We start from the raw sequence: 226774 nt of genomic DNA, 5'->3' as shown, positions 1-226774 counted from the left end.
GAACTCGGCTGCCAGCTCGTGCACGGCTATGCGATGACCGAGGCCCCGATGGTCACCATGGGCGACCCGTACGACAGCCCCGAGCACCTCGCGACCACGGACGGCCGGCCGCCCGACGGCATGGAGATCCGGATCACGCCCGGGACCGGCGAGGTGCGGCTGCGCGGCCCGGTGGTCTGTCGCGGCTACCTCGACGAGCCCGCCCCCTTCGACGCGGACGGCTTCCTGCCCACCGGAGACCTCGGCCACCTCACCCCCGCCGGCCACCTGGTGATCACCGGTCGCCTCAAGGACGTCATCATCCGCAAGGGCGAGAACGTCTCCGCCCGGGAGGTCGAGGAGCTGCTGTACCGGCATCCGGACGTCGCCGACGCCGCGGTCATCGGCCTGCCGGACGACGAGCGCGGCGAACGGGTCTGCGCGGTGGTCGAACAGCCGCCAGGGGCACCGGAGTTGACCCTGGCGGCGGTCACCGCTCACCTGGTCGGCCAGGGCCTCGCCCGGCACAAGCTCCCCGAGCAGCTGGAGGTGCTGCCCGCCCTGCCGCGCGGGGCGACCCTGCGCAAGGTGCTCAAGCAGGAGCTGCGGGAGCGGTTCGGGGCCGGGTAGACGCGTCGGCTGCTCACTCGCGGACAGCAACCGTCCTCGATGCCCCGTACCGTCGCCCCATGACCCGCCTCCGCCCCCGTATCGATGCCGCCGCGCGCCGGGCCCGCCTCGGCCGCCGCCACCTGCTTGCCCCCGCCCACCGCGCGGCCACCGCCGAGCAGGTCACCGACGCCCTGCTCGGGCTGCACGCCACCGACGCCGCGACCGTGTTCCTGTCCGCCTGCGCCCGGCTGGCCGTGCCCGATCCCGGCGCGGTGGAGCGCGCGCTGTACGAGGACGTCACCCTCGTCCGGATGCAGGCCATGCGCCGCACGCTGTTCGCGGTCGGCACCGCGCTGGCACCGGTCGTCGGCGCCTCCACCGCCCGGGCCATCGCCGCCAAGGAACGCCGCGACCTGACCCGGTGGGTGATGACGGAGGTGGGCTGGGACGAACGGCGGCTGGCCGAGGTCGAGGAGCGGACCCTCGCCGCCCTCGCGGCGCGCGGCGAGGCCACCGCGGCCACACTCGCCGAGGACGTCCCCGACCTGCGCACGACGGTCGTGGTCTCGCCCGGCAAGTCCTACCAGGCCACCGTCGCGGTCTCCAGCCGGATCCTGCGCTGCCTGGCCGCCGAGGGCCGGATCCGGCGCAGCCGGCCGCGCGGCAACTGGACCAGCAGCCTGTTCCGCTGGGCCCCGGGCACCGCCCTCACGGAGCTGCCCGACCTCCCGCCCGCCGACGCCCAGGCCGAGCTCGCCCGCCGCTGGCTCGCCGCGTACGGCCCGGCCACCGCGGCGGACCTCAAGTGGTGGACGGGCTGGACGCTCACCGACACCCGGCGGGCGCTCGCCACCGTCGGCGCGGTGGAGGTGGACCTGGCCGAAGGGGCCGGCTACGCCCTCCCCGACGACCTCGAACCGGTCCCCGCCGCCGAACCCTGGGCCGCCCTGCTGCCCGCCCTCGACCCCACCGCGATGGGCTGGAAGTCCCGCGACTGGTACCTCGACCCCGCTCACGCCCCGCAGCTCTTCGACCGCAGCGGCAACATCGGCCCGACGGTCTGGTGGAACGGCCGGATCATCGGCGGCTGGGCCCAGCGCCCGGACGGCGAGATCGTCTGGCGCCTGCTGACGGACGGTGGGGGTACCTCGCTGCCCGAGCGAAGCCGAGAGCTTGGGGGAGGTGAGGCCGCCGCCGCGGTGGCGGTCGAGGCGGCCCGGCTGGCGGACTGGGTCGGCGACGTCCGCGTCACCCCGCGGTTCCGGACGCCGCTGGAGCGGGAGTTGACGGCTCAGCGCGGGGCGTAGGACCGGGTCGCCTGCTCGTAGAGCCGGTCCACCTCCTGGCGACCGGTGTCCGGACCGATGACCAGGACCAGGTGGTAGCGGCCCTGGTGGATCATGGCGAGATTGCGCACATAGACCTCGCGGCCGCTGGAGTCACGCCAGCTGAACGTGCCCTCCGCCATCGCCGTCGGCCCGACGTCGGTCCGCCGCAGGCCGGAGGCGGTGGCCCAGCCGGAGCCGCGGTACGGGGCGAGTTCGGGCTCCTTGTCCTGGAGGTAGGCCATCGGGTCCGCGCCGAACCTCGCCGTGGTGTCGCGGCCGGGCACGACCAACAGCTCGTAGTCACCGCCGACGTACCGCACCTGGCCCTGGCCGTTGGCGCCGCGCCGCTGCCAGCCCTCGCGGACCGCGATCCGGAAGCCGCTGGGATCGGTGCGCAGCGCGAAGCCCTTGGCGAGGTCCGCGGACTCGGTGGGCTGCGGGTCTCCGCTACCGGGCGTACCGCCGTCCGCGTCGCCGGAGGGCGTGGGGCTGCCGTCGGGCGCCGCGCCCGACGTGGCCGTGCGGTCCGCGCCGTGCCGGCCGGCCCTGGCGCCCTGGCCGGCCTTCGGCATGAACGCCATCGCATAGATGACCGCACAGACCAGGAGCAGCAGGATCGCGGTCAGCAGCAGCCGGCCGAGGTTGCGCGGGCCGCCCCGCACCGGGCGAGCCGGCCGGGCCGCGGTGTCGACGTCGACCTGACCCAGCATCTGCTGCTCGTACAGGTCCCGTTCCGAGGTCCGCGCCCGCCCGGCCGGTCCGGCCGACCGGACCGTGCGGGCCGGCCGGGGCGCCCGGAGCGGCTTGGGCTGCTTCGGGGGACGCGGCTGACGGGGCGGCGGCGCCAGCGGGAAGGTCTGCTCGGCGGGCCGGGCCGCACGGCGGGGGCCCGGCGTGCGCGGTGGCGGCGGTGCCGGTGCGGCGGCGGCCGTCCGCACGCCGTCGCGGCCCGGCTGCGCAGAGCGCTCGCGGTGGGCCGTCCGGGTCCTCTTGTGCCGCCCGTGGTGGACCAGTTCGCCCCGACGCCGCACGATCGGCAGCCACCGCGGACCGCCGCCCTGCTCCAGCGCCGGCATCGTCACCAGCCGACTGCCGACCTCCGGCTCGGGCGCGGTACGGATCAGCGAGCGCAACCAGCCGTGCAACTCCTCGAAGTCCGGGCGGTCGGCCGGGTCCGGGCGCAGCAGGGACTCGACGACGGGCCGCAGCGCCCCGCACTCCCCGGCAACCACCGGCGGCTCGGAGCAGACCAGCTCGGCCAGTTCGACGACGCTGTCCTCGGGGAACGGCGGATGCCCCTGGACGCTGCGGCACAGCAGCGCGCCGACCGCCCACAGGTCGGTGGCCGGGCCGAGCCGCGGGGGCACCTGCCCGTCCTCGCGCACCGGTCCGGCCTGCTCGGGCGCCCAGCGTTCGGTGACCGGGCCGACGACGGTCAGCCGCACCTGCCGGGCCCGCTCGGCGGCCAGTGCGGTGGTGGGGCGGCCGTAGCCGGTGGTGGTGGCCACGGCGGCGGTGGCGCCGTCGGCACCGGCGGGCTTGGCCAGCGAGACCCCACCCCCGGTCTCGGCCTCGGCCTCGGCCGGCGAATCGTATCCGCACAGCGCTTCCTGGGCCGCGCCCGCCGCCAGACCGGTCAGGATGGCCCGGCCGTCCTCACAGATCAGGACCGTACGGGTGGTGATGTTGCGGTGCAGCCGGCCGTCCGCGTGCAGCACCCGCAGCGCGGTCAGCAGATCGGCGGCGATCTCCGCGGCGCGGTGCGGGGACAGCGGGCGCTCGGCGAGCAGCGCGGCCAGCGGGCGGGCGGCCAGGAGTTCGCCGACGACCCACAGGCTGCCGTCCTGGACGAAGACGTCGAAGACCTGCTCCAGCCGCGGATGGTCGGGCAGCTGCGCCACGGTCGTGGCGGCCTCCAGGGCGCGCCGTACGACGGGGTCCCGGGGGCTGCGGTCGGCCACCGCGCCGGCTCGTCCGGCGCCCGGGCCGCCGCCCGGCCCCCCGGCGTACCCGGTCGCCTCCGCCCCCACGACCTCCGCCTCGACGACCTCCGGCAGCGGCACCTGACGGAGCAGGACCTCCTGCCCGCTGTAGGTGTCGAACGCCCGGGTCTCGGTGAAGTCGTCGTCGCCTAGGGGGCGCACGGGCAGGCGGTAGCGCTCGGCGAGCACCCTTCCTGCGTACTCGTCCACGACGCCTCCCCGCAGCGCGCGCTGGTGTCTACCGTCCGTGTCCACCGTCCCGCCGAAGCCGACCACCGGCTCCGACGCCGGTGGTCACTTCCGGTCGCATTCCCGCCGATTGCGGATGCGTACGGTCCCGATGTCTCAGATGTCTCACGATACGTGCCCGCACCCGCGGTTGCGGCCCGCTCGGCCGAACGACGCGCGCCGTCCGTGTCCGTCACCGCGCCCGGCACGCCGCCCGGCTCAGTCCTTCACCGCGAAGGTCTTGAACGCGGTCGCGATGACCTGCTGGCACTCCTTGTCCGACCAGGAGTCCGCCTTGCAGGTGATCATGATGGCGTAGCCGTGGTCGTCGTCGGCCCGGAACCCGCGGTTGAGGACCCGTACCTTCTCGCCGTCCTGCTCGCGGGTGAACGACCAGTCGGCGACGGTCGGATAGCCCCGCCACTGCACCGACTTGATGCCGATGAGGTGGTAGTTGTCGCTGGAGCTGCGCACGCTCGGCTCCAGGCTGCGCCAGGCGGCCGCCGCGTCCTCGCCGGGCTCGGCGTTGTAGTCGATCTGGACGCGCGGGAACCCGCCCGACGCGCTGTATATGGCGCCGGAGTTCTGCCCGGCGGTGCCGGTCTGCCGAAAGCCCTTGGGCATCGCCATGCGGAAGTGGAAGGCGCCGTTGGAGACCGCGGCGAAGCCGTCCGGCACCGCCTTGGCATCCTGACCGCCCTTGCCGTCCTTGCCGCCCTGGTCCCCGAGGGGGGTGGCGCCGGGCGTCTGCGGGCCGGACCCGCCGGGCTGGTTCGTGGCCGCATCGCCGTTCGCATCGGCCGCGTCGGTCGAGGGATCGGCCTTGGAGGCGGACGGCGCCTTGTCCTGACGGCCGGACGCATGGCCGCCCCGCGTGCCCGTGTCGCCACCGCTCAGCACGACGGCCAGCACCGTGCCGAGCACCGCGAGGGCGACGGCCACGGCCACGATGATCAGCGTGCGGCGCGGAACCACGTCGGTCAGCGACGCGCGCGAGGTGGACGGGCGGTTGCCGTCCCCGGGTCTGGACTCCGCGCGGGCCGCCGCGGCGGCCTTGCGCACGGACTCCAGGGCGCCTCGCACCCGTTCCTTGGCGAGGTCGGCGACGGCGGGACGGGAGGCCGTCGGGCGGGTCGCCGGCTCGCCGTCCGCGGCCGTCTTCTTCGCGGTGTCCGCGGCAGGCGCGACCGTGGCCGCCTTCTTCGGGCGCTCCGGCGCGCTCGCCGCGGCGCTCGCCCCGGCCCCCGCGGCCTTGGCGGCGCCGGCCTTGCCCGTACCGGTCTGTCCCGTTCCGGCCTTGCCCGTACCGGCCTTGCTCGAACCGCTGGTGCCCGTGCCGGCCTTGCCGGCACCGGACGCGCTCCCGCTCCCGGCGGCCGGCTTCGCCTTCGGCGCCCGGCTCTTCGGGGCGGCCTTCGGCTTCGCGCCGCCCTTGGACTTGGTCCGCTCGCCGGTCAGGGTCGGCAGGGCCATCGCCCGCGTCGCGTCCGCCGGCGGTTCGGGTGCGGGCTTCTCCGGGGCGTGCACGATGGCGTTCAGCAGCGCCCGCGCGCCCGCGTCGTCCAGACGGGCGTCGGGGTCCTTCACCAGCAGGCCGTAGATGACCTCTTCCAGGGCGCCGGCGCTCTTCGGCGGCTCCACCGGCTCGGTCATCACCGCGGTGAGCGTGGCGATCGCCGACCCCTTGTCGTACGGGGGCACGCCCTCGACGCAGGCGTACAGCAGCCCGCCCAGCGACCACAGGTCGGCCGGCGGGCCGGGCTTCTGGCCGCGGGCGCGCTCCGGGGAGATGTAGGAGGGGGCGCCGACGAGCATGCCGGTCGAGGTCACCGAGGGGTCCCCCTCGACCTGGGCGATGCCGAAGTCGCTCAGCACGACCCGGCCGTCGTCGGACATCAGGACGTTGGACGGCTTCACATCGCGGTGCAGGATGCCCTCGCGGTGCGCGGCGCGCAGCACGTCGAGCACCGCCAGGCCCACCTCGGCGGCGCGGCGCGGGGTGAGCGGGCCGTCGTCGCGGACCACTTCGGCGAGCGAGCGGCCCTCGACCAGCTCCATCACGATCCACGGCCGGTCGTCCTCGTCGACCACGTCGTAGACCGTCACCGCGCCGTTGTGGCGGATCCGGGCGATCGCCTTGGCCTCGCGCAGCGTACGGGTGATCAGCCGACGCTTCTCGTCCTCTTCGACCCCACCCGGGAAGCGCAGTTCCTTGACTGCGACCGTACGGCCCAGGACCTCGTCGCGTGCCCGCCAGACGGTGCCCATGCCGCCCCGGCCGAGGACATCGGCGAGCCGGTACCGGCCGGCGAGCAGCCTGCCCTCCGTGCCGTCCATCTCGACCTCGTCGCCCACTGAATCCCCTCGGCAATCCAGCCGAGTTGGCAGCTTTGACGTCGCATCGATCGTCAAACTGACCCAACTCGGACAACCCACCCTGGCAGAGCCTTCATTCTCCCTCATCCGTGGCCATGCGGAAGGCCCGGGTCGGTGCCGACGGACACCGCCCACCCGTCATGACGGCCCTGAGGAACCGGAGTCCCACTGACGAAGCGCTCGCCCCGCCCGGCCCGGACGGCCGTGTCGACCGCCGTGGCCGGACTCGTTCTGGCCGCCCGCACCGGTCAGTCGGCGGTCCGGCACGGCGCTCCGGGGGGGGCGGCCTCTACGCCGCCGAGCCGCCCTACCGCGGCACGATGTCCGGCGCCCCCAGGCGCGCCGCATCCGCCGTCAGATCGTCGGGCTGGCGCTGCGATTCGCGCTCCGCCTCCACCCGCTTCTCGTAGTGCGCGATCTCCTTCTCGACCTGCTCGCTGCCCCAACCCAGCGCGGGTGCCATCAGCTCGGCCGCCTCACGGGCGCTGCGGGTGCCCCGGTCGAAGGTCTCGATCGAGATCCGGGTACGGCGGGTCAGCACGTCGTCCAGGTGCCGCGCGCCCTCGTGCGTGCAGGCGTACACCACCTCGGCGCGCAGGTAGTCCTCCGCGGCCGCCAGCGGTTCGCCCAGCGAGGGGTCGGCCACCACCAGCTCCAGCACCTCCTCGGTGAGCGAGCCGTACCGGTTCAACAGGTGCTCTATGCGCGCCACATGCAGCCCGGTGCGCACCGCGATCCGGGCCCGGGCGTTCCACAGCGCCTTGTAGCCCTCGGCCCCGACCAGCGGCACGTCCTCCGTCACGCACTCCGCGACCCTCTGGTCGAGCCCGTGCACCGCCTCGTCGACGGCGTCCTTGGCCATCACCCGGTACGTCGTGTACTTGCCGCCCGCGACCACCACCAGCCCCGGCACCGGATGCGCGACCGTGTGCTCCCGCGACAGCTTGCTGGTGGCGTCCGATTCGCCCGCCAGCAGCGGTCGCAGCCCGGCGTACACACCCTCCACGTCGTCCCTGGTCAGCGGCGTCGCCAGCACCGAATTGACGTGCTCCAGCAGGTAGTCGATGTCCGCGCTGGACGCCGCCGGGTGCGCCTTGTCCAGGTCCCAGTCGGTGTCCGTCGTGCCCACGATCCAGTGCCGCCCCCAGGGAATGACGAACAGCACGCTCTTCTCGGTGCGCAGGATCAGTCCGGTCGTGGAGTGGATGCGGTCCTTGGGGACCACCAGGTGGATCCCCTTCGAGGCCCGCACGTGGAACTGCCCGCGCTCACCGATCAGCGCCTGGGTGTCATCGGTCCACACCCCGGTGGCGTTGACGATCTGTCGGGCCCGGATCCGGTACTCGTCACCCACCTCGACGTCCTGCACCCGCGCGCCGACCACCCGCTCGCCCTCGCGCAGAAACCCCACCACCCGCGCCCGGTTGGCGACCTGGGCGCCGTAGGCGGCGGCCGTCCGCACGATCGTCGCCACGTACCGCGCGTCGTCCATCTGCGCGTCGTAGTACTGCAACGCGCCGACCAGGGCGTCCTTCTTCAGGCAGGGCGCCACCCGCAGCGCCCGCTTGTGCGACAGGTGCCGGTGTACCGGCAGCCCCCTGCCGTGCCCCGAGGAGACCGACATCGCGTCGTACAGCACCACACCCGTGCCCGCGTACCACCGCTCCCACCCCTTGTGGGCCAGCGGGTACAGGAACGGCACCGGTTTCACCAGGTGCGGCGCGAGCCGCTGGAGCAACAGCCCCCGCTCCTTCAGCGCCTCCCGCACCAGCGCGAAGTCCAGCATCTCCAGGTACCGCAGACCACCGTGGATGAGCTTGCTCGACCGGCTGGACGTGCCCGACGCCCAGTCCCTGGCCTCCACCAGACCGGTGGACAGGCCCCGGGTCGCCGCGTCCAGCGCGGTCCCGGCGCCGACGACACCGCCGCCGACCACGAGAATGTCCAGCTCCTGCTCCGCCATTCGGGCGAGCGCCTCGGCCCGCTGCGCCGGTCCCAGTGTCGCTGTCCTCACCGCTGCCTCCCGCTGCCGTCGGGGCCACTGTGGTCGGGGCAACACCCCCGTCCGTCGATTCTGACCGCGCCAAGTGCCGCTATCCACCCTCCACTCACGACGGCAACACCCGACTGTCCAGATCCCTCAATCCCCATTCTGGGCCAAATGTCCGCTTAGTCTACTTATGCACTATTCACATACGTCCGCGGAATCGGCTCCCGTCATCCACACACCTCACGCGCAGTCACTCGGGAAGGACGGCCGCAGCATGCCCGCAGATCTCGCCGTCATCGGACTCGGTCACCTCGGCCTCCCCCTCGCCCAGGCCGCCACCGCCGCCGGCATCGGCACCCTCGGATACGACCCCGACCCCCGGGCCGCCGCCCTCTCCGGCGCCGACGGGCCGCTCTCCGCCACCGAACTCCGCCGCCTGCTCTCGGCGGGCTTCCGCACCACCACCGACCCCACCACCCTCGGCCGGGTCCGTACCGCCGTCATCTGCGCGCCCACACCACCCGGCGAGGAGGGCACCCCCGACCTCACGGCCGTCGCCGACGCCGCCCGCACCCTCGCCGCCCGGCTGCGCCCGCACACCACGGTCATCCTCGAATCCACCGCCTACCCGGGCGCCACCGAGGAATTCCTGCGCCCCCTCCTCGAAGCGGGCTCCGGCCTCACCGCCGGCCGCGACTTCCACCTCGCCTGCTCCCCCGGACGCCACGACCCCGGCAACCGCACCCACCACTACGCCAACACCCCCAAGGTCATCGGCGGCCTCACCCCCGCCTGCACGGAGGCGGCCGCCACGTTCTACGGCCGCCTCACCGACAAGGTCGTCCGCGCCCGGGGCCCGCGCGAGGCGGAGATGACCAAGGTGCTGGAGACCAATTTCCGGCACGTGAACATCGCCCTCGTCAACGAGATGGCCGTCCTCTGCCATGACCTCGGCGTCGACCTGTGGGACGTCATCCGCTGCGCGGAGACCAAACCGTTCGGCTTCCAGTCCTTCCGGCCCGGCCCCGGCGTCGGCGGCCACACCCTCCCCGCGGACCCCAACCACCGCCCCGCCAAAGGCCGTTCGGCCGGCCACCCGCTCCGCCTGGTCGAACTGGCCCGGGACGTCAACGGCCGCATGCCCCACTACGTCATCCAGCGCTGCGCCACCCTCCTGAACGAACACGGCAAGTCCGCCCGCGGCGCCCGGATCCTCCTGCTGGGCGTCACCTACAAACCCGACATCGGCGACCTGACGGGGTCACCGGCCTGGGAGATCGCCTCCCGTCTGAGGGAACTCGGCGCACACGTCACGTACCACGACCCCTACGTCCCCCGCTGGCAGGTCCTCGACCGCCCCGTCCCCCGCGCCGACTCCCTCTACGAGGCCGCCGCCGCGGCGGACCTGACGCTCCTCCTCCAGGCCCACCGCACCTACGACCTCCAAGGGCTGTCGGTGAAGGCCCAGCTCCTCCTGGACACCAGGGGCGCCACCCCCACCGGCGCCGCCCACCGCCTCTGAGAACGCCGAAAGCCCGGCTGCAACGCAGCCGGGCCGTGCACACTCCACCCACCGGGGCGGGGTCCCGACCACTCGACGGGAGGGGGCGCCCCGGCGGGAAAGCCGAAAACGTGGGAGGCCCTACCTCCGCGGCGCTACCGTCACCTCGACCCGCTGGAACTCCTTCAGCTCCGAGTAGCCCGTGGTCGCCATCGCGCGCCGCAGCGCACCGAAGAAGTTCATCGAACCGTCGGGGGTCGTGGACGGCCCCAACAGCACCTCCTCCGTCGTACCGACCACGCCCAGGTCCATCCGCTTGCCGCGGGGCACGTCCTCGTGGACCGCCTCCATGCCCCAGTGGTGGCCGCGGCCGGGGGAGTCCGTCGCCCGCGCGAGCGGCGAGCCCATCATCACCGCGTCCGCGCCGCAGGCGATCGCCTTCGGGAGGTCACCCGACCAGCCCACCCCGCCGTCCGCGATGACGTGGACGTACCGGCCGCCGGACTCGTCCATGTAGTCCCGGCGGGCCGCCGCGACATCGGCGACCGCGGTCGCCATCGGCACCTGGATGCCCAGCACGTTCCGCGTGGTGTGCGCGGCCCCGCCGCCGAAGCCCACCAGCACACCGGCCGCGCCGGTACGCATCAGGTGCAGCGCCGCGGTGTACGTGGCACACCCGCCCACGATCACCGGGACGTCCAGCTCGTAGATGAACTGCTTCAGGTTCAGCGGCTCGGCCGCGGACGAGACGTGCTCGGCGGAGACCGTCGTGCCACGGATGACGAAGATGTCGACGCCGGCGTCCACCACGGCCTTGGAGAACTGCGCCGTCCGCTGCGGCGACAGCGCCGCGGCGGTGACCACGCCCGAGTCGCGCACCTCCTTGATGCGCTGCCCGATCAGCTCCTCCTTGATCGGAGCGGCGTAGATCTCCTGGAGACGGCGGGTCGCGGTGGCCTCGTCCAGCTCCGCGATCTCGGCCAGCAGCGGCTCCGGGTCCTCGTAGCGGGTCCACAGCCCCTCAAGGTTGAGGACACCCAGACCACCCAGCTCGCCGATGCGGATCGCGGTCTGCGGCGAGACCACCGAGTCCATCGGCGCCGCCAGGAACGGCAGCTCGAAGCGGTAGGCGTCGATCTGCCAGGCGATCGAGACCTCCTTCGGGTCGCGGGTGCGGCGACTGGGTACGACGGCGATGTCGTCGAATGCGTATGCCCGGCGGCCGCGCTTGCCGCGCCCGATCTCGATCTCAGTCACGTTGTGGCCTTTCCCTCTACGTCTACCGTCCCAGTATCCCCGACACACCGGAGCCCGCGGCCGGGGTGCGGCCGCGGGCTCCGAAGGAGGTCCGCGCCGGGGCCGTCCGAGGGACGGGCCCGGGGTGCACGGAGCGGGTCAGCGCATCAGCTCCGGGCGTAGTTCGGTGCCTCGGTGATCATCTGGACGTCGTGCGGGTGGCTCTCCTTCAGGCCCGCGGCGGTGATCCGGACGAAGCGGCCCTTCTCCTTGAGCTCGGGGATGTCGGCGGAGCCGACGTAGCCCATGGAGGCGCGCAGGCCGCCGACGAGCTGGTGGGCGACCGAGGCGAGCGGGCCGCGGTAGGGCACCTGGCCCTCGATGCCCTCGGGCACCAGCTTGTCCTCGGAGAGGACGTTGTCCTGGAAGTAGCGGTCCTTGGAGAAGGACCTGCCCTGGCCGCGGGACTGCATCGCGCCCAGCGAGCCCATCCCGCGGTACGACTTGAACTGCTTGCCGTTGATGAAGACCATCTCGCCGGGCGACTCCTCACAGCCGGCCAGCAGCGAGCCCAGCATCACGGTGTCCGCGCCGGCCGCGATCGCCTTGGCGATGTCGCCGGAGAACTGGAGACCACCGTCGCCGATCAGCGGCACACCCGCCGCGTTCGCGGCCTGCGCGGCCTCGTAGATCGCGGTGACCTGCGGGACGCCGACGCCGGCGACGACGCGGGTGGTGCAGATCGAACCGGGACCGACGCCGACCTTGATGCCGTCGGCACCCGCGTCGATCAGCGCCTGGGCGCCGTCGCGGGTGGCGACGTTGCCGCCGACGACGTCCACGCTGATGTTGGACTTGATCTTGGCGATCATGTCGAGGATGCCGCGGCTGTGACCGTGCGCACTGTCCACGACGAGGAAGTCGGCACCGACCTCGACCAGCGCCTGCGCCCGCTCGTACGCCGCGTCGCCGACGCCCACCGCGGCACCGACGACCAGCCGGCCCTCGGCGTCCTTGGCGGCGTTCGGGTACTTCTCGGCCTTGACGAAGTCCTTGACCGTGATCAGACCCTTGAGCACACCCGCGTCGTCGACCAGCGGCAGCTTCTCGATCTTGTGGCGGCGCAGCAGCTCGATGGCGTCCTCGCCGGAGATGCCGACCTTGCCGGTGACCAGCGGCATCGGCGTCATGACCTCGCGGACCTGCCGGCGGCGGTCCATCTCGAAGGCCATGTCGCGGTTGGTGACGATGCCCAGCAGCTTGCCCGCGGCGTCGGTGACCGGCACACCGCTGATCCGGAACTTGGCGCACAGCGCGTCGGCCTCGGCGAGGTCGGCGTCCGGGCGGACCGTGATCGGGTCGGTGACCATGCCGGACTCGGAGCGCTTGACCAGGTCGACCTGGTTGGCCTGGTCCTCGATGGAGAGGTTGCGGTGCAGTACGCCCGCGCCGCCCTGCCGCGCCATGGCGATGGCCATCCGCGCCTCGGTGACCTTGTCCATCGCCGCGGAGAGCAGCGGGATGTTGACCGTGACGTTGCGCGAGACCCGGGAGGCGGTGTTGACCGCGTTCGGCAGCACCTCCGACGCGCCGGGCAGCAGCAGCACGTCGTCGTATGTCAGGCCGAGCATGGCGAATTTGGCGGGCATACCGTCGACGTTGTCACTCATGACACCTTCCCCAATGCTCTTGCCTCAGCGCGGACTCCCATGCTAACGGCCTAGAGAAGTGTCCCAATCCACGAGCGATGAGGGCCTCGTCACTTGTGTTTTTCTACGGCGACATCTCGCCGTACGTTTCCGGTCCCCCGCCTACTGCTCGGCGAGCGCCCGCAGCCTGCTCAGCGCACGGTGCTGGGCGACCCGGACCGCGCCCGGCGACATTCCCAGCATCTGCCCGGTCTCCTCGGCCGTCAGCCCGACGGCGACCCGCAGCAGCACCAGTTCGCGCTGGTTCTCCGGAAGGTTCGCCAGCAGCTTCTTGGCCCACTCGGCATCGCTGCTCAGCAGCGCCTGCTCCTCGGGGCCGAGGGAGTCGTCCGGCTGCTCGGGCATCTCGTCGGACGGCACGGCCGTGCTGCCCGGATGCCGCATCGCGGCGCGCTGTAGGTCGGCGACCTTGTGGCCGGCGATGGCGAAGACGAACGCCTCGAACGGCTTTCCGGTGTCGCGGTAGCGCGGCAGCGCGCACAGCACCGCGACACACACCTCCTGCGCCAGGTCCTCGACGAAGTGCCGGGCATCACCCGGCAGCCTCGACAGACGGGTGCGGCAGTAGCGCAGGGCGAGGGGGTGCACATGGGCCAGTAGGTCGTGGGTGGCCCGCTGGTCCCCCTCCACGGCGCGTGCGACGAGATCGCCGATCTCCTGTCTCCCGTCATCACGCATCGCACCATGGTGCCTCGGCGCCGGAGGATCCGCGGCAGCACCCCCGTCGTTGTGCCCCGAACCGTTACGAGCCGTCGCGCTAGCACTCACGTTCCACGCCTCCCCCGTTCGGGTTGTACCCATACCCACGGCGACCCCTCGCCGGTAGCTTGTCTGCGTGCCGTAGGGCACCTGGCAGGGCTCATCCGTCATGAGGTCTCTTCTTGGCCGAGTGAGAAGCCCCGGCCTCCGCCGGGGAGGAGTCACACCTCCAAGGATGCGGCATCCCGTGAGGTTTCGGCGCCGGGCGTCGACGCAGCGGGGTTACGACGGTCGCTGCCCGGCCGGCGGGCGGGCGTCGTAACCCCGTTTGCACAGCAGGTTCAGCGAACCAGTCCCCAGCGGAAGCCCAGGGCCACCGCATGCGCCCGGTCCGAGGCGCCGAGCTTCTTGAAGAGCCGCCGGGCGTGGGTCTTGACCGTGTCCTCCGACAGGAACAGCTCACGGCCGATCTCCGCGTTGGAACGGCCGTGGCTCATCCCCTCCAGCACCTGGATCTCGCGCGCGGTGAGCGTCGGCGCGGCACCCATCTCGGCCGACCGCAGCCGGCGCGGGGCGAGCCGCCACGTCGGGTCGGCGAGCGCCTGGGTCACCGTCGCCCGCAGCTCCGCGCGCGAGGCGTCCTTGTGCAGATAGCCACGGGCACCGGCGGCGACCGCCAGCGCGACGCCGTCGAGGTCCTCGGCGACCGTGAGCATGATGATCCGGGCACCGGGGTCGGCGGACAGCAGCCGGCGCACGGTCTCGACACCGCCGAGGCCGGGCATCCGCACGTCCATCAGAATCAGGTCCGAGCGATCGGCACCCCAGCGGCGGAGGACTTCCTCGCCGTTGGCCGCCGTCGTCACACGCTCGACGCCGGGTACGGTCGCAACCGCCCGACGGAGCGCCTCTCGGGCAAGCGGGGAGTCGTCGCAGACGAGGACGGATGTCATGACCGCCCTCCGCAGCTGATGCGCGTCACCTTGAGCCTCCAGGCTGGTACGTATCGTCACCTGTGCGATTGACGGGCCGCCTCGGACACCTGCCCGAGGCCTACCTCCACCAACCGCCTCCGCACACTCAACGACGGTCACTCGAAAGAGTTACGGCTTCGGCGACCGAGTTCAGCACGCTCCGTGAGGAGCCGGATACGCAGACGACTTGTCGGACGACCGGCATCCGCGCGTGCACCCTATGCCCTATTTGGCTCCCTTTCTTCCATTTTCGCGTTGACTGCGACTAGATTCGCAATGAGTCATATTTACATCTACTTCGACAGTAGATGTACGGTCGTGAGCACCGAGCCCGAATCAGCATCGCTTCGAGGGGACAAGCAATGGCAGATTTCTCCCGCCTCCCGGGCCCGAACGCAGACCTCTGGGACTGGCAGCTGCTGGCCGCCTGCCGCGGTGTGGACAGCTCCCTCTTCTTCCACCCCGAGGGCGAGCGCGGAGCGGCCCGCAGCGCGCGTGAGACATCGGCGAAGGAGGTGTGCATGCGCTGCCCCGTACGGGCTGAGTGCGCGGCGCATGCACTGGCCGTCCGCGAGCCCTACGGGGTCTGGGGCGGCCTGACGGAGGACGAGCGCGAGGAGCTCATGGGCCGGGCCCGCCACCGGCTGATCCCCGCGACCTCCATGACCGGCGACTCGGGCGTCGCGGGTTCCTGAGCGCGGAAGAAACGTTCCTGCGCAGCCGCGGGCGGCGGGGAACGAAGTGTGGGGGATGTTCTGTGCCGCTAACGACCGTCGGCGTGGGCCCGCCGGCCCGCCGCATTCACCAACTGGTCGAGCGTCGCCTCGACGGCGGGCACCTGCGCCAGATCCGGCAGCGTGAGCGCGACGATCTCCCGGTGCACCGCGGGCTCCATCCGTACCGCCGCAACGCCCTTGGGGCGTACCGACTCCAGCGTGAGCTCTGGCAGTGCGGCGACTCCCAGCCCCGCCCCGACCAGGCCGATCACCGCGGGGTAGTCGTCGGTCGCGAAGTCGATGCGCGGGGTGAAGCCCGCGCTCTCACAGACCTCCACCAGGTGCCTGCGGCAGCGGGGGCAGCCGGCGATCCACGGCTCGTCCGCCAGCTCCGCGAACCGCACCGTGCCCGCCTTCGCCAGCCGGTGGCCGTCCGGCACCAGGCCGACCAGCCGGTCCGCCAGGATCGGCCGGACCACCAGGTCGTCCCACTCCGCCCCGGCCGCCGGGTCCGCGCCGCGCACCTCCGGGTAACGGAAGGCCAGCGCGATCTCGCAGTCCCCGTTGCGCAGCATCTCGATCGAGCGCGGCGGCTCGGCCTCCACCAGCGACACCCTCGTACCCGGGTGCGCGGCCCGCATCCTGGCCAGGGCGGTCGGCACCAGCGTCGAGCTGCCCGACGGGAACGACACCAGCCGCACCCGCCCGGCCCGCAGGCCGGCGATCGCCGCGACCTCCTCCTCGGCGGCGGTCAGCCCGGCCAGGATGCCGACGGCGTGCCGCACCAGCGCCTCGCCGGCCTGCGTCAGCCGCATCTCACGACCGGCGCGGACCAGCAGCGGGGTGCCGGCGGACTGCTCCAGGGCCTTCATCTGCTGGCTGACGGCGGGCTGGGTGCAGCCCAGTTCACGCGCCGCGCCGGAGAACGAGCCGGTCCGGGCGACGGCACGCAGCACACGGAGATGACGGGCCTCGATCATGAGCCAAGCATAAGTTGTACTTGGATTGATCGCGAAAAGTTCGCCGGATGCTTTGGGGTGGGATGGGTGGCGTCGGGCGCGGCGTTGTTCCGGTCGAGCGCAGCGGGGCGCGGCCACGCCCGGCGGTGCCGACGGGACTGACAGAGTCTCTGCCGATGGCCCCCTTCCGGGCCGCGGCCAGGAGCGGAGGAGGTCCGCATGAAGGTGCTGACCGTGAATCTCGGGACGACCACACCGTCCGAGCACACCGACGCCGAGGGCGGCACGGGCATCGACAAGCGGCCCACCAACGGCCCGGTGGCGGTGACCGCGCCCGGCCCCAAAGGCGTCGGCGGCAGCGGACTGGCCGGCGACGCGGTGGTCGACCTCCGCCATCACGGCGGCGACGACCAGGCCGTTTACGCATACGCCCGCGAGGACCTGGACGACTGGGAGCGGGCGCTGGGTCGGACGCTGCCCAACGGCTGCTTCGGCGAGAACCTCACCACCTCCGGCATCGAGATCACCAGCGCCCGGATCGGCGAACGCTGGCGGATCGGCCCGCGGCTGCTGCTGGAGGTGAGCTGCCCGCGGATCCCCTGCCGGACGTTCCAGGGGTGGCTCGGCGAACACGGCTGGCTCCGGCGGTTCACCCGGGCTGGGGTACCCGGCGCGTACCTACGGGTGATCGAGGCGGGCGAGATCCGCGGCGGCGACACCGTCGAGCGGGTGCACCGCCCGGACCACGAGGTGACCATCGGGCTGATGTTCCGGGCCCTGACGACACAGCGGGAGCTGCTGCCCCGGCTGCTGGAAGCCGGCCCGGCGCTGCCGGACGAGGCACGCCGGCGAACGCTGAAGTACCTCGAAGCGAACGGCAGTTGAGTAACGGACCGGACGCCCCGCCCGGCAGCGCCCGGACGGACCGCTCCCGCACCCCCATCGGCGGACCGCCGGACGGCGGTGGGGTCGGGGCCTGCGGCTCCGATGTCGCCGTCCGGGCAGATAGCGTGCCGGTATGACGACTGCATTGATCACGGGAGCCACGGCGGGCATCGGCGCGGCGTTCGCCCGACGGCTGGCGAGCGACGGACACAGCGTGGTGCTGGTGGCGCGTGACGAGAAGCGACTGCGCGAACAGGCAACCGAGTTGCACGACCGGCACGGCATCGAGGCGGAGGTGCTGAGCGCCGACCTGTCGACGGAGGACGGTATCGCGGCGGTCGAGGCCCGGCTCTCGGACACCAAGCATCCGGTCGATCTGCTGGTGAACAACGCCGGCTTCGGCAACAAGGGCGAGTACCTACAGACCCCGATGGCCGACGAACTGACGATGCTCAAGGTGCACTGCGAGGCGGTGCTGCGGCTGACCACCGCAGGGGTGCGCGGGATGCGGGACCGGCGGCGCGGCGCGGTGGTCAATGTGGCGTCGGTGGCGGCGTTCGTCCCGCGCGGCACCTACGGCGCGAGCAAGGCCTGGGTCGTGCAGTTCACCCAGGGCGCCGCACGGGACCTGGCGGGCAGCGGGGTACGGCTGATGGCCCTGTGCCCCGGCTTCGTACGGACCGAGTTCCACCAGCGGGCCGGCATGGGGACGGACAACATCCCCGGCTGGCTGTGGCTGGACGCGGACAAGCTGGTGGACGCGGCGATGAAGGACCTGATGCGGGGCAAGTCGCTGTCCATCCCCGACCCCCGGTACAAGGCCCTGATGGGCGCGGTGAAGCTGGCCCCCCGCGGAGTACTGGGCGGCCTGACGTCACGGACGGGGCGGAAGTACGGTCCCTCCAAGGCCTAGGCCCAGGCGGCCGGCGTTCTCCCCACGTTTTTGGCTTTCCCGCCGTGGTGGTTTCTCGCCGTTGCGCCTGCGGCGGGCGGGGGTTTGTTGGGTGCGGTGACGGGCCTCCGGGGCAGGGTGTCCGGACTGCTTCGCTTTACGTCCGGAAACCCTGCCCCTCCGGCCCGTCCCCTCCCGTGAGTGGGTGGATTACTTGTGGGGGCTGGCGCCGTCTGTCGACTGCGGGCAGGGGACCACTCGTGCGAGCCCCCACCGGCCTTCTTCCCTCCCACACCCTCAGCCGAACAGCCCCGCGCAGCGGCACAGCCCGCCGCAGGCGAAACGGCGAACAACCACCACGGCGGGACAGAAAAACACGTGGGAAGCCAAGCCAAGCGCCGCGGACCGCCAAGTTACCTCGATCGTCCGCCCCCTGATGACCGTCCTGGCCAGTTCGCTGACGGGGGCGGGGTCGGGGTCTGCCGTGAGGGAGGCCAGTGACACGAAGAGGGTGCCGTCGGGGTCCGCGGTGGTGGTGCCCTCCAGGACGGCGGTGTGGGTGCGGGGGCCGAAGAGGGTGCTGCCGGTGGTCGCTTCCCGGGGCGGGCCCTGGTAGCCGTGTACGGGGTGGAGTTGGGCCAGGGGGCCGTCGGGGGTGGTGGCCCAGCCGGTCTGGCGGACGGGGGTGCCCGGGGCGGCGCCGGTGACCAGGTGGGCGCGGAGTTCGGCCCGTCCGTGCACGGCGGTGACGGACAGGATCCGGACGCCGGGGAGCGCGCTGCCGTCGGCGTGGCGCGGGGTGTGGGCGGAGGCGACCCAGTCGGGGCCCTGGCCGTGCGGTGTGGCGGGGCCACGGGTGGTCGGGCGGCCGTCGACGAGCAGGGCGAAGTGGTTGTCCGGCAGGGTCGGTTCGGCGTCGGTGGGGCCGGTGCGGGTGGAGTACGCGAAGCGGGCGTAGTACGGGTCGGGTCCGGCCAGGGTGGAGTTGCTGCCGTGGTTGTGGAGGCGGACCAGGCCGTCGGAGGCGGTGGCCTGGAGCAGCAGGCCGGTCCGGCCGAGCGGTCTGGCGGCGTCCGCGGTCTCGGCGGGGAGGGCCTCCTCGGGGGCGGTCCAGGCGGGGTGGTCGGCGGGGAGCAGCAGGCCGAGGAATCCCTTGGCCGCCCAGTAGGGCGACCCCGGGCCCGAGTAGCTCTGGAGCATCGGTGCGTAGGGCCCGTACCAGCCGAGCGGCAGCAGGCCGTGTGCGGTGGCGGCGCCGCGGTCGAGGAAGTGGCGCAGTACCCCGGAGGCGAGGCGGCGGGTGGCGCCCGGCGTGAGCGGGGTGTGGCCGGTGAGCGTGCCGAGCCAGGGGGCGGCGGTGGCTGCGCACCGGTAGGTGAGCGAACGGCCGAAGGGCAGCGGTGCGCCGTTGGCGTCGAAGAGGTGGGCGTAGGAGTCGAGTTGGGCGCGCAGCCGGGGGCCGTGGGTGGCGAGGAGGGCGCGGTCGGCACTGAGGTGCGCGTGCAGCACCGGGTAGAAGTGCAGGGCCCAGGCGTTGTAGTGGTCGAAGGCGCGGTTGTCGCCGTCGGAGTACCAGCCGTCGCCGCGGTACCAGTCCTCGATGCGGGTCAGGGCACGGTCGATGGCTGTCCGGGCACGGACGGTCTCGATGCCCGCGTCGTGCAGGAAGCCACCGACGGTGAGGCCGAAGAGCCACCAGTTGTTGTCGACGGGGGACGGGCCGAGGGCGGGCGACAGCCAGTCGACGACGCGGGCCCGGACGCGGTCGTCGAGGGTGTCCCACAGCCAGGGGCGGGTCAGGCGGAGGCCGAGGGCGAGCGAGGCGGCTTCCACATAAGCCTGGCGGACGGCGTCGATACGCGGCCAGGCGTCGGGAGCGTCCGTCGTCAACGCCCGCTCGCCGGTGGGGTTCCGGGTACCCGCGGCGAGGCCCTCGGCGTAGCGGGGCAGGTGGGCGTGCGGGTCGTGGCCGTTGCTGCCGGCGACCCGGAGGGCGGCGAGCAGAAACGTGCGGGCGAAGCCTTCGAGGCCGTCCGAGCGGGGGCCGGAGGAGCTGGGGCGGGCGCCGGGGAGGGTGAGCAGGGCGTGGCGCGGGGAGGAGTAGGGGCGGGTGGCGCACAGCAGGGCGTCGGCCGTGGCCTCCCAGTGGGCGCGGGTGAAGCCGGTGTACGGGCTGAGGGCGCGGTCCTCGGGCGGGAGGGGGAAGGGGTGGCGTACGGACATGGCGCCCCCTGATGCGGAGGATGACGGCCGGCGCCGGGAATCCTTCCCGCGTGGCTGACCGAACGTCAAGGGAACACGGAGGAAGGCAGCAGATGACCGGACCGTCCGCCATGAACCCGCACCCGTCCGCGGCGGGCGGGCAGCCTGCCGTGCACCGCCCCGCCCTGCTGCTGTCGATGGGGCCCGGCGTCGCCGACCGGCTCCTCGACGCCCGCCACCACACCCGCCTGGCGGCGCTGGCCCGGACCGACTCCCGCCTCGTCGCCCACGACCTGACCGACCCGTCCCCCGCGGTGGCCGCCGCTCTCGCCGACGCCGAGGTGCTCCTCACGTGCTGGGGCGCTCCCCCGCTGACCGGGCGCGTGCTGGACACCGCCCCCCGCCTGCGCGCCGTGATCCACGCCGCCGGCTCGGTCAAGCACCACGTCACCGAGGCCTGTTGGGAGCGGGGCCTCGTGGTGTCCTCGGCCGCCGCCGCCAACGCCCTCCCGGTCGCCGAGTACGCCCTCGCCGCGATCCTGACGGCCAACAAGCAGGTGCTGCGCTCCGCCCGCCGCTACCGGGAGCTGCGCGGGCGTCCGCACGACTGGCACGCCGAGTTCGCCGGCGCCGGCAACTACCGCCGCACGGTCGGCGTCGTCGGCGCCTCCCGCATCGGCCGCCGCGTCATCGAGCTGCTGCGCCCGTTCGACCTGCACGTCCTGCTGTACGACCCGTACGTGGACGGCGCCGAGGCCGCCCGCCTGGGGGTGCGGCCGGTGTCCCTGGGCACGCTGTGCGCGGAGAGCGACATCGTCACCGTGCACGCCCCGCAGCTGCCCGCCACCCACCATCTGCTCGGCGCCGGCGAACTGGCCCTGATGCCGGACGGCGCCACCCTGGTCAACACCGCCCGCGGCGCCCTGGTCGACGAGGCGGCGCTCCTCCCGGAGCTGCTCACCGGCCGGCTCAACGCCGTGCTCGACGTCACCGATCCCGAACTCCCGTCGGCCGATTCGCCGTTGTACGACCTGCCGAACGTCCTGCTCACCCCGCATGTCGCCGGTTCGTTGGGCAACGAGCTGCCGCGGCTGGCCGACGCCGCGCTCGACGAACTCGACCGTTACGTCCGGGGTCTGCCGTTCGCCGATCCGGTGCGCCCGGAGCACCTGGGCCAGTCGGCCTGAGGCGGGCGAGCGGGCCGACCGGCCGGGGCGGCGCGGTGCCGTGCACGCCGAAGACCCGGCCCCGCCGAAGCGGGAGCCGGGTCCTGGGTGCGGTGCGCGGTGGTCGGCGCGCGACCGGGGCGATCACCCCGTCATTGCGCCTGACCGTCCGTCACCGTGTGTCAGTGCGCGTGCCCGTGGCCGTGGCCGGCCTCGGCCTCTTCCTCTTCCTTCTTCTCGACGACCAGGGTCTCGGTCGTGAGCAGCAGGGAGGCGATCGACGCGGCGTTCTCCAGGGCGGAGCGGGTGACCTTCACCGGGTCGATGACGCCGGCCTTGACCAGGTCGCCGTACTCGCCGGTGGCGGCGTTGAAGCCGTTGCCCTTGTCCTGCTCGGCGACCTTGGCGGTGATGACGTAGCCCTCGAGGCCGGCGTTCTCGGCGATCCAGCGCAGCGGCTCGACGGCGGCGCGACGGACGACGGCGACACCGGTGGCCTCGTCGCCCTCCTTGCCGAGGTTGCCCTCCAGCACCTTCACGGCGTGCACCAGGGCGGAGCCACCACCGGAGACGATGCCCTCCTCGACCGCGGCGCGGGTCGCGGAGATGGCGTCCTCCAGACGGTGCTTCTTCTCCTTGAGCTCGACCTCGGTGGCCGCACCCACGCGGATCACGCAGACGCCACCGGCGAGCTTGGCGAGGCGCTCCTGGAGCTTCTCGCGGTCCCAGTCGGAGTCGGTGGTCTCGATCTCGGCCTTGATCTGGGCGACGCGACCCGCGACGTCACCGGAGTTGCCGCCGCCGTCGACGATGGTGGTGTCGTCCTTGCTGATGGTCACGCGGCGGGCGGTGCCGAGCACGTCCAGACCGGCCTGGTCGAGCTTGAGGCCGACCTCCTCGGCGATGACGGTGGCACCGGTGAGGGTGGCCATGTCGCCGAGCATCGCCTTGCGGCGGTCGCCGAAGCCGGGGGCCTTGACGGCCACCGCGTTGAAGGTGCCACGGATCTTGTTGACGACCAGGGTCGACAGGGCCTCGCCCTCGACGTCCTCGGCGATGATCAGCAGCGGCTTGGAGCCACCCGCCTGGATGACCTTCTCCAGGAGCGGCAGCAGGTCCTGGATGGACGCGATCTTGCCCTGGTGGATCAGGATGTACGGGTCTTCGAGGACGGCCTCCATACGCTCCTGGTCGGTGACCATGTACGGCGAGAGGTAGCCCTTGTCGAAGGCCATGCCCTCGGTGAAGTCCAGCTCCAGACCGAAGGTGTTGGACTCCTCGACGGTGATGACACCGTCCTTGCCGACCTTGTCCATCGCCTCGGCGATCAGCTCACCGACCTGCTTGTCCTGCGCGGACAGGGCGGCCACGGCGGCGATGTCGGCCTTGTCGTCGATCGGACGCGAGGTCGCGAGCAGCTCGTCGGAGACGGCCTTGACGGCGGCGTCGATGCCCTTCTTCAGGGCGGCCGGGGAAGCACCCGCGGCGACGTTGCGCAGACCCTCGCGGACCAGCGCCTGGGCCAGCACGGTGGCGGTGGTGGTGCCGTCACCCGCGATGTCGTTGGTCTTGGTCGCCACCTCCTTGACGAGCTGGGCGCCCAGGTTCTCGTACGGGTCCTCGACCTCGATCTCACGGGCGATGGTGACGCCGTCGTTGGTGATGGTCGGGGCGCCGAACTTCTTGTCGATGACGACGTTGCGGCCCTTGGGGCCGATGGTCACCTTGACCGTGTCGGCGAGCTTGTTGACGCCGCGCTCAAGGGCGCGACGGGCGTCCTCGTCGAACTTCAGGATCTTCGCCATGGGTTGCTTCAAGTCCTCTCATTGCGATCCTCGGCACGCAGTGGGGACCGCTGTCTCAAACGGAACTGCGCCCCTGCCCCGGGTTGTTTAGACGCGGGAACCAGGGGCGCAGATCACGGCAAATCTGGGTGACTTACTTCTCGACGATCGCGAGCACGTCGCGGGCCGAGAGAACGAGGTACTCCTCGTTGTTGTACTTCACCTCGGTGCCGCCGTACTTGCTGTAGAGCACGACGTCGCCGACCTTGACGTCGAGTTCGACGCGCTTGCCGTCCTCGAAGCGGCCCGGGCCCACGGCGAGGACGGCGCCCTCCTGGGGCTTCTCCTTCGCAGTGTCCGGGATGACCAGGCCCGAGGCCGTGGTCTGCTCGGCGTCGAGCGGCTGGACCACAATGCGGTCCTCAAGCGGCTTGATGGCAACCTTGGAGCTGGCGGTCGTCACGATCCGACCTCCCCCTTCGGAGATCTCACGGGGTTAACTGTCTGAGGTGGCGACCAGGTGGATCCGTCGTCGCGGGTGCCGGACCTGCCCGTCGCTGTATGTCTGGCACTCCCCACCGGAGAGTGCCAACGCCGAGACTATGACGCGGTTAGCACTCGGTCAAGCGGAGTGCCAGCGCGCCGGGGTGCGCGTCCCGTGACGCCGGTTGACCGACCGACGTCGCACTGACCATCGACCGGCCATCCGAGCCCCGTTTCCCTGCCAAATCGGACACACCTTCGCCTTCCCTCGCAACCACGCCACCGGCTGCCTCGTCTACCTCCCCGACTGCCGGTCCGCCGAACCGGACCCTGGGCATGTCGCGTCGATCAGCCCGGACCGGCCCGCGGCGTCGACCATCGATGGCGGAGGTATCGCGTGCGTGGACTGACCAGCGCCCCCCGGGCGACCGGGGAACCGGAGAGCGAGGCCGAGCGCACCATGACGTTCGCCGCGCTCGCCCTGGCGCCGGACCGCCGGAAGACCGAGGCCTGGCTGCTCGCGTTCGTCGTCCTGATCGCCGTCTTCGGCTACACCTACACCGGGCTGTCGATGACCGGCCGGCTGCCCGGCGGGCTGGTCGGCTTCGCGGTCAGCATGTTCTTCCTGGCCCTGGTGCCGCACCTGGTGCTGCGCCGCTTCGCCCCGCGCGCCGATCCGCTGATCCTGCCGGCGGCGACGCTGCTGACCGGGATAGGCCTGGTCCTGCTGCACCGCTTGGACATCACCTACGCGCGGACCCCGCACCTGAAGATCGCCGAAGCGGCCAGCGGCCAGCTGGTGTGGTCGGTGATCGGGGTCGCGGTCTGCATCGTCATCCTGCTGGTGCTGCGCGATCACCGCATCCTCCAGCGGTACATCTACCTGACGATGGTGGTCGCGCTGGTGCTGCTGATGGCACCGGCCTTCTTCGGCGCGGACATGTACGGCGCAAAGCGCTGGATCCTGCTCGGCCCGCTGTCGTTGCAGCCCGGCGAGTTCGTGAAGATCATGATCTCGGTGTTCTTCGCCGGCTACCTCACCGTCAACCGCGACGCACTGGCACTGGCCGGCCGCCGGGTGATGGGCGTCCAGCTGCCCCCGGGCCGCCAGCTCGGGCCGATCTTCACCATCTGGGCCATCAGCCTCCTGGTGCTGATCTTCGAGCGGGACCTGGGCACCTCGCTGATCTTCTTCGGCGTCTTCGTGATCATGCTGTACATGGCCACCAACCGGACCAGTTGGGTGGTGTGCGGCCTGCTGATGGCCACGGTCGGCGCCGCCGTCGTCGGCTCCCTGGAGCCCCATGTGCACGGCCGGGTCACCGCCTGGCTCGACCCCATGCGGGCCTTCACCAAGCAAGGCGTGGCGGAGGGCATGTCCGACCAGCTCGGCCAGGCGCTGTTCAGCTTCGGCAGCGGCGGCATCAGCGGAAGCGGCCTGGGCCAGGGCCACCCCGAGCTGATCGGCTTCGCCGGCAACAGCGACTTCATCCTCACCACGGTCGGCGAGGAGCTGGGCCTGGCCGGGGTGATGGCCGTGCTGATGCTCTACGTGCTGCTGGCGCAGCGCGGACTCCGGGTGGGGCTGACCGCCCGCGACCCGTTCAGCAAGCTGCTCGCGGTCGGACTCGCCGGCGCCCTGCTGCTCCAGGTCTTCGTGGTCGCCGGCGGCGTCACCGGCCTCATCCCCCTGACCGGCAAGGCCCTGCCCTTCCTCGCCAAGGGCGGCTCCTCACTCGTGGCGAACTGGGTGATGGTGGCACTCCTGCTCCGCATCAGCGATCACGCCCAACGACGGCGCGAGCCGGTGCGGTGACCTCCCACGTTTTTGTCTGCGGCGCCGTGGCCTTGGCGGCCGGCGTTCTCCGCACGTTGTTGGCTTTCCCGCCGTGATGGTTGTTCGCCGTTTCGCCTGCGGCGGGCGTGGGTTGTCGGGTGCGGTGACGGTCCTCCGGGGTAGGGGTGTGGGACTGCTTCGCTTTACGTCCCACACCCCTACCCCTCCGGCCCGCCCCCTCCCGTGAGTGGGAGGAAAACGGTCGTGGTTGTGGACGCCGGTGGCCCCCTGCCGGCAGTCGACAGACGGCGCACGCCCCCACAAGTCCTTCCCCCCACTCACGGGAGGGGCCGCGCCGCAGGACGAAGTCCGGAGGAGCGGCACCGCACCCGACACACAACGCCCGCCGCAGGCGAAACGGCGAACAACACCCACGGCGGGAAAGCCAAAAACGTGGGGGGAAAATAGATCCGTGCACGAACTGGAGATCTTTGCCGCCCTGCTGGCCCCCGAAGGGCAGGCGTTGCTGGCCGAGCTGCGTGACTTCGATCCCGCGGACGAGCTGGCGGCCGCCACCCGGCTGCGGCGCGACCACGCCGCGCCGCTGGTGTCCGCCGCGCTCGGCCAGGCACGGCTGCGGCAGCGCGCGGCGGCGAAGTTCGGCGCGGACGCGCAGCGGATGTACTTCACGGCCAACGGCGTGGAGCAGTCCACCCGCACCGCGGTCGCGGCCCACCGCGCGGCCCGGCTCGCCGCGCTGGGCGTCCGTTCGCTGGCCGATCTGTGCTGTGGGGTCGGTGGTGACGCGATCGCCCTGGCGCGGGCCGGGATCCGGGTGCTGGCCGTCGACCGTGACCCGCTGGCCTGCGCGGCGGCGCGGGCGAACGCCGAGGCGCTGGGGTTGGCGGAGTCGATCGAGGTGCGCCTTGCGGACGTGACACAGGTGGACACCGCCGGGTACGACGCGGTGTTCGTCGATCCGGCGCGGCGCAGCAAGGTGCGGGGCGGCCGCATCTTCGATCCCGAGGCGTACTCGCCGCCGTTGTCGTGGGCGGTCGAGGCGGCCCGTACGGCACCGTTCGCGGCGCTGAAGATCGCACCGGGGGTGCCGCACGAGGCGCTGCCCGAGGACGCCGAGGCGGAGTGGATCTCCGACGGGGGCGAGGTGAAGGAAGCGGTGCTGTGGTTCGGCACGGAGCCGGGTGCCCGCCGCGCCACGCTCCTGCCGGCCGGCGACTCGCTGCGCGGCGCGGGACTTCCCGACCCCGAGCCGGGGCCGGTGGGTCGTTATCTGTACGAGCCGGACGGTGCCGTCATCCGCGCGCATCTCGTCGCCGACGTCGCCGCCGACCTCGACGGCCGGCTGATCGACCCGACCATCGCGTACATCACCGCGGACGCGCTGCGCCCGACCCCGTACGCCACCGCCTACGAGATCACCGACGTGTTGCCGTTCAACGTCAAGCGGCTCAGGGCGCTGCTGCGCGAGCGCGCGGTCGGCACCGCGGTGATCAAGAAGCGCGGCTCGGCGGTCGAGCCGGAGGAGCTGCGCAAGAAGCTGAAGCTGGGTGGCGGCGGCAACTCCGTGACGATCTTCCTGACCCGGGTCGCGGGGGCGCCGACGATGCTGCTCGGGCACCCGGCGCGGGCGGTCTGAGCGGCGCTCACGCCAGGTCGGTGAGGTCCTCGGCGTAGATCTGGGAGAGCGGCTGGGGGCCGACGTACTGCTGGCAGGTGCACTGGCCTGCCTCGTACTGGACGGGCTTGTGGTCGGCGTCCCAGGCGACCGCTATCTCCACCAGCTCATGACACTTGCCCTTCTTGTCATGTTTGGCGAGGTGGTGGGTGCAGCCGCACACCGGCTCCGGCGGCTTCTGGGCGGCGGCCAGCTCCTGCCGGTCCTGACGGGCGGTCTCCAGGCGCTCCATCTTGCGCTCGTGGCGCGTGCGCAGGGCCGTGCGCGCCGTGTCGGCGACCTTGGCGAAGCCGCCCGCCATGAAGAAGATGAAGACCCACCAGAACCAGTCCACAGCCTGTCGCCTCCCCACGTGCGCGCCCGGTGCTGCTCCAGGGTAAGACCTCGGGGCGGACGCGGGGTCAGGGGGAGGCGTCGGTTGTCACCGATCCTCAGAAAGGTCCCCGACCGGTCGTCACGAGTACAGGTTCTGCTTGCTCATCTCGTGGACGTGGTCGTGGTCGTGGCCGTGGCCGTGATGGTGGTCCGGTGCCTCGCCCGGCACATGCGGGTCGGTGACCGGGAGCGACGAGTCCGCCGAGAGGTCCCAGGCGGAGGCCGGCCGGTTGCGGGCCACCATCTCCGCGCCCAGGGCCGCGACCATCGCGCCGTTGTCGGTGCACAGCTTGGGTCGCGGTACCCGCAGGGTGATACCGGCGTCCTCACAGCGGCGCTCGGCCATCGCCCGCAACCGGGAGTTGGCCGCGACCCCGCCGCCGATCATCAGGTGGTCGACGCCGTTGTCCTTGCAGGCCCGTACGGCCTTGCGGGTCAGCACGTCCACCACGGCCTCCTGGAAGGACGCCGAGACGTCCGCGACCGGCACCTCCTCGCCGGCCGCCCGCTTGGCCTCGATCCAACGGGCGACGGCCGTCTTCAGGCCGGAGAAGGAGAAGTCGTAGATCGGGTCGCGGGGGCCGGTCAGCCCGCGCGGGAAGCGGATCGCGTCCGGGTCGCCCTCGCGGGCCCAGCGGTCGATGACCGGGCCGCCCGGGAAGCCGAGGTTCAGCACCCGCGCCACCTTGTCGAACGCCTCGCCGGCCGCGTCGTCGATGGTCGAGCCCAGTGGCCGGACGTCGGCGGTGATGTCGGGGGCGAGGAGGAGGGAGGAGTGACCGCCGGAGACGAGCAGCGCCATCGTCGGCTCGGGCAGCGGGCCGTGCTCCAGCTGGTCGACGCAGATGTGCGAGGCGAGGTGGTTGACGCCGTAGAGCGGCTTGCCGAGGGCGTAGGCGAACGCCTTGGCGGCCGAGACGCCGACCAGCAGGGCGCCGGCCAGGCCCGGTCCGGCGGTGACCGCGATGCCGTCCAGGTCGCTCGCCGCGACCCCGGCCTCCTTCAGCGCCCGCTGGATGGTGGGGACCATCGCCTCCAGGTGGGCCCGGGAGGCGACCTCGGGGACCACGCCGCCGAAGCGGGCGTGCTCGTCGACGCTGGAGGCGATCGCGTCGGCGAGCAGGGTGTGGCCTCGGACGATGCCGACACCGGTCTCGTCGCAGGAGGTCTCGATGCCGAGGACGAGCGGTCCGCCGCGTGAGTCAGCCATGGTTCTCAAGTTCCTTGTACGGAGGGTGCTTCGGAGGAGGTCTGGGTGGTACGACGCATGACCAGGGCGTCGACGTTGCCGGGCTGGTAGTAGCCGCGGCGGAAGCCGATCGGCTCGAAGCCGAAGCGTTCGTAGAGGCGCTGGGCCCGGAGGTTGTCGACCCGGACCTCCAGCAGCACCTCGTGGCACTCGAAGTCCGTTGCCGCGCCGAGGAGTTCGGTCAGCAGCCGGGCGCCGAGTCCGGTGCCCCACTGGTCGCGGTGGGTGGCGATGGTCTGTACGTCGCCGGTGCCGTCGACGGCGGCCAGCCCGGCGTAGCCGACCAGCCGGCCCGCCCGCCCGTCGCCCGACAGTCGCCCCTCGTCGGCGCCGCTGCGCGGCGGCACCTCCAATTCGGCGACGAGGTAGCGGCGGGTGGCGTGCGGGCCGCGGGCGTGCGCCAGCTCGGACCAGAACATGCCGGCCGACCAGGCGTCCTCGGGGAACAGGTCGCGCTCCAGCTCCAGCACCGGCGCTATGTCCCACCAGCGCATCTCGCGCAGCGTGGCGGGTGGGGTGGTGCCGCCGCGCGGCGGTGCCGTCGGGCGGCGGTGGTCGGGCGACGGGCGGACCATCACTTGGGTGTGACCACCTTGTAGTTGGCGGGCACCTGGGCGTCCGGGCGGCGCAGGTACAGCGGCCGCGGCGGCAGCAGCTCCTCGCCGGCCGCCAGCTTCGAGGCGGCCAGCTCGGCGAGTGCGGCGCCGGACTGGTGCTCGGGTGCCGTGCGCCGGACGCCGGTGAAGACGGTGTCGTAGAGCAGCGCGCCGGCGCCCACGGCCGGGACGTCGGCCACCTGGTCGGCGATGTCCGCGGGGCGGTCGACGGACGGCTCGGTCAGCCGGGTCAGCGAGAGGGGCGCCGCGGAGCGGCTCGTACCGGGGTGGTGGTCGGGCGACGGGTGGGCGGCGTAGCGCGCCCAGTAGACCTCCTTGCGGCGGGCGTCGGTGGCCACGACGAAGGGTTCGGTCAGCCCGGAGGCGTAGGCGAGGCCGTCCAGCGTGCACAGGCCGTGGACCGGCACGTCGAGCGCCGCCCCGAACGTGGCGGCGGTCACCAGGCCGACCCGCAGTCCGGTGTACGGCCCCGGCCCCACTCCGACCACGATGTCGCTGACCTCGTCGAGCTTCCGGCCGGCCTCGGCCAGCACCCGGTCGACGGCGGGCAGCAGCAGCTCGCCGTGCCGGCGCGCGTCGACCTGGCGGGACTCGGCGAGGACGCGCGTCCCGTCGTGGAGCGCGACGGTGACGGCGGGGGTAGCGGTGTCAAGAGCTAGCAGCAGCACCTCTCAAGACTACGGCTCGGCCGGCGGTGCCCCTTCCCCTGCTACCGTCGCCCCTTGAGCCGGGGAACGCAGACCGGGGAACGCAGACCGGGGAACGCAGACCGGGGAACAGGGAGAGGTGGCACAGCGGTGCCCGCTAAGAGCAGCACGTTCGTCACGGCGCTGACCACGGCTGCCGTCGTCGTGGTCGGCGTGCTCGGCTACCAAGCCGCGGCGTCCGCCCCCGACCGCCTCACCCCGGCCCGCAGTGACGGCCGTCCCGGTGGGGCCAAGGACCCCGCGGACCGGCCCGGCAAGAAGGCCAAGCCGCCCGCCCCGGCCGTCCCCGCCGCCTCCGGCACGGGCCGGCGGGTCGTCTACGCGCTCGGCGGCAAGCGGGTCTGGCTGGTCGACGCGAAGGGCGCGGCGCTGCGCACGTTCGCGGTCACACCGAGCACGGTGCACCCGGCGCCGGGGACGTACCCGGTCACCTCGCGGTCGGTGAGCGTCACCGGCTCGGACGGGATCGCGATCGAGCATGTGGTGCGGTTCGCCACCGTCAGCGGGGTCACCGTCGGCTTCAGCGCGGCGGTCGACGGCTCCCGGCCGGACCCGGGCTCGGCGAAGAAGACCGGCGGCATCCGTGAATCGCGGGACGACGGCAAGGCGATGTGGGACTTCGCGCTACAGGGCACCAAGATCGTCGTGGTCTCCTGACCGGGCGGGCGCCGGCCGGCCCATTAGCCCCTTCGGGCTACGCGGCGTGGCGCCCCCGAGTGGACGCGGGCTCGCCCTCGTCCTCGTCCTCGTCCTCCGCCGCCGGCTCGTCCGCGGAGCGCGCGGGCGCCGGCTCCGTGCGGCGCGCCCCGGCACGGGCTTCCTCGGTGCGGGACTCCTCGGCGGCGTCCGGGGGCGTGGAGACGGCGCTGGCCGCGGCACAGGCCGCCAGCAGCTCATTCATCGTCGGCGTCTCGCGTGCATCGTGCTGGTGGGCCGACATGGACGCCTCCTGGGCTCCTGGGGCATGCGACAGAAGCTAGGCTCGCTACTTAGGCTGACCTAACTGGGGTCTCTTCCCATGTGACCACGCCCGGCACCAGCTGCGCAACATCTTACCGACGGCTTGTCGGAAACTACCGGACGACGCCCGGGTACGGCACGGACGACGAGGTGGGGCGGCCGGGCGGCAACGGCGTCAGCAGGTCTCCAGCTCCGGCAGCCCGGCGTCCGCCCAGCGCGGCCCGTGGCCGGTGATCGTCACCTCGCGCACGTCGTCCACCTCGTCCTCGGGGTGGCCGTGCAGCCCGCCCGGCGCGTCGGCGCCCACGGCCCGCCCGATCACCACGTGCAGCCGGTCCTCGGACAGCTCCTCGACCTTGCCCTCGCCCCACTCCACGACCACCACCGACTCCGGCAGCGAGACGTCGAGGTCCAGGTCCTCCATCTCGTCCAGCCCGCCGCCGAGGCGGTAGGCGTCGGCGTGCACCAGGGCGGGGCCACCGGTCAGCGAGGGGTGCACCCGGGCGATGACGAAGGTGGGCGAGGTCACGGCGCCGCGCACGCCCAGGCCCTCGCCCAGGCCGCGGGTCAGCGTGGTCTTACCGGCCCCCAGCTCACCGGTGAGCAGCACCAGGTCGCCGGGGCGCAGCAGCGGAGCCAGTCTGCGGCCCAACTCCTGCATCTGCTCGGGGGACTTGACCGTGATGTGGGCGAGGGCGCCGGTGGTGCTCATGCCGCAAATGGTACGGCCTGCCCATCCTTCGGCCACCATCCCGCACCGGCCGCCGGCAGGTCCCGCCGGCGGCCGATGAGCGCGCGTCCGGCGGCTCAGGCCCGTGCGTGCCGGGAGCTGCGGGCCGTCTCGGTCGCCCGTTCCACCAGTGACACCAGGTGCTCGTTGACCAGCTCGGGCCGCTCCAGCATCACCAGGTGCCCGGCGCCGGCGACGCACACCAGCTCCGCGTCCGGCAGCACCTCGGCGATCGTCCGGCTGTGGTCCGCCGGCGTGATCAGGTCGTTCTCCCCGGCGAGGACCAGCGCGGGCACCGCGTCGTACGCCACCAGCGCCTCGGTCTTGTCGTGCACCGCGAACGCCGGGAAGAACTCGGCGACCACGTCGATCGGGGTCGCCTCGATCAGCCGCTCGCCGAACCGCGCGATGCCCGGGTCCACCTGCTCCGGTGATCCGAACGAGTACCGCTTGATCAGCCCGGCGAACAGGTCGGCGGTGGCCCGCCGCCCCCGTTCGACGATCTCGTGCTGCCAGCCCAGGGCCCTGAGCACCCCCGGCGCGAGCCGGTGGAAGGCCTTCATGCCCATCGACGGCAGCCCGTAGCTGACCTCGCTGAGCCGGCCGGCGGAGGTGCCGATCAGGGCCACCCCGATCACCCTCTCCGCGACGTACTCGGGGAACTGGTCGGCCAGCGCCATCACCGTCATCCCGCCCATGGAGTGGCCGACCAGGACGATCGGTCCCTCCGGCACCGCGGCGTCCAGCACCGCCTTGAGGTCCCGGCCCAGCAGGTCGATGGTGACCTCTTCCGTGCCGTCGATCTGGCCGTGCCCGCGCGCCGAGCGGCCGTGGCTGCGCTGGTCCCAGTGGACGGTGCGCACCGTGCCGCGCAGCGCGGCGCGCTGGAAGTGCCAGGAGTCCTGGCTGAGGCAGTAACCATGGCTGAAGACCACCGTCGGCGTCGCCGAGCGCCGCCCCAACGCGGCCGTCAGACGCTTGCGCAGGCCACCCTGGGCCTCCTGGGCGGCACGGGCCTCCTTGCCGCGGGCCGGCTTGGTGGAGCGGCCGTGCTTGGCGTCCTTGCCGCCCTTGCCGTTCTTCCCGTTGCTGCCGTTGGTGGCCGGCCGGCCGCCGGTCGCCGGATCGCCCGGCTCGTCGACCTCGTAGTACAGCTCGGTCCCGTCCTCGGCGATCGCCGCCCCCGAGGTGCCGCGCAGCGTGCCGTACGGGCCGGCGGCGTCCAGCGCGAGCCGGGCCCGGCGGCGCATGCCCCGGCCGACGGTCATCCGCTCTATCGCCACACCGGCCGCGGCACCGGCCGCGACCACGCCGATCGCGGCGCCGGCGAGGCCGGCGTGCCGGCCCGCCTTCGCCCAGTTGGTGGCGGCCTCGGTCGCCACCTCGGCCGCCATCTCGACCGCCTGCGCGGCGGCCTCCGTGCTGTCCGTCATGCGGTACCCCCCGTGAGCGCGGTGTCCCCTGCGGCTGTTTCGACTCCGTTCCGTATGTCGCTGTCCACATAGACGCGCGGCACCCGGCTCCCGATCCGGGTGACGATTTCATAGCCGATGGTTCCGGCCGCGCGGCCCCAGTCCTCCGCGGTCGGCTCACCGCGGTCCCCGGGCCCGAAGAGCACCGCCGGATCGCCCGCCTCGGCGCTGTCGCCGCCCAGGTCGACCACGAACTGGTCCATCGCGATCCGCCCCGCGACCGTCCGCCACTTGCCGGCGACCCACACCGGGCCGGTGCCGGAGGCGTGCCGCGGAATGCCGTCGGCGTAGCCGAGCGGGACCAGCGCGAGGGTGGTCTCGCCGGGCGTGGTGTACCGGTGCCCGTACGACACGCCGTGGCCGGCCGGGACCCGCTTGACCGAGGCGAGCGAGGCCTCCAGGGTCATCGCGGGCCGCAGCCCGAGGTCCTGGGAGGTGCCGAGTTCGGGGCTGGGCGAGACGCCGTAGATGCCGATGCCGGCCCGCACCAGGTCGAAGTGCGCCTCGGGGAGGGTGAGCGTCGCCGGGGTGTTGGCGAGGTGCCGCACCTCGGGGCGCAGCCCGGCCGCCTCGGCGGTCCCGAGCGCCTCGTGGAAGGCCGCGAGCTGGGCGGCGATCGAGGGGTGGCCGGGCTCGTCGGCGCAGGCGAAGTGCGACCAGACGCCGGTGACGGTCAGCGCGCCCTCGGCCTCGGCGGCGCGGGCCGCACGGGTCAGCTCGGCCCAGTCGGCGGGCTGGCAGCCGTTGCGGCCGAGGCCGGTGTCGACCTTGAGCTGGACCCGGGCGGGACGGCCGGCGGCGCGGGCCGCCACGGTCACTTCGCGCAGCGCCCACAGCCCGCTCACCGAGACGTCGATGTCCTGCTCGACGGCCTTGCGCCAGGGTCCGCCCGGCGTCCACAGCCAGCACATCAGCCGCCCGGTGTCGCCGGCCGCGCGCAGCGCGAACGCCTCTTCGGGCAGCGCGGTGCCCAGCCAGCTCGCGCCGGCCTCGCGGGCGGCGCGCGCGCAGGGCACCGCGCCGTGTCCGTAGCCGTCGGACTTGACCACGGCCATCAGCTCTGCCCCGGATGCGCGTTCCCGCAGCTCACGAACGTTCGACCGCACGGCGGCGAGGTCGATGGCGGCACGGGCGCGCTTCGCTGTCTCGTTCATCCCCCTCAGTGTCGCAGGCGATGCCGTCGCGCCCAGGGGGACGGGCGGGAAAACCGTGCTCACCCGGTGGGCTTCCGCCCCCATACGTGAACGATGTCGCCCTTCTTCAGCACATCCCACAACCTGCGGGCGTCCGACCAGGTGAGGTTGACGCAGCCGTGCGAGCCGTCGCCCTCGTAGAGGTCGTCGTAGACCCCGTGCAGCGCCTCCCCGTGGTCGAAGAACTGCGCGTACGGCATCGGCGAGTGGTACAGGTTCGAGACGTGCGCCTTGCTCCGGAGGTAGATCCGGAACGTCCCGGTACGGGTGGGTTGCCCCGGATAGCCGGTGCGGATCGCCACCGGGTCGAAGAGCACCCGCCCGTTCTGCTGCACCCACATCAGCTGCCGGTCCAGGTCGACGCAGACCGTCCGCTCCGCGTGGTCCGGGCAGTGTCCGGCCCGGTTCGGGTCCCGCTGGGCCCGCATCAACCGCACCATGGCGCCGGTGACCGGCCCCGCGAAGCCGGTCGCCGGGGCGATCCGGTGCGCCCGCTGGAACTGCTGGATGGCCCGGCAGTCCGCCGTGCTCTGCCGGCCGTCCACCGCCCGCCGCAGGTAGCGCTCGGCCTGCCGCTGGAAGGGCCCGCTGGCCCGACTGCATCCCCCGTTGTCGGCGGCCTCCCGCTCCGACTCGGAGCGCGGTACGTACTCGAAGTGCACCTGCCGGTCCCGGGGCGGGCCGGACACCGGCCGCCCGGCCGCTCCCGGCGCCTTCGGGTCGCCCGGCCTGCCGGGCACCACGTCCACGGCCGGGTGCGGGCCGACCGACGGCGCGGCGGCCGCGGACGGCCCGGCGAGGGGGAGCAGCGAGGCACCGACCAGCAGCGCCACAAAGGTCCGTTTCATACCCTCACGGTTGCCGTGCGCCGGGCCGCCGCGCCACCCGCCCGGGGCCAGGTTCGCCCTGGTGCCCGCGGCATTCCCCCGCCGGGCGTAACGGCGCTCCGGGAGCTGTCAGTCCGTCACATCCCGCCAGGCGGCGCCCAGATGGTCCGCGACCTGGGAGGCGAGGATCGGCGCGCCGCCCGGCCCGGCGGCCCGCCGGGCGGCGAGGCCGTGCAGGTACGCGCCGACGGACCCGGCGTCGCGCGCGGTGAGCCCGCCGGCGAGCAGCGAGCCGGTCACCCCCGACAGCACGTCCCCGCTCCCGGCCGTCGCCAGCCAGCCGGTCCCGGTGGGGTTCGCCCGCACCGGCCCCTGAGCCCCGGCGACCAGCGTCGTCGACCCCTTGAGCAGCACCGTGGCGGCGTACCGCGCCGCCAGCTCGCGCACCGAGCGCAACCGCCTCGCCTCCACCTCGTCCCGGCCGCAGCCGAGCAGCGCCGCCGCCTCCCCGGCGTGCGGCGTCAGCAGGGTCTCGGCGGTGCGCTCCCGGACCCGCTGCGGCGTCAGGAACCGCAGCCCGTCCGCGTCCACCAACACCGGCACGTCCGAGGCGAGCACGTCCTGAAGCGCCCCGGACTCGTCGCCGAGGCCGGGCCCGATCACCCAGGACTGCACCCGGCCCGCCTTGTGCGGCGGCCCGGCGTGCACCAGCGTCTCCGGGAAGCGGGCCAGCACCGCGTCCGCGGCCGGCCCGACGTACCGGACGGCCCCCGCGCCACCGCGCAGCGCACCGGCCACCGCCAGCACCGCGGCTCCCGGGTAGCGCGCCGATCCGGCGACCACCCCCACCACGCCCCGCCGGTACTTGTCGCTCTCCGTCGACGGGCGCGGCAGCAGCTCCGCCACGTCCGCGTGCTGCAACGCCTCCACCTCGGCCTCGTCGGGCAGCGTCAACCCGATGTCCACCAGCCGCAGCGCCCCGGCCCGCTCCCGCGCCGGGTCGATCAGCAGCCCCGGCTTGTACGCGCCGAACGTCACCGTGGCGTCGGCCCGGACCGCGTCCCCGCCCACCTCGCCGGTGTCGGCGTCCACCCCGCTGGGCAGGTCGACCGCCACCACCGGCGCCGACTCCCGGGCCGCACGGGCGAGTTGCGCCGCCTCCGGGCGCAGCCCGCCGCGCCCTCCGATGCCCACGATCCCGTCCACGACCAGATCGGCCCAGGCGAGGTCCCGCGGCGCATCGTCCGACACCCGCCCGCCGGCCCGCAGCAGCGCGGCCAGCCCGCCCCGGTGCGCCCGCTCGGGCGAGAGCAGCACCGCCACCACCCCGGCCCCGCGCCGCGCCAGCCGGGCCCCGGCGTACAGCGCGTCCCCGCCGTTGTCGCCGCTGCCCACCAGCAGCACCACCCGGGCGCCGTACACCCGCCCGAGCAACTCCCCACAGGCGACGGCCAGTCCGGCCGCCGCCCGCTGCATCAGGGCCCCTTCCGGCAACCGGGCCATGAGCTCCCGCTCGGCGGCCCGCACGGTCTGAACGCTGTAGGCAGTCCTCATACGGACCAGTGTCACCCCTCGGCGATCACCACGGCGGAAGCCACCCCCGCGTCATGGCTCAGCGACACATGCCACGACCGCACCCCCAGCGTCGCCGCGCACCGCTCGACCGTGCCCCGTACCCGCAGCCGCGGCCGTCCGCTGTCCTCGACGTACACCTCGGCGTCCGTCCAGTGCAGTCCGCCCGGCGCGCCCAGCGCCTTGGCCACTGCCTCCTTGGCCGCGAAGCGCGCGGCCAACGAGGCGATGCCGCGCCGTTCACCGCTCGGCAGCATCAGCTCTTCGGGGATGAACAGCCGGTTCGCCAGCTCCGGCGTGCGGTCCAGTGCCGCCCCGAAGCGATCGATCTCGGCGACGTCGATCCCGACCCCGATGATCACTCCACCGTCACCGACTTGGCGAGGTTGCGCGGCTGGTCGACCTCGTTGCCGCGGGCGGTGGCCAGTTCACAGGCGAAGACCTGGAGCGGGACGGTGGAGACCAGCGGCTGGAGCAGCACCGGCGTGCGGGGGATCCGTACGAGGTGGTCGGCGTAGGGCACCACCGCCTCGTCGCCCTCCTCCGCGATCACGATGGTCCGTGCGCCGCGGGCCCGGATCTCCTGGATGTTGGAGACGATCTTGTCGTGCAGCACCGAGCGGCCGCGCGGCGACGGCACCACCACGACGACCGGCAGATCGTCCTCGATCAGCGCGATCGGCCCGTGCTTGAGCTCGCCGGCCGCGAAGCCCTCCGCGTGCATGTACGCCAGCTCCTTGAGCTTCAGCGCGCCCTCCAGCGCCACGGGGTAGCCCACGTGGCGGCCGAGGAACAGCACGGTGTTCTTGTCGGCGAGGCTGCGGGCCAGCTCCCGCACCGGCTCCATCGTGCCGAGCACCTGCTCGACCTGGGTGCCGATGGCGGCCAGTTCGCGCACCACGTCCCGGATCTCGTCGCCCCACTTCGTGCCCCGTACCTGCGCGAGGTAGAGCGCCACCAGGTAGCAGGCGACCAGCTGCGTCAGGAACGCCTTGGTGGAGGCCACCGCGACCTCGGGGCCGGCGTGCGTGTAGAGCACCGCGTCGGACTCGCGGGGGATCGTCGAGCCGTTGGTGTTGCAGATGGCGAGCACCTTCGAGCCCTGCTCGCGGGCGTGCCGCAGCGCCATCAGGGTGTCCATGGTCTCGCCGGACTGGCTGATGGCGATCACCAGCGTCCGCCGGTCCAGGATCGGGTCCCGGTAGCGGAACTCGCTGGCCAGCTCCGTCTCACACGGAATGCGCGTCCAGTGCTCGATCGCGTACTTGGCGATCATTCCCGCGTGGTAGGCCGTCCCGCACGCCACGATGACGACCTTGTCGACCTCCCGCAGCACCTCCGGCGCGATCCGCACCTCGTCCAGGGACAGCACCCCCGAGGCGTCGATCCGCCCCAGCAGGGTGTCCGCAACGGCCTTCGGCTGCTCGGCGATCTCCTTGAGCATGAAGTAGTCGTAGCCGCCCTTCTCGGCGGCCGAGGCGTCCCAGTCGACGTGGTACTCGCGGACCTCCGCCGGCGCACCGTCGAAGTCGGTGACCGTCACCCCGTCCCGGCGCAGCTCCACGACCTGGTCCTGGCCCAGCTCGATCGCCTCGCGGGTGTGCGCGATGAACGCCGCCACGTCCGAGGCCAGGAAGGCCTCGCCGTCCCCGACGCCCACCACGAGCGGCGAGTTGCGGCGCGCCCCGACGACCACGTCCGGCTCGTCCGCGTGCACCGCGACCAGCGTGAAGGCACCCTCCAGCCGCCGGCAGACCTGCCGCATCGCCTCGGCCAACTCCCCGCAGGACGAGTAGCACTCGGCGAGCAGGTGCGCCACCACCTCGGTGTCCGTCTCGGACGCCAACTGGTGCCCGCGGTCGGCGAGTTCGGCCCGCAGCGCGGCGAAGTTCTCGATGATGCCGTTGTGCACGACACAGACCCGGCCGGCGTTGTCCAGGTGCGGATGGGCGTTCTCGTCGGTGGGCCCGCCGTGGGTGGCCCACCGGGTGTGCCCGATCCCGGTCGACCCGCTCGGCAGCGGACGGTCCGCCAGCTCCTTCTCCAAATTGGCGAGTTTGCCGGCCTTCTTGGCCGTGGCCAGACCGCCGTCGGCCAGCACGGCGACACCCGCCGAGTCGTAGCCGCGGTACTCCAGCCGCCTCAGCCCGGCCAGTACGACCTCAAGGGCGCTCTGCCCGCCCACGTATCCCACGATTCCGCACATGGAGGCAGCCTACGACGCCGACGGATCAATACCCGCGCGCTATCCGGTGGTGCGCCTCACGCACCGTCTCCAGGAACTCCTCGTCGGCCTCCGCGTCCGCGCCGGGCCCAGTGGCCGGCTCGTACCGCTCCAGGAAGTCGCCGAGGTCCTCGCCCAGATCCTCCAGGTCCTCGTCCGGCAGCTCCTCGGCCAACTCGGCGTGGACCCGCGCGGCGAAGCCGTCCGCCGCCACGTCCACCCCCCGGCCGTCGCCGGTGCCCGTACGCTTCCCCCGGGTCCGCAGTCGCAGCAGACCAGCCCTACGCGCTCGCACGCCCACCCCTGTTCCGTTGTCGGCCCGTGAGCCGGGCCACTCCCCGCAGCCGACGGTACCGGGCGGGCCGCACGCGGTACAGAAACGCAGGCAGCGGCGGGTCCGTTGCCCCGGTCGCCCACCCCGAGATGAACGGCGTATTGCGGCTGCGCACAATGGGCGCGTGCCCTTGACGACCGATCCGCAGCAACGACGCCGCGCCGACAGCTCGCCGTACGTCGATCTGACGCGCGCGCAGTGGAGCGCCCTGCGGGAGAAGACCCCGCTGCCCCTGACGGCCGAGGAGGTCGAGCGGCTGCGCGGGCTGGGCGACGTCATCGACCTCGACGAGGTGCGCGAGGTCTACCTCCCGCTCTCCCGCCTGCTCAACCTCTACGTCGGCGCGACGAGCAATCTGCGCGGTGCGCTGAACACGTTCCTGGGCGACGCGGGCGGCGGCCAGGGCGCGCAGCCCGGCACGCCCTTCGTCATAGGGGTCGCCGGCAGCGTGGCCGTCGGCAAGTCCACCACCGCCCGCCTCCTCCAGGCGCTGCTGGCCCGCTGGCCCGAGCACCCGCGCGTCGAGCTGGTCACCACCGACGGGTTCCTCTTCCCCAACGCCGAGCTCCATCGGCGCGGCCTGATGTCCCGCAAGGGCTTCCCGGAGTCCTACGACCGCCGGGCGCTGACCCGGTTCGTCGCGGACGTGAAGTCCGGCAAGGCAGAGGTCACCGCCCCGGTCTACTCCCACCTGATCTACGACATCGTGCCCGGTGAGCGGCTGACCGTGCACCGCCCGGACATCCTCATCGTCGAGGGCCTGAACGTCCTGCAACCCGCGCTGCCCGGCAAGGACGGCCGCACCCGGCTCGGTCTCGCCGACTTCTTCGACTTCTCCGTCTACGTCGACGCCCGCACCGAGGACATCGAGCAGTGGTACCTCGGCCGCTTCCGCAAGCTGCGGGAGACCGCGTTCCAGAACCCGTTCTCGTACTTCCGCAAGTACACCCAGGTCTCCGAGGGGGAGGCCCTCGACTACGCCCGCATGATGTGGCGCACCATCAACAAGCCCAACCTCCAGCAGAACGTGGCCCCGACGCGCGGTCGCGCGAACCTGGTGCTGCGCAAGGGGCCGGACCACAAGGTGCAGCGGCTGTCGCTGCGGAAGCTGTAGGAGTCCGGCCCGCCGGCGTAGGAGTCCGGCCCGCCGACCGGGGTCCGCACCGCGCTCGTCCAGCGGGCCCCGCAGCGCTGCGGCCCCGGCCCGCCGCTGGCGGAACCGGGGCCGAAGAGCAGCCGGGAGAAGAACCCCGTCAGCCGAGGGCCGACTTGACCGCGTCGGCGAGCCGGCCGGCCACCGCCCGCGCCTGCTCGATGTCGGCGGCCTCCACCATGACCCGCACCAGCGGCTCCGTGCCGGACGGCCGCAGCAGCACCCGACCGGTCGAGCCCAGCTCCCGCTCCGCCTCGGCGACCGCCGCGTTCAGCTCGGGCGAGCTGGCCACCCGCGACTTGTCGACGTCCGGGACGTTGATCAGGACCTGCGGCAGCCGCTCCATGACGCGCGCCAGCTCGCCGAGCGAACGGCCGGTGGCGGCGACCCGGGCCGCCAGCATCAGACCGGTCAGCGTGCCGTCACCGGTGGTGGCGTGGTCCAGCACGATGACGTGCCCGGACTGCTCACCGCCCAGCGCGAAGCCGTGCGCCTTCATCTCCTCCAGCACGTACCGGTCGCCGACCGCGGTCTGGACGAGGTCGATGCCCTCGCGCTCCATGGCCAGCTTGAAGCCCAGGTTGGACATGACGGTGGCGACGACGGTGTTCTTGCGCAGCGTCCCCGCCTCGCGCATACCGAGCGCCAGCACCGCCAGGATCTGGTCGCCGTCGACCTCGTTGCCCTCGCGGTCCACGGCCAGGCAGCGGTCCGCGTCCCCGTCGTGGGCGACACCCAGGTCGGCGCCGTGCTCGACGACCGCCGCGCGCAGCTGCGCGAGGTGGGTGGAGCCGCAGCCGTCGTTGATGTTCAGGCCGTCGGGGTCGGTGCCCAGGGTGACGACCTCGGCACCGGCCCGGGCGAAGGCCTCCGGCGAGACCCGGGCGGCCGCGCCGTGCGCGCCGTCGATGACGATCTTCAGCCCGTCCAGGCGGTTGGGCAGCACGCCCACGAGGTGCGCGACGTAGTTGTCGAAGCCCTCGTCGTAGACGCTGACCCGGCCCACGCCGGCGCCGGTCGGCCGCTCCCACGGCTCACCGGAGCTGTGCGCGCGGTAGGTCTCCTCGATCCGGTCCTCCAGCTCGTCGGCGAGCTTGTGGCCGCCGCGGGCGAAGAACTTGATGCCGTTGTCGGGCATCGGGTTGTGGCTGGCGGAGAGCATCACGCCGAGGTCCGCGCCGAGCGAGCCGGTCAGGTACGCGACCGCCGGGGTGGGCAGCACGCCGACCCGCAGGACGTCCACACCGGCACTGGCGAGGCCCGCGACGACCGCGGCCTCCAGGAACTCCCCCGAGGCCCGTGGGTCCCGCCCGACCACGGCCACCGGCCGGTGACCCTCGAACGTGCCCGCTTCCGCGAGCACATGCGCCGCAGCGACCGACAGACCGAGCGCCAGCTCCGCCGTCAGATCCGCATTGGCGACGCCGCGCACACCGTCCGTGCCGAAGAGTCGTCCCACTGGTGTCCTCCGAGTTGTCGAGCTTGGACCAGGGCCTTACGTCCAGGTATACGCCCCTGGCCCCAGGGATACGCGCCTGGGTATACGCGCCTGGTCACGGATAGCCGAACGCCCCGGCAGCAGGAGGTGCCACCGGGGCGTTCGGGAGAGCTGCATGGCGCAGCGCGCGTGATTAGCGCTTGCTGTACTGCGGCGCCTTGCGGGCCTTCTTCAGACCGGCCTTCTTGCGCTCGACCGCACGGTCGTCACGCTTGAGGAACCCGGCCTTCTTCAGCGCGGGGCGGTTGTTGTCGATGTCCGCCTCGTTCAGCGCACGGGCCACGCCCAGGCGCAGCGCACCGGCCTGGCCGGAGATGCCGCCGCCGGCGATGCGGGCGATGACGTCGTAACGACCGTCCAGCTCCAGCACCTTGAAGGGCTCGTTGACTTCCTGCTGGTGCACCTTGTTGGGGAAGTAGCCCTCAAGGGTGCGACCGTTGATCTTCCACTGACCGGTGCCCGGAACGATCCGGACGCGGGCGATGGCGTTCTTGCGACGGCCCAGGCCGGCGGCCGGCTGCGGGTCGCCGAAACGGGACGCGAGGGACTCGGAGGTGTACTCCGACTCCACGACCTCGGTCTCGGTGGTGTACTCCTCGACCTCGACCTCGTCCAGCGGGGTCTCGGGGGTGGTCTCAGCCACGATGCTCCTCAGATTCTCTGTCGTCTTAGGGGGTGGCCGGACTTACTGCGCGACCTGGGTGATCTCGAACGGGACCGGCTGCTGCGCAGCGTGCGGGTGCTCGGCGCCCGCGTAGACCTTCAGCTTCGAGAGCATCTGACGGCCGAGGGTGTTCTTGGGGAGCATGCCCTTGACGGCCTTCTCGACGGCCTTCTCGGGGTTCTTCTCGAGCAGCTCGTCGTAGCGGACCGAGCGCAGACCACCCGGGTAACCGGAGTGGCGGTAGGCCATCTTCTGGTTCCGCTTGTTGCCGGAAAGGTGCACCTTGTCGGCGTTGATGATGATGACGAAGTCACCCGTGTCAACGTGAGGGGCGTAAACCGGCTTGTGCTTACCCCGCAGGAGGGACGCGGCCTGGCTGGCCAGGCGGCCCAGGACGACGTCCTGCGCGTCAATGATGTGCCACTGGCGCTGGACGTCGCCGGGCTTGGGGCTGAACGTACGCACGTCTTAGCCTTCGCTTCTCTGATGAATGGGACCTGTACTGGGTCACCAGGGCTGATCACACAGCAGGGCGGCACTACGGGTGACGCAACCCGATCGTCCGCCGCTGGTCATCGGCCCGGTGGACCGGCGCAAGGCCCCTCACGTGAGATAGAGCAAGCCAATACGCATAACGAACCAGCAGAATACCGGGCCGTCCCCAGCGGGGTCAAAACGCCCCCCGCATCCCCATGTGGCCCCGCCCCGCCGCGACCGCCGCGGCCCCTCCATTGTCCCACCGGCGCCGTGGGCCGCAGGCCCGGGGAGACCGGGGAGCGGGGAGACCGGGGAGCGGGGAGACCGGGGAGACCGGGGAGACCGGGCCCTAACGCTCCCGCTCGACCCTGGCCTCGTCCCACACCGCCCCGGCGCTCTCCCGCACCCGCCCGTCCGACCCGAACACCAGGAACCGGTCGAAGGACCGCGCGAACCACCGGTCGTGCGTCACCGCCACCACCGTCCCCTCGAAGGCCTCCAGCCCCTCCTGCAACGCCTCCGCCGACTCCAGGTCCAGGTTGTCGGTCGGCTCGTCCAACAGCAGGGCCGTCGCCCCGGCCAGCTCCAGCAGCAGGATCTGGAAGCGCGCCTGCTGCCCGCCCGACAGCCGCTCGAAGCGCTGGTCGGCCTGCTTCTCCAGCTCGTAGCGGCGCAGCGCGGACATGGCCTGGCCCTTGTCCTTGGCGTGCTCGGTCCACAGCACGTCGAGCAGGGTGCGGCCCATCAGCTCGGGGTGGGCGTGCGTCTGGGCGAAGTGCCCGGGGACGACGCGGGCCCCCAGCTTCCAGGCGCCGGTGTGCGCCACCGGGTCGTGCGCGCCGCCGGGGTCCGCCGCCAGCAGTCGCAGGAAGTGCGACTTGCCCGAGCCGTTGGAGCCGAGGACCGCGACCCGCTCGCCATAGAAGATCTCCAGCGAGAAGGGCTTCATCAGGCCGGTGAGCTCCAGATCCGTGCAGGTGATCGCGCGGACGCCGGTGCGCCCGCCGCGCAGCCGCATGGTGATCTCCTGCTCCCGCGGCGGCTCCGGCGGCGGCCCGGCCTCCTCGAACTTCCGCAGCCGGGTCTGCGCCGCCGCATAGCGCGAGGCCATCTCGTGGCTGACCGCCGCCGCCTGCCGCAGCGTGACCACCAGCTTCTTCAGCTGGGCGTGCTTCTCGTCCCAGCGCCTGCGCAGCTCCTCGAAGCGGGCGAAGCGCTCCTTGCGGGCCTGGTGGTACGTGTCGAAGCCGCCGCCGTGCACCCAGACGTCGGAGCCCGCCGGCCCCGGCTCGACGCTGACGATCTTCTCCGCGGCGCGGGACAGCAGCTCCCGGTCGTGCGAGACGAACAGCACCGTCTTCCGGGTCGTCCGCAGCTGCTCCTCCAGCCACCGCTTGCCCGGCACGTCCAGATAGTTGTCCGGCTCGTCCAGCAACAGCACCTCGTCCGTGCCCCGCAGCAGCGACTCCAGGACCAGGCGCTTCTGCTCACCGCCGCTGAGCGTGCGCACCTGCCGCCACTGGGCCTTCTCGTACGGCATGCCCAGCGCCGCCGTCGTGCACATGTCCCAGACCGTCTCGGCCTCGTAGCCACGCGCCTCGGCCCAGTCGCTGAGCGCCTGCGCATACGCCATCTGCACGGCCTCGTCGTCGGCATCGGCCGTCATCAGGGCCAGCTCGGCCGCGTCCACCGCGGCCGCCGCGTCCCTGATCGGCCGCTGGGCCACCGAGACCAGCAGGTCACGGACCGTACGGTCGTCCCGCACGGAGCCCACGAACTGCGGCATCACGCCCAGCCCGCCGCTCACCGTCACCGCCCCGCCGTGCGGCTTGAGCTCCCCCGCGATCAGCCGCAGCAGCGTCGTCTTGCCGGCGCCGTTGGCTCCCACCAGCGCGACCGAGGCGCCCTCCCCCACCCGGAAGGACACGTCCCCCAGCAGGGCCCTCCCGTCCGGCAGGTAGTACTCCAGATGCCCGGCTTCCAGATGTCCCATGAGCGGGATTGTGACCGGACTCCAAGCGTTCCACCAACCGCATTAGGATGCGCGCCATGAGTTTCGGGCAAGGCGGGCCCTTCGACGGCCCCGGGGGTTCTTTTTCGTCCACTCCGGACTGGGATGCGCTCGCCGAGGAGAGCGAGTCGCAGTCCCGCCGCAAACGCTGGATGTGGATCGGCGGCGGCGCGCTGGCGACCGTCGCGGTGGCCGGTATCGTCGCCGCCGCCGTGATGACCAGCGGCGGTGACACCCCGGGCGGCAACCCGACGGCCTCGCCCAGCGCGTCCGGCCAGGCCCTGCCGGACGACAAGCCGTCCTTCCCGGACGTCTCCGTGCCGCCCCCGCCCAACCCGCAGGAGTACATCTCCGACCCCAAGAAGGACACCGCGCCGCTCACCCCCGCCACCCTCTTCCCGCAGAAGAGCATGGTGGTCGGCGAGCACAGCTACCCGCGCACCGGGACCGCCAGCACCAAGGACTGCACCGCCGGCGCCCAGGGCGCCCTGGTCTCGTCGCTCTCCCACAACGGCTGCAAGCAACTGCTGCGCGCCACGTACGCCAAGGGCGGCGTCGCGGTCACCATCGGCATCGCGGTCTTCGACTCGCCCGCCCAGGCCACCAAGGTCATGAACCAGAACCGGGCCAACCTGATGCCGCTGCCCGGCGGTGGCGTGCCCTCCGACTTCTGCCAGGGCAGCAAGTGCCAGATGACGACCAACGCCACCGGCCGCTACGCCTACTTCACCATCGCCGGCCACCTCAACGGCAAGGACGTCACCGGCACCGAGGCCAACGTCCAGCAGATCGCCCGGGACGGCGGCTCCTACGCCTTCACCCAGATCGCCCAGCGCGGCAAGGACCAGGCCGCCAAGGCCGCCGAGCGGCAGCTCAAGGAAGCCCAGAAGAAGGCCGGCCGGACCTCCTGATCACCGTCCGGCACCGCTCTGCACCACTGTGATGCCAGTGGTGACGCTGCCCCCCGACAGCGTCACCGCCGGACGTCCCCGGCAGACCGCGACGCGGCTCAGCAGCAGCCGCCCCCGGCGCCGCCCGGCAGGCTCCGCCTGTTGCGCGCCTCCTTGTTGCGCGCCATCAGCAGCTCGTCGGCCGGATAGCCGACCTCCTCCAGCGTCAGCCCGTGCGGCCGCACGACGTGCACCGCGGAGTCCCGCACCCCGGCCGCCAGCACCTTCCCGGGCCACTCCGGCGGCCGGTGCCCGTCACCGACGAACAGCAGCGCGCCGATCAGCGACCGCACCATGTTGTGGCAGAAGGCATCCGCCCGCACCGTCGCCGTGACGATCCCGTCCGCACCCCGCGCCAGGCTCAGCTCCTGGAGCGTACGGATCGTGGTGGCCCCCTCGCGCCGCTTGCAGTACGCCGCGAAGTCGTGCTCCCCGAGCAGCGACCGCGCCGCCTCGTTCATGGCATCCACGTCCAGCGGCCAGTCGTGCCAGAGCACATGGCCGCGCAGCAGCGGGTCCACGCCCCCGGGGTGATCGGTCACCCGGTACGCGTAGCGCCGCCAGACGGCCGAGAAACGCGCGTTGAAGCCGGCCGGCGCCTCGGCCGCCGACCACACCCGGACGTCCTTCGACAGCCGGCCGGCGAGCCGCTTGAGCAGCTTCTCCCGGTGCTCGGCCCAGAGCTCCTCGGGCAGATCCACATGCGCCACCTGCCCCCGCGCATGCACCCCGGCGTCGGTCCGCCCCGCCACGGTCAGCTCGTACGTCTCCGACGACCGCGTCACGGTCCGCAGCGCGTCCTCGATCTCCCCCTGGACGGTCCGCTGCCCGCGGGCCTGCTTGGCCCACCCGGAGAAGTCCTTGCCGTCATAGGAAAGGTCCAGCCGCACCCGGACGTACCCGGGCTCCACCTCGTCACTCACGTAAGCAATCCTCTCAGGCCCGCGGCAACGCGAAGCGGGCCCGCCCCCGAGGGGGCGGGCCCGCTCACCGCGAGGCAGTGCCTCAGGCGTCCTTGGACTCCTCGGCCGGAGCCTCGGTGGCCTCCGCCGGAGCCTCGGCCGCGGCCTCGGACTCCTTCACCGCGCGCTTGGTCGCGGCCTCGGCCTCGGCAACGGTCGCCTTCTTGGCGATCTCGCCCTCGACCAGCTCGATGACCGCCATCGGGGCGTTGTCGCCACGACGGTTACCGATCTTGGTGATACGGGTGTAGCCACCCGGACGCTCCGCGAACCGCGGCGCGATCTCGGTGAACAGCGTGTGGACGACGCTCTTGTCCGAGATCAGCTGCATGACCTGGCGGCGGTTGTGAAGGTCGCCCTTCTTCGCCTTGGTCACCAGACGCTCCGCGTACGGACGCAGACGACGGGCCTTGGCCTCGGTCGTCGTGATGCGGCCGTGCTCGAAGAGCGAGGTCGCCAGGTTGCGCAGCATCATGCGCTCGTGCGCAGCGCTGCCGCCCAGACGGGCACCCTTGGTGGGCTTCGGCATGGTGTATCTCCTTCATTGCTGCACCGGCCGTATCAGGTACCGGTGTCAGTTCCCACGAAGCGGGCGCCCCGCGGAAGATCTACACGACACGGGCCCGGGAGGTGCTCCCGGACCCGTACCGGTCAAACCGGGTACTGCTCAGTACTGCTCGGTCTCGACGAACCCGGCGTCCGCGTCGTCGTCCGCGCCAAAGGCGTCGGCGGCAGCGGTCGGGTCGAATCCGGGCGGGCTGTCCTTGAGCGCCAGGCCCATGCCGGCCAGCTTCGCCTTGACCTCGTCGATCGACTTCGCACCGAAGTTGCGGATGTCGAGCAGGTCTGCCTCGGAGCGCGCCACGAGCTCACCCACGGAGTGGATGCCCTCGCGCTTGAGGCAGTTGTACGACCGAACGGTGAGCTCCAGCTCCTCGATCGGCAGCGCCAGGTCGGCGGCGAGGGCGGCGTCCGTCGGGGACGGGCCCATGTCGATGCCCTCGGCGTCGATGTTGAGCTCGCGGGCCAGACCGAACAGCTCGACCAGGGTCTTACCGGCCGACGCCATGGCGTCGCGCGGGCGCATGGCCTGCTTGGTCTCGACGTCGACGATCAGCTTGTCGAAGTCGGTGCGCTGCTCGACACGGGTCGCCTCGACCTTGTAGGTGACCTTGAGCACCGGCGAGTAGATGGAGTCGACCGGGATCCGGCCGATCTCCTGGCCCACCTGCTTGTTCTGGACGGCCGAGACGTAGCCGCGACCGCGCTCGACGGTCAGCTCCATCTCCAGCTTGCCCTTGCCGTTCAGGGTGGCGAGGACCAGGTCGGGGTTGTGCACCTCGACGCCGGCCGGCGGGGCGATGTCGGCGGCGGTGACCAGACCCGGGCCCTGCTTGCGCAGGTACATCACGACCGGCTCGTCGTGCTCCGAGGAGACGACCAGCTGCTTGATGTTGAGGATGAGGTCGGTGACGTCCTCCTTGACACCCGGCACGGTGGTGAACTCGTGCAGGACGCCGTCGATCCGGATGCTGGTGACGGCGGCACCGGGGATCGAGGAGAGGAGCGTACGGCGCAGGGAGTTGCCGAGGGTGTAGCCGAAGCCCGGCTCCAGCGGCTCGATCACGAACCGGGAGCGGTATTCGTCGACGACCTCTTCGGTCAACGAGGGACGCTGAGCGATCAGCATGTTTTTCGGTCCTTCAGTCGTGGGCGCCCGCTATTTGACGCCCGCTGTACTGACAAGGGTACGGGCGGTACGGCGCCATCGGCTCCGTACCGCCCACACCGGTCAGCTCTTACTTGGAGTAGAGCTCGACGATCAGCTGCTCCTGCACCTGGGTGTCGATCACCTGGCGCTCGGGCAGGCTGTGCACGAGGATCCGGAGGTTCGACGGGATCGCTTCCAGCCAGGCCGGAACGGTCTTCTCGCCGGCCTCGGCCTTGGCCACCTCGAAGGGGGTCAGGTTCCGAGAGCCCTCGCGGACCTCGATGATGTCGTTCACGGCAACGCGGGCCGACGGGATGTCAGTCTTGCGGCCGTTCACGTTGATGTGTCCGTGACGGACCAGCTGACGGGCGTGGTCACGGGACTTGGCGAAGCCGGCCCGGTAGACCACGTTGTCGAGGCGGGTCTCAAGGATGCGCAGAAGGTTCTCACCGGTCTTGCCGGTCTTCTGGTTCGCTTCCTTGTAGTAGTTCACGAACTGCTTCTCAAGGACACCGTAGATACGGCTGCACTTCTGCTTCTCACGAAGCTGGAGCAGGTACTCGCTGTCCTTGGTGCGCCCGCGACCGTGCTCACCCGGGGGGTAAGGACGGATCTCGATCGGGCACTTCGCGCTCTCGCACTTGCTCCCCTTGAGGAAGAGCTTCTGCTTCTCCCGACGGCAACGCTTGCAGTCGGCCCCGGTGTAACGCGCCATTGTCTAGTTGTCTCCTACTTCAGGTGGTCAGACGCGGCGACGCTTGGGCGGGCGGCATCCGTTGTGCGGGGTGGGGGTGACGTCCTGGATGGAGCCCACCTCAAGACCGGTCGCCTGAAGCGAACGGATGGCGGTCTCGCGGCCCGAACCCGGGCCCTTGACGAAGACGTCGACCTTGCGCATGCCGTGCTCCTGCGCGCGGCGGGCGGCCGACTCGGCGGCCATCTGCGCGGCGAAGGGGGTGGACTTGCGCGAGCCCTTGAAGCCGACGTGGCCGGCCGAGGCCCAAGAGATCACGTTCCCGGTCGGGTCGGTGATCGAGACGATCGTGTTGTTGAACGTGCTCTTGATGTGAGCGTGCCCGTGGGCGACGTTCTTCTTCTCCTTGCGGCGCACCTTCTTGGCGCCGGCCGTACGGCCCTTCGGAGGCATGAATTTCTCCCGTGGAGGTGGTCGGTCCTACAGCGAAGACCGCTGGTGAGCGTCCTGCTGAGGACTACTTCTTGCCCGGCTTCTTCTTGCCGGCGATCGCGCGACGCGGGCCCTTGCGGGTACGCGCGTTCGTGCTGGTGCGCTGACCGTGCACCGGCAGGCCGCGGCGGTGACGCAGACCCTGGTAGCAGCCGATCTCGACCTTGCGGCGGATGTCGGCCTGGATCTCGCGACGGAGGTCACCCTCGGTCTTGAGGTTGTTGTCCACGTACTCGCGGATCTTGACGAGGTCTTCCTCGGCCAGGTCGCGGACCCGGGTGTCCGGGTTCACGCCGGTGGCGGCGAGGGTCTGACGCGAGAGCGTCCGCCCGATACCGAAGACGTAGGTGAGGGCGACCTCCACACGCTTTTCGCGCGGGAGATCAACGCCTGCGAGGCGTGCCATTGATGTGGCTCCTGATGGCTATTCGGAGGTCTTCCGCAGCACCGTTCCCGTAAGACTCTTCAGCATTACGAGCCGGGTCCCCGGCCTCCGAGCCGAGGGTGTCGTCCCCACGCGGGAGCGGGGGGTCGGGTGACTGCGTATGTACGTGTTGTGCTTGCGTCGCGCGATCTGCGAAATTGCAGGTGGTCGGCGTGCGTCAGCCCTGGCGCTGCTTGTGGCGCAGGTTGTCGCAGATGACCATGACCCGGCCGTGGCGGCGGATCACCTTGCACTTGTCGCAGATCTTCTTGACGCTCGGCTTGACCTTCATGGGATGTGAGGTTCTCCGGGTCAGTGCCGTCACCCCACGGGAGCGGGGCGCCGACAAGATCTACTTGTAGCGGTAGACGATCCGGCCACGCGTCAGGTCGTACGGAGACAGCTCCACGACGACCCGGTCATCCGGGAGGATGCGGATGTAGTGCATCCGCATCTTGCCGCTGATGTGCGCGAGGACCTTGTGACCGTTCTGGAGCTCCACCTTGAACATGGCGTTCGGCAGGGACTCGATCACGGTGCCCTCGATCTCGATGGCACCTTGCTTCTTGGCCACGCTTCGCCCTTCGAATCGGCTACCTTGATCGTCTCTTGTGTGTCCGCGACATCAATGACGTCGCCTGTCTCCAGGCATACGGATGCACGAGAGCCGACGCGTCAGTCTACGTCAGTGCCTGGGAAAAGACGAATCCAGGATTATTGCCCACCAGGGGTGATCCTTACGCCCAGGGGCTCCCCCGGGCGGGCACGCTCAGGCCAGGGGGTCGGGCGCGGCCGTGATCCCCAGCTCGGCCAGCTTGGCCCTGCCGCCGTCCGGGGCGGTCAGCACCAGCGGGCCGTTCTCGGTCAGCGCGACCGAGTGCTCCCAGTGCGAGGACCAGCTGCCGTCGTTCGACTTGACCGTCCAGTCGTCCTCGAGGACGTGGGTCTTGGGCGTGCCGAGGTTGACCATCGGCTCGATCGCGATGCAGAAGCCCGGCACCAGCTTGGGGCCGCGGCCGCGCTTGCGGTCGACGTAGTTCAGTAGGTGCGGGTCCATGTGCATCTGCGAGCCGATGCCGTGGCCGCCGTAGTCCTCGACGATCCCGTACTTGCCGCTGGACGGCCGCGGCTGGCGCCGGATGTAGCCCTCGATCGCCTTGGAGATGTCGACCAGACGGTTGCCCTTGGCGACCGCCGCGATACCGGCCCACATCGACTCCTCGGTGACCCGGCTGAGCTCGACCAGCTCCGCGGAGTGACCGGATCCGACGAAGGCGGTGTACGCGGCGTCGCCGTGCCAGCCGTCGATGATCGCGCCGCAGTCGATGGAGATGATGTCCCCGTTCTGGAGCACCGTCTCGGTGTCGGGGATGCCGTGGACGACGACGTCGTTCACGGAGGTGCAGATCGTCGCGGGGAAGCCGCCGTAGCCGAGGAAGTTGGACTTCGCGCCGTGCTCGGCGAGCACCTTGCGCGCGGCATCGTCGAGGTCCTTGGTCGTGGCGCCCGGCACCGCGACCTCCCGGGTCGCTGCGTGAATGGCGGCGACCACCAGCCCCGCCTCGCGCATCTTCGCGATCTGCTCAGGGGTCTTGATCTCCACCATGTCGGCGCCTTCCGCCCTCGTCCTGCGTCTGTTCTGACCAACAGTACGGCCGCGGTGCCCGTGCTGGGCAACCGCGGCCGTACGGAGCTGCGGGCTTACTCGCCGCGCTGGAGCGCCGCCATGGAGCGCTCCGTCACCTCTTCCACCTTGCCGAGGGCCGGGATCGTCACGACCAGGTCCTGGGCCTTGTAGTAGTCGATGATCGGCTCGGTCTCCGTGTGGTAGACCTCAAGCCGCTTGCGGACGGTCTCCTCGCGGTCGTCGTCGCGCTGGTACAGCTCGCCGCCGCAGACGTCGCAGACGCCCGCGGTCTTCGGCTTGTTGTACTCCGCGTGGAAGACGTGGCTGCTGTCCTTGCGGCAGATCCGCCGGCCGGCGATCCGCTTGACGACCTCGTCCTCCGGGACCTCCAGGTCCAGGACGGCGTCCAGCTTCAGGTTCTTGGCCTTGAGGTACGCGTCCAGCGCCTCGGCCTGGCCGATGTTGCGCGGAAAGCCGTCCAGCAGGAAGCCCTCGGCGGCGTCGGCCTGCGCCATGCGGTCCTCGGCCATCCCGATGGTGACCGAGTCGGGCACCAGGTTGCCTGCGTCCATGTACGACTTCGCCTCGACACCCAGCGGCGTGCCCTGGCTGATGTTGGCGCGGAACAGGTCCCCCGTGGAGATGTGCGGGATCGCGAGGTTCTTGGCCAGGTACGCAGCCTGCGTACCCTTGCCGGCCCCGGGGGGTCCGACGAGGACGATTCGCATCAGCGGAGGAACCCTTCGTAGTTGCGCTGCTGAAGCTGGCTCTCGATCTGCTTCACGGTCTCCAGACCAACACCCACGATGATGAGGATGCTCGTCCCGCCGAACGGGAAGTTCTGGTTCGCATTGAAGAGCACCAACGCCACTGTTGGTACGAGCGCGATCAGCCCCAGGTACAGCGAGCCCGGCCACGTGATCCGGTTGAGCACGTAGCTGAGGTACTCGGCCGTCGGGCGGCCAGCCCGGATACCCGGGATGAAGCCACCATACTTCTTCATGTTGTCGGCAACTTCTTCGGGGTTGAAGCTGATGGCGACGTAGAAGAAGGCGAAGAACACGATCAGCAGGAAGTACGTAACGATGTAAACGGGGTGATTTCCCTTGGTGAAGTTGGTGGCGATCCAGGTCGCCCATGCCGCCTTCGACCCGCTGAACTGTGCGATGAGGGCTGGAATGTAGAGCAGCGATGACGCGAAGATGACGGGAATCACACCCGCCTGGTTCACCTTGAGCGGGATGTAAGTGGACGTACCGCCGTAGGACCGGCGACCGATCATCCGCTTCGCGTACTGCACCGGGATGCGCCGCTGGGCCTGCTCGACGAAGACCACCAGGGCGACCATCGCCAGACCCACCGCGATCACCGCGAAGAACTCGATCCAGCCGTCGGCGAGCTTGCCGGTGAGCTTGATCTGCCACAGCGCGCCCGGGAAGCCGGCGGCGATCGAGATGAACATCAGGATCGACATGCCGTTGCCGATACCGCGGTCGGTGACGAGCTCACCGAGCCACATGATCAGGCCGGTGCCGGCGGTCATCGTGATGACCATGGTGATGGTGGTGAAGATCGAGTCGCTCGGCACGATCTCGCTGGCGACCGGGCAGCTCTGGAAGAGCGCACCGCTGCGGGCGGTGGCCACCAGGCCGGTGCCCTGAAGGATCGCGAGCGCCACGGTCAGATAGCGGGTGTACTGGGTGATCTTCGCCTGGCCGGACTGACCTTCCTTTTTCAAGGCCTCCAGCCGGGGGATGACCACGGTCAACAGCTGAAGGATGATGCTCGCCGTGATGTACGGCATGATCCCCAGCGCGAAGATCGTGATCTGCAGCAGCGCTCCACCGCTGAACATGTTCACCAGGGCGAACAACCCGCTGTTGCCGCCGGCCTGCTTCATGCAGGTCTCGACGTTCGCGTAGTTCACCCCTGGGACCGGGACGTGCGCTCCGATCCGGTAGAGCACGATGATGCCCAACGTGAACAGCAGCTTCTTGCGCAGGTCGGGCGTCTTGAACGCTCGGGCGAACGCGGTGAGCACGGTGCCTCCTGCGCCTCCCGCCTCGTGGCGAGAGGTGACGGTCTTGAGGATCGACGAATACGTAGCGGCCAGAACCGCACGGACACGGCCCGCGCGGCGGGGGCCCGGGACCTCGGCCCCGGAAAACCACAGTGCATGCCACCTTACCGGCGACCTTACCCCCGTGGAACGACCAACCGGGGATGCCCCAAACGATGGGCATCCCCGGTCAGTTGAACCAACGAACTCAGATGAGTTCGGTGACGGTGCCGCCGGCGGCGGCGATCTTCTCCTTGGCGGAGCCGGAAACGGAGTCAACCGTCACCGTCAGCGCCACGGAGATCTCGCCCTGGCCCAGGACCTTGACGAGCTCGTTCTTGCGCACCGCGCCCTTGGCGACCAGGTCGGCCACCGTGACCTCGCCACCCTGCGGGTAGAGCGCGGCCAGCTTGTCCAGGTTCACGACCTGGAACTGCTTGTGAGCGGGGTTCTTGAAGCCCTTCAGCTTCGGGAGGCGCATGTGGAGGGGCATCTGCCCACCCTCGAAGCGCTCCGGAACCTGGTAGCGGGCCTTCGTGCCCTTGGTACCACGACCAGCGGTCTTACCCTTGGACGCCTCACCACGACCGACACGGGTCTTGGCGGTCTTGGCGCCCGGGGCGGGCCGGAGGTTGTGGACCTTCAGCGGGTTGTTCTCCGCCATGTCAGTCGACCTCCTTGACCGACACGAGGTGGCGGACGGTGTGCACCATGCCGCGGAACTCGGGGCGGTCGTCCTTGACAACCACGTCACCCAGCTTCTTCAGACCGAGCGAGCGCAGGGTGTCGCGGTGGTTCTGCTTGCTGCCGATGTAGGACTTGATCTGCTTGATCTCAAGGCGAGCCATTACGCACTCACCCCAGCTCGCGCCCGCAGCAGAGCGGCGGGAGCAACGTCCTCCAGCGGCAGGCCACGACGGGCCGCGATCTCCTCGGGGCGCTGAAGGCCCTGAAGCGCGGTCACCGTGGCGTGCACGATGTTGATCGGGTTCGACGAACCGAGCGACTTGCTCAGCACGTCGTGGATGCCCGCGCACTCCAGAACGGCACGCACGGGGCCACCGGCGATCACACCGGTACCGGGGGAAGCCGGCTTGAGCAGGACGACGCCCGCAGCCTTCTCACCCTGGATGGGGTGCGGGATGGTGCCCTGGATACGGGGGACCTTGAAGAAGTTCTTCTTGGCCTCTTCCACGCCCTTGGCGATGGCAGCCGGAACTTCCTTGGCCTTGCCGTAACCGACACCTACGGTGCCGTCACCGTCGCCCACCACGACCAGCGCGGTGAAGCTGAAGCGACGACCACCCTTGACAACCTTGGCGACGCGGTTGATCGCGACAACGCGCTCAACGTACGCGGTCTTCTCGGCGGCAGCGCCACCGTCGCGACCCTTCCGGTCCCGCCGCTCGCCGCCACCGGCACCGCTGCCGCGGCGCTGGGGTCCAGCCATTGGAATTACCTCTCTCTGTTACGTCCGCTAGCTCCGGAACCGGGGCTTAGAACTTCAGCCCGGCTTCGCGGGCGGCGTCGGCCAGAGCGGCAATCCGCCCGGCGTACTGCTTGCCACCACGGTCGAACACGACGGCCTCGACACCGGCGGCCTTGGCACGCTCGGCGACCAGGGAGCCGACCTTCTGGGCCTGGGCGCTCTTGTCGCCCTCGCCACCACGGATCGACGCGTCCAGGCTCGACGCCGAGGCCAGCGTGTGGCCCTTGATGTCGTCGATGACCTGAGCGGTGATGCCGCGGTTGGACCGCGTCACGACCAGACGCGGACGCTCCGGGGTACCCGAAATCCGCTTGCGGATGCGGATGTGGCGACGCTTGGCGGCGGCGCGCTTGTAGGCGTCACCCTTCGCGATCTTCACACCGTATGCCATGGCTTACTTACCAGCCTTTCCGACCTTGCGGCGGATGACCTCGCCGGCGTACTTGACGCCCTTGGCCTTGTACGGGTCAGGCTTGCGCAGCTTGCGGATGTTCGCCGCCACCTCGCCGACCTTCTGCTTGTCGATGCCCTCGACGCTGAGCTTGGTCGGGGACTCGACCTTGAACGAGATGCCCTCGGGGGCCTCGATCAGGATCGGGTGGCTGTAGCCCAGGGAGAACTCCAGGTTGGAGCCCTTGGCCTGAACGCGGTAACCAACACCGCTGATCTCAAGCGCCTTGCTGTAGCCCTGGGTCACGCCGGTGATCATGTTCGCCACCAGCGTGCGCGACAGGCCGTGCAGGGCCTTGTTCTGACGCTCGTCGTTCGGGCGGGTGACGGCGATGACGCCGTCCTCACCCTTGGCGACCTCGATGGGCGCGGCGACGGTGTGCGAAAGGGAGCCCTTGGGACCCTTCACCGAAACCGTGCGGCCCTCGATGGTGACGTCCACACCAGCGGGAACCTGGATGGGCAGCTTGCCAATACGCGACATTAGCTATTCCTCCGTTCCCTGATTACCAGACGTAGGCGAGGACTTCCCCACCCACGCCCTTCTTGCTGGCCTGCTGACCGGTCAGGAGACCGTGGGACGTGGAGATGATCGCCACGCCCAGGCCGCCGAGGACCTTCGGCAGGTTGGTGGACTTTGCGTAGACCCGGAGGCCCGGCTTCGAGATCCGCTTGATGCCGGCGATCGAGCGCTCGCGGTTCGGGCCGAACTTCAGCTCGAGGACGAGGTTCTTGCCAACCTCGGCGTCCTCGACGCGCCAGCCGGTGATGTAACCCTCCTGCTGGAGGATCTCCGCGATGTGCGACTTGATCTTGCTGTGCGGCATCACGACGGTGTCGTGGTACGCCGAGTTCGCGTTCCGCAGACGGGTCAGCATGTCTGCGATGGGGTCAGTCATGGTCATGAATTGGCCTTCGGCCTCTCTCGCCGGGGTTTCCTATGTGCGCCATCCCTCTCCCCGATCAGAGTCGGGACGGGTGCGGCGCGGGGACCTACGGCGTAGTAAGCGACGTTATGCGGGCTCGGCCCGCGGTCGGTCTCGGGCGGCGGGGCGCCCAAACCCTTCTACCTTACGGGACAAAGGGTGGGGCGCCCGCCGACCGATTGCTTACCGAGAGCGTCCGATAACTCCCAACTGGGGAATTACCAGGAGCTCTTGGTCACGCCCGGCAGCTCGCCACGGTGAGCCATCTCACGAAGGCACACGCGGCACAGGCCGAACTTGCGGTACACGGAGTGCGGACGGCCGCAGCGCTGGCAGCGGGTGTACGCGCGCACACCGAACTTCGGCTTGCGAGCAGCCTTGGCAATCAGAGCCTTCTTCGCCATCTCGCTCACGCCTCCTTGAACGGGAAGCCGAGGTGACGAAGGAGAGCGCGGCCCTCATCGTCGTTGGTCGCCGTGGTGACCACGGTGATGTCCATACCCCGGGTACGGTCGATCTTGTCCTGGTCGATCTCGTGGAACATGACCTGCTCCGTGAGACCGAAGGTGTAGTTGCCCCGACCGTCGAACTGCTTCGGGGACAGACCACGGAAGTCGCGGATGCGCGGGAGCGCGAGCGACAGCAGGCGGTCCAGGAACTCCCACATGCGGTCACCGCGGAGGGTGACGTGGGCACCGATCGGCTGGCCCTCGCGCAGCTTGAACTGCGCGATGGACTTACGGGCCTTGGTGACGGCCGGCTTCTGGCCGGTGATCGTGGTGAGGTCGCGGATGGCGCCCTCGATCAGCTTGGAGTCGCGGGCGGCGTCGCCCACACCCATGTTGACCACGATCTTGGTCAGACCGGGGATCTGCATGACGTTCTCGTAGGAGAACTCGTCCTTCAGCTTCCCGGCGATCTCTTCGCGGTAGCGCGTCTTGAGACGCGGCGCGTTGGTGGTGGCAGTCATCAGATGTCCTCACCGGTCCGCTTGGCAACGCGGATCTTGTTGCCCTCGTCGTCGAAGCGGTACCCGACGCGGGTGACGACCTTCTTGCCGTCCTTCTCCACAACCAGCTGGACGTTGCTGACGTGGATGGGGGCCTCGGTGGTCACGATGCCGCCGGTCTTCGAACCACGAGCGGTCTGTCCGGCCTTGGTGTGCTTCTTGACCCGGTTGACACCCTCGACCAGGACGCGGTCCTCGCGGGGGAAGGCCTGGATGACCTTGCCCTGCTTGCCCTTGTCCTTACCGGTGATGACCTGGACCAGGTCGCCCTTCTTGATCTTCATCGGTTACAGCACCTCCGGCGCGAGCGAGATGATCTTCATGAACTTCTTCTCGCGCAGTTCCCGGCCCACGGGGCCGAAGATGCGGGTGCCGCGGGGGTCGCCATCGTTCTTGAGGATGACGGCCGCGTTCTCGTCGAAGCGGATGTACGAGCCGTCCGGACGGCGGCGCTCCTTGACGGTGCGAACGATGACCGCCTTGACGACGTCACCCTTCTTCACGTTGCCACCGGGGATCGCATCCTTGACGGTGGCAACGATGACGTCACCGATGCCCGCGTAGCGGCGACCGGAACCACCGAGAACACGGATGCAAAGGATCTCCTTCGCACCAGTGTTGTCGGCGACACGCAGTCGCGACTCCTGCTGGATCACGTCTATCTCCTGAATGTCTGCCGGTTCCCGGCAGGGGTTTCACGTGAAACCCCTGCCGAGCCTGGCGGAACTGTTCCTAGGGGGTCCCCCTAGGAGGGATTACTTGGCCTTCTCGAGGATCTCGACGATGCGCCAGCGCTTGGTGGCGGACAGCGGCCGGGTCTCCATCAGGAGGACGCGGTCGCCGACGCCGGCAGCGTTCTGCTCGTCGTGCGCCTTGAGCTTGTTGGTACGGCGGATGACCTTGCCGTACAGCGCGTGCTTGACACGGTCCTCGACGGCGACGACGACGGTCTTGTCCATCTTGTCGCTGACGACGAGACCCTCACGGGTCTTGCGGAAACCGCGCTCGTTCGTCTCAGTCACATTCTTCTCGCTCATCAGGCGCTCTCCACCGTCTCGATGCCCAGCTCACGCTCACGCATCAGGGTGTAGATCCGGGCGATGTCCTTGCGGACGGCCTTCAGCCGGCCGTGGTTCTCAAGCTGCCCGGTCGCCGCCTGGAAGCGGAGGTTGAACAGCTCTTCCTTGGCCTCACGCAGCTTGGCAACGAGGTCCTCGTTGTTCAGCTCGCGCAGCTCGGACGCCTTGGTAACGGCCGACATCACGATTCACCTGCCTCGCGCCGAACGATGCGGCACTTCATCGGAAGCTTGTGGGCGGCGCGGGTCAGCGCCTCCTTAGCAACCTTCTCGTTCGGGAAGGACAGCTCGAACATCACCCGACCGGGCTTGACGTTCGCGACCCACCACTCCGGAGAACCCTTACCGGAACCCATGCGGGTCTCGGCCGGCTTCTTCGTCAGCGGACGGTCGGGGTAGATGTTGATCCACACCTTGCCGCCACGCTTGATGTGACGGGTCATGGCGATACGAGCGGACTCGATCTGCCGGTTCGTCACGTAAGCCGGGGTGACGGCCTGGATTCCGTACTCACCGAAGGCCAGCTCGGTGCCGCCCTTGGCCATGCCGTTGCGCTTCGGGTGGTGCTGCTTGCGGTGCTTGACCCTGCGAGGGATCAGCATGTCGGTCAGGCCTCCGTTCCGGGGGTCTCCGCCGGAGCAGCGGCTGCGGCCTCGGCCTTGGGGGCCTCGGCAGCGGCGCTCTGCTGCTGCGGCTTGCGGCCGCGGCCGCCACGCTCGCCACCGCGGCGCGGGCGGTCGTTGCCGCCACCGCGAGCCGGGCGGTTGCCCGCACGGGCGGCGGCGTTCTCGGCGCGCACCTCGGCGATGTTCTTGACGTCGCCCTTGTAGATCCAGACCTTCACGCCGATGCGGCCGAAGGTGGTCTTGGCCTCGAAGAAGCCGTAGTCGACGTTCGCACGGAGCGTGTGCAGGGGCACGCGGCCCTCGCGGTAGAACTCCGAGCGGGACATCTCGGCGCCGCCGAGACGGCCACCGCACTGGATCTTGATGCCCTTGGCGCCGGCCTTCATCGTCGACTGCATGCTCTTGCGCATGGCGCGACGGAAGGAGACGCGGGACGACAGCTGCTCGGCGACGGCCTGGGCCACGAGCTGAGCATCGGTCTCGGGGTTCTTGACCTCGAGGATGTTCAGCTGGACCTGCTTGCCGGTCAGCTTCTCCAGCTCGCCGCGGATGCGGTCGGCCTCGGCGCCGCGGCGGCCGATGACGATGCCCGGACGAGCGGTGTGGATGTCAACGCGGACGCGCTCACGGGTGCGCTCGATCTCCACCTTGGAGATACCGGCGCGCTCCATGCCCTTCGTCATCATGCGACGAATGGCGACGTCTTCCTTGACGTAGTCCTTGTACAGCTTGTCGGCGTACCAACGCGACTTGAAGTCGGTGGTGATGCCGAGCCGGAACCCGTGCGGGTTTACCTTCTGGCCCATTACCGGGTTCCTTCCTTGCTGCTGACGACCACGGTGATGTGGCTGGTCCGCTTGCGGATCCGGTAGGCACGGCCCTGGGCACGCGGACGGAACCGCTTCAGGGTCGGGCCCTCGTCGACGTACGCCTCGCTGATAACCAGCGTGGAGGCGTCCGTGTGGTCGTAGTTGTGCGCGGCGTTGGCAATGGCGCTGTCCAGCACCTTGCCCACCGGCACGCTCGCGGCCTGCGGGGCGAAACGCAGGACCGCCTGAGCCTCCGTGGCATCCATGCCACGGATAAGGTCCACCACGCGGCGGGCCTTCATGGGCGTGACGCGGATGTACCGCGCCTGGGCCCTGGCTTCCATGGTTGTCCCTTCGGTGTCAGTCATAGTCTTCGCACTCCGGTCGATCAGCGACGACGCGACTTGCGGTCGTCCTTCTCGTGGCCGCGGAAGGTGCGGGTCGGCGCAAACTCGCCGAGCTTGTGGCCGACCATCGACTCGGTGACGAACACCGGGACGTGCTTGCGGCCGTCGTGCACCGCGATCGTGTGGCCGAGCATGGCCGGGACGATCATGGAGCGGCGGGACCAGGTCTTGATGACGTTCTTGGTGCCGGCTTCGTTCTGAACATCCACCTTCTTGGCGAGGTGGTCGTCGACGAAGGGCCCCTTCTTGAGACTGCGCGGCATCTAAACCCGCTCCTAGCGCTTCTTGTTCGTCTTGCGGCGGCGGACGATGTACTTGTTGCTGGCCTTCTTCGGCGAGCGAGTACGACCCTCCTTCTGGCCCCAGGGCGAGACCGGGTGGCGACCACCGGAGGTCTTGCCCTCACCACCACCGTGCGGGTGGTCGACCGGGTTCATCACGACACCACGCACGGTCGGGCGGACGCCCTTCCAGCGCATACGGCCGGCCTTGCCCCAGTTGATGTTCGACTGCTCGGCGTTGCCGACCTCGCCGACGGTGGCGCGGCAGCGCACGTCGACCAGGCGGATCTCACCGGACGGCATACGAAGGTGGGCCATCGAGCCCTCCCTCGCCAGCAGCTGCACGGAGGCACCGGCCGAGCGGGCGAACTTCGCACCGCCGCCCGGACGCAGCTCGATCGCGTGGATCGTCGTACCCACGGGGATGTGGCGCAGCGGCAGGTTGTTGCCCGGCTTGATGTCGGCGCCAGGGCCGTTCTCAATCCGGTCACCCTGCGACAGGCCACGGGGCGCGATGATGTAGCGCTTCTCGCCGTCTGCGTAGTGCAGCAGCGCGATGCGCGCGGTGCGGTTCGGGTCGTACTCGATGTGCGCGACCTTGGCCGGCACGCCGTCCTTGTCGTGACGACGGAAGTCGATCACGCGGTAGGCGCGCTTGTGGCCACCGCCCTGGTGGCGAACGGTCACACGACCGGCGTTGTTACGGCCGCCCTTGCTGTGCAGCGGGCGGACCAGCGACTTCTCCGGCGTGGACCGCGTGATCTCGACAAAGTCGGCGACGCTGGAGCCACGACGGCCCGGGGTCGTCGGCTTGTACTTGCGGATACCCATTTCTCAGTCCTCGTCCGATTCCGGACGACTCGGACTCCGTTAGGAGACCGGGCCGCCGAAGATGTCGATACGGTCGCCCTCGGCGAGGGTCACGATGGCGCGCTTGGTGTTGGCGCGCTTGCCGTAACCGGTCTTGGTGCGCTTGCGCTTACCCTGCCGGTTGATCGTGTTGACCCCGGTGACCTTGACCGAGAAGACCGCCTCGACGGCCTGCTTGATCTGGGTCTTGTTCGCGCCGGGCGCGACGATGAACGTGTACTTGTTCTCGTCCAGCAGCGCGTAGCTCTTCTCGGAAACCACCGGCTTGACGAGAACGTCGCGCGGGTCCGTGAAGGTCTTGCTGGTGACGACGGCCTCAGTCATCAGGCGTCGCTCCCTTCGGTCTCAACGGCCTTGGGGCCAGACACGAAGGACTCGAAGGCGGCCTTGGTGAAGACCACGTCGTCGGAGACGAGCACGTCGTACGTGTTCAGCTGGCCCGGCTCCAGGATGTGAACCTGGGGCAGGTTGCGGGCGGACAGCCACGCGGCCTCGTCGCTGCGCTCGGCGACCAGGAGCACGTTCTTGCGCTCGCTGACCTTGCCGAGGAGAGCCTTGGCGGCCTTGGTGGAAACCGCGCCCTCGACCACGCCGGAAACGACGTGGATGCGGGAGTGGCGGGCCCGGTCGGAGAGGGCACCGCGCAGGGCGGCGGCCTTCATCTTCTTCGGGGTCCGCTGGCTGTAGTCACGCGGCACGGGGCCGTGGACGACGCCACCGCCGGCGAACTGCGGCGCACGGGTCGAACCCTGACGCGCCCGGCCGGTGCCCTTCTGGCGGTACGGCTTCTTGCCGCCACCACGGACCTCGCCGCGAGTCTTGGTCTTGTGCGTGCCCTGACGGGCCGCGGCCAGCTGCGCGACAACGACCTGGTGGATCAGCGGAACGCTGACCTTGGCGTCGAAGATCTCCGCGGGGAGCTCGACGGACCCGGCCTTGTCGCCAGCAGGCGAAAGGATGTCAATGGTGCTCATCGGTTACCTCAGGCCCCCTTGGCCGCGGTACGGACCAGGACGAGGCCGCCGTTCGGACCAGGAACTGCGCCCTTGATGAGCAGCAGACCCTTCTCCGCGTCAACGGCGTGGACGGTCAGGTTCTGGGTGGTGACCCGCTCATTGCCCATACGGCCGGCCATCCGCATGCCCTTGAACACGCGGCCCGGGGTGGCGCAGCCACCGATGGAGCCCGGCTTGCGGTGCACGCGGTGGGCACCGTGCGAGGCCTTGCCGCCGTGGAAGCCGTGACGCTTCATGACACCGGCGAAGCCCTTGCCCTTGCTCTTGCCGGTCACGTCCACCTTGACGCCGGACTCGAAGGTCTCAGCGGTCAGCTCCTGGCCGAGGGTGTACTCACCGGCATCGGGAGTACGGACCTCGACGAGGTGACGACGGGGGGTGACGTCGGCCTTCGCGAAGTGGCCCTTGAGGGGCTTGTTCACCTTGCGCGGGTCGATCTCGCCGAAGGCGATCTGGACGGAGTCGTAGCCGTCCTGGTCATTGGTGCGCACCTGGGTAACGACGCAGGGGCCGGCCTTCACCACGGTCACCGGGACGACACGGTTGTTCTCGTCCCAGACCTGGGTCATGCCGAGCTTCTCGCCCAGGATGCCCTTGATCTGCTTAGCCATCTCTTCCGCGCCTCTCAGAGCTTGATCTCGATGTCAACGCCGGCCGGAAGGTCCAGGCGCATCAGCGAGTCAACGGTCTTGGGCGTCGGGTCGAGGATGTCGATCAGGCGCTTGTGCGTGCGCATCTCGAAGTGCTCGCGCGAGTCCTTGTACTTGTGCGGCGACTTGATGACGCAGTACACGTTCTTCTCAGTGGGCAGCGGCACCGGGCCCGCGACCGACGCACCAGTACGGGTCACCGTCTCGACGATCTTCTTCGCCGAAGAGTCGATGACCTCGTGGTCGTAGGCCTTGAGCCGAATGCGGATCTTCTGTCCCGCCATGGCTACTTCGTAGTCCTGTCTCTCGTAACGCTCTGGGACCCGGCAAGTTCGCGTTCTTCTCCGACCCACGCGGTCGGGCGTGTCGCACCCCTTCTCGTAAATCTCCGCACGCGGAGATCCTTCTAGAAGGAGAAGGCAGGGGAAGAACACCCACCGGGCGCCTGGCCGAGGCACCCCGCTGAGCTTCCCGGAAGATTCCCGTATTTCCGGCCCTGAGAAGGGACGACGAATACCTGGGACTCGCTTCCGGTCCTCCCGGCGGGAGGCGCGCAGCATCGGCACTCAACCGAGCAACCTGGACAGTGTGCCATACGCCCGGCGCCCAAAGCCAATCGGGGCCCAACTGTCAAGGAGCCCCGCCCGCCTGATGGCGGACGGGGCTCCTTGGGAGCTCCGGGGAGCTGTTACCGGATCAACCGGATCAACAATTACTTGTTGATCTTGGTGACCTGGCCGGCGCCGACGGTCCGGCCACCCTCACGGATGGCGAACTTCAGGCCCTCCTCCATGGCGACCGGCTGGATCAGCTCGACCGACATCTCGGTGTTGTCGCCCGGCATGACCATCTCGGTGCCCTCGGGGAGGGTCACGACGCCGGTCACGTCCGTGGTACGGAAGTAGAACTGCGGGCGGTAGTTGTTGAAGAACGGGGTGTGGCGGCCACCCTCGTCCTTCGACAGGATGTACGCCTGAGCCTCGAACGAGGTGTGCGGCGTGACCGAGCCCGGCTTGATGATGACCTGGCCGCGCTCGACGTCCTCGCGCTTGATGCCACGGAGGAGCAGACCGACGTTCTCACCGGCCTGGCCCTCGTCGAGCAGCTTGCGGAACATCTCGATGCCGGTGACCGTGGTGGTGGTCTTCTCGGTCTTGATGCCGATGATGTCCACGGTCTCGTTGACCTTGAGGACACCGCGCTCGATACGGCCGGTGACGACGGTGCCACGACCGGTGATCGTGAAGACGTCCTCGATCGGCATCAGGAACGGCTTGTCGACGTCGCGCTCGGGCTGCGGGATCGACTCGTCGACGGCGGCCATCAGGTTCAGGACCGACTGGCCCCACTCCTTGTCGCCCTCGAGCGCCTTCAGAGCGGAGACCTTGACGACCGGAACGTCGTCGCCCGGGAACTCGTACTCGGAGAGGAGCTCACGGACCTCGAGCTCGACGAGCTCCAGGATCTCCTCGTCGTCCACCATGTCGGCCTTGTTCAGGGCGACAACGATGTAGGGCACGCCGACCTGGCGGGCCAGGAGCACGTGCTCCTTGGTCTGCGGCATCGGACCGTCGGTCGCGGCGACCACCAGGATCGCGCCGTCCATCTGGGCGGCACCGGTGATCATGTTCTTGATGTAGTCCGCGTGACCGGGGCAGTCGACGTGCGCGTAGTGACGCGACTCGGTCTGGTACTCGACGTGCGCGATGGAGATGGTGATACCGCGCTGGCGCTCCTCAGGAGCCTTGTCGATCTGGTCGAAGGCCGAGGCCTCGTTCAGGTCCGGGTACGCGTCGTGCAGCACCTTGGTAATGGCGGCCGTGAGGGTCGTCTTACCGTGGTCAATGTGACCGATGGTGCCGATGTTGACGTGCGGCTTAGTCCGCTCGAACTTCGCCTTCGCCACTGGGGTCCTCCTGTGGAGTGGTTCTGTACGCCTTACTCATCGGCGCCAGGTGATCTTTGCTGGGGTGCCGGCTGACGGGGCAATCCTCACGGATTGCGGGGATTACCCCGTCAGACGGTGTCAAGCCTAAAGCGTGTTCCGACTCTGCGGAGACGGAGCTACTCGCCCTTGGCCTTCGCGATGATCTCCTCGGCGACGTTCCGGGGAACCTCGGCGTAGGAGTCGAACTGCATCGAGTAGCTTGCGCGACCCGACGTCTTGCTGCGGAGGTCTCCGACGTAGCCGAACATCTCCGAGAGCGGAACCAGGCCCGTGACGAGCTTGGCGCCGGCGCGGTCCTCCATGGACTGGATCTGACCACGGCGAGAGTTGATGTCGCCGATCACATCGCCCATGTAGTCCTCGGGCGTGGTGACCTCGACCTTCATCATCGGCTCGAGCAGGGCCGGGGAGGCCTTGCGGGCGGCCTCCTTGAAGGCCATCGAACCGGCGATCTTGAACGCCATTTCCGACGAGTCGACCTCGTGGAAGGCACCGTCGAGGAGGGTGACCTTGACGCCCGTCAGCGGGTAGCCGGCGAGCACGCCGAACTCCATGGCCTCCTGGCAGCCCGCGTCCACGGACGGGATGTACTCCCGCGGGATACGGCCACCGGTGACCTTGTTCTCGAACTCGTACCCGTCGCCCTCAAGCGGCTCCAGCGCGATCTGCACCTTCGCGAACTGACCGGAACCACCGGTCTGCTTCTTGTGGGTGTAGTCCAGCCGCTCGACGGCCTTGCGCAGGGTCTCGCGGTAGGCGACCTGCGGCTTACCGACGTTCGCCTCGACCCGGAACTCACGCTTCATACGGTCGACCAGCACGTCGAGGTGCAGCTCGCCCATACCCGCGATGATGGTCTGGCCGGTCTCCTCGTCGGTGTGCACCTGGAACGAGGGGTCCTCTTCGGCGAGACGCTGGATGGCGACACCCAGCTTCTCCTGGTCGCCCTTGGACTTGGGCTCGATGGCGACCTGGATGACCGGGGCCGGGAACTCCATCGACTCCAGGATCACCGGCTTGGCGGCGTCGCAGAGGGTCTCACCGGTGGTGGTCTGCTTCAGACCCATGACGGCGACGATGTCACCGGCACCCACCGAGTCGATCTCCTCACGCTTGTTCGCGTGCATCCGGTAGATCTTGCCGATGCGCTCCTTCTTGCCCTTCACCGAGTTCTGCACCTGCGAGCCGGCCTCAAGGCGACCCGAGTAGACGCGGATGAAGGTGAGCTTGCCCAGGTGGGGGTCGCTCGCAATCTTGAACGCCAGGGCGGCAAGCGGCTCGTCGTCGGACGGCTTGCGCTTGACGACCTCCTCCGGGTCGTTGACCGCGTGGCCCTCGATGGCCTCGACGTCCAGCGGGGAGGGGAGGTAGCGCACGACCGCGTCGAGCAGGGGCTGCACGCCCTTGTTCTTGAACGCGGTACCGCAGAAGACCGGGGTGACCGTCGTGACCTCGGCGTTGCCGGAGGCGATGGTGATCCGACGGATCGCCGCGTAGAGCTGCTCCTCGGTGGGCTCCTGGCCCTCCAGGTAGAGCTCCATGATCTCTTCGTCGTTCTCGGCGACGACCTCAAGGAGCTTGCCGCGCCATTCGTCGGCAGCCTCGATGTGCGTGTCCGGGATGTCGACGACGTCGTACATCTCGCCCTTGGCGGCCTCGGCGGACCAGACCAGGGCCTTCATGCGGACGAGGTCGACGACGCCCTTGAAGTCCATCTCGGTGCCGATGGGCAGCTGCATCACGATCGGGGTCGCGCCCAGGCGATCCGTGATCATGTCGACGCAGCGGTGGAACTCGGCACCCGTGCGGTCGAGCTTGTTGACGAAGCAGATACGCGGAACGCCGTAGCGGTCCGCCTGACGCCAAACGGTCTCGGACTGGGGCTCGACACCGGCGACGCCGTCGAACACCGTCACCGCACCGTCGAGCACGCGCAGCGAACGCTCCACCTCGACGGTGAAGTCGACGTGACCCGGGGTGTCGATGATGTTGATGGTGTTGTCGACGTCGTCCAGCGGCCAGTGGCAGGTCGTCGCGGCAGACGTGATCGTGATGCCGCGCTCCTGCTCCTGCTCCATCCAGTCCATCGTGGCAGCGCCGTCGTGGACCTCACCGATCTTGTACGAAACACCGGTGTAGAACAGGATCCGCTCGGTGGTGGTCGTCTTGCCCGCGTCGATGTGGGCCATGATCCCAATGTTGCGGACCTTGGCCAGGTCAAGCGAAGTGGTGGCCATAGTGGCTCAATCTTCTCTCGGTCTCGATGTGGGTTGCGACTACCAGCGGTAGTGCGCGAAGGCCTTGTTGGACTCGGCCATCTTGTGCGTGTCCTCACGCTTCTTGACCGAAGCGCCGAGGCCGTTGGAGGCGTCGAGCAGTTCGTTCATGAGGCGCTCGGTCATGGTCTTCTCGCGGCGGGCGCGGGAGTAGCCCACGAGCCAGCGGAGCGAGAGCGTGGCCGCGCGGCCGGGCTTGACCTCGACCGGGACCTGGTAGGTCGCGCCACCGACGCGGCGGGACTTGACCTCAAGGGTCGGCTTGATGTTCTCAAGTGCGCGCTTGAGCGTGATGACCGGGTCGTTGCCGGTCTTCTCGCGCAGCCCCTCCATGGCGCCGTAAACGATGCGCTCAGCGGTGGAGCGCTTGCCGTTCAGCAGAACCTTGTTGATGAGGGAGGTCACCAGAGGAGAGCCGTAGACCGGGTCGATGATGACCGGGCGCTTCGGGGCGGGGCCCTTACGAGGCATTCTTACTTCTCCTTCTTGGCGCCGTAGCGGCTGCGAGCCTGCTTGCGGTTCTTGACGCCCTGCGTGTCGAGGGAGCCGCGGATGATCTTGTACCGAACACCCGGCAGGTCCTTCACACGGCCGCCACGCACGAGCACGATCGAGTGCTCCTGGAGGTTGTGGCCCTCACCCGGAATGTAAGCGGTGACCTCGATCCCGCTGGTCAGACGCACACGCGCGACCTTACGCAGGGCCGAGTTCGGCTTCTTCGGGGTGGTGGTGAAAACACGCGTGCAGACGCCACGGCGCTGGGGGGAACCCTCAAGCGCGGGCGTCTTGTTCTTCTCGACCTTGTCCTGCCGGCCCTTGCGGACCAGCTGCTGGATCGTAGGCACCGTTTCTCCGGTTTCTGTGTGCCAGTCTCGGTAAAGCTAACCTGGAACAACCCCCGACCCACGCGGTCGGGTGTGTCGAATACTGCAGTCCGATCCCCGCTGGAACGGGAAGGGCGGCAGATTGCGGTGTCAAAACCCGGCTTCCGCGCTGATGGCATCCCGGCCGAAGGCCGCTGGGCCTGACGGCCCGGGAGCGACCCCAGGGAGATTGCGCGCACGGCAGCCCAGGGACACCCCAGGCACAAGGTCAGAGCGTACCTACCGCATTGGCTGCGGTCAAAACAAATGCACACGCGAAGGACACGCCGGACTCGTCACGGCGTTGCGGCCACCGTAGTGCGAACCGCGGCCCTACGGAAGAAGGCGCAACGCCCCGCAACACGGTCAGAGATTGACCGCCGCTACGAGGATCCACACCAGGAAGACCAGCGCCCAGCCCCCGATCGCCAGCCAGCCCAGGATCAGCCCGGCGATGGCCTGGCCGTCCCCGCGCTCCCCGGTGCGGCGGATCTCGGCCCGCGCCTTGTGGCCCAGGATGACGGCCGGGATCGCGGTCAGCCCCCACGTCACCGGCGTCATGATCCCGCAGACCAGCGCGCCGGTCGCCGAGCCGTTCGTCGTCACCGGCGCCGGCATCTGCATCGGCATGAACGTCGCCGGCACCACCGGTCGCTGCGGCATGAACTGCGCCTGCGGTACCGGCCCCATCGGGAGGTCCGCGACCAGCATCTGAAGCTCGGCGTGGGTCTGCGCCTTGTAGGCCCGGCCGAGCCGCTGCTCGTACTCCGGCTGCTGCAACCGCCCCTCGGCGAACCCCGCCTTGAGCACATCGACCGCCCGTTCACGATCGGCGTGCGAGGCACGCATGGCAGGCACCTGGTGCGACGGCTGAACGTGCTGCCCACCCTGCCACGGCTGGAATGCCACTTCGCGAACCTCCCCCCGCTCGACAGTTCTGCCCATCTTCTCATCACAGACGCAGAGATGGGAGAACAAGTTCCCCCGGACGGCACTCAAGCCGCAGGGCGGCCACCCCGTAAAGGGTGACCGCCCTGTCGCTGCCGTTCCCGCCGGTCGAGCCGGCGGGTCGGGACTTACTGGTTGTACGGACCGTAGTCGTAGTCCTCCAGCGGGACCGCCTGGCCGGAGCCGGTGCCGAAGGGCGAGTAGTCGATGTCGTCGTAACCGACGGCCGAGTACATCGCGGCCTTGGCCTCCTCGGTGGGCTCGACCCGGATGTTGCGGTAGCGGGACAGGCCCGTACCGGCCGGGATGAGCTTACCGATGATGACGTTCTCCTTGAGGCCGATCAGGGAGTCCGACTTGGCGTTGATCGCCGCGTCGGTCAGGACCCTGGTCGTCTCCTGGAAGGACGCCGCCGACAGCCAGGACTCGGTGGCCAGCGAAGCCTTGGTGATACCCATCAGCTGCGGACGGCCGGAGGCCGGGTGGCCGCCTTCCGCCACGACACGACGGTTCTCGCTCTCGAACTTCGTGCGCTCCACGAGCTCGCCCGGCAGCAGCTCCGCGTCGCCGGACTCGATGATCGTCACACGGCGCAGCATCTGCCGGATGATGATCTCGATGTGCTTGTCGTGGATCGCCACGCCCTGGCTGTTGTAGACCTTCTGGACCTCGCCGACCAGGTGGACCTGGACGGCGCGCTGGCCGAGGATCCGCAGCACGTCGTGCGGGTTGATCGCACCCACGGTCAGCGGCTGGCCGACCTGGACGTGATCGCCCTCGCCCACCAGGAGACGGGCGCGCTTGGAGACGCCGTAAGCCATCTCGTCGCTGCCGTCGTCCGGGGTGACGATGACCTTCTTGGTCTTCTCGGTCTCCTCGATCCGGACGCGGCCGGCCGCCTCCGAGATCGGGGCGACACCCTTGGGCGTACGGGCCTCGAAGAGCTCGACGACACGCGGCAGACCCAGGGTGATGTCGTCACCGGCCACACCACCGGTGTGGAAGGTACGCATCGTCAGCTGGGTACCGGGCTCACCGATGGACTGGGCGGCGATGATGCCGACCGCCTCACCGATGTCGACCAGCTTGCCGGTGGCCAGCGAGCGGCCGTAGCAGAAGGCACAGGTGCCGACCGCGGACTCACAGGTCAGGACCGAGCGGGTCTTGACCTCCTCGACGCCGGCGTTGACCAGTGCGTCGATGAGCACGTCACCGAGGTCGACGTTCGCCGGGGCGACGACCTTGCCGTCGACGACGACGTCCTCGGCCAGCATGCGGGCGTAGACGCTGGACTCGACGTCGTCCGTCTTGCGCAGGACGCCGTCCGCACCCTTCGTCGCGATCCGCAGCTTGAGGCCGCGCTCGGTGCCGCAGTCCTCCTCGCGAATGATGACGTCCTGGGAGACGTCGACCAGACGACGGGTGAGGTAACCGGAGTCGGCGGTACGGAGGGCGGTGTCCGCCAGACCCTTACGGGCACCGTGGGTGGAGATGAAGTACTCCAGCACGGACAGACCCTCGCGGAACGACGCCTTGATCGGACGCGGGATGGTCTCGTTCTTCGCGTTCGACACCAGACCACGCATACCGGCGATCTGCCGCATCTGCATCATGTTTCCTCGGGCACCCGAGTCAACCATCATGAAGATGGGGTTGGTCTTGGGGAAGTTCTCGTTCATCGCCTCGGCGACCTCGTTGGTCGCCTTGGTCCAGATGTTGATCAGTTCCTGAGTGCGCTCGTCCTTGGTGATCAGACCGCGCTCGTACTGCTTCTGGACCTTCTCGTCCTGGGCCTCGTAGCCCGCGACGATGGCCTTCTTGGCCTCCGGAACGACGATGTCCGAGACGGCGACGGTGACGCCGGAACGGGTCGCCCAGTGGAAGCCGGACGCCTTCAGGTTGTCGAGCGTCGCCGCCACGATGACCTTCGGGTAGCGCTCGGCCAGGTCGTTGACGATCGCGGAGAGCTGCTTCTTGCCCACCGAGTAGTCGACGAACGGGTAGTCCTCGGGCAGCAGCTCGTTGAAGAGCGCACGGCCCAGCGTCGTCCGCAGACGGAAGCTGTCACCCTGCTGCCACTCGGGCTCACCCTCCTCCGGCACCGGCGGGGTCCAGCCGCGGGGCGGAACCGTACCGATCGGGAAGCGGATGTCGACCTTCGCCTGGAGCGAGAGCTCACGGGCGTCGAAGGCCATGATCGCCTCGGAGACCGAGGAGAACGAGCGGCCCTCGCCCTTGACCTCGCGCTCCTCTTCGTCCGTGGTGAGGAAGAAGAGGCCGAGCACCATGTCCTGGGTCGGCATGGTGACCGGACGGCCGTCGGCCGGCTTGAGGATGTTGTTCGAGGACAGCATCAGGATGCGGGCCTCGGCCTGCGCCTCCGCGGACAGCGGGAGGTGGACGGCCATCTGGTCACCGTCGAAGTCCGCGTTGAACGCGGTGCAGACGAGCGGGTGGATCTGAATGGCCTTGCCCTCGACCAGCTGCGGCTCGAAGGCCTGGATGCCGAGGCGGTGCAGGGTGGGCGCACGGTTCAGCAGAACCGGGTGCTCGGCGATGACCTCTTCGAGGACGTCGTACACGACCGTGCGGCCGCGCTCCACCATGCGCTTGGCGCTCTTGATGTTCTGCGCGTGGTTCAGGTCCACCAGGCGCTTCATCACGAACGGCTTGAAGAGCTCCAGCGCCATGGCCTTGGGCAGACCGCACTGGTGCAGCTTGAGCTGCGGGCCGACGACGATGACGGAACGCGCCGAGTAGTCGACTCGCTTACCGAGCAGGTTCTGACGGAAGCGACCCTGCTTGCCCTTGAGCATGTCGGACAGCGACTTCAGCGGACGGTTGCCGGGGCCCGTGACCGGGCGACCACGACGGCCGTTGTCGAAGAGCGCGTCGACGGCCTCCTGGAGCATGCGCTTCTCGTTGTTCACGATGATCTCGGGCGCACCGAGGTCGAGAAGGCGCTTCAGGCGGTTGTTGCGGTTGATCACACGGCGGTACAGGTCGTTCAGGTCGGAGGTCGCGAAGCGGCCACCGTCCAGCTGCACCATCGGACGCAGGTCCGGCGGGATCACCGGGATGCAGTCCAGCACCATGCCCTTGGGGCTGTTGCGGGTCTGCAGGAAGGCGGAGACGACCTTGAGGCGCTTGAGCGCACGGGTCTTCTTCTGGCCCTTGCCGGTACGGATGATCTCGCGGAGGCGCTCGGCCTCCTCCTCAAGGTCGAAGGTCTCCAGTCGCTTCTGAAGAGCAGCGGCACCCATGGAACCGTCGAAGTACGTGCCGAAGCGGTCACGCAGCTCGCGGTAGAGCAGCTCGTCGCCCTCCAGGTCCTGGACCTTGAGGTTCTTGAAGCGGTTCCAGACCTCGTCGAGACGGTCGATCTCGCGCTGCGCACGGTCGCGCAGCTGCTTCATCTCGCGCTCGGCGCCCTCGCGCACCTTGCGGCGCACGTCCGCCTTGGCGCCCTCGGCCTCCAGCTCGGCCAGGTCGGTCTCGAGCTTCTTGGCACGGGCCTCCAGGTCGGAGTCGCGGCGCTGCTCGATCTGCTGACGCTCGACGGAGACGTGGGCCTCCAGCGAGGGCAGATCGCGGGTGCGGCGCTCCTCGTCCACGTACGTGATCATGTACGCGGCGAAGTAGATGACCTTCTCCAGGTCCTTCGGCGCCAGGTCCAGCAGGTAGCCCAGCCGGCTCGGCACACCCTTGAAGTACCAGATGTGGGTGACGGGAGCGGCCAGCTCAATGTGGCCCATCCGCTCACGACGCACCTTGGCGCGAGTGACCTCGACGCCGCAGCGCTCGCAGATGATGCCCTTGAAGCGGACGCGCTTGTACTTACCGCAGTAGCACTCCCAGTCCCGGGTGGGACCGAAGATCTTCTCGCAGAAGAGTCCGTCCTTTTCGGGCTTGAGGGTGCGGTAGTTGATGGTCTCCGGCTTCTTGACCTCACCGTGGGACCACTGACGGATGTCGTCAGCGGTGGCAAGGCCGATCCGCAGCTCGTCGAAGAAGTTGACGTCGAGCACTATGCGTCAATCCCTCTCAGGGTCGTGTCTCTATGGTCTGTCGGGGTCCGGGGCGGGGCCGGGGCCTGTCGTGACGAGCAGGTCCCGGCCAGACCCGTCAGACCTCTTCGACGCTGCTCGGCTCGCGCCGGGACAGGTCGATGCCGAGCTCCTCCGCAGCGCGGAAGACGTCCTCGTCGGTGTCGCGCATCTCGATGGACATGCCGTCCGAGGACAGCACCTCCACGTTGAGGCACAGGGACTGCATCTCCTTGATGAGCACCTTGAAGGACTCGGGGATGCCGGGCTCGGGGATGTTCTCGCCCTTGACGATGGCCTCGTAGACCTTCACGCGGCCGGTGACGTCGTCGGACTTGATCGTCAGCAGCTCCTGGAGGGCGTATGCGGCGCCGTAAGCCTCCAGCGCCCACACCTCCATCTCACCGAACCGCTGACCACCGAACTGAGCCTTACCACCCAGCGGCTGCTGGGTGATCATCGAGTACGGACCGGTCGAACGGGCGTGCAGCTTGTCGTCGACCAGGTGGTGCAGCTTGAGGATGTACATGTACCCGACCGAGATCGGGTCCGGGAACGGCTCACCGGAGCGGCCGTCGAAGAGCTGGGCCTTGCCCGAGCCCTTGACCATCCGCTCGCCGTCGCGGTTGGGGAGCGTCGAGTCGAACAGACCCGCCAGCTCGTCCTCGCGCGCGCCGTCGAAGACCGGGGTCGCGACGTTGGTACGCGGCGCGACGTCGTCGGCGCCGATCGCCTGCAGACGCTGCTGCCAGTCCTCGGAGCCCTCGACCTTCCAGCCCTGGCTGGCCAGCCAGCCGAGGTGGATCTCCAGGACCTGTCCCGGGTTCATTCGGGACGGGACACCCAGCGGGTTGAGGATGATGTCGACCGGGGTGCCGTCCTCCAGGAACGGCATGTCCTCGACCGGCAGGATCTTCGAGATGACGCCCTTGTTGCCGTGACGGCCGGCGAGCTTGTCACCGTCGGTGATCTTGCGCTTCTGGGCGACGTAGACGCGGACCAGCTGGTTCACGCCCGGGGGCAGCTCGTCGCCCTCTTCGCGGTCGAAGACGCGGACGCCGATGACCTTGCCGATCTCACCGTGCGGCACCTTCAGCGAGGTGTCGCGGACCTCGCGCGCCTTCTCGCCGAAGATCGCGCGGAGCAGGCGCTCCTCGGGGGTCAGCTCGGTCTCACCCTTGGGCGTGACCTTGCCGACGAGGATGTCGCCGGCGACGACCTCGGCACCGATGCGGATGATGCCGCGCTCGTCGAGGTCGGAGAGGACCTCCTCGGAGACGTTCGGGATGTCCCGGGTGATCTCCTCGGGGCCGAGCTTGGTGTCACGGGCGTCGACCTCGTGCTCCTCGATGTGGATCGAGGAGAGGACGTCGTCCTGCACGAGGCGCTGCGACAGGATGATCGCGTCCTCGTAGTTGTGGCCCTCCCACGGCATGAACGCGACGAGCAGGTTCTTGCCGAGGGCCATCTCGCCCTCTTCGGTGGACGGACCGTCGGCGAGGACCTGGCCCTCGATGACCCGCGCGCCCTCGTCCACGACGACCTTCTGGTTGAAGGAGGTGCCCTGGTTGGAGCGGGTGAACTTGGCGACGCGGTACGTGGTGTACGTGCCGTCGTCGTTGGCGACGGTGATGTAGTCCGCGGAGACCTCCTGGACCACACCGTCCTTCTCCGCCTTGATGACGTCGCCGGCGTCGACCGCGCAGCGGTACTCCATACCCGTACCGACCAGCGGCGACTCCGCCTTGATCAGCGGAACGGCCTGGCGCATCATGTTCGATCCCATGAGCGCGCGGTTGGCGTCGTCGTGCTCGAGGAACGGGATCATGGCGGTCGCGGCCGACACCATCTGGCGCGGCGAGACGTCCATGAAGTCCACCTCGTCGGCGGGGACGAGGTCGACCTCGCCACCACGGCGGCGGACCAGCACACGCGCCTCGGCGAACCGCATGTCGTCGGTCAGCTTGGCGTTGGCCTGTGCGATCAGGAAGCGGTCCTCCTCATCTGCGGTGAGGTAGTCCACCTCCTCGGTGACCTGACCGTCGACGACCTTGCGGTACGGGGTCTCGATGAAGCCGAAGACGTTCACGCGACCGTAGGACGCGAGCGAGCCGATCAGACCGATGTTCGGGCCTTCAGGGGTCTCGATCGGGCACATACGGCCGTAGTGCGACGGGTGCACGTCACGGACGTCCAGGCCGGCCCGCTCACGGGAGAGACCACCCGGGCCCAGCGCCGACAGACGGCGCTTGTGGGTCAGACCCGACAGCGGGTTGGTCTGGTCCATGAACTGGGACAGCTGGCTGGTGCCGAAGAACTCCTTGATGGAGGCGACGACCGGCCGGATGTTGATCAGGGTCTGCGGCGTGATCGCCTCGACGTCCTGGGTGGTCATGCGCTCGCGCACGACGCGCTCCATACGCGCCAGACCCGTGCGGACCTGGTTCTGGATGAGCTCGCCGACGTTGCGCAGACGACGGTTGCCGAAGTGGTCGATGTCGTCGGTCTCGACGACGATCGAACGGCCGCTCTCACCCATCGTCTCGGTCTCGCCGGCGTGCAGCTTGACCAGGTACTTGATGGTGGCGATGACGTCGTCGGTGGTCAGCACACCGGCGTCGAGCGGCTCGTCGCCGCCGAGCTTCTTGTTGACCTTGTAGCGGCCGACCTTGGCGAGGTCGTAGCGCTTGGGGTTGAAGTAGAGGTTCTCCAGCAGCGTCTGCGCGGCCTCGCGGGTCGGCGGCTCGCCCGGGCGCAGCTTGCGGTAGATGTCGAGCAGCGCGTCGTCCTGGCCCTGGGTGTGGTCCTTCTCCAGGGTGGCGCGCATGGACTCGTACTCGCCGAACTCCTCGAGGATCTGCTCGGTGGTCCACCCGAGCGCCTTGAGCAGGACGGTCACGGACTGCTTGCGCTTGCGGTCGATGCGCACACCGACCATGTCACGCTTGTCGATCTCCATCTCCAGCCAGGCACCCCGGGACGGGATGATCTTGGCGGAGAAGATGTCCTTGTCGGACGTCTTGTCGATGGAGCTGTCGAAGTAGACACCCGGCGAGCGGACCAGCTGCGACACCACGACACGCTCGGTGCCGTTGATGACGAAGGTTCCCTTGTTGGTCATGAGCGGGAAGTCGCCCATGAAGACCGTCTGGGACTTGATCTCACCGGTCTCGTTGTTGGTGAACTCCGCCGTGACGAAGAGCGGGGCGGCGTACGTGAAGTCGCGCTCCTTGCACTCGTCGATGGAGTTCTTCGGGGGCTCGAAGCGGTGGTCGCGGAACGTCAGCGACATCGACCCGGAGAAGTCCTCGATCGGGGAGATCTCTTCGAAGATCTCTTCGAGACCGGACTTGGTGGGGACTTCCTGCCCACTCTCCAGCGCAGCCTCGACGCGACCCTTCCATGCAGCATTGCCGAGCAGCCAGTCGAAGCTTTCGGTCTGCAGCGCAAGGAGGTTCGGAACCCCGAGGGGCTCCTTGATCTTCGCAAAAGAGATGCGCAGCGGGGCGGTGCTGTCGCCGTTGTTCGTATTGGCAGTCGAGGCGTTGCGCGAGGCGGCCAAGAGGGGGTCCTTCCGAGGGCTCGGACTCACTACGCGCGTACCGGTCCCGAATCGAGCAGACTGAGGGAAAGCCCAGGTCAGGGCCGATCATCCAGCTTTGCTCGGGCTCGGATATGCCCCTGGTGACGGGCAGGGAGCAGCTAACAGGCAGCGCAAAGGGTCAGTGTAGCCACAAGGCCCACTGATGTCCAGGGCGAGTTTCCGGAGACCGGTTCAACACCGTGATACCGATCTTCTCCCTCCGGGAAGTCGCGTCCTCCGCGACGGAGGATCCCCTCGTTTGTTCTTCTCAATGCCCTGCGCCTGCCGAAAGCCCTGCGCCAGTGGCGCACACCGATGCTTCCCTCTTCGTCGGCGATCCATGCCTCGAACCCTGGATCGCTTCTGCGTCGCGTCCCGAGAATTGCGCGCCGCGTCCGGTTCGTCAAGGCCCCCCACCACTGGGAGATCGTCACATGTGGGCACGTCCGGGCAACGAAGATCACCATACTCGCACTCCGGCCCGAGGCAACGCAGCCGTGGCGAGCACGCCGAAGGGCGACCACCCGCATGGGTGATCGCCCTTGGCTTGGTGTCCGTTACACCTCAGGTGCTCAGGATGTGAGTCAGAGACTCAATGGGGTCACTTGACCTCGACGGAGGCGCCGGCGCCCTTGAGGGCCTCGGCGGCCTTCTCGGCGGCGTCCTTGGCGACCTTCTCGAGGACCGGCTTCGGGGTGCCGTCCACGAGGTCCTTGGCCTCCTTCAGGCCCAGGGAGGTCAGCTCACGCACGACCTTGATGACCTGGATCTTCTTGTCGCCGGCACCGGTGAGGATGACGTCGAACTCGTCCTTCTCCTCCTCGACGGCGGCCGGGGCACCGGGGACACCGGCGGCGACGACGGCGGCCGGGGCGGCAGCGGTGACGTCGAACCGCTCCTCGAACGCCTTCACGAACTCGGAGAGCTCGATGAGGGTCATCTCGTCGAACTGCGCGAGCAGGTCTTCCTGGCTGAGCTTCGCCATGATGGGCGATCCTTCCACTAATTCGGCTGGTGCCGGATGTACATGTGAGGCGGGCGTACGTCGGGCCCGCTGTGGCGTCTCCGCCTAGGCGGACCTAGACGAGAGCCGCCAATGTGCGAGCCGAATTACTCGGCACCGCCCTGCTCGGCCTGCTTGGCACGAAGCGCCTCCGCGGTGCGGACGAACTTCGAGGGAAGCGCCTGGAAGAGCGCGGCAGCCTGGGACTGCTTGCCCTTCATGGCGCCCGCCAGCTTGGCGAGCAGAACCTCGCGGGACTCGAGGTCCGCAAGCTTCTTGATCTCGTCGGCGGACAGCGCCTTGCCTTCAAGGACACCGCCCTTGATGACGAGAGCCGGGTTTTCCTTGGCGAAGTCACGAAGACCCTTCGCCGCCTCGACCGGGTCACCGGTAACGAAGGCGACAGCCGTCGAGCCCTTGAGGTGCTCGTCCAGCTGAATCCCGGCCTCCTGGGCCGCGATCTTGGTCAGCGTGTTCTTCACCACACGGTACTGAGCGTTCTCGCCGAGAGAACGGCGCAGCTGCTTGAGCTGTGCCACAGTCAGTCCGGTGTAAGAGGTCACAACCGCTGCATTGGAGTCACGGAGCTTCTCAGTGATCTCTGCAACGGATGCGATCTTGTCGGACGTCGCCATGAGCCTCGGCCTCCTTCCGGGTGATGAGGACCGCGCAGAAGGGGCTGGGCAAAACAAACGCCCCGGCGCAGGCGCACGGGGCGACACTCGACCGGGCTCACACCCGGGAGTTCTTCCACATTCACCTGCGCAGGCCGTCCGCAGCTAGCGGATCCTTCGGCCACCACACGCCCGGGATCGGACGCGCAGAGACAACCAGCGGTCTTTGGCTTCCCGGATACGGTACGGGAGCGGCCCGCGTCAGGCAAATCGGCCGGGAGGGGCGCCGGCCGCGCCCCTCCCGGCCGCACCGCTCAGGCGCCGGGAGCCGTCATGACATCGCTCGCCGGCGGCGGCGTCACGGTCACCTTGGTGCCGTAGTGCGAGTAGAAGACCGTCGAGTCCGTCGCCTGCTTGCCGTCCATCTGCTCACGCTTCTTGACGAGCAGGTTGTCCGAGCTGACCCAGAGGTCGATGGTCTCCGTCGTCGCGCCGCTCTTCTTCAGCTGCTGCTCCAGCGCCTTCAGGTCGGACGCACTGACGCTCTTGGCCTGCATCTTGATCAGCTCGGCCACGTCGACCGTGCCGGTGTAGTGGGTGGCCTGGACGCCGCGGACGTCCTCCTTGCCCGCCTCCTTGACCTTGCCGGAGGCGATCAGCAGATCCACCGACTTACCGGGGTCGTTGTTCTGCATGGCGTCCTTCATCAGGGCGCCGGCCGGGCCCTGCTTCGCCAGCATTTCGTAGTCGTACTTGATCCAGTTCTTGCCGCCCATCGGCATGCCCATGTTCATGTACATCGCCTGCGGCGTGTAGAGCGCCTTCGTCGGCTTGCCGGAGCCCATGAGCTGGCCGCCGGTCGTGGTGATGTCGAGGGTCATGTTGATGCCGTTCGACCAGTCCATCGCGCCCTTCATGGTGCGCGTGGTCGGCCCGACCTTCTGGATGCCGTCGATCTCCGCGGACTTCTTGCTGTTCACCTGCTGCGAGGCCTGCTTCAGCGAGGCCAGCGCCGCGTCCAGCGGCGACTGGTTCGACTGCTTCGATCCCGCCCCGCCGCCGCTGCCCCCGGCGTTGTCGTCGCTCTTGCCGCCGTTACAGGCGCTGAGACCGCCGACCAGCATGACAACTCCCGCCGCTGCGGCGGCCATACGCGTGCTGCGCACTGAGGCTCCCCCTTTGGATCTCCTTTATGGACCTCGGGGCGACTCTAGACCAGAGCAGTGACACCCCATGCGTCAGGCCCCGTCCTCCACGGGGAGAACGGGGCCTGAGTACAGCTACGCGCTACGAGGCGTCGATCGGGACGATCAGACGGCCTCGTCCTCGGCGAGGAGGTTGCGGGTGCGGTTGGAGTCCACCGGGATACCGGGGCCCATCGTGGTGGTGAAGACGGCCTTCTTGATGTAACGGCCCTTGGCGGCGGACGGCTTGAGACGGTTGATCTCCTCCAGCGCCGCGGCGTAGTTCTCCACCAGCTTGGCGTCGTCGAAGGACACCTTGCCGATGATGAAGTGGAGGTTCGAGTGCTTGTCCACTCGGAACTCGATCTTGCCGCCCTTGATGTCGGTGACAGCCTTGGCGACGTCCGGGGTGACGGTGCCGGTCTTCGGGTTCGGCATCAGACCACGGGGACCGAGCACGCGGCCGAGGCGGCCGACCTTGCCCATGAGGTCCGGGGTGGCGACGACGGCGTCGAAGTCCAGACGGCCCTTGGAGACCTCGTCGATCAGTTCGTCCGAGCCGACGATGTCGGCGCCGGCGGCTTCCGCGGCCGCAGCACGGTCACCGGTCGCGAAGACCAGGACCCGGGCGGTCTTACCGGTGCCGTGCGGGAGGTTCACGGTGCCACGGACCATCTGGTCGGCCTTGCGCGGGTCGACACCCAGACGCATGGCGACCTCGACGGTCGCGTCGAACTTGGCGGACGAGGTCTCCTTGGCGAGACGGACGGCTTCGAGCGGGGCGTACAGACGCTCCCGGTCGATCTTCGCGTCCGCGTTGCGAAGAGTCTTGCTGCGCTTCACTTCTGCTCCTGATGCAGTGGGGTGGAGTCGTGGTGCGGACCAGCGCCTGGCCCTGCCACGGGGGTGCCGTTGAACGGGCTGGAGATCAGCCCTCGACCGTGATGCCCATGGAACGGGCGGTGCCGGCGATGATCTTCTCGGCGGCGTCCAGGTCGTTGGCGTTCAGGTCGGGCATCTTGGTGGTGGCGATGTCACGGACCTGGTCGCGCGTGATCTTGGCGACCTTGGTCTTGTGCGGCTCGCCGGAGCCCTTCTCCACGCCCGCGGCCTTCAGGATGAGCTTCGCGGCCGGCGGGGTCTTGGTGACGAAGGTGAAGGAACGGTCCTCGTAGACCGTGATCTCCACCGGCACGACCATGCCACGCTGCGACTCGGTCGCGGCGTTGTAGGCCTTGCAGAACTCCATGATGTTGACGCCGTGCTGACCCAGCGCGGGGCCGACCGGCGGGGCCGGGTTCGCGGCGCCGGCCTGGATCTGGAGCTTGATAAGCCCCGTGACCTTCTTCTTCTTGGGAGGCATGCTCTCTCCGGGTCCTAGTGAGAGGTGTTTCGCCGTTCCATCCGGTCATCCGGATGGAGGCATACCGCACAACGATAACGGGTATGGTCGCGCGGCCAAAAACCGACAGGTCAGACAGGCCCTGGAGCCCGTCTGACCTGGTCGGTGGCTGATTGTCCGGACGGGCCGCGGCCCTACCGGATCACGTCTGCTCGATCAGTTCTTCTGGATCTGGTCGAAGGAGAGCTCCACCGGGGTCTCCCGGCCGAAGATCTCCACCAGGCCCTTGACCTTCTTCGAGTCGGCGTTGATCTCGTTGATCGTCGCCTGGAGCGTCGCGAACGGGCCGTCGGTGACGGTGACCGAGTCGCCCACCTCGAAGTCCAGCACCTGGACCTCGACCTTGCGGGACGGCGCCGGCCTGCCCTCGGCCGCGGCGGCCTCCTTGGCGGCCTTCTCCTCGGCCTCCGGGGCGAGCATCTTGACGATTTCGTCCAGCGTCAGCGGGTAGGGGTCGTAGGCGTTGCCGACGAAGCCGGTGACGCCCGGCGTGTTGCGGACGACGCCCCAGGACTCGTTCGTCAGGTCCATGCGCACGAGCACGTAGCCCGGGAGCTTGTTCTGGCGGACGGTCCGGCGGTCGCCGTTCTTGATCTGGACGACCTCTTCCTGCGGCACCTCGGCCTGGAAGATGTAGTCCTCGACGTTCAGCGAGACGGCGCGCTGCTCAAGGTTGGTCTTCACGCGGTTCTCGTAGCCCGCGTAGGTGTGGATGACGTACCACTCACCGGGGAGGCCACGCAGCTCGTCGCGGAGGGCGGCCACCGGGTCGACCGGCTCCAGCTCCTCGGCGGCCTCGTCCTCGGCGGCCTCGGCGAGGGTCTCGTCCTCGTCCTCGTCCTCGTCCTCGACGTGCTCGACGTCCTCGTCCTCGACGTGCGCCGCGGCCTCCTCCGCGGGCTCGCCCGCTTCGGCGTCCTCGGCTTCGAGCTCATCGATGACGTCGGCGCCCTCGACGATCTCGCGCGCGGTGTCGTCGCCCTCGACCTCGGCCGAGGCAGCCGCGTCGGCCGCTGCCGTCTCGGCGGAGTCGGCGGCGTCGTTCAGGTTCGGGTCAGACACGGTGGCTGCTTCTTCCTGGCTTCAAGGGGTTGAACATGCGAAATGGGCGCCCGCGCAGGCGCCCTCCGCGGGATCAGCCGAAGACGTACCCGACGACTCGGTTGATTCCCAAGTCAATCACGGTTACGAGACCGATGATGATGACAACGAAGACGATCACCACACTGGTGTACGTCGACAGCTGGCTACGCGTGGGCCAGACGACCTTGCGGAGCTCCGCGATGACCTGGCGGTAGAAGAGCGCGAGACGCGCGAAGGGGCCCTTCTTGCCGCGCTTGCCGCCGCGACGGGGCTTCTTCTGGGACTCAGCGGCCTCGTCCTCGGAGCGACCGCGCTCAGGCATGTCGATGGAGCCCAGGGCGTCCGTCACTCGTCCTCACCTGAATCCGGGTCGTGGCCGTGCCGCGCCCGGTGGAGCCGCACGGCGGTGCATACGTACGCGTGCACGCACTGCGGTGAGAGTGCGTGTAGCAGGGCCGGAGGGACTTGAACCCCCAACCGCTGGTTTTGGAGACCAGTGCTCTACCAATTGAGCTACGACCCTTTGTGGTTCCCCAACCTACCGCATGCGGCCGACTGCACTATGTGCGTGCGCCGCGGCGACCCGTTAGGAGCCAACGGTCAGCGAGTGTACGTGTTTCCGGGCCGGGCGTCGAACACGATCCTCCCGGGTGGTGCCCACAAACCCGTGTGTCGGGCCTGACGGGGGTCTGCAACGATGCCTCTATGAGCGCTGCAACCCCTTCCGAACCGTCCCCCACCGACCGCCGGGTCTCGGCCCGCATCGGTTCGATCTCCGAGTCCGCGACCCTCGCCGTCGACGCCAAGGCGAAGGCACTGAAGGCCGCCGGACGCCCGGTGATCGGCTTCGGCGCCGGCGAGCCCGACTTCCCCACGCCCGACTACATCGTCGAGGCCGCCATCGAGGCCTGCCGCAACCCGAAGTACCACCGCTACACCCCGGCCGGCGGCCTGCCCGAGCTGAAGTCCGCGATCGCCGCGAAGACGCTGCGCGACTCCGGCTACGAGATCGAGGCCGCGAACGTCCTGGTGACGAACGGCGGCAAGCAGGCCATCTACGAGGCGTTCGCCGCCATCCTGGACCCGGGTGACGAGGTCATCGTCCCGGCGCCCTACTGGACCACCTACCCGGAGTCGATCCGGCTCGCGGGCGGTGTGCCGGTCGACGTGGTCGCCGACGAGACCACCGGCTACCGGGTGACCGTCGAGCAGCTGGAGGCGGCCCGCACGGAGCGCACCAAGGTGCTGCTCTTCGTCTCGCCGTCCAACCCGACCGGTGCGGTCTACACCCGTGACCAGGTCGAGGCGGTCGGCCGCTGGGCCGCCGAGCACGGCCTGTGGGTGCTGACCGACGAGATCTACGAGCACCTGGTCTACGGCGACGCCGAGTTCTCCTCGCTGCCGGTGGTCGTGCCCGAGCTGCGCGAGAAGTGCATCATCGTCAACGGCGTGGCGAAGACGTACGCGATGACCGGCTGGCGGGTGGGCTGGGCGATCGGCCCCAAGGACGTCATCAAGGCCGCCACGAACCTCCAGTCGCACGCCACCTCGAACGTCTCCAACGTCGCGCAGGCCGCGGCCATCGCGGCGGTCTCCGGCGACCTCACGGCCGTCGAGGAGATGAAGGTCGCCTTCGACCGGCGCCGCAAGACGATCGTGCGGATGCTCAACGAGATCGACGGCGTGCTCTGCCCGGAGCCGGAGGGCGCGTTCTACGCGTACCCGTCGGTGAAGGAGCTCCTGGGCAAGGAGCTCCGTGGCAAGCGCCCGCAGACCAGCGTCGAGCTGGCCGAGCTGATCCTGGAGGAGGCGGAGGTCGCCGTCGTCCCGGGCGAGGCCTTCGGCACCCCCGGCTACCTGCGGCTTTCGTACGCGCTGGGCGACGAGGACCTGATCGAGGGCGTGTCCCGGATCCAGAAGCTGCTGGCCGAGGCCAAATGAGCCGAGCGGGCGGTTGCGGATTTCCGTAGGTGCCCGGAGCGGGCGGTCGGACCTCGGTCCGGCCGCCCGCTCACTCGTTCTTCCGGACACCCCTTCGGGAAAGGCTCTACCGGCCCACCGCCCCCATACGGCAAGATCTCCAGATGGAGAGCACTCGTGCCCGCAGCGGAGCCGCCATGCGAGACCTGCGCCTACTGCCGAAGGCCCATCTGCACCTGCACTTCACCGGTTCGATGCGGTCCGCGACCCTGCTGGACCTCGCCGACAAGTACGGCGTCCATCTGCCGGAGGCGCTGAGCAGCGGGAAACCGCCCAGGCTGCGGGCCACCGACGAGCGCGGCTGGTTCCGCTTCCAGCGGCTGTACGACATCGCGCGGTCGTGTCTGCGCGCGCCCGAGGACATCCAGCGGCTGGTGCACGAGGCCGCCGAGGAGGACGTCCGCGACGGGTCGCGGTGGCTGGAGATCCAGGTCGACCCGACCTCGTACGCGCCGCGGCTGGGCGGGCTGATCCCGGCGCTGGAGATCATCCTGGACGCGGTGCAGCGCGCCTCCCGGGACACCGGCCTCGGCATGCGCGTCCTGGTCGCGGCGAACCGCATGAAGCACCCGCTGGACGCCCGTACGCTGGCGCGGCTCGCGGTGCGCTACGCCGACCGGGGCGTGGTCGGCTTCGGGCTCTCCAACGACGAACGACGGGGTTTCGCCCGGGACTTCGACCGGGCCTTCGCCATCGCCCGGGAGGGCGGGCTGCTGGCCGCGCCGCACGGCGGTGAGCTGGCCGGGCCGGCCAGCGTCCGGGACTGCCTGGACGACCTCCACGCGGGGCGGGTCGGCCACGGCGTACGGGCCGCGGAGGATCCCGTGCTGCTGCGCCGGCTGGCCTCGCGCGGGGTGACCTGCGAGGTGTGCCCGACGTCGAACGTGGCGCTGGGGGTCTACGAGAAGCCCGAGGACGTGCCCCTGCGGACGCTCTTCGACGCCGGTGTGCCGATGGCGTTGGGCGCGGACGACCCGCTGCTGTTCGGCGCGCGGCTGGCCGCACAGTACGAGATCGCCCGGACCGTGCACGGCTTCACCGACACGGAACTGGCCGAATTGGCCCGCCAGTCGGTGCGCGGCTCGCGGGCCCCGCAGGACGAGCAGCAACGGCTGCTGGCCGAGATCGACGCCTGGCTGGCCTCCTGAGGGCCTGCGGGCCGTCTTCTAGAGGCTGACGCCGACCGTCACGGGTTCGTTGACGAGCGTGACGCCGAAGGCCGCGTGGACGCCGTCGCGGACCTCACGGGCCAGCGCCAGCAGGTCTTCGGTGGTGGCCTCGCCACGGTTGGTGAGCGCGAGGGTGTGCTTGGTGGAGATGCCGGCCGGGCCCGTGCCGTGGCCCTTGGCGAAGCCGGCCCGGTCGATGAGCCAGGCCGCGGAGGTCTTCACCAGGCCGTCGCCGGCCGGGAAGGCGGGCGGGGCGGCGTCGGCACCGAGGCGGTCCTGGACGCGCAGCAGGAGAGCGGCGTGCTCGGCCTCGGTGAGGATCGGGTTGGTGAAGAAGGAGCCGGCCGACCAGGTGTCGTGGTCCTTCGGGTCCAGCACCATGCCCTTTCCGGCGCGCAGCGCCAGGACTGTCTCCTGGGCCTGGGCCGCCGGGACCCGGTCGCCGACCTCGACGCCGAGGCTCCGGGCGGTCTCGGCGTACTTCAGGGGCGCGGAGAGGCCGCCGGCGTCCTCCAAGGCGAAGCGCACCCGGAGCACCACGAAGCGGTCGGGGTGCTGCTTGAAACGGCTGTGGCGGTAGGCGAAGCCGCACTCCTCGTTGGGGATCACGACGGTCTCGCCGGAGCGGCGGTCGTAGGCGACGACCTCGGTGATCGTGGCGGAGACGTCCTGGCCGTACGCGCCGACGTTCTGGATCGGCGTGGCGCCGGCCGAGCCGGGGATGCCGGCCAGGCACTCGATGCCGGCCAGTCCGGCCTCGACCGTGCGGGCGACCGCGTCGGACCAGTTCTCACCCGCGGCGAGCTCCAGGGACGTGCCGTCGAGCCGGAAGCCGCTGGTGGCGATGCGCAGGGCGGTGCCGTCGAAGCCCTTGTCGCCGATGACGAGGTTGCTGCCGCCGCCGATGATCAGCAGCGGGGTGCCGGCGTCGTCGGCCGCGCGGACGGTGGCGATCACCTCCTCGTCGGTGGTGGCCGTGACGAGGCGGTTCGCCGGGCCGCCGAGGCGGAAGGTGGTCAGCGGGGCGAGGGGGGCGTTGTCCTCTACGGTTGCCACAAGTCGTTCCTGCACGCGCCCAAGGGTACGGGTGCGGTCCGACAACCCCGGTCGGCCGCCCCCGTCGTCCTCCGGTTCAGGCCAGGCGGACCACTGCGCGGGCCATGCCCAGCACCTTCTGACCTGCGCTCTTCGCGGTGAGGTCGACCCGGACCGTGCGGGCGTCGTCATCGAGCTTGGCCGCGACCTGGGCGCTGACCTCGATCAGCGCGCCCTCGTCGTCGTTGGGGACGACGACGGGCTTGGTGAAGCGCACGCCGTACTCGGCGACCGCACCCGGGTCGCCGGTCCAGTCGGTGACCACCCGGATCGCCTCGGCCATGGTGAACATGCCGTGGGCGATGACGTCCGGCAGCCCGACCTCCTTGGCGAACTTCTCGTTCCAGTGGATGGGGTTGAAGTCGCCCGAGGCGCCTGCGTACTTGACGAGCGTGGCGCGGGTCACGGGAAAGGTCTGCGCCGGGAGTTCGGTGCCGGCCTCGACGTCGTCGTAGGAGATCTTGGCGGTCATCTCAGGCCTCCTTGGTGGCGCGCGCGACCAGCTTGGTGAAGGCGGTGACGACGTGTTCGCCGGCCTCGTCGTGCACCTCGCCACGGATGTCGATGATGTCGTTCCCGGCCAGCGACTTGATCGATTCGATGGTGGAGGTGACGGTCAGTCGGTCGCCGCTGCGCACCGGCCGGGTGTAGGCGAACTTCTGGTCGCCGTGCACCACCCGGCTGTAATCCAGACCCAGTTGAGGGTCCTGGACGACCTGTCCCGCGGCCTTGAAAGTGATCGCAAACACAAAAGTCGGCGGGGCGATCACATCGGGGTGACCAAGCGCCTTGGCTGCTTCGGCATCGGCGTAAGCGGGGTTGGCGTCACCGATCGACTCGGCGAATTCCCGGATCTTTTCCCGGCCGACCTCGTACGGATCGGTGGGCGGGTACGTGCGTCCGACAAAAGACTGGTCGAGCGCCATGGCTCGCAACCTCCGTGTACTGATGGTGATAACGCCGTGAGGCCGCCCCCATCACTGGGGGCGGCCTCACGGACTAGCCTGTGTTATCGCGTCTCGCGGTGCGCGGTGTGCGAGTTGCAGCGCGGGCAGTGCTTCTTCATCTCAAGACGGTCCGGGTCGTTACGCCGGTTCTTCTTGGTGATGTAATTCCGCTCCTTGCACTCCACGCAGGCCAGCGTGATCTTCGGGCGGACGTCGGTGGCAGCCACGTGAGTGCTCCTTGACGGACGGATGGACGGATGAACGCAGAAAAGAGTAGCCGATCGAAGGACCGACCCCACAATCGGCTACTGTCAGTAGCGGTGACCGGACTTGAACCGGTGACACAGCGATTATGAGCCGCTTGCTCTACCGACTGAGCTACACCGCTGCGATGCGAGTGGCCCCCGCCCGAAGGCGGGTACCTCACACATCAGAGCCCCAATACGGAATCGAACCGTAGACCTTCTCCTTACCATGGAGACGCTCTGCCGACTGAGCTATTGGGGCGAGCGATGAAGACATTACACGGCCGGCCGCCAAACGTGAAATCCGTATCCCCGCCGCGCCCCAACGGCCCCGTGCACCACGCCGGTACGACTATTTCGCGCCTGCACGAAGCTCTCCCGGCGGCGCCCTAGTCTCGGAGCCACCGCTGCGTGATCTTGCACGCCGGGCCCTTCGAGGAGCGCGATGTCCGACAGCACTTCGCCGCAGTCGCAGCCCCAGCCGGGAAAGCCGGGCGGTCCCGGCCGGCACCCGAGGGCGGACGGCGGTGCGCTGGTCCTGTGCGGCGCCCGGCTCGCCGACGGCCGCACCGTGGACGTACGGCTGGGCGGCGGACGCATCGAGGCCGTGGGGACGGCCGGCAGCCTCGCCCCGCAGGGCTCCCGAGTGGACCTCGCCGGCTACCTCCTGCTCCCCGCCCCCGCCGAGCCGCACGCGCACTGCGACACCGCGCTGACGGCCGACTCCGAGGGCCCCGCCTCCGGCTCCCCCGACGACGTCCAGCGGCGCACGACGGAGGCCGCGCTGCTCCAGCTGGGGCACGGCGCCACCGCCTCCCGCAGCCACGTCCGGATCGGCGACGTACAGGGGCTGCGCTCCCTGGAGGCGGTGCTCCAGGCCCGCCGGTCGCTGCGCGGGCTGGCCGACCTGGCGGCGGTCGCGGTGCCGCGGGTGCTGACCGGGGCGGCCGGTGCGGACGGGCTGGCGATGCTGCGGGACGCGGTGAAGATGGGCGCCTCGGTGATCGGCGGCTGCCCCGACCTGGACCCCGATCCGGCCGGGTACGTGGAGAGGGTCCTGGAGCTGGCGGGTGAACATGGCTGCCCGGTGGACCTGCACACCGACGGTGACGACCCGGCTCGGCTGGCCCGCTTCGCGGCGATGTCCGGCGGGCTGCGGCCGGGCGTCGCGCTCGGCCCCTGCGCCGGGATGGCCCGGATGCCGCGCAGCGTGGCGGCCCGGGTCGCCGAGCAGCTGGCCGCCGCCGACGTCGCGGTCGTCTGTCTGCCCCAGGGCGACTGCGCGGGCCTGGAGCGCCACGGCTCGCGGGTCTCGCGGCCGGCCCCCGTACGGCTGCTGAGGGCGGCCGGGGTGCGGGTGGCGGCCGGCAGCGGGGCGTTGCGGGACGTGGCGAACCCGGTGGGGCGCGGCGACCCGTTGGAGGCCGCGTACCTGCTGGCCTCCCTGGGCGAGGCCACGCCGGAGGCGGCGTACGAGACGGTGAGCTCGGCGGCGCGGGCGACGCTGGGCCTGCCGGAGGTGCGGGTCGAGGCGGGGTTCCCCGCGGAGCTGCTGGCGGTGCGCGGGGAACGGATCGCCGGGGTGCTCTCGCTCGCGTACAGCCGGATCGTGATCCACCGGGGGCGGGTGGTCGCCCGCACCAGCGCGGTGCGCGAGTACTGCGACTCCGCGGCCGCGGTGGCGCTGGAACTGCCCCGGCAGTCGCAGCGCTGACGCTGCCGCCCCGGGTTCCGCGCAGGCGCTGCCCCCGGATTCCACGCGGTGCCGCGGCCCGCGGCCCCGGGCCCCTGGAGGCGGCCCGCGGCGAGAAGCCGCCCCTCCCCCGGCCGGTCCCCCGCTCCACGGGCGGCGTTCGGCGTACGGTCGGGATCATGCGCATTGTCATCGCAGGTGGACATGGTCAGATCGCGCTGCGGCTGGAGCGGTTGCTCGCCAAGCGCGGGGACGAGGTCGCAGGCATCATCCGCCGGCCGGAGCAGGCCGGCGACGTGCTGGCCGCGGGCGCCGAGCCGGTGGTCTGCGACCTGGAGTCGGCGTCGGTGGAGGATGTCGCCCGGCACCTGGAGGGCGCCGACGCGGCGGTCTTCGCGGCGGGCGCGGGCCCGGGCAGCGGCGTGGAACGCAAGGACACGGTGGACCGCGGCGCGGCGGCGCTGTTTGCGGACGCGGCCGAGGCGGCCGGGGTGCGCCGCTTCCTGGTCATCTCCTCGATGGGCGCCGACCGCGAGCCCCCCGAGGGCACCGACCCGGTCTTCGGCGCGTACCTCCGGGCGAAGGGCGCCGCGGACGCGGACGTACGGGCCCGCGCCGGCCTGGACTGGACGATCCTGCGGCCGGGCCGGCTGACCGACGCCCCGGGGGCGGGCCTGGTGACGCTGGCCGACGCCACCGGGCGCGGTGAGGTGTCCCGCGACGACGTGGCGGCCGTCCTGGTGGCGCTGCTCGACGAGCCGGGCACCGTCGGCCGGACGCTGGAGCTGATCGGCGGGGACGTGCCGGTGGCGGACGCGCTGCGGGCGGTGGCCGGGCCCTGAGGGGCCGGCGGCGGCGCCTCGGGGCCGCTCCCCCATGAGGGGGTCGGTCGGGTGGGTGAAGGCGCAGCGGTGGGATCTGGGATCGCGGACGGAAGCCGACGGAAGCCGACGGAAGAATCCCCTGAGCCAACGGAAGAGGCCCCTGATCCGTATTGCTACGGATCAGGGGCCTCTTGCAACCTGTGGCGGCGCCAGGATTCGAACCTGGGAAGGCGAAGCCGGCAGATTTACAGTCTGCTCCCTTTGGCCGCTCGGGCACACCGCCAGGGTTTGCTGCCGGGAGACCCGCTCTGGGCGGTGCTCTGTGGCAACGACGTAAACCATACCCGATGGCTGGGGGTGCTTCGCCACTCGATTCGGAAGCGCTGGATCTTGGTCGGGTGGCTAGGCTTGGCAGGCGGTCCGGGGACGGTCCGCTCCCCTGATGGATCTACGTACGAGGAGCCAACTCAACATGGCCGACTCCAGTTTCGACATCGTCTCGAAGGTAGAGCGGCAGGAGGTCGACAACGCACTCAACCAGGCCGCCAAGGAGATCTCCACGCGCTACGACTTCAAGGGCGTGGACGCGTCGATCGCGTGGTCGGGCGAGAAGATCGAGATGCGGGCCAACGCCGAGGAGCGGGTCAAGGCCGTGCTCGACATCTTCCAGACCAAGCTGGTCAAGCGCGGGATCTCGCTGAAGGCACTGGACGCCGGCGAGCCGCAGGCCTCGGGCAAGGATTACAAGATCTTCGCCTCCATCGAGGAGGGGATCTCGCAGGACAACGCGAAGAAGGTCGCCAAGATCATCCGCGATGAGGGCCCCAAGGGCGTCAAGGCGCAGGTGCAGGGCGACGAGCTGCGGGTCAGCTCGAAGAGCCGGGACGACCTCCAGGCGGTGCAGCAGCTGCTGAAGGGCAAGGACCTGGACTTCGCCATCCAGTTCGTGAACTACCGGTAGTAGCCCGGTTTTCGGGTGCCTCGGATGGGGCGGCGCGCTTCGGCGTGCCGCCCCACCGGCATTCCATCGGGTCCGTGCGACGGAGCACTTGACCTCAAGTTTGGTTGAGTTTGCAGAGTCGGCGCATGACCTCTTCGCATGACGACACGCTCCGTGCCCCCGCCTCCGTCTCCGTCGCCGGCCCCCGGGACGGCTTCCTCACCGATGCGTTCCCGGACGTCCGCCGTCCGGATGTCGGGACCGTGCTGATCAGGGAGTGGGACGCGGGCAGCCCCGAAGGTCAGCGGGCCGTCCGGGACGGCCTCGCCCGCGCCTGGGAGGAGACGCCGCTGCCGGCGGGTTTCCTCGCCCGGGTGCTGTTCGCCGGGACGGACGGGCGCAGCGTTCTCGATTACGCGCAGTGGACGAGCGACGCCGCCCACCGGGAGTTCGTACGGAGCGAGGACACCGGGCCGGCCGACCGGATCGCGGCGGCGTGGAAGCCCGTGGGGGACGGGGGCGATGCCGGGCCGACCCGCTACCGGCTGTACCGCAGCCTGCTGCCCCAGGGGCAGCCGAAGGCGCCGGGCTGCATCGTGCGCGTCGCCTTCCGGACGACCGGGCACGACGCGGCCCGGGAGCTCGTCGACGGCCTGCTGGACATGGTGGGCGGGCAGCAACCGGGCGAGGGCGGGATCGCCTCGCACTTCCACCTCAGCGAGGACGGCACCCGGATCGTCAACTACAGCGAGTGGACCGACCCGGAGTCGCACGCCCGGGAGTTCGGCGCCCGGTTGCAGGCCGGCGGGCCGGTGATGGACTTCATCGAGAGCCTGCCGGGGGTCGTACCGCTGGGGTTCCGGCGGTACGTGAACCCCCGGGGGCTCGTACGGGGGTGACCCGGGACCGGTGCGTCAGCGGGTCGCGAACGGCTGGTCCGTGGGGACGATCTCGCGGCCCAGCGGGACCAGCGAGATCGGGATCATCTTGAAGTTGGCGATGCCGAACGGGATGCCGATGATCGTCACGCACAGGGCAATACCGGTGACGATGTGCCCCAGGGCCAGCCACCAGCCCGCGAAGATGAACCAGATGACGTTGCCGATGGCGGAACCGGCGCCGGCGTCGCGCCGGACCACCGTCGTACGGCCGAACGGCCACAGGGCGTAGCCAGCGATGCGAAAGCTGGCAATGCCAAATGGAATCGTGATGATCAGTACGCAGCAGATGATGCCCGCGACGACGTAGCCGAGCGCCAGCCAGAAGCCGCTGAGGACCAGCCAGAGGACGTTGAGGATGGTTTTCATGATCGACAGCCTTCCACGGGCACGGCGGAGAACGAATCCGAATCTGCCGTGCTAGACGCACCGGGCCCGGTGAAGCGTTGCCTACATGATGCGACCGGCCGGAGGGAGCGGCCACCGGTCCCGGCCGACCGGCCATCGGGCGGGCCGCCGGCTACGGGCGGTGGTGGCCCGCCATCTGCTCCAGGCGGACGATCCGCTCGCGCATCGGGGGGTGCGTGGAGAACAGCTTGGACATGCCCTCACCCGGGCGGAACGGGTTGGCGATCATCATGTGGCTGGCGGTCTCCAGGCGCGGCTCGGGCGGCAGCGGGAGCTGCTGGGTGCCGATCTCCAGCTTGCGCAGGGCGGAGGCCAGGGCGAGCGGGTCGCCGGTGAGCTGGGCGCCCGAGGCGTCTGCCTGGTACTCGCGGGAACGGCTGACCGCCAGCTGGATCAGCGAGGCCGCGATCGGCCCGAGGATCGCGACCAGCAGCATGCCCAGGAGGCCGGGGCCCTCGTCGTCGTCGGAACGGCCTATCGGAATCAGCCAGGCGAAGTTGACCAGGAACATCACGACCGAGGCCAGCGCGCCCGCGACGGAGGAGATGAGGATGTCGCGGTTGTAGACGTGGCTGAGTTCGTGGCCGATGACACCGCGCAACTCGCGCTCGTTCAGCAGCTGGAGGATGCCGTCGGTGCAGCAGACCGCGGCGTTGCGTGGGTTGCGGCCGGTGGCGAAGGCGTTGGGGGCCTGGGTCGGGGAGATGTACAGCCGGGGCATCGGCTGGCGGGCGGCCGTCGAGAGCTCGCGGACCATCCGGTAGAGCTGTGGCGCCTCGAACTCGCTGACCGGGCGGGCGCGCATGGCCCGCAGGGCCAGCTTGTCGCTGTTCCAGTACGCGTAGGCGTTGGTGGCCACGGCGACCAGGACGGCGATGATCAGGCCCGTACGGCCGAACAGACTGCCGATGACGATGATGAGGGCGGACAGTCCCCCGAGGAGTACGGCGGTTCTCAGCCCGTTGTGCCGGCGGTGCACGGTACGCCCTCCAAGCGGTGCGGCAGGGGAACCCTGTGCTGCGTCTCTCCACTCTTCAGTGGACCCTTACTCACTGGTCAACGCGAGATGAAAGGCAGGGGTTCCCCCGTGCGGAGGCCGTCGATCATCCTCTCGGGAACCCGCTCCACGGGGCCGGCACGTGCGGACGTGGGCCGCGCGTGCCCCGGGCGGCCCGTCCGGTCAGAGCAGCGCCCCCGACGCGAAGCGCAGGACGAGCTGCGGAGCGCCGGACAGGACGATGCCCAGGACGGCGGCGAGGGCGATGGCGGTGGCGAGCGGGGCCGGGATCCCGGCCCGGTGCGGCTGCGGCGCCGCGGCCTCGGGGGCCCCCTCGACGGCCTCGGCTCCCCGGAAGAGCACCGCGGTCCACTGGAGGTAGTAGTAGAGCGCGATCACGACGTTGACCGCCATGACCACCGCGAGCCAGGCCAGCCCGGCGTCGACCGCCGCGGCGAAGACCGTGACCTTGGCGAACAGGCCGATGACGCCCGGCGGCAGACCGGCGAGGCAGAGCAGGAAGAAGCCCAGGGCGAGCGCGACCAGGGGCCGCTGGTGGTACAGGCCCCGGTAGTCCGCGATGCGGTTGGCGGGGTGTGTACGGGCCACCAGGGCGGCGACGGCGAAGGCACCGAGGTTCACGGCCGCGTACATCAGGGCGTAGGCGACGGTGGACCCGATGGCGTGCGCGGGGTCGTGCACGTATCCGGCCGCGGCGATGGGGACCAGGAGGTAGCCGGCCTGGCCGACCGAGGACCAGGCGAGCAGGCGTACGGCGCTGTGCGCACGGTGCGGGTCCTGGCGGAGGGCGGCGACGTTGCCGACGGTCATGGTGAGCGCGGCGAGCACGGCCAGCGCCGGCCCCCAGACGTTCGCGTACGAGGGGAAGCCCTCGACCGTGACGAGGATCAGGCCGGAGAAGCCGACGGCCTTGCCGACCACGGAGAGGTAACCCGCGATGGGCAGCGGCGCGCCGACGTAGGTGTCCGGCACCCAGAAGTGGAACGGGGCGGCCGCGGTCTTGAACGCGAAGCCGACCAGGGTGAGCGCGACGCCGGCGCTGGCCAGGGTGGCCAGGCGGGGGTCCGGGAGGTCGGCCAGGGCGTGCGCCACCCGGGTGAGGTACAGGCTGCCGCTGGTGGCGTACAGGAAGCTCACACCGAGGAGCATCACGGCGGTGGCGGCCACCGAGGACAGGAAGAACTTCAGCGCCGCCTCGGAGGAGAGTCGGTCGCCGCGGCGCATTCCCACCAGGGCGAACGCGGGCAGCGAGGCGACTTCGAGGGCGATGACGAGGGTGGCGAGGTCCCTGGAGGCGGGCAGCAGGGCGGCGCCGGCGGCCGAGGACAGCAGCAGGAACCAGTACTCGCCGGTGGGCAGGCCGTGGTCCTTGATGGTGTCGAAGGACAGCAGGGCGGTCAGCAGCGCGCCGCCGAGCACCAGGAACTGGATGACCAGGGCGAACGGGTCGGCCACGTAACTGCACACGTCGGGGTGCCCGGGGAGGCAGAAGGTGCGGCGGTCGCCGTTCAGGAGGGGCAGCAGCGAGAGCACGGCGAGGGCGAGGCCGCCGACGGCGATCCAGCCCAGCAGCGGCTTGCGGGCCACCGGGAGGAAGAGGTCGGCGACGAGCACCACCAGGGCGACGACCGCGGCGAGGGTGGGCGGGGCGATGGCGATCCAGTCGACGGACTGGACCAGCGAGGTGAGGGAGCTCATCACTTGCCGCCTCCGAGGATGTGCTGGACGGCCGGGTTGGTGAGGCCGAGGAGGGCCGCGGGCCACAGTCCGGCGAGGACGGTGAGGACGGCGAGCGGGGACCAGGCCGCGTACTCGTAGCGCGCGAGGTCGGGAAGGGCCGGGAGAGCGGCGGCCGGTGTGGGCCCGCCCGGGGAGGTCGCCGCGTCGTCGGCCGGGTCGGCGGCGGCGAGCGGGGCGGTCGGGGCCAGGTGCGGGGTGCCGCCCATGCAGACGCGGCGGACGACGAGCAGGAGGTAGGCGGCGGTCAGCAGGGTGCCGAGGCCGGCCAGGACCATGAACGTCAGGAAGGCGGGGCGGCTGAGGCCCTCCGCCGGGCGGAAGGCGCCGAACATGGCGAGCATCTCGCCCCAGAAGCCGGCCAGTCCGGGGAGGCCGAGCGAGGCGACGGCGCCGAAGGCGAGCAGACCGCCGAAGCGGGGGGCCCGGCCGTAGAGGGCGGCGCCGGTGCTGCCGGAGAGGGCGTCGAGGTCGGTGGTTCCGGTGCGGTCCTTGAGGGCGCCGACCATGAAGAAGAGCAGGCCGGTGATCAGGCCGTGCGCGATGTTGGCGAACAGCGCGCCGTTGACGCCGGTGGGGGTCATGCTGGCGATGCCGAGCAGGACGAAGCCCATGTGGCCGACGGAGCTGTAGGCGATCAGGCGCTTGAGGTCGCCGCCGGCGCCCTTGCGGACGAGGGCGAGGCAGGCGAGCGAGCCGTAGATGATGCCGACGGCGGCCAGCGCGGCGAGGTACGGCGCGAAGGTCTGCATGCCCTCGGGCGTGATGGGCAGGGCGATCCGCACGAACCCGTAGGTGCCCATCTTCAGCAGCACGCCGGCCAGCAGCACCGAGCCGACGGTGGGGGCAGCGGTGTGCGCGTCGGGCAGCCAGCTGTGCAGCGGCCAGAGCGGGGACTTGACGGCCAGTCCGATGCCGATCGCGAGCACCGCGAGCAGCTGGACAGTGTGGCTGAGCTGGGCTTTCGGGCCGTTGTCAGTGGCGAGTGCGACCATGTCGAACGTGCCGGATTTCAGGCCGATCAGAAGGAGGCCGAGCAGCATCACGACGGAGCCGAGCAGCGTGTAGAGGATGAACTTCCACGCCGCCGCCTGCTTCCCCGCACCGCCCCAGCGGGCGATGAGGAAGTACATCGGGATGAGGACCATCTCGAAGGCGAGGAAGAACAGCATCAGGTCCAGGACGGCGAAGGTGGCGAGGGTGCCGGCCTCCAGGACGAGCAGCAGGGCCACGAATGCCTTGGGAGACGGGCCCGTTGGCATGTGGAAGTACGTGTAGAGCGCGCACAGGAAGGTCAGCAGCGCGGTCAGGACGAGAAGGGGGAGCGAGATGCCGTCGACGCCGAGGTGGATACGGATGTCGAGCGCCGGGATCCAGCTGATGTCGGTGGTGGCCTGCATACGGGCCGGGTGACCGTGGTCGAAGCCGGCGGCGAGCGCGACGGCGGCGGCGAGCACGACACCGGTGACGGTCACGCCGTGGCGCAGTACGGCCTGGTCGGGGTTCTTGCCCCGCAGGCCGGGTGGGGCCGGGAGCAGGGCGGCCAGCGCGCCGACGAGGGGGAGGACGACGATGCCCGCGAGGAGGATCTGCATGGCGGTGTGATTCACGGGTCAGGCCCTCCTCAGGGTTCCGGCTGCGGCGAGGCTGGCCACGAGGTCTGTCGGCTGGGGGTACGGGGGTCGGCCCCCGGGGGATGGCAGCACGGTCAGGCTCCCGTGCCCGTGGCGACGAGGACGGCGGCGATGGCCAGGACGAGCGAGCCCGCGAGCAGCGCGCCAAGGTAGGTCTGCACGTTCCCGGTCTGGGCGCGGCGGACGGCGGCGCCCAGCAGGCGGGGGGCGGCGCCGGCGCCGCGGACGTAGGTGTCGACGACCTCGCGGTCCAGGAAGCGGACGAGCGTGGCGGCGGCGCGCACCGGCCGGACGAACAGCGTGGAGTAGACGGCGTCGAGGTGGAAGCCGACGGCCGCGTGGCGGTGCAGCGGGCCGAGCAGGAGGCGGCCCGGGTCGGCGGGGTCGGCGGCGCCGGAGACGCTCCCGTAGACGGGGGCGTGGGTGGCGATCGCGGTCTCCTCGGCGAGCCCGGGGGCGGCGTCCGGGACGGTGACGACCGCACCGATGGGGGTGCGGGCGGCGAGGGCGCTGGTGTGCCGCCAGGCGGCGTAGGTGACCAGGCCGCCGACGAGGGCGATACCGGTGCCGAGGACGGAGGTGGTCAGGGTCGGCGCGAGCGAGCGCCCGTCGAACCAGGCGGGCAGGAAGGGGCCGGTCAGGCCGAGCGCGACGGTCGGCACGAAGAGCACCCACAGCACGGCGTTCATCGCGACCGGCTGGGGGCCGTGGTCGGGGGCCTCGACGCCGTTGCCCCGGAAGGCCAGCAGCCACAGCCGGGTGGCGTAGGCAGCGGTGAGGAGGGCGGTGAGCAGTCCGGAGACCAGGACGGTCCAGCCGGCGGCGCCGGGGATGCCGTGCGCATCGCCGTGGGCGGCGTGCTCGGCGGCGCCCAGGACGGCTTCCTTGGAGAAGAAGCCGGCGAACGGCGGGATCGCGGCCAGCGCGAGCAGCGCGACGGTGACGGTCCAGTACGCGTCCGGGATGCGCCGGGCCAGACCGGTCATCCGGGACATGGCGGCCAGCGAGTTGGTGCCGGCGGCGTGGATGATCACGCCGGCGCCGAGGAAGAGGAGCGCCTTGAACGCACCGTGCGTGAGGAGGTGGAAGACGGCGGCGCCGCGGTCGCCGACGGCCAGTGCGCCCAGCATGTAGCCGAGCTGACCGACCGTCGAATAGGCCAGTACGCGCTTGATGTCGTCCTGGGCCAGCGCGGCGAGGCCGGAGCCGACCATGGTGATCGCGGCCATGACGGCGAGCACGACGAGCGCGGCCGCGGAGGCCGCGAAGACCGGGAGGAGGCGGGCCACGACGTAGACACCGGCCGCCACCATCGTCGCGGCGTGGATCAGCGCCGAGACCGGCGTCGGGCCGGCCATCGCGTCCGGCAGCCAGGTGTGCAGCGGGAACTGTGCCGACTTGCCCGCGACGCCGCCCAGCAGCAGCAGCGCGATCAGCGTCGGGTGGTCCAGGCCGCCGCTGGCGACGGAGCCGAGGATGCCGGTGATCCGGAAGGTACCGGCGTCGGCGGCCAGCGCGAAGATGCCGAAGAGGAAGGGGACGTCGCCGAGCTTGGTGACGAGGAAGGCCTTGAGGGACGCGGCGCGGGCGGTCTCGGTCTCCCAGTAGTGGCCGACGAGGAAGTAGGAGCAGATGCCCATGACTTCCCAGCCGACCAGCAGCAGCATCAGGTCGCCGGTGTAGACGACCAGCAGCATCGCGGAGGTGAAGAGCGAGACCAGCGCGGCGTAGGAGGGGTAGCGCGGGTCGTCGCGCAGATAGGCGGTGGAGTAGATCTGCACACAGGTCGCCACGACGCCGACCAGGACGGCGAGCAGCGCGGCGAAGCCGTCGATGTGCAGGGCCAGGTCGATGGGGATCGAACCGGTCGGGGTGAGCTGGACGGCGACGTCGGTGGCCGGGCCGCCGCCCTGTCCGACCGCGACGACGACGGTCAGCGCGGCCGTGGCGAGCGTCGGCAGCACGGCCAACGGGCGGACGAAGCGGGGCGCGCTGCGCCCCAGGAGGAGGCCGGCGACGGCCCCGAGGAAGGGCAGGAGGGGAGCGAGGACGGCGGTGGTCGTGAGCGTCACGCGGTGGCCTCCGCCTTGGTGTCCGACTGCGGGGTCGCCTCCGTGTCGTCCGCGCCGTCCGGCCGTTCGGCGAGGTCGCGGAGCCGGTCGACGTCGGAGCTGCCGCGGTTGCGGTAGACGAGCAGCACGATCGCCAGGCCGATGCCGATCTCGGCGGCGGCGATGGCGATGGTGAAGAGGGTGAGCGCCTGGCCGGCGTGCAGGGTGTCGCGCAGCCAGACGTCGAAGGCGACGAGGTTGAGGTTGACGGCGTTGAGCATCAGCTCGACGGACATCAGCACCAGGATCGCGTTGCGGCGGGCGAGCACGCCGTACAGACCGGTGGAGAAGAGGAGGACGGCGAGGACGGCCGGATAGGCGAGGTGCATCAGCGCTGCTCCTCTCGCGGGGCGGGGGCTGCCGGGGCGCGGAAGGCGCCGTCCTTGAGGGCGGCCGCCGCGGCCTTGCCCTCACCGGCCTTGCGGGACAGCACGATCGCTCCGACCAGCGCGGCGAGCAGCAGCACGGACAGCGCCTCGAAGGGCAGCACCCAGTACTGGAAGAGGCTGCGCCCGGAGGCTTCGGTGGAGCCCTGGGGAGCGCCGCCGAGGTCGATCCAGGTGGCGCGGAAGGCGTCGACGACGACCCAGACCAGGGCGCCGGCCGCGGCGACGGCCACCGTCAACGCCGCCCAGCGGTTGCCGGAGTCGGCGTCCGGGGAGCGGCCGATGGGCGCCTTCGTCAGCATCAGCCCGAAGAGCAGCAGGACGACCACCGAACCGACGTAGATCAGCACCTGGACCCAGGCGATGAACTCGGCCGTCAGGAGGAGGTATTCGACGGCGACCCCGCCGAGGGCGACGACCAGCCAGAGGGCGGCGTGCACCAGCTGCCGGGTGGTGACGGTGACGACGGCCGCGCCGAGGGTGGCGATACCGACGAGGAGGAAGGCGATCTCGACGCCGGTGGGCGAGAGGAAGCCGTGGCCTGCGGCCGTGGCGGCGAGCGTCACGTTCCCTCCCCTGAGGTGTCCGGTCGTTCCTGGTCAGGTGCCTGGGCAGGTGCCTGGGCCCGGCCGTCGGCGGGTCCCTCGGCCGCCTCGCCGGCCCGGGCCCCGGCGGCTTCCGCTTCGGCCTGTTCGGCCTGCTGCTGGGCGGCGAGCTTGTCCGCGGCCTTGCGGGCGGCGGCGACCTCCTTGGGCTCCTCGGCCGCCGGGTCGAGCGCCGGCGGCTCGGGCACCGTCCACATCCACTCGCGCAGTTTGTCCCGCTCGTGGGTCAGCTCGCGGATGTCCGTCTCGGCGTACTCGAACTCCGGCGACCAGAAGAGCGCGTCGAACGGGCAGACCTCGATGCAGATGCCGCAGTACATGCAGAGCGCGAAGTCGATCGCGAAGCGGTCCAGGACGTTGCGGCTGCGCTCCCGGCCTCCGGGCGCGGCCGGCGGCACCGTCTCCTTGTGGGAGTCGATGTAGATGCACCAGTCCGGGCACTCGCGGGCACACAGCATGCAGACCGTGCAGTTCTCCTCGAACAGCCCGATGACGCCGCGGGTACGGGGCGGCAGGTCGGGCTGCACGTCCGGGTACTGCGCGGTGACCGAACGCTTCGTCATCGTCCGCAGGGTGACGGCCAGGCCCTTGGCGAGGCCCGATCCGGGGATGCCCATTACGAGATCACCACCTTGATGACGCCGGTGAGGGCGATCTGGGCGAGTGCGAGCGGGATGAGGACCGTCCAGGCGAGCTTCTGAAGCTGGTCCTCGCGCAGCCGGGGGTAGGTGACCCGCAGCCAGATGACGCCGAACGCGAGGACCACGGTCTTCAGCAACGTCCACAGCCAGCCCAGGCCGTCGGCGCCGAACGGGCCGTGCCAGCCACCGAGGAAGAGCACCGAGGTCAGCGCGCAGAGAACGACGATGCCGGCGTACTCGGCGAGCAGGAACAGTGCGAAGCGCAGGCCGGTGTACTCGGTGTACGCACCGAAGATGATCTCCGAGTCGGCGACCGGCATGTCGAACGGCGGACGCTGCAACTCGGCGAGCCCCGCGGTGAAGAAGACGACGCCGCCGACGATCTGCCACGGCACCCACCACCAGTGGAAGGCCTCGACGATGCCGGGCAGTGAGAGCGTGCCGGCCGCCATGGCGACCGAGGCCGCGGCGAGCAGCATCGGCAGCTCGTAGGCGAGCAGCTGTGCGGCTGTCCGCAGCGCACCGAGCAGCGAGAACTTGTTCGCGGAGGCCCAGCCCGCCATCAGCGAGCCGAGCACACCGACGCCCATGACGGCGAGGACGAAGAAGATCCCCGCGTCCAGGGCCTGCCCCACGGCGTTGTGCGGCCCTATCGGGATGGCGACCAGGACCAGGAGGTACGGCAGCAGGGCGACGGCGGGCGCGAGCTGGAAGATCCGCCGGTCGGCGCCGGCCGGAACGATGTCTTCCTTCTGTGCGAACTTCACGCCGTCGGCGACCAGCTGCGCCCAGCCGTGGAACCCGCCCGCGTACATGGGGCCGAGCCGGCCCTGCATATGGGCCATGACCTTGTGCTCGGTCTGCCCGATGACCAGGGGGAACACCAGGAACACGACGAAGACGGCGAGGAGGCGCAGCGCGATGTCGAGAGCGTCGCTCATGGGGTGTCGCCTCCTGCCGGGTCGTCGGGCTGGTCGTGGTCGGGGCGCGGCTGCGGCCGGGGCGCGGGTTCCGCCTCGGGCTCACCCTGCTGGGCGGGGCGGCCCTTCGCTTCCGTCGCGTCCTTCGCTTTCTTCGCCTCCGGCTCTTCCGTCGCTCCTGTTGCTTCTGGCGCTTCTGTGGCTTCTGGCGCTTCCGTCGATCCCGTTGCTTCCGTGGCTTCTGGCGCTTCCGTGGCCTCTGGCTGCTCCGGTTGTTCCGTTCGGCCCTTCTCCGCCGTCTGCGCTGTGCCCGCCGGCTCGTCGAAGGCCGGGCGGGCGTGGTGCCAGGGCGCGTCCGTGGAGCGCGGGGCGGCCGCCTTCGGCGCCTCGGCAGGAGTGCCCGCAGCCGGTGCAACAGGGGCTGCCGGGGCCGCCGGGGCTGCCGGGGCTGCCGGGGCTGCCGGGGCTGCCGGGGCTGCCGCAGTGTCCCCCTTGTCCGCCGTGGCCGCCGTGTCCGCCGCCGCCGGCTGCTGCTGGCTGACCGACCCCTGGCTCGCCGAGCGGCTACGGCGTGCCGGGCGCTCCGGGCGCTCGGTACGCGCGGGGGCCGCGGCGGCCGGTGCCGTTCCGGTGGTCTCCGCCGCCTGCTGCTGGCTCGCCGAGCCCGCACTCGCGGTACGGGTGCGCCGGGCCGGTCGCTCGCCCGCCGCGGCGCCGGCCGCCCGGGCACCCCGCGCCGGCCGCGCCGGAGCAGGCGGCAGCTGGCCCTTGAGCGGACCCCACTCGTTCGGGTCCGGGACGCCCGGCGGCAACATCTGACGGCGCTTGGGCCCGCCGTGTTCGGACTCCCCCGGCTCCTTGGCCCCCGGCCACGCCTTGGCGACCCGTGCCGCCAGCACGAAGTCCTTGCGCAGCGGGTGCCCCTCGAAGCCCTCCGGGAGCAGCAGCGGTACGAGGTGGGGGTGTCCGGTGAAGTCGACGCCGAACATCTCGTGGGTCTCGCGCTCGTGCCAGCCCGCGCCCGCGTACACGCCCACGGCGGTGGGCAGCGCCGCCGCGTCGTGCGGGACCGTCGTCCGGACGACGAGCCGGTGGACGCTCCCCGGGTGCGCCACATCGGCGAGGTGTGCGCAGATCCGGAAGCCGGTGCCGGGTTCGTCGACGGCGCTCAGCCAGTCGAAGTAGCGGCAGTCGAGGTCGTCACGGGCCGCGGTGAGCGCGGCGAGCCAGCCGTCCACCGGGACATCGACGGTCAGCAGGTCGTACGCCAGCTCCGCGGTGGCTCCGGGACCGAAGATCTCGCTCGCGGGCCTCGGCAACCAGCCGACGACGGGCTCGGGGGCCGGCTCGGGCTGCTCGGCCGCCGGATGGGGCTGCTCGGCCGGCTCGGGCTGCTCGGTCGGCCTGGGCTGCTCGGGCTGCTCGGTCATCGGGGTTCCTCCCCCGCGGCCTTCGGCTGCTCCGCCGTCGTGGGCGCGGGCGGCGTCACCAGCCCGCTGCGCAGCGCGGCCGCCGAGGGCCGGCCGGCAGCGCCCTCCTTGTACCGCTCGCCCAGCGACTCGCGGGCGATCTTCTCCTGGAGCTTGAGGATGCCCTGAAGCAGGGCCTCCGGCCGCGGCGGGCAGCCCGGTACGTACACGTCGACCGGAATGATCTGGTCGACGCCCTTGGTGACCGAGTACGAGTCCCAGTAGGGACCGCCGCAGTTGGAGCAGGCCCCGAAGGAGATGACGTACTTCGGCTCGGGCATCTGCTCGTAGAGCCGCTTGACCGCGGGCGCCATCTTGTCGGTGACGGTGCCGGAGACGATCATCAGGTCGGCCTGGCGGGGGCCGGGCGCGAACGGGATCACGCCGAGCCGAATGAAGTCGTGGCGCGCCATGGACGCGGCGATGAACTCGATGGCGCAGCAGGCCAGGCCGAAGTTGAAGACCCACAGGCTGTAGCGGCGGCCCCAGTTGAGGACCACCTTCATCGGTTCCGGCGCGAGGCGGGCGAGCGTGCCCAGGCGCCGCGGCTCCGGCAGGAACTCGGGGGCGGCGCCCTCGGGCGCGGTCGCCGAGCCGGTGGAGGCGGGGGTCACGTCCATTCCAGGACGCCTTTCTTCCATGCGTAGAGCAGGCCCACGGCGAGGAACCCGAGGAAGATGAACATCTCCACGAGCGTCACCCCGCCGAAGCCGGGGGCGGCGAAGATCGTCGCCCAGGGGAACAGGAAGATCGAGTCGACGGCGAAGATGACGTAGAGGAACGCGTAGACGTAGTAGCGGACCTGGGTGTGCGCCCAGCCCTCACCGACCGGGTCCACGCCGCACTCGTACGTCAGCAGCTTCTCGGGCGTCGGCACGACAGGCCGCAGCAGCCGCCCGGCCCCGAAGGCCACGGCGACGAAGAGCACGCCGATCACGGCGATGACCCCGACGACCGAGTAGCCCTGGAAGTAGTCCGCGGCGACGGTGGTGCGTACGGTCGCGTCCGGCACGTCCGCCCCTCGCTCCCTGACTGCGCTTGTTCAACGACTTCGACGATCTGTACGGACGGGAGTCTAGGCCCTGCTCGGGTCGCCCCGAGAAGCCGCGTCGTCGCCGACGGTGAGCTTGTCCGTACTTCGCCCTACCTGGGCGGCAGGCAGCGTAGACGCCGCGTCCAGTTGTCTCACGGGGTGTCTCAAGGAGCGGACAGTGGGGCCCTTCTCCGGGGTTCCGCCTCAGCGGATCGGGCCCCCGTCGAAGGGCGTGCGGTTGTCGGGGCCGGCGGGGGCGGCGGGGACGGCGGGGGCTGTGAGCCCGGCGGGGGCGGCGGGGACGGTGGGAGGAACCGGGGCCGGCGGCGGCAGCTGGGTCTGCGGCGGGACGGGGGGCTGGGCCTGGACCTGGGCCTGGGCCTGGGCCTGGGACGGCGAGTGCGGCTGCGGCTGCGACCGCTGCGGCTGAGCCTGGGCCGGCGCCGGGGCCGGCGACTGGAGTGCCGCCTGCGGGGGTGCGGGCTGCGGCGGGTAGGGCTGCTGGGGTGCCGGTTGGGGCTGCGGGGCCGGTTGGGGTCGGGCCTGGACGGGGGCCGGGATCGGGGCCTGACCAGGCGCAGAGGCCTGAGCAGGGCCAGTGGTGTGGACCGGGGCCGGGCCCTGAGGGTGGACGGGTGCGGGCCCGGGCGTGGGACCGGGCGTGGGGACCGTCGCCTGGCCCGGGACGTACACCGTCGGCTGCCCCGGCGAGTGGACCGGCGTGTGCTGCTGCTGCCGGCGACCCGGGTCCCGCGAGACCGCGCGGTCCATCACCTCGGCCGCGATCCGCGTCGCCGCCTCCCGGGTCCGTTCGCCGAGCAGCTCCGTACGGATCGCGCCGCCCGCCGCCAGATGCCGGTCGTACGGCAGCGGCAGCACCGCCGCGCCACCGGCGCCCAGATGTTCGGCGGCCTTGCGCACGTCGACGCCGCTGTCGGGCGAGGAGTGGGTGAGCACCACCACCGTGGTCGGCAGCAGGCCGGGGTGCAGCCCGCCGACCCAGTCCAGTACGGAGCGGGTGGCCGCCACGCCCTCCGGGGTGGCCGGGGTGACCAGGACCCGCGCCTGTGTGGTCACCAGCGCGGTGCGCGCCACCTCGGCGGGCAGCGTCTCGCAGTCCACCACCGTGGCCGCGAAGTGGCGGCGCAGCGAGGTCATCACGACGCGGTAGGTGTCGAGGTCCAGCCGGGTGCCGATGGCGCCCTGGCTGCCGGGCAGCAGCCAACCGCCGCCCGCGAACGGCAGGAGGTAGCCGGTCAGGTCCGTGATCAGCATCGACGGGTCGATGATCTGGGCCAGATCGCTGCCGGACCAGCGCACCTCGCGTGCGCCGAGGCGGTGCGGCAGCGTGCCGAGCGCCGGATCCGCCTCGACGGCGAGCACCGGGTCGGGGCGGTAGTGCGCGTACGTCAGTGCCAGGAGCGCGGCGACGGTGGACTTCCCCGCGCCGCCGCGGATGCTGGACACAGCGATCTGCCGGCCCGTGGTCACCGGCTGCTGGATGGCGTAGGCGGCCTGGGTGACGGCGGCCGTCTCGGCGGCCGGGGACGAGGCGAACACCCGGCGCAGGGCGCGGCCCGCCCGTCGGGCCAGCGGATCACCGCGGCGTGGCCTGGGCTGCCCGTCGGCCAGTTCCGGCGGCAGGAGGGGGACGGAGACGGGCGTCCGCGCCGGTACACCGGGCCGGCCGTAGCGGCCGGGGGCAGGGGCGGACGCCGGGGCGGCACCGGCCGACGAGGCGGCTGCCGGGGGCGGGAACTGCGGGGTCTGCGCCGGGGCGGGTGCGCCCGGCGGCGCCGGGGCGGACGCCGGCGGCGGCGGTACGGGGCCCTGGGGCGCCACGGCGGACACCGAACTCGCGGCTGCCGGGCCCGCAGGCGCGGGAGCAGCGGCGGCGGGGGCAGCAGGTGCCGGGCTCACAGGCGCAGGAGCAGCGGCGGAAGGAGCACCGGCGGAGGGAGCGGCCGCGTACGGAGAAGGAGCAGCGGGTGCCGGGGTCGCATGGGCCGGGGCACCGGGCGGCTGGACCGCGGGCTGCGGCACCGGTCCGGCCATGGGCACCGGTCCGGCCATGGGCATCGGCCCGGCGGGCGGCATCGCCTCAGCCGCTGGCATCGCCCCCGCCGCTGGCATCGCCCCGGTCGCAGACATCGCCCCGGTGGCAGGCATCAGCCCACCAGACTGAGGGGCACCCGCCCCGGAAGCTCCGACCGCGAGGTTCTCAGCGCGCTCGACGTGCGCGACGTTCTCAGCGTTCCCGACGTTCTCAGCGTTCCCGATGTTCCCGGTGCTCCCGGCGTTCACCGCATCCACACCCCCTCTCGCTTCGGTACCCGCTCCGGCCCGCACTCCGGCTCTCTCGTCCACTCCCACGCCGGGTCCCTCTCCCACGCCGGGTCCCTCCGGACGCGCTCCCGTCGATGACATGCCCCTCCACCATCCCCCGGGTCAGGACGTGCCGAACAGCAGGCCGTAGAGCCCGAAGGCCCCGAGGCCCACCGGGATCAGCGCCACCACGCTCACCGACTCGATCAGGTCCAGCCACCGCCGCAGCCGGACCCGCAGCGGCTCCGGCACCCGTATCGCGAGCACCGCGACCGGCAGCGCCGCCAGCACCCCCAGCGTGACCAGGGAGAACGCCGGCGCCCTGCCGTCGGTGGCCCAGAGCAGCACCAGCCGCACACCGACCGCCAGACCGGCGGCCAGCAGCGCGACGACCTCCGCCGCCAGCGGGTACGCACGCGCCCGCGAGCACAGCACGACGCCCAGCAGCAACGCGGTGAGCACCGTCCACAGGCCGGGCGTCCGCGCCGCGAGCACCCCGGCGGCACCTGCCGAGGCCGCCATGACCAGCGTGGTCGGGACCAGCTCCCGATGGGCGGCGCCCAGCGCTCCGCCCACCTGGAACCGGCTGACCGGCGTACCGCCGGAGCGCTGGTCGTCGAGCCGGGTCAGGCCGGCCGAGGTCAGGGCGAGTCGCGGAAGCTGGCCGAGGACCAGTACGGAGCCGAAGCCGAGCGCAACTCCCGTACGGGCCGGGGTGGTCAGCGCCAGTCCCAGCTCCCACGCCCCCACCGCGAGCGCCACCGACGCGGCGCCGATCAGGCCCCCGCGGCCCAGCCCCGCGCAGAGCCCGAGGAGCGCGAGCAGCGCCGCGACGGTGAGTCCGACCGTGGCCAGCCTGGCGCTGCCGTCGGAAACCGCCTGCCACGCAGCGGCCACTCCGAGGGCCCCGCCGAGCAGCAACAGGGCGGCTCCGGGGGCGCGCTGCCCGTTCCGTCCGGCGAGTGCGCCGACGGCCGCCCCGGCACCCGAGAGGACGACGGCTGCGGTAGCGAGCCACGGGGCGGCCTCCCCGCCGTCGTACCAAGCGTGCGCGCAGACCCCGGTGAGCGCCGCGAGCAGCAGGCTCGACGCCACCGCCGTCCAGGTCCTGCTGCGCTCGCCCCATGCCCAGCCGCGGATGTCGAGGGGGGCGGCCAGGGCGTCGGCGAGGTCCCGCGCGGCGGCCGCCGACTGCGGCCCGGCGAACCCCGGCTTCAGCACCTGGCTGTCGTCACTCCGCGCCATGGCCCCACGCCCCTCCCGTTGTGCATCGCCACACCATACGGTCCCGCCGGCGCGCCGTGTCCACCGCTGTGGACAACGCGACCGGCATCGGCCCGCGCCCACGCTCCGTTCCCGGCCAGGCTCTTGACCTGCGGCGGGACGGACGGCGCGGACGGTGGGGTAGGGCAAACCCCACCTCGACCACCCCAGCTGCCCCATGGCACACCGGCCCACACCCGGGCAGGCTGGGCATATGACGGAGAGTTCCCGACCCAGTGCTGCAAACGGCGCCCCTGACGGCGCCTCACCACCACCGCCCCAGGCGCCGTTCAACGGTGTGACATGGCGGGAGATCGCATATCTGCTGGCCAACTTCCCGCTGGGCGTGCTGGCGTTCGTGGTGCTGGTGGTGTGGCTGGCACTGGGAATCGGGCTGTCCGTCACGGTCATCGGCCTGCCGCTGCTGGTGGTGGGGCTGATGGCGTGCCGGCAGTACGGGAAGCTGGAACGGGCCCGGGCGCGGGCGCTGCTGGGGGTGCAGGTCGAGGAGCCGAGCCCGCTGCGGGCCTGGGAGCAGGGGTTCTTCCCATGGCTGTGGACGTGTCTGAAGGATCCGGTGGCGTGGCGGCACGCGCTGTTCACGTTCGTCCGGCTGCCATGGGCCCTGCTCACCTTCTCGGTGGTGCTGGCCTCGCTCTTCGTGGCGTGGCCGGTGCTGCCGTGGGTGGCGCGCTGGCTGTCGAACGTGGACCGGGCGATGGTGCGCGGACTGCTGTCGCCGTCCGACGAGTTGGAGCGGCGGATCGCCGAGCTGGAATCCGACCGGGTGACGGTCACCGACACCGCCGCCGCCGACCTGCGGCGCATCGAACGGGATCTGCACGACGGGGCGCAGGCCCGACTGGTGGCACTGGCCATGGGGCTCGGCCTGGCGAAGGAGAAGCTGCTGGAGGGCCAGGCCGACGAGAGCGTGGCGGCGATGGTGGACGAGGCGCACGGCGAGGTGAAGCTGGCGCTCCAGGAGCTGCGGGACCTGGCCCGGGGCATCCATCCGGCGATCCTCACCGACCGCGGCCTCGGTCCCGCCCTGGTCTCGCTGGCCGGGCGCTGCACGGTGCCCGCGACGACGTCCGTGGACCTGGACGAGCGGCCCGCGCCGGCCATCGAGGGCATCGTCTACTTCACCGTCTCCGAGCTGTTGCAGAACATCTCCAAGCACAGCGCGGCGCGGCAGGCGTCCGTCGAGGTGTGGCGGGCCGGCGACCGGCTGCTGATCCAGGTCGTGGACGACGGGAAGGGCGGGGCGCGGCTGGACGGCGGCAGCGGGATGGCCGGGCTCGCCGAGCGGCTGGGGTCGGTCGACGGCCTGTTCGTGCTGGACTCCCCGGCCGGCGGGCCCACGCGGGTGACGGCGGAGCTGCCGTGGCGGCCGCGGGCGGGGACGAAGGCGGGGACCGGGGCGGCGGAGCCGGCGAAGCGCGGGCCGGGGGCGAGCCGGGGCCCGCGGTCGAGGCGCCGCTGACCAGCGGATTGGGTTCAACCGCAGGTTCGGGGGTGGGGAAAACCCCAGGAAAAGACTGCGAGAACCCGCATGGTGCGGGGAGCGGGGGTCGCGGAGGCTTGTCGTAGCGAAAAGCCGCGGGGCCGTGCCTGGCCTGCGGCTTCAGGCAACGGCGCCGGCAGGCGAGGACCGCACACGGCAGAACGGACGACGAGACGATGGACACCGCATACGCACCGCAGCCCTACGGCTCCCGGGTGCCCGTGGGGCTGCGCGCCCCCTTCTCCGGGCGCACCTGGCGGGAGTTCCTGTACCTCTTCCTCAGCCTTCCGATCGCCAGCCTGATGTTCTCGTACGCGATAGCGGTGATCTCGCTCGGCGCCGGCCTGCTGGTGACGTTCCTCGGCATCCCGGTGCTGGCGGGCGGCCTGGCCGGCGGCCGGGCGCTGGGCGGCCTGGAGCGGACGCGGGCCGGGGCCCTGCTGGGGCTGGAGGTGGCCGCTCCGGAGCCGGTGCGTCCCTCGAAGCCGGGCCTGATGGGGTGGATCGCGGCCGTACTGAAGAGCGGGGCGTCCTGGCGGCACCTGCTCTACTCCCTGCTGCACTTCCCGTGGGCGGTCTTCTCCTTCGTCTTCTCGCTGACGTTCTGGTCCGTGGCCTGGGCGCTGCTGTCCTATCCGCTGTGGCGGTGGACGTTCCCCATGTACCTCGACCAGCCCGGCATCCAGATGTGGGGCGACGGCGACGGCAACGGCGTCTACCTCGACACCCCGGCGGAGATCGGGTTCACCTGCGGGGTCGGGCTGCTGCTGGTGCTGGCCGGGCCGTGGGTGATCCGTGGGCTGACGCAGGTGGACCGGGTCATGGTCCTCGGTCTGCTGGGCCCCTCCTCGCTGGCCACCCGGGTCTCGCAGCTGGAGTCGGACCGCGGGGTGGTGGTGGACACCGCGGCGGCGGACCTGCGGCGCATCGAGCGGGATCTGCACGACGGGGCGCAGGCCCGGCTGGTCTCGCTCGCCATGGATCTGGGTCTGGCCAAGGAGAAGCTGGCGGAGGATCCGCAGGCCGCCGCGAAGATGGTCGACGAGGCACACGGCGAGGTGAAGATCGCGCTACAGGAACTGCGGGACCTGGCCCGTGGGATACACCCGGCGATCCTCACCGACCGGGGGCTCGGCCCGGCGCTGTCGGCGCTGGCCGCGCGGTGCACGGTCCCGGTGAAGGTGACCGTGGATCTGGACCGCCGGCCCGCTGCGGCGATCGAGGGCATCGCGTACTTCACCGCCTCCGAGCTGCTTCAGAACGTCTCCAAGCATGCGCAGGCCAGCAGGGCGACGCTGGACGTGTGGCGCACCGCGGACCGGATCATGGTGCTGGTGACGGACGACGGCCGGGGCGGTGCCGGCACCGACACCGGCACCGGCCTGGCGGGCCTCGCCGAACGGCTCGATGCCGTCGACGGCCTGCTGATAGTGGACTCCCCGGTCGGCGGCCCGACGTCGATCACCGCGGAGCTGCCCTGGCGCGGGTGAGGGCCGGACAGCCGCCGGCGGGTGACGCCGGGGGCTTGGCGGGTGGTGCGTGGGCCGGGACGGGTGTCCGGCCCCCACCGCTGTGCCCCGGGGCGACCTGCGCCCCCTGCCCCCTGCCCTCCTCCCTCCTCCCGCCCTCGCCCTCGCCCTCGGCAGCCCCTTACCCCCCTCACCCGCCGCGCCCCCGTCCGGATGCTGGAATGCTGAGGGCTGACAAGGTGGGGTGTGACGAGGCATGGGGGAATCGGAGCCGTGGAGGACAAGGTGCGGGTGGTCATCGCCGAGGATTCGGTGCTGCTCCGTGAGGGGCTGACCCGGCTGCTCACCGACCGGGGTCACGAGGTCGTGGCGGGCGTGGGGGACGCCGAGGCGCTGATCAAGGCGATCGGCGAGCTGGCGGACGAGAGCGCGCTGCCGGATGTGGTGGTGGCGGACGTACGCATGCCGCCGACGCACACCGACGAGGGGGTGCGGGCCGCGATCCGGCTGCGCCGGGACCATCCCGACCTGGGGGTGCTGGTGCTCTCCCAGTACGTCGAGGAGCAGTACGCCACGGAGCTGCTGGCGGGTTCGAGTCGGGGCATCGGTTATCTGCTCAAGGACCGGGTGGCCGAGGTGCGCGAGTTCGTCGACGCGGTGGTCCGGGTCGCCCGGGGCGGGACCGCGCTGGACCCCGAGGTGGTGGCCCAGCTGCTGGGGCGCAGCCGTAAGCAGGACGTACTGGCTCATCTGACGCCCCGGGAGCGCGAGGTGCTGGGTCTGATGGCCGAGGGCCGGACGAACTCCGCCATCGCGCGTCAGCTGGTCGTCAGCGACGGTGCGGTAGAGAAGCACGTCAGCAACATCTTCCTGAAGCTGGGGCTGGCGCAGAGTGACGGGGATCACCGTAGGGTGCTCGCCGTGCTCACCTACCTGAGGTCCTGACGATCTGACACTCTGTCAGATATGCCGGTCGAGGGGTTGTCACCTTGCCGCCCCGGGCCCGGGACTTTGGACGTAGAACCAATGGATGAGTCCGGAGCGTCATGAATAAGGGGTCGCGGGGGCGGTGATTTCATGACAAAACACACGAAATCGGTGTCTCATATCACCGTCCATCATGCGGCCGACTCAGGGAAGGCCACCCTTACCCACGTACGATGGTTATGGGACAACCGTCCGGTACGACACGTCCCGAGCCCTGCCTCCGGCGGGGACGCCGCACCCCTTGAGGGAGGTCCGAAGCAGTGACCAGCCAGGTCAGTAGCCCAGCCGAGCAGACCGACGCAGCGCTCGTCGGGGAACAGCGCTCTTCCGATAACGGCGGGGCAGGCAAGGAAGTCCGACGCCTGGACCGGGTGATCATCCGGTTCGCCGGTGACTCCGGTGACGGAATGCAGCTCACCGGAGACCGGTTCACATCCGAGACGGCGTCGTTCGGCAACGACCTGTCGACGCTGCCCAACTTCCCCGCCGAGATCCGGGCGCCTGCCGGCACGCTGCCGGGTGTCTCCAGCTTCCAGCTGCACTTCGCCGACCACGACATCCTCACGCCCGGTGACGCGCCGAACGTGCTGGTCGCGATGAACCCGGCCGCGCTGAAGGCGAACCTCGCGGACGTCCCGCGAGGCGCGGAGATCATCGTCAACACCGACGAGTTCACCAAGCGCCCGATGGCGAAGGTCGGCTACGAGACCAGCCCCTTGGAGGACGGCTCGCTGGCGGCCTACAACGTCCACCCGGTGCCGCTGACGACGCTGACCATCGAGGCGCTCAAGGAGTTCGGGCTCTCCCGCAAGGAGGCCGAGCGCAGCAAGAACATGTTCGCGCTGGGTCTGCTGTCGTGGATGTACCACCGGCCGACCGAGGGCACCGAGAAGTTCCTGCGCACCAAGTTCGCCAAGAAGCCGGACATCGCCGAGGCGAACGTCACCGCGTTCCGGGCGGGCTGGAACTTCGGCGAGACCACGGAGGACTTCGCCGTCTCGTACGAGGTCGCGCCGGCCACGAAGGCCTTCCCGACCGGCACGTACCGCAACATCTCCGGCAACCTCGCGCTGTCCTACGGGCTGATCGCCGCCTCGCAGCAGGCGGACCTGCCGCTGTACCTGGGCTCGTACCCGATCACCCCGGCCTCCGACATCCTGCACGAGCTGTCCAAGCACAAGAACTTCGGCGTGCGGACGTTCCAGGCGGAGGACGAGATCGCCGGGATCGGCGCGGCGCTGGGCGCGGCGTTCGGCGGCGCGCTGGCCGTGACGACCACATCCGGCCCGGGTGTGGCGCTGAAGTCGGAGACCATCGGCCTGGCGGTCAGCCTCGAACTGCCGCTGCTGATCGTGGACATCCAGCGTGGCGGGCCCTCGACGGGTCTGCCGACGAAGACCGAGCAGGCCGACCTGCTCCAGGCGATGTACGGGCGCAACGGCGAGGCTCCGGTGCCGATCGTGGCGCCCAGGACACCCGCCGACTGCTTCGACGCGGCGCTGGACGCGGCCCGGATCGCGCTGACGTACCGCACGCCGGTCTTCCTGCTCTCCGACGGCTACCTGGCCAACGGCTCCGAGCCCTGGCGGATCCCGGATCTGGAGGAACTCCCGGACCTGCGCGTCCAGTTCGCCTCCGGCCCCAACCACGAGCTGGCGGACGGCACCGAGGTCTTCTGGCCGTACAAGCGCGACGAGCAGACCCTGGCCCGCCCGTGGGCCGTGCCGGGGACGCCGGGCCTGGAGCACCGCATCGGCGGCATCGAGAAGCAGGACGGCACCGGCAACATCTCCTACGACCCCGCCAACCACGACTTCATGGTGCGGACCCGTCAGGCGAAGGTCGACGGCATCGCCGTCCCCGACATCGAGGTCGACGACCCCACCGACGACACCGGTCGGGGCGCGAGCACCCTCGTCATCGGCTGGGGTTCGACGTACGGGCCGATCACCGCGGCGGTACGGCGCGTACGGGGCGCAGGGGAGCGCATCGCGCAGGCCCATCTGCGCCATCTCAACCCCTTCCCGCGGAATCTCGGCGAGGTCCTGGCGCGTTACGAGAAGGTCATCGTGCCGGAGATGAACCTCGGACAGCTCGCCACTCTGCTGCGCGCCCGGTATCTGGTGGACGCGCGCTCGTACACCCAGGTCAGCGGAATGCCGTTCAAGGCCGAGCAGCTCGCGGAGGTCTTTAAGGAGGCCATCAATGACTGAGACGATCTCGGGGAGGCCCTCGCAGATCGAGGCGCTCTCCCTGGTGCCCAAGGCCGACGCCCAGCAGTCCATGAAGGACTTCAAGTCCGACCAGGAAGTGCGCTGGTGCCCCGGCTGCGGTGACTACGCCGTCCTCGCCGCCGTGCAGGGCTTCATGCCCGAACTCGGCCTGGCGAAGGAGAACATCGTCTTCGTCTCCGGCATCGGCTGCTCCTCCCGCTTCCCGTACTACATGAACACCTACGGGATGCACTCCATCCACGGCCGCGCCCCGGCCATCGCCACCGGCCTGGCCTCCTCGCGGCGCGACCTGTCCGTATGGGTCGTCACCGGCGACGGCGACGCGCTGTCCATCGGCGGCAACCACCTCATCCACGCCCTGCGGCGGAACGTCAACCTCAAGATCCTGCTGTTCAACAACCGGATCTACGGCCTGACCAAGGGGCAGTACAGCCCCACCTCCGAGGTCGGCAAGGTCACCAAGTCGACGCCGATGGGCTCGCTGGACGCGCCGTTCAACCCGGTCTCACTGGCACTCGGCGCCGAGGCCACCTTCGTCGCCCGCACGGTCGACTCGGACCGCAAGCACCTCACCTCGGTACTGCGGGAGGCCGCCGCCCACCCCGGTACGGCGCTGGTGGAGATCTACCAGAACTGCAACATCTTCAACGACGGCGCCTTCGAGATCCTCAAGGACAAGGAGAAGGCCCAGGAGGCCGTGATCCGCCTGGAGCACGGTCAGCCGATCCGCTTCGGCGCGCCGGCCCCCGACGGCCTCGGCTCCAAGGGTGTGGTCCGCGACCCGGCCACCGGCGACCTCAAGGTCATCGACGTGCTGGCGGAGGGCACGGACGGCGTGCTGGTCCACGACGCCCACAACCCCTCGCCCACCACAGCCTTCGCCCTCTCCCGGCTCGCCGACCCCGACACCCTCCACCACACGCCCATCGGCGTGCTGCGCAACGTCAAGCGGCCGGTCTACGACACCCTGATGGCCGACCAGCTGGACTCCGCCATCGAGCAGAAGGGCAAGGGCGACCTCGGCACCCTGCTCACCGGCAGCGACACCTGGACCGTCGTCGGCTGACGACGGTCCCGCAGCCGGCCGTACGCGGCCGGCTGCGGAACGGCGCCCCACCCCGCGGGTGTCCGTACGAGAGCGTCCTGTGGCGCCCCCGTACGGGCACCCGCTCGGCGTTCCCGGGCCGCGCCGCCCGCATACAGCCCGCCGCCGCAGGCAGTCGCACCCGGCCGTTGTCCGCAGAGCGCACCCGTCATGACCGTATATCGGAACACCCATGACAGGCGGGCCGTGTGGCGCTACCGTCACAAGGTCGACGCAGCACCATCAGGAGGGTCCCCTTGCAGTCTCGAAGCGACCGGCGCGCCGGGCTCGCCTATGGCGTCGCCGCGTACACGATGTGGGGCCTGCTGCCGCTGTACTGGCATCTGCTGGACGCCGCCGCGCCGTCCGAGATCCTGGCCCACCGCATGGTGTGGTCGCTGCCCGTCGCCGTCGTGATCCTCGCCGTGCTGCGCCGCTGGGCCTGGATAGGCCCGCTGCTGCGGCAGCCCAAGCGGCTCGGGCTGATCCTGGTCTGCGCCACGGTCATCTCGACGAACTGGTTCCTCTACATCTGGGCGGTCAACGCCGGACATGTCCTGGAGGCGTCGCTCGGCTACTTCATCAACCCGCTGGTCAGCATCGCCTTCGGAGTCCTCGTGCTGCGCGAGCGGCTGCGGCCGTTGCAGTGGGCGGCGGTGGGCGTCGGCGTCCTGGCCGTCGTGGTGATGACCGTCGCCTACGGCAAGGTGCCCTGGATCGCGCTCGGACTGGCCCTGTCGTTCGCGACGTACGGCCTGGTCAAGAAGGGCATCAAGCTCGACGGCATCGAGGGCTTCAGCGCCGAGACGGCGATGCAGCTGCTGCCCGCACTGGGCTACTTGATCTTCCTCGGTGCGCGCGGCGAGTCCAGCTTCGTCAGCGGCGGGGTGGGCCAGGCGCTGCTGCTCGCGGCCTGCGGCATCGCGACCGCGGTGCCGCTGATCTGCTTCGGCGCCTCGGCGGTGCGGCTGCCGCTGACCGTGATCGGGATGATGCAGTACCTGGCGCCGACGTTCCAGTTCGTGCTGGGCCTCACGGTCTTCCACGAGGAGATGCCGCCGGAGCGCTGGGCCGGCTTCGCGCTGGTGTGGCTGGCCCTGGCCGTGCTGACCTGGGACGCGCTGCGCACCTCGCGGCAGGCGCGGCTGGCGCTGGCCGATGCGGCGGCCCGCGCGGGCGAGGCGGCCGCGACGGCCGCGGAGGCGATCCAGCCGGCCGTACCGGCCGCGGAGCCCGAGGGCGGCGGCCTCAGGCCGTGATGTCGCGGGTGGTGAACCGCGCCCAGGCCGCCGCGCCGAACACCGCCGCGTACAGCGCCTGGAGGCCGATGTTCTTCTGTAGCTGGTCCCAGTAGACGGGGTCGCGGAGCAGGTCCGCGAAGGACAGCCAGTAGTGCGGGAAGAGGTACGGCTGGAGGGCCTCCAGCTGCGGGATGGTGTCCAGGATCTGCACCGTGATCAGCAGTCCGACCGTGGTCGCCATGGCGGCTATCCCGCTGGTCGTCAGGGTGGAGACGAACAGTCCGACGGCGGCCACCCCGGTCAGCGACAGGGCCACCACGCCCGCGATGGCCAGCGCCCGCAGCAGCCCCTCACCGAAGGAGACGGACGTACCGGAGAGCAGGGTGACCTCGCCCAGGGGGAACAGCAGCGCTCCGGTCGCCAGCGCGGAGAGCGCCACGACGAGGGTGGCCACCAGGCAGAACGTCAGGGTGGTGGCGTATTTGACCAGCAGCAGTCGGGTACGGCCGGCGGGGGCCACCAGGAGGTAGCGCAGCGTTCCGCCGTGTGCCTCGCCGGCTATGGAGTCGCCCGCGATCACGCCGATCGCCATCGGCAGGAAGAACGGCAGGGTCACCGCGAGCGAGGTGAAGACCAGGAAGAGGCCGTTGTTGGTGACCTGGGAGATGAACGCCGGGCCGCCCTCGCCGCCACCGTGCCCCGCCGCCCGGTCACTGCCGGTCTCGATCTTGACGGCGATGCCGACCAGGATCGGTACGCCCGCGAGCACCGCCAGCAGGGCCAGGGTGCGCCAGCGCCGGAAGGTCGTGGTGATCTCGCTGCGCAGCAGGCCCAGCGACCACAGCGGCCGGGTCCGGCGCGGCAACGCCTCAGCCTGCGACATCGAAGCCCTCCCCGGTCAGCTGCACGAAGACGTCCTCCAGCGAAGCGCGTTCGGTGCCGAAGGCGCGCACCCGCACCCCGGCGTGCACCAGCGCGGCGTTGAGATCCGCCAGCTCCGGCGGCGCCGCGTCGTCCTCCCCACCCGGTGGTTCGCCGGTCACCCGGTCGTCGGTGACCTGAAGGTCGGTCACCCCCTGCTCCTTCAGCACGCGCACCGCGTCCGCCGCGTCCGGGGTGGTCACCGTCAACCGGCCCACGGTGCGCGATCCCAGGACCCGGACGGACAGCTCGGCGACCGTGCCCTGGGTGATCAGCCGGCCGCGGGCCATCACCGCGGCATGGGTGCAGACCTGCTCGATCTCGTCGAGGAGGTGGGAGGAGAGGAAGACGGTGGTGCCGTCCGCCGCCAGCTCGCGGACCAGGGCGCGGATCTCCCGCATGCCCTGGGGGTCCAGGCCGTTGGTCGGCTCGTCGAGGACCAGCAGTTCACGGGGTTGGAGCAGGGCCGCGGCCAGGCCGAGGCGCTGCTTCATGCCGAGCGAGTACGCGCGCGCCTTCTTGCCTGCTGCGGCGGCCAGGCCCACCCGCTCCAGGGCGCGGCCGACCCGCTCCTCACGGGTCCGGGGGTCGGCGACCGGGTCGGCGGCATCGAAGCGCCGCAGATTGTCCCGCCCGCTGAGGAACCCGTAGAGCGCCGGGCCCTCGATGAGCGCGCCGACCTTGGGCAGCACCCGGCGACCGGCCGCGGGCATCGGCTGCCCCAGCACCCGGGCGCTGCCGGCGGTCGCGTCGATCAGGCCCATCAGCATGCGGATGGTGGTGGTCTTGCCGGAGCCGTTGGGGCCGAGGAAGCCGAAGACGCTGCCGCGCGGTACGACCAGATCGAGGCCGTCCACGGCCAGCTGGCCGCCACGGTACGCCTTGGTCAGGCCCCTGGTCTCGATCGCCGGGTCGCCGGTCGGGGGGCGCGCGGGCGCGGGCGGGCGCGCGCCGTCGGGCCCGGCAGCGGGCGGCTGTGGCATCGGCTCCCCCAACGTCGTGCGGATGGCCTGCGGGCGCCCGTCGCACCGCCCAGGGCAGGGCGGCGCGACGGGCGCTCGGTACTGCGGTGGCCCGTTACTTGGCGGCGTTGGCCGCGTCGATCAGGGCCTGCTTGTCGACGGCGCCGACGTAGATCGTGCCGTTGTCCGTCATCAGGGCGTTGACCAGGCGGGTGCTGAAGATCCGGCCGGAGCCGAAGGAGCCGCTGGCCTTCTCGCCGAGGCTGTCCAGGAACTTGCCCGCGTCGCCGCCGACGGCCTGGTCCTTGCCGGTGGGCAGGCCGGGGCCGGCGCCCTTGATGGTGGCGATGGACGTCCAGCCCTTGCCGATGACGTTCAGCCCGCCGAAGTCCTTGTTGAGGTCCTTCATGCCCGCGTGCGGGGCGGCGTGCTTGCCGTGCGCGCGCTCGGCCTTCGCCCGCTCCTTGTCGCCGTCGACGACCTTGGCGCCCTTGGGCGGGGTGAAGGAGAACGTGCTCGCGGCGGGCTTGGCGAAGTCGACGTTGGTGTAGCCGACGTCAATGGCGGCCGCGCCCCCGCTCTTGGGGGTCAGGGTGAACTTCAGCGGCGTTCCGTTGGCGGCGTCCACCGCGACCCGGATCGAGCCGACCGTCGAGGCGGCCTGCTTGGGCTTAATCAGCAGCTGGTAGGCGTCGCGGCCGGCGACCTTGGCGGTGCCGTCGACGGTGATCGAGGTCGTGTCACCGGCCGCCTTCAGGGCCTGCTTCGCCAGGTCCTGCGGGGTGGCGTCCTTCAGGCCCTCGGAAAGGCCCCTGGGCACCTTGCGCTTGCTGTGCCGGCCGGCGTCGGGCGCGGTGCTGTGCAGCGCGGTGTTGCTGCCGCTGTCGTACGCCCAGACCTCCTTGCCGTTGTGGACGATGCTGTACTCGGCGGCCTTGTCGACGATGGACACCCGCTGCTTGTCGGGGCCGTCGGCCGCGACGCGGAGCGTGTGCGCGCCGGATGCCAGCTCCATCAGCTTGCTCTGCGGCGACGCGGACGCGCCGTCCCCGCCCTTCTCGCCGGCGCCCTGACCGCCGCCGAAGCCACCGGCGCCGCCGCCGAGGCCGCCCGGCAGGGACGGCAGGCCGAGGTCCGTGGTGACCCGGACCGTGCCGGAGAGCTGCTGGACGTCCGACGTGGCGATCTTCGCTATCAGGTCCTGCGCCGAGATCTTCGGCAGGTCCGGAGAACCGGAGCCGGCGAACGCGGGAACCAGCCCGATCGTGGCCGCCGCCACTCCCGCCACCGCGACCGGTACGGCGTACCGCACCGCCTTACGGCGCTTCGCGGAGCGCCCCCCGTCCTCTGCGTCGGTGACCTCAGTCGGTTCGTTCGCTGGCATCTGCCCTACCTCCGTCGTCTGCGGCGGCTGCTGCGCTGTCACGCCCCCACCCCTGGGTGATGGTGACCCTTCCGCCGCGGTGTGGTGCTTTCCATCTCACCAAACCAACCGGCGCGGGGCGTCAGCCCGCGGGCGCAACTCGTCGTACTGCTGAGGTATGACGCCGGGTCACTGCGCGGCGGAACACGTACGTCGGGAGTCTGATCGTTCCCTAGGGGACCTGCGGGCAGAGACCCTGAGGGCCGGCCCGCCCCGGCTCATCCGGCGCGGTGGACCACCGCGTCGCACAGGCCCTCAAGGGCCGCCTTGGCCATGCACTCCGGCAGCGGCGCCAGCGTGGCACGCGCCTCCTCGGCGTAGCGCACGGTGTCCCGGCGGGCCTCTTCGAGCGCCGGGTGGGCGCGCAGCCCGGCCAACGCCTCGGCGTGCCGGGCGTCGTCGGTGAGGTCACCGGCCAGCAGCTCGCACAGCGCCCGGTCCTCGGGCGTGCCGGAGCTGCTCTCGGCCCGGGCCCGCAGACGCAGTACGGGCAGCGTCGCGATGCCCTCCCGCAGGTCGGTGCCGGGCGTCTTGCCGGACTCGTGCGAGTCGCTGGCGATGTCCAGGACGTCGTCGGCCAGCTGGAACGCGGTGCCCAGCCGCTCGCCGTACTGGGTGAGGATGTTGGCCATCGACTCCTCGGCGCCCGACATCATGGCGCCGAAGCGGCAGGCGACGGCGACCAGCGAGCCGGTCTTGCCGGCGAGGACGTCCAGGTAGTGGTCGACGGGATCGCGTCCGTCGCGCGGGCCGGCGGTCTCCAGGATCTGGCCGGTCACCAGGCGCTCGAACGCCTCGGCCTGGATGCGGACCGCCTCGGGTCCGAGGTCGGCGAGGATGTGGCTGGCGCGGGCGAAGAGGAAGTCACCGGTCAGCACCGCGACGGAGTTGCCCCAGCGGGCGTTGGCGCTGGCCACGCCGCGGCGCACATCGGCCTCGTCCATCACGTCGTCGTGGTACAGCGTCGCCAGGTGCGTCAGCTCCACGACGACCGCGGAGGGCACCACGCCCGGGCTGTAGGGGTCACCGAACTGGGCGGCCAGCATCACCAGCAGCGGCCGGAACCGCTTGCCGCCCGCGCGCACGAGATGCTGCGCGGCTTCGGTGATGAACGGCACGTCGCTCTTGGTGGCCTCCAGCAGGCCCTCCTCGACAGCCGCCAACCCGGCCTGGACATCGGCCTCAAGAGCCTGGTCCCGCACGCTCAGCCCGAAGGGCCCGACGACGGTCACGAGGGGTACTCCTGTCTGCTGACGATCAAACTGAATGTCGATCTGTCGCTGTCTCCACCATCGGCCAGCGTATCCGGTCGCAGTTCGATCACGGTGAGCGCCCGCCCCTTGAACCGCCCGGGAAGCACAGCGGCGCCCCGTGCGACATGGTGTGGATCACAGTGTGCTGCGGTTTTGACGTCGGAGAGCGGCGGCGGCGGAGGCCATCGCCTTCCCGGCCGTCCCGACCGTCCCGCACGTCCCGCACGTCACAGCCGTGACGGGAGGGCCGAATACCCACGCCGACCACCCGCTCTTCGGCCATCTTCGCAGGCCTCGCGGGGCACATCGGCCCGCCCCGGCCGGGCGGGCCGGCGCGGAGCAACGGCCGGGCGGCGCGGCCGGGCAGCAGCCGGCAGGTAGGGACGCGCCTGCCGACCGGCTCCGCTGCCGAAATCACCTCCGGTAGCGGCGACTTCCAGCACACCGCCGGCCCTCGCTCCGCGTCGGCGCCGCGGGGCGCCCACCGAGGCCGCGCCCCGTCCGTGGTCACCCGTACGCCCGCACCACCGCCCGCGCCAGCCGGGGCGAGGCGAACTCCGTCCCGCACACGAAGCGCATCACCGGGCCGAACGACGCGGCCGCCGGCAGCCCCGTGAAGTACAGCCCCGGTACGGACGAGCCGAATCCGGCGTCCAACAGGGGCCCACCAGCCCGCGCCACGATCTCGGTGCGCAGCCCCTGCCCCAGGAAGTCCAGCGCCGCCAGGTCCATCCGGTAGCCGGTTGCGGCCAGCACGTGGTCGGCGGTCAGCTCCCCGCCCTGCCCGTCGGCGCCGCGCAGCGCCAGTACGGGGCGACCGTCGCGGACCGTCGCCCGGACGATCCGCCGGCCCTGAGTGACCTGCACCCGGCCGGCGAAACGCTCCCGCAGCCACCAGGCGCCCCGCGGGCCCAGCACCCGTCGCACCAGAAAGCGCCGCACCGGCGCCGGCAACCGGCGGAAGCCACCGGCGTGGTACGACAGCGCATACAACGACCAGGCGTTGCCGAACGGAGACGACGGGCGCAGCCGCGGCTGACGGTCCGGCGGCGCCCCGAAGCCCACCGCGGCCGGCCCGCGCGCCACCACCCGTACGGACGCCGCCCCCGCCTCGGCCAACAGCACCGCGCTCTCCAGTGCCGACTGTCCGGCCCCGACCACCACCACCTCGCGGCCGGCCAGCACCGACAGATCATGGTGCTGCGAGCTGTGGGAGACGGGCCCGGTGGCGGACGGCCCGTCCGGGACGGCGGCGGACAGTTCGGGCGGCAGGTGGGCCAGACCGCTCAGCCCGGTGGCGACGACCACCGCCCGCGCACCGAACAGCTCACCGCTGTCCAGTTTCAGCTCGAAGCCGTCGGCCTTCCGGTCCACCGAGACCACCCGGACCTGCTCCAGATCGGGCAGCAGCCGCTGCTGGACCCACTGCCCGTACCGGACGAACGTCTCGACGGGGATGACGTCCCAGTCCGACGCGTAACGCCCCTCCCCCGCCGCCGCGCAGTAGTCGCCGAGGGTGTGGCCGGTCTGCGGGACGTCGATGCTGGAGGCGGCCGGGGTCGACTTGAGCAGCATGCCCGCGGGCATCTGCGCCTGCCAGCTCACCATCGGCCGTCCGAAGACCCGCACCGGCAGGCCACGGGCCCGTAGGTGCGCGGCCGTCGACAGGCCGTACGGGCCGGCCCCGATGACTGCTATCGAAGTGCTCAATGCGGTCCCTCCCCTTGCCTTGGTGGTGTGTCGGTGCCCGCCCGGCGACCGGCCCGGTGCAACTGCACCAGGTGTCTGGCGCCCGGCCCGACGGACCGCGCGAGCATCGTGAAGAACGGCAGCGGGTCGTCGCCGGCGAACCACGCCAACTCGGTTCCGGTGGGCCGGGCGGGGGCGTGCGGGGCGGTGCAGCCGCTGCGCCGGTAGGCGAGCAGCGCGGGCAGATCGACGTTCTCGACGACGAAGCGGTGCCCGGCCCGCTGGACGCCCCCGGGGACGGCGCGCCCGGTCAGGTGCAGGTGCAGCGCGCGCACCACGTCGACCCCGGCGGTGTTCTCGAAGAGCCGGAACTGGGCGCCCATCCGCGGGTTGAAGTCGAGCAGTTTGTACCGGCCGTCCCGGCGGTCGAACCGCCAGTCCAGGTCGGCGATCCCGGTGAACCCGATGCCCTTGATGAACTGCCCGGCCGTCCGGGCGAGTTCGGGGTTGTCGACGACGTACGCGCAGGCCGTCATGCCGGCGTGCGGCGGCCAGGAGCGCACCTTGACGCCGGTGAACAGGGCCAGCGGCGCGCCGCCCGCACCGCAGCAGGCGTGCACGATCCAGTCCTCGGCCTGCTCCCGCGGCAGGTACTCCTGGAGGATCACGCCCGGCCGCGGCCCCCAGTCCCGCGCCAGGTCCAGCAGGTGCTCCGGGCCCCCGATCCGGGTCGTACCGGCGACCGCGGGCGCGCTGCGCCGTACGAACGCCTCGCGGTTCTTGGCCACCACCGGGAAGCGCGCCCGCCGGGCATACGCCTCGATCTCCGCGTACGAGGCGGGGAAGGCGGCGGCGGGCGAGGGCACGCCGTGGGCGACGCACAGCTCGTGCAGGCCCTGTTTGCTGGCCAGCCGGCGCGGCAGACCGGCCGCCACCCGGGGGAAGAGAAACGATCCGGCGAGCGCCTCCGCGTGCTCGGCGATCAGCACCGCGGCCTCTTCGTCGGTGGGGATCAGCACCGCCGGCCGGCCGATCCGACGACCGATCCGCAGCAGCCCGGCGACCAACCGCTCCGGCTCCTCGCTCCCGGTGGTCGGCCAGACGAAGCGACCGCGCAGATAGCGGGAGGCCGCCGCCGGGGTGAAACGGTCCTCCGTGACGGCGTACATGGGCACACCGAGCCGGCCCAGACTGCGGATCGCCCCCACACCGCCGTGGTGCAGGGGGTAAGCCCCGATCTTGACGATCAGCCCGGGCACACTCCGGTCCATCACAGGCCGGTCCACCACGAGCCGTGCGCCCCTACGAGCCACGTGTCCCCCTTACGGAACGGCCCCTCCCCGACCCGTGCCAGGAGGAAGCTAGGACCGAATTGCGCAGTCCTGCAAGGCTTTTCCGGACATTGCCGAGTCTTGGAGCGTACGGGGTGGTACGGCGGCGGACGCGGTCGTCCGCGCCCGGCCGCGCACGCCCCGCGGCCGGGGAGAAGGGCGCGGCCGGGTCCGCCCTGGCGTGCCCCGGGCCGCGGGACGCTCACCCGGCCGGCCGGCCCCCTGGCGCGAGTTATCCACAGGCCTCATCGCCTCGGCTCGCCCGGCCGTACTCTGATCGACAGAGCCGCCGGCCAGGGCATTCACCAGCCCCCGACCGGTCCGGCCGCCCACCGGCGACGACGAACGCGAGGAGCTGTCCATGCCCGAGCAGAGCCCGTTCGACCTGGCAGAAGGCGACCCCTTCGGCCCGCACAACCTCCCCTACGGCGTCTTCAGTACCACCGACGCGCCCGACCAGCACCGCCTCGGCGTCCGCTACGGCACCCACGTCCTCGACCTGAGCGCCCTGCCCAGCGCCCTGCCCGCCGCCATCCACCCCCACGCCGAACTGCTCGCCGCGCCGACCCTCAACCCCCTGCTGGCCGCCGGGCGCCCCGTCTGGCAGCAGATCCGCGCGGCCGTCCACAGCGCCATGACCGACCCCACGCACCGCGACGAAGTGGCGCCGCTGCTCCACCCGTTGGACGAGGTCACCCTGCACCTCCCCTTCGAGGTCGCCGACTACGTCGACTTCTACTCCAGCGAGCACCACGCCACCAACGCCGGCCGGATCTTCCGCCCGGACGGCGCCGCCCTGCCCCCCAACTGGAAGCACCTGCCGATCGGTTACCACGGCCGGGCGGGCACCGTCGTCGCCACGGGCACCCCGGTCGTGCGACCCAACGGACAGCGCAAGGCACCCACCGACGCGGCACCGAGCTTCGGCCCATCCACCCGCCTCGACATCGAGGCCGAGATCGGCTTCGTCGTCGGCACGCCGTCCACGCTCCACGAGCCCGTCGGACTCGGCTCCTTCCGCGACCACGTCTTCGGCGTCTGCCTCGTCAACGACTGGTCCGCCCGCGACATCCAGGCCTGGGAGTACGTACCGCTCGGCCCGTTCCTCGGCAAGTCCTTCGCCACCTCCGTCTCCGCCTGGATCACCCCGCTCGACGCCCTCGACGCGGCCCGCACGCCACCGCCCGCCCGGGACGTGCCCCTGCTGCCCTACCTCGACGACGCGACCGCCGAACCGGGCGGCATCGACATCCGCATCGAGGTGCGCATCAACGACGAGACCGTCTCCCGGCCCCCGTTCTCCGCCATGTACTGGACCGCCGCCCAGCAACTGGCCCATATGACCGTCAACGGCGCCTCCCTCCGCACCGGCGACCTGTTCGCCTCCGGTACCGTCTCCGGCCCCGAACCCGACCAGCTCGGCTGCCTGCTGGAGCTCACCCAGGGCAAGGGCCCCTACCTCCAGGACGGCGACGAGGTCTCCCTCACTGCCTGGGCGCCCGGCCCCGACGGTGCCCGGATCGGGCTGGGCGAGGTCACCGGGCGCATCCTGCCCGCCCCCGCCGTCCCGGACCGCGAGGCGACATGACCGGCGATCCGCTCACCCTCCCCGAGGAGTTGCTCCTCCTCGCGCTCGATCCGGTCCGCGGCCGCCCCCTGAACAACCCCAAGTACCTCCGGTACGGACTGGCCGGCGCGGCGCTGGCCGACCTGGAGACGGCCGGCCGGATCGCGGTCGACCGGGGCGACCGGATCACGGTGACCAACCCACTGCCGCTGGGCGACCCGATACTCGACCACGCCCTGGCGGCGCTCCCCGCGCCGACCAAGGGCGGCAACGGCATCAAGGCACACCGGTGGGTACACCGCTCCGGCCGCTCCGTCCAGGAGCTGTGCCTCCGCCGGCTGGAGGAGCGCGGCGCGCTGCGCAGGGAGCCCCACCGGGCCCTGGGCCTCTTCCCGTACGACCGCTTCCCGGCCGGCCCGGTGGACCTGGCCGCCCCGGCCCGCGCCCGCTTCACGGCAGCGGCCGACGCCCGGTTCCCCGACCGGCGCGGCCGTCTGCTGGCGGCCCACGCCTCGGCAACCGACCTGGACGCCCGACTGCTGCCGGGCAGCGCCCATCGACCGCTGCGTCGCGACCTCCGACGCCTGGCCAAGGAGGAGTGGACCGCGTACGCCGCCTTCCGCGCCGTCCAGCACGACAAGAGCGCGGCGGGGGGCGGGGGCTAGGGGGACGGAGGCGGGTGGGGTGGAGGGGCGGGGCGGGGGGGCGGGGGGGGAGGGCCCCCGAGGCGGTGAGAGCGACCAAGGCAGACAGTTCCCACGCCCCCCTCCTCCCACCTCGCCCGCTTCGCACCCTTCATCCGCCTCGACCGCCTTTCCCCACCCCCGCCCCACCCTCTTCCCCACCCCGACCGTCGTTCCGTCACAGCCCCACATCAAGTCCGTACCGGCGCTGCCGCAATCCGAACGAGGGAGCGGAAGGGCCCGGGTGCGCTGCTAGCCTCACGTCTCCCTGTCCCACAACGGAGGAGACGTACGTGCGCAAGGCAGCGCAGATCGCCGGGGCGGCAGCCATCGCCGCGATGCTGCTCAGCGGCTGCGGAAGCAGCGGCGACAAGGGCAGCGACAGCAAGCCGAGCAAGACGCCGGAGGCCGCGCCGTCGACTCCGGGAGGCGCCGACAAGCCCGCGAGCCCCAACGCGGTCGAGGGCGCATGGAAGGCCGACTCGAGCAGCAGCCCGCTGATCCTCGTGATCACCAAGGGCACCGTTGCCTTCAGCAATGGCCACAAGTCCGCCTGCCTGGGCAAGGTCCAGGAGATGGCCGGTATGACCATGGCCGCGCTGAAGTGCACCGACGGGGACACCACCCGCACCATGGGCACGCTCAAGCCCGGTTCCGACGGCAAGACCCTGACCGTCGACTGGAAGAACGGCCCCACCGAGAAGTACACCAAGTCCAGCGATGGCAGCGTGAAGATTCCGGACATGCCGGAGCTGCCGAGCGGTATGCCCAAGAGCTGACCGCCGCCCGCGCGCCGACGGCCGCCGTCCGAGCCCCACAGGGGATCCGGGCGGCGGCCGTCGGCGCGCGTTGACGCGGCGGATGCTCAGCGCACGAAGATTCCCGCCTGGCCGGCCAGGTCGAGGAAGTACTGCGGCGCCAGGCCCAGCACCAGCGTGGCCGCGACGCCGATGGCGATGGCCGCGGTCGTCAGCGGACTGGGCACCGCGACGGTCGGGCCGTCCGCCTTGGGCTCGTTGAAGAACATCAGCACGATGACGCGGATGTAGAAGAACGCGGCGATGGCGGACGCGATGACACCGACCACCACCAGCCAGCCGGCGCCGCTCTGTGCGGCCGCCTTGAACACCGCGAACTTCCCGGCGAAGCCGGAGGTCAGCGGGATGCCCGCGAAGGCCAGCAGGAACACCGCGAAGACCGCGGCCACCAGCGGCGAACGCCGGCCCAGCCCGGCCCACTTGGACAGCTGGGTGGCCTCGCCGCCCGCGTCCCGCACCAGCGTGACGACGGCGAAGGCGCCGAGCGTCACGAAGGAGTAGGCGGCGAGGTAGAAGAGCACCGAGGAGATGCCGTCCTCGCTGGTGGCGATGACACCGGCCAGGATGAAACCGGCGTGTGCGATGGAGGAGTAGGCCAGCAGGCGCTTGATGTCCGTCTGCGTGATGGCGAGGACGGCGCCGCCCAGCATGGTGACGATCGCGACGCCCCACATCACCGGTCGCCAGTCCCAGCGCATGCCCGGCAGGACGACGTACAGCAGACGCAGCAGCGCGCCGAACGCCGCGACCTTGGTGGCGGCCGCCATGAAGCCGGTGACCGGGGTGGGGGCGCCTTGGTAGACGTCCGGGGTCCACATGTGGAACGGCACCGCGCCGACCTTGAACAGCAGCCCCATCAGCACCAGCGCCCCACCGATCAGCAGCAGCGCGTCACTGCTCATCGAGCCGGCCAGCGCCGGGTCGATCTGCTTGGCGCCGTCCGAGACCACCTCGGCGATTCCGGCGTACGTCACCGTGCCGGCGTAGCCGTAGAGCAGGGCCACACCGAACAGCAGGAAGGCGGAGGAGAAGGCGCCGAGGAGGAAGTACTTCACCGCGGATTCCTGGGACAGCAGCCGCTGGCGGCGGGCCAGCGCGCACAGGAGGTACAGCGGGAGGGAGAAGACCTCCAGCGCGACGAAGAGCGTCAGCAGGTCGTTGGCGGCGGGGAACACCAGCATGCCGCCGACGGCGAAGAGCAGGATCGGGAAGACCTCGGTGGTGGTGAACCCGGCCTTGACCGCGGCCTGTTCGGCCGCTCCGCCGGGGACGGCGGCGGGCTGGGCCGCGAAGGAGTCCACGGGTTTGCCGTGCGCCGCCGGGTCGAGCCGGCGCTCGGCGAAGGTGAAGACGGCGATCAGGGACACCAGCAGGATCGTGCCCTGGAGGAACAGCGCGGGGCCGTCGACGGCGATGGCGCCCATCGCGGCGATATGTGCCTTGGACGAGCCGAAACCGCCGGCCGCCAGGCCGATCACCGCGGCGAACGCGGCCGCCAGCGCCACCAGGGACAGCAGCAACTGGGCGTAGTAGCGGTTGCGGCGCGGTACCAGCGCCTCGACGAGGATGCCGACGACCGCGGCGCCGAGGACGATCAGGGTCGGCGACAGCTGGGCGTACTCGATGTGCGGCCCCGGGATCTTGCCCGGCGCGCCGGCCGCCACTGTCCACAGGCTGTGGACACTTGCCACGGAACTCACTTCGCGGCCTCCACGTCTTGATCGTTCACGGTGTGGCCGTGCCGGTCCGCACCGGGTACGGCGTTCACCTGCACCGTGGGCTTGGGGTCCTTCTTGTCGACGACGGACAGGGTGTGTTCGACCGCCGGGTTGACGATGTCGGTGAGCGGCTTCGGGTACACCCCGAGGAAGATCAGCAGCGCGATCAGCGGTGCCACCACCACCAGCTCCCGGACCCGCAGGTCGGGCATGCCTTTCACCTCGGCCTTCACCGGTCCGGTCATCGTCCGCTGGTAGAGGACGAGGACGTAGAGGGCGGCGAGGACGATGCCGAAGGTGGCGATGACGGCGATGACCGGGTAGCGGCTGAAGGTGCCGACCAGGACGAGGAATTCGCTGACGAACGGCGCCAGGCCGGGCAGCGACAGGGTGGCCAGACCGCCGATGAGGAAGGTGCCGGCGAGGACCGGGGCGACCTTCTGCACGCCGCCGAAGTCCGCGATCAGGCGCGAGCCGCGGCGGCTGATCAGGAAGCCGGCCACCAGCATCAGAGCCGCGGTCGAGATGCCGTGGTTGACCATGTAGAGCGTGGCGCCGCCCTGGCCCTGGGACGTCATCGCGAAGATGCCCAGGATGATGAAGCCGAAGTGGGAGATCGAGGCGTAGGCGACCAGGCGCTTGATGTCCCGTTGGGCGACCGCGAGCAGCGCGCCGTAGACGATGCTGATCAGCGCGAGGACGAGGATGACCGGGGTGGCCCAGCTGCTGGCCTCCGGGAAGAGCTGGAGGCAGAAGCGGAGCATCGCGAACGTGCCGACCTTGTCGACCACGGCGGTGATCAGCACCGCGACCGGGGCGGTCGACTCGCCCATGGCGCCGGGCAGCCAGGTGTGCAGCGGCCACAGCGGCGCCTTCACCGCGAAGGCGAAGAAGAAGCCGAGGAAGAGCAGCCGTTCGGTGCCGGTGGCGATGTCCAGTGTGCCGGCGGCCCGCGCCTCGACGATCTGTTGCAGCGAGAAGGTACCGGTGCCGAGTTGGTGGGCGGTGACGGCGTACAGCCCGATCACCGCGGCCAGCATGATCAGTCCGCCGGCGAGGTTGTAGAGCAGGAACTTCACCGCGGCGTAGGAGCGCCGGCCGGCGGCCTGCTCCTCGCCGTCCGCTCCCGCGCGGTCCCCGAAGCCGCCGATGAGGAAGTACATCGGGATCAGCATGGCTTCGAAGAAGATGTAGAAGAGGAAGACGTCGGTGGCCTCGAACGAGATCACCACCATCGCCTCGACGGCCAGGATCAGCGCGAAGAAGCCCTGGGTGGGCCGCCACCGCCGGTTGGGCTTCGCCTCTTCCAGGGGGTCGGCGTCGTGCCAGCCGGCCAGGATGATGAAGGGGATCAGCAGGGTGGTCAGCGCGATCAGCGCGACGGCGATGCCGTCCACGCCGAGTTCGTAGCGGACGCCGAAGTCCGGGATCCAGGCGTGTGATTCGGTGAGTTGGTACGGGCCCTTCGCGCCGGGGTCGAAGCGGACGGCGATGACCAGGGCCAGCGCGAGGGTGAGCAGCGAGAAGAGCAGCGCGAGCCATTTGGCAGCGGTGCGCTTGGCGGCGGGCAGGGCGGCGGTGGCGATCGCACCGATCGCCGGCACCACGGCCGCTGCCGTCAGCAGGGGAAACGACATGGCTCAGACACCCCTCATCAGCAGGGTCGCGGCGACGAGAACGGCGGCCCCGCCCAGCATCTGGACCGCGTACGAGCGGACGAAGCCGCTCTGCAACTTGCGCAGCAGGCCGGAGAGCCCGCCCATGGAGGCCGCCGTGCCGTTGACCGCGCCGTCCACCAGGGAGCGGTCGAGCTGGACGAGCGTGGTGGTGAGGTGGCCACCGCCGCGGACGAAGACGATGTCGTTGAAGTCGTCCTGGAGCAGGTCGCGGCGGGCGGCCCGGGTCAGCAGCGATCCGCGTGGGGCGAGCACCGGCACCGGCTTGCGGCCGTACATCAGCCAGGCGATGCCGACACCGATGAGCAGGACGACGATCGTCGAGGCGGTGACCGCGGTGGCGCTGACCGGGGAGTGGCCGTGCGAGAACGAGGTGACGGGCTCCAGCCACGTCACGAAGGCCTCGTTGATGCTGAACAGCCCGCCCGCGAAGACCGATCCGACGGCCAGCAGGACCATGGGGATGGTCATGATCTTCGGCGACTCGTGCGGATGGGTCGTGCCGGCGTCCCAGCGCTTCTCCCCGAAGAACGTCATCAGCATCACCCGCGTCATGTAGAACGCGGTGATCGCGGCGCCCAGGAGGGCCGCGCCGCCGAGGATCCAGCCCTCGGTGCCGCCCTTGGCGAAGGCCGCCTCGATGATCTTGTCCTTGGAGAAGAAGCCAGACAGGCCGGGGAAGCCGATGATCGCCAGATAGCCGAGGCCGAAGGTGACGAAGGTGACCGGCATGTACGTCCGCAGGCCCCCGTACTTCCGCATGTCGACCTCGTCGTTCATGCCGTGCATGACGGATCCGGCGCCGAGGAAGAGCCCGGCCTTGAAGAAGCCGTGCGTCACCAGGTGCATGATCGCGAAGGCGTAGCCGATCGGGCCGAGGCCGGCGGCCAGGATCATGTAGCCGATCTGCGACATCGTCGAGCCGGCCAGCGCCTTCTTGATGTCGTCCTTGGCGCAACCGACGATCGCACCGAAGAGGAGGGTGACCGCGCCGACCACGACGACCGCCAGCTGGGCGTCCGGCGCGGCGTTGAAGATCGCCCCGGAGCGGGTGATCAGGTACACGCCGGCGGTGACCATGGTGGCGGCGTGGATCAGGGCCGAGACCGGGGTCGGGCCCTCCATCGCGTCGCCGAGCCAGGACTGTAGCGGCACCTGCGCCGACTTGCCGCAGGCGGCCAGCAGCAGCATCAGTCCGATGACGGTCAGCTTGCCTTCGGAGGCGTCGCCCGTGGCGGCGAGCACCGGGCCGAAGGTGAACGTCCCGAACGTCGTGAACATCAGCATGATCGCGATGGACAGGCCCATGTCGCCGACGCGGTTGACGACGAACGCCTTCTTGGCCGCGGTGGCCGCGCTGGGCTTGTGCTGCCAGAACCCGATGAGGAGGTACGAGGCGAGGCCGACGCCCTCCCAACCGACGTACAGCAGGAGGTAGTTGTCGGCGATGACGAGCAGCAGCATCGCCGCGAGAAAGAGGTTGAGGTAGCCGAAGAAGCGGCGGCGCCGCTCGTCGTGCTCCATGTAGCCGATCGAGTAGATGTGGATCAGTGATCCGACTCCGGTGATCAGCAGGACGAAGGTCATGGACAGCTGGTCGAGCTGGAAGGCGACGTCGGCCCGGAAGCCGCCGACCGGGATCCAGCTGAACAGGTGCTGGTGCAGCGCACGGTGCTCGGGGCTCTTGCCGAGCATGTCGGCGAAGAGCGCCAGCCCGACGGCGAAGGACGCCACCGCGAACAGCGAGCCGATCCAGTGGCCGGCGCGGTCGAGTCGGGTGCCGCCACACAGCAGCAGGGCCGCACCGACCAGCGGTGCCGCGACCAGCAGCGCGATCAAGTTCTCCACTTTGTGCGACCCCTTACAGCTTCATCAGGCTGGCGTCGTCGACCGAGGCCGTATGACGGGTGCGGAAGATCGACACGATGATCGCCAGGCCGACCACGACCTCGGCCGCGGCGACGACCATCGTGAAGAAGGCGATGATCTGGCCGTCCAGATTCCCGTGCATCCGGGAGAAGGTGACGAAGGCGAGGTTGCAGGCGTTGAGCATCAACTCGATGCACATGAACACCACGATGGCGTTCCGCCTGATCAGCACCCCGGCCGCGCCGATGGTGAACAGCAGGGCGGCGAGATAGAGGTAGTAGACCGGGTTCACTTGGTGGCTCCCTCGGTGTGCTCCTTCGGCGCCGCGCCACCGGACGGGCCGGGCCCGGGCTCGTCCTCCGAGCCGCGCCCCAGCCAGTCCTCGGAGCGCCGCTCCAGCGCCTTGAGCTCGGCGAGCGACTCGCCGGAGACGTCGCGGACCTGGCCGCGCTCGCGCAGCGTCTTGCTGACGGTCAGCTCGGACGGGGTGCCGTCGGGCAGCAGGCCGGGGATGTCCACGGCGTTGTGCCGGGCGTAGACACCCGGGGCGGGCAGCGGCGGGATCTGCTTGCCCTCGCGGATCCGCGCCTCGGACTGCTCGCGCTGCGTCCTGGCGCGCTGGGTGCGCTCCCGGTGGGTGAGCACCATCGCGCCGACGACCGCCGTGATCAGCAGTGCGCCGGTGAGTTCGAAGGCGTAGACGTACTTGGTGAAGACGAGGGCGGCCAGGCCCTGGACGTTGCCGCCGGCGTTCGCCTCGCCCAGGCCGTTGAACTCCTTGAGCGAGGCGTTGCCGATGCCGGCGATCAGCAGGACGCCGAAGCCGATGCCCAGGCCGGCGGCGAGCCAACGCTGGCCTTTGAGGGTCTCCTTGAGGGAGTCCGCGGCGGTGACGCCGACCAGCATCACCACGAACAGGAACAGCATCATGATCGCGCCGGTGTAGACGACGATCTGGACGACGCCGAGGAAGTAGGCGCCGTTGGCGAGGTAGAAGACCGCCAGCACGATCATGGTGCCGGCCAGCGAGAGGGCGCTGTGCACGGCCCGCTTCATCAGGATCGTGCACAGCGCGCCGATGACGGCGACGGTGCCCAGGATCCAGAACTGGACGGCCTCTCCCGTGGAGGTCGCGGAGAGCGCGAGGCCGGTCATGCCTGCACCCCCTCGTCGGTGGGCCGCTCTCCCTTGGAGACGGCGACTTGGCGGACCGTTCCGGGCGCGGCCTCGGTGACCAGCCCGTTGTAGTAGTCCTTCTCCGTCATGCCGGGGTAGATCGCGTGCGGCGAGTCGACCATGGTGTCCTCCAGGCCGACGAGCAGCTCCTCCTTGGTGTAGATGAGCGAAGTGCGGGACCGGTCGGCGAGTTCGTACTCGTTCGTCATCGTGAGGGCGCGGGTCGGGCAGGCCTCCACGCACAGGCCGCACAGGATGCAGCGGAGGTAGTTGATCTGGTAGACGCGGCCGTAGCGCTCACCCGGCGAGTAGCGCTCCTCGTCGGTGTTGTCCGCGCCCTCGACGTAGATCGCGTCCGCCGGGCAGGCCCAGGCGCACAGCTCGCAGCCGATGCACTTCTCCAGCCCGTCCGGATGGCGGTTGAGCTGATGGCGGCCGTGGAAACGGGGCGCCGTCGGCTTCTTCTCCTCCGGGTACTGCTCGGTCAGCCGCTTCTTGAACATGGCCTTGAAGGTCACGCCGAAGCCGGCCACGGGGTTCTGGAACTCAGGCACCGTCGCCCCCCTTTCCGTCGGATTCGTTTCCGTCACTGACAGTGTCCACTCGACCACTGACAATCAACTCCCGGTCACGTCGCGGCCGTCGACGCGGCACCGGCGGCAGGCTCTGTCCGGGCAGCGGCGGTACCGGGAAGCCGCCGGCCATGGGGTCGAAGGCCTCTCCGTCCCCGTCCTTCTCCGCTTCGGCCTCCCCGCGCCGGAGGAAGTCCACGACGAGGGAGACCAGCAGCAGGGCGACGGCGCCGCCGGCCACGTACAGCACGATCTGCGAGAAGTTGTAGCCCTCGTTCTTCAGCGCCCGGACGGTGGCGACCAGCAGCAGCCAGACCAGCGAGACCGGGATGAGGACCTTCCAGCCCAGCTTCATCAGCTGGTCGTAGCGCACCCGGGGGAGCGTGCCGCGCAGCCAGATGAAGAAGAACAGCAGCAGCTGCACCTTGATCGTGAACCAGAGCATCGGCCACCAGCCGTGGTTCGCGCCCTCCCAGAAGCCGGAGATCGGGTACGGGGCCCGCCAGCCGCCCAGGAAGAGGGTGGTGGCCACCGCCGAGACCGTCACCATGTTCACGTACTCGGCGAGCATGAACATCGCGAACTTGATGGACGAGTACTCGGTGTTGAAGCCGCCGACCAGGTCGCCCTCGGACTCCGGCATGTCGAACGGCGCCCGGTTGGTCTCGCCGACCATCGTCGCGATGTAGATGAGGAAGGACACCGGCAGCAACAGGACGTACCAGCGGTTCTGCTGGGACTCCACGATGGTCGAGGTCGACATCGACCCGGAGTACAGGAAGACCGACGCGAAGGCCGCGCCCATCGCGATCTCGTACGAGATCATCTGCGCGCACGAGCGCAGACCGCCGAGCAGCGGGTACGTCGAGCCGGAGGACCAGCCCGCCAGCACGATGCCGTAGATGCCGACCGAGGCGGTGGCGAGGATGTAGAGGATGCCGATCGGCAGGTCGGTCAGCTGCATCGGGGTGCGGACGCCGAAGATCGAGACCTCGTTGTCGGCGGGCCCGAAGGGGATCACCGCGATCGCCATGAAGGCCGGGATGGCCGCCACGATCGGCGCGAGGACGTACACCGCCTTGTCGGCCCGCTTGACGACCAGGTCCTCCTTCAGCATCAGCTTGATGCCGTCGGCGAGCGACTGGAGCATCCCCCAGGGACCGTGCCGGTTGGGCCCGATGCGGAGCTGCATCCAGGCGACGACCTTGCGCTCCCAGACGATCGAGAACAGCACCGTCAGCATCAGGAACGCGAAGCAGAAGACCGCCTTGATGACGACCAGCCACCACGGGTCGCGGCCGAACATCGACAGGTCTTCCTGGGCCAGCGCACCACCCGCCGTGGCCAGTTGGTCGAGCTGCATCATGCGTCCACCTCCTCGGCCGGCTCCGGCGCGCCCGGGGCGGCGGAGATCTTCACCAGGTCACCGGGGCGCGCCCCGGTGTCGGCGGCGACGCCACCGCCCGTGGAGTTGAGCGGCAGCCACACCACCCGGTCGGGCATCGGCGTGACCTGGAGCGGCAGGCGGACCGAGCCGGCCGGGCCGCTGACCGCCAGCACGTCGCCGTCCTTGACCCCGGTCTCCTGCGCGGTGGTCGGCGAGAGTCGGGCGACGGCGGCGTGCCGGGTGCCGGCCAGCGCCTCGTCGCCCTCCTGGAGCACCCCGTGGTCCAGCAGCAGCCGGTGCCCGGCGAGGACGGCCTCGCCGGTGTCGGGCCGCGGCATCGGACGCCCGGTCTCCAGGGGGTCGCCCGCGTGCGGGCCGTCCCAGCTGCCCAGCCGGTCCATCTCTCGGCGTACGGAGCGGATGTCGGGCAGGCCCAGGTGGACGTCCATGGCGTCGGCGAGCATCTGTAGCACCCGCAAGTCCGGCTGGAGTTGGCGGCGGGTCATCTGGTCCGGTTTGAGCGCCGCCTCGAACAGCCTGGCCCGGCCCTCCCAGTTGAGGAACGTTCCGGCCTTCTCCACCACGGCCGCCACCGGGAGCACCACGTCCGCCCGCTCGGTGACCCTGGAGGGCCGCAGCTCCAGGCTGACCAGGAAGCCGACCTCGTCCAGGGCGGTCAGGGCGCGGGCCGGGTCCGGGAGGTCGGCGACCTCGACGCCCGCCACCAGGAGGGCGCTGAGTTCGCCGGTCGCCGCGGCCTCGATGATCTGGCCGGTGTCCCGGCCGTGCCGGTGCGGCAGCGCGGCCACGCCCCAGGCGGCGGCGACCTCGTCGCGGGCCCGCGGGTCGGTGGCCGGCCGGCCGCCGGGCAGCAGACCGGGCAGCGCACCCGCCTCCAGCGCCCCGCGTTCGCCGGCCCGCCGCGGCATCCACACCAGGTGGGCGCCGGTGGCGGAGGCAGCGCGGACCGCGGCGGTCAGTCCGCCGGGCACCGCCGCAAGCCGCTCGCCGACGACGATCACCGCGCCCTCCGTGCGCAGCGCCTCGGCCGCGGCGCGCCCCTCGCCGCCCAGGCCGGCGCCGCCGGCCAGCTCCCCTTGGGCCAGCGCCGTCAGCCACTCGGTCTCGGTGCCGGGTGCGGCCGGGAGCAGCGTGCCGCCGGCCTTGATCAGGCCGCGGGTGGCGTGGCTGGCCAGCCCGTAGGTGCGCTGTCCGTGCTTGCGGTGTGCCTTGCGCAGCCGCAGGAAGACGCCGGGGGCCTCCTCCTCGGCCTCGATGCCGGCCAGCAGGACGGCCGGTGCCTGCTCCAGGGCGGTGTAGGTGACTCCCGCACCATCCAGGTCACGGCCTCGGCCGGCGACCCGGGCCGCCAGGAAGTCGGCCTCCTCGGCGCTGTGCACCCGGGCCCGGAAGTCGATGTCGTTGGTGTGCAGCGCGATCCGGGCGAACTTGGCGTAGGCGTAGGCGTCCTCGACGGTCAGCCGGCCGCCGGTCAGGACGCCGGCGCGGCCCCTGGCTGCGGCCAGCCCGCGGGCCGCCGCCTGAAGGGCCTCCGGCCAGCTCGCCGGCTCCAGTTCACCGGACTCCCGGTTGCGCACCAACGGGTGCTCCAGCCGGTCGCGCTGCTGCGCGTAGCGGAACGCGAAGCGCCCCTTGTCGCAGATCCACTCCTCGTTGACCTCGGGGTCGTTGGCGGCCAGCCGACGCAGGACCTTGCCGCGCCGGTGGTCGGTACGGGTCGCGCAGCCGCCGGCGCAGTGCTCGCACACCGACGGCGAGGAGACCAGGTCGAACGGGCGGGAGCGGAAGCGGTACGCGGCGGAGGTGAGCGCGCCGACCGGGCAGATCTGGATGGTGTTCCCGGAGAAGTACGACTCGAAGGGGTCGCCCTCTCCGGTGCCGACCTGTTGGAGGGCGCCGCGTTCGAGCAGCTCGATCATCGGGTCGCCGGCGATCTGGTTGCTGAAGCGGGTGCAGCGCGCGCACAGCACACAGCGCTCGCGGTCCAGCAGCACCTGGGTGGAGATCGGCACCGGCTTGGCGAAGGTGCGCTTCCTGCCCTCGAAGCGCGACTCCGGGTCGCCGACCTGCATCGCCTGGTTCTGGAGCGGGCACTCGCCGCCCTTGTCGCAGACCGGGCAGTCCAGCGGGTGGTTGATCAGCAGCAGCTCCATCACCCCGCGCTGGGCCTTCTCGGCCACCGGGGAGGTCAGCTGCGACTTGACGACCATGCCGTCGGTGCAGGTGATGGTGCAGGAGGCCATCGGCTTGCGCTGGCCCTCGACCTCGACGATGCACTGCCGGCAGGCGCCCGCCGGGTCCAGCAGCGGGTGGTCGCAGAAGCGCGGGATCTCGATGCCGAGGAGTTCGGCGGCGCGGATGACCAGCGTCCCCTTGGGGACGGAGATCTCGATGCCGTCGATGGTCAGTGAGACGAGGTCCTCCGGGGGGACCGCGGCGGAGCCGCTGTTCGACCCCGTTGTCGTGACGGTCATGCGTTCACCCCCAGGTGAGCGTCGTCGTCGGCCCAGAGGGTCGACTTGGCGGGGTCGAAGGGGCAGCCCCGGCCGGTGATGTGCTGCTCGTACTCCGCGCGGAAGTACTTGAGCGAGGAGAAGATCGGCGAGGCGGCGCCGTCGCCGAGGGCGCAGAAGGACTTGCCGTTGATGTTGTCGGCGATGTCGTCGATCTTGTCGATGTCGTCCATCCGGCCCTTGCCCGCCTCGATGTCGCGCAGCAGCTGGACCAGCCAGTACGTGCCCTCGCGGCAGGGCGTGCACTTGCCGCAGGACTCGTGCGCGTAGAACTCGGTCCAGCGGGTGACCGCCCGTACCACGCAGGTGGTCTCGTCGAAGCACTGAAGCGCCTTGGTGCCGAGCATCGAGCCGGCCGCGCCGACGCCCTCGTAGTCGAGGGGGACGTCGAGGTGTTCGTCGGTGAACATCGGCGTCGAGGAGCCGCCGGGGGTCCAGAACTTCAGTCGGTGGCCGCGCCGCATCCCGCCGCTCATGTCGAGCAGTTGGCGCAGGGTGATGCCCAACGGGGCCTCGTACTGGCCCGGGTTGGCGACGTGGCCGCTGAGCGAGTAGAGGGTGAAGCCCGGGGACTTCTCGCTGCCCATCGATCGGAACCAGTCCTTGCCCCGGTGCAGGATCGCGGGAACCGAAGCGATGGATTCGACGTTGTTGACGACAGTGGGGCAGGCGTAGAGGCCGGCCACCGCAGGGAAGGGAGGGCGCAGCCGGGGCTGTCCGCGACGGCCCTCCAGGGAATCGAGCAGCGCGGTTTCCTCACCGCAGATGTACGCGCCGGCGCCCGCGTGCACGATGACGTCCAGGTCGAGTCCGGAGCCGAGGATGTTCTTCCCGAGGAAGCCCGCCGCATAGGCCTCGCGCACGGCTTCGTGCAGCCGTCGCAGGACGGGTACGACCTCACCGCGCAGATAGATGAAGGCGTGGTTCGACCGGATCGCATGACAGGCGATCACGATCCCCTCGATGAGGGCATGCGGGTTCGCGAAGAGGAGGGGGATGTCCTTGCAGGTCCCGGGCTCCGATTCGTCGGCGTTGACAACGAGATAGTGCGGTTTGCCGTCGCCCTGCGGGATGAACTGCCACTTCATGCCGGTGGGGAAGCCCGCGCCGCCGCGGCCGCGCAGACCGGAGTCCTTGACGTAGGCGATGACGTCGTCGGGGGGCATCGACAGCGCCTTGCGCAGGCCCTCGTAACCCTCGTGCCGGCGGTAGGTCTCCAGCGTCCAGGATTCCGGCTGGTCCCAGAAGGCGGACAACACCGGCGAGAGGAGCTTCTCGGGGCTCGTTCCTCCCCCGGCCTGCGGCCGGGAGGCGCCCCCGTAATCGGCTGCCACGGTCATCACTCCCCCTCCTCTGCTGTGGGGCCGGCCTCGTCGGTGGGGCCGTCGGTGGTCGTCCGCGGGGCGACGATGTGACCGGCGCCGTCGGCGCCGCGGGCGGGAGCGGCCTCGCCCTTGGCGAGGCGCAGGCCGATCAGGGAGGCGGGGCCGGCGCCGCCGGTGGCCGCGACGGCGTCGGGCCGCTCGTCCGGGAACCCGGCGAGCATCCGGGCGGTCTCCTTGAAGGTGCACAGCGGGGCGCCGCGGGTGGGGCGGACGGTCCGGCCGGCCCGCAGGTCGTCGACCAGCGCTACGGCGGACTCCGGCGTCTGGTTGTCGAAGAACTCCCAGTTGACCATCACGACCGGGGCGAAGTCGCAGGCCGCGTTGCACTCGATGTGTTCGAGGGTGACGGTGCCGTCCTCGGTGGTCCCGCCGTTGTCGACGCCGAGGTGCTCCTTGAGCTCCTCGAAGATCTCGTCGCCGCCCATCACGGCGCACAGCGTGTTGGTGCACACCCCGACCTGGTAGTCGCCGCTGGGCTTGCGGCGGTACATGGAGTAGAAGGTCGAGACGGCGGTGACCTCGGCGGTGGTCAGGTCGAGCAGCTCGGCGCAGAAGCGGATCCCGGTGCGGGTGACGTGCCCCTCCTCGGCCTGGACGAGGTGCAGCAGCGGCAGCAGGGCTGAGCGCGCGCCGGGGTAGCGGGCGATCACCTCCTTGGCGTCCGCCTCAAGCCGGGCCCGTACCTCGGCCGGGTAGTCGGGGGCGGGGAGCGCGGGCATCCCCAGACTGACGTCTGTCACTGTGCCTCCCGGGTCGCTTCTCCGCCCACGCGGCGCAGAGGTGCGGGCATCGTGGTCATGTGCGGCTCGGCGGCCGCGCCTGCGACGCTCACCGGTCGACGCCTCCCATCACGGGGTCGATGGACGCGACGGCGACGATGACGTCGGCGACCTGGCCGCCCTCGCACATCGCCGCCATGGCCTGAAGGTTGGTGAAGGACGGGTCGCGGAAGTGCACCCGGTAGGGGCGGGTGCCGCCGTCGCTGACCGCGTGCACGCCCAGCTCGCCCTTGGGCGACTCGACGGCCGCATAGGTCTGTCCGGGCGGGACCCTGAAGCCCTCGGTCACGAGCTTGAAGTGGTGGATCAGGGCCTCCATCGAGGTGCCCATGATGTTCTTGATGTGGTCGAGGGAGTTGCCCAGGCCGTCCGGGCCGAGGGCCAGCTGGGCGGGCCAGGCGATCTTCTTGTCAGCGACCATCACGGGCCCGGGCTCCAGCCGGTCGAGGCACTGCTCGATGATCCGCAGCGACTGGCGCATCTCCTCCAGCCGGATCAGGAACCGGCCGTAGGCGTCGCAGGTGTCGGCGGTCGGCACGTCGAACTCGTAGCTCTCGTACCCGCAGTACGGCTGGGACTTGCGCAGGTCGTGCGGGAGTCCGGCGGCGCGGACGATCGGGCCGGTGGCGCCGGTGGCCATACAGCCGGCCAGATCGAGGTAACCGATGCCTTCCATCCGGCCCTTGAAGACCGGGTTGCCGGTGGCGAGCTTGTCGTACTCCGGAAGGTTCCTGCGCATCTTCTTGACGAAGGCGCGGACCTGGTCGACGGCGCCCGGGGGCAGGTCCTGTGCCAGGCCACCGGGCCGGATGTAGGCGTGGTTCATCCGCAGGCCGGTGATGAGCTCGTAGATGTCGAGGATGAGCTCGCGGTCCCGGAAGCCGTAGATCATGATCGTGGTGGCGCCCAGCTCCATGCCGCCGGTGGCGATGCACACCAGGTGGGAGGAGAGCCGGTTGAGCTCCATCAGCATCACGCGGATCACCGAGGCCCGGTCGGGGACGTCGTCGGTGATGCCGAGCAGCTTCTCCACGGCCAGGCAGTAGGCCGTCTCGTTGAAGAAGGGGGTGAGGTAGTCCATCCTCGTCACGAAGGTGGTGCCCTGCGTCCACGTCCGGTATTCGAGGTTCTTCTCGATGCCGGTGTGCAGGTAGCCGATGCCGCAGCGGGCCTCGGTGACGGTCTCCCCGTCGATCTCCAGGATCAGCCTGAGCACACCGTGCGTGGAGGGGTGCTGCGGCCCCATGTTGACGATGATCCGCTCGTCGTCGGACTTCACGGCGGACGCCGCGAGCTCGTCCCAGTCGCCGCCGGTGACGTTGTAGACGGTGCCCTCGGTGGTCTCGCGGGACAGCGACTCCGGCGTGTCGAAGTCGCTCGACGTGCGGTGGTCGTTCGGCGAGTGGGAGTGCGGTGCAGTAGTCATCAGCTGTACGACCTCCGCTGGTCGGGAGCCGGGATCTGGGCGCCCTTGTACTCGACGGGGATGCCACCCAGCGGGTAGTCCTTGCGCTGCGGGTAGCCCTGCCAGTCGTCCGGCATCATGATCCGGGTCAGTGCGGGATGGCCGTCGAAGATCAGGCCGAAGAAGTCGTAGGTCTCGCGCTCGTGCCAGTCGTTGGTCGGGTAGACGCCGACGAGCGACGGGACGTGCGGGTCGGCGTCCGGGGCGGTGACCTCCAGCCGGATCAGCCTGTTGTGGGTGATCGAGCGCAGGTGGTAGACGGCGTGCAGCTCGCGCCCCTGGTCGCCGGGGTAGTGCACCCCGCTCACGCCGGTGCACAGCTCGAAGCGGAGCGCCGGGTCGTCGCGCAGGATTCCGGCGACCACCGGCAGGTGCTCCCGCTCGATGTGGAAGGTCAGCTCGCCGCGGTCGACGACGGTCTTGGCGATGACGTTCTCCGGGACCAGTCCCCGTTCGTCGAGGGCGCCCTCCAGCTCGTCGGCGATCTCGTCGAAGTCGCCGAAGCCTCCCCCACTCTCGGCTCCGCTCGACCGGGAGGTGCCCCCACCGACGCCCGGCCCGCCGTACGGCCGCTGGGACGCGCCGGGCAGCCGGACGGTCCGGACGAGGCCGCCGTAACCGGTGGTGTCGCCGCCGTTGTCGGCGCCGAACATCCCGCGGCGGGTGGCGATCACCTCGCCGGTGTCGTCGCGCTGCGCCGGGACGGCGTCGTTGGTGCCGTTCGGCTCGCCGGAGCGCTCGGGGTTCTTCCGCTCACTCACCGCAGCAGCCCCTTCATCTCGATCAGCGGGAGTGCCTTGAGCGCCGCTTCCTCCGCCTCGCGGGCGGCCTGCTGCTGGTTGACCCCGAGCTTGGAGTGCTGGATCTTGTCGTGGAGCTTGAGGATGGCGTCCATCAGCATTTCGGGGCGCGGGGGGCAGCCCGGCAGGTAGATGTCGACGGGGACGATGTGGTCGACGCCCTGCACGATCGCGTAGTTGTTGAACATTCCGCCCGATGAGGCACAGACCCCCATGGAGATCACCCACTTCGGGTTCGGCATCTGGTCGTAGACCTGCCGCAGGACGGGGGCCATCTTCTGGCTCACCCGGCCGGCGACGATCATCAGGTCCGCCTGCCGCGGGGAGCCGCGGAAGACCTCCATGCCGAAGCGGGCCAGGTCGTAGCGCCCGGCGCCGGTCGTCATCATCTCGATGGCGCAGCAGGCCAGCCCGAAGGTCGCGGGGAAGACCGATGACTTGCGCACCCAGCCCGCGGCCTGTTCGACAGTGGTCAGCAAAAAGCCGCTCGGCAGCTTCTCTTCAAGTCCCATGTGTGACCCCTAGTCCCATTCCAGGCCGCCACGACGCCAGACGTAGGCGTAGGCGACGAAGACGGTGAGCGCGAAGAGGAGCATCTCGACGAGCCCGAACAACCCCAGGGCGTCGAAGGTGACGGCCCAGGGATAGAGGAAGACGATCTCGATGTCGAAGACGATGAAGAGCATCGCCGTCAGGTAGTACTTGATCGGGAAGCGACCGCCACCGGACGGGTGTGGCGTCGGCTCGATTCCGCACTCGTACGCCTCGAGCTTGGCCCGGTTGTAGCGCCTGGGTCCGACGAGCGCGGCCATGACGACAGAGAAGATCGCAAAGCCTGCCCCGAGGGCTCCCAGTACGAGGATGGGCGCGTAAGCGTTCACCGTCCTCGCTCCCTTCAGTCGACGATGACTGGATGGCGGTCCGCTCGGGCCCTCTGAGTGCCCCATGGAGATCGTGCATATGTGAGGCAGTTCACAAGCCCGAGCCGCCTGCATCTTATGCCGGTTGCTCTGTGATCTGCGACACGGGGGTGAACAACGTCTTTGTGATCTTCACCACCTGGCGAAGGATCATGAAGTCGGATGAGCGGTGATCTTCATACGTGAAGCGCGCGAGTGATCACGAGAGGTGACATTCACACGGGTTACCGCTGGTCACGAGGGGTTGGCCAATATCAAGTGGTGCCACTCGCAGGCAAATTGGCGCCGGACGTCCCCAACTGCTATAGGGGCCGGGGTCGTCGGCGTGACCCGTTCGTGACCTCGCCGTGATCATCGGTACGTGCTTCGATTCACGAGCGCACGACCTCGCCGGGTCACGGGAACATAACGGACACTCAAGAGTGACCTATCCCACGCGAATTGCGGGGCTACGTCCTTGACGCCCGGGAAGCCTTGGCGTGGCGCGTGAAGAAGTGGTAGGCGCCGTGTGAACCCGAGCTGAGCAGCAAATGCCGTGCGTAGGAACATGATCGCGGAATCCGGACATCGCGCCTCCGGTTCCACGGGCGGCCAAAAGTCCGTTTTGTTCGTCGCGTACGCGTCAAGTGTGGTGCACTGCATCTTTGTTGGCAGCAACCTGGGGCTCCTGATAGCCGTTAGGGCCATGTCCCCGAACGCAGTCATACCCAGCCACCGGAAGCCCCGCCGTTCCGCGTCCTCGCGGGCCCTGCGAGCGGGCGTGACCGGTGGCTTCCTCACCCTCGCGGTAACCGGCGCGACCGTGCCGGCCAACGCCGCGGAAAAGCCCGTCTCCGAAACCCAGGAGATGCCGACGATCACGACGGCGCTGGCGACCAGCGCCGCCAAGAGCGCCGACACCGCAGAGCAGGTCGCGTTCAACTACGAGCGCCAGGCGCTCCAGGACAGTGCCTTCGCCAAGGCCGCCAAGGCCGCCGAGAAGGACAAGGCCGAGGCCGTGAAGAAGGCCAAGGCAGAGGCGAAGAAGAAGGCCGAGGCGGAGGCGAAGAAGAAGGCCGAGGAGTCCTCGCAGACCCGTGCCTCGCGCTCCTCCGAGCGTTCGACCCTCTCCGCCCCCTCGTCCGCCACCGGCTCCGCCGCCACGCTGGTCGCCTTCCTCAAGGCACAGCTGGGCAAGGCGTACGTGCTCGGCGCCAGCGGCCCCTCGTCGTACGACTGCTCCGGTCTGACCCAGGCCGCGTTCAGCCAGATCGGCATCGACCTGCCGCGCGTCTCGCAGGCCCAGTCCACCGCCGGCACCCAGGTCGGCCTGGACAACCTCCAGGTCGGCGACATCCTCTACTGGGGCAGCGCGGGCAGCGCCTACCACGTCGGCGTCTACGTCGGTAACGGCAACTTCATCGGTGCCCAGAACCCGAGCACCGGCATCGTCGAGCGTCCGCTCAGCTACGACATGCCGACCGGCGCGGTGCGCGTGCTCTGACGGCACAGCCGGCCGCCCACGCATTCCTCACCAGGACCGCCTCTCCCACCAGCCGGGAGGGGCGGTCCTTCGGCGTTCCGGGGCCCGGCCGGTCCGGCGGCGGATTCGCGCCGTGCAGCACCCCGATCGAGTCGACTACCGGCAGGTGGCCCCTCGGGGAGCCACCGATGACCGGTGCGCGCCGTTGCACCTCTCGCCATGTGTCGCACCGCTGCCCGTGGGCGCCGTGCGGCATCCGTAGAGAGAGGGACCCGCGTACCGATGAACACCCATCGCTCCGCCCGTCGCACCATCACCCGGGCGGCGACGGCCGCCGCCCTGGCCACCGCGCTCGGCCTGGGCGCCGTCCACACCGCGGGGGCGGCGGCCCCGCCCACCACGCCGCCCCCCGCCCCGTCCCCCACCCCGGCATCCACACCGGCCTCCGCACCGGCCTCCGCACCGGACGCAGGATCGGCATCCGGCACCGACCCCGACGGCGGCTGGCACCAGGACGGGCTGACGCTGAACGCCGCCGACAACAAGAAGGTGGACGCCTTCGTCGCCCGCGCCCGCAGCGCCGAGCGCTCCATCAGCCCCCAGGTCCGGGCCGCCGCCCAGATCAGCCACGCCCAACTGATCGGCTTCGACCAGCGGCTGAAGTCACCGGACTCGCTCAAGCGCAAGGTCGCCACCAAGCTCCAAGAACACCCCGGGCAGACCGTCGAGCAGGCCCTCGGCACGCTCAACGACGCGGTCCGCTTCACCCTCCAGTGGCCCGACGGCACCTACAGCAGGGGCGTCACCACCGCGGCCGGCCTGCTGTCCTCCTGGGGCAACGACTCCGCCCGCTGGTCCAACACCTGGAACCGCCCCACCGGCTACAAGGGCATCAACTCCGCCTGGCGCGCGCCCCGCTCCCACCAGCTCTTCGAGGTCCAGTTCCACACCCCCGAGAGCAAGTGGGCGCAGGAGGAGACGCACAAGCTGTACGAGGAGCAGCGGCTGCCCGGCACCCCGCCCGAGCGGGTCCGCGAGCTCCAGGAGCAGCAGAACAGGATCTTCGCGGCGGTGCCGGTCCCGCCGGGTGCCGAGCAGCTGACCGCGCCCACCCGCCGTCTCCCGGCGCCGGACCCGGCCCGCCGACTGCCGGTGGCGCACACCCCGTAGCACCCGGGCACACCCCGTAGCACCCGTATCGCAAGGACGGGCGGCCCGCCGGAGGTCCCGGCGGGCCGCTCCGGCGCCGCTGCGCGCGCGGTCCGGCCGCGGTCGCCCGGACCCGCGTTCACCAGCCCGCGCCCGCCGGCTGCCGGGTCGTCGCGTTGAGCCGGTTGAAGAGGTTGGTGAGGCCGATCGTCAGGACGATCGCCGCCAGCTGCTTCTCGTCGAAGTGGTCGGCCGCCGCGTCCCACACCGCGTCCGGCACCGGGTCGGAGCTGTCGGCGAGCCGGGTCGCCGACTCGGCCAGCGCCAGCGCCGCCCGCTCCTCGTCGCTGAAGTACGGCGTCTCCCGCCAGGCCGCGACGGCGAACAGCTTGTCGTCGTCGACGCCCGCCTTGCGGGCGCTCTTGACGCCCCCGTCCACGCAGAAGCCACAGCCGTTGATCTGGCTGGCGCGCAGGTGCACCAGCTCCAGCACCGACTCCGGCACACCGCCCGTCCGCGTCGCCTTGGCCACGTCGAGGAGCGGCCGCATGGCCTCGGGAATGACCAGGGCGGGGTTCTTCATACGTGCGTCCATCGCTGCTCTCCTCAAGGAATCTCGTCTGCGCTGCACTCACTGAGCTGACGGATCCCGGACGGAGAATGTGACGACGGCGGCCCGGAGAATCTCCGCGACCGCCGCGCACGCCCTCCGAGCAGCCGTTACGCCTTCGGCGCGACCTTGCTCAGGCCGTTGATGATCCGGTCCATGGCGTCACCGCCGGTGGGGTCGGTGAGGTTGGCGAGCATCTTGAGGGTGAACCGCATCAGCATCGGGTGGGTCAGACCGCGCTGGGTGGCGATCTTCATGACCTTGGGGTTGCCGATCAGCTTCACGAAGGCACGGCCGAGCGAGTAGTAGCCGCCGTAGGTGTCCTTGAGGATCTTCGGGTAGCGCTGCAACGCCAGCTCGCGCTGGGCGTACGTGGCACGGGCGTGCGCCTGGACGATCACCTCGGCGGCGATCGCGCCGGACTCCATCGCGTAGGCGATGCCCTCGCCGTTGAACGGGTTGACCAGCCCGCCCGCGTCGCCGACCAGCAACAGGCCCTTGGTGTAGTGCGGCTGGCGGTTGAACGCCATCGGGAGGGCCGCCCCGCGGATCGGACCGGTCATGTTCTCCGGCGTGTAGCCCCAGTCGGCGGGCATCGAGGCGCACCACGCCTTGAGGATCTCGCGCCAGTCCAGCTCCCGGAACGAGGCGGAGGTGTTGAGCACGCCGAGTCCGACGTTGCTCGTGCCGTCGCCCATGCCGAAGATCCAGCCGTAGCCGGGCAGCAGCCGGTCCTGGGCACCCCGGCGGTCCCACAGTTCCAGCCACGACTCCAGGTAGTCGTCGTCGTGCCGGGGCGAGGTGAAGTACGTGCGGACGGCCACGCCCATCGGGCGGTCCTCCCGCCGGTGCAGGCCCATGGCCAGCGACAGCCGGGTGGAGTTGCCGTCGGCGGCCACGACGAGCGGGGCGTGGAAGGTGACCGGCGTCTTCTCCTCACCGAGCTTGGCGTGCACGCCCGTGATGCGGCCGGTGAGCTCGTTGATGACCGGCGCGCCGACGTTGCAGCGCTCGTAGAGGCGGGCACCGGCCTTCTGGGCCTGCCGGGCGAGCTGCTCGTCGAAGTCGTCGCGCTTGCGGACGAGTCCGTAGTCCGGGAAGGAGGCGAGCTCCGGCCAGTCGAGCTGCAACCGGGAGCCGCCACCGATGATCCGCAGGCCCTTGTTGCGCAGCCAGCCCGCCTCCTCGGAGATGTCGATGCCCATCGCGACCAGCTGCTTGGTGGCGCGCGGCGTCAGGCCGTCACCGCAGACCTTCTCGCGCGGGAACGCGGTCTTCTCCAGAAGGAGCACGTCCAGACCGGACTTGGCGAGGTGGTAGGCGGTCGCCGAGCCGGCGGGCCCGGCCCCGACGACGATCACGTCCGCGGTGTGCTCCGAGGGGCTTGTGGTCACGGAATCGGTCACGGACGCGGACTCGGTCACGGCGTAGTCTCCCGGAAGTCGATATCTGGATATCTGGGTGCCGACCGGCACTGGGCAGGTGCAGTCTATGGGGGCCCCGGTGATCGGAACCTGAAGGGTTGGCCCGTGCAGCCTGCGCTTCCCGCCCCTCTCGCCCCGGCTAGTCGATGTCCAGGTCGCTGACCGACCAGGTGCTCAGCGCCGTGCTGAAGACCTTGTCGTTCTCCGGGTCGTACAGCACGTCCAGGCACTCGTAGTAGACGCTGTACTCGGTGCCGTCGGCGGCGACGTACGCCTGGTCGACGGCGTGCACGGTGTTCCCCGTGTCGTTGACGTAGGTGAACTCCCAGCGGGCGCCCGGCCGGTTCTGGAAGGTGTTCCTCCGCAGCTCGGCCCGCTGGTAGTTCGTCCGCTTCGCGGCGCCCTTCTCCATGCTCAGGAAGTTGTCGTACGAGGCCTGCGGGGCGTTGGCGATCACGCCGATGCGCAGGTACTGCTTGCCGACCGGCGCCGTGTAGTCGACCTGGGTGCCCTTCACCGAGCGCTTCCAGTCGCTCTTCACGCCGAGCGAGAACCCATAGGGGTCGTACTTCTGGACGAAGCCGTCGGGGAGGGCTGCCGAGGCGGAGGCGGACGGGGACGGGGACGACGACGAGGCATCGGACGGGGACGCCGAGGACGACGGGGACGCCGACGGGTCCGGGGTGGGCGCCCCGCTGTCGGACGGCCGGGCCGGCCGGTCGGACCTGGCGTGCTTGTCCCCGGCGCCGGCGGGCCGGTCCTTGTGGCCGTCGAGGTACAGCGCACCGGCCGTCGCACCCCCGCCGACCAGGAACGCGGCCAGCGCCAGCGCCACCCATGTCACCGCACGACGCCGGGTCCCGGGCGGCTCCTCGGCCGCGGGGGCCGGGGGAACGGGGGCGGGCGGGGTGGTGTCCGGGGCGACGGGGGTGACGTCCGGGACGGCGGGCGGGACGGAAGGAGCCGTGGTCGGAACGGACGGGGCGGCAGTCGGAACGGCAGGGGGCGCGACCGCCGGGGGAACGGCGGGGGCAGCGGCGACGGCAGCGGCCGGGAAGCCCGGGGGCTGGGCGGTCGGGGCCGTCGGGGCGGTCGGCGGAGCGATCGGGGCGGCCGGCGCGCCTCCCCGCCCCACCATCCGCAGCAGGTACGGCACGACCAGCACCGCGCCGAAGGTCCACAACAGCGCGAACAGCAGCGTCTCCGCGCCGCCCGCGGCCAGTTCGCCGTGCGCGTCCGCGATCCGGCCGCCGCCGTAGCCATCGCCGAAGCCGCCGAAGCCGCCCCCGTAGCCGTAGCCGCCGCCGTCACCGTCGCCGCCCTGGAACGTCGCCTTCACGCTCACGCCCGCGACCAGTACCAGCAGCAGCATCGCCAGCACGAAGAAGCCCGCGGCGAGCAGCTGTTCACGGCGGTCGGCACCGCGCCGCACCGCCAGGAGACCCACCAGCAGCGCACAGACCAGGCCGCCGACGATCACCCCGAACAGCGCCCAGCCCCCGGCGAGGTGCCCCAACGCGCCATAGCCGACCGACTCCCGACCGGCGGTGTCCAGGAACGGCACGTCGGGGAGGTTCCACTCGGCGTTCACCGGAGCGCCCCAGGCCAATGCGAGCGCCAGCGCACCGATGTTGGGCAGCAGCACCAGCATGGCCACCACCCCGGCCCCGTCGGGCGTTTCCTTCGCCGTGGCGAGCAGCGCCACCACCGTCACCACACCGGCCAGCACGACGACGACCAGCAGCGCGAGCAGCGCGGTGCGCAGCGCCGAGAGCGCGGTCTGCCACGCGGGCCGGGCGGCGAGCCAGGCCCCGGCCTCGCCGCGACCCAGTGCCGCGGCGCACACCGCGGCCGACAGCAGGAAGGACCACAGCAGCGCGAGGAACGGCGCGGACGACAACTCGACGCCGGCGTAGGACGGCTGGGCCAGTAGCGCGAGGACGAAGGTGGCGGCGGCGCACACCGCGGCGATCCGCAGCGCGGCCTCCAGCGCGGCGGTCCGTCCACCGGCCGGCGCGCCCGCGACCTGGCCGCCACCCGCAACTCCCGCTGCCGCCAAGCCCGTTGGCGACATACCCGTAACCGCCACGCCGGTGGCCGCGGTGCCCGCCGGGCGCAGGGCGGTGAACCGCCGGGCGGCGAAGGCCAGCACCCCCGCCCACGCCACCGTGACCGCCAGCGGTACCAACGACAGCTCCGCCGTACCGGCGAGGTCCATCCCGAACGTCTCCCGGGAGCCGAGGGCGCTACCGGAGATGCCGACCCCGCCGCCGACGCTCTGGAGCAGCAGCGCCAGCGCGATCCGCATCCGCACGCCCCAGCCGAGCCCGCCCGAGTGCGCGTCGTCCGAGCCGAACATCGCCGCCACGGAGGCGAGCACCAGCAGCAACAGCGTCGGCCCGGCGGCGACCTTCAGGGCCGCCGGCCAGTCACCCTTGACCGTGCGGGTGAGCAGGGCACCGAGGGCCGAGGGCTGCCGGCCGGGCGCCGGGTACGGCGGCGGCCCGGCGGGCGCCGCCGGCAGACCGGGCACCGGGGGCCCGGCCGCGGGGGCGGCCGGGGGCTGTCCTGGAGCCGGCGGCCCGTCCGGTGCCGGCGGCGCGGCGGCCCGCCGCTCCCGGCCGCAGCCCATGCAGAAGCGCGCCTCGGGCGGCGAGGCAGAACCACAGTCCGGGCAGAACGACGACAAGAGGACTCCGGGAGGGTCGGGGGCAGCGCCAGCGGCTGCCGGGGACGAACGCACGTACAGACATCACTGCCGTACGCATGGTTCCCGGTGGTGAACTCCCCGTGAGGCGACGTTTGTCCAAGCGAGTCCGAGGACCCTCGCGGCCGGCCCGAGCACCCTCGCGGCCGCCCTCGCAGCCGCCCTCGCGGCCGGCCCGAGGACCTTTCGCGGCACATCCGGACGTTGCGCACAAGCCGGGCCGTACCCACCGCGAGGAGGCGCGGGAGAATGCCTCATTCGCGCCCACCACACCCCCTGGGGCCTTGCCTACTGTGGGAGCCGCACCGGCGAACCGACCGCTGTGCGGAGGGTGGAGGGCGGAGGCGACGTGCGGGAGAGCTACGCGGTGAGTGCGGGGACCCGGGCGGGGCTCGGGGAGCTGACGGTGGGCGTGGAGGAGGAGTTCATCCTGGCGGACGCGGTGACCCGGGCACCGGCGTTCGCGGCGGACGCCGTGGCGGTGGCGGCCGGCCGACTGGTGGGGAGCCGGTACGTGGTGCCCGAGTTGGCACAGGCACAGGTGGAGACCATCAGCGGAGTGTGCTCCGACGCGCGGCAGCTGCACACGGAGGTCACCCGGCTGCGCCAGGGTGTGGCCGTCGCCGCGCGGGAGGCCGGCTGCCTGCTGATTCCCTGCGGCACGGCACCGCTGGGCGATCCGGGGCCGCCACCGGTCCTGGACAAGCCCCGCTCCCATGTGATCACCGCCCGGTTCGGAACGCTGCTGGACCAGCTGTGCGCCAATGCCTGTCATGTACACGTAGGAGTGCCGGACCGGGAGGAGGCCGTCCAGGTGGTCAACCACCTGCGGCCGTGGACCCCGCTGCTGCTGTCCCTCACCACCAACTCCCCCTTCTGCGGCGGCCGCGACACCGGCCACGCCAGCTGGCGGGCGATGCTGTGGGGCCGCTGGCCGACCTCCGCCCCACCGCCGTACCTGCGCTCGGTGGCCCACTACGAGCAGGTCGTCGCGGCGCTGGTGGACAGCGGGGCGGCGGTGGATCCGGCCATGCTCTACTGGCCCGTCCGCCCCTCCCGACACGTGCCCACCGTCGAGATCAGGGTCGCCGACGTGCTGCCCCGCACCGAGGACACCGTCGCCTACGCACTGCTGGTCCGCGCCCTGGTCGCCACGGCGCTGTCCGAGATACGCAGGGGGAAGCCGGCCCCGCCGGTGGAGGAGACCGTCCTGCGTGCCGAGACGTGGCGGGCGGCCCGTGACGGAATGTCAGGCCGCGCCCTGTCCGTGCCGCTGCCCGGCTCGCCCCGGACCGTCCCGGTCTGGCAGCTGGCCACGGCCCTGGTGGTGCGCGTCCAGGGCCACCTGCGCGCCGCCGGTGACTTCGACACGGTCCGGCGCTGGCTGTTGCGGCTGCAACGCCAGGGCACCGGCGCCGCCCGCCAACGCGCGGTCTACCGGCGCGCCGAACGCGTCGAGGACGTCGTCGACGCCCTGGCGGTCCCGACCCACGAGGACGCCGGCCACGACCCACAGGACCGGGCCTGCGACACGGCCCAGCCCACCTGACCCCGCCCCGTCCCCACCGGCCGGCCACCCCCGAGGGGCCGGCCGCCAAAGGCCGAACGCGTCAGCCGTCGGACGGCTTGGTGCCCCGGTGCAGCGCCACGATCCCGCCCGTCAGATTGCGCCAGGCGACCTTGGCCCAGCCCACGCCCTGGAGCCGGGCGGCGAGTTCGGGCTGGTTGGGCCAGGTGCGGATGGACTCGGCGAGGTAGACGTAGGCGTCCGGGTTGCTGCTGACCGCGCGGGCCACCGGCGGCAGCGCCCGCATCAGGTACTCGGTGTAGACGGTCCGGAACGGCGCCCAGGTCGGCTCGCTGAACTCGCAGATCACCAGCCGGCCACCGGGCTTGGTCACCCGGTACAGCTCCGCCAGCGCCGCGTCGGTGTCCTGGATGTTGCGCAGCCCGAAGGAGATGGTGACCGCGTCGAACACCCCGTCCGCGAACGGCAGCCGGGTCCCGTCGCCGGCGGTGAACGGCAGCCAGGGGTGCCGCTTCTTGCCCTCCGCCAACATGCCGACCGAGAAGTCGCACGGCACGACGTACGCACCGGTCCTGGCGAACGGCAGCGAGGAGGTGCCGGTGCCGGCCGCGAGGTCGAGCACCCGCTCGGCGGGCCGCGCGGCCACCGCCCGGTCCACCTCCTTGCGCCACAGCCGTGCCTGCCCCAGGGAGAGCACGTCGTTGGTGAGGTCGTACCGCGCCGCCACGTCGTCGAACATCGCGGCGACTTCGTGCGGCTGCTTGTCCAGGGATGCTCGGGTCACCCGGCCATTGTCCACCGTGCACCGCCCGGCCCCCGCACCGGGCAGGGCCCGGGGACGGTGCGGACCGGGGCGGACCGGGGGCAGCCCGGGAAGGCCGGCCGGGAAGGCTGGTCGGGGACGGCCGGGATGCCCCCCTCAGAACATCCGGGCGGTCCAGCGGTGCGCAGTGCATCGTGAGCGGCCGGGCGCCGGCCGTCCCCGCGACAGCGATCTTGCCGGCCCGAATCCACCGTTCCGCTTCCGTTGACACCGCCCTGACGTGCGACGGGAGGGCGTTGACGGGTCCTTGACGGACGGCCGGCGCTGCCCTGAGCGGCGGGCGGGAACGCGCGGGCCGGGGGTCACCGTCGGCGGTGGACGATGCGGCCGGCGAGGACGGTGGCCAGCGCGCTGCCGTCGTCGGCGAAGACCGCGAAGGTGGCCGGGCCGCCGGGGGCCAGGGTGCGCGGGCGGGGGCCGGGCAGCTCTTCGAGGCCGGAGCGCCGGACCGCCGTACGGACCGCGGGGCGGGCGAACGGGCCGGTCAGCGCCGTCGTGCCGGAGGCCAGCAGCCGCTGGAGGCCACGGCGGGCGCTGGCGCCCCAGCGGGTCTCGGTCATGCCGAGGGTCGCGAGGGCCTCGCCCGTGATCGGCTCGCTGCCGAGCGCATCGGCCTCGCGCGGGTCGGGGTGGTAGGCGGCTTCCAGCAGGGCCGCGCCGTGCGGTTCGTAGCGGCCGGGGGCCAGCACCCCGTCCCACTCACGGAGGCGCGCCCGCTCGCCGTACGCCGCCAGCACCTCCTCGTACGGGCCGATGGCGGCGAGCCGGTCGCCGTCGACGACGACCGCATGGCCGGAGTCCAGCGGGCCGTCGGGTGCCCGCCGGACGCCCCGCACCCGGTGAATCGTCAGCACCGCCCCTGTGCCACCTCTCCCGCGACGCACCGCCGGGCGGCCCGGTCGCCCCCGGGCGACGCGTCCGCCCCGGTCGACCCGGCCCGCCGTCGGGTCACTTGGCCTCGACGAACTTCAGCTCCGGGTGGGCCGTGCCGCCCTCGATGGCCGTCGAGGACAGGTGCGAGACGACCTTGTCGTCGACCGGGTCGTCGGCCGGGTCGTCGTGCACGACGAGGTGCTCGTAGGTCGTGGCGCGCTGCGCCGGAACCCGGCCCGCCTTGCGGATCAGGTCGATGATCTCCATGCGGTTGGAGCGGTGCTTGGCGCCGGCCGAGGAGACCACGTTCTCCTCCAGCATGATCGAGCCGAGGTCGTCCGCGCCGTAGTGCAGCGACAGCTGGCCGATCTCCTTGCCGGTGGTCAGCCAGGAGCCCTGGATGTGGGCGACGTTGTCGAAGAAGATCCGGGCGAGGGCGATCATGCGCAGGTACTCGAAGAGCGTGGCCTGCGTCCGGCCCTTCAGGTGGTTGTTCTCCGGCTGGTAGGTGTACGGGATGAAGGCGCGGAAGCCGCCCGTACGGTCCTGGACGTCGCGGATCATCCGGAGGTGCTCGATCCGCTCGGCGTTGGTCTCGCCGGTTCCCATCAGCATCGTGGACGTCGACTCCACACCCAGGTTGTGAGCCGCCTCCATGATCTCCAGCCAGCGCTCGCCGGACTCCTTCAGCGGCGCGATGGCCTTGCGCGGGCGGGCCGGGAGGAGTTCGGCACCCGCGCCCGCGAAGGAGTCCAGGCCCGCGGCGTGGATCCGCTGGATCGCCTCCTCGATCGACACTCCGGAGATCCGGGCCATGTGCTCGACCTCGGACGCGCCGAGGGAGTGGATGACCAGCTGCGGGAACTCCTTCTTGATGGCGGCGAAGTGCTTCTCGTAGTACTCGACGCCGTAGTCCGGGTGGTGGCCGCCCTGGAACATGATCTGGGTGCCGCCCAGTTCGACGGTCTCCGCGCAGCGGCGCAGGATGTCGTCGAGGTCGCGGGTCCAGCCCTTGGCGGTGTCCTTGGGCGGGGCGTAGAAGGCGCAGAACTTGCAGGCCGTCACGCAGACGTTGGTGTAGTTGATGTTGCGCTCGATGATGTACGTCGCGATGTGCTCGGTGCCGGCGTAGCGGCGGCGGCGTACGGCGTCGGCGGCCTGGCCCAGTGCGTGCAGGGGAGCGGAGCGGTACAGGTCGAGCGCTTCCTCCGGCGTGATGCGACCGCCCTGCGCGGCGCGGTCGAGTACGGACTGGAGGTCGGCGTTCTCGGTCACCGGGGCGTCCCTTTCGCAGGCGGGCTTCACGACCCGACCAGCCTACGTCAGGGGTCTGACGGCCCCGCTGGCGGCCGGGCCGGGCCGCGCCCCGGCCCGAGGCCCCGTTCGCCGCCGGTCAGCGCTTGGTGAGCGTCGCCTTCGGCGTGCCCCCCGCCGGGTCGTCGGACGTGAACGCGATCGTGTCGCCGCCCTTGCCGAGGGTGTACGTCACCCGGGACTTGTTGCCGGTGCAGCCGGGCCCCTGCTTGCCGTCCGCCCGCTCGACGAGCACCAGCCTCCCGTCGGTGGCCGACTCCAGCTTCGCCTTCGCCCGGCACTGCACCAGCACCGCGTCGTAGGTGGTGTGGATGACGTAGTCGCCCTTGCCGCCGGAGGTGATGGTGCTGGTCATGGTGCCGTTGGGGAAACCGCGCGCGGTCGTGACGCTGCCGGTCCAGGTGCCGAGGAACGCCTTGGCGACGGTGGGCGGGCCGTCGTGGCCGCCGGGGCCGGTGGGCCGGGTCGACGGTGAGCGGTCGGCCGGCGGCCGGGCGCCGGCCGCCCCACTGACGGTGCCGCCCGTCCCGGGCAGCAGGTTGAGGACGAACCCTGCGGTGGTGGCGGCGGCCAGCGCACCGGCCACCGACAACACCAGGGTGCAACTCACCCTGCGCGGCCGGTCCTTGCCCCCGACCGCACCGTTCAGCGCGATCCGCCGCTCCTTGGGGGCGGCGGGCGACGGCGGCGCGGTGGGCAGGTCGGCGATCCCGGGGGCGGCCGGCGAATGGGCGGCTCCCGGAGTGCCAGCGGCACGGGCGGCACCAGCGACACCAGAGGGACCAGCGGCACCAGCAAAGGCCCCGGCACCAGCGGCACCGGCAGCACCACCGGCGCCATCAACACCACCGGCGCCGCCCGCCACCGGCCAGGGCGGGGGCGCCGGCGGCCCGCCGCGCTGCCCCACCGCTCCCGCTCCCGCTCCGACTCCCGTCCCCGCCCCGGCCTCGGCCCCGCCCGCCGTGCGGGTGCCCGGCCCCTGCGCCGGCACGTCGAACGGCACCAGCCCGGACGCCGTCCCGTCGGCCGCGTCGGTCACCCCGCCGCCCCGGCCCGCCCCGCTCACCACCGCCGCCCCGTACGAGGGGTCCGGCGGCCCGAACACCCCGCCGGACGACGGCGACGCACCCGCCACGGCTGCGGCCCCGGCCTCCGTCCCGGTGTCCGCGGCCGCCCCTTCCGCCACGTCGAGGTTCAGCAGCTCCACCGCCTGCCGGCTGACCCGTTCGACCAGCGGTCCGGGCAGCCAGCCGGCCCGCACCAGGCCCGCCGCACCACCGCTGCCCTCCCCCGCCAGGTGGGCCGCGAGCGCCTGCGGCGCGGGGCGGCGCGCCGGGTCCTTGGCGAGGCAGGAGGCGACCAATTCCCGTAGTTCACCGTCGAGTTGCGGGCCCAGCTCGGGCTCCCCGTGCACGACCTTGTAGAGCAGGGCGGCGGACGAGTCGCCCGGGAACGGGCTGATCCCGGTCGCGGCGAAGGCCAGCACCGCGCCGAGCGAGAACACATCGGCGGCGCCGGCCGCCCCCTCGCCCAGGATCTGCTCGGGCGCCATATAGCCGGGCGAGCCCACCGAGACCCCGGTGGAGGTGAGCGACGCGGTGCCCTCCGTGGCCCGCGCGATCCCGAAGTCGATCAGCAGCGGCCCGTCCAGGGTCAGCAGCACGTTCGACGGCTTGACGTCACGGTGCACCAGCCCCAGCGCGTGCACCGCGGTCAGCGCCTCGGCCAGCCCCGCGCCCAGGACCCGTACGGAGCGCTCGGCCAGCGGCCCGATGTCGGTGACGGCCTGGGCCAGCGACGGCCCGGCCACATACCCGGTGGCGACCCAGGGGACGGCGGCGTCCGGGTCGGCGTCCAGGACGGGCGCGGTCCAGGCGCCGCCCACCCGCCGCGCCGAGGCGATCTCCCGCCGGAAACGGGCCCGGAACTGGTCGTCCACGGCGAAGTGCGCATGGACGGCCTTGACGGCGACCGTACGGCCACCGGCGCTGCGCCCGAGATAGACCCGTCCCATCCCGCCCGCGCCGAGCCGACCTAGCAGCCGGTACCCGCCCAGAACCCGTGGATCGTCCGCTGCCAGCGGCTCCATGGCGCCTCCCCCTCGATACGGCGCACCCAGCTTATGACCCACGTCATGCCGGTGACCCATGTCATGTCAGGCCCCGTGAACCCCCGCTCCGCTTTCCTCATCAAACAGGGAGCAACTCGCCCATCTGCCCCAGCCGCCCCAACGGAGAGACCCCGTGTCCGTGCCCGCGCCCGTCCTCGCGCCCGCGCGCACCCGTGAGCCCGCGCCCGCGCGCAACCGTGAGCCGAGGAGGCGGGCCTGCCTCCTCAGTGCGGTCGCCGCGGCCCTGGGGCTGGTCCTCTTCCCCGTCCTCAAGTACGGGGACGTCTTCCCGGACACCGGCCGGCCGATGTCGTTCGGCCGGCCGGCGACCGGGCTGCCGGCGGTCGGCCCGCACCCCCAGTTCCGTACGACGAGCACCCTCGCCGACGGCACCAGGATCGGCGTCACCACGCTGCACGGGAAGAAGTCCGGCTTCACGGGCAAGGTGTGGGCCTGGGCGCCGCCGGAGTACTACGAGGAGCGCTATCGGGCCAGCGCGTTCCCGGTACTGATCGCCCTGCCCGGTGGCCGCGGCTACCCCACGAACTACTGGATGCGGCCCGACCTGCAATTGCAGCGCGCCATCAGCGACCTGTCGGCGCTCGGCCGCAGCAAGCCGTTCGTGCTCGTCATGCCGCAGCTCAACCCCGACCGGCGCCACTACTACGACGGCAGCGACATACCGGGCCAACCGAAGATCGGCACCTGGCTGTCCGACGACGTCCCCGACCTGGCCAGGGCCACCTTCCGGACCTTCGACAGCCGCGACGGCTGGGCCTTCATGGGCTCGTCGTCGGGCGGCTTCGTCGGCCTCAAGCAGGTGCTCCAGCATCCGGACCGGTTCCGGGCGGTGATCGCCAGCGGTCCGGACACCCGCCCGGACTCGCCCCTGTGGCGCGGCCACGAGAAGGAGCGGCGCGCGAACGACCCCGAGCGCCTCGCCGCGCACCTGTCCGCCCGCCCGGACGCCCCGCCCGTCCACCTCCAGTTCCAGATAGGCACCGAGGAGCGCGGCCGGGCCAACCTGGAGCGCTTCATCCGCCGCTACGCCAAGGGCCCGGTGACCGCCGATCTGCATGTGATCGAGGGCGGCGGCCACAACGCCAAGGGCTACGTCCGCGGGATGCGGGAGGCGAGCCTGGAGGCGATCAGCAAGGTGCTGCGCGGCCCGACACCGTCACGGTGAGCCGGGCCGCCGAGCGGCGCGTGCGCGGGCCCCTCGCCTAACGGGCGACGGCCGACGGCTCCAGCAGCTCCACCTTCACATCCGCCGGGAACCCGGTCGTCGGTCCGACCCGCCGGGCGAACTCCGTCACACCGCGCAGCTGCTCGACCCCGAAGCGGAAGTCCAGCGTGGTGAAGTAGCGCTCCAGCACCGGCTCGTCGAAGGTCTCCCAGCGGGCCGCCTGCTCGGCGACCTTGCCGACCTCCTCCAGCGACAGGTCCCGCGACGCGAGGAACGCCTCGTGCACCTTCTCCACCACGAGCGGCTCGCGCGCCAGGTAGTCGCGCCGGGTCGCCCATACGGCGAAGACGAACGGCAGCCCCGTCCAGTCCTTCCACATCTGCCCGAGGTCGTGCACTTCCAGGCCGAGCCGCGGACCGTCGTGCAGGTTGGCGCGCAGCGCGGCGTCGCCGATCAGCACCGCCGCGTCCGCCTCCTGCATCATCAGGCCGAGGTCCGGCGGGCAGGTGTAGTAGTCGGGCCGTACGCCGATCTTCTCGGCCAGCAGCAGCTGCGCCAGCCGTACGGAGGTCCGCGAGGTCGAACCGAGGGCGACCCGGGCGCCGTCCAGCTGCTCCAGCGGCTTCTGCGAGACGATCACGCAGGACATCACCGGCCCGTCGCAGCCGACCGCGAGGTCCGGGAAGGCGACGAGGTCGTCGGCGGCCCGCAGGAACTCGACCAGCGTGATCGGCGCGATGTCGAGCTCCCCGCGCACCAGCTGTTCGCTGAGCTTCTCCGGCGTGTCCTTGGTGAGGTCCAGGTCGAGCAGGGTGCCTGTACGGGCCAGGCCCCAGTAGAGGGGCAGGCAGTTCAGGAACTGGATGTGGCCCACCCGCGGCCGGCTGCGACGGTGGTCGGCGTCGGCTTCCGCGGGCGTGTCTCCGAAGGTTGAATTGTCCACATGCGGAGGCTAGACCTGCTGCTCTTGGCGCAGCGCGCCGGGGGCGACCTATGGACGTTAGTGCTGACGGTTAAACGTGATCTTTGGCTCTTCCGCGTCGCGAGCGCATCATGCTAGGCTCAGCGCAAGTTGCAGTTTGGTTTCCCTTGCAGTACAAAGCCTGCGGAGCATGTGACCCGCAGGCTTTTGTAGTTTTCAGACTTGTTTGCAGGTTCTGGAGCAGGGCAACCCTTTGGCCCAAGGAGGGCTTATGGCTACCGGAACCGTCAAGTGGTTCAACGCTGAAAAGGGCTTCGGCTTCATCGCCCAGGACGGCGGCGGCCCGGATGTCTTCGTCCACTACTCCGCGATCAACGCCTCTGGCTTCCGCTCCCTTGAGGAGAACCAGCAGGTGACCTTCGACGTCACGCAGGGCCCGAAGGGTCCGCAGGCGGAGAACGTTTCCCCGGCGTAGTTTGCCCGACCCGGAACCTTTCCTGGTCACTCCATGTAGTACCTAAGGAGCCTCGCTCCGCCATCTCGATGGCGAGCGGGGCTCCTGCCTTTTGCCCGCCGGCGACCGCTTGTCCATCGGCGACCGTGCGAATGGCGGCGTCATGAACATTTGCCGCCGATTACCTTGCGCAACGAAAAACGCCGCCCCGGAGCGAACACAACCCACGACACAACCCACGGCCGGAATTACCGCGACGAAGCGGCGAGGCGATTCGTTTTTCCTCCGGCCGGTCAAGGGCAGCCACCGGCCGGACCGGTTGTGTGCGCCAAGAGCATGTCAAGAATGCGGCGCGACGCACAACGGAGACACTCCACGCGCCACACCGTGGCCCACCGCGCGTCACGACGAACCGGCACCGGACGCCACCGGAATCGGCAGCGCGCGACGACCGAACCGTCCGTCAGCCAAAGCGATCACGGAAAGTGGTCACATCGCGACTTGGCGCGGCCTACCGTGGGCAGAATGAGCGAGCACTTGCCCCCGCAGAAGCCGTGCCCCGATTGCGGCGGCAGCGGCACCGTGGACTGGGAGACGCCGGCCGGCGACGAGGTCACCACGCAGTGCTCCGGGTGCGGAGGCACCGGAACCGTCCTGGCGTAGGAGGAGGCAGAGGCGACGTGGCAGCGTTGAACAGGAACGGGAAGCCGGTCGGCCTGGATGCGCAGTACGTCGGCAAACTGCCGTGCTCCACCTGCGGAATACGGTCGATGAAGCTGCCCGGGCGGCAGGGCGGGGTGTGCATCCCCTGTTACGCCGAGGAGTGCGCGGCCGCGGGACGGCGGGCGGCGACGGCCGGCGCCTGGGTGGCCGCGACGTTCGTGGGTGACCCGTGCCTGGCCTGCGGCTCCCGGTCCGTGGACGCCAACGGCTGGGCCTTCTGGTGCAACTCGTGCGAGATGCAGACGGCGGTGGCGCTGCCGCCGCGGTGAGCCGCCGTCCGCCGCGGCTTTGGTTGCCCTGTCTACCACCGGCTTTGTGAGTAGCGTGGAGGGCAGGAAGGGCATGAGCCTGACACGACACGCGCGACAGGCTCTGCACCGCCGCACGATCCGCAGTCCGCCATGTTCAACGGCCGCGCCGAGAACGAACGAAGCCTGACCGCCCCGCTGCCGGCTCCACGCTTCGTGGCCTGGTGGTGGTGGACCGGAGTCGGCTTCGCAGGGCTGATCGCGGCGTTGTACTGGGCCGGCACCGGTCGTACGGCCTGGGACGAGCCCTTCGGGTTCCTCGGCCGGGTCTTCGGCGGCCTCGGCGCGGTCTTCAGTCTCCAGGCACACGAGGGCGCCTCGATCGGCGCCCGGCTCGCCTTCTTCCTGACCCTCCTGCTGCTCCTGTACGTGCTGTGGCGGGCGACCCGCGCCTGGCTTGCGTACAAGCCCGGCGCCGTGGACATCCAGCAGTTGGAGGACGCCACACCGGCCGGAGCCCCCAAGCCGTCCGACGCCGACCTCACCGCCAGGCTCCGCCGGCGGCTGTCCGACAGCAGCATGTACCCGCCGGCGACGCTGCCGGCACAGGCCCCGGCCGAGTCCTTCCTGGAGCTGCTCGGCGACATCGAGATCGACCCCGACAAGCTGGGCACCGCACTGCCGAAGATCCTCAGCCGGCTCCGCCCGAAACTCGCCTACCGGGTCGGTGGCGTCCTCCAGTTCCGCGAGGCCGAGCCGGACCGGTACGGCATGACGGTCACCGTCACGGCGTTCCTGTTCGGCGGCTCGCGCGCGACGACCGTATGGGGCAGCGACTGGGACGACGTCATCCGCAAGGCGGGCAGCTGGGTCATCAGCACGCTGTTGCCGGTCACCCGCGCCGGACGGCTGCCGCCCTGGCGGCAGTGGTGGGGACGGGAGCTCAAACCCGAGCTCTACGAGGCGTACCAGGAGGCGAACGAGCTGAGCCGCGCGGGACGCCACCACGAGGCCCTGGAGCAGTACTTCACCGCGGTGCGCCTCGATCCCACGAACCCCTACCTCCGGGCCGAACTGGCCGAGACCCAGGAGAAAATGGGGCTGCACATCGACGCGCTGGACACCTGCCAGCGGGCGCTCACGCTCGACGGGCAGAGCGCCCGCCGATACCGGAAGCGGCTGTGGCAGAGCCGCTGGAGCCCGCACTGGCGCCGGCTGCGCTACTTCCGGCACCCACGGGTGTACCGCGAGCTGGTCGGGCTGCGGTACCGCAATTCGATCATCCTCGGTACCGCCGAGGTGACCGCGGAGCAGTGGTGTGCCGGCACCGGCACCAACGGCCTACAGACCCGCGAGCACCTGACCCCGCTGCTGGTGGACCGCTACTGGCCGACCGCCGTGGGGCTGGACGCCAAAGGCACCCTGCTCTTCCCGAACCGGCGGAAGGAGGCCGGCCGGGAATCGCTGCGACAGACGCTGGACAGCGAGAACACCGCCGAGGTCCGCCTGGTGATGCAGCGAGCCGCCATGCAGGAGACGCATCGCCTCGCCGCCGACGACGCCTGGGCCCGGGTCTGGCTCTACTGGCCGTCCTGGGTGTGGAGTTGGATCCGGGTCGCCTGGCCCGCCGCCTACTACCAGAGCGTGCGGGGGCCGCAGGCGGCCGTCACCCGCGGCGCCTTCCAGATCAACCGGAGGGTGTGGGCGCCGCTGCGCCTGGCCTGGGCGAGCGCCAAGTACAACGACCACCCCCTGCCCAGGCCACAGAAGTGGCGGCGGCCGTACGCCTGGCGGTACCCCGGCAGCCGGCTCGACTGGACCGGGCTGACGGCCCGGCCACTCCGTTGGAGGCTCCGGGTCGCGGCACTGCTCGGCTCGCGCCGCGACTGGCACACCCACTACAACAGCGCGTGCGTCTACGCCGTCGCCCTGCACGCCGCTGCCGACGACACGGCGCTCCAGGACGCGCTCGCCAAGCAGGCCGTGGCACACCTGGGTCAGGCCGTCCAGGCCACGCGCGGCGGCTCCGCCGCCGTCGAGCGGTCATGGATGGTCGTGGACGACCCCGACCTGGCGCCGCTGCGCAGGCCCGACAGTCGCCCGAACCTGCTCTTCAGCGACTTCGTACGGACCGCGTACCCCAGCGCGGAGGCCTTCCAGCAGGACGCCCGGCGCAGCCGGTCCGACGAGCAGCTGAGGGAGTACGACTACCGGCTCCTCGAAGAGACCGCCAAGGTGATGCGGCAGGTGTGGAAGCAGCGCGGTACGAGGACCAATGTCGACATCCGGACCGCGGCCGAGTGGCTCCGCGTCGAGCGCGAGATCTGCGAATCCCTCCACGGCATCGCCGACGCCGAGCACAGAAGCAGGTGGCAGGACCGGGTCGGCCTCATCCGCTACATCCAGACCAACTGCCAGCCGGTGGCGTCGCGTTGTCCCGGTTTCCCGCCGCCCTTGGTACCGGACCCGGCCGCCCCGCCCAAACTCCCCCAGGATGCCGGGGAGATCGACCGGACGCTTGACGTGCTGAAGCACGACATGGAGGCCGCGCACACCTACTCGACCAGGGACCACAGCCAGCGGCTGCTCCGGGAACGCGCGGCCGACGGCGTGGCAGAGCTGAGCGCGGGAACGCTGCACGCCCTGTCCGCCGGCTACGCGGCGGCCTGGCAGACCCTCGACGACTGGCTGGAACGGGAGACCGGGCACGACGTGTTCCGCCAGGCACTGGACAACGTCCCGCACCTGACGCGGCGACTCGCCCCGACGGGCCCGGCAGGCCGCAAGCTGTCGATCTGAGGCGCGGCTATCGGAGCGCGTCGTTCTTCACGGCCCTGACGAACGCGTCCCAGGCAGCGACGGGGATGAGGAGCGCCGGGCCGTGGGGGGTTGCTTTGGAGTCGCGTACGGGGATGAGGCCCCTCACACTGTCGGCGACCTCGACGCATTCGGCGCCTTCGGCGTTGCTGTAGCTGCTCTTGCGCCAGCTCGCTGACGACCTGTCATTCCTGTCGTGCTGCCTCATCTTTGTAGTCCCTTGCCGCTTCCTCGATGAGTGCCAGGGACGCCTCCGGCGGCATCGCGTTGGCCCTGAGCAGATCGTAGGACCTCCGGTACTTGGCCACGAGCGGCGGATAGTCGATGGTTTCGCCGCTGTGCGCACCTTCGGTGTAAACAACTGGCGGCGCGTCCGGGAAGGTTACGACCTTCAGCACCCCCATCATGAGCGGGTGGCCGACGGTTGACTCCGGAAGGATTTGCAGAACACTCCGCGAGGTCCTGATCACTTCGACGATGTGCTCCAGCTGCTCCGCCATCTGTAGCGGCGCGAGCAGCGGCTTGCGGAGCAGCGATTCAGACAGGATCCCCCAGTACGCCGGCTCCTCACGCTTCCAGAACTCCGCCCGCTTCAGCCGCGCCCGGACGACCTTCTCAGCCTCGGCAGGCTGCGACCAGGGTGCCAGGACCTCTACGACTCGCGAGGCGTACTCCCTCGTCTGTAGAAGACCGGGAATGAGCATGGGAGCCCAGTCCTCGACCGTCGCCGCGCTCTTCTCCATATCCGGGACATCCGCGAAGTACAGCGGATGCCCTTCCTGCCGCGCCTTCCGCGCGTCTTCACACCGCCGCGCGAAAAACCCGTCCGTCTTCAGCTTCTCGTCGACGTGGCGGGCCAGGTCCTCCGGCATCCGCCGTTCGCCGCGCTCGATCTGGCTGAGGAACGAGATGCCGCGGAAGCTGCCCTCCGCGAGCTGTTCGAGCGTGAGGCCCGCCGCTTCCCGCTTGTAGCGCAGCTCGGCGCCGTAGAAGGCCGGCACGCTCGCCGAGCCGTCGGGATCCTTACGAGGGGGCATAACTCACCACCAGTACTTGCCAGTTGCCCTGCGCAACCCGATTCACTTCCACGCTACGCCGGGTGACGTCACGCTGTGAGCAGTTCGTCACAATGCGCACAGGAAGGTGTAGGCACCATGCCCAGCCACATCCACCACGACGACGCGCACGGTCTCGACGTGCACAGCTGCACCGAGTCGCTGCGGGCCGCACTCCAGGAGAACGGGATCACTCTGCCGTCGCTGGGGGTGGACCTGCCGTCGTTCGCCGGGAGCTACCTGCCGGCGCTGGTGGCGCTCGGCAACTGCAATACGGCCACCGCGCGCAAGCTCACCGAAGCGCTCCGTAAAGCGGCCGCCGGGTGAGCGGGTGCATGACAGACCCCGTGCCACCTCCCCCACAGAGGTGACACGGGGGTTCCAGTTTGACGCGCCGAGGCCCTCGGCTCCAGAGGGAGGTCATGTCCTTTCGTAAAGGACAGCTATGTCTTTGGCGAAATCTCGGGCCACGGCGGCGCGGCGCAGCTTCAGGGAGGGGGTGAGGTGCCCGGTTTGTTCGGAGAAGTCCACCGGAAGCACCGCGAAGCGGCGAATGGACTCGGCCCGGGAGACGAGGGCGTTGGCGTCGTCCACGGCGCGCTGGAGGTCGGCGAGGAGGCGCTCGTCGTGGACGAGTTCCTCCAGTGGCAGGTGTTGCTTCTTGTGCAGCTGACGCCAGTGGGCGAGGCCGTCGGGTTCGAGGGTGAGCAGCGCCGTGACGTAGGGGCGGTTGTCGCCGATGACCATGCACTGGCCGACGAGAGGGTGGGAGCGGAGGCGGTCCTCCAGGGGTGCCGGGGCGACGTTCTTGCCGCCCGTGGTCACGATGATCTCCTTCTTGCGGCCGGTGATGGTGAGGTAACCGTCGGCGTCGAGTGCGCCCAGGTCGCCGGTGGGGAGCCAGCCGTGGGCGTCGGTGGCGGGGTGGGCGGCGCCGAGGGCCGGGTCCCAGTAGCCGGCGAAGACGTGGCCGCCGTGGAGGAGGACCTCGCCGTCGTCGGCGATGCGTACGGCGGTGCCGGGAAGGGGCCAGCCGACGGTGCCGATGCGGGGGCGGAGGGGTGGGGTGACGGTGGCGGCGGCGGTGGTCTCGGTCAGGCCGTAGCCCTCGAAGATCTCGATGCCGGCGCCGGAGTAGAAGGCGGCGAGGCGGTGGCCGAGGGGGGAGCCGCCGCAGATGGCGTAGCGGACCTTGCCGCCGAGGGCGGCCCGGATGCGGCGGTAGACGAGAGGGTCGTAGAGCTTGCGGGCGGCCTTGAGGGCGACGCCGGGGCCGGGCCCCTCGCCGTGCTCCCTGGCCTCGACGGCCTCCCCGTAGGAGCGGGCGATGCGGGCGGCGCGGTCGAAGGAGGCGGCGCGGCCCATCTTCTCGGCGGTGGCGCGGCCGGTGTTGTAGACCTTCTCCAGCACGTAGGGGATGACCAGGAGGAACGTCGGGCGGAAGCCGGCGAGGTCGGCGAGGAGGTCGTCGGTCTGGATGCTGGGGGCGTGGCCGAGGCGGACCCGGGCGCGCAGGCAGCCGACGGCGACCATCCGGCCGAAGACATGGGAGAGGGGCAGGAAGAGGAGGGTGGAGGCGGGCTCCTGGCTGGCCGCGTTGAAGACGGGGTGGAGGAGTTCGACGGCGTTGTCGACCTCGGCGAAGAAGTTGGCGTGGGTCAGGGCGCAGCCCTTGGGGCGGCCGGTGGTGCCGGAGGTGTAGATCAGGGTGGCGAGGGCGTACGGGCCGGTGGCGGCGCGGCACTCGTCGACGGCCTCGTCCGGGAGGTCGCGGCCGGCGGAGACGAGTTGGGAGACGGCGCCGGTGTTGAACTGCCAGAGGTGGTCGAGGGCGGGCAGCTCGGTGCGCAGACCACTGATCAGGCGGGTCTCCTCGACGTTCTCGACGACGCAGGCGCGGGCGCCGGAGTCGTGCAGGATCCACTGCGCCTGGTGGGCGGAGGAGGTCGGGTAGAGGGGGACCGTGACCAGTCCGGCGGCCCAGGCGGCGAAGTCGATCAGGGTCCATTCGTAGGTCGTACGGGCCATGATCGCGAGGCGGTCGCCGGGGCGGAGGCCGTGCGCGATCAGCCCCTTGGCGACGGCGCGGACCTCGGCGGCGAATTCGACGGCGGTGACGTCGCGCCAGGCGCCACTGGGCTGCTTGCGGGCGAGGCGACCTCGGCGGGGGCCTCGGCGGCGTTGGTGAAGGGGAGGTCTCCGAGCGAGCCGTGGTCCACGGGCGGGGCGAGCGGGGGGACGTAGACCTCTCGGACCACGCCGCCGACGAGGGTCTTCTGCGGCTCGTTGGGGGTGGGTCCGGGGGGTCCGGGGGGTCCGGCGGGTGCACTTTCCTGGTGGGACACGAGCGGCTCCTCGTTTCTCCTGGGGAGAGTCTCCTGTGGAGTGCGATCACGCCTGGGGTGCGATCGCGACCGCACCGGCCGCGCCGGGGGACGGCACGTTCGTGCGCGTCCGTACGCATCCATACGCGCCCGTACGCAACCCGTCCGTACGCGTCCACACGCATGCCCCGCGCGTCCGTGCGGTCCAACTGCCTGCCGTCGTCGCGGAGTCGGCTCCCGACAGCTCCTGACCCGGCAGTAACCTTACCGAGACGTAAATTTACGCGAGGCACCTGAGCCGGCCAATGCCCGAGCGCCACCTTCGTTGCGGCAATTCCCGCGCCGGGCTGGGCAATTCCGTCCCCGGGTCCACAATTCCGGCTCCGGGCCGGCCCGGCCGCGCAGGCCGGTGGCGGGTTGCTCGCCACCGGCCGGGGCGCCGACCGGCGACAACGCCCGTCACCCGGGGATGCCGGGCGGCCCCTCCCGATGGGCAGGTCCGCCCGGTGTCCAACGCTCTCCGCCCATCAGGTGGCCGAGGCCGGTCCAGGCGAAGTTCATCATCGTGGCGGCGGCGTCCTTCGCCGTCGGGTGCACCGGTTCGCCCGAAGGCCCTTCGTCGGTACGGACGTTGGCCCATTCGGCGAGCGATTCGGCGGCGCCGACCAGGGCGTGCGCCAGGCCCGCCACCTCGCGTTCGGCCAACTCACCGGCGCAGCCGGCCTCTTTGGCGGCGGCGCCGATCAACTCCGTGACGAACGCCGCGATCTCCGCCCGCATGGCGGCCACTTCGTGCGCGAAGGGCTCACCGTGGGTGCGGGCCTGCTGATGCAGCACGGCCCAGCCTTCCGGGTTCTCCGCGGTGTGGGCGAAGAAGCCCTTCAGTCCGCTCCACAGCTGGTGATCGGCCGCCTCCCCCGGCTCGACGGCCGCCGTCACGGCCGCCACCAGCGCCGCCCGCTCGCGCCGGATGACCGCGCTGAACAAGTCCTCCTTCGAATTCAGGTAGAGGTAGACCAGCGGTTTCGAGACCCCCGCCACCTCGGCGATCTCGTCCATCGAGGCTGCCCGATAGCCGCGCCGCGCGAAGGTCAGCACCGCGGCGTCGAGCATCTGCTGCTCCCGGACCGCGCGTGGCACCCGCTTGCTCTTCACAGCTCCCACCCTGAATATCCCTCCATCCCGCCCCTTTACTGCAAAGTAAGTTTACGATCTACGCCCCCTGCTCCCCCTGGCTTGACGAGATCCCCACGAGGCGGGACGACGCGTTGCGCCGCACTGCCGAACGGCCGTGCATCCATGGCTGCACCCTGACGGGCAGGTCGCACAGCAGGGCATCGACACCGCCCCGGCATCCGCCTGTGGACCGGCAGCACGGGGCCGCCGATGCGCAGCCGTCGCTGCTGGTCATGGGCGCCGAGGCCACCGGTGCCGGATGGGCATGTCATCGGGCGGCATGCTGGCCCAGATGGTGCCCGCCGACCACCCCGACCGGTTGATCAGCGCCACTCCCAGGGGCACCAGCGCCCTCAACACCGTCCCGGCCGATGAACTCCCTGGTGCCGCGCCCGAGGTCCAGGAGGTGCGGACGTGCCGGGCGACAGTTCACATCCCCAGAACCGGTTCGCTGCGCTTGGCTTGATCCCCACGTTGCTTTCTGCGGCGCCGTGCTGGTTTCTCGCCGTTACACCTGCGGCGGGCGTGGGTTGTCGGGTGCGGTGAGTGGGAAAGAAAAAGGCCGGTGGGGGTGGCCCCAGTGGCCCCCTACCGGCAGTGAACAGACGGCGCACGCCCCCACAAATCCTTCCCCCCACTCACGGGAGGGGCCGCGCCGCAGGACGAAGTCCGGAGGAGCGGCACCGCACCCGACACACAACGCCCGCCGCAGGCACAACGGCGACAAGCCCCCACGGCGGGACAGCCGACAACGTGGGGCGAGCGCCGGCCGCCAGGCCACGGCGGGACGGCCAAAAACGTGGGAAGGCAGCCAAGCGCAGCGACCGGCTCGTCCACCGGGGCGGCCTCATCGATGCGGATGCTGGTCGCGCCGGCGTAGGCGTCGCGGTCCAGGATCTTCTCCTTGGCCGAGACCAGGATCGGGATGACCGACTGGCCGGCGACGCCGAACCCTCAGCAGCGTCAACCGCCATGCCCGAACCAGCTCCCCTAGTCGCGCGCGACCAACCGGCGCACGCTATGGCGACCAACCTGCATGCGCCGAACACGATCGCCACCGCACCGAGGGAATCCCGCTCAGAACGAGGGCGTTCAGAGGATCTGGGATGCGATTGCGTCGTCGCTGCTGGCGGGTCTGCACCGCGCCGCCGCGACGGCCAGAGCGTCGCCGGGCGCCGATCCTCCGGCAGTGCCATGCCCTCGACCGGTGGGCTGTTCGGGTCATATGCCAGTCGCAACCCCGAAAATGTAACTCACAGTGATCGCCCCGGAGGTGAAAAGTCGCTGTGCGTGTAACTGTGAGGCGGGCGGAGCTCCCGCCCCGAACCCCATCTCATGAGGAGTGTCAGTGACGCAGCAGCCGTACGCGCCGCCCCAATCGCAGCCCATGCCGCAGGGCTACTACCCGCCGCAGCCCCAGCCGTACTACCCGCCGCAGGGCTACTACCCGCCGCCGCCCCCGCCGTACTACCCCCCGCAGGGCTACTACCCGCCGCAGCCCCAGCCGTACTACCCCCCGCAGCACGACGGCGAGAAGGAATACCCGCAGCTCACCGCAGCGACGGTGAAGGGGACTGTACTCGGCCAGGCGCAGGCTCAAATCAGCGCGAAGCTCATCGACAGCGACGGCGAGCCCATCAAGGGCGTGCCGATCACTTTCACTGTTGGTTCGGGCCGGCAGATCGGTATCGGGGTAACGGACGCCACCGGCGTCGCGCGCCTCGACAGCGGATCCAACCTTCTCGACCCCCTGCTGTGGGCCCAGGCCCTCGGCTCTGGTTACGAGGTGCAGTTCCAGGGCAACAAGAAGTTCATGCCCGCGCTCGCACACGGCAAGATCGAACCCGGAATCGGCTGACCGACTGAGACCGCGGGCCGTTCACGCGGCCGACGCCGACCAGACGGGCAAGGCCTCTGTCCTGGAAGGTGATGCCTGCCGCGTCAGTGGCCAGCCCGTCGTCTGAGCCGCGGCCGAGCAGATGCCTGTGGCAGCGCACGCAAATGTGCCCCGACCTTGCGGAGAAGGTCGGGGCACATCCATGAAAGGCAAGGTCAGGCGGCGACCGGTACCTTCGTCTCCGCGTCAGCAGCAGTCGCCGCGGTCAGGCTGATGCTGGTCGCGCCGGCGTAGGCGTCGCGGTCCAGGATCTTCTCCCTGGCCGAGACCAGGATCGGGATGACCGACTGGCCTGCCACGTTGGTGGCCGTCCTCATCATGTCCAGGATCGGGTCGATGGCCATCAGCAGACCGACGCCCTCCAGGGGCAGGCCCAGGGTGGAGAGGGTCAGCGTCAGCATGACCGTCGCGCCGGTCAGACCGGCGGTGGCGGCGGAGCCGATGACCGAGACGAAGGCGATCAGGACGTAGTCGGCCACGCTCAGGTGGACGTTGAAGATCTGGGCGATGAAGATCGCGGCGATGGCCGGGTAGATCGAGGCGCAGCCGTCCATCTTGGTCGTCGAGCCGAACGGCACCGCGAAGGAGGCGTACTCGCGCGGCACGCCGAGGCGCTCGGTGACCTTCTGGGTGACGGGCATGGTGCCGACCGACGAGCGGGAGACGAACGCCAGCTGGATGGCGGGCCAGGCGCCGCGGAAGAACTGAAGCGGGTTGACCTTGGCGACGGTCGACAGCAGCAGCGGGTAGACGCCGAAGAGGACCAGGGCGCAGCCGAGGTAGATGTCGACGGTGAAGGTCGCGTACTTGCCGATCAGGTTCCAGCCGTAGGTGGCGATGGCGTTCCCGATGAGGCCGACGGTGCCGAGCGGGGCGAGCCGGATGACCCACCACAGGGCCTTCTGAAGCAGCTCCAGCACGGAGCGGCTGATCTTCAGCACCGGCTCGGCCTTCTCGCCGAGCTGGAGCGCCGCGATACCGGCGACGGCCGCCATGAAGACGATCTGGAGGACGTTCAGCTCGGTGAACGGCGTGATGACGTCGGTGGGGACGATGCCGGTCAGGAAGTCGATCCAGGAGCCGGCGTGCTCGGGGAGCTTGCCGTCCTTGGGGGTCAGGCCGGTGCCCGCGCCGGGGTTGGTGAGCAGGCCGATCACCAGGCCGATCGCGACGGCGATCAGCGAGGTGGCCATGAACCACAGCAGGGTGCGGGTGGCCAGCCGGGCGGCGTTGTTGACCTGTCGCAGGTTGGTGATGGACACCAGGATCGCGAAGAACACCAGCGGCGCCACGGCCAGCTTCAGCAGTTGGACGAAGAGGTCACCGATGTGCTGGAGCGTCGAGGTGAGCCAGCCGAGGTCACCGTTTTTGGCGATGCCGCCGAGCAGCACGCCCAGCGCGAGGCCGATCAGGATCTGGGCCCAGAACGGGACCTTGGGTATTCGGGAGGACTTGGGGGTCTGGGCGGACGCGGTGGTCTCGGCAGACGTGGACAACGGACACACTCCGGGAACAGATGAGACGTCGGGAAACGGCGTGGATGAGCGCCAGGAGGTCCGTGCTTCGAACAGGATCTCCGGCCGCTGGATCAGATCGGTCAGCGGCGGCAACAGGCCGCGGACATACAGCGGCAAAGATCGACGTGCAGGCGCGCCACGAGCGGAACGCTCATGGGGGACGGGGGCGCGGCTGCGGTCTTCACGATAAGCACGTTAACACTTGAACTTTGAGGAACCCAAAGAAAATCTTTGGGACCGGTGGGGTCGGAGCGGGCGGCACAACCCCCAACAACGCGGCAGGCGCCCGGCCGTGGAGCGTCGTCCACGGCGCCGGGCGCCTGCGAGGTGTGCGGCGGCTGTGATGCGTCTGACAGCCGGCCGGGGAGGGTGGCCTACAGCCCGTCCTCCTGGCTGGCGTTGGCCGCGAGCCGGGCACGCTGACGGTCGACCTTGTCGACGATCTGCTCGGACATCGCGTTCCGCTGCTTGCGCAACAGCACGAAGCTGAGCGGCGCGGAGATCACGATGGCGAGCAGCAGCATCCAGACGGTGTTGGCCGCGCCCACCGCGAGCGGGATGACGTGGACATACGCCAGCCCCCAGACCACCGCGAAGCAGGCAACGAACAGGCCGATGCGAAGGGCGGTGTAGCGGAGCGTGGCGAACTTGTGGCTACTCACGGCGGGGGACCTTCTTCTCAACGGCAACCGAAAGGGTCGCCTTCCAGTCAAGCACAGCACGACCGGTGATCTTCCGGACCCCCGGCGCCCCTCACCCCGTGGGGGCCGGCCCAGCTCTCAGCCCAGCTCCAGCCACATCGTGATGTCGTCGCGGAAGTCGTCCTCGGCGACCTTGATCGCGCGGGGGACCCGGCCGACCTCCTTGTAGCCGCAGGTCTCGTAGAAGCGGCGGAGGCCGGTGCCGCCGCGGCAGGTCAGGCGTATCGCGGTGATGCCGTCGATCGTCCGGGCGGAGTCGGCGACCGCGGCCATCAGCCGGCGGCCGATGCCCCGGCCCTGGAGGGAGGGGTGGACCATGACGCTGTATATCCACAGCCAGTGCTTCATCAGGTGGTGGCCGTTGGGGGCGAGGTAGGCCGTCGCCAGGACCCGGCCGGCCTCGTCGCGGCCGACCAGGAGGCGCTCCCGCCCCTCGGCCAGGGCCGCCAGCTTCTTGACCAGCTCGGGGCGGATGTCGTCGCGCGTCACCGGCGGCACGAAGCCCACCGCACCGCCCGCGTTGGAGACGTCGGTCCACAACGCGCACAGACCGTCGTGGAGTTCGGGGGTGACGACGGGGTCCAGGTCGAAGCGCACGTTCATGACCCGGACCCTAACGCCCACCCCTGACAGACGGCCCTGACCAGCCGAGATGCGCTCAGACGCGCATCGCCTGGGGCGACTCGCGCCGCTCGGGGTCCGGGCCGGGGTACTCGCGGATCGCCTCGTAGCGGGTGTTGCGCTCGACGGGGCGGAAACCGGCGTCGCGGATCAGCTCCAGCAGGTCCTCGCGGGTGAGCTTGTTGGGCGTGCCGTAGTTGTCCGCGTCGTGCGTGATCTTGTACTCGACGACCGAGCCGTCCATGTCGTCCGCGCCGTGCTGGAGGGCGAGCTGGGTGGTCTGGAGACCGTGCATCACCCAGAAGCACTTGATGTGCGGGACGTTGTCGAAGAGGAGGCGGGAGACCGCGAAGACCTTCAGCGCCTCGGCACCGGTGGCCATGGTCGTGCGCGCCTGGAGCCGGTTGCGGACCTTGCCGTCCTTCATGTCGACGAAGTCGTGCTGGTACCGCAGCGGGATGAAGACCTGGAAGCCGCCGGTCTCGTCCTGGAGTTCCCGCAGCCGCAGCACGTGGTCGACGCGGTGACGGGGCTCCTCGATGTGCCCGTAGAGCATGGTCGAGGGGGTCTTGAGGCCCTTTTCGTGGGCGAGGCGGTGGATCCGCGACCAGTCCTCCCAGTGGGTGGCGTGGTCGACGATGTGCTGCCGCACCTCCCAGTCGAAGATCTCGGCGCCGCCGCCGGTGAGCGACTCCAGACCGGCGTCGATCAGCTCGTCGAGGATCTCCGAGGCGGACAGGCCCGAGATGGTCTCGAAGTGGTGGATCTCGGTGGCGGTGAAGGCCTTCAGCGAGACGTTCGGCAGGGCCTTCTTCAGCTCGCTCAGCGACCGCGGGTAGTAGCGCCACGGCAGATTGGGGTGCAGCCCGTTGACGATGTGCAGCTCGGTGAGGTTCTCGTTCTCCATCGCCTTGGCGAGGCGGACGGCCTCCTCGATGCGCATCGTGTACGCGTCCTTCTCGCCCGGCTTGCGCTGGAACGAGCAGTAGGCGCACGACGCGGTGCACACGTTCGTCATGTTGAGGTGGCGGTTGACGTTGAAGTGGACGACGTCGCCGTTCTTGCGGGTGCGCACCTCGTGGGCGAGACCGCCCAGCCATGCCAGGTCGTCGGACTCGTAGAGGGCGATGCCGTCCTCGCGGGTCAGCCGCTCCCCGGCGTGGACCTTCGCCTCCAGCTCGCGCTTGAGGCCCACATCCATCGACGCAGCCATCCGGTCGCCTCCCAGTCTCCGCCCTGTCCTCAAGGCATGTGTCTCTCCGGCCGCTTCGTCAGCCGCGTCCCGTCAGCCGTGTCGCTGGCCGTTTCGATGCGGATAACGAGCTTTGCCGAGCCTACTCCCCCGTCAGGACGGCGGACGGGGCGCCCTTGGCGCACCCGTCCGCCGCTCTGTCTCCTGCCGCAACCCGGTGGCCTATTCGACCTCTTCGGGCAGCTCGCCGACGCGGTTCTCCCACTTGGTGGAGAGCACGATGGTGGTGCGCGTACGGGAGACGCCCTTGGTGCCGGAGAGCCGCCGGATGGTGCGCTCCAGGCCGTCGACGTCGCCCACCCGCACCTTGAGCATGTAGGAGTCGTCGCCGGCGATGAACCAGCAGTCCTCGATCTCTTCGAGGTCGCGCAGCCGGCGGGCGACGTCCTCGTGGTCGGCCGCGTCCGAGAGGGAGATGCCGACCAGGGCGGTGACGCCGAGGCCGAGCGAGGCGGCGTCGACCGTCGCGCGGTAGCCGGTGATCACCCCGGCCGCTTCGAGGCGGTTGATCCGGTCCGTGACGCTCGGCCCGGAGAGGCCCACGAGCCGGCCGAGCTCCGCGTACGAGGCGCGGCCGTTCTCGCGAAGTGCCTGGATGAGCTGCCTATCCACCGCGTCCATGCCCTCAAGCCTTCCAATCTTTACGCATTTTCGAGTTCCGCATGTAGAATCTAAGGCATACAGGGCCTAGGCCCTGCGATTCTTTCAAGCGATCAAAGAAGATCCGACAGGAGTTGTCACCGTGTACTCGATCGAGATGGCCTACGCCCGCATGCGCGAGCTTCAGGACCAGGCCAATCGTTCACGTGCCCACAAGCCCGCGAAGCAGCGGGCCCGGCGCCGCTTCGGCCTCGCCACCGCAGCGAAGCAGCGCTGACCGACCGGGAGAGCGCCGACTCAGGCGCCGACTAAGGAGCGTCCGGGGCCTCCTCTTCCTTGGAGCCGCCCCGAAGCTCCCCCTCCCAACGCCGGTACAACCCGTGCGGCACCTCCGCCGCGTCGAGCACCCGGCCGGCGACGAAATCCACCAGGTCCTGGATGTGCGTCGCCCCTGCGTAGAACGCCGGCGAGGCGGGCAGCACCACGGCGCCCGCCTCGTCCAGGGCCACCAGATGCCTCAGCGTCGGCCCGTTCAGCGGAGTCTCCCGCACCGCGACCACCAACCGCCGCCGCTCCTTGAGCGTCACGCTCGCCACCCGCTGTAGCAGGTCCTTCGACAGCCCCAGCGCCACCCCGGCCACACACGCCGTGCTCGCCGGGACGATCAGCATCCCCTTCACCGGATACGAACCCGACGAGGGCCCGGCCGCCAGATCCCCGGCCGCCCAGTAGCGCACCCGCGCCAGGTCCGCCTCCGTCACCGGAAACGTCGCCGGTTTGCCGTCCGCGCCACGCGCCAGCCATTCCCGCAGGTCGGCACGCCAGTGCGCGTCTCGGAAGGCGATACCGGTCTCGTCCAGCAGCGTCAGTCGCGACGCCCGGCTGACGATCAGGTCCACCGCCTCCCCGGCGGCGAGCAACCCGCGCACCACGGAGGCCGCATACGGCGTCCCGGACGCGCCGGAGATCCCCACGACCCACGGACGGCGCCGACCGGGGTCCTGCTTACTGGTGTCGTTGTGCGGCGGCTCCACGCATCGAGCCTATCCGGCGGAACCAGCGAGCCCCTCACGGCCGTTCTTACGAGTGCGCCCCTCGCCGTGGCCCGGCGGGGACGCACCGACGAGACGCACCGACCAGGAGTGAGGGCCGGAGATGAGGGGACGGCCGGAGATGACCGGACGAGCAAGGCCCGCGATCTGTCTGATGCTGGGCTGGGTGGCGCTGCTCTGGCTGCTGGAAGGCGTCGACTTCGTCACCGGAGGTGCGCTGGACGCCTTCGGCATCCAGCCGCGCGAGCCCGGCGAGCTGGTGGACGTGGTGCCCGCCGCCTTCATGCACTTCGGCTTCGGCCATCTGGCGGCCAACACCCTGCCGTTGCTGATCCTCGGCTTCATCGCCGCACTGCGCACCGGTGTGCGCCGCTTCCTCGCCGTCGTCCTGCTGATCATCCTCGCCAGCGGCCTGGGCGTATGGCTGACCGCCGCCCCCGGAAGCAACACCGCGGGCGCGTCCGGCGTCGTGTTCGGCCTCTTCGGCTACCTCTTGGTGCGCGGCTTCATCGAACGCAAGCCGCTCGACATCGGCATCGGCCTGGCCGTCGGGGTCCTGTACGGCTCGATTCTGTGGGGCGCACTGCCCACCGACAGCGGGATCAGCTGGCAGGGCCACCTCTTCGGGCTGATCGGCGGCGTGCTCGCCGCCTTCGCCCTCCGCGAGCGCCCGCGCAGCACCGGCGCCGTCACCACCGCCGCCCCCCGCGCCACGCTGTAGCCCTCAGACCGTGCCGGAGCCCCTCAGACCGTCAGCCCGCGCACCAGCAGGTCCAGCAGCGCGCAGACGAAGAGCGCAATCCCGATGAAGCCGTTGACCTGGAAGAACGCCCGGTTGAGGCGGGTCAGGTCGTGCGGCTTCACGATCGTGTGCTCGTAGAGGAAGGCCGCCGCCACGATCACCAGGCCCAGCCAGAAGAACGCGCCGGCGCCGGTCGCCAGCGCGTACCAGACGAAGAGGGCCGTCGTGACGAGGTGACACCCGCGCGCCCCCCAGATCGCGGCCGGGATGCCGAACCGGGCGGGGACGGACCGCACGCCGATCTCACGGTCCGTCTCCACGTCCTGGCAGGCGTAGATCAGGTCGAAGCCGCCAATCCAGACGCCGACCGCCAGGCCCAGGATCGCCGCCTCCCAGGACCAGGAGCCGCTGATCGCGAGCCAGGCGCCGACCGGGCCGATCGCCTGGGCGAGGCCGAGGATCGCCTGCGGGAAGTTCGTGAACCGCTTGCCGTACGGATAGACCACCATCGGCACCACGGCGAACGGTGCGAGCGCCAGGCACAGCGGGTTCAGCAGGGCGGCCGCGCCGAGGAAGACGACGAGCGCGATCAGTGCGCCGGTCCACGCGGACTTCACCGACACCGCGCCGGTGACCAGTTCGCGGTGCGCGGTGCGCGGGTTGCGGGCGTCGATCTCGCGGTCGATGATCCGGTTCGCGGCCATGGCGAAGGTGCGGAGGCCGACCATGCAGACGGTCACGAGGAGCAGGCGGGCCCAGTTGATGGTCCGGTCCCCCTGGTACATCGCGGTCAGGGAGGCGATGTAGGCGAAGGGCAGCGCGAAGACCGAGTGCTCGATCATCACCAGGCGCAGGAACGCCCGGGTGCGGCCCTGCTGCGGGACGGCTGCGGATGCGCTGGTCACGAGAGGCCGTACTCCTTCCAGCGGCGGTCCACCAGCGCCGCCGTTCGCGGGTCGGACTCGACCATGTCGGGCCAGCCCCCGTCCCTGGTGTAGCCCTCCTCGGGCCACTTCTTGGTTGCGTCGATGCCTGCCTTGCCACCCCAGAACTGCTGGTAGGAGGCGTGGTCGAGGTGGTCGACGGGCCCCTCGACGACGGTCAGGTCGCGGGCGTAGTCGGTGTTGCCGAGCGCCCGCCAGGAGACCTCGTGGAGGTCGTGGACGTCGCAGTCGGCGTCGACGACGACGATGAGTTTGGTGAGCGACATCATGTGCGCGCCCCAGATGGCGTGCATGACCTTCTGGGCGTGCTTGGGGTACTTCTTGTCGATCGAGACGATCGCGCAGTTGTGGAAGCCGCCGGACTCGGGGAGGTGGTAGTCCACGATGTCCGGGACGATGATCTTGAGCAGGGGGAGGAAGAAGCGCTCGGTGGCGCGGCCGAGCGGGCCGTCCTCGGTCGGCGGGCGGCCGACCACGATCGACTGGAGCAGCGGGCGCTTGCGCATCGTCACACAGTCGATGGTCAGCGCCGGGAACGGCTCCTGCGGCGTGTAGAAGCCGGTGTGGTCGCCGAACGGCCCCTCCGGCAGCATCTCGCCGGGCTCCAACCAGCCTTCGATGACGACCTCGGCGTTGGCCGGGACCTGGAGCGGGACGGTCTTGCAGTCGACCATCTCGATCCGCTTGCCCTGGAGGAAGCCGGCGAAGAGGTACTCGTCGATATCGCCGGGGAGCGGGGCGGTGGAGGCGTAGGTGACGGCCGGGGGGCAGCCGAAGGCGATGGCGACCGGCAGCTTCTCCCCGCGCTTGGCGGCGACCTGGTAGTGGTTGCGGCTGTCCTTGTGGATCTGCCAGTGCATGCCGATGGTGCGCTTGTCGTGGCGTTGCAGGCGGTAGAGGCCGAGGTTGCGGACGCCGGTCTCGGGGTGCTTGGTGTGCGTCAGGCCGAGGTTGAAGAAGGAGCCGCCGTCCTTGGGCCAGGTGAACAGGGCCGGGAGCTGCTCCAGGTCGACCTGGTCGCCCTGGAGGACGACCTCCTGGACGGGCGCGTTCTCGCCCTTCACCTTCTTCGGCGGGACGTGCGTCATGCCGGCGAGCTTGCCGAACGCCTCGCGGACGCCGACGAAGCCGTGTGGCAGCTCGGGCTTGAGCAGCCCGCCGATCTTGGCGCTGATCTCCTCGTACGACGCCAGGCCGAGCGCCTTCAACAGGCGGCGGTCGGTGCCGTAGACGTTCATGGCGAGCGGCATCGCGGAGCCCTTGACGTTCTCGAAGAGCAGCGCGGGTCCGCCGGACTTCTGCACCCGGTCCACGATCTCGCCGACTTCCAGGTACGGGTCGACCTCGGCCTTGATGCGCTTGAGGTCGCCTTCCCGCTCAAGGGCGCGCAGGAACGAGCGGAGATCGTCGTAAGCCATGCGCTCCAGTATCGGGTACGCACTACCCTGGGCGGGTCACCGGGCCCTGGCGGGGGCCCGCCGTCGCGCGCAGGGGGCTCGTTCCACAATGCTCAGGTATCTGCCGTTCCTACTGGTGCTGGCCCTGTGGATCTATGCGTTCATCGACTGCCTCAACACCCCCGAGTCGCAGGTGCGCGGTCTGCCGAAGGTGGTGTGGGTGATCGTCATCCTGCTCTTCGGCGAGGTGCTGGTCGGCCCGATCGCCTGGCTGGTGGTGGGCAGGCACCGGCAGCCGGTGGTGGGCGGCGGTGGCAGTACGCCCTCGGAGTGGCACCGCAACCACAGTGCGAAGTGGGTCGCGCCGGACGACAACCCCGAGTTCCTCAGGTCCCTCAAGGAGGAGAACAAGAAGGACGAGGCGCTGCTGAAGGACTGGGAGGCCGATCTGCGGCGCCGCGAGGAGGAGCTGCGGCGCAAGCAGGACGGGGCCGCGAACGGTCCGGACGACACTCCGCCGGCCAAGGGCTAGGGGCGTCCCCGGGTGGCTGGTGCCGCGTACGGTGAGCCCATGGACCGTACGCAGGACTGGGATCGGGATCGCGACGAGCTCCGCCTGCACGGCGGCACAGACGGGCACGGCGGTACCGACGGGCACAGTGGTCCGTCCGGTCACCCTCCGCACCTTCAGGAGCAGGCCCGCGCGATGCTGGCGACGGCCGTCGCCGAGGCGCGGGCGGGGCTGGCCGAGGGGGGCATCCCGATCGGTGCGGCGTTGTTCGGGGCGGACGGCGTGCTGTGGGGGCGTGGCCACAACCGTCGGATTCAGGACGGGGACCCGACGATGCACGCGGAGACGGCGGCCTTCCGGGCGGCCGGTCGGCGGCGCAGTTACCAGGGGACGACGATGGTCACGACGCTCTCCCCGTGTTGGTACTGCTGCGGTCTGGTGCGCCAGTTCGGCATCTCGCGGGTGGTGATCGGCGAGGCGCGGACGTTCCACGGCGGGCATGACTGGCTCGCCCGGCACGGTGTGCGGATCGTGCTGTTGGACGACCCGGGGTGCGTGGAGATGATGCGGGAGTTCATCGGGGCGCATCCGGCGCTGTGGCACGAGGACATCGGGGTGGATTGAGCCCGTGACGCCCGGCTCGGTGCGCCCAATTGGGTGGCCGCGAGCGGTGGCGGTCGGTGAGGATGGTCCGCCATGAGCACTGGTCAGAGCAGTTCCGAGCCCGTCCGTCGTATCCGTGCCCAGTACACCGAGGAGACGGTGACGGTCTATCAGGCGTACGCGCCGGCACTGGGGGTGCCGGCCGCGCGGGACGGGCGGTTCCCGCCGGCGTGGAAGCGGGAGCGGATGACGTGGATCAAGCCGTCGTTCCTGTGGATGATGTACCGCTGCGGCTGGGGCACGAAGGCCGACCAGGAGACGGTGCTCGCGGTGGAGATCGACCGGGCGGGCTTCGACTGGGCGTTGCGGCACGCCTGTCTGTCGCACCACGACCCGGACGAGCATGCGGACCGGGGTGCCTGGCAGCGGCAGTTGAAGGGGTCGCCGGCGCGGGTGCAGTGGGATCCCGAGCGCGACCTCCGGCTGCGGCCGTTGCCGTACCGGTCGTTGCAGCTGGGGCTGGCGGGCGAGGCGTCGCGCCGGTACGCCGACGAGTGGACGGTGGCGATCCGGGACGTCACTCCGCTGGCTCGTGAGGTCCATGCGCGGGTGCGCTCGGGGGACGTCGAGGGGGCGGCCGCGTTGCTTCCGCAGGAGCGTCCCTACCCGGCACCCGGGGGAACTCCGGGCCTTCGCCGCGTGTCCTGACGCAGCCTCGTAAACGCGTAAATCCGGCCACCGAACGGTCCGTGGAGGGCTGCTTCGTGTGGCGTATGCGACGTAGTGCCGACCGGCCAACTCTGGTCCGTTCACGGCCAATTGAGGCACCGTTCAGAAACGCTCCCCTGCCCGGGAAACTCTCTCGCCGCCACAGTCATGTCGGCCCACTGAGGGCTCACGCGACTCAGGGAGAGTGGCACATATGCCCGACATGACCCGACGCAGACTCCTCGGCTCCGCGGCCGGCGCGGTCGGCGGCGCGGCGGCGCTGTCGCTGTTGCCGCCCAGCGTGCAGAAGGCCGTCGCCGCCGGCCCCGCACGGCACGGTTCACTGGACGACGTCGAGCACGTCGTCATGCTCATGCAGGAGAACCGTTCGTTCGACCACTACTTCGGCACCCTGCGCGGTGTCCGTGGCTTCGCGGATCCGGACGCGCTGACGCTGCCGGACGGCCGGTCCGTCTTCCACCAGCCGGACGCGGAGAACCCGGACGGCTACCTGCTGCCGTTCCGGCTGAACACCCACACCTCCAGCGCGCAGGCCATCCCGTCCACCAGCCATGCCTGGTCGGTGCAGCACGAGGCGTGGAACGGCGGCACGATGGACCGCTGGCTGCCGGCGCACCGCAAGGCGGACGGGGTGAACGGCCCGTATGTGATGGGCTATCACACGCGGGAGGACATCCCGTTCCAGTTCGCCCTCGCCGAGGCGTTCACGCTCTGTGACAACTACTTCTGTTCGGTCTTCGGGCCGACCTGGCCCAACCGGCTCTACTGGATGACCGGCACCCTCGATCCGGGCGGCGCGCGGGGCGGCCCGGTGCTGAACAACACCGCGCCCAAGCCGTACCGCTGGACGACGTACGCGGAGCGGCTGGAGGCGGCCGGCATCAGCTGGAAGGTGTACCAGGAGGAGGACGACTACGGCTGCAACCTGTTGGAGCAGTTCCAGACGTTCCGGGACTCACAGCCGGGTGAACCGCTGTACGAGCGGGGGATGCGGCCGCAGCCGGCCGGCACCTTCGAGGACGACGCCCGCAACGACCGGCTGCCGGCGGTGTCCTGGCTGATCCCGACCAGCCATCAGTCCGAGCATCCGGACTACCTGCCGGCTGCCGGCGCGGACTACGTGGCGCAGAAGATCGAGGCGATCGCGTCCAACCGGAAGGTGTGGGCCAAGACGGTCTTCATCCTGAACTACGACGAGAACGACGGACTCTTCGATCATGTGCCGCCGCCGGTGCCGCCGCCGGGTACGAAGGACGAGTTCGTGCGGGGGCTGCCGATCGGCGGTGGTTTCCGGGTGCCGTGCCTGATCGTCTCGCCGTGGACGGTGGGCGGCTGGGCGGCCGGTGACGCCTTCGACCACACGTCGGTACTCCAGTTCCTGGAGCGCTGGACGGGGGTCGAGGAGCCCAATATCAGCGACTGGCGGCGGGAGACGTTCGGCGATCTGACGTCGGCGTTCGGGTTCCGGCATGCGGCGCACCGCCCGCCGCGGCTCCCGGACGACACCGCCGAGCAGCTGGTCGAGGCGCAGTGGGAGGTGGCGCATCTGCCCAAGCCGACGCTGCCGGGTGGCGGGCAGTATCCGCCGCGGCAGGAGCGGGGGCGGCGCAAGCGGCGCTGAGGGGCCCCGGGCGGTAGGGCCCCTGGCCGTGAGGCTGTGAAGCCGTGGGCCCGTGGGGCCGCGGAGACGACGGTGCCGTACGGGCTGCCGAGTGGCAGGGCTCCCGTACGGCACCGCGGGGTGGTGGGCCGACCGGTGGGTCAGACTCCGGCGTAGGAGTGCAGGCCGGTCACGAAGATGTTCACGCCGTAGTAGTTGAAGAGGTAGCAGGCGAAGGCGATCAGGCCGAGCCAGGCGGCCTTGCGGCCCTTCCAGCCGGCGGTCGAGCGGGCGTGCAGGTAGCAGGCGTAGGCGACCCAGGTGATGAAGCTCCAGACCTCCTTGGGGTCCCAGCCCCAGTAGCGGCCCCAGGCGGCCTCGGCCCAGATGGCGCCGGCGATGATGGTGAACGTCCACAGCGGGAAGACGGTGGCGTTGATCCGGTAGGCGAACTTGTCCAGGGAGGCGGCGGAGGGCAGCCGTTCCAGGACGGAGCTGGCGAAGGCGCCGGGCTGCTTGCCGGTGGGGTCGGCGAGCTTGGCCTCGTAGCGGTCGCGGAAGAGGAACAGCAGGGTGGCGACGGCGCCGAGGTAGAGGACGGCGCCGGAGATGATGGCGCAGCTGACGTGGATCCACAGCCAGTAGGAGTGCAGGGCCGGGACGAGCTGGTCGCTGGCGGTGTAGAGGACGCTGACGGCGAGGCCCAGGTCGAGCAGGACGGTGGTGACCAGGGGGAGGCCGATCCAGCGGACGTTCTTCTTGAGCGTGAGCAGCAGCAGGTAGATGCCGACCGCGACGGCCGCGAAGGTGGTGGAGAACTCGTACATGTTGCCCCAGGGGGCACGCTGTACGGACAGGGCGCGGGTGACGACGCCGCCGACGTGGAGCGCCCAGGCGAGGACGGTGAGCGAGATGGCGATCCGGCCGTAGAGGTCGCCCTTCTCCGTGCCGCCGGCGGCGCCGGGGCCGTCGGGGACGTCGCGGCTGCCGGAGGCGGATTTGGTGATGACCTTGGGGCGCTCCAGTACGGCGGTGCCCCCGCCCTGCTGCGACGTCTGGACGGTGATCGTCGCGGAGGCCGGCGCGGCCGTCGACGTGAGGGCGGCGGCGGTGCGGCCGACCTTGCTGCGGCTGCCGAACACCCACTCGGCCATGTGGGCGATGAAGGCGAGGGTGTAGACCGCCATCGCCGAATAGACCAGCAGGTTGCTGTTGTGCGCCAGTGTCTCGTTGGCTGCGGCCGCGATGTTCACGCGCGCGCTCCTTCGGAGGGGTCAGCAGGACCGTCAGAGTCAGTGGGCTCCGCGGGGTCTGGGGAGGGTTCGGGGTCGGCGCCGGCTGCGGCGGGCGGGGCGATCGGCGCGTCGGGTTCCAGGGCCAGTGCGAGGTCGGCGAGCTCCTCGGGGAGCTTGGTGGACTCGTTGCGGCCGAGTCCGGCCATCTCGACGACGGTGACGGCGACGCCGTCCTCCTCGACCCGTTCGGCACGCACCCAGACCCGGCGCCGCTGGATGAACAGGGAGCCGGCCAGGCCCAGCAGGGCACAGGCCGCGCCGGTCAGCGCGAGGCCGTTGCCCGGCTGGTGGGCGATCTTGAAGCTGGCCCAGGTCTTGACGCCGTTGAAGGTGATGCTGCCGTCGCCGCCGGGCAGCTTCATGGTTTCGCCGGGCTTCATCATCTGGGCGACGGCCCGGCCGTCGACCTTGTACTGCGTCAGGCCCTTCATCTGGAGCTGGTAGACGTTCTGCGGCAGTCCGGAGTCGACGCCGAGGTCGCCGTGGTAGGCGGTCAGCACCAGGCGGGGGTTATCCAGGGCGGGGAACTGGGAGAACATCGTGCCGGAGCCCTTGCCGCCGAAGGTGGGCACGAAGAAGCCCTGGAAGCCGAGCTGGTTGCGCCTGCCGTCCTTGGTCCTGGCGCCGGGCACCTTGACCACGCCGGTCGAGGTGAAGTTCTTGGGGTCCTGCGGGAGGAAGGGGACGGCACCCTGGTAGACGACCTTGCCGCGGCCGTCCTTGACGGTGACTTCCGGCGAGTAGCCGTGCGAGAGGAGGTAGACCTTCGAGCCGGCGATGTCGAGCGGGGTGTTCACCTCGATGCTGGTCTTGTGCTCCGCGCCGTCCGCGCCGGCGAAGTACGAGATGTCGGCGCGGAAGATGCGCGGGGTGCCCTTCTGGGGGCCGGAGCGCTCGTAGGTGGCGACGAACTTGTTCAGGGTGAAGCCGAACGGCTCCAGGTTGTCGGTGTCGAAGAAGGCACCGGACTTGAAGTCGTCGTACTGGGTGATGCTGTTGGCGAAGCCGTCGCCTTCGGTGACCAGCTTGCCGCCTTCGGACTTCCACAGGCTGCCGACGGCGAACGCCACCAGCATCACGATCAGCGCGACGTGGAAGACCAGGTTGCCGACCTCGCGCAGGTAGCCCTTCTCGGCGGAGATCGCGGTGCCGGCCTGGTGGGCGCGGAAGCGGCGCTTCTTCAGCATCCGCTCGGCGGCGGCCAGGACCTCGTCGGGGTCGGCGTCGGTGCGCCAGGTGGTGTAGGCGGGCAGTCGGGTCAGCCGGCGCGGGGCGGCCGGCGGGCGGCCGCGGAGCTGTCCGACGAACTGCCAGCTGCGCGGCACGATGCAGCCGATCAGGGAGATGAACAGCAGCAGGTAGATCGCCGAGAACCACACCGAGCTGTAGACGTGGAACATCCCCAGCTTGTCGTAGAGCGCGCCGAGGGTCGCGTGGTCGGTCTTGAACTGGTCGACCTTGACCGGGTCGATGCTGGTCTGGGGGATCAGCGAGCCGGGGATGGCGCCGATCGACAGGAGGAAGAGCAGCAGCAGCGCGACCCGCATGGAGGTCAGTTGCCGCCAGAACCAGCGGGCCCAGCCGAGGGGGCCGAGCGAGGGGAGGGTGACGTCTTCCTTGGGCGCGGTGGAGAGCTGGGATCCGGCCGCGCCGAGATCGCTGCCCGCGTCGGCCGGGGCGGTGCCGCCGGATTCCGGGTCGCGGGGGGTGTCGGTCGTGGTGGACATCAATCAGATCCCAACGGTGATGCTTTGCGTCCAGCTCTGTAGTTCGGACATCAGCATGTCCCAGACGCCGGTGACGAGGAGGAGGCCGAGCGCGACCATCATGCCGCCGCCGGCCCGCATGACCCACACGTAGTGCCGCTTGACCCAGCCGAACGCCCCGAGCACCCGGCGGAAGGCGAGGGCGACGGCGATGAACGGCAGGCCCAAGCCCAGACAGTAGGCGACGGTGAGCACGGCGCCGCGGGTGGCGCTGGCCTGGTTGAGGGCCAGTGTGTTCACGGCGGTGAGGGTGGGGCCCAGGCAGGGCGTCCAGCCGACGCCGAAGAGCATGCCGATGACCGGCGCGCCGGCGAGCCCCATGGCAGGCTTCTTGTGGAACCGCAGCTCGCGCTGCCCGAAGCGCTTGAGGACACCGGCGAAGGCGAGCCCGAGCAGGATCATCAGCACGCCGAGCACGCGCGAGACGGTGCCCCGGTAGTCCTGGAGGGTGTCTCCGAAGTACCCGAAGAGGGCGCCGCCGGAGACGAAGACGGCGGTGAAGCCGAGGACGAAGAGGGTGGCGCCGGCCAGCATCCGGCCGCGGCGGGCCTCGGCGAGGTCGGTGCCGGTGACGCCGGTCACGTACGACATGTAGCCGGGGACGAGCGGCAGGACGCAGGGGGAGAAGAACGAGACCAGCCCGCCGAACAGGGCGACGGGCACGGCGGCGAGCAGGGCGCCGTTCAGGATGGTCTCGTTGCGGGGGGCCGCGGCGAGCAGTACGAGGTCCATGGCCGCGGCGGTCACTTCTCGGCGATCAGCTTGTTGACCATGCTGCGCAGATCGTCCTCGGTGAGCGGGCCGATCGAGCGTGCGGCGATCTTGCCGTGCCGGTCGATGGCGATCGTGGAGGGGATGGACTGCGGGTTGAGGCTGCCCTTGGGGAAGCGCAGCATCAGCCGGCCGGTGGGGTCGAACAGGCTCGGGTAGGGCACCTTGTGCTCTTCCTCGAAGCTGGTGGCCTGCGACTTCTCGGAGTCGCGGGTGTTGATGCCGACGAACTGGACGCCCTTGCCGCTGGTCTCCTTGGCGACCTTGACGAAGTTCGGCGCCTCGGCGATGCAGGGGCCGCACCAGGATCCCCAGACATTGAGGATGACGACCTTGCCCTTGTAGTCGGCGACGTCCAGCTGCTTGCCGGTGGTGGTCTCGCCGGAGAGGTCGGGCGCCGGCTGCCGGTCGCCCTGCTTGACGGTGTCGACGCCGTTCTTGCCCGGGACGAACCGGGTCTGGGCCGAGCCGCCGGAGACGCCGTCGCCGCAGGCGCTCAGCGTCAGCGAGGCGGCCGCGGCCGCTGCGGCGAGCAGAGCCAGGCGGCGGCGCGTGCGGCGCCGGGGGGCGCGGTCAGCACTCATGTGAAAAGTTTCGCATGGGCCTTTTCCGGATCTTCCGCACCCCCCTGGGTGGCTCGGCCCGGGTGTGGAAGGGGCACGTCAGGCCGCTGTGAGGTAGTCCTTCCAGCCGACCCTGGGGCGCTTGCCGACGGGGACCTCCTGGAGCAGGCGCAGCACCTCGGGGTCCTGGGCGTCCATCCAGTCGGTGAGCTGGCGGAAGGACACCAGATGGACGTCCTGGTTCTGCTCGTTGGCAATGTGCTTGAGGGCATCCTCGACGGCGTCCATATAGATACCGCCGTTCCACTGCTCGAAGTGGTTGCCGATGAAGAACGGCGCGCGATTGGTCTCGTAGGCGCGGCGGAATCCGGAGATATAGGCGTCGGTGGCCTGCTGGCGCCAGCCGGGGTAGTAGGCCGGCGGGGCATTGGTGGAGTTCCTGGACTGATTGGCGAGCATGTTGTAGTCCATCGAGAGCACCTCGAAAGAGTGCCCGGGGAACGGCACCTGCTGGAGCGGGTAGTCCCAGAGGCCCATCTTTTTCTTGGGCCACATCTGGAGTCCGCCGGGCGAGCTGGCGTCATAGCGCCAACCGAGTTCGTTGGCGATGGGCAGCAGGTTCTCCTGGCCGAGCAGGCATGGCGTGCGGCCGCCGACCAATTCCTGTCGGTAGTCGAAGGGCAGCGGTTCAAGATCGGCGAAACCGGTGTTGGTCCGCCACTTGGTGACGAAGTCCATCGCCTGCTCGATCTCGGACCGCCACTCCTCGGGCGACCAGTACCTGACCGAGGTGTCGGCGCTGCCGCAGAAGTGGCCGTTGAAGTGGGTGCCGACCTCGTGGCCGTCCAGCCAGGCCTGGCGGACGTACTTCAGGGTCTCCTGGATGTGGTCGTCGTTGAGGTAGCCGATGGCGGAGGCGCCGCGCGGGTTGTTCGGCGGTTCGTAGAGGTGCCTTTGGGATTCGGGCAGGAGATAGAGGCCGGAGAGGAAGAAGGTCATGGCCGCGCCGTGGTCCTTGGCGAGCTTGAGAAAGCGCGGGAAGAGGCCGTTTCCGACCTCTCCCGCGCCGTCCCAGGAGAAGACCACGAACTGCGGAGGGGTCTGTCCGGGCTCCATCCGTTCGGGTGCTTTCGGCTGGTACGGCTGCGCGCCGTAATTCGCGGTCGATCCGTCACCGATGAGCTTGGGGCGAGCCTGGACGGCGTTCTTTGCCTTCTGCCGGTCCGCCCCCGCGTCCGAGTCCGACGGCGAGCAGCCGGCGATACCTATCGCCGCGGCTGCCCCAACTCCCATGGTCAGCAGGTTTCGCCGACTGATCGTCCGCATACCCTCGTCCCCATCCATGCTCACCGAACTCGATATCCATATAAACGGACAACCGAGTAGGGGGCATGTTGAGCGAGGAGGGGGTCCGGGTTAATCGCTCAGATATTTCATTTTGCTCGCCTTTACCGCTCCGCCATATGACGCAGCATCAGGCCCCGAAAGCCTTGGCCTTTCCCTTGACGGGTTTGGCGCCGGCCAGCAGGTGGGAGGGAACCAGGTCGCGCGCCGGCTCGCTGTACCCCACCGAAATGATCTTGTCGCCGTGGAACGTGAACGACGTCAGCGACGCCAGCGTGCACTGCCGCCTCCGCGGGTCGTGCCACAGCCGCCGCCGCTCCGCGAAGCTGCGGACGATCCAGATCGGCAGCTGATGGCTGACCGCCACCGCCTCGTGCCCCCGGGCCGCGTCCCGCGCCGCGCCGAGCGCCGCCATCATCCGCACGACCTGCTCGATGTACGGCTCGCCCCACGACGGCCGGAACGGATTCGTCAGGTACTTCCAGTTCCCCGGCTTCTTCAGCGCACCGTCACCGACCCCGAAGGTCTTCCCCTCGAAGACGTTGGCCGCCTCGATCAGCCGCTCGTCGGTGGCCAGCTCCAGGCCGTGCACACCCGCGATCGGCGCCGCGGTCTCCTGCGCACGCTCCAGCGGCGAGGCGACGACATGGGTGATGTCGCGCTGCGCGAGGTGCTCGGCGACCCGGTCGGCCATCTTCCGCCCGAGGTCGGAGAGGTGGTAGCCCGGCCGGCGCCCGTACAGCACGCCCTCGGGGTTGTGCACCTCGCCGTGCCGCATCAGGTGGACAACGGTGATCTCTTCGCTGCTCATGTCACCCATCATTCCGTCGCTTCGGCGGCGGCCCGGGCGGCGGCCGGCAGGGCGGCCGCGATCCGCTCGACGGCCTGTGCGTCGTGCGCGGTCGAGACGAACCACGACTCGAAGGCGGACGGCGGGAGGTAGACGCCCTGCGCCAGCATCGAGTGGAAGAAGGCGGTGAAGCGGAAGGACTCCTGCGCCTTGGCCTGGTCGTAGTTCGTGACCTCCGCACCGCTGAAGAAGACCGAGAACATGTTGCCCGCCACCTGGAGGCGGTGCGCCACGCCCTCCTTCGCCAGCGCCGCGGTGACCAGCCCCCGCAGCTCGGCGGAGACCGCGTCGACCGTCTGGTACGCGGCGTCGTCCAGCAGCCGCAGCTGGGCGACGCCGGCCGCGGTGGCGATCGGGTTCCCGGACAGGGTGCCCGCCTGGTAGACCGGGCCGGCCGGGGCCAGCTGCGCCATGACGTCGGCGCGGCCGCCGAAGGCCGCGGCCGGGAAGCCGCCGCCCATCACCTTCCCAAAGGTCATCAGATCCGGGCGAACACCATCGATTCCGTACCAACCGGACTTGCTGACGCGGAAGCCGGTCATCACCTCGTCGGAGATGTACAGCGCGCCGTTGGCGGCGCACAGGTCCTTCAGCCCCTGGTTGAAGCCGGGCAGCGGCGGCACCACGCCCATGTTGCCGGGCGACGCCTCGGTGATCACACAGGCGATCTCGCCGGGGTGCGCGGCGAACGCGGCCCGCACCGCCTCCAGGTCGTTGTAGGGCAGCACGATGGTGTCGCCGGCCTGCGCGCCGGTCACCCCCGGCGTGTCGGGCAGGCCGAACGTCGCCACGCCCGAGCCGGCCGCGGCCAGCAGCGCATCCACGTGCCCGTGGTAGCAGCCCGCGAACTTGACCACCTTCGGCCGGCCGGTGAAGCCGCGCGCCAGCCGGATCGCGGACATCGTCGCCTCGGTGCCGGACGACACCAGACGCACCTGCTCGACCGGCTCGATCCGGGCCACGATCTCCTCGGCCAGCTCGACCTCGCCCGCGCCGGGCGTGCCGAACGACGTACCGCGGGCGACCGCCTCCTGGACCGCGGCGATCACCTCGGGGTGCGCGTGACCGAGGATCATCGGCCCCCACGAGCACACGAGGTCGACGTACTCACGGCCGTCGGCATCGGTGAGGTACGGACCGGTACCGGACACCATGAACCGGGGCGTACCGCCCACGGCCCGGAACGCCCGCACCGGAGAGTTGACGCCGCCCGGCGTCACCACGGACGCACGCTCGAACAGCGACTGCGAAACAGGGGCTTCAAAAGGAAAAGACACTGTGATCCTGACCTGCATAAACGGGGTGGGCGGCGGCGCACGGACACGGCCCGGCTGACAACGTGCGGGAATCCCCGCTTGGACCTCCTAGGGTGCCGCGCGGTTCCCGCTCGATCCTTTTTTGATTCCTCTCGCTTCCGACCGGGCGTCAGCCCCCAGTCGTCTGCGAAACTGGGGCGACGTACGAGTAAGTCACGCAAGCAATGGTCTCAGAGGCGCACGGGGGCGTGCGGCCGGGCGTTTCATGCGCCGGCGACGGGGGAGGTCTCTGAGACGATGATCGGGTTGCGCGGCTGGGGCTGCGAGTGGTCGGGTGGAGATATGCATCGCGGTGGCGAACTGGGCGAGGGAACCGATGACCGGGGTTCCGGGCGCGCCCAGCGCGGCCGTCACCGGCGCGAGGACCGTGAGGGCCGCGACGACCGCGCGAACACCGAGAACATCAAGGGTGGAGAAATCAGAGGCCGGGGCATGGGGGTGACGTACAAGTACTTCGGCGCGCCGAACGGTGCGACCGCGGCCCGTGTCCCGATCTCCATGCGCCCGGAGGAACTCGGCGGTGACGAGCTCGGCATGGGCGGCATGTTCACCAAGATCAAGCCGGAGACGATGGCCGCCATGGTCCTCACCGGTATAGAGGGCATACCGCTCCACAAGGTTCCGCCCCTCGAACTCGTCGTCCTGCACCCCGACTACGCCGTCGTCAAGCTGCCCATGACCGTGGTCGACCCGCTGCGCGGGGTCGGCGAGGAGTCGGTCGGCGCGGCCGCCTTCATCTGGTCCACCGTCCCCGACCGGGGCGGCCCGCGCGACGCCTTCACCGTCTACCAGCTGCTGCACGAGTGGCAGGACTTCAGCCACCGGCTGCACGAGGCGGGGCACCAGGCGTACTGCCTGGTGTGGCCGTAACGGTTCAGCGGCAGCGGTCCGAGAGGGAACGGTTCGGCGGGCGCGAACCGGCCGCGGGCGCCCCGGTGCCCCCGCCGGGCCGCCCGCCGAGGCAGCCTCCGGGGTAGCCCCGGGGTGAGCCGCGGGGCTACCCGCCCGGGTGGCCGCCGGACCGCTCACCAGGTGGGCCGGGCCGACACCCCGCCGTCCACGACGAGGTCGTGCCCGCTGATCCAGGACGCCATCGGTGAGGCGAGGAACACACAGGCGTCGCCCACGTCCTCCGGCCGCCCCAGCCGCCCGGTCGGCACCGCCGCCCGCCAGCGCCGCACCCCCTCCGGCCAGTCCTCGGCCAGGCCCGGGCGCGCGATCAGCCCCGGCGAGACGCTGTTGACGCGGATCCCGTACGGCCCGTACTCCAGCGCCGCCGCCCGCGCATGCATCACCACGGCCGCCTTGGACGCGCAGTAGTGGGCGTGCTGCGGCGCCGGCCGGTCCGCCTCGATCGAGGCGATGTGCGTCACCGAGCCGCCGCCGCCCTCCCGCATCACGGCCGCCGCGGCCTGGGTGCAGGCGAACACCGAGTGCACGTTCACGTCCGCCACCGCCCGCCAGTCGGCGAGCGACATGGTCGCCAGCTCCTGCGTCGGCTGCACCCCCGCGTTGTTCACCAGGGCGGTCAGCCGGCCGCGCCAGTCGGCCGCCTCGGCCACCAGCCGGTGGCACTCCGCCTCGACGGCCAGGTCCGCGGAGAGCGCCCGCGCCTGCCCGCCGCCCTGCTCGATCCGCGCCACCAGCGCCCGTGCCGCCTCGGCGCCCGTACGGTGGTGCACCACGACGGCCGCCCCGGCAGCCGCGAACCGCAGCGCGATCCCGCTGCCGATGCCACCGGCGGCCCCGGTGACGAGCACGACCTGTCCACTGAGATCGGGCAGCTCGGCCGGCCCGGGTTGGCGGATCCGGCCGGGTTCACCAGTTTGATCGGGTTGATCGGGTTGGCTGGCTTGGCTGGCTTGGCCGGGCTGACCGGGCTGACCGGGCTGACCGGGCTGACCGGGCTGACCGGGCTGACCGGGCTGACCGGGCTGACCGGGCTGACCGGGCTGACCGGATCGTGTCGGTCGGCCCTCCGCCCCGAAAGCATCCGCCCCGTCCCCGGCGTTGGGCTCACGAGGGGTTCGCACCCCTGTCATGACCGGCTCAGCGCGGCGATCCGCGCTGCCTCCCCGGGGAAGCGCGCGGCCAGTTCGGCGGCGTCCCCGTGCTCGTAGTCCTCGTAGGTGAATCCGGGAGCCATCGTGCAGCCGAAGAGCGTCCAGGCACCGCCGTCGGCGACCTCGGCGGCCATCCACGTCCCGGCGGGTACCGCGTACTGGACCTGTTGCCCGCCCAGGACGTCCGGGCCGAGCACGACCGTGCGGGCGGGGCCGCCCTCGGGGAGGAGGAACAGGTTGAGCGGGTCGCCCGTGTAGAAGTGCCAGATCTCGTCGGTCGGCAGCCGGTGCAGGGCGGAGAAGTCGCCCGGCTCGGCGGTCAGCAGCATCACGATCGCCGTCCCCTCGGGCCGCCCGTCGGGGCGCCGCGGACCCGCCCAGGTCTGTCGGAACCGTCCGCCCTCCCGGGGCAGCGGCACCAGCCCGTAGAGCTCGATCAGCGCCTCGGGGAGCGGGGCGCGGGGGTGCTCGTCCATCGGTGGGGTACCCCTCCCACTCGTCCGCCGCTCTCGGTGGAGCCGGCGTGGTGTCGGTCGTGTCGGTGGTCGTGTCGGTGGTGATCCACCCTAGGCACCGGGGCGGCACGTCGGCGGGCGCAATCGGGCCATGTCTGAACCCTCGGCCGACGACCCGTCAGCCGTCTGGGACGCCGTCGACGGGCTGGTGCGCCGGCTCGACCGGGAGAGCGCGCTGCCGCCGGAGCAGGAGCGGCTGCCCGTTACGGCTGTCAGTGACGTGAGGCACGTCCACTCCTGGCAGCTGAAGGCCAGCACCGCGGGTTCCGGAAAGGACGCGTCGTTCACCGTCCACCGCATCCTGGCCCCGGTCCATGACGCGGCCGCCCGCTGAGGAGCACCACGGAGGCCCCGACGGTCAGCAGTCCGCCGGCGAGGAAGGTGCCGCGCACGTCGGCGAGCGGCAGGACCAGTCCCCCGAGCGCGGCGCCGACCGCGATACCGGCGTTGTAGGAACCGGAGTTCGCCGCGAGTGCGATATCCGTACGGCCCGGTGCGCAGTGCAGCATCGCGTTCTGGGTGGCCATGAACACCGGCCCCAGCGCCCCGCCCATCAGCACCAGGAACACCACCGCCGCCACCGGATCGGCGCCGGCCGCGTACAGGCCGAGCATGCCCACCGCCTGCGTGGCCACGGCACTGGTCAGCGCGGCCTGCGGAAAGCGGTCCAGCAACGCACCGGTGATGCTCACCCCGGCCAGACACGCCACGCCGAAAGCCACGAGCAGGGCGCTGACCGTGCTCGGAGGGAACCCACTCACCTCGCCCAGAAACTTCACGATGTAGGTGTATCCCGCGAACGCCCCGGTGGCGGACAGGGTCCCGGCCGCCAGCACGATCCCGAACCGGCGGGCGTCGGGAGTGGTTCCGTAGGCGGCGGCCTCTTCTTCCGGACGCGTGGTCGGCAGCAGAACGGCGATCGTCACCAGAGAGACGAGCCCGAGAACCGCCGGCATGGCGACGGGCACCGGCCAGCCGTTCTGCCGGCCCAGCCAGGTCCCGGCGGGAACCCCGAGCACGAGGGCGAGTGAACCGGCCACGGACAGCGCCCCGACCACACGTCCACGGACCCCGGGCGCGAACAGGCCCACCGCAACCGGCCCCATCACGGCCCAGAACAGTGCCTGGGCGAGCGCGGTCAGCAGCCGCGCGACGAGGAGCAGCCAGTAGGAGGTCGCCAGCGCCGCAACCAGACTGGACACGACCAGTGAGGCCAGTAGTCCCGTGAGCACATGCCGTCGGGGCACGGCTCGCATGACGTGGGCGAGCGGCACAGACGCGACGGCCACCGTCACGCCGTAACCGGTGACCAGGAGACCGACCGCTGACACTGACACGCGCAGGCTCTCGGAGATGAGTTCCAGCAGGCCGATCGGCAGGTTCTCCGCAGTGTTGAAGGTGAAGGCGGCCAGCATCAGAGCCACGAGCACCGCCGACCTGCGCCATGGTGCCGGTCGCGGCGTGACTGCACGGTCTCTTCTCGACGTCTCCCGTTGCGCCTGCTCCGTCGCCTCGTCCATGGAAGTACTCGACCGAGCCCGCCGGTCCCGCCGCAACCGAATTCATCTGCCGTGTGGGCGAGGCTCAAGGGATCAACCTGGCCTTCTGGATCACCGGATACGGCTTCGATGGTGGCGGGGCGGGGCGGGTGCCGGCACCGCCCGGACCGCCGGCACCGCCGGGACCGCCCGCCTGAGGGCCCGTCGGCACGCCACCGCCGCCGGCACGCGCCAGCACGTCGGGCGCGGCCCGCGCCCGACACCGGCCGGCCTCAGGGCAGTTCGGCCGTCAGGTAGCGCTGGATGGTGGGGGCCAGCCAGGCGATGATCTCGTCGCGGCTGAGGGCGACGGCCGGCGGGATGTGCAGGACATAACGGCACAGGGCCATGCCGAGTATTTGGGAGGCGATCAGCCCGGAGCGGATCGCGGCCTCCTCCGGTACGGGGCAGACCGCGGAGAGGACCGGGCCGATCTGCTCGGCGAACACACCGCGCATCCGCTCCGCGCCCGCCTCGTTCGTGACGCCGACGCGCATCATGCCGGTCAGCGTCTCGTCGCTCTCCCAGCGCTCCAGGAAGTGGCGTACGAACCGGGCGCCGAGCTCGTCGTGGGGGACGTGGGTGAGGTCGGGGGCGTGCACCTCGATCTCGGAGGCGGCGGCGAAGAGGCCCGCCTTGTTGCCGTAGTAGCGCATCACCATCGACGGGTCGATGCCCGCTTCCCTGGCGATGGCGCGGATGGTGGCGCGTTCGTAGCCGTCGGCGGCGAAGCGGTCGCGGGCGGCGGCCAGGATCGCGGCCCGGGTGGCGGCGGAGCGGGGGCGCGTGTCGCCGCCGGCGGCGCTGGGGGCGGTGGCGGCGGCGCTGGGGGCGGCGTCGGCGCTGGGGGCGGCGTCGGTGGTGGGGGTGTCACCGGCGGGGTCGGCGGGCGGTTCCGGTGCGACACCGGCGTCGGCGAGGGGTGCGTGCTGTGCCATGCCAACGACTGTAGGCCAACGACTGTTGACATGTCAGCGCGCGGCGCCCTACGCTTGCCAACAAGCGTTGACCAACGCATGTTGACCAACACGCGTTGGCATTGGCGCAGACCGAGGCGCAGGCACAGCCACAGGAGGCAGCAGCCATGGATGCCACGTACCGCACACCCGACGACGGCGCACGCCGCGCCGAGCCCACCACCGCCCACGAACCCCGCGAAGCGGACGTCCTCGTCGTCGGCGCCGGCCCCACCGGCCTCCTCCTGGCCGGGGACCTCGCCCGGGCCGGCCTCGCCGTCACCCTGCTGGAACGCCGCGCCGAGACGACCAGCAACCTCACCCGTGCCCTGGCCGTCCACGCCCGGACCCTGGAGCAGCTCGACGCCCGGGGCCTCGCCGACGAGCTGGTCGCCGGCGGCCACCCGATCCCCCGCCTGCGACTCTTCGGCGCCGCCTCCCTCGACGCGACCCAGCTGCCCTCCCGCTTCCCGTTCGTGCTGATCACGCCCCAGTTCGAGGTCGAGCGGGTGCTGGAGCGCCGGGCCCGCGAGGCCGGTGTGACCTTCCGCTACGGCTCCGAGGTGCTCGGCCTCGACCAGGACGCGGACGGTGTGACGGTGCGCCTGCGCACCGCCGACGGCACCGCCCGGGTCCGCGCCGCCTACCTCGTGGGCAGCGACGGCGTGCGCAGCACGATCCGTCGGGCCGTCGGGCTGCCGTTCCCCGGCAAGTCCGTGATCCGCTCCCTGGTCCTCGCCGATGTCCGGCTGGCCCAGGAGCCCGCCTCCCCGTTCACCTTCAACGCCGACGGTGACGCGTTCGCCCTGATCGGTTCGTTCGGCGACGGCTGGTACCGCGTCATCGGCTGGAACCGCCACCGCCAGGCCGACGACTCCACACCCGTCGAGTTCGCCGAGGTCCGCGAGGTGGCCCGGCTCGCGCTGGGCAGCGACTACGGCATGCACGACGCCCGCTGGATCTCACGGTTCCACAGCGACGAGCGGCAGGCCCCCGCCTACCGCGTCGGCCGGGTCTTCCTCGCCGGTGACGCCGCCCACGTCCACTCCCCCGCGGGCGGCCAGGGCATGAACACCGGTCTCCAGGACGCCGCCAACCTCGGCTGGAAGCTGGCCGCCGTCCTCCAGGGGCACGCCCCCGAAACCCTGCTGGACAGCTATCAGACCGAACGGCACCCGGTCGGCAGGAGCGTGCTGCGCAGCAGCGGCGCCATCCTCCGCATCGCCCTGCTGCACCGCGCACCGGGTCGCGCCGCCCGCGCCCTCGCCGCCCAACTCGTAGGCCGGGTAAGGCCGGTGGGCCGGCGGGCGATCCGCACGATCTCCGGTATCGGCATCGCCTATCCGGCCGGTCCCGGCGCCCACCGCCTCGTCGGCCACCGCGCCCCCGACGTCCGCCTGGCCGACGGCAGCCGCCTCTACGAACTCCTCCGCCACGGCACGTTCGTCCTCATCACCCCTGCCGACGAAGCCGGCCTCGCCCAGCCGCCGGCCCGGCCCGACGCCCCGCCCCGCCGCTCCGGCGCCCGCACCCTCCACGCCGCCTGGCGCAGCGACCGACGCACCGCCGTCCTGATACGGCCCGACGGCTATGTCGCCTGGGCGACGGACGCCACCGCTCCCGAGGAGCGCACCGCCGCTCTGCGCACTGCGCTCCGGCACTGGACCGGTTCCGGCCCCGATGCCGGTCTGACGACCTCCACCGGCGCCGCCACGGCCGCCGGCACCGCCACGGCCACCACCGACGTCGCCACGGCCACGGCCACCGTCGACGCCGACACGGCCACCGTCGGCACCGGCGCCGTCATCCCGGCGCCAGCACGTGGCGCAGATACGCCCGCGGGTCGCTGAGGTAGCGCCGCCAGTGGTCGACAAGCCCCAGCTCGACCCACTCCACGGACCGCATCCCGTGCTCACCGAACTCGACGATCTCCGCACCGGGCAGGGCCGTCAGCAGCGGGGAGTGCGTGGCGCAGATGACCTGCGCGCCGCTACCGGCCAACTCGTCCATCAGCCCGACCAGTTCAAGACACGAGGAGAACGACAGTGCCGCCTCCGGCTCGTCCAGCACATACAGCCCCCGCTGGGAGAACCGCTCCCGGAAGGCCAACAGAAAGCCCTCCCCATGGCTCATCTCGTCCGGATGCCGGGAGATCCGCTGCGACATCCGCTCGCCGCTGAGTGCCTCCAGCGCCGTCTCGGCCCGGAGGAAGAACCCCCGCCGGCGGGTCCGCGGGCCCCGCACCATCGCCCGCCCCTCGCGCGTCGGGTCGAACCGGATCAGGCCGCCCAGCAGCGACGCCTCCCGGGAGCTCGCGTACTTGTAGCCCGCCGACCCGCCGTACGAGTCCAGCCCGAACCCCTCCGCGAGCGCCTCGGCCAGCGTCGACTTTCCCGAACCGTTCTCCCCCACCAGGAACGTCACCGGGGCCCGGAACGCCAGCCCCTCCTCGGCCAGCTGGCGCACGCAGGGCACCGTCCAGGGCCAGCCGTCCTCGACCGCCCCCGCCCCCTGGGGAAGATCCACGTAAGCCCGTTCGATCAGCATGTTCTCGAAGCTCTCACAGCCCACTGACACCCGGGCCCGCACAGGCCGCGCCGCGCCCCGTCCCACTCCGACCGACCACCCCGGACCAACCACTCCGCCCCGCCCCGCCCCACACCAACGCACTCCGACCCAGCTCGCACCGCACCAACCCGCCTCGGCCCGACCTCCCACCCCCGTCTCCCTACCCTTTCCCCATGCTCATCGCCCGCTCCGCCGCCCTGTTCGTCGTCGCCGCCCTCTTCGAGATCGGTGGCGCCTGGCTGGTCTGGCAAGGCATCCGCGAACACAAGGGGTGGATCTGGATCGGCTCCGGAGTACTCGCCCTCGGCGTCTACGGCTTCGTCGCCACCCTCCAACCCGACGCGGAATTCGGCCGGATCCTCGCCGCGTACGGCGGCGTCTTCGTCGCCGGGTCGCTGGCCTGGGGCATGGTCGCGGACGGCTACCGCCCCGACCGCTGGGACGTCATCGGCGCACTGATCTGCCTCGCCGGCATGGCAGTGATCATGTATGCCCCGCGGGGCCGCTGATCACCCGCCGCATATCCTGACCGCGCAGCACCTCCCGTCATCCACCCCGAGCACGGCCCCCGCCCCACGCACCGGGCCCCACCCCGAGGAGAGCGCCATGACCGCCGAGGCCCGTACCGCCGTCGTCACCGGAGCCAGCAGCGGCATCGGCGCCGCCACCGCCCGCGCACTGGCCGCCGCCGGCTTCCGTGTCATCCTCACCGCCCGCCGCAAGGACCGGATCGAGGCACTCGCCGCCGAACTGCCGCACGCCGAGGCCCATGCCCTCGACGTCACCGACCGCGCCGCCGTCGACGCCTTCGCCACCGGCCTCGACCGCTTCCCCTCCGTCGACGTCCTGGTCAACATCGCCGGCGGTGCCCTGGGCGCCGAACCGGTCGCCACCGGCGACCCCGCCGACTGGCGCACGATGTACGAGGTCAACGTCCTCGGCGTGCTCCACATGACGCAGGCGCTGCTGCCCGCCCTGACCGCCTCCGGCGACGGCACCGTCGTCGTCCTCTCCTCCACCGCCGGCCACGCCACCTACGAAGGCGGCGGCGGATATGTCGCCGCCAAGCACGGCGCCCACGTCCTCGCCGAGACGCTGCGCCTCGAACTGTGCGGCGAGCCGGTGCGCGTCATCGAGGTCGCCCCCGGCATGGTCAAGACCGAGGAGTTCGCCACCACCCGCTTCCGGGGCGACACCGCCAAGGCCGCCAAGGTCTACGAAGGCGTCGACCAGCCGCTCACCGCGGAGGACGTCGCCGACACCGTCACCTGGGCCATCACCCGCCCCTCCCACGTCAACATCGACCTCCTGGTGGTCCGCCCCCGCGCCCAGGCCTCCAACACCAAGGTGCACCGCACCGCTTGAGCACCCGCCACCGCTCCGCCGGAGCACCCGCGGGAGAACCCACCTGTGCACCCACTGAGCACCCGCGGGAGAACCCACCTGCTCAAAACTGAGCACCCCCTGAGCACCCTCTGAGCGCCCCGCTGAGCAACCCCGCGGGCACCGGGCGAACACGCCAAGGGCGGTGTGGCGCACCATGCACCACACCGCCCCGAGGCCGGTCGGATCAGCCCTTCACACACACCACCTGCTTGAGGTGGGCGACGACCTCGACCAGATCCCGCTGCTGCTCCATGACCTTCTCGATCGGCTTGTAGGCGCCCGGGATCTCGTCGATCACACCGGAGTCCTTACGGCACTCCACACCGCGCGTCTGCTCCTCCAGGTCCCGCGTCGAGAAGCGCCTCTTCGCGGCGTTCCGGCTCATCTTGCGTCCGGCGCCGTGCGAGGCCGAGTTGAAGGACGCGGCGTTCCCCAGGCCCCTGACGATGTACGAGCCGGTGCCCATCGAGCCCGGGATGATGCCGTACTCGCCGCCGCCCGCCCGGATGGCGCCCTTACGGGTCACCAGCAGGTCCATACCGTCGTAGGTCTCCTCCGCCACGTAGTTGTGGTGGCAGGAGATGACCTCGTCGAAGGTCACCCTCGCCTTCTTGAACTCCCGGCGGACCACGTCCTGCGTCAGCGCCATCATGATCTCGCGGTTGTGCTTGGCGTACTCCTGCGCCCAGAACAGGTCGTTGCGGTACGCCGCCATCTGCGGGGTGTCGGCGAGGAAGACGGCGAGGTCGCGGTCGACCAGTCCCTGGTTCTGCGGCAGCTTCTGTGCCACGCCCATGTGGTACTCGGCGAGTTCCTTGCCGATGTTGCGCGACCCGGAGTGCAGCATGATCCACACCGACTGTTCGTCGTCGATGCAGAACTCCCAGAAGTGGTTGCCGCCGCCGAGCGTCCCCATCTGCTTGGTCGCGCGTTCATGACGGAACTTGACCGCATCCGCGATCCCGTCGAAGCGCGCCCAGAAGTCCGCCCAGTGCGCCGTCGGAACGCCGTGCAGCCGGCCCGGGTCGACCGGATCGTCGTGCATCCCCCGGCCGACGGGGAGCGCCTGCTCGATCTTCGTGCGGAGGCGGGAGAGGTCTCCGGGCAGGTCGTTGGCGGTGAGGGAGGTCTTCACGGCGCTCATACCGCAGCCGATGTCGACGCCGACGGCCGCGGGGCAGACCGCACCGCGCATGGCGATCACCGAGCCGACCGTGGCGCCCTTGCCGAAGTGCACGTCGGGCATCACGGCCAGGCCCTGGATCCACGGCAGGGTCGCGACGTTGCGCAGCTGCTGCATCGCGACGTCCTCGACCGTGGCCGGATCGGTCCACATACGGATGGGTACCTGAGCACCGGGCACCTCAACGTACGACATAACTTCCCCATTCCCCCGAAAACCCGAAAAACGCAAAAGACGGACAAGTTATCCGATCTTGGACGCCGGACCGGCGTGCGCGGCAAGACGTGCGGTAGACATTGTGTCCATCGGCCGTCGCCCGGCGGCAAGCGCATTTCGCAGGGGAAGGAGCCGCGAGCGATGCCTCGGAAGTCATTCGTACCCGGTGCCGCAGTGGTGATCGCCGCGGCGCTGGCGGCCGGTCTCACGGGCTGCACCGGCGGCTCCAGCAGCGAGGGCGTCGGGGCCGACGCCAAGGGCGGCGACGCCTCCACGGCGAGCCAGGCCGCCGAGCCGGGCCGCTACCAGACGCTGCCGGAGGCATGCGGCCTGCCGTCCCGCGGCATCCTCCGGCGCATGCTCCCCGGCGACGGCCAGCACCTGTCGAGCACGGAGGCCGAGAAGGTCTACGGCGGTCAGGCCGACGTCACCTACGACACGGACCGCCGGGTCGGCTGCCGCTGGACCCGCGAGACCACCGAGGGCACCCGCCACCTGAGCCTCGACATCCAGCGCGTGGTGTCGTACGACGCCGCCGTCAGCGATGACGACAAGGCGCAGGGGATCTACGACAGCAAGGAGCTGGCCGCGAAGATCCCGGCCGCCGGCTCCGCCTCGCCGACCACACCCTCCCCCTCCCCCTCCACGGCGAAGGGGAAGGGGGCCGGGGCGGGCGGCACGACGAACAAGGCCGACACCACCGACACCACCGACAAAGCCAGCAAGGACAACAAGGGAGACAAGGGAGATAACGCCACCAAGGATGGCAAGGCGGGCGAGGCCGGCAAGGACGCCTCGGGCACCCCTTCCGGAGCCTCCGACCCCAGCGCGGACCCCAGCGCGTCGACCGCGCCGCGCGTGCTGGACGGCCTCGGGGACGCGGCGTTCCTCGATGACGAATTGGTCACGGCGGACTCCGGTCTGCACCGTGACGTAACTGTGGTCTTTCGCACGTCGAACGTGATCGTGACGATCACTTATGACCAGTGGTCGACGGACAAGACGATGTTGCCGGACAGCCAGGAACTGCAGGACAAGGCGCGTTCGCTGGCCGGCGAGCTGGCGGACAGCCTCAGCGAATAGTCCACATTGGGTGAATTGCCGTACTTAGGCAATGAGTTCCCGATGCCCGCTTTGCCCTTCGCGCTCATCGACACGAAACGGTCACCCACCCCGCTGCGCCGCGTACCGTGCCGTCTAGCCGATCCGACGACGATGAACAGCGAAGGAACCATGCACCGTTCAGCCAAGCGCCTCGCCAGCCTCCTCACCTGCGCAGCAGTACCGGTGCTGCTCGTCGCCGGCTGCTCCGGCTCGGACAGCGACAGCTCCGGTGACGCCGGCTCCTCCGCGCCCGCCGCCAGCGACTCGGGCACACCGTCGCCGACCGTCGCGCCCGCGAAGTTCAAGCAGCTGCCGAACCCGTGCACGGCGTTCTCCAAGGACACCATCAAGAAGATGCTGCCCAAGGTGAAGGACGCCGCCGGGGAACAGGGCAAGTCCTCGGACAACGCCGCGCACGGCACCTGCTCGTGGAACAGCTCCGACGAGCAGGGCGTCGACGGCACCCAGTTCCGCTGGCTGGACATCGGCCTCCAGCGCTACGACTCGGACCCGGGCGTCGGCTCGGCCGAGAAGCGCGCCACGGACTTCTACACCAAGCAGGTCGCCGACGCGAGCGCCACGAAGGGCGCCAAGAAGCTGAAGACGGTCAAGACCTCCGGCACCGGCGACGAGGCGACCACGATCACGTACGACGTGAAGAAGGAGGGCAACGACTTCAAGAACACGACGATCGTCACCCGCCTGTCGAACATCGTCGTCACGATCAACTACAACGGCGCGGGCCTGGCCGGCGCGGACACCCCGAAGGGCGCCGATCTGCTGAAGGCCGCCCAGACCGCCGCCAAGGAGGCGGTCGCCGCCGCCACCAAGGCGAACGCCTGACCCACGCCGGGGCGGACGCCTGACGAACGCCCTGGTGGACGCCCGAGGATTGCCCCTGTGGACGCCCCGGCCCCGGTCGCGTACCGGCCCGGCCGGGGCACCTCCCGGCGATGATCGCCGAGCGGTGTGCCACGCTAGGCGCGCCATTTCGCCGAGCCGGGGAGGGACCGCGGGTGTCCGGGACGCAGACGGCGCAGTTGACTCGTACGCACCGCATCCTGATCGGCGTGGTCATCGCCGGGGCGGTGCTGATCGCCGCGATCGGGTTCACCGGCTCGTACGCGGCGGTGCGCGAACTGGCCGAGAAGAAGGGCTTCGGCGCCTTCTCGGTCGTCTTCCCGATCGGCGTCGACGCCGGGATCGTGGTGCTGCTCGCCCTCGACCTGCTGCTCACCTGGATCCGCATCCCGTTCCCGCTGCTACGGCAGACCGCCTGGTTGCTGACCGCCGCCACGATCGCGTTCAACGGCGCGGCGGCGTGGCCGGACGCGCTCGGCGTCGGAATGCACGCGGTGATCCCGGTGCTCTTCGTGGTGGCCGTGGAGGCCGCCCGGCACGCGGTCGGCCGGATCGCCGACATCACCGCGGACCGGCACATGGAGGGCGTCCGGCTCACCCGCTGGCTGCTCGCCTTCCCCTCCACCTTCCGGCTGTGGCGCCGGATGAAGCTGTGGGAGCTGCGCTCGTACGACCAGGTCATCCAGCTGGAGCAGGACCGTCTGGTCTACCAGGCGCGACTGCGGGCCCGCTACGGGCGCGCCTGGCGGCGCCGGGCCCCCGTGGACTCGCTGATGCCGCTGCGACTGGCGCGCTACGGCGTCCCGCTGGCGAAGACGGCCCCGGCGGGCCTGGCGGCGGCGGGCATCGAGCTACCGGCGCCGGAGGCGCACCCACCGGCCGAGCCGGCTACGGCCGGGGCCCGCACGAGTGCCGCCCTTCCCGCTGGTGACGAGGCCCCCGGCCCCGTACGGGAGCTGGCGAACGAACCCCTACGGGATGAGGCGGGCGAACCCGTACGACAGCAGTCGGGCGAACCCCTAGGTGAGGCGTCCGACGAACGCGCCCGAGCGGCGTCCGACGAACACGCACGGGCAATGTCCGACGAACGCGCACGAGCGGCGTCCGACGAGCCGGTGCACGAGGCCGCGCCCGAGCCCCGCTACGGGACGGCCGCCGAGCCCGCGCCCGGGCCGTCCCCCTCCGTACCCCCGTTGACGGTCCCGGTCGGTCCCGGCCGCAGTCGCCCGCTCGGCAGCGCCGGCGATCCGCTGCCCGTCCCCGAGCCGCGCGGCCACGCCCCCGAGCCCGAGCCTGAGCCCGAACTCCCGCCGGAGCCCGAGCAGTTGCTGCCGGTCTCCGCCCTCCCCGACGACGTCCCCCGCGACGAGGCGTACTACGAGGCGTACCGCGCGTACATCGCGGAGAAGAACGGCTTCCCGGACACCCGGCAGTTCGGCCGGTACCTGCTGAACTCCTACGGGGTCACCGGACGGGACGGCGGCCCGCTGAGCGAGAGCTATCTGCGGGCGTTCGTCCGGGAGTTCCGGGCGCGGTTCCGGATGGAGATGGAGACCGAACACATTCCGTAGGGCGGGCGCGAACACATCCCGTAGGGGACACGAGGCCCCCCTGCGGGGCCTCAACGCGGCGCGGCCCAGGCCGTATTCCCCACCCCGCCAGCACCGTCGCACCCACCCCGTCAGCGCCGTTACGCCATCCCGCCAGCACCGCTACTCCGGCCCCGACCCCGCCCGTTGCTGCTTGCGCTTCTTGTCCACGTCGCCCCACACGGCGAGCGCCGCACCGGCCGCGAAGATGCCGACATAGGCGAGCGACGGCAGCTCGAACCAGTGGGCGAGCAGCCCCCAGGCGCCGTCGAAGAACGTCTGGCCGATGAAGCCCATGGCCCCCTGGAGCATGACGATGAACCCGATGAATCCGATGAATCCCCTCATGGCCCCAGCGTGACGGGCTCGGCCCCGGGGATCCTCCTCCCCCGGGCCGAGCCCGTCCTCACCCCCAAGTCGCACCACCGCGCCGCGGGCTACGACTCAACGGCGGCCGTGGCTCAATGTCGCCTACTGGGTGCCCCCTACCGGGTGCCCCCTGCCGGATGCCCGGCCCGGCGATCGGTCAGGCGCCGAGCAGCTCGCGCACCCGGTCGGCGCCGACGGCCAGCAGCAGGGTGGGCAGCCGCGGACCGGTGTCCCGGCCCACGAGCAGGTGGTACAGCAGCGCGAAGAACGTCCGCTGGGCCACCTTGATCTCCGGCGGCAGCTCCTTCGGCGTGGCATCCGCCGAGAAGCCGGCCTGGACCTTGGGCACGCCGTAGACGAGGTGGGTCAGTCCGTCCAGCGACCAGTGCGCGTCGAGGCCGTCGAGCAGCAGCCGGATCGACTCGCGGGCCTGGTCGTCGAGGGACTTCAGCAGCTCGACGTCGGGCTCGTCGCGCACGACGGTGCGCTGGTCGGCGGGGACGTGCTTGTTGATCCAGGCCTCGGCCTTGTCCAGCCGGGGCCGCGCCTCGTCGAGCGAGGCGAGCGGGTCGGTCGGGTCGAGGTCGGAGAGGATCCGCAGCGCCTGGTCCGCGTGCCCCGCGGTGATGTCGGCGACCGAGGCGAGCGTGCGGTACGACAGCGGGCGGGGGGTACGCGGCAGTTCACCGGCCGCGGTCCCGATCGCCCGGGTGTGCGCGGCGGCGTCGGCGGGCAGCACCGAGCCGTCGGCGACCTTGGCGGCGAGCTTGTCCCACTCGTCGTAGAGCCGCTGGATCTCCTGATCGAAGGCGATCTTGAAGGACTGGTTGGGGCGGCGGCGCGCGTACAGCCAGCGCAGCAGCTGCGGCTCCATGATCTCCAGGGCGTCGGCGGGGGTGGGCACGCCGCCCTTGGAGGACGACATCTTGGCCATCCCGCTGATGCCGACGAAGGCGTACATCGGGCCGATGGGCTGCGCACCGCCGAAGATGCCGACGATCTGGCCGCCGACCTGGAACGACGAGCCGGGCGACGAGTGGTCGACGCCGGACGGCTCGAAGACCACGCCCTCGTAGGCCCAGCGCATGGGCCAGTCGACCTTCCAGACCAGCTTGCCGCGGTTGAACTCGCTCAGCCGCACCGTCTCGGAGAAGCCGCACGCCGTGCAGGTGTAGGCCAGCTCGGTGGTCTCGTCGTCGTACGACACCACCGTCGTCAGGTCCTTCTCGCACCCGCCGCAGTAGGGCTTGTAAGGGAAGTAGCCGGCCGAACCGCTGCCGTCGTCCTCGCCGGCCGCGCCGGAGCCCTCGGCGGCCTCCAGCTCGGCCTCGTCGACCTGCTTCTGGGACTTCTTCGCCGGCGCCTTCTTCGTGCGGTACTGCCCGAGGATCGCGTCGATGTCGGCCCGGTGCCGCATCGCGTGCAGGACCTGCTCGCGGTAGGCGCCGGAGGTGTACTGCTCGGTCTGGCTGATGCCGTCGTACTCCACGCCCAGCTCGGCCAGCGCCTCGATCATGGCGGCCTTGAAGTGCTCCGCCCAGTTCGGGTGGGCCGAACCGGCGGGCGCCGGCACGGAGGTCAGCGGCTTGCCGATGTGCTCGGCCCAGGACTCGTCGATCCCCTCGACGCCGGCCGGGACCTTGCGGTAGCGGTCGTAGTCGTCCCAGGAGATCAGGTGGCGGACCTGGTGGCCGCGGCGGCGGATCTCGTCGGCGACCAGGTGGGGGGTCATGACCTCGCGGAGGTTGCCGAGGTGAATGGGTCCGGAGGGGCTCAGGCCCGAGGCGCAGACGATCACCGGTGCGGAAGCACCTGATGTCACTTTGCCGGGGGCGCGGCGCTCCGCCTCGGCAATGACCTCGTCGGCGAACCTGGAGACCCAGTCGGTCTCGGTGCTCTGCTGAGCCACGATCGGCCCTTCCTCTTCCTGGTGCTTCCCGTTTGCGCCGTCTTGCGCGTGCGACGCACGGTGCCATTCTCCCAGACGCCCGCCGTGCAGAAATTCAGTGGTGGCGCCGTGGGATACTCATGGCAAACCCTTTCCCTTTCAAAGGAACGGCAGCTTCATGGCCTCGGTCCCTTCCCTCGCAGCTTCGGTCAATCAGCGCGTCGCGGACGCCCTCTCGGCAGCCCTGCCGGAGGTCGGTGCCGCGGACCCGCTGCTGCGACGCAGCGACCGGGCCGACTTCCAGGCCAACGGTCTGCTGGCGCTGGCGAAGAAGCTCAAGGGCAACCCGCGGGAGCTGGCGACCAAGGTCGTCGAGGCGATCGGTGAGAGCGACGTCCTCAAGGACGTGGAGGTCTCCGGCCCCGGCTTCCTGAACATCACGGTCGCCGACGAGGCGATCATCAGGACGCTGGCCGCGCGCGCCGCCGACGACCGGCTGGGCGTGCCGCTGAAGGAGAATCCGGGCGTCACGGTCATCGACTACGCCCAGCCGAACGTCGCGAAGGAGATGCACGTCGGGCACCTGCGCTCGGCGGTCATCGGCGACGCCCTGCGCCACATGCTGGACTTCACCGGCGAGAAGACGATCGGCCGGCACCACATCGGCGACTGGGGCACCCAGTTCGGCATGCTCATCCAGTACCTGATCGAGAACCCCGGCGAGCTGGCCCCGGCGACCGACGTCGACGGCGAGCAGGCGATGAGCAACCTGAACCGCGTCTACAAGGCGTCGCGGGCCGTCTTCGACTCCGACGAGGAGTTCAAGGAGCGGGCGAGGAAGCGGGTCGTGGCGCTCCAGTCCGGCGACGCGGAGACCCTCGACCTGTGGCAGCGGTTCGTGGACGAGTCGAAGGTCTACTTCTACTCGGTCTTCGAGAAGCTGGACATGGAGATCCGCGACGAGGAGATCGTCGGCGAGTCCGCGTACAACGACATGATGGCCGAGACGGCGCGGCTCCTGGAGGAGTCGGGCGTCGCCGTCCGCTCCGAGGGCGCGCTGGTCGTCTTCTTCGACGAGATCCGCGGCAAGGACGACCAGCCGGTGCCGCTGATCGTGCAGAAGGCGGACGGCGGCTTCGGCTACGCGGCCTCCGACCTCTCGGCGATCCGCAACCGCGTCTTCGACCTGCGGGCGACGACGCTCCTGTACGTCGTGGACGTCCGCCAGTCGCTGCACTTCCGGATGGTCTTCGAGACGGCCCGCCGGGCGGGTTGGCTGAACGACGACGTCACCGCGCACAACATGGGCTACGGCACGGTCCTCGGCGCGGACGGCAAGCCGTTCAAGACCCGTGCGGGCGAGACCGTACGCCTGGAGGACCTGCTCGACGAGGCGGCCGAGCGGGCGACGACGGTGGTGCGCGAGAAGGGCGAGCCGATCGGCCTGACCGAGCAGGAGATCACCGAGAACGGTGCGCAGGTGGGCATCGGCGCGGTGAAGTACGCGGACCTGTCGACGTCGCCGAGCCGGGACTACAAGTTCGACCTGGACCAGATGGTGTCGCTCAACGGCGACACGTCCGTCTACCTCCAGTACGCCTACGCCCGGATCCGGTCGATCTTCCGCAAGGCCGGCGACGCGCGCCCGGAGGCGCACCCGCAGCTGGCCCTGGCTCCGGCGGAGCGGGCGCTGGGTCTGCACCTGGACCAGTTCGGCGAGACCGTCATCGAGGCCGCCGCGTCGTACGAGCCGCACAAGGTCGCCGCGTACCTCTACGGCCTCGCCTCGCTGTTCACGACCTTCTACGACCAGTGCCCGGTCCTGAAGGCCGCGGACGGCCCGGAGCAGGTCGCGAGCCGCCTCTTCCTCTGCGACCTGACGGCCCGCACCCTCCACCAGGGCATGGCCCTGCTCGGCATCCGCACGCCCGAGCGCCTCTGAGTCGTCGAGCCCGAGGCCCCGCCGTCCCTGAGGGACGGCGGGGCCTCGGTCGTGTGTGGGAAGTGCGCCTCGCGCGGGGTCACAGGCCCTGCGCGACCTCCGTCGCCCAGTACGTGAGGATCATGTTGGCGCCGGCCCGCTTGATACCGGTCAGGGTCTCCAGGATCGCCTTGTCGCGGTCGATCCAGCCCTTCTCGGCGGCCGCCTCGATCATCGCGTACTCACCGGAGATCTGGTACGCGGCGACCGGTACGTCCACCTCGCCGGCGATCTTCGCCAGCACGTCCAGGTACGGCAGCGCCGGCTTGACCATGACCATGTCGGCGCCCTCCTCCAGGTCCAGCGCCAGCTCGCGCAGCGACTCGCGGAGGTTGGCGGGGTCCTGCTGGTAGGTCTTGCGGTCGCCCTTCAGCGAGGAGCCGACGGCCTCCCGGAACGGCCCGTAGAACGCCGACGAGTACTTCACGGTGTAGGCGAGGATCGACACGTCCTCGTGGCCGGTCTGGTCGAGCGCGTCACGGACGACGCCGATCTGACCGTCCATCATGCCGCTGGGGCCGACGACGTGGACGCCCGCATCGGCCTGGACCTGCGCCATCTCGGCGTAGCGCTCCAGCGTCGCGTCGTTGTCGACCCGGCCCTCGGCGTCCAGGACACCGCAGTGGCCGTGGTCGGTGTACTCGTCCAGGCACAGGTCCGACATGATCACGAGGTCGTCGCCGACCTCGGCCCGCACATCGCGGATGGCCTGCTGGAGGATGCCGTCCGGGTCCGTGCCGGCGGTGCCCGCCGCGTCCTTCTTCTCGTCCAGCGGCACGCCGAAGAGCATGATCCCGGCGACGCCCGCCTCGACCGCCTCGGCGGCGGCCTTGCGGAGGGTGTCGCGGGTGTGCTGGACGACGCCCGGCATGGCCTTGATCGGCACCGGCTCGCCGACGCCCTCCCGGACGAACGCGGGGAGGATCAGGTCGGCCGGGTACACCCGGTGCTCGGCGACCATCCGCCGCATGGCGGGGGTGGTACGCAGCCGCCGCGGCCGCGCCCCCGGAAAGCTTCCGTACTTCGTCATACCGCCCACGCTACGCCCGCCCGGCACCCTCCCATGCCGACGCGGCGTCGGTCGTTCAGGCCGCGGAAACGGCGTCACCGCCCGCCGGACCGAGCCCGGCCGGCGAACGAACAGACAGGGCGAACGAACGGGCAGCACGAACAGACAGAACACGAACAGACAGACAGAAACAGAAAGGGCGCCCTGAAGACAGGGCGCCCTTCACAGCCGTTCCTGATGCCGCTCAGCTACGGGCCCGCCGGCGCGAGCCCGGCCGGCGCTCGCTGGGGCGGGTGACCGGATCACCGGCCTCGATCGCGGCGTCGCGCCGCGCCGCCCCGAAGTCCGCGAGCGCTTCGGCCAGCTTGTGCACCGAGGGCTCGGGCGACATGACGTCCACGCGCAGACCGTGCTCCTCGGCGGTCTTGGCGGTGGCCGGGCCGATGCAGGCGATCACGGTCACGTTGTGCGGCTTGCCGGCGATGCCGACCAGGTTCCGGACCGTCGACGAGGACGTGAACAACACCGCGTCGAAGCCGCCGCCCTTGATCGCCTCCCGGGTCTCGGCCGGCGGCGGCGAGGCGCGCACGGTCCGGTAGGCGGTGACGTCGTCGACCTCCCAGCCCAGCTCGATCAGCCCGGCGACCAGGGTCTCGGTGGCGATGTCGGCGCGCGGCAGGAACACCCGGTCGATCGGGTCGAAGACCGGGTCGTAGGGGGGCCAGTCCTCCAGCAGGCCGGCGGCGGACTGCTCGCCGGACGGCACCAGGTCGGGCTTCACGCCGAAGGCGACCAGCGCCTTGGCGGTCTGCTCGCCGACCGCGGCGACCTTGATGCCGGCGAACGCCCGGGCGTCCAGGCCGTACTCCTCGAACTTCTCCCGGACGGCCTTGACGGCGTTGACCGAGGTGAAGGCGATCCACTCGTAGCGGCCGGTGACCAGGCCCTTGACGGCGCGCTCCATCTGCTGCGGGGTGCGCGGCGGTTCGACGGCGATGGTCGGAACCTCGTGCGGCACCGCGCCGTACGAGACGAGCTGGTCGGAGAGCGACGCGGCCTGCTCCTTCGTGCGCGGCACGAGTACCCGCCAGCCGAAGAGCGGCTTGGACTCGAACCACGAAAGGCGGTCGCGCTGCGCGGCGGAGCTGCGCTCACCGACCACGGCTATGACCGGCTGGCCGCCGTCCGGCGACGGCAGCACCTTGGCCGCCTTGAGCACCTGGGCGACGGAGCCGAGAGTGGCGGTCCAGGTGCGCTGGCGGGTGGTGGTGCCGGCGACGGTGACGGTCAGCGGGGTGTCCGGCTTGCGGCCGGCGGAGACCAGCTCGGCGGCGGCCGCGGCCACCGCGTCGAGGGTGGTCGAGACCACGGCCGTGGCGTCGCTGTTGCCGAGCTCCGCCCAGCAGCGGTCGTCGGCGCTGCGGGCGTCGACGAAGCGCACGTCGGTGCCCTGGGCGTCGCGCAGCGGCACACCGGCGTACGCGGGCACGCCGACGGCCGCGGCGATGCCGGGCACGACCTCGAAGACGATGCCTTCGGCGGCGCAGGCCAGCATCTCCTCGGCGACGTTCCCGTCGAGGCCGGGGTCGCCGGTGACGGCACGGACGACCCGCTTGCCCGCCCGGGCGGCCGCCATGACAAGATTGGCGGTGTCCCTAAGGGTGGGGATGTCGGCGGGGATTGACGCCTCGTCAGCTGACGCCTGCAGTGGTGTGTCCACCTGTGCGCGCGCATGCACACGCACGACGTCCAGCACCTGCGGGTCGGCAATCAGTACGTCCGCGGAGGCCAGCGCCTCCACGGCACGCAGCGTCAGCAGACCCGGGTCACCCGGCCCGGCACCCAGGAAGGTGACCTGACCGGAGGCGGAGTGGTTCAGGGCGGTGGGGTTCAAAGTGCTCGCTCCCCCATAAGACCGGCCGCACCCTTTGCGAGCATCTCGGCGGCGAGTTCCCGGCCCAGCTGCTGCGGGACCGACACATCGTCGGGAGAGGCGGGTACGTGCGCGGTGGTGGACATCTGCACCAACGTGTTGCCGTCGGTCGTGCCGACGACGCCACGCAGGTGCAATTCGGTGACAGCCTGCTCGCCGGCCTTGGGGCCTCCCCTGCTCGAGCGAAGTCGAGAGCTTGGGGAAAGGTCGGCCAGTGCTCCCACAGGTGCGGAGCAGCCGGCCTCCAGGGCGGCGAGCAGGGAACGCTCGGCGGTCACGGCGGCCCGGGTGTCCGGGTCGTCGAGCTCGGCGAGCGTGGCGGCGAGGTCTGCGTTCGCGGCAGCGCACTCGATCGCCAGTGCCCCCTGGCCGGGGGCGGGCAAAACCACGTCGGGCGACAGCAGCTGCGTCGCCTCGTCGATGCGGCCGATCCGGGTGAGTCCGGCGGCGGCCAGTACGACCGCGTCCAGCTCTCCCTTCTCGACGAAGCCGATGCGGGTGTCGATGTTCCCGCGTATCGGCACGGTCTCGATGTGCCGGCCCAGGGACCTGGCCCAGGCGTTGAGCTGCGCCATCCGCCGGGGGGAACCGGTCCCCACACGGGCGCCGTCGGGCAGCTGCTCGAACGTGCGGCCGTCCCTGGCGATCAGCGCGTCACGGGGGTCCTCCCGGACCGGGATCGCGGCCAGGACGAGGTCCTCCGGCTGCGCGGTGGGCAGGTCCTTGAGCGAGTGGACGGCGAAGTCGATGTCCCCGGCGAGCAGCGCGTCGCGCAGCGCGGAGACGAACACGCCGGTGCCGCCGATCTGCGCGAGGTGCTCACGGGAGGTGTCGCCGTAGGTGGTGATCTCCACCAGCTCGACCGGGCGGCCGGTCAGCGTGCGGACCGCCTCGGCGATCTGTCCGGACTGGGCCATGGCGAGCGTGCTGCGCCGGGTGCCGAGCCTCAGTGCTCTCGTAGTGCTGTCGTTCATGCCCGCTCCCGTGCATCGTGGCTGCCGCCGCGCGTGTCGGCCCGGCTGACGGCGGCGACCGTCTGGGGGTCGAGATCGAACAGTTCCCGCAGCGCGTCCGCGTACCCGGCGCCGCCGGGCTCGCTGGCGAGCTGCTTGACCCGCACGGTGGGCGCGTGCAGGAGTTTGTCGACGACGCGGCGCACGGTCTGGGTGATCTCGGCGCGCTGCTTGTCGTCCAGGTCGGGGAGGCGGCCGTCCAGCCGGGCGATCTCGCTGCTGACGACGTCCGCGGCCATGGTGCGCAGGGCGACCACGGTGGGAGTGATGTGCGCGGCGCGCTGGGCGGCGCCGAACGCGGCGACCTCGGCGGAGACGATGCCGCGCACCTTGTCCACGTCGGCCGCCATCGGTGCGTCCGCCGAGGCGTCGGCCAGCGACTCGATGTCGACGAGGTGCGCGCCCTCGATCCGGTGCACCGCGGCGTCTATGTCACGGGGCATGGCGAGGTCGAGCAGCGCCAGCGGCTCGGCACGGCCGGTGAGGCCGGCCGCGACCTGGTCGGCGCCGAGGACCACCCCGGTCGCGCCGGTACAGGACACCACGATGTCGGCGACCGCCAGCTCGTGCTCGACGCAGCTCATGGCCGCGGCGCGGGCGCGCAGCCCGGACGCGGCGCCGGGCCCGCCGGGCTCGGTGAGGATCTGCACGAGCCGTTCGGCTCGCGCCACGGTGCGGTTGGCGACCGCGAGCTCACCGATGCCGTTGCGCACGAGGGTGGTGGCGGCCAGCGACGACATGGAGCCGGCGCCGATGACCAGCGCCCGCTTGCCCTGCGCCCAGGACGCCACGTCCCGGCCGTGCGCGAGCTGTTCGAGGCCGAAGGTGACCAGCGACTGGCCGGCCTTGTCGATGCCGGTCTCGCTGTGGGCGCGCTTGCCGACCCGCAGGGCCTGCTGGAACAGGTCGTTCAGCAGCCGGCCCGCGGTGTGCAGCTCCTGGGCGACGGCCAGCGCGTCCTTGATCTGGCCGAGGATCTGGCCCTCGCCGACGACCATCGAGTCCAGGCCGCAGGCCACCGAGAAGAGGTGGTGGACGGCGCGGTCCTCGTAGTGGACGTAGAGGTAGGGGGTGAGCTCCTCCAGGCCGACGCCGCTGTGCCGGGCGAGCAGCGTGGACAGCTCGGCGACACCGGCGTGGAACTTGTCCACGTCGGCGTAGAGCTCGATGCGGTTGCAGGTGGAGAGCACCGCGGACTCGGTGACCGGCTCGGCCGACACCGCGTCCTGGAGCAGCTTGCCGCGCGCCTCCGGGGCGAGCGCGGCCCGCTCCAGCACGCTCACCGGCGCGCTGCGATGGCTCAGTCCGACGACGAGAAGGCTCATGCCGGCATCACGGCGGGCACGTCCCCGTCAGGTCCCTTGCGGTCGCCCGTGATGGCTGCGGTCTCGGTCGCGACGGCGGCGGCCCGGCCGGCCGGGGTGCCGCTCTCGGGACCGGGCTCCTCGCCCGCCTTGCGCTGCTCGTGGAAGGCGAGGATCTGGAGCTCTATCGACAGGTCGACCTTCCGTACGTCCACCCCGTCGGGGACGGTCAGCACGGTCGGTGCGAAGTTGAGGATCGAGGTGACACCGGCGGCGACCAGACGGTCGCAGACCTGCTGGGCGGCGCCGGCCGGCGTGGCGATGACGCCGATCGAGACGCCGTTGCTCTGGATGATGTCTTCCAGCTCGTCGGTGTGCTGGACGGCGATGCCGGCGACCGGCTTGCCGGCCATGGCCGGGTCGGCGTCGATCAGCGCGGCGACCCGGAAGCCCCTGGAGGCGAAGCCGCCGTAGTTGGCGAGCGCGGCGCCGAGGTTACCGATACCGACGATGACGACCGGCCAGTCCTGGGTCAGCCCCAGCTCGCGCGAGATCTGGTAGACGAGGTACTCCACGTCGTAGCCGACGCCGCGGGTCCCGTAGGAGCCGAGGTAGGAGAAGTCCTTGCGCAGCTTGGCGGAGTTGACCCCCGCCGCCGCGGCGAGCTCCTCGGAGGAAACCGTGGGGACCGAACGCTCGGAGAGCGCCGTCAGCGCGCGCAGATACAGCGGAAGCCGGGCGACGGTGGCCTCGGGAATCCCTCGGCTTCGGGTCGCCGGTCGGTGAGTTCGGCCAGTTGCCACGGTGCTCCTGCGGGTAGAGCGGGGCTGCGGGCGCCCGTACGGAACCCGACCGCCCTGTCTACTGCAGGCTATGTCTTTGTGAACGCGTGCACAAAGATGGTGTCCGGTTTGTCCGGCCAAAGTGATGGGGGTCACGCGGCTTTTGCGGGTCTCCGCGGAACCAACTCCCACGTCACACCGTTCACTCGCGCCACCTGCGCAACACGGCAGCACCGACGGGAGCACGCGGTCTCACTCCTCACCGCTGTACCCCCGGAACCCTATAAATCGCCCATCGATGGTAATCGACCTCGGCCCCGCGGAACCCCGCCGCGACCCGGCACAATGGGCTCCATGGCCCCCTTGTTCAGCCGTAGCCCCCGCAAGAGCCCCGCCGACCGGATGGTCACCCTGATCGGCAAGCCGGGCTGCCACCTGTGCGACGACGCTCAGGCCGTGATCGAGAAGGTGTGCGCTGAGACCGGCGCGTCCTGGGAGAAGAAGGACATCACCGAGGACGCCGAGCTGCACCGCAAGTACTGGGAACAGATTCCGGTCGTCCTGATCGACGGCGCCCAGCACGACTTCTGGCGCGTCGACCCCAAGCGGCTCCGCACGGCCCTGGGCGCCTGACCCCCGGCCGCCGCCCCGCACATCCCCACACCCCGGCCCCCGCCCGGGAATACCCGGCCCCGGCCCCCCGACCCCGGGAACACCCGCCACCGCCAGCCCCGACCCTTCCCGGCCTCGGCCCGGGAATACCCACCACCCCCACCCCGCTGTGGCCCGCAGGGGGCGTCGGCAACCCCTACGGGATGCGTTCGCCCGCCCCCTAAGGAGCCGAAGGGGTGGCCGTAATGCAACCGTCCGCGGCTCCAGGCCTGCCTGACACGCGCCCGTAACCGGAAGCACCGAACAAACTGGCTACGCTAGCGCCATGTCGCCCGCTCGCCGATCCGGCTGGATGCCCTCCGGGGCGCTCTTCGACCTGGGCTGGATCCCCCGCCGCCGACGCCCCGCCACCGCCCGCAGCGTGCTGGCCGGCGAGGCCGCGGCCGAGGCCGCCCGCAAGTCCTCGCAGGAGGCCGCGGAGGCCCGGCCGGCCGAGCAGCCCCCGGCCGAGCCCGAGTTCCCGGTCGTCGGGGACACCACCGCCGCCGCCTTCTTCGACCTCGACAACACGGTCATGCAGGGCGCGGCCCTCTTCCACTTCGGCCGCGGCCTGTACAAGCGCCACTTCTTCCACAAGCGCGACCTGGCCCGCTTCGCCTGGCAGCAGATCTACTTCCGACTCGCCGGCTCGGAGAACCCCGAGCACATGGCGGACGTCCGCAACAGCGCGCTCTCCATCGTCCAGGGCCACCGCGTCGCCGAGCTGATGTCCATCGGCGAGGAGATCTACGACGAGTACATGGCCGAGCGGGTCTGGCCCGGCACCCGCGCACTCGCCCAAGCCCACCTCGACGCCGGCCAGAAGGTCTGGCTGGTGACCGCGGCGCCCGTGGAGACCGCGACGATCATCGCCCGCCGGCTCGGTCTGACCGGCGCGCTGGGCACGGTCGCCGAATCCGTCGGCGGCATCTACACGGGCAAGCTGGTGGGCGAACCGCTGCACGGCCCGGCCAAGGCCGAGGCGGTCCGCGCCCTGGCCGCCGCCGAGGGCCTGGACCTGTCGCACTGCGCCGCCTACAGCGACTCGGCGAACGACATCCCGATGCTCTCGCTCGTCGGACACCCGTACGCGATCAACCCCGACAGCCGACTGCGCAAGCACGCCCAGGAACAGGGCTGGCGGCTGCGCGACTACCGCACCGGCCGCAAGGCGGCCAAGATCGGCATCCCCGCGGCGGCCGGGGTGGGCGCCCTCGCCGGTGGCGCCGCGGCCGCGGTCGCCCTCCAGCGGCGCCGGCGCTGAGCCGCAGCCACCCGCCGCTCACACGGTCGGCGCTGACGGCGCTGACGGTGCGGTCACCGACGGCACCGTCAGCGACCGCTCGTCGCAGACCGCTCGTCACCGACGCCTCGCCGTCGACGCCTCGCCGCTGACCAGGAGCGATCACCCGCGCGGCGCGGCGGGCCATCCACGCTCCCTACCCCCTTCGCTGCCCCGTCAGTCCCATTGTTGACGGTTAGCCACAACACGCCCTCCAACCAGGCAGATTGCGCTCCCTTCCGATCAATAGTTGCCCAGTATTCGATACTTGATCTGCCACCAACCCGGCACGGACCGTAAGTAATCGATGATTTGAGCAACTGGGTGTAGCGCTGCCTGTACGAAGCGTTATTCTCCTCAGACGCAATCCGGAACCCACACGTCCCTACGACGAGTGAACGGTCCCGCACTGCACGTGATGGAAGCTCTGCCTCTGGGAGTCCCGTGTACCCACACGTCGGGGTTGACGCCTCGGGCCTGGCTACGCTGCGTACGACACTCGTCGACCACCTGCGCAGTTTCGTCCCCACCGCGTACGCCGTCCCCACATTCGCCTCAACCGTCCCCGCCGCCGGCCCCTGCTACGCCCTCGCCGACGGGAGCGCCGCGGTCGGCAAGGCCGCCGGCAGAACCCGCCGCTCCGGTGGCACTGCCACCGCCCGGCGCCCCGCCGACAGCGACAGCCGGCGCATGATGGACCTCGTCGAGCGCGCTCAGGCCGGCGAGGCCGAGGCCTTCGGCCGCCTCTACGACCAGTACGCCGACACGGTCTACCGCTACATCTACTACCGCGTGGGCGGCCGTGCCACGGCCGAGGACCTCACCAGCGAGACCTTCCTGCGCGCCCTGCGCCGCATCGGCACCTTCACCTGGCAGGGCCGCGACTTCGGGGCCTGGCTGGTGACCATCGCCCGCAACCTCGTCGCCGACCACTTCAAGTCCTCGCGCTTCCGCCTGGAAGTCACCACCGGAGAGATGCTCGACGCCAACGAGGTCGAGCGCAGCCCCGAGGACTCGGTCCTCGAATCCCTCTCCAACGCCGCCCTGCTGGAAGCGGTACGCAAGCTCAACCCCCAGCAGCAGGAATGCGTCACGCTGCGCTTCCTGCAGGGCCTCTCGGTCGCCGAGACCGCCCGCGTCATGGGCAAGAACGAAGGCGCGATCAAGACCCTCCAGTACCGCGCCGTCCGCACCCTGGCGCGCCTCCTCCCCGAAGACGCCCGCTGACCCGCCCCACCCCCCGTACGCGCCGTACGCGCCTCCTCCGACCGTCCGCACGCCGCCGTTCACTCACGCTTGGTGACCGGCCGTGCCCGGTCGGTCAGATCATCGTGAGTGCGTAACCCGAGTGCCGCGCCGCTCGTTGTGCGGAATGCAGGCTCCATGCGGTCACGCCATGCCCGCTGTCTCTCACTCGATCGAGTGGCCGCGGACACTGGCGTGCACCATCCGGCCCATCTGGATAGTCAAAGCCAGTCCGGGGAGCTGAGCGGGATGACGAGAGGAGGTGCCGCCCGTGATCACGAACGTCTCGGTGCACCGGCGGGCCAACGCCTTCGCCCAGGCCCTGGAGGAGCAGGTGCTCAAGGGCGCGGCGGCCGAGGACCAGGTCGACAATCCGGCGCAAGAGCCGGGCGAAGCACGGTTGTTGGCGGTCGCCGACGGCCTCGGGAAGCTCCCGAGGCCGGAGATGGCAGCCGAGGTGAAGACTGTCCAGCGCGCCCAGCTGCTCGCCGCGATGGAGTCCGCCTTCGCCGAAGGCGCTCCGTCCGACGGCGCCAGGGTGTCCGAGCGTGACCGCAAGGGCGCACACCGCGCGGCGAAATCCGTCGGCCGGCTGCGGCCGCGCTCCCGCCTCTCCAAGGGGCTGGCCGCGGGTGGGCTGACGGTCGGTGTGGCCGCCGGCGCCTTCAGCGGTGTCGCCGCGGCCAGTTCCGACGCCCTGCCCGGCGACTCCCTCTACGGCCTCAAGCGGGGCATGGAGGACCTCAAGCTCGGCCTGGCCGACGACGACGCCGACCGCGGTCAGCTCCTCCTCGACCAGGCCTCCACGCGCATGCTGGAAGCCCGTCGGCTGATGGAGCGGGCCCGGGCCGCGAACCTCGACCACGAGTCGCTCGGAGAGGTCCGCAGGGCCCTTGCCGGCGTCACCCAGGATGCGGGCGAGGGCCACCGCCTGCTGCACGCGGCGTACCGACGGGACGGCTCGCTCGGCCCCATCCAGGCGCTGAACTCCTTCACCAAGTCCCACCGCCGCACCTGGTCGCAGCTGCGCGACCGGCTCCCGGTGCAGCTCATGGACGTCAGTCACCAGGTCAGTTCGGTCTTCGACGCCATAGACGAAGAGGTCGGTCCGCTCCGTCCGTTGCTGCCCTCGGCGCCGGGCGACAGAAGTCAGCACCACGACACGCCGGCCTCCGCGGGCACCGAATCCGGCTCCGCCGGCCACCGGGCACCGGCTGGCGGCAGCTCCGGCTCCGGTACCCACACGGGCGGCACGCACGTCCCCCGCCCGTCGGCCTCACCGTCCCAGGAGAGCGGTCTGCTCGGCGGCAACACGGGCGGTCTGCTCGACCCGCCGTCCAAGAGCGGCAGCGCGTCCCCGCCCGCGGGCAGCCACGGCCGGGACACCGGCCAGCCCGACATCACCCTCCCGCCGCTGCTCCCGGGCCTGCTCCCGGACTTGAGCATCGACGGGAAGGACCTCCCGAAGTAGCGCGGCGGGCACGCCCGTGGCGGCGCTCGGTGTTCGTCAGAAGAACACCGAGCGCCGCTGCACGAGCAGCTTGTAGAGAGTGTGCTGAATCGTCTCCCGGACCTGGTCGGTCAGGTTGAACATCAGCATCGGGTCGTCCGCCGCCTCCGTCGGGTAGTTGTCCGTCGGGATCGGCTCACCGAACTGGATCGTCCACTTCGTCGGCAGCGGCACCGCGCCCAGCGGCCCCAGCCACGGGAACGTCGGGGTGATCGGGAAGTACGGCAACCCGAGGACCCGCGCCAGCGTCTTGGCGTTCCCGATCATCGGGTAGATCTCCTCCGCACCCACGATCGAGCACGGCACGATGGGCACCCCGGCCTTCAAGGCGGTCGACACGAAGCCGCCCCGCCCGAAGCGCTGGAGCTTGTACCGGTCGGCGAAGGGCTTGCCGATGCCCTTGAAGCCCTCCGGCATCACCCCGACGATCTCCCCGCGCTCCAGCAGCCGCTGGGCGTCCTCCGCGCAGGCGAGGGTGTGCCCGGCCTTGCGCGCCAGCTCGTTTATCACCGGCAGGACGAACACCAAGTCGGCCGCGAGCAGCCGTAGATGACGCTGCGCCGGGTGGTTGTCGTGCACCGCGACCTGGAGCATCAGTCCGTCCAGCGGCAGCGTCCCGGAGTGGTTGGCGACGATCAGCGCCCCGCCGGCAGCGGGGATGTTCTCGATGCCCTTGACCTCGACCCGGAAGTACTTCTCGTAGAAGGGCCGCAGCAGCGACATCAGGACCTGGTCGGTCAGCTCCTCGTCGTAGCCGAAGTCGTCGACCTCGTAGTCGCCGGTGATCCGCCGCCGCAGGAAGGCCAACCCGCCGGCGATCCGCTCCTCCAGGGACCGCGGGCTCGGCGCCGGAGGTGCCGCCGGCGGTTGCTCGGACCGTGCCTCCGGTACGGGCGCCAGTGCCGTACCGCGCCCCGCGCGCCCGGCCCGCCTGGCCTTTCTGCGCGCCCGAGGCTCCTCGCCGAAGGGAATGACCTTGGCGTCCGCCATCGTGGGTGAACTCCTCACTGGGTCAGGCCGCCGCGTGCGGGCAGCACGCCGGCGAGCCGGTCGACGGTGCGGGCGAGGGACTCGGGCGGCAGCAGCCCGGGTCCGCGGCTGCGGGCGAATTCCGCGAAGGTCTCCGCCGTCGTGTACTTCGGGTGGAACCCCAGTGTCTCGCGCATCTGCGTCGTCTCGACGACCCTGCCGTGCGTGAGCAGTCGGATCTGTTCCGGGGAGAAGTCCGTGATGCCGACGGACCGCAGCGCGGTACCGGCCCAGGTCACCGTCGGCAGGAAGAGCGGCAGGGTGGGCCGGCCCAGCCGCCGGGACGTCTGCGACAGCAGCAGGACGCCGTCGCCGGCGATGTTGAAGGTGCCGCTGTTGAGCGTGCCGCGGCGCGGCGCGTCGGCGGCGATCCGCAGCACCTCGATGGCGTCGTCCTCGTGGACGAACTGGAGCCGCGGGTCGTAGCCGAGGACGGTGGGCAGCACGGGCAGCGAGAAGTACTCGGCGAGCGGGGAATCCGCGCTCGGCCCGAGGATGTTGGCGAACCGCAGGACGCACACCGCCACGTCGGGCCGGCGCCGGGCGAAGCCGCGCACGTACCCCTCGACCTCGACGACGTCCTTGGCGAAGCCCCCGCTGGGCAGCGACTTCGGCGTGGTGGTCTCGGTGAAGACGGCGGGGTCGCGGGGCGCGGAGCCGTAGACGCTGGTGCTGGACTTGATGACCAGGCGCTGCACGTTCGGGGCCTTCTGGCAGGCGCCCAGCAGCTGCATCGTCCCGATGACGTTGGTTTCCTTCACCGAGGCGCGGCCGCCGCGCTTCCCCAACGGCGTGCCGTTGATGTCCATGTGGATGACGGTGTCGACGCCCGTCTCGGCCAGGACCCTGGCGATCGCCGGATGCCGGATGTCGGCCTGGAGGAATTCCGCGCCGCCCAGATGGTGCTCCGGTGCCACGGCGTCCACCCCGATCACCCGGTCGACGTCGGGATCGCGCTGGATGCGGCGCACGAACCGCCCGCCCAGCTGCCGTGCGACTCCCGTGACGAGCACGACCTTGCCCAAGATCAGCCCTACCTTCCCGCCGCGACTTCCCCTAGGCGCTGTCGTCACACTCCCGCCTGCCCCGCCCTCCCGGCGGACGACGGAGCTTGACGACGGCGTCTAGCCGAGCTGTGCAGGCCACGCTATCGGGTCGGTGTTGCGTGGTGATGACCACAGGATGCCCGGGGCCACATTTCCGTCCGACCACCGTCCATACGGCCCACAACGCGCCGCAGCCCCCGATCGCTCCAGGGCGATGGGGGGCTGCGAAATCGCGATCAGCGTCGCTTACTTCTTGTTACGACGCTGAACACGGGTGCGCTTGAGCAGCTTGCGGTGCTTCTTCTTGGCCATCCGCTTGCGCCGCTTCTTGATAACAGAGCCCACGACTACCCTCGCTCACTTCGAATCACTCGGTGCGGGGCGTCCGAGCCCACACTACCTACATCGGGCCAGCCTACCCGGCGCCGGGCGAACGGCGTAATCCGAGGGTCGGCAAAACACCCGTCAGGCCGTTTCCACCCCCACAAAGGACTCCCGGAGATACTCATGCACCGCCTGCTCCGGGACCCGGAAGGACCTCCCCACGCGAATAGCGGGCAGATGACCGCTGTGCACCAAGCGGTACACGGTCATCTTGGACACTCGCATCACAGCGGCAACCTCCGCCACTGTCAGGAACACGACCTCGTTCAGAGGCCTCTGGTCTGCAGCCATGCCACACCTGCACCTTCCGCATAAGACGGACACCGGCTTCCCCTCCGGTGACTCTTTGTCGCTATGCGCTCACTCCCCAGATTAGGGGCGGGTGATGCGAGTGGGGAAGAGGAGCAGCGAACAGCCGCCTATCGGGACAGATGCGCACGTTCAAGTACATAGCGGGCGAGCAGTCGGTAGGACACCGCCCGTACGGAGTCATCGAGCGGCACCACTTCGGACACCCTGCCCTCGGCCTCGCCGACGAACAGCGCCGGGTCGTCCGTATCGGCCAGTCCGATCGCCTCAATGCCCAGCTGACCTGCTCCGCAGACCCAGCCGTGGTCCCCGATCACCAGCCCCGGCAGCGGCCCTTGAGCGTCCGCCGCGGCCCTCAGAGCGGTCCGTACCGGGAGCGGCGAATGGGTGTGTACGCCCCCCGTCCCCGGCGCGCCCCGCACGCCGGTTTCTCGCATCATCGCGACTCCCCGTACGTAGCCGAGAATTCGGGTGCGTACGCCGAACTGGGTCGCTATGTCGACATGGACGCCATACGCCGGGGTGAGGACGGGACAGCCCGCCGACGAGAGGGCGTCTGCGAGCGCGGCGTAGAAGTCCACCAGCCGGTGCGGATGACCGGTACCGAGCAGCACCGGCGTCCGGAGGGCGGCCGCCGCCGCGATACGGTCGGCAAACCGGTCGAGCGCCGCGATCGTACGATCCGGATCGATCACATCCGGGCCAGAAGCGTGTGCGGGATCGTCCGAAACCCCGCACTTCTGCCCCATGAGGCGCAGTACGTCACCGAACGGCCAGTCCCGTTCGGGGTCCAGTCCCAGCAGCACCCGCGGATCGCGCGCCGCGAACAGCCGGTAGCGCCCCAGACTCTTCTCCCGCGTGGTCGCGATCGTCCCCGCCAGCCGCTCCCCGATCAGGTGCGCGCGCAGCTCCCCGGTGTCCAACACGCGGCCCATGCTGTCCCGTTGGGCGCCCGGGGACCGTCACAACCGACAGGTAGTCACACATCCGTGGGGCGCGTTCCGTTCGGCAGTGCCCCGGGCCCACACCCCCTCAGTGGACGCCGCTACGGCAGCAGACCGTGCGCCGGGAACACCGCGCGGCGGGTGGCCAGCACCGCCTGGTCCAGCCGGTCGGCCGGGTCGTAGCCGTCGTTGACGAAGTCCCGCCACTGCGGCGTACGCCCGTCCGTCATCCGCTGCGGCGCCAACTGCCGCGTCCGGCGGAACACTTCGTGCCGCCAGGACTCCGGCACGCTCGTACCCGGGTCGATCGGCTGCCCCGCCGCGATCGCCGTCAGATGCGTCCAGCTGCGCGGCACCACGTCCACCACCGCATAGCCGCCGCCACCCAGCGCCACCCAGCGCCCGTCCGCCACGGTGTGCGCCAGTGCGTGGCAGGACTCGGCCACCGCACGCTGGGCGTCCAGGCTCACCGCGAGGTGCGCCAGCGGGTCCTCGAAGTGGGTGTCCGCACCGTGCTGACTGACGATCACCTGCGGCCGGAAGGCCTCCAGCAGCTCCGGCACCACCGCGTGGAAGGCCCGCAGCCAGCCCCCGTCCGCGGTCCCGGCCGGCAGCGCCACGTTCACCGCGGTGCCCACTGCGCCCTCTCCGCCGGTCTCCTCCGGCCAGCCGGTCTGCGGGAAGAGCGTCCGTGGGTGCTCGTGCAGCGAGATCGTCAGCACCCGCGGGTCGTCCCAGAACGCCGCCTGCACGCCGTCGCCGTGGTGCACGTCCACGTCCACGTACGCCACCCGCTCGGCTCCCAGCTCCAGCAGCCGGGCGATGGCCAGCGCGGCGTCGTTGTAGATGCAGAAGCCGGACGCGCCGCCGGGCATCGCGTGGTGCAGCCCGCCCGCGAAGTTCACCGCATGTGCCGCCTCGCCGCGCCAGACCGCCTCCGCCGCGCCGACCGACTGCCCGGCGATCAGCGCGGACGCCTGGTGCATCCCCACGAACGCCGGATCGTCCGCCGTCCCCAGCCCGTACGACAGCTCCGCGGCCGCCGGGTCGGCGGAGGCCCGCCGGACCGCCTCGATGTAGTCCTCGCGGTGCACCAGCCGCAGCGTGGAGTCCCCGGCCGGCTTGGCCGCGACCACTTCCAGCGGCCCGCGATCGAGCTCGAACGCCTCCACCAAACGCATGGTCAGCGCGAGCCGGACCGGGTCCATCGGATGACCGGACCCGAAGTCGTAGCCCGTTACTGCCTCATCCCACATCAGCTGTGCGCGGCCGCTCATGCCCGTCACCGTATCGGGCCTCAGGTGCCCCGAACGAGCGGGCATACACGAGCGTCACCAGCACCAGGATCATCGGTACGAGCATCGCCCCCCGGTAGCTCCAGGCATCACCCAGGGCACCCACCAATGGAGAACCGATCAAAAAGCCCACATAGTTGAAGATGTTCAGCCGCGCGATGGCCATGTCCGACGCTTCCGGACCGTGCTTCTCGTACGCGCTGCGGCCCGCCGCCGCGAACGTCTGCGGCACGATCACACACAGCCCGAGCCCCAGCAGCGTGAACCCCGCCATCCCGGCCCAGGCCCCCGGCGCGGCCGCCACCACCGCAAAGCCCCCCGCCGCGACCACGGTGCCGCAGCGCACCACCGCCACCACCCCGTAGCGCCGCACGCCCAGATCACCGACCGCCCGCCCGACCAGCGTGGTGACCATATAGACGTTGTACGGAACGGTGGCCAGCTGCTCCGAGCTCCCCAGGACGCGCTGAAGGTAGGTGGCGCTCCAGTTGGAGACGGTCGAGTCCCCGATGTACGCGAACGCCATCACCAGGCAGAACGGCAGCAGCAACCGCATCGCCACGGGCGTCACCGCCCCCCTGGCGGTATCCGGGGCCGTCGGCTGACCGTCCACGAACCACCGGCCCGCCACCAGCGCCATCGGCACCAGCACCGCCACCACCGGTCCGTACAACAGCCCCAGCGACAGCTCCCAGTGCGCCCCAGCCCAGGCCAGCGAGGCCCCCACGATGCCGCCCAGGCTGTACGCGGCGTGGAAGCCGAGCATGATGCTCCGCCCGTACGCCCGCTGAAGGCTCACCCCGAGCATGTTCATCGAGGCGTCCAGCGCCCCCACCGACAGCCCGAACACCGCCAGGGCCAGCGCCACCTGCGCCATAGAGCCGACCGCCCCGACGGCCCACAGCGCCAGGCACACCACCGGCTGTACGCACCGGAGCACCCGGCTCGGCCGCACCCGCTTCACCAGCTGCTCAGTGCCGACACTGCCGACCCCCGCGAGCACCGGCACCGCCGCCAGGAAGGCCGGCAGCAGCCCGTCCGAAATCCCGTACCGGTCCTGGATCGCGGGTATGCGGGTCACGAGGAGGGCAAAGACCGCGCCCTGGACGAAGAAGCTGAGGGCGAGCGAGATCCGGCCGTGCCGCAACCGCGCCGCCGGTGCCAGAGGGGCCGTCATGGCCGCTCAGCCTAGAACTCAGGCTTACTGCTGGGTAGATGGATCACTCCATCAATTCCGACGGATGCCCGACGGGTGATCTCCCGTCTCTTCCGCCCCCTGCATCACCCTCGGCACGGGCCCGACCTACTGCAACAGCCCCACCAGCTCCTCCATCCGGGTGAACAGCGCGGTGGCACCGGCCGCCGCCAGCTTCTCCCCTGGCGTCATCGCCGTGAATCCGTAGGCGTCCATCCCCGCGGCAACCGCCGCCTGCACCCCCAGCGGACTGTCCTCGACCACCGCACAGCGCTCCGGCGGCACCCCCATCTCCCGTGCCGCGTGCAGGAAGAGGTCCGGCGCCGGCTTCCCGCGCCCCACGTCCTGCGAGCTGAAGACGCGTCCTGTGGTGAACCACCGCTCCAGGCCCGTCTTTCGGTGTCCGACCCGAATCCGCTCATGGCTCCCGGAGGACCCGACGCAGTACGACACACCGTCCGCGGCCAGCTTCTCCAGCACCTCCCGCACCCCGGGCACCGGTTGCAGCTCACGCTCGAACGCCGCGAACACCCGGGCGTGGAAGACGTCGTCGAAGTCCTCCGGCAGGCGCCGCCCCGTACGCTCCAGCACGAGTTCATGGACGCGGTGCATCGCCGATCCCATGTAGTCCCGTATGGAGTCCTCGTACGACGTGGGATGCCCGAGCTCGGTGAGGTAGCCGGCCAGAATCGTGTTGGAAATCCGCTCGCTGTCGACGAGCACCCCGTCATTGTCGAAGATGACCACGTCGTATCGCATGCCATGACCCTACGGGCGATTCCGGACCCGCAACGCAGAAAAGCCCCGCACCATAAGGTGCGGGGCTTTCCCACAATGATTGTTCGGCGGCGTCCTACTCTCCCACAGGGTCCCCCCTGCAGTACCATCGGCGCTGAAAGGCTTAGCTTCCGGGTTCGGAATGTAACCGGGCGTTTCCCTAACGCTATGACCACCGAAACACTATGAAGTTAACCAACCCGGCATAAACACAGGTCGTTACTTCAGAACCTACACAGTGGACGCGAGCAACTGAGGACAAGCCCTCGGCCTATTAGTACCAGTCAACTCCACACCTTACAGTGCTTCCATATCTGGCCTATCAACC

General features: G+C 70.8%; 217 protein-coding genes, 4 tRNA genes, 1 rRNA gene and 1 pseudogene (1 of these 223 cut by a window edge). 58 read left to right on the top strand and 165 right to left on the bottom strand.

The window, feature by feature from the left end; genetic code table 11:
• Both AB0C96_RS08015 and AB0C96_RS08010 read left to right on the top strand, forming a co-directional pair.
• A protein-coding gene (locus tag AB0C96_RS08015) for an AMP-binding protein (protein WP_362914814.1) crosses the window boundary here: on the top strand, window positions 1-609 show its 3' portion. The gene continues 903 nt to the left of window position 1, outside the view; the window shows 609 of its 1512 coding nt (coding positions 904-1512); the start codon falls outside the window, past its left edge; it ends in the stop codon at window positions 607-609.
• 59 nt (window positions 610-668) lie between these two features.
• Window positions 669-1898, top strand: a complete 1230-nt coding sequence (locus AB0C96_RS08010) for a winged helix DNA-binding domain-containing protein (RefSeq protein WP_362914812.1) — start codon at window positions 669-671, stop codon at window positions 1896-1898.
• On the opposite strand, the gene AB0C96_RS08005 is transcribed toward AB0C96_RS08010, so the two are convergent.
• The 3 genes from AB0C96_RS08005 to AB0C96_RS07995 all read right to left on the bottom strand — a co-directional run bounded on the left by AB0C96_RS08005 (window position 1883) and on the right by AB0C96_RS07995 (window position 8519).
• The gene (locus tag AB0C96_RS08005; RefSeq protein WP_362914810.1) at window positions 1883-4111 is read right to left on the bottom strand and encodes a protein kinase; all 2229 of its coding nucleotides are present in this window, start codon (window positions 4109-4111) and stop codon (window positions 1883-1885) included. The two genes, AB0C96_RS08010 and AB0C96_RS08005, sit on opposite strands and share 16 nt — an antisense overlap.
• A gap of 237 nt (window positions 4112-4348) precedes the next feature.
• Window positions 4349-6484, bottom strand: coding sequence for a serine/threonine-protein kinase (locus tag AB0C96_RS08000; RefSeq protein ID WP_362914808.1), 2136 nt, complete (start codon window positions 6482-6484; stop codon window positions 4349-4351).
• A gap of 328 nt (window positions 6485-6812) precedes the next feature.
• The gene (locus AB0C96_RS07995) at window positions 6813-8519 is read right to left on the bottom strand and encodes a glycerol-3-phosphate dehydrogenase/oxidase (protein ID WP_362914806.1); all 1707 of its coding nucleotides are present in this window, start codon (window positions 8517-8519) and stop codon (window positions 6813-6815) included.
• A gap of 250 nt (window positions 8520-8769) precedes the next feature.
• Between AB0C96_RS07995 and AB0C96_RS07990 the strand changes: the two genes are divergently transcribed.
• Window positions 8770-10017 (top strand): nucleotide sugar dehydrogenase, encoded by a 1248-nt coding sequence (locus AB0C96_RS07990; protein WP_362914804.1) that lies wholly within the window; start codon window positions 8770-8772, stop codon window positions 10015-10017.
• 120 nt (window positions 10018-10137) lie between these two features.
• Here the strand turns inward: AB0C96_RS07990 and AB0C96_RS07985 are convergent, their stop codons facing one another.
• The 4 genes from AB0C96_RS07985 to AB0C96_RS07970 form a co-directional block, all read right to left on the bottom strand.
• Window positions 10138-11253, bottom strand: coding sequence for a GuaB3 family IMP dehydrogenase-related protein (locus tag AB0C96_RS07985; RefSeq protein WP_362914802.1), 1116 nt, complete (start codon window positions 11251-11253; stop codon window positions 10138-10140).
• A 146-nt stretch (window positions 11254-11399) separates the two neighbouring features.
• Window positions 11400-12902 carry an IMP dehydrogenase gene (gene guaB, locus AB0C96_RS07980; protein WP_362914800.1) on the bottom strand — a complete coding sequence of 501 codons (1503 nt, stop codon included), beginning with the start codon at window positions 12900-12902 and terminating at the stop codon, window positions 11400-11402.
• Window positions 12903-13043: 141 nt separating this feature from the next.
• Window positions 13044-13619, bottom strand: a complete 576-nt coding sequence (locus tag AB0C96_RS07975; protein ID WP_362914798.1) for a sigma-70 family RNA polymerase sigma factor — start codon at window positions 13617-13619, stop codon at window positions 13044-13046.
• A 362-nt stretch (window positions 13620-13981) separates the two neighbouring features.
• Entirely contained in the window at window positions 13982-14593 is a 612-nt protein-coding gene (locus tag AB0C96_RS07970; protein ID WP_003948568.1) for a response regulator transcription factor, read from the bottom strand.
• 383 nt (window positions 14594-14976) lie between these two features.
• On the opposite strand from AB0C96_RS07970, the gene AB0C96_RS07965 reads away from it, so the two are divergent.
• Window positions 14977-15309, top strand: coding sequence for a WhiB family transcriptional regulator (locus tag AB0C96_RS07965; RefSeq protein WP_362914796.1), 333 nt, complete (start codon window positions 14977-14979; stop codon window positions 15307-15309).
• A gap of 68 nt (window positions 15310-15377) precedes the next feature.
• On the opposite strand, the gene AB0C96_RS07960 is transcribed toward AB0C96_RS07965, so the two are convergent.
• Window positions 15378-16310 (bottom strand): LysR family transcriptional regulator, encoded by a 933-nt coding sequence (locus AB0C96_RS07960; RefSeq protein ID WP_362914794.1) that lies wholly within the window; start codon window positions 16308-16310, stop codon window positions 15378-15380.
• Window positions 16311-16508: 198 nt separating this feature from the next.
• Here AB0C96_RS07960 and AB0C96_RS07955 point away from each other — a divergent pair, with 198 nt between their 5' ends.
• The gene (locus AB0C96_RS07955; RefSeq protein WP_362914792.1) at window positions 16509-17174 is read left to right on the top strand and encodes an MOSC domain-containing protein; all 666 of its coding nucleotides are present in this window, start codon (window positions 16509-16511) and stop codon (window positions 17172-17174) included.
• Between the two features lie 133 nt (window positions 17175-17307).
• Window positions 17308-18087, top strand: coding sequence for an SDR family NAD(P)-dependent oxidoreductase (locus AB0C96_RS07950; protein ID WP_362914790.1), 780 nt, complete (start codon window positions 17308-17310; stop codon window positions 18085-18087).
• Between the two features lie 276 nt (window positions 18088-18363).
• Here the strand turns inward: AB0C96_RS07950 and AB0C96_RS07945 are convergent, their stop codons facing one another.
• Complete coding sequence (locus AB0C96_RS07945; protein ID WP_362914788.1) at window positions 18364-20289, bottom strand: DUF2264 domain-containing protein; 1926 nt, start codon at window positions 20287-20289, stop codon at window positions 18364-18366.
• Between the two features lie 110 nt (window positions 20290-20399).
• On the opposite strand from AB0C96_RS07945, the gene AB0C96_RS07940 reads away from it, so the two are divergent.
• Window positions 20400-21455 carry a hydroxyacid dehydrogenase gene (locus AB0C96_RS07940; protein WP_362914851.1) on the top strand — a complete coding sequence of 352 codons (1056 nt, stop codon included), beginning with the start codon at window positions 20400-20402 and terminating at the stop codon, window positions 21453-21455.
• A 161-nt stretch (window positions 21456-21616) separates the two neighbouring features.
• Here the strand turns inward: AB0C96_RS07940 and groL are convergent, their stop codons facing one another.
• Both groL and groES read right to left on the bottom strand, forming a co-directional pair.
• On the bottom strand, window positions 21617-23239 hold the full coding sequence (gene groL / locus AB0C96_RS07935; RefSeq protein ID WP_362914849.1) for a chaperonin GroEL: 1623 nt from the start codon (window positions 23237-23239) through the stop codon (window positions 21617-21619).
• A 133-nt stretch (window positions 23240-23372) separates the two neighbouring features.
• Window positions 23373-23681, bottom strand: a complete 309-nt coding sequence (gene groES, locus AB0C96_RS07930; protein WP_362914786.1) for a co-chaperone GroES — start codon at window positions 23679-23681, stop codon at window positions 23373-23375.
• A 480-nt stretch (window positions 23682-24161) separates the two neighbouring features.
• On the opposite strand from groES, the gene AB0C96_RS07925 reads away from it, so the two are divergent.
• Complete coding sequence (locus AB0C96_RS07925; protein WP_362914848.1) at window positions 24162-25517, top strand: FtsW/RodA/SpoVE family cell cycle protein; 1356 nt, start codon at window positions 24162-24164, stop codon at window positions 25515-25517.
• A gap of 433 nt (window positions 25518-25950) precedes the next feature.
• Complete coding sequence (locus AB0C96_RS07920; protein WP_362914784.1) at window positions 25951-27135, top strand: class I SAM-dependent methyltransferase; 1185 nt, start codon at window positions 25951-25953, stop codon at window positions 27133-27135.
• 7 nt (window positions 27136-27142) lie between these two features.
• Here the strand turns inward: AB0C96_RS07920 and AB0C96_RS07915 are convergent, their stop codons facing one another.
• The 4 genes from AB0C96_RS07915 to tsaB all read right to left on the bottom strand — a co-directional run bounded on the left by AB0C96_RS07915 (window position 27143) and on the right by tsaB (window position 30083).
• Window positions 27143-27508, bottom strand: coding sequence for a hypothetical protein (locus AB0C96_RS07915; protein WP_362914782.1), 366 nt, complete (start codon window positions 27506-27508; stop codon window positions 27143-27145).
• A gap of 120 nt (window positions 27509-27628) precedes the next feature.
• Window positions 27629-28759 (bottom strand): tRNA (adenosine(37)-N6)-threonylcarbamoyltransferase complex transferase subunit TsaD, encoded by a 1131-nt coding sequence (tsaD, locus tag AB0C96_RS07910; RefSeq protein WP_362914780.1) that lies wholly within the window; start codon window positions 28757-28759, stop codon window positions 27629-27631.
• Window positions 28760-28764: 5 nt separating this feature from the next.
• A complete protein-coding gene (locus tag AB0C96_RS07905) occupies window positions 28765-29292 on the bottom strand; it encodes a GNAT family N-acetyltransferase (protein ID WP_362914847.1) in 528 nt (175 codons plus the stop codon).
• Window positions 29293-29372: 80 nt separating this feature from the next.
• A complete protein-coding gene (tsaB, locus tag AB0C96_RS07900) occupies window positions 29373-30083 on the bottom strand; it encodes a tRNA (adenosine(37)-N6)-threonylcarbamoyltransferase complex dimerization subunit type 1 TsaB (protein WP_362914778.1) in 711 nt (236 codons plus the stop codon).
• A gap of 129 nt (window positions 30084-30212) precedes the next feature.
• On the opposite strand from tsaB, the gene AB0C96_RS07895 reads away from it, so the two are divergent.
• Window positions 30213-30779, top strand: coding sequence for a hypothetical protein (locus AB0C96_RS07895; RefSeq protein ID WP_362914776.1), 567 nt, complete (start codon window positions 30213-30215; stop codon window positions 30777-30779).
• Between the two features lie 37 nt (window positions 30780-30816).
• Here AB0C96_RS07895 and AB0C96_RS07890 read toward each other — a convergent pair whose 3' ends face one another.
• The 9 genes from AB0C96_RS07890 to AB0C96_RS07850 form a co-directional block, all read right to left on the bottom strand.
• The gene (locus tag AB0C96_RS07890; protein WP_362914772.1) at window positions 30817-31062 is read right to left on the bottom strand and encodes a hypothetical protein; all 246 of its coding nucleotides are present in this window, start codon (window positions 31060-31062) and stop codon (window positions 30817-30819) included.
• 195 nt (window positions 31063-31257) lie between these two features.
• The gene (gene tsaE / locus AB0C96_RS07885) at window positions 31258-31794 is read right to left on the bottom strand and encodes a tRNA (adenosine(37)-N6)-threonylcarbamoyltransferase complex ATPase subunit type 1 TsaE (protein WP_362914770.1); all 537 of its coding nucleotides are present in this window, start codon (window positions 31792-31794) and stop codon (window positions 31258-31260) included.
• Window positions 31795-31889: 95 nt separating this feature from the next.
• The gene (locus AB0C96_RS07880) at window positions 31890-33206 is read right to left on the bottom strand and encodes an alpha/beta hydrolase (RefSeq protein WP_362914846.1); all 1317 of its coding nucleotides are present in this window, start codon (window positions 33204-33206) and stop codon (window positions 31890-31892) included.
• A 35-nt stretch (window positions 33207-33241) separates the two neighbouring features.
• Window positions 33242-34438, bottom strand: a complete 1197-nt coding sequence (alr, locus tag AB0C96_RS07875) for an alanine racemase (protein WP_362914768.1) — start codon at window positions 34436-34438, stop codon at window positions 33242-33244.
• Between the two features lie 59 nt (window positions 34439-34497).
• Window positions 34498-35325 (bottom strand): L,D-transpeptidase, encoded by an 828-nt coding sequence (locus AB0C96_RS07870; RefSeq protein ID WP_362914766.1) that lies wholly within the window; start codon window positions 35323-35325, stop codon window positions 34498-34500.
• Window positions 35326-35433: 108 nt separating this feature from the next.
• Window positions 35434-36858, bottom strand: a complete 1425-nt coding sequence (locus tag AB0C96_RS07865; RefSeq protein ID WP_362914764.1) for an NAD(P)H-hydrate dehydratase — start codon at window positions 36856-36858, stop codon at window positions 35434-35436.
• 11 nt (window positions 36859-36869) lie between these two features.
• Window positions 36870-37238, bottom strand: coding sequence for a holo-ACP synthase (locus AB0C96_RS07860; RefSeq protein ID WP_362914762.1), 369 nt, complete (start codon window positions 37236-37238; stop codon window positions 36870-36872).
• Window positions 37235-39082 (bottom strand): glutamine--fructose-6-phosphate transaminase (isomerizing), encoded by a 1848-nt coding sequence (gene glmS, locus AB0C96_RS07855; protein WP_362914760.1) that lies wholly within the window; start codon window positions 39080-39082, stop codon window positions 37235-37237. The genes AB0C96_RS07860 and glmS overlap by 4 nt, the downstream gene beginning before the upstream one ends.
• Window positions 39083-39107: 25 nt before the next feature.
• Complete coding sequence (locus tag AB0C96_RS07850) at window positions 39108-39395, bottom strand: hypothetical protein (protein WP_362914758.1); 288 nt, start codon at window positions 39393-39395, stop codon at window positions 39108-39110.
• A gap of 163 nt (window positions 39396-39558) precedes the next feature.
• Between AB0C96_RS07850 and coaA the strand changes: the two genes are divergently transcribed.
• Window positions 39559-40548, top strand: coding sequence for a type I pantothenate kinase (gene coaA, locus AB0C96_RS07845; RefSeq protein WP_362914756.1), 990 nt, complete (start codon window positions 39559-39561; stop codon window positions 40546-40548).
• A gap of 139 nt (window positions 40549-40687) precedes the next feature.
• Here the strand turns inward: coaA and glmM are convergent, their stop codons facing one another.
• The 4 genes from glmM to AB0C96_RS07825 form a co-directional block, all read right to left on the bottom strand.
• Window positions 40688-42046: a phosphoglucosamine mutase gene (gene glmM, locus AB0C96_RS07840; RefSeq protein WP_362914754.1), complete on the bottom strand. Its 1359-nt coding sequence runs from the start codon at window positions 42044-42046 to the stop codon at window positions 40688-40690.
• 172 nt (window positions 42047-42218) lie between these two features.
• Entirely contained in the window at window positions 42219-42728 is a 510-nt protein-coding gene (gene rpsI / locus AB0C96_RS07835; RefSeq protein ID WP_362914752.1) for a 30S ribosomal protein S9, read from the bottom strand.
• 42 nt (window positions 42729-42770) lie between these two features.
• Entirely contained in the window at window positions 42771-43214 is a 444-nt protein-coding gene (gene rplM, locus AB0C96_RS07830) for a 50S ribosomal protein L13 (RefSeq protein WP_362914750.1), read from the bottom strand.
• Window positions 43215-43575: 361 nt separating this feature from the next.
• Window positions 43576-45219 (bottom strand): ATP-binding cassette domain-containing protein, encoded by a 1644-nt coding sequence (locus AB0C96_RS07825; protein WP_362914748.1) that lies wholly within the window; start codon window positions 45217-45219, stop codon window positions 43576-43578.
• Between the two features lie 56 nt (window positions 45220-45275).
• On the opposite strand from AB0C96_RS07825, the gene AB0C96_RS07820 reads away from it, so the two are divergent.
• A complete protein-coding gene (locus AB0C96_RS07820; protein WP_362914746.1) occupies window positions 45276-46148 on the top strand; it encodes a hypothetical protein in 873 nt (290 codons plus the stop codon).
• Window positions 46149-46246: 98 nt separating this feature from the next.
• Here AB0C96_RS07820 and truA read toward each other — a convergent pair whose 3' ends face one another.
• From truA to AB0C96_RS07585, 47 genes are all read right to left on the bottom strand, one after another.
• Window positions 46247-47110 carry a tRNA pseudouridine(38-40) synthase TruA gene (truA, locus tag AB0C96_RS07815; protein ID WP_362914744.1) on the bottom strand — a complete coding sequence of 288 codons (864 nt, stop codon included), beginning with the start codon at window positions 47108-47110 and terminating at the stop codon, window positions 46247-46249.
• 82 nt (window positions 47111-47192) lie between these two features.
• Window positions 47193-47678 (bottom strand): 50S ribosomal protein L17, encoded by a 486-nt coding sequence (gene rplQ / locus AB0C96_RS07810; RefSeq protein ID WP_362914742.1) that lies wholly within the window; start codon window positions 47676-47678, stop codon window positions 47193-47195.
• A 138-nt stretch (window positions 47679-47816) separates the two neighbouring features.
• The gene (locus AB0C96_RS07805) at window positions 47817-48839 is read right to left on the bottom strand and encodes a DNA-directed RNA polymerase subunit alpha (RefSeq protein ID WP_003956430.1); all 1023 of its coding nucleotides are present in this window, start codon (window positions 48837-48839) and stop codon (window positions 47817-47819) included.
• A 109-nt stretch (window positions 48840-48948) separates the two neighbouring features.
• A complete protein-coding gene (gene rpsD / locus AB0C96_RS07800; RefSeq protein ID WP_361318359.1) occupies window positions 48949-49575 on the bottom strand; it encodes a 30S ribosomal protein S4 in 627 nt (208 codons plus the stop codon).
• Window positions 49576-49602: 27 nt separating this feature from the next.
• A complete protein-coding gene (gene rpsK, locus AB0C96_RS07795) occupies window positions 49603-50007 on the bottom strand; it encodes a 30S ribosomal protein S11 (protein WP_004571845.1) in 405 nt (134 codons plus the stop codon).
• 64 nt (window positions 50008-50071) lie between these two features.
• The gene (rpsM, locus tag AB0C96_RS07790) at window positions 50072-50452 is read right to left on the bottom strand and encodes a 30S ribosomal protein S13 (RefSeq protein WP_362914740.1); all 381 of its coding nucleotides are present in this window, start codon (window positions 50450-50452) and stop codon (window positions 50072-50074) included.
• Between the two features lie 196 nt (window positions 50453-50648).
• On the bottom strand, window positions 50649-50762 hold the full coding sequence (gene rpmJ, locus AB0C96_RS07785) for a 50S ribosomal protein L36 (RefSeq protein WP_003956441.1): 114 nt from the start codon (window positions 50760-50762) through the stop codon (window positions 50649-50651).
• Between the two features lie 60 nt (window positions 50763-50822).
• On the bottom strand, window positions 50823-51044 hold the full coding sequence (gene infA, locus AB0C96_RS07780) for a translation initiation factor IF-1 (protein WP_003956442.1): 222 nt from the start codon (window positions 51042-51044) through the stop codon (window positions 50823-50825).
• A gap of 195 nt (window positions 51045-51239) precedes the next feature.
• Window positions 51240-52076, bottom strand: coding sequence for a type I methionyl aminopeptidase (gene map, locus AB0C96_RS07775; protein WP_362914738.1), 837 nt, complete (start codon window positions 52074-52076; stop codon window positions 51240-51242).
• A gap of 95 nt (window positions 52077-52171) precedes the next feature.
• A complete protein-coding gene (locus AB0C96_RS07770) occupies window positions 52172-52825 on the bottom strand; it encodes an adenylate kinase (RefSeq protein ID WP_362914736.1) in 654 nt (217 codons plus the stop codon).
• A complete protein-coding gene (gene secY, locus AB0C96_RS07765) occupies window positions 52825-54138 on the bottom strand; it encodes a preprotein translocase subunit SecY (RefSeq protein WP_208683146.1) in 1314 nt (437 codons plus the stop codon). Before secY ends, AB0C96_RS07770 begins: the two co-directional genes overlap by 1 nt.
• Before the next feature lie 226 nt (window positions 54139-54364).
• A complete protein-coding gene (gene rplO / locus AB0C96_RS07760; protein WP_362914734.1) occupies window positions 54365-54820 on the bottom strand; it encodes a 50S ribosomal protein L15 in 456 nt (151 codons plus the stop codon).
• Between the two features lies 1 nt (window position 54821).
• On the bottom strand, window positions 54822-55004 hold the full coding sequence (gene rpmD / locus AB0C96_RS07755) for a 50S ribosomal protein L30 (protein ID WP_362914732.1): 183 nt from the start codon (window positions 55002-55004) through the stop codon (window positions 54822-54824).
• The gene (gene rpsE / locus AB0C96_RS07750) at window positions 55004-55606 is read right to left on the bottom strand and encodes a 30S ribosomal protein S5 (RefSeq protein ID WP_030413022.1); all 603 of its coding nucleotides are present in this window, start codon (window positions 55604-55606) and stop codon (window positions 55004-55006) included. The genes rpmD and rpsE overlap by 1 nt, the downstream gene beginning before the upstream one ends.
• Window positions 55607-55652: 46 nt before the next feature.
• A complete protein-coding gene (rplR, locus tag AB0C96_RS07745; protein WP_249637716.1) occupies window positions 55653-56036 on the bottom strand; it encodes a 50S ribosomal protein L18 in 384 nt (127 codons plus the stop codon).
• A 3-nt stretch (window positions 56037-56039) separates the two neighbouring features.
• Window positions 56040-56579, bottom strand: coding sequence for a 50S ribosomal protein L6 (rplF, locus tag AB0C96_RS07740; protein WP_362914730.1), 540 nt, complete (start codon window positions 56577-56579; stop codon window positions 56040-56042).
• Between the two features lie 22 nt (window positions 56580-56601).
• Window positions 56602-57000, bottom strand: coding sequence for a 30S ribosomal protein S8 (gene rpsH / locus AB0C96_RS07735; protein ID WP_006604885.1), 399 nt, complete (start codon window positions 56998-57000; stop codon window positions 56602-56604).
• A gap of 239 nt (window positions 57001-57239) precedes the next feature.
• Entirely contained in the window at window positions 57240-57425 is a 186-nt protein-coding gene (locus AB0C96_RS07730; RefSeq protein ID WP_003956452.1) for a type Z 30S ribosomal protein S14, read from the bottom strand.
• Window positions 57426-57430: 5 nt separating this feature from the next.
• Window positions 57431-57991, bottom strand: a complete 561-nt coding sequence (rplE, locus tag AB0C96_RS07725) for a 50S ribosomal protein L5 (RefSeq protein WP_016571061.1) — start codon at window positions 57989-57991, stop codon at window positions 57431-57433.
• On the bottom strand, window positions 57991-58314 hold the full coding sequence (gene rplX, locus AB0C96_RS07720) for a 50S ribosomal protein L24 (protein ID WP_065963007.1): 324 nt from the start codon (window positions 58312-58314) through the stop codon (window positions 57991-57993). The genes rplE and rplX overlap by 1 nt, the downstream gene beginning before the upstream one ends.
• 3 nt (window positions 58315-58317) lie before the next feature.
• The gene (gene rplN / locus AB0C96_RS07715) at window positions 58318-58686 is read right to left on the bottom strand and encodes a 50S ribosomal protein L14 (RefSeq protein WP_003998823.1); all 369 of its coding nucleotides are present in this window, start codon (window positions 58684-58686) and stop codon (window positions 58318-58320) included.
• Between the two features lie 99 nt (window positions 58687-58785).
• Window positions 58786-59067 (bottom strand): 30S ribosomal protein S17, encoded by a 282-nt coding sequence (gene rpsQ, locus AB0C96_RS07710; RefSeq protein WP_006604882.1) that lies wholly within the window; start codon window positions 59065-59067, stop codon window positions 58786-58788.
• Window positions 59067-59291 (bottom strand): 50S ribosomal protein L29, encoded by a 225-nt coding sequence (rpmC, locus tag AB0C96_RS07705; RefSeq protein WP_046927445.1) that lies wholly within the window; start codon window positions 59289-59291, stop codon window positions 59067-59069. The genes rpsQ and rpmC overlap by 1 nt, the downstream gene beginning before the upstream one ends.
• A complete protein-coding gene (gene rplP, locus AB0C96_RS07700) occupies window positions 59291-59710 on the bottom strand; it encodes a 50S ribosomal protein L16 (protein ID WP_004571829.1) in 420 nt (139 codons plus the stop codon). The genes rpmC and rplP overlap by 1 nt, the downstream gene beginning before the upstream one ends.
• 5 nt (window positions 59711-59715) lie before the next feature.
• Window positions 59716-60540, bottom strand: a complete 825-nt coding sequence (gene rpsC, locus AB0C96_RS07695) for a 30S ribosomal protein S3 (protein ID WP_362914727.1) — start codon at window positions 60538-60540, stop codon at window positions 59716-59718.
• Window positions 60540-60887 (bottom strand): 50S ribosomal protein L22, encoded by a 348-nt coding sequence (rplV, locus tag AB0C96_RS07690; protein WP_009997296.1) that lies wholly within the window; start codon window positions 60885-60887, stop codon window positions 60540-60542. The genes rpsC and rplV overlap by 1 nt, the downstream gene beginning before the upstream one ends.
• 44 nt (window positions 60888-60931) lie before the next feature.
• The gene (gene rpsS, locus AB0C96_RS07685) at window positions 60932-61213 is read right to left on the bottom strand and encodes a 30S ribosomal protein S19 (RefSeq protein WP_004571826.1); all 282 of its coding nucleotides are present in this window, start codon (window positions 61211-61213) and stop codon (window positions 60932-60934) included.
• 12 nt (window positions 61214-61225) lie between these two features.
• Window positions 61226-62062 carry a 50S ribosomal protein L2 gene (gene rplB / locus AB0C96_RS07680; RefSeq protein ID WP_030283452.1) on the bottom strand — a complete coding sequence of 279 codons (837 nt, stop codon included), beginning with the start codon at window positions 62060-62062 and terminating at the stop codon, window positions 61226-61228.
• Window positions 62063-62101: 39 nt separating this feature from the next.
• Window positions 62102-62425: a 50S ribosomal protein L23 gene (gene rplW, locus AB0C96_RS07675; RefSeq protein WP_362914724.1), complete on the bottom strand. Its 324-nt coding sequence runs from the start codon at window positions 62423-62425 to the stop codon at window positions 62102-62104.
• Window positions 62425-63075 (bottom strand): 50S ribosomal protein L4, encoded by a 651-nt coding sequence (gene rplD / locus AB0C96_RS07670; RefSeq protein WP_362914722.1) that lies wholly within the window; start codon window positions 63073-63075, stop codon window positions 62425-62427. Before rplD ends, rplW begins: the two co-directional genes overlap by 1 nt.
• Before the next feature lie 8 nt (window positions 63076-63083).
• A complete protein-coding gene (gene rplC, locus AB0C96_RS07665; protein ID WP_006604873.1) occupies window positions 63084-63728 on the bottom strand; it encodes a 50S ribosomal protein L3 in 645 nt (214 codons plus the stop codon).
• A gap of 14 nt (window positions 63729-63742) precedes the next feature.
• A complete protein-coding gene (rpsJ, locus tag AB0C96_RS07660) occupies window positions 63743-64051 on the bottom strand; it encodes a 30S ribosomal protein S10 (protein WP_003948644.1) in 309 nt (102 codons plus the stop codon).
• 428 nt (window positions 64052-64479) lie between these two features.
• Entirely contained in the window at window positions 64480-65673 is a 1194-nt protein-coding gene (gene tuf, locus AB0C96_RS07655) for an elongation factor Tu (protein WP_362914720.1), read from the bottom strand.
• Between the two features lie 158 nt (window positions 65674-65831).
• Complete coding sequence (gene fusA, locus AB0C96_RS07650; RefSeq protein WP_362914718.1) at window positions 65832-67952, bottom strand: elongation factor G; 2121 nt, start codon at window positions 67950-67952, stop codon at window positions 65832-65834.
• A gap of 39 nt (window positions 67953-67991) precedes the next feature.
• Complete coding sequence (gene rpsG, locus AB0C96_RS07645; RefSeq protein WP_004571813.1) at window positions 67992-68462, bottom strand: 30S ribosomal protein S7; 471 nt, start codon at window positions 68460-68462, stop codon at window positions 67992-67994.
• Between the two features lie 2 nt (window positions 68463-68464).
• Window positions 68465-68836, bottom strand: coding sequence for a 30S ribosomal protein S12 (rpsL, locus tag AB0C96_RS07640; protein WP_003948652.1), 372 nt, complete (start codon window positions 68834-68836; stop codon window positions 68465-68467).
• A gap of 384 nt (window positions 68837-69220) precedes the next feature.
• Entirely contained in the window at window positions 69221-69703 is a 483-nt protein-coding gene (locus AB0C96_RS07635) for a DUF1707 and DUF4190 domain-containing protein (RefSeq protein WP_362914716.1), read from the bottom strand.
• 227 nt (window positions 69704-69930) lie between these two features.
• On the bottom strand, window positions 69931-73830 hold the full coding sequence (locus tag AB0C96_RS07630) for a DNA-directed RNA polymerase subunit beta' (RefSeq protein ID WP_362914714.1): 3900 nt from the start codon (window positions 73828-73830) through the stop codon (window positions 69931-69933).
• A 97-nt stretch (window positions 73831-73927) separates the two neighbouring features.
• Complete coding sequence (gene rpoB / locus AB0C96_RS07625) at window positions 73928-77410, bottom strand: DNA-directed RNA polymerase subunit beta (protein ID WP_362914712.1); 3483 nt, start codon at window positions 77408-77410, stop codon at window positions 73928-73930.
• A gap of 622 nt (window positions 77411-78032) precedes the next feature.
• A complete protein-coding gene (rplL, locus tag AB0C96_RS07620) occupies window positions 78033-78416 on the bottom strand; it encodes a 50S ribosomal protein L7/L12 (RefSeq protein WP_362914710.1) in 384 nt (127 codons plus the stop codon).
• A gap of 125 nt (window positions 78417-78541) precedes the next feature.
• Window positions 78542-79069, bottom strand: coding sequence for a 50S ribosomal protein L10 (gene rplJ / locus AB0C96_RS07615; RefSeq protein ID WP_362914708.1), 528 nt, complete (start codon window positions 79067-79069; stop codon window positions 78542-78544).
• A gap of 293 nt (window positions 79070-79362) precedes the next feature.
• Window positions 79363-80214, bottom strand: a complete 852-nt coding sequence (locus AB0C96_RS07610; RefSeq protein WP_362914706.1) for a hypothetical protein — start codon at window positions 80212-80214, stop codon at window positions 79363-79365.
• A gap of 144 nt (window positions 80215-80358) precedes the next feature.
• Window positions 80359-81075: a 50S ribosomal protein L1 gene (gene rplA / locus AB0C96_RS07605; protein WP_362914704.1), complete on the bottom strand. Its 717-nt coding sequence runs from the start codon at window positions 81073-81075 to the stop codon at window positions 80359-80361.
• An 85-nt stretch (window positions 81076-81160) separates the two neighbouring features.
• On the bottom strand, window positions 81161-81595 hold the full coding sequence (gene rplK / locus AB0C96_RS07600; protein ID WP_030412999.1) for a 50S ribosomal protein L11: 435 nt from the start codon (window positions 81593-81595) through the stop codon (window positions 81161-81163).
• A gap of 195 nt (window positions 81596-81790) precedes the next feature.
• Window positions 81791-82696 (bottom strand): transcription termination/antitermination protein NusG, encoded by a 906-nt coding sequence (gene nusG / locus AB0C96_RS07595; RefSeq protein WP_362914701.1) that lies wholly within the window; start codon window positions 82694-82696, stop codon window positions 81791-81793.
• A 73-nt stretch (window positions 82697-82769) separates the two neighbouring features.
• The gene (secE, locus tag AB0C96_RS07590) at window positions 82770-83066 is read right to left on the bottom strand and encodes a preprotein translocase subunit SecE (protein ID WP_030412997.1); all 297 of its coding nucleotides are present in this window, start codon (window positions 83064-83066) and stop codon (window positions 82770-82772) included.
• Window positions 83067-83167: 101 nt separating this feature from the next.
• Window positions 83168-83240 (bottom strand) — tRNA-Trp (locus AB0C96_RS07585).
• A gap of 182 nt (window positions 83241-83422) precedes the next feature.
• Between AB0C96_RS07585 and AB0C96_RS07580 the strand changes: the two genes are divergently transcribed.
• Window positions 83423-84658 carry a pyridoxal phosphate-dependent aminotransferase gene (locus AB0C96_RS07580; RefSeq protein WP_362914699.1) on the top strand — a complete coding sequence of 412 codons (1236 nt, stop codon included), beginning with the start codon at window positions 83423-83425 and terminating at the stop codon, window positions 84656-84658.
• A 143-nt stretch (window positions 84659-84801) separates the two neighbouring features.
• On the top strand, window positions 84802-85845 hold the full coding sequence (locus AB0C96_RS07575) for an adenosine deaminase (RefSeq protein ID WP_362914697.1): 1044 nt from the start codon (window positions 84802-84804) through the stop codon (window positions 85843-85845).
• Window positions 85846-85863: 18 nt separating this feature from the next.
• Here AB0C96_RS07575 and AB0C96_RS07570 read toward each other — a convergent pair whose 3' ends face one another.
• The 6 genes from AB0C96_RS07570 to AB0C96_RS07545 all read right to left on the bottom strand — a co-directional run bounded on the left by AB0C96_RS07570 (window position 85864) and on the right by AB0C96_RS07545 (window position 88415).
• Window positions 85864-86937 carry a UDP-N-acetylmuramate dehydrogenase gene (locus AB0C96_RS07570; protein ID WP_362914695.1) on the bottom strand — a complete coding sequence of 358 codons (1074 nt, stop codon included), beginning with the start codon at window positions 86935-86937 and terminating at the stop codon, window positions 85864-85866.
• A gap of 61 nt (window positions 86938-86998) precedes the next feature.
• On the bottom strand, window positions 86999-87433 hold the full coding sequence (locus AB0C96_RS07565; protein WP_362914693.1) for a MaoC family dehydratase: 435 nt from the start codon (window positions 87431-87433) through the stop codon (window positions 86999-87001).
• A gap of 1 nt (window position 87434) precedes the next feature.
• Window positions 87435-87887, bottom strand: a complete 453-nt coding sequence (locus AB0C96_RS07560; RefSeq protein ID WP_362914691.1) for a MaoC family dehydratase N-terminal domain-containing protein — start codon at window positions 87885-87887, stop codon at window positions 87435-87437.
• Window positions 87888-87970: 83 nt separating this feature from the next.
• Complete coding sequence (gene rpmG / locus AB0C96_RS07555) at window positions 87971-88135, bottom strand: 50S ribosomal protein L33 (protein WP_006604855.1); 165 nt, start codon at window positions 88133-88135, stop codon at window positions 87971-87973.
• A gap of 88 nt (window positions 88136-88223) precedes the next feature.
• A tRNA-Met gene (locus AB0C96_RS07550) sits at window positions 88224-88296 on the bottom strand.
• A gap of 46 nt (window positions 88297-88342) precedes the next feature.
• Window positions 88343-88415: transfer RNA gene (locus tag AB0C96_RS07545), tRNA-Thr, on the bottom strand.
• Window positions 88416-88598: 183 nt separating this feature from the next.
• On the opposite strand from AB0C96_RS07545, the gene AB0C96_RS07540 reads away from it, so the two are divergent.
• Window positions 88599-89867 carry an amidohydrolase family protein gene (locus AB0C96_RS07540; protein ID WP_362914689.1) on the top strand — a complete coding sequence of 423 codons (1269 nt, stop codon included), beginning with the start codon at window positions 88599-88601 and terminating at the stop codon, window positions 89865-89867.
• A 158-nt stretch (window positions 89868-90025) separates the two neighbouring features.
• A complete protein-coding gene (locus AB0C96_RS07535) occupies window positions 90026-90688 on the top strand; it encodes an NAD(P)H-binding protein (protein WP_362914687.1) in 663 nt (220 codons plus the stop codon).
• 183 nt (window positions 90689-90871) lie between these two features.
• On the opposite strand, the gene AB0C96_RS07530 is transcribed toward AB0C96_RS07535, so the two are convergent.
• Window positions 90872-90953, bottom strand: a tRNA-Tyr gene (locus AB0C96_RS07530).
• Between the two features lie 189 nt (window positions 90954-91142).
• Between AB0C96_RS07530 and AB0C96_RS07525 the strand changes: the two genes are divergently transcribed.
• Both AB0C96_RS07525 and AB0C96_RS07520 read left to right on the top strand, forming a co-directional pair.
• Window positions 91143-91631, top strand: a complete 489-nt coding sequence (locus tag AB0C96_RS07525; protein WP_362914685.1) for a YajQ family cyclic di-GMP-binding protein — start codon at window positions 91143-91145, stop codon at window positions 91629-91631.
• A 125-nt stretch (window positions 91632-91756) separates the two neighbouring features.
• The gene (locus AB0C96_RS07520; protein ID WP_362914683.1) at window positions 91757-92509 is read left to right on the top strand and encodes an antibiotic biosynthesis monooxygenase; all 753 of its coding nucleotides are present in this window, start codon (window positions 91757-91759) and stop codon (window positions 92507-92509) included.
• A gap of 15 nt (window positions 92510-92524) precedes the next feature.
• Here AB0C96_RS07520 and AB0C96_RS07515 read toward each other — a convergent pair whose 3' ends face one another.
• The 14 genes from AB0C96_RS07515 to AB0C96_RS07450 form a co-directional block, all read right to left on the bottom strand.
• On the bottom strand, window positions 92525-92917 hold the full coding sequence (locus AB0C96_RS07515) for a YccF domain-containing protein (protein WP_362914681.1): 393 nt from the start codon (window positions 92915-92917) through the stop codon (window positions 92525-92527).
• Window positions 92918-93068: 151 nt separating this feature from the next.
• Complete coding sequence (gene htpX, locus AB0C96_RS07510) at window positions 93069-93935, bottom strand: zinc metalloprotease HtpX (RefSeq protein WP_362914679.1); 867 nt, start codon at window positions 93933-93935, stop codon at window positions 93069-93071.
• 201 nt (window positions 93936-94136) lie between these two features.
• The gene (locus AB0C96_RS07505; RefSeq protein ID WP_362914677.1) at window positions 94137-95672 is read right to left on the bottom strand and encodes an NADH-quinone oxidoreductase subunit N; all 1536 of its coding nucleotides are present in this window, start codon (window positions 95670-95672) and stop codon (window positions 94137-94139) included.
• A complete protein-coding gene (locus tag AB0C96_RS07500) occupies window positions 95672-97306 on the bottom strand; it encodes an NADH-quinone oxidoreductase subunit M (RefSeq protein ID WP_362914845.1) in 1635 nt (544 codons plus the stop codon). Before AB0C96_RS07500 ends, AB0C96_RS07505 begins: the two co-directional genes overlap by 1 nt.
• Window positions 97307-97419: 113 nt before the next feature.
• Complete coding sequence (locus AB0C96_RS07495; RefSeq protein ID WP_362914675.1) at window positions 97420-99417, bottom strand: NADH-quinone oxidoreductase subunit L; 1998 nt, start codon at window positions 99415-99417, stop codon at window positions 97420-97422.
• A complete protein-coding gene (gene nuoK / locus AB0C96_RS07490; protein WP_362914673.1) occupies window positions 99414-99785 on the bottom strand; it encodes an NADH-quinone oxidoreductase subunit NuoK in 372 nt (123 codons plus the stop codon). The genes AB0C96_RS07495 and nuoK (AB0C96_RS07490) overlap by 4 nt, the downstream gene beginning before the upstream one ends.
• Complete coding sequence (locus AB0C96_RS07485; protein WP_362914671.1) at window positions 99785-100408, bottom strand: NADH-quinone oxidoreductase subunit J; 624 nt, start codon at window positions 100406-100408, stop codon at window positions 99785-99787. The genes nuoK (AB0C96_RS07490) and AB0C96_RS07485 overlap by 1 nt, the downstream gene beginning before the upstream one ends.
• Window positions 100405-101064: an NADH-quinone oxidoreductase subunit I gene (locus tag AB0C96_RS07480; protein WP_362914669.1), complete on the bottom strand. Its 660-nt coding sequence runs from the start codon at window positions 101062-101064 to the stop codon at window positions 100405-100407. Before AB0C96_RS07480 ends, AB0C96_RS07485 begins: the two co-directional genes overlap by 4 nt.
• Entirely contained in the window at window positions 101064-102029 is a 966-nt protein-coding gene (locus tag AB0C96_RS07475; RefSeq protein ID WP_362914667.1) for a complex I subunit 1 family protein, read from the bottom strand. Before AB0C96_RS07475 ends, AB0C96_RS07480 begins: the two co-directional genes overlap by 1 nt.
• The gene (locus AB0C96_RS07470) at window positions 102026-103438 is read right to left on the bottom strand and encodes an NADH-quinone oxidoreductase subunit C (RefSeq protein ID WP_362914665.1); all 1413 of its coding nucleotides are present in this window, start codon (window positions 103436-103438) and stop codon (window positions 102026-102028) included. Before AB0C96_RS07470 ends, AB0C96_RS07475 begins: the two co-directional genes overlap by 4 nt.
• The gene (locus AB0C96_RS07465; RefSeq protein WP_362914663.1) at window positions 103435-104097 is read right to left on the bottom strand and encodes an NADH-quinone oxidoreductase subunit B family protein; all 663 of its coding nucleotides are present in this window, start codon (window positions 104095-104097) and stop codon (window positions 103435-103437) included. The genes AB0C96_RS07470 and AB0C96_RS07465 overlap by 4 nt, the downstream gene beginning before the upstream one ends.
• A complete protein-coding gene (locus AB0C96_RS07460; RefSeq protein WP_362914661.1) occupies window positions 104088-104489 on the bottom strand; it encodes an NADH-quinone oxidoreductase subunit A in 402 nt (133 codons plus the stop codon). Before AB0C96_RS07460 ends, AB0C96_RS07465 begins: the two co-directional genes overlap by 10 nt.
• 225 nt (window positions 104490-104714) lie before the next feature.
• A complete protein-coding gene (locus AB0C96_RS07455; protein ID WP_362914659.1) occupies window positions 104715-106352 on the bottom strand; it encodes a MinD/ParA family protein in 1638 nt (545 codons plus the stop codon).
• 606 nt (window positions 106353-106958) lie between these two features.
• Window positions 106959-108080 carry a secretion protein snm4 gene (locus AB0C96_RS07450; RefSeq protein ID WP_362914658.1) on the bottom strand — a complete coding sequence of 374 codons (1122 nt, stop codon included), beginning with the start codon at window positions 108078-108080 and terminating at the stop codon, window positions 106959-106961.
• A gap of 232 nt (window positions 108081-108312) precedes the next feature.
• Between AB0C96_RS07450 and AB0C96_RS07445 the strand changes: the two genes are divergently transcribed.
• The 6 genes from AB0C96_RS07445 (at window position 108313) to rarD (ending at window position 116635) form a co-directional block, all read left to right on the top strand.
• Window positions 108313-109581 (top strand): sensor domain-containing protein, encoded by a 1269-nt coding sequence (locus tag AB0C96_RS07445; RefSeq protein ID WP_362914656.1) that lies wholly within the window; start codon window positions 108313-108315, stop codon window positions 109579-109581.
• Between the two features lie 197 nt (window positions 109582-109778).
• A complete protein-coding gene (locus tag AB0C96_RS07440; RefSeq protein ID WP_362914654.1) occupies window positions 109779-111092 on the top strand; it encodes a sensor domain-containing protein in 1314 nt (437 codons plus the stop codon).
• A 264-nt stretch (window positions 111093-111356) separates the two neighbouring features.
• Window positions 111357-112016, top strand: coding sequence for a response regulator transcription factor (locus tag AB0C96_RS07435; protein ID WP_362914844.1), 660 nt, complete (start codon window positions 111357-111359; stop codon window positions 112014-112016).
• A gap of 302 nt (window positions 112017-112318) precedes the next feature.
• On the top strand, window positions 112319-114271 hold the full coding sequence (locus tag AB0C96_RS07430; protein WP_362914652.1) for a 2-oxoacid:acceptor oxidoreductase subunit alpha: 1953 nt from the start codon (window positions 112319-112321) through the stop codon (window positions 114269-114271).
• Window positions 114264-115358: a 2-oxoacid:ferredoxin oxidoreductase subunit beta gene (locus AB0C96_RS07425; RefSeq protein WP_362914650.1), complete on the top strand. Its 1095-nt coding sequence runs from the start codon at window positions 114264-114266 to the stop codon at window positions 115356-115358. Before AB0C96_RS07430 ends, AB0C96_RS07425 begins: the two co-directional genes overlap by 8 nt.
• Before the next feature lie 275 nt (window positions 115359-115633).
• Window positions 115634-116635, top strand: coding sequence for an EamA family transporter RarD (gene rarD, locus AB0C96_RS07420; protein WP_362914648.1), 1002 nt, complete (start codon window positions 115634-115636; stop codon window positions 116633-116635).
• Here the strand turns inward: rarD and AB0C96_RS07415 are convergent.
• From AB0C96_RS07415 to AB0C96_RS07390, 6 genes are all read right to left on the bottom strand, one after another.
• Entirely contained in the window at window positions 116625-117500 is an 876-nt protein-coding gene (locus AB0C96_RS07415) for an ABC transporter permease (protein WP_362914646.1), read from the bottom strand. The genes rarD and AB0C96_RS07415 overlap by 11 nt on opposite strands.
• Window positions 117487-118521, bottom strand: coding sequence for an ABC transporter ATP-binding protein (locus AB0C96_RS07410; protein WP_362914644.1), 1035 nt, complete (start codon window positions 118519-118521; stop codon window positions 117487-117489). Before AB0C96_RS07410 ends, AB0C96_RS07415 begins: the two co-directional genes overlap by 14 nt.
• Before the next feature lie 94 nt (window positions 118522-118615).
• Window positions 118616-119884 (bottom strand): DUF2092 domain-containing protein, encoded by a 1269-nt coding sequence (locus AB0C96_RS07405; protein ID WP_362914642.1) that lies wholly within the window; start codon window positions 119882-119884, stop codon window positions 118616-118618.
• A 257-nt stretch (window positions 119885-120141) separates the two neighbouring features.
• Window positions 120142-121155: a polyprenyl synthetase family protein gene (locus AB0C96_RS07400; protein WP_362914640.1), complete on the bottom strand. Its 1014-nt coding sequence runs from the start codon at window positions 121153-121155 to the stop codon at window positions 120142-120144.
• 528 nt (window positions 121156-121683) lie between these two features.
• Entirely contained in the window at window positions 121684-122886 is a 1203-nt protein-coding gene (locus AB0C96_RS07395) for an FAD-dependent oxidoreductase (protein ID WP_362914638.1), read from the bottom strand.
• Window positions 122883-124136 (bottom strand): ATP-grasp domain-containing protein, encoded by a 1254-nt coding sequence (locus AB0C96_RS07390; protein ID WP_362914842.1) that lies wholly within the window; start codon window positions 124134-124136, stop codon window positions 122883-122885. Before AB0C96_RS07390 ends, AB0C96_RS07395 begins: the two co-directional genes overlap by 4 nt.
• Window positions 124137-124557: 421 nt before the next feature.
• Here AB0C96_RS07390 and fahA point away from each other — a divergent pair, with 421 nt between their 5' ends.
• From fahA to AB0C96_RS07375, 3 genes are all read left to right on the top strand, one after another.
• Window positions 124558-125784: a fumarylacetoacetase gene (gene fahA, locus AB0C96_RS07385; protein WP_362914636.1), complete on the top strand. Its 1227-nt coding sequence runs from the start codon at window positions 124558-124560 to the stop codon at window positions 125782-125784.
• Window positions 125781-126428 carry a GPP34 family phosphoprotein gene (locus AB0C96_RS07380; protein WP_362914634.1) on the top strand — a complete coding sequence of 216 codons (648 nt, stop codon included), beginning with the start codon at window positions 125781-125783 and terminating at the stop codon, window positions 126426-126428. Before fahA ends, AB0C96_RS07380 begins: the two co-directional genes overlap by 4 nt.
• Window positions 126429-126739: 311 nt before the next feature.
• Window positions 126740-127225 (top strand): hypothetical protein, encoded by a 486-nt coding sequence (locus AB0C96_RS07375; protein WP_362914632.1) that lies wholly within the window; start codon window positions 126740-126742, stop codon window positions 127223-127225.
• An 86-nt stretch (window positions 127226-127311) separates the two neighbouring features.
• Here the strand turns inward: AB0C96_RS07375 and nuoN are convergent, their stop codons facing one another.
• The 14 genes from nuoN to AB0C96_RS07305 all read right to left on the bottom strand — a co-directional run bounded on the left by nuoN (window position 127312) and on the right by AB0C96_RS07305 (window position 143506).
• Window positions 127312-128964 carry an NADH-quinone oxidoreductase subunit NuoN gene (nuoN, locus tag AB0C96_RS07370; RefSeq protein ID WP_362914630.1) on the bottom strand — a complete coding sequence of 551 codons (1653 nt, stop codon included), beginning with the start codon at window positions 128962-128964 and terminating at the stop codon, window positions 127312-127314.
• The gene (locus tag AB0C96_RS07365; protein WP_362914628.1) at window positions 128961-130619 is read right to left on the bottom strand and encodes an NADH-quinone oxidoreductase subunit M; all 1659 of its coding nucleotides are present in this window, start codon (window positions 130617-130619) and stop codon (window positions 128961-128963) included. The genes nuoN and AB0C96_RS07365 overlap by 4 nt, the downstream gene beginning before the upstream one ends.
• 3 nt (window positions 130620-130622) lie before the next feature.
• Complete coding sequence (gene nuoL / locus AB0C96_RS07360; protein WP_362914626.1) at window positions 130623-132506, bottom strand: NADH-quinone oxidoreductase subunit L; 1884 nt, start codon at window positions 132504-132506, stop codon at window positions 130623-130625.
• A 13-nt stretch (window positions 132507-132519) separates the two neighbouring features.
• Window positions 132520-132819, bottom strand: coding sequence for an NADH-quinone oxidoreductase subunit NuoK (nuoK, locus tag AB0C96_RS07355; protein WP_018090964.1), 300 nt, complete (start codon window positions 132817-132819; stop codon window positions 132520-132522).
• Window positions 132816-133682, bottom strand: a complete 867-nt coding sequence (locus AB0C96_RS07350; protein WP_362914624.1) for an NADH-quinone oxidoreductase subunit J — start codon at window positions 133680-133682, stop codon at window positions 132816-132818. Before AB0C96_RS07350 ends, nuoK (AB0C96_RS07355) begins: the two co-directional genes overlap by 4 nt.
• Complete coding sequence (gene nuoI, locus AB0C96_RS07345; RefSeq protein WP_362914622.1) at window positions 133679-134257, bottom strand: NADH-quinone oxidoreductase subunit NuoI; 579 nt, start codon at window positions 134255-134257, stop codon at window positions 133679-133681. The genes AB0C96_RS07350 and nuoI overlap by 4 nt, the downstream gene beginning before the upstream one ends.
• Entirely contained in the window at window positions 134250-135638 is a 1389-nt protein-coding gene (nuoH, locus tag AB0C96_RS07340) for an NADH-quinone oxidoreductase subunit NuoH (RefSeq protein WP_362914840.1), read from the bottom strand. Before nuoH ends, nuoI begins: the two co-directional genes overlap by 8 nt.
• The gene (locus AB0C96_RS07335) at window positions 135638-138157 is read right to left on the bottom strand and encodes an NADH-quinone oxidoreductase subunit G (RefSeq protein ID WP_362914620.1); all 2520 of its coding nucleotides are present in this window, start codon (window positions 138155-138157) and stop codon (window positions 135638-135640) included. The genes nuoH and AB0C96_RS07335 overlap by 1 nt, the downstream gene beginning before the upstream one ends.
• A complete protein-coding gene (nuoF, locus tag AB0C96_RS07330; protein WP_362914618.1) occupies window positions 138154-139536 on the bottom strand; it encodes an NADH-quinone oxidoreductase subunit NuoF in 1383 nt (460 codons plus the stop codon). Before nuoF ends, AB0C96_RS07335 begins: the two co-directional genes overlap by 4 nt.
• Window positions 139536-140300, bottom strand: coding sequence for an NADH-quinone oxidoreductase subunit NuoE (nuoE, locus tag AB0C96_RS07325; RefSeq protein ID WP_362914838.1), 765 nt, complete (start codon window positions 140298-140300; stop codon window positions 139536-139538). The genes nuoF and nuoE overlap by 1 nt, the downstream gene beginning before the upstream one ends.
• 109 nt (window positions 140301-140409) lie before the next feature.
• Window positions 140410-141786 carry an NADH-quinone oxidoreductase subunit D gene (locus AB0C96_RS07320; protein WP_362914616.1) on the bottom strand — a complete coding sequence of 459 codons (1377 nt, stop codon included), beginning with the start codon at window positions 141784-141786 and terminating at the stop codon, window positions 140410-140412.
• Window positions 141786-142586 carry an NADH-quinone oxidoreductase subunit C gene (locus AB0C96_RS07315; RefSeq protein ID WP_362914614.1) on the bottom strand — a complete coding sequence of 267 codons (801 nt, stop codon included), beginning with the start codon at window positions 142584-142586 and terminating at the stop codon, window positions 141786-141788. Before AB0C96_RS07315 ends, AB0C96_RS07320 begins: the two co-directional genes overlap by 1 nt.
• Window positions 142583-143137 (bottom strand): NADH-quinone oxidoreductase subunit B family protein, encoded by a 555-nt coding sequence (locus AB0C96_RS07310; RefSeq protein ID WP_362914612.1) that lies wholly within the window; start codon window positions 143135-143137, stop codon window positions 142583-142585. Before AB0C96_RS07310 ends, AB0C96_RS07315 begins: the two co-directional genes overlap by 4 nt.
• A 9-nt stretch (window positions 143138-143146) precedes the next feature.
• Window positions 143147-143506: an NADH-quinone oxidoreductase subunit A gene (locus tag AB0C96_RS07305; protein WP_362914610.1), complete on the bottom strand. Its 360-nt coding sequence runs from the start codon at window positions 143504-143506 to the stop codon at window positions 143147-143149.
• Between the two features lie 724 nt (window positions 143507-144230).
• Here AB0C96_RS07305 and AB0C96_RS07300 point away from each other — a divergent pair.
• Together AB0C96_RS07300 and AB0C96_RS07295 are read left to right on the top strand one after the other, a co-directional pair.
• A complete protein-coding gene (locus tag AB0C96_RS07300) occupies window positions 144231-145028 on the top strand; it encodes an NlpC/P60 family protein (RefSeq protein WP_362914608.1) in 798 nt (265 codons plus the stop codon).
• A gap of 261 nt (window positions 145029-145289) precedes the next feature.
• Window positions 145290-146177 carry an ATP nucleotide 3'-pyrophosphokinase gene (locus AB0C96_RS07295; protein WP_362914606.1) on the top strand — a complete coding sequence of 296 codons (888 nt, stop codon included), beginning with the start codon at window positions 145290-145292 and terminating at the stop codon, window positions 146175-146177.
• 118 nt (window positions 146178-146295) lie between these two features.
• On the opposite strand, the gene AB0C96_RS07290 is transcribed toward AB0C96_RS07295, so the two are convergent.
• From AB0C96_RS07290 to AB0C96_RS07280, 3 genes are all read right to left on the bottom strand, one after another.
• The gene (locus tag AB0C96_RS07290; protein WP_362914604.1) at window positions 146296-146751 is read right to left on the bottom strand and encodes a carboxymuconolactone decarboxylase family protein; all 456 of its coding nucleotides are present in this window, start codon (window positions 146749-146751) and stop codon (window positions 146296-146298) included.
• Between the two features lie 125 nt (window positions 146752-146876).
• The gene (locus tag AB0C96_RS07285) at window positions 146877-148190 is read right to left on the bottom strand and encodes a geranylgeranyl reductase family protein (RefSeq protein WP_362914602.1); all 1314 of its coding nucleotides are present in this window, start codon (window positions 148188-148190) and stop codon (window positions 146877-146879) included.
• Between the two features lie 139 nt (window positions 148191-148329).
• A complete protein-coding gene (locus AB0C96_RS07280) occupies window positions 148330-150879 on the bottom strand; it encodes a zinc ribbon domain-containing protein (protein WP_362914600.1) in 2550 nt (849 codons plus the stop codon).
• A 367-nt stretch (window positions 150880-151246) separates the two neighbouring features.
• On the opposite strand from AB0C96_RS07280, the gene AB0C96_RS07275 reads away from it, so the two are divergent.
• Window positions 151247-152446 (top strand): glutamate--cysteine ligase, encoded by a 1200-nt coding sequence (locus tag AB0C96_RS07275; protein ID WP_362914598.1) that lies wholly within the window; start codon window positions 151247-151249, stop codon window positions 152444-152446.
• Between the two features lie 61 nt (window positions 152447-152507).
• Here the strand turns inward: AB0C96_RS07275 and AB0C96_RS07270 are convergent, their stop codons facing one another.
• From AB0C96_RS07270 to AB0C96_RS07255, 4 genes are all read right to left on the bottom strand, one after another.
• Window positions 152508-153209: a demethylmenaquinone methyltransferase gene (locus tag AB0C96_RS07270; RefSeq protein WP_362914596.1), complete on the bottom strand. Its 702-nt coding sequence runs from the start codon at window positions 153207-153209 to the stop codon at window positions 152508-152510.
• A 341-nt stretch (window positions 153210-153550) separates the two neighbouring features.
• On the bottom strand, window positions 153551-154102 hold the full coding sequence (locus AB0C96_RS07265; protein ID WP_362914594.1) for a hypothetical protein: 552 nt from the start codon (window positions 154100-154102) through the stop codon (window positions 153551-153553).
• A 94-nt stretch (window positions 154103-154196) separates the two neighbouring features.
• The gene (gene mqnC / locus AB0C96_RS07260) at window positions 154197-155396 is read right to left on the bottom strand and encodes a cyclic dehypoxanthinyl futalosine synthase (protein ID WP_362914592.1); all 1200 of its coding nucleotides are present in this window, start codon (window positions 155394-155396) and stop codon (window positions 154197-154199) included.
• Between the two features lie 118 nt (window positions 155397-155514).
• The gene (locus tag AB0C96_RS07255; protein ID WP_362914590.1) at window positions 155515-157524 is read right to left on the bottom strand and encodes a serine/threonine-protein kinase; all 2010 of its coding nucleotides are present in this window, start codon (window positions 157522-157524) and stop codon (window positions 155515-155517) included.
• A gap of 160 nt (window positions 157525-157684) precedes the next feature.
• Here AB0C96_RS07255 and AB0C96_RS07250 point away from each other — a divergent pair, with 160 nt between their 5' ends.
• On the top strand, window positions 157685-158731 hold the full coding sequence (locus AB0C96_RS07250) for an alpha/beta hydrolase-fold protein (RefSeq protein WP_362914836.1): 1047 nt from the start codon (window positions 157685-157687) through the stop codon (window positions 158729-158731).
• A 37-nt stretch (window positions 158732-158768) separates the two neighbouring features.
• Here the strand turns inward: AB0C96_RS07250 and AB0C96_RS07245 are convergent, their stop codons facing one another.
• A complete protein-coding gene (locus tag AB0C96_RS07245; RefSeq protein WP_362914588.1) occupies window positions 158769-159674 on the bottom strand; it encodes a menaquinone biosynthesis protein in 906 nt (301 codons plus the stop codon).
• A gap of 250 nt (window positions 159675-159924) precedes the next feature.
• Between AB0C96_RS07245 and AB0C96_RS07240 the strand changes: the two genes are divergently transcribed.
• The 4 genes from AB0C96_RS07240 (at window position 159925) to AB0C96_RS07225 (ending at window position 163877) form a co-directional block, all read left to right on the top strand.
• The gene (locus AB0C96_RS07240; protein WP_016574426.1) at window positions 159925-160128 is read left to right on the top strand and encodes a cold-shock protein; all 204 of its coding nucleotides are present in this window, start codon (window positions 159925-159927) and stop codon (window positions 160126-160128) included.
• A gap of 504 nt (window positions 160129-160632) precedes the next feature.
• Window positions 160633-160770 carry a hypothetical protein gene (locus AB0C96_RS07235; RefSeq protein ID WP_362914586.1) on the top strand — a complete coding sequence of 46 codons (138 nt, stop codon included), beginning with the start codon at window positions 160633-160635 and terminating at the stop codon, window positions 160768-160770.
• 17 nt (window positions 160771-160787) lie between these two features.
• Window positions 160788-161099: a hypothetical protein gene (locus AB0C96_RS07230; RefSeq protein ID WP_362914584.1), complete on the top strand. Its 312-nt coding sequence runs from the start codon at window positions 160788-160790 to the stop codon at window positions 161097-161099.
• A 132-nt stretch (window positions 161100-161231) separates the two neighbouring features.
• Complete coding sequence (locus tag AB0C96_RS07225) at window positions 161232-163877, top strand: hypothetical protein (RefSeq protein WP_362914582.1); 2646 nt, start codon at window positions 161232-161234, stop codon at window positions 163875-163877.
• 7 nt (window positions 163878-163884) lie between these two features.
• Here AB0C96_RS07225 and AB0C96_RS07220 read toward each other — a convergent pair whose 3' ends face one another.
• The gene (locus AB0C96_RS07220) at window positions 163885-164103 is read right to left on the bottom strand and encodes a DUF397 domain-containing protein (RefSeq protein ID WP_362914580.1); all 219 of its coding nucleotides are present in this window, start codon (window positions 164101-164103) and stop codon (window positions 163885-163887) included.
• Window positions 164081-164932 (bottom strand): helix-turn-helix transcriptional regulator, encoded by an 852-nt coding sequence (locus tag AB0C96_RS07215; RefSeq protein WP_362914578.1) that lies wholly within the window; start codon window positions 164930-164932, stop codon window positions 164081-164083. Before AB0C96_RS07215 ends, AB0C96_RS07220 begins: the two co-directional genes overlap by 23 nt.
• A gap of 117 nt (window positions 164933-165049) precedes the next feature.
• On the opposite strand from AB0C96_RS07215, the gene AB0C96_RS07210 reads away from it, so the two are divergent.
• Window positions 165050-165277 carry a hypothetical protein gene (locus tag AB0C96_RS07210; protein ID WP_362914576.1) on the top strand — a complete coding sequence of 76 codons (228 nt, stop codon included), beginning with the start codon at window positions 165050-165052 and terminating at the stop codon, window positions 165275-165277.
• Window positions 165278-165370: 93 nt separating this feature from the next.
• Here the strand turns inward: AB0C96_RS07210 and AB0C96_RS07205 are convergent.
• A pseudogene (locus AB0C96_RS07205) lies at window positions 165371-167208 on the bottom strand (AMP-dependent synthetase/ligase).
• Window positions 167209-167330: 122 nt separating this feature from the next.
• On the opposite strand from AB0C96_RS07205, the gene AB0C96_RS07200 reads away from it, so the two are divergent.
• A complete protein-coding gene (locus AB0C96_RS07200; protein ID WP_362914574.1) occupies window positions 167331-167525 on the top strand; it encodes a hypothetical protein in 195 nt (64 codons plus the stop codon).
• 208 nt (window positions 167526-167733) lie between these two features.
• Here AB0C96_RS07200 and AB0C96_RS07195 read toward each other — a convergent pair whose 3' ends face one another.
• On the bottom strand, window positions 167734-168438 hold the full coding sequence (locus AB0C96_RS07195) for a TetR/AcrR family transcriptional regulator (RefSeq protein WP_362914572.1): 705 nt from the start codon (window positions 168436-168438) through the stop codon (window positions 167734-167736).
• Window positions 168439-168730: 292 nt separating this feature from the next.
• Between AB0C96_RS07195 and AB0C96_RS07190 the strand changes: the two genes are divergently transcribed.
• Both AB0C96_RS07190 and AB0C96_RS07185 read left to right on the top strand, forming a co-directional pair.
• Window positions 168731-168916 carry a hypothetical protein gene (locus AB0C96_RS07190; protein ID WP_362914570.1) on the top strand — a complete coding sequence of 62 codons (186 nt, stop codon included), beginning with the start codon at window positions 168731-168733 and terminating at the stop codon, window positions 168914-168916.
• Window positions 168917-169792: 876 nt separating this feature from the next.
• Window positions 169793-170308, top strand: coding sequence for a hypothetical protein (locus tag AB0C96_RS07185; RefSeq protein ID WP_362914568.1), 516 nt, complete (start codon window positions 169793-169795; stop codon window positions 170306-170308).
• 194 nt (window positions 170309-170502) lie between these two features.
• Here the strand turns inward: AB0C96_RS07185 and AB0C96_RS07180 are convergent, their stop codons facing one another.
• The 5 genes from AB0C96_RS07180 to AB0C96_RS07160 all read right to left on the bottom strand — a co-directional run bounded on the left by AB0C96_RS07180 (window position 170503) and on the right by AB0C96_RS07160 (window position 175059).
• The gene (locus AB0C96_RS07180) at window positions 170503-171843 is read right to left on the bottom strand and encodes a dicarboxylate/amino acid:cation symporter (RefSeq protein ID WP_362914566.1); all 1341 of its coding nucleotides are present in this window, start codon (window positions 171841-171843) and stop codon (window positions 170503-170505) included.
• A gap of 395 nt (window positions 171844-172238) precedes the next feature.
• A complete protein-coding gene (locus AB0C96_RS07175; protein WP_362914564.1) occupies window positions 172239-172526 on the bottom strand; it encodes a DUF4229 domain-containing protein in 288 nt (95 codons plus the stop codon).
• 117 nt (window positions 172527-172643) lie between these two features.
• Entirely contained in the window at window positions 172644-173168 is a 525-nt protein-coding gene (locus AB0C96_RS07170) for a GNAT family N-acetyltransferase (RefSeq protein WP_362914562.1), read from the bottom strand.
• A 55-nt stretch (window positions 173169-173223) separates the two neighbouring features.
• Window positions 173224-174387, bottom strand: coding sequence for an aminofutalosine synthase MqnE (gene mqnE / locus AB0C96_RS07165; protein WP_362914834.1), 1164 nt, complete (start codon window positions 174385-174387; stop codon window positions 173224-173226).
• A gap of 213 nt (window positions 174388-174600) precedes the next feature.
• A complete protein-coding gene (locus AB0C96_RS07160) occupies window positions 174601-175059 on the bottom strand; it encodes an Lrp/AsnC family transcriptional regulator (protein ID WP_362914560.1) in 459 nt (152 codons plus the stop codon).
• Window positions 175060-175180: 121 nt separating this feature from the next.
• Between AB0C96_RS07160 and AB0C96_RS07155 the strand changes: the two genes are divergently transcribed.
• A complete protein-coding gene (locus AB0C96_RS07155; RefSeq protein WP_362914853.1) occupies window positions 175181-175315 on the top strand; it encodes a hypothetical protein in 135 nt (44 codons plus the stop codon).
• Between the two features lie 31 nt (window positions 175316-175346).
• Here AB0C96_RS07155 and AB0C96_RS07150 read toward each other — a convergent pair whose 3' ends face one another.
• Window positions 175347-176072, bottom strand: a complete 726-nt coding sequence (locus AB0C96_RS07150; protein ID WP_362914558.1) for a UbiX family flavin prenyltransferase — start codon at window positions 176070-176072, stop codon at window positions 175347-175349.
• A gap of 139 nt (window positions 176073-176211) precedes the next feature.
• Between AB0C96_RS07150 and AB0C96_RS07145 the strand changes: the two genes are divergently transcribed.
• The gene (locus AB0C96_RS07145; RefSeq protein WP_362914556.1) at window positions 176212-176811 is read left to right on the top strand and encodes a rhomboid family intramembrane serine protease; all 600 of its coding nucleotides are present in this window, start codon (window positions 176212-176214) and stop codon (window positions 176809-176811) included.
• A 23-nt stretch (window positions 176812-176834) separates the two neighbouring features.
• Here the strand turns inward: AB0C96_RS07145 and mqnP are convergent, their stop codons facing one another.
• The gene (gene mqnP, locus AB0C96_RS07140; RefSeq protein ID WP_362914554.1) at window positions 176835-177737 is read right to left on the bottom strand and encodes a menaquinone biosynthesis prenyltransferase MqnP; all 903 of its coding nucleotides are present in this window, start codon (window positions 177735-177737) and stop codon (window positions 176835-176837) included.
• Window positions 177734-179194 (bottom strand): menaquinone biosynthesis decarboxylase, encoded by a 1461-nt coding sequence (locus tag AB0C96_RS07135; RefSeq protein WP_362914552.1) that lies wholly within the window; start codon window positions 179192-179194, stop codon window positions 177734-177736. Before AB0C96_RS07135 ends, mqnP begins: the two co-directional genes overlap by 4 nt.
• 88 nt (window positions 179195-179282) lie before the next feature.
• Here AB0C96_RS07135 and AB0C96_RS07130 point away from each other — a divergent pair, with 88 nt between their 5' ends.
• From AB0C96_RS07130 to AB0C96_RS07115, 4 genes are all read left to right on the top strand, one after another.
• Window positions 179283-179705, top strand: coding sequence for a PLD nuclease N-terminal domain-containing protein (locus AB0C96_RS07130; RefSeq protein ID WP_362914550.1), 423 nt, complete (start codon window positions 179283-179285; stop codon window positions 179703-179705).
• 39 nt (window positions 179706-179744) lie between these two features.
• Window positions 179745-180308, top strand: coding sequence for a nucleoside deaminase (locus tag AB0C96_RS07125; protein ID WP_362914548.1), 564 nt, complete (start codon window positions 179745-179747; stop codon window positions 180306-180308).
• A 72-nt stretch (window positions 180309-180380) separates the two neighbouring features.
• Window positions 180381-180995 (top strand): DUF4291 domain-containing protein, encoded by a 615-nt coding sequence (locus AB0C96_RS07120; RefSeq protein ID WP_362914546.1) that lies wholly within the window; start codon window positions 180381-180383, stop codon window positions 180993-180995.
• A 214-nt stretch (window positions 180996-181209) separates the two neighbouring features.
• Window positions 181210-182637 carry an alkaline phosphatase family protein gene (locus AB0C96_RS07115; RefSeq protein WP_362914544.1) on the top strand — a complete coding sequence of 476 codons (1428 nt, stop codon included), beginning with the start codon at window positions 181210-181212 and terminating at the stop codon, window positions 182635-182637.
• 140 nt (window positions 182638-182777) lie between these two features.
• On the opposite strand, the gene ccsB is transcribed toward AB0C96_RS07115, so the two are convergent.
• The 7 genes from ccsB to hemL form a co-directional block, all read right to left on the bottom strand.
• A complete protein-coding gene (gene ccsB, locus AB0C96_RS07110) occupies window positions 182778-183869 on the bottom strand; it encodes a c-type cytochrome biogenesis protein CcsB (RefSeq protein ID WP_362914542.1) in 1092 nt (363 codons plus the stop codon).
• Window positions 183866-185638 carry a cytochrome c biogenesis protein ResB gene (locus tag AB0C96_RS07105; RefSeq protein WP_362914540.1) on the bottom strand — a complete coding sequence of 591 codons (1773 nt, stop codon included), beginning with the start codon at window positions 185636-185638 and terminating at the stop codon, window positions 183866-183868. Before AB0C96_RS07105 ends, ccsB begins: the two co-directional genes overlap by 4 nt.
• Window positions 185639-185641: 3 nt before the next feature.
• On the bottom strand, window positions 185642-186409 hold the full coding sequence (locus AB0C96_RS07100) for a cytochrome c biogenesis protein CcdA (protein WP_362914832.1): 768 nt from the start codon (window positions 186407-186409) through the stop codon (window positions 185642-185644).
• 11 nt (window positions 186410-186420) lie between these two features.
• Window positions 186421-187032 carry a TlpA disulfide reductase family protein gene (locus tag AB0C96_RS07095; protein ID WP_362914538.1) on the bottom strand — a complete coding sequence of 204 codons (612 nt, stop codon included), beginning with the start codon at window positions 187030-187032 and terminating at the stop codon, window positions 186421-186423.
• A 78-nt stretch (window positions 187033-187110) separates the two neighbouring features.
• Window positions 187111-188337, bottom strand: a complete 1227-nt coding sequence (locus AB0C96_RS07090) for a hypothetical protein (RefSeq protein ID WP_362914536.1) — start codon at window positions 188335-188337, stop codon at window positions 187111-187113.
• A 148-nt stretch (window positions 188338-188485) separates the two neighbouring features.
• Window positions 188486-189166 (bottom strand): histidine phosphatase family protein, encoded by a 681-nt coding sequence (locus AB0C96_RS07085; protein WP_362914534.1) that lies wholly within the window; start codon window positions 189164-189166, stop codon window positions 188486-188488.
• 8 nt (window positions 189167-189174) lie between these two features.
• A complete protein-coding gene (gene hemL, locus AB0C96_RS07080) occupies window positions 189175-190500 on the bottom strand; it encodes a glutamate-1-semialdehyde 2,1-aminomutase (RefSeq protein ID WP_362914532.1) in 1326 nt (441 codons plus the stop codon).
• Window positions 190501-190953: 453 nt separating this feature from the next.
• On the opposite strand from hemL, the gene AB0C96_RS07075 reads away from it, so the two are divergent.
• Window positions 190954-191391: a hypothetical protein gene (locus tag AB0C96_RS07075; protein WP_003980983.1), complete on the top strand. Its 438-nt coding sequence runs from the start codon at window positions 190954-190956 to the stop codon at window positions 191389-191391.
• 155 nt (window positions 191392-191546) lie between these two features.
• On the opposite strand, the gene AB0C96_RS07070 is transcribed toward AB0C96_RS07075, so the two are convergent.
• Entirely contained in the window at window positions 191547-192329 is a 783-nt protein-coding gene (locus AB0C96_RS07070) for an SDR family oxidoreductase (protein ID WP_362914830.1), read from the bottom strand.
• Window positions 192330-192559: 230 nt separating this feature from the next.
• Entirely contained in the window at window positions 192560-193060 is a 501-nt protein-coding gene (locus tag AB0C96_RS07065) for a cupin domain-containing protein (protein WP_362914530.1), read from the bottom strand.
• Between the two features lie 130 nt (window positions 193061-193190).
• Between AB0C96_RS07065 and AB0C96_RS07060 the strand changes: the two genes are divergently transcribed.
• On the top strand, window positions 193191-193433 hold the full coding sequence (locus AB0C96_RS07060; protein WP_362914528.1) for a hypothetical protein: 243 nt from the start codon (window positions 193191-193193) through the stop codon (window positions 193431-193433).
• Here the strand turns inward: AB0C96_RS07060 and AB0C96_RS07055 are convergent.
• Both AB0C96_RS07055 and AB0C96_RS07050 read right to left on the bottom strand, forming a co-directional pair.
• A complete protein-coding gene (locus tag AB0C96_RS07055; RefSeq protein WP_362914828.1) occupies window positions 193384-194514 on the bottom strand; it encodes an MFS transporter in 1131 nt (376 codons plus the stop codon). The two genes, AB0C96_RS07060 and AB0C96_RS07055, sit on opposite strands and share 50 nt — an antisense overlap.
• A 356-nt stretch (window positions 194515-194870) precedes the next feature.
• Window positions 194871-195575, bottom strand: a complete 705-nt coding sequence (locus tag AB0C96_RS07050) for a TetR family transcriptional regulator (protein WP_362914526.1) — start codon at window positions 195573-195575, stop codon at window positions 194871-194873.
• A gap of 146 nt (window positions 195576-195721) precedes the next feature.
• On the opposite strand from AB0C96_RS07050, the gene AB0C96_RS07045 reads away from it, so the two are divergent.
• A complete protein-coding gene (locus AB0C96_RS07045; RefSeq protein ID WP_362914524.1) occupies window positions 195722-197443 on the top strand; it encodes an FAD-dependent oxidoreductase in 1722 nt (573 codons plus the stop codon).
• Here AB0C96_RS07045 and AB0C96_RS07040 read toward each other — a convergent pair.
• Complete coding sequence (locus AB0C96_RS07040; RefSeq protein WP_362914522.1) at window positions 197397-198140, bottom strand: AAA family ATPase; 744 nt, start codon at window positions 198138-198140, stop codon at window positions 197397-197399. The two genes, AB0C96_RS07045 and AB0C96_RS07040, sit on opposite strands and share 47 nt — an antisense overlap.
• A gap of 194 nt (window positions 198141-198334) precedes the next feature.
• Between AB0C96_RS07040 and AB0C96_RS07035 the strand changes: the two genes are divergently transcribed.
• Window positions 198335-198670, top strand: coding sequence for a YnfA family protein (locus AB0C96_RS07035; RefSeq protein WP_362914520.1), 336 nt, complete (start codon window positions 198335-198337; stop codon window positions 198668-198670).
• A 97-nt stretch (window positions 198671-198767) separates the two neighbouring features.
• Entirely contained in the window at window positions 198768-199526 is a 759-nt protein-coding gene (locus AB0C96_RS07030) for an SDR family oxidoreductase (protein ID WP_362914518.1), read from the top strand.
• 205 nt (window positions 199527-199731) lie between these two features.
• Here the strand turns inward: AB0C96_RS07030 and AB0C96_RS07025 are convergent, their stop codons facing one another.
• Window positions 199732-200925, bottom strand: a complete 1194-nt coding sequence (locus tag AB0C96_RS07025; protein ID WP_362914516.1) for an RtcB family protein — start codon at window positions 200923-200925, stop codon at window positions 199732-199734.
• 162 nt (window positions 200926-201087) lie between these two features.
• Here AB0C96_RS07025 and AB0C96_RS07020 point away from each other — a divergent pair, with 162 nt between their 5' ends.
• The 3 genes from AB0C96_RS07020 to AB0C96_RS07010 all read left to right on the top strand — a co-directional run bounded on the left by AB0C96_RS07020 (window position 201088) and on the right by AB0C96_RS07010 (window position 204482).
• Window positions 201088-202029 carry a hypothetical protein gene (locus tag AB0C96_RS07020; RefSeq protein ID WP_362914514.1) on the top strand — a complete coding sequence of 314 codons (942 nt, stop codon included), beginning with the start codon at window positions 201088-201090 and terminating at the stop codon, window positions 202027-202029.
• Window positions 202030-202179: 150 nt separating this feature from the next.
• Complete coding sequence (locus AB0C96_RS07015; RefSeq protein WP_362914512.1) at window positions 202180-202893, top strand: DUF3558 family protein; 714 nt, start codon at window positions 202180-202182, stop codon at window positions 202891-202893.
• Between the two features lie 173 nt (window positions 202894-203066).
• Window positions 203067-204482: a DUF2637 domain-containing protein gene (locus tag AB0C96_RS07010; RefSeq protein ID WP_362914510.1), complete on the top strand. Its 1416-nt coding sequence runs from the start codon at window positions 203067-203069 to the stop codon at window positions 204480-204482.
• Window positions 204483-204623: 141 nt separating this feature from the next.
• Here AB0C96_RS07010 and AB0C96_RS07005 read toward each other — a convergent pair whose 3' ends face one another.
• On the bottom strand, window positions 204624-204848 hold the full coding sequence (locus tag AB0C96_RS07005) for a hypothetical protein (protein ID WP_362914508.1): 225 nt from the start codon (window positions 204846-204848) through the stop codon (window positions 204624-204626).
• A gap of 178 nt (window positions 204849-205026) precedes the next feature.
• Window positions 205027-206778: a lysine--tRNA ligase gene (gene lysS, locus AB0C96_RS07000; protein WP_362914506.1), complete on the bottom strand. Its 1752-nt coding sequence runs from the start codon at window positions 206776-206778 to the stop codon at window positions 205027-205029.
• 157 nt (window positions 206779-206935) lie between these two features.
• Here lysS and argS point away from each other — a divergent pair, with 157 nt between their 5' ends.
• Entirely contained in the window at window positions 206936-208699 is a 1764-nt protein-coding gene (gene argS / locus AB0C96_RS06995; protein WP_362914504.1) for an arginine--tRNA ligase, read from the top strand.
• A 79-nt stretch (window positions 208700-208778) separates the two neighbouring features.
• On the opposite strand, the gene hemB is transcribed toward argS, so the two are convergent.
• The 5 genes from hemB to AB0C96_RS06970 form a co-directional block, all read right to left on the bottom strand.
• A complete protein-coding gene (gene hemB / locus AB0C96_RS06990) occupies window positions 208779-209768 on the bottom strand; it encodes a porphobilinogen synthase (RefSeq protein ID WP_362914502.1) in 990 nt (329 codons plus the stop codon).
• Window positions 209769-209991: 223 nt separating this feature from the next.
• Window positions 209992-211641 (bottom strand): bifunctional uroporphyrinogen-III C-methyltransferase/uroporphyrinogen-III synthase, encoded by a 1650-nt coding sequence (locus tag AB0C96_RS06985; RefSeq protein WP_362914500.1) that lies wholly within the window; start codon window positions 211639-211641, stop codon window positions 209992-209994.
• Window positions 211638-212654, bottom strand: a complete 1017-nt coding sequence (hemC, locus tag AB0C96_RS06980; protein WP_362914498.1) for a hydroxymethylbilane synthase — start codon at window positions 212652-212654, stop codon at window positions 211638-211640. Before hemC ends, AB0C96_RS06985 begins: the two co-directional genes overlap by 4 nt.
• A complete protein-coding gene (locus AB0C96_RS06975) occupies window positions 212651-214018 on the bottom strand; it encodes a glutamyl-tRNA reductase (protein ID WP_362914496.1) in 1368 nt (455 codons plus the stop codon). The genes hemC and AB0C96_RS06975 overlap by 4 nt, the downstream gene beginning before the upstream one ends.
• Complete coding sequence (locus AB0C96_RS06970; RefSeq protein ID WP_362914494.1) at window positions 214015-214800, bottom strand: redox-sensing transcriptional repressor Rex; 786 nt, start codon at window positions 214798-214800, stop codon at window positions 214015-214017. The genes AB0C96_RS06975 and AB0C96_RS06970 overlap by 4 nt, the downstream gene beginning before the upstream one ends.
• A gap of 333 nt (window positions 214801-215133) precedes the next feature.
• On the opposite strand from AB0C96_RS06970, the gene AB0C96_RS06965 reads away from it, so the two are divergent.
• The 4 genes from AB0C96_RS06965 (at window position 215134) to AB0C96_RS06950 (ending at window position 219428) form a co-directional block, all read left to right on the top strand.
• Complete coding sequence (locus AB0C96_RS06965; RefSeq protein ID WP_362914492.1) at window positions 215134-215412, top strand: glutaredoxin family protein; 279 nt, start codon at window positions 215134-215136, stop codon at window positions 215410-215412.
• A gap of 331 nt (window positions 215413-215743) precedes the next feature.
• The gene (locus AB0C96_RS06960) at window positions 215744-216694 is read left to right on the top strand and encodes an HAD-IB family hydrolase (RefSeq protein WP_362914826.1); all 951 of its coding nucleotides are present in this window, start codon (window positions 215744-215746) and stop codon (window positions 216692-216694) included.
• A gap of 462 nt (window positions 216695-217156) precedes the next feature.
• Entirely contained in the window at window positions 217157-217939 is a 783-nt protein-coding gene (locus tag AB0C96_RS06955; RefSeq protein WP_362914490.1) for an ECF subfamily RNA polymerase sigma factor, BldN family, read from the top strand.
• Between the two features lie 289 nt (window positions 217940-218228).
• Window positions 218229-219428, top strand: coding sequence for a DUF5667 domain-containing protein (locus AB0C96_RS06950; RefSeq protein ID WP_362914488.1), 1200 nt, complete (start codon window positions 218229-218231; stop codon window positions 219426-219428).
• 36 nt (window positions 219429-219464) lie between these two features.
• Here AB0C96_RS06950 and AB0C96_RS06945 read toward each other — a convergent pair whose 3' ends face one another.
• The 9 genes from AB0C96_RS06945 to rrf all read right to left on the bottom strand — a co-directional run bounded on the left by AB0C96_RS06945 (window position 219465) and on the right by rrf (window position 226626).
• A complete protein-coding gene (locus AB0C96_RS06945; protein ID WP_362914486.1) occupies window positions 219465-220457 on the bottom strand; it encodes a lysophospholipid acyltransferase family protein in 993 nt (330 codons plus the stop codon).
• Window positions 220458-220471: 14 nt separating this feature from the next.
• A complete protein-coding gene (locus AB0C96_RS06940) occupies window positions 220472-221521 on the bottom strand; it encodes an NAD-dependent epimerase/dehydratase family protein (RefSeq protein WP_362914484.1) in 1050 nt (349 codons plus the stop codon).
• A 267-nt stretch (window positions 221522-221788) separates the two neighbouring features.
• Window positions 221789-221887 carry an AURKAIP1/COX24 domain-containing protein gene (locus AB0C96_RS06935; RefSeq protein WP_003948845.1) on the bottom strand — a complete coding sequence of 33 codons (99 nt, stop codon included), beginning with the start codon at window positions 221885-221887 and terminating at the stop codon, window positions 221789-221791.
• A 120-nt stretch (window positions 221888-222007) separates the two neighbouring features.
• Window positions 222008-222217: a helix-turn-helix domain-containing protein gene (locus AB0C96_RS06930; RefSeq protein ID WP_362914482.1), complete on the bottom strand. Its 210-nt coding sequence runs from the start codon at window positions 222215-222217 to the stop codon at window positions 222008-222010.
• 128 nt (window positions 222218-222345) lie between these two features.
• Window positions 222346-223161: a phosphatase gene (locus AB0C96_RS06925; protein WP_362914480.1), complete on the bottom strand. Its 816-nt coding sequence runs from the start codon at window positions 223159-223161 to the stop codon at window positions 222346-222348.
• Between the two features lie 119 nt (window positions 223162-223280).
• Window positions 223281-224456, bottom strand: coding sequence for an acetoin utilization protein AcuC (locus tag AB0C96_RS06920; RefSeq protein ID WP_362914478.1), 1176 nt, complete (start codon window positions 224454-224456; stop codon window positions 223281-223283).
• On the bottom strand, window positions 224425-225651 hold the full coding sequence (locus AB0C96_RS06915; RefSeq protein ID WP_362914476.1) for an MFS transporter: 1227 nt from the start codon (window positions 225649-225651) through the stop codon (window positions 224425-224427). Before AB0C96_RS06915 ends, AB0C96_RS06920 begins: the two co-directional genes overlap by 32 nt.
• A gap of 126 nt (window positions 225652-225777) precedes the next feature.
• A complete protein-coding gene (locus tag AB0C96_RS06910) occupies window positions 225778-226428 on the bottom strand; it encodes an HAD family hydrolase (RefSeq protein ID WP_362914474.1) in 651 nt (216 codons plus the stop codon).
• An 81-nt stretch (window positions 226429-226509) separates the two neighbouring features.
• Window positions 226510-226626 (bottom strand): 5S ribosomal RNA (gene rrf / locus AB0C96_RS06905).
• Between the last annotated feature and the right edge of the window lie 148 nt (window positions 226627-226774).

It is taken from the genome of Streptomyces sp. NPDC048506, assembly GCF_040651315.1.
GTDB lineage: Bacteria > Actinomycetota > Actinomycetes > Streptomycetales > Streptomycetaceae > Streptomyces.
Note: the sequence above shows the minus strand (reverse complement) of the source record. Positions and strands in the feature narration are given on the sequence as shown.

Excerpts from the sequence above, each read along its gene's own strand:
- AB0C96_RS06960 (WP_362914826.1), top strand. The coding sequence starts at position 215,744 with ATGCCCTCCGGGGCGCTCTTCGACCTGGGCTGGATCCCCCGCCGCCGA.
- AB0C96_RS07045 (WP_362914524.1), top strand. The coding sequence starts at position 195,722 with ATGGATGCCACGTACCGCACACCCGACGACGGCGCACGCCGCGCCGAG.
- AB0C96_RS07220 (WP_362914580.1), bottom strand. The coding sequence starts at position 164,103 with ATGAGGCAGCACGACAGGAATGACAGGTCGTCAGCGAGCTGGCGCAAG.
- AB0C96_RS07955 (WP_362914792.1), top strand. The coding sequence starts at position 16,509 with ATGAAGGTGCTGACCGTGAATCTCGGGACGACCACACCGTCCGAGCAC.
- rpsJ (WP_003948644.1), bottom strand. The coding sequence starts at position 64,051 with ATGGCGGGACAGAAGATCCGCATTCGGCTCAAGGCCTACGACCACGAG.
- AB0C96_RS07445 (WP_362914656.1), top strand. The coding sequence starts at position 108,313 with ATGACGGAGAGTTCCCGACCCAGTGCTGCAAACGGCGCCCCTGACGGC.
- rpsK (WP_004571845.1), bottom strand. The coding sequence starts at position 50,007 with ATGCCTCCGAAGGGCCGTACGGCCGGCGCCAAGAAGGTGCGCCGCAAG.
- rplR (WP_249637716.1), bottom strand. The coding sequence starts at position 56,036 with ATGGCATACGGTGTGAAGATCGCGAAGGGTGACGCCTACAAGCGCGCC.
- rplO (WP_362914734.1), bottom strand. The coding sequence starts at position 54,820 with ATGGCGGAGAACAACCCGCTGAAGGTCCACAACCTCCGGCCCGCCCCG.
- AB0C96_RS07075 (WP_003980983.1), top strand. The coding sequence starts at position 190,954 with ATGGGGGTGACGTACAAGTACTTCGGCGCGCCGAACGGTGCGACCGCG.
- rplC (WP_006604873.1), bottom strand. The coding sequence starts at position 63,728 with ATGGCTAAGCAGATCAAGGGCATCCTGGGCGAGAAGCTCGGCATGACC.
- AB0C96_RS06965 (WP_362914492.1), top strand. The coding sequence starts at position 215,134 with ATGGCCCCCTTGTTCAGCCGTAGCCCCCGCAAGAGCCCCGCCGACCGG.
- groL (WP_362914849.1), bottom strand. The coding sequence starts at position 23,239 with ATGGCGAAGATCCTGAAGTTCGACGAGGACGCCCGTCGCGCCCTTGAG.
- AB0C96_RS07035 (WP_362914520.1), top strand. The coding sequence starts at position 198,335 with ATGCTCATCGCCCGCTCCGCCGCCCTGTTCGTCGTCGCCGCCCTCTTC.
- nuoK (WP_362914673.1), bottom strand. The coding sequence starts at position 99,785 with ATGCACCTCGCCTATCCGGCCGTCCTCGCCGTCCTCCTCTTCTCCACC.
- AB0C96_RS07970 (WP_003948568.1), bottom strand. The coding sequence starts at position 14,593 with ATGACATCCGTCCTCGTCTGCGACGACTCCCCGCTTGCCCGAGAGGCG.
- AB0C96_RS07770 (WP_362914736.1), bottom strand. The coding sequence starts at position 52,825 with ATGCGAATCGTCCTCGTCGGACCCCCCGGGGCCGGCAAGGGTACGCAG.
- alr (WP_362914768.1), bottom strand. The coding sequence starts at position 34,438 with ATGAACGAGACAGCGAAGCGCGCCCGTGCCGCCATCGACCTCGCCGCC.
- rplD (WP_362914722.1), bottom strand. The coding sequence starts at position 63,075 with ATGAGCACCATTGACATCCTTTCGCCTGCTGGCGACAAGGCCGGGTCC.
- AB0C96_RS07020 (WP_362914514.1), top strand. The coding sequence starts at position 201,088 with ATGCCTCGGAAGTCATTCGTACCCGGTGCCGCAGTGGTGATCGCCGCG.
- AB0C96_RS07470 (WP_362914665.1), bottom strand. The coding sequence starts at position 103,438 with ATGACCGAGCAGCCCGAGCAGCCCAGGCCGACCGAGCAGCCCGAGCCG.
- AB0C96_RS07390 (WP_362914842.1), bottom strand. The coding sequence starts at position 124,136 with ATGGACCGGAGTGTGCCCGGGCTGATCGTCAAGATCGGGGCTTACCCC.
- AB0C96_RS07440 (WP_362914654.1), top strand. The coding sequence starts at position 109,779 with ATGGACACCGCATACGCACCGCAGCCCTACGGCTCCCGGGTGCCCGTG.
- fahA (WP_362914636.1), top strand. The coding sequence starts at position 124,558 with ATGCCCGAGCAGAGCCCGTTCGACCTGGCAGAAGGCGACCCCTTCGGC.
- AB0C96_RS07380 (WP_362914634.1), top strand. The coding sequence starts at position 125,781 with ATGACCGGCGATCCGCTCACCCTCCCCGAGGAGTTGCTCCTCCTCGCG.
- rpsG (WP_004571813.1), bottom strand. The coding sequence starts at position 68,462 with ATGCCTCGTAAGGGCCCCGCCCCGAAGCGCCCGGTCATCATCGACCCG.
- AB0C96_RS07135 (WP_362914552.1), bottom strand. The coding sequence starts at position 179,194 with ATGGCTTACGACGATCTCCGCTCGTTCCTGCGCGCCCTTGAGCGGGAA.
- AB0C96_RS07365 (WP_362914628.1), bottom strand. The coding sequence starts at position 130,619 with ATGTCGTTTCCCCTGCTGACGGCAGCGGCCGTGGTGCCGGCGATCGGT.
- AB0C96_RS07520 (WP_362914683.1), top strand. The coding sequence starts at position 91,757 with ATGACCTCTTCGCATGACGACACGCTCCGTGCCCCCGCCTCCGTCTCC.
- rplW (WP_362914724.1), bottom strand. The coding sequence starts at position 62,425 with ATGACTGAGGCCGTCGTCACCAGCAAGACCTTCACGGACCCGCGCGAC.
- AB0C96_RS07880 (WP_362914846.1), bottom strand. The coding sequence starts at position 33,206 with ATGGCGGCCGAGGTGGCGACCGAGGCCGCCACCAACTGGGCGAAGGCG.
- rpsQ (WP_006604882.1), bottom strand. The coding sequence starts at position 59,067 with ATGAGCGAGAAGAATGTGACTGAGACGAACGAGCGCGGTTTCCGCAAG.
- AB0C96_RS07240 (WP_016574426.1), top strand. The coding sequence starts at position 159,925 with ATGGCTACCGGAACCGTCAAGTGGTTCAACGCTGAAAAGGGCTTCGGC.
- rpsD (WP_361318359.1), bottom strand. The coding sequence starts at position 49,575 with ATGGCGCGTTACACCGGGGCCGACTGCAAGCGTTGCCGTCGGGAGAAG.
- AB0C96_RS07130 (WP_362914550.1), top strand. The coding sequence starts at position 179,283 with ATGCTCAGGTATCTGCCGTTCCTACTGGTGCTGGCCCTGTGGATCTAT.
- AB0C96_RS07505 (WP_362914677.1), bottom strand. The coding sequence starts at position 95,672 with ATGAGCTCCCTCACCTCGCTGGTCCAGTCCGTCGACTGGATCGCCATC.
- AB0C96_RS07015 (WP_362914512.1), top strand. The coding sequence starts at position 202,180 with ATGCACCGTTCAGCCAAGCGCCTCGCCAGCCTCCTCACCTGCGCAGCA.
- AB0C96_RS07870 (WP_362914766.1), bottom strand. The coding sequence starts at position 35,325 with ATGAAACGGACCTTTGTGGCGCTGCTGGTCGGTGCCTCGCTGCTCCCC.
- rplL (WP_362914710.1), bottom strand. The coding sequence starts at position 78,416 with ATGGCGAAGCTCAGCCAGGAAGACCTGCTCGCGCAGTTCGACGAGATG.
- tsaD (WP_362914780.1), bottom strand. The coding sequence starts at position 28,759 with ATGGCTGACTCACGCGGCGGACCGCTCGTCCTCGGCATCGAGACCTCC.
- AB0C96_RS07295 (WP_362914606.1), top strand. The coding sequence starts at position 145,290 with ATGAACACCCATCGCTCCGCCCGTCGCACCATCACCCGGGCGGCGACG.
- AB0C96_RS07565 (WP_362914693.1), bottom strand. The coding sequence starts at position 87,433 with ATGACCGCCAAGATCTCCTACGACGACGTCGAGGCCGGCACCGAACTC.
- AB0C96_RS07255 (WP_362914590.1), bottom strand. The coding sequence starts at position 157,524 with ATGGAGCCGCTGGCAGCGGACGATCCACGGGTTCTGGGCGGGTACCGG.
- AB0C96_RS07425 (WP_362914650.1), top strand. The coding sequence starts at position 114,264 with ATGACTGAGACGATCTCGGGGAGGCCCTCGCAGATCGAGGCGCTCTCC.
- rplE (WP_016571061.1), bottom strand. The coding sequence starts at position 57,991 with ATGACTGCCACCACCAACGCGCCGCGTCTCAAGACGCGCTACCGCGAA.
- AB0C96_RS07990 (WP_362914804.1), top strand. The coding sequence starts at position 8,770 with ATGCCCGCAGATCTCGCCGTCATCGGACTCGGTCACCTCGGCCTCCCC.
- rplV (WP_009997296.1), bottom strand. The coding sequence starts at position 60,887 with ATGGAAGCCAGGGCCCAGGCGCGGTACATCCGCGTCACGCCCATGAAG.
- AB0C96_RS07515 (WP_362914681.1), bottom strand. The coding sequence starts at position 92,917 with ATGAAAACCATCCTCAACGTCCTCTGGCTGGTCCTCAGCGGCTTCTGG.
- AB0C96_RS07105 (WP_362914540.1), bottom strand. The coding sequence starts at position 185,638 with ATGTCCACCACGACCGACACCCCCCGCGACCCGGAATCCGGCGGCACC.
- AB0C96_RS07090 (WP_362914536.1), bottom strand. The coding sequence starts at position 188,337 with ATGCGGACGATCAGTCGGCGAAACCTGCTGACCATGGGAGTTGGGGCA.
- tsaE (WP_362914770.1), bottom strand. The coding sequence starts at position 31,794 with ATGAGCACCACCGGCGCCCTCGCCCACATCACGGTCAAGTCCCCCGAG.
- rplB (WP_030283452.1), bottom strand. The coding sequence starts at position 62,062 with ATGGGTATCCGCAAGTACAAGCCGACGACCCCGGGCCGTCGTGGCTCC.
- AB0C96_RS07040 (WP_362914522.1), bottom strand. The coding sequence starts at position 198,140 with ATGCTGATCGAACGGGCTTACGTGGATCTTCCCCAGGGGGCGGGGGCG.
- AB0C96_RS07060 (WP_362914528.1), top strand. The coding sequence starts at position 193,191 with ATGTCTGAACCCTCGGCCGACGACCCGTCAGCCGTCTGGGACGCCGTC.
- hemC (WP_362914498.1), bottom strand. The coding sequence starts at position 212,654 with ATGAACGACAGCACTACGAGAGCACTGAGGCTCGGCACCCGGCGCAGC.
- rplQ (WP_362914742.1), bottom strand. The coding sequence starts at position 47,678 with ATGCCGAAGCCCACCAAGGGTGCCCGTCTGGGCGGCAGCGCTGCGCAC.
- AB0C96_RS07905 (WP_362914847.1), bottom strand. The coding sequence starts at position 29,292 with ATGCGCTGGTGGGACATAGCGCCGGTGCTGGAGCTGGAGCGCGACCTG.
- AB0C96_RS07405 (WP_362914642.1), bottom strand. The coding sequence starts at position 119,884 with ATGCCAGCGAACGAACCGACTGAGGTCACCGACGCAGAGGACGGGGGG.
- rpmD (WP_362914732.1), bottom strand. The coding sequence starts at position 55,004 with ATGGCTCGCCTTGAGATCAAGCAGATCAAGTCCTACATCGGCAGCAAG.
- AB0C96_RS07050 (WP_362914526.1), bottom strand. The coding sequence starts at position 195,575 with ATGGCACAGCACGCACCCCTCGCCGACGCCGGTGTCGCACCGGAACCG.
- AB0C96_RS07125 (WP_362914548.1), top strand. The coding sequence starts at position 179,745 with ATGGACCGTACGCAGGACTGGGATCGGGATCGCGACGAGCTCCGCCTG.
- map (WP_362914738.1), bottom strand. The coding sequence starts at position 52,076 with ATGGTGGAGATCAAGACCCCTGAGCAGATCGCGAAGATGCGCGAGGCG.
- argS (WP_362914504.1), top strand. The coding sequence starts at position 206,936 with ATGGCCTCGGTCCCTTCCCTCGCAGCTTCGGTCAATCAGCGCGTCGCG.
- AB0C96_RS06945 (WP_362914486.1), bottom strand. The coding sequence starts at position 220,457 with ATGGCGGACGCCAAGGTCATTCCCTTCGGCGAGGAGCCTCGGGCGCGC.
- rplK (WP_030412999.1), bottom strand. The coding sequence starts at position 81,595 with ATGCCTCCCAAGAAGAAGAAGGTCACGGGGCTTATCAAGCTCCAGATC.
- AB0C96_RS07825 (WP_362914748.1), bottom strand. The coding sequence starts at position 45,219 with ATGGGACATCTGGAAGCCGGGCATCTGGAGTACTACCTGCCGGACGGG.
- rplF (WP_362914730.1), bottom strand. The coding sequence starts at position 56,579 with ATGTCGCGTATTGGCAAGCTGCCCATCCAGGTTCCCGCTGGTGTGGAC.
- AB0C96_RS07160 (WP_362914560.1), bottom strand. The coding sequence starts at position 175,059 with ATGGACGCGGTGGATAGGCAGCTCATCCAGGCACTTCGCGAGAACGGC.
- AB0C96_RS07535 (WP_362914687.1), top strand. The coding sequence starts at position 90,026 with ATGCGCATTGTCATCGCAGGTGGACATGGTCAGATCGCGCTGCGGCTG.
- nuoF (WP_362914618.1), bottom strand. The coding sequence starts at position 139,536 with ATGACCGTGGCAGCCGATTACGGGGGCGCCTCCCGGCCGCAGGCCGGG.
- AB0C96_RS07300 (WP_362914608.1), top strand. The coding sequence starts at position 144,231 with ATGTCCCCGAACGCAGTCATACCCAGCCACCGGAAGCCCCGCCGTTCC.
- glmS (WP_362914760.1), bottom strand. The coding sequence starts at position 39,082 with ATGTGCGGAATCGTGGGATACGTGGGCGGGCAGAGCGCCCTTGAGGTC.
- AB0C96_RS07030 (WP_362914518.1), top strand. The coding sequence starts at position 198,768 with ATGACCGCCGAGGCCCGTACCGCCGTCGTCACCGGAGCCAGCAGCGGC.
- AB0C96_RS07170 (WP_362914562.1), bottom strand. The coding sequence starts at position 173,168 with ATGAACGTGCGCTTCGACCTGGACCCCGTCGTCACCCCCGAACTCCAC.
- AB0C96_RS07975 (WP_362914798.1), bottom strand. The coding sequence starts at position 13,619 with ATGCGTGATGACGGGAGACAGGAGATCGGCGATCTCGTCGCACGCGCC.
- AB0C96_RS07820 (WP_362914746.1), top strand. The coding sequence starts at position 45,276 with ATGAGTTTCGGGCAAGGCGGGCCCTTCGACGGCCCCGGGGGTTCTTTT.
- AB0C96_RS07210 (WP_362914576.1), top strand. The coding sequence starts at position 165,050 with ATGCCCAGCCACATCCACCACGACGACGCGCACGGTCTCGACGTGCAC.
- rpsH (WP_006604885.1), bottom strand. The coding sequence starts at position 57,000 with ATGACCATGACTGACCCCATCGCAGACATGCTGACCCGTCTGCGGAAC.
- nuoE (WP_362914838.1), bottom strand. The coding sequence starts at position 140,300 with ATGCCCGCGCTCCCCGCCCCCGACTACCCGGCCGAGGTACGGGCCCGG.
- hemL (WP_362914532.1), bottom strand. The coding sequence starts at position 190,500 with ATGCAGGTCAGGATCACAGTGTCTTTTCCTTTTGAAGCCCCTGTTTCG.
- AB0C96_RS07965 (WP_362914796.1), top strand. The coding sequence starts at position 14,977 with ATGGCAGATTTCTCCCGCCTCCCGGGCCCGAACGCAGACCTCTGGGAC.
- rpsM (WP_362914740.1), bottom strand. The coding sequence starts at position 50,452 with ATGGCACGCCTCGCAGGCGTTGATCTCCCGCGCGAAAAGCGTGTGGAG.
- AB0C96_RS06910 (WP_362914474.1), bottom strand. The coding sequence starts at position 226,428 with ATGCGATACGACGTGGTCATCTTCGACAATGACGGGGTGCTCGTCGAC.
- AB0C96_RS07450 (WP_362914658.1), bottom strand. The coding sequence starts at position 108,080 with ATGGCGCGGAGTGACGACAGCCAGGTGCTGAAGCCGGGGTTCGCCGGG.
- AB0C96_RS07085 (WP_362914534.1), bottom strand. The coding sequence starts at position 189,166 with ATGAGCAGCGAAGAGATCACCGTTGTCCACCTGATGCGGCACGGCGAG.
- AB0C96_RS07560 (WP_362914691.1), bottom strand. The coding sequence starts at position 87,887 with ATGGCGCTCGACCAGTCTTTTGTCGGACGCACGTACCCGCCCACCGAT.
- AB0C96_RS07410 (WP_362914644.1), bottom strand. The coding sequence starts at position 118,521 with ATGCCACAGCCGCCCGCTGCCGGGCCCGACGGCGCGCGCCCGCCCGCG.
- AB0C96_RS07065 (WP_362914530.1), bottom strand. The coding sequence starts at position 193,060 with ATGGACGAGCACCCCCGCGCCCCGCTCCCCGAGGCGCTGATCGAGCTC.
- AB0C96_RS07025 (WP_362914516.1), bottom strand. The coding sequence starts at position 200,925 with ATGTCGTACGTTGAGGTGCCCGGTGCTCAGGTACCCATCCGTATGTGG.
- AB0C96_RS07960 (WP_362914794.1), bottom strand. The coding sequence starts at position 16,310 with ATGATCGAGGCCCGTCATCTCCGTGTGCTGCGTGCCGTCGCCCGGACC.
- AB0C96_RS06920 (WP_362914478.1), bottom strand. The coding sequence starts at position 224,456 with ATGAGCGGCCGCGCACAGCTGATGTGGGATGAGGCAGTAACGGGCTAC.
- AB0C96_RS07320 (WP_362914616.1), bottom strand. The coding sequence starts at position 141,786 with ATGACTACTGCACCGCACTCCCACTCGCCGAACGACCACCGCACGTCG.
- AB0C96_RS07335 (WP_362914620.1), bottom strand. The coding sequence starts at position 138,157 with ATGACCGTCACGACAACGGGGTCGAACAGCGGCTCCGCCGCGGTCCCC.
- AB0C96_RS07225 (WP_362914582.1), top strand. The coding sequence starts at position 161,232 with ATGTTCAACGGCCGCGCCGAGAACGAACGAAGCCTGACCGCCCCGCTG.
- AB0C96_RS06930 (WP_362914482.1), bottom strand. The coding sequence starts at position 222,217 with ATGGCTGCAGACCAGAGGCCTCTGAACGAGGTCGTGTTCCTGACAGTG.
- AB0C96_RS07865 (WP_362914764.1), bottom strand. The coding sequence starts at position 36,858 with ATGAGGACTGCCTACAGCGTTCAGACCGTGCGGGCCGCCGAGCGGGAG.
- AB0C96_RS07350 (WP_362914624.1), bottom strand. The coding sequence starts at position 133,682 with ATGACCGGCCTCGCGCTCTCCGCGACCTCCACGGGAGAGGCCGTCCAG.
- rplP (WP_004571829.1), bottom strand. The coding sequence starts at position 59,710 with ATGCTGATCCCTCGCAGGGTCAAGCACCGCAAGCAGCACCACCCGAAG.
- hemB (WP_362914502.1), bottom strand. The coding sequence starts at position 209,768 with ATGACGAAGTACGGAAGCTTTCCGGGGGCGCGGCCGCGGCGGCTGCGT.
- AB0C96_RS07290 (WP_362914604.1), bottom strand. The coding sequence starts at position 146,751 with ATGGACGCACGTATGAAGAACCCCGCCCTGGTCATTCCCGAGGCCATG.
- mqnE (WP_362914834.1), bottom strand. The coding sequence starts at position 174,387 with ATGGATGTGGGCCTCAAGCGCGAGCTGGAGGCGAAGGTCCACGCCGGG.
- AB0C96_RS07235 (WP_362914586.1), top strand. The coding sequence starts at position 160,633 with ATGAGCGAGCACTTGCCCCCGCAGAAGCCGTGCCCCGATTGCGGCGGC.
- AB0C96_RS07575 (WP_362914697.1), top strand. The coding sequence starts at position 84,802 with ATGGAGAGCACTCGTGCCCGCAGCGGAGCCGCCATGCGAGACCTGCGC.
- AB0C96_RS07465 (WP_362914663.1), bottom strand. The coding sequence starts at position 104,097 with ATGGACGTGACCCCCGCCTCCACCGGCTCGGCGACCGCGCCCGAGGGC.
- AB0C96_RS07940 (WP_362914851.1), top strand. The coding sequence starts at position 20,400 with ATGAACCCGCACCCGTCCGCGGCGGGCGGGCAGCCTGCCGTGCACCGC.
- AB0C96_RS07055 (WP_362914828.1), bottom strand. The coding sequence starts at position 194,514 with ATGCTGGCCGCCTTCACCTTCAACACTGCGGAGAACCTGCCGATCGGC.
- rpsE (WP_030413022.1), bottom strand. The coding sequence starts at position 55,606 with ATGGCTGGACCCCAGCGCCGCGGCAGCGGTGCCGGTGGCGGCGAGCGG.
- AB0C96_RS07310 (WP_362914612.1), bottom strand. The coding sequence starts at position 143,137 with ATGGGACTTGAAGAGAAGCTGCCGAGCGGCTTTTTGCTGACCACTGTC.
- AB0C96_RS07950 (WP_362914790.1), top strand. The coding sequence starts at position 17,308 with ATGACGACTGCATTGATCACGGGAGCCACGGCGGGCATCGGCGCGGCG.
- AB0C96_RS07480 (WP_362914669.1), bottom strand. The coding sequence starts at position 101,064 with ATGGGCATCCCCGGATCGGGCCTCGCCAAGGGCCTGGCCGTCACCCTG.
- AB0C96_RS07120 (WP_362914546.1), top strand. The coding sequence starts at position 180,381 with ATGAGCACTGGTCAGAGCAGTTCCGAGCCCGTCCGTCGTATCCGTGCC.
- AB0C96_RS07945 (WP_362914788.1), bottom strand. The coding sequence starts at position 20,289 with ATGTCCGTACGCCACCCCTTCCCCCTCCCGCCCGAGGACCGCGCCCTC.
- AB0C96_RS07925 (WP_362914848.1), top strand. The coding sequence starts at position 24,162 with ATGACGTTCGCCGCGCTCGCCCTGGCGCCGGACCGCCGGAAGACCGAG.
- AB0C96_RS07415 (WP_362914646.1), bottom strand. The coding sequence starts at position 117,500 with ATGTCGCAGGCTGAGGCGTTGCCGCGCCGGACCCGGCCGCTGTGGTCG.
- rpmJ (WP_003956441.1), bottom strand. The coding sequence starts at position 50,762 with ATGAAGGTCAAGCCGAGCGTCAAGAAGATCTGCGACAAGTGCAAGGTG.
- AB0C96_RS07805 (WP_003956430.1), bottom strand. The coding sequence starts at position 48,839 with ATGCTGATCGCTCAGCGTCCCTCGTTGACCGAAGAGGTCGTCGACGAA.
- AB0C96_RS07730 (WP_003956452.1), bottom strand. The coding sequence starts at position 57,425 with ATGGCGAAGAAGGCTCTGATTGCCAAGGCTGCTCGCAAGCCGAAGTTC.
- AB0C96_RS07475 (WP_362914667.1), bottom strand. The coding sequence starts at position 102,029 with ATGAGCGACGCTCTCGACATCGCGCTGCGCCTCCTCGCCGTCTTCGTC.
- nuoH (WP_362914840.1), bottom strand. The coding sequence starts at position 135,638 with ATGCAGCTCGACCAACTGGCCACGGCGGGTGGTGCGCTGGCCCAGGAA.
- AB0C96_RS07580 (WP_362914699.1), top strand. The coding sequence starts at position 83,423 with ATGAGCGCTGCAACCCCTTCCGAACCGTCCCCCACCGACCGCCGGGTC.
- AB0C96_RS07095 (WP_362914538.1), bottom strand. The coding sequence starts at position 187,032 with ATGAGTGCTGACCGCGCCCCCCGGCGCCGCACGCGCCGCCGCCTGGCT.
- AB0C96_RS06915 (WP_362914476.1), bottom strand. The coding sequence starts at position 225,651 with ATGACGGCCCCTCTGGCACCGGCGGCGCGGTTGCGGCACGGCCGGATC.
- rplJ (WP_362914708.1), bottom strand. The coding sequence starts at position 79,069 with ATGGCGACGTCCGACAAGATCGCATCCGTTGCAGAGATCACTGAGAAG.
- AB0C96_RS07540 (WP_362914689.1), top strand. The coding sequence starts at position 88,599 with ATGTCCGACAGCACTTCGCCGCAGTCGCAGCCCCAGCCGGGAAAGCCG.
- AB0C96_RS07525 (WP_362914685.1), top strand. The coding sequence starts at position 91,143 with ATGGCCGACTCCAGTTTCGACATCGTCTCGAAGGTAGAGCGGCAGGAG.
- AB0C96_RS07145 (WP_362914556.1), top strand. The coding sequence starts at position 176,212 with ATGACCGGACGAGCAAGGCCCGCGATCTGTCTGATGCTGGGCTGGGTG.
- rpsS (WP_004571826.1), bottom strand. The coding sequence starts at position 61,213 with ATGCCGCGCAGTCTCAAGAAGGGGCCCTTCGTCGACGACCACCTCGCC.
- AB0C96_RS07215 (WP_362914578.1), bottom strand. The coding sequence starts at position 164,932 with ATGCCCCCTCGTAAGGATCCCGACGGCTCGGCGAGCGTGCCGGCCTTC.
- fusA (WP_362914718.1), bottom strand. The coding sequence starts at position 67,952 with ATGGCCACCACTTCGCTTGACCTGGCCAAGGTCCGCAACATTGGGATC.
- AB0C96_RS07100 (WP_362914832.1), bottom strand. The coding sequence starts at position 186,409 with ATGGACCTCGTACTGCTCGCCGCGGCCCCCCGCAACGAGACCATCCTG.
- rpmC (WP_046927445.1), bottom strand. The coding sequence starts at position 59,291 with ATGTCGGCCGTTACCAAGGCGTCCGAGCTGCGCGAGCTGAACAACGAG.
- AB0C96_RS06975 (WP_362914496.1), bottom strand. The coding sequence starts at position 214,018 with ATGAGCCTTCTCGTCGTCGGACTGAGCCATCGCAGCGCGCCGGTGAGC.
- AB0C96_RS07890 (WP_362914772.1), bottom strand. The coding sequence starts at position 31,062 with ATGTCGGCCCACCAGCACGATGCACGCGAGACGCCGACGATGAATGAG.
- AB0C96_RS07005 (WP_362914508.1), bottom strand. The coding sequence starts at position 204,848 with ATGAGGGGATTCATCGGATTCATCGGGTTCATCGTCATGCTCCAGGGG.
- rpsC (WP_362914727.1), bottom strand. The coding sequence starts at position 60,540 with ATGGGCCAGAAGGTAAACCCGCACGGGTTCCGGCTCGGCATCACCACC.
- AB0C96_RS07500 (WP_362914845.1), bottom strand. The coding sequence starts at position 97,306 with ATGCAGATCCTCCTCGCGGGCATCGTCGTCCTCCCCCTCGTCGGCGCG.
- guaB (WP_362914800.1), bottom strand. The coding sequence starts at position 12,902 with ATGAGTGACAACGTCGACGGTATGCCCGCCAAATTCGCCATGCTCGGC.
- rplX (WP_065963007.1), bottom strand. The coding sequence starts at position 58,314 with ATGAAGATCAAGAAGGGCGACCTGGTCCAGGTCATCACCGGTAAGGAC.
- AB0C96_RS07635 (WP_362914716.1), bottom strand. The coding sequence starts at position 69,703 with ATGCGTGCCTCGCACGCCGATCGTGAACGGGCGGTCGATGTGCTCAAG.
- AB0C96_RS07115 (WP_362914544.1), top strand. The coding sequence starts at position 181,210 with ATGCCCGACATGACCCGACGCAGACTCCTCGGCTCCGCGGCCGGCGCG.
- AB0C96_RS07190 (WP_362914570.1), top strand. The coding sequence starts at position 168,731 with ATGCTGGCCCAGATGGTGCCCGCCGACCACCCCGACCGGTTGATCAGC.
- AB0C96_RS08010 (WP_362914812.1), top strand. The coding sequence starts at position 669 with ATGACCCGCCTCCGCCCCCGTATCGATGCCGCCGCGCGCCGGGCCCGC.